Here is a 228,155-nt window from a genome sequence, read left to right as displayed (position 1 = left end):
GTTAGTGCCATCTTCATGCTGCATTACCACTGTGGTATCGGACACCCAGACATCTTGCCCGTTAACATGCTTTACCCGGTAATCCTGATGCGTTATTGAGCCACCAGACTCTTTCCCTAAAAGGACTTCCACCTCATCCATAACGCGTGGAAGGTCATCCTGATGAATCAGATCACGATATTCTATTTCTCGTTTTTCTAATCTTTCCTTCTTATAGCCAAGCAGACTTTCAATGTTGTCAGACACAAAAAGAACAGGCCAGCCAGGAGAGTCCTCCCATACAAACAGGCTTAAGCGGCTGCCCACGTTCAGCAGGGCCGCTAAATTTTCATTAGTTACAGGTGTTGTCATCAACTTAGACTCTCTTTAGAGGCTTTACTTCGACCAGTTTGCCGCACTAGCAACTTGGTGTACACTGGCAAAAACAATAACATAAAAACAACGATACCCGGATGACCCAGGCAAACGTCAATGAATGGCAAACAGCGCTACTAAAGCAGGTTGATCAACTCATAGAGTTGGCTAAGACTCGTTTACCTGCCAGACAACAGCCTACCATCCGCGGCCCCGAATACTGGCAGCGTTTTGCTAAACATCACTACGTAAGAGCGGCTGATTTATTGAAGGCCGGAAACGGTTTTGAAGCTGCGAAGCATTTCCGTAGAGCGGCACTTTTTGGTCACAGCAAAGCGATGTTATATTTAGGACAAATGTTTTTGCAAGGCAAAGACTTACCTGAAAGTGTCTTTCACGCCTGCTGCTGGCTAACCCTCGCTGATAGAGCCGGAGAGGTTGGGGCGGAGCAAATTATTAATGATTTGCTCCATAAACTGACCGCTAGAGAATTAAACAGCGCCCGTCAATTGGCTGCCGAGCGCTTTGAGCAAATTTGTGAGGCCAGCTTCGACGTCCATGGTCTGTAGCTTAAGGATGCCACAGCTTAGTTTTTTCACGAAGCTTGCCACTGGCTACCCAGTCCTGAAGCTGATCCGCCATGCGTTTGCCCGCATCAACCGATTTTTCCCAGTAATCGATACGAGTCGCTGCATCCAGACTCGCAAAATCTGTTCTGTCTGGAATTTTGCCGTAAGGTAAAGACTGAATGAAGTCTTCTGATGGTGTAACAAATACTACGTTAGGCCATTTTTTCCCGGTAGTCCGCCGCCAACTCAGACGTTTATCGAACCAACCCGGAATTGCTTCGCGGTGGAAGTGAGGATAAAGCACCAGACCATTAACTTCTGACAAGTCTAAATCGAAATGGTAGTCAGTGATCCCGCCGTCACGGTATGTTCCTGTTGGCGCTCCCGGAATGTCGGTAACACCGTCCAACACCAGAGGAATTGAACCTGTCGCTAACAGAGCCGACTGAAAATTTTCATGGGTAAGCTCAACGTGGTGTGTCGGCAAGTCGCGCCAACCTCGCGAAAAGCTAAGATCCGACTGCGGGTGATGAAAAATAACTCGCTCGTAAAACAGCCCTAACCACCGACGATTTAAGCCATTAGCAAAAGCAGAGCTTAACAAACCCAGCATTTGTTTCTTTGTTTCAGCGGCTGTCCACCCCCGGCATCGAGCTACAATGAAATGATGCCGTACGGCCGACTGACCTAAAATTTCAGTTACTGCCTGCTCGGGAACATACTTGGCCAATAAAGCTTTAGCTTCGCTGGTTATCTCATCCCTGTCAGGTTTCGCGCTGTAAGTCTGGGTTCTGTATAAACGACAGAATAAGTCACTGGCTGCTACTGGGTCCTGCTGCCCAAGCGCCGCGAAACGCCATGCACCGGCAGAAGTCCCTAAGGTATTAAGAGGCTCTTTTTTATCTTTAAAAAATTCGCCAAACATCCACCGGTCCAGCCCCTGAAGCACAAACCACTTAGGTCCGCCGGAAGCCCCTAATAACAAACCGACATCGTCGGCTGTAAGCCCCTGCTCCTGTATATGCTGATAAGCCGAGGCTCCAGCCTTTATGTCAATCCAATCTGTCATACCACCTTCCCAGGCTTATAGTTGTCGTTTTCTTTCTGCGAGGAACCCCAGCAAGAATAATATTCCAATAGTGCTAACCGCCAGCAAATGAAGCGGAATAAGACTTAACCATCCGGCTAAAACCGGTGTGAACCAAACGGTTAACCAACCATACCCAAAAGCACAAACAAGAATAAAGGCCATTGTACGGAACACAAAGTGCCAGTGGCCCACTTGCCTTTTCACCATACGGTTAACTTCGGCACCATAGATGACCAGTAATGTGGCAATAATCATCATGGCTAACTCGTAAAAATGCGGGCGAATCATTAAGCCCAGATTATTTAGCACATTCTGCATGCTAATACCCCTCTCAAAATCGTCGCCCGAGTATACGAATTTTCTCGAGCGTTCGCATCCCAAGTTTGCCTTTTGCTGTGTTATCCTACGACAATAAAGAGGCTTATTTATAGGACGTTCAATGAAAATCATCTCATTTAATATCAATGGTATACGCGCACGTCTGCACCAGCTGCAAGCGTTAATCGATAAACATCAACCTGATGTCATCGGCCTTCAGGAAACTAAAGTCCACGATGACCAGTTTCCGTTAAAAGACGTAGAGGCAATGGGTTATCACGTCATTTTCCATGGGCAGAAAGGCCACTACGGAGTAGCAATGCTCAGTAAAAAGCCTCTGGAAAACCCTCAGTTTGGCTTTCCTTCTGACGACGAAGATGCCCAGCGCCGAATGATTATGGGTGACTATCAACTTAACGACGGTAGTTATGTGCGCATTTTAAACGGTTATTTTCCTCAGGGAGAAAGTCGCGATCACCCAACCAAATTTCCGGCAAAAGAGAAATTCTATCAGGACTTAATGAGCTATCTGGATAACGACCTTTCTCCTGAGCAGCCCGTTATAGTTATGGGTGACGTGAATATATCCCGCATCGATCTGGACATCGGCATTGGTGAGAACAACAAAAAGCGTTGGTTGAAAACCGGCAAGTGCAGCTTCCTACCAGAAGAGCGTGAGTGGATGCAAAAGCTCATGGACTGGGGCTTTACAGACACCTACCGCAAACTAAACCCAGATGTGGATAACCAGTTTAGCTGGTTTGATTATCGCTCTCGTGGCTTTGACGATAACCGCGGACTGCGGATTGATCTTATTCTCGCCACACAAGCATTGGCAACAAAGTGCGAGGACAGCGGCATAGACTACGAACTCAGGGGTATCGAGAAGCCTTCCGATCACGCGCCTGTCTGGTCAACCTTTACAGTCTGATTAACACATTGCCGCCGGTTGATATTAATGTTCTTCCGGCGGTAATGTTTCCAGCGCTTTGCGCAAAATAATTGCCAGATCCATATACTCCGGCCCTTTTTTACCTTGTGGATGGCACTCAACGCCTTGTTTTCTTAGCTTGTCTCTTAATTCTTTATACCAATGACGCAACGAAGGCTTTAGAGGTTGTCTCGAACGCCACCCCAACCAGTATAATCCCTGCAACGGCAGGCTTAGCATAATTAAAGACAGCATAAATCCCGGAGCCAGTTGTTCTTCTGGCATAAATTGCCAGGTTAATGCTGCATTTAAAACAGCAATGGCCGGAGTCCAGCTAATGGCCTTGCGTGTCACCGGTATAATTCTCGATTCAGCCATAGCGGCAACAACTGAATGATGAGGCCATTTATCGGCATACACCTTTCCATCTCTTAAAACAGCAAAAAATGAACGACTCATGATGACCTCTTTGCCAAACCTGATGTAATTATAAACGATTACCTGTCTATTGTACGATATTCGCACTTTCATTATTACCTTTATTTTTCATGCACTTGCAGCCTTACAACCGCGTAGTGCACAAAGATATCCACAGTTAATGTGGATACAGTTGCAGCCAGCCTTTAGCTTTGCCACTATACTATCTGAATTAGTCAGTAGCATGGTGTCAGCAGTGACAACAAGTAAGCTTCCCATTCTCTATGCGCCGATAACCGGACGCATTATCACAGCGCAACCTTCTCCACCAGTATGCCAGCATGGTTTACTCGGTAAAGGTGTTGTCATAGAAATGACCGGCAGTACCTTGTATGCACCGGCTGATGGCGAACTGACCCAGATAAGCAGTAGTGGCGATTACTTGTCTTTACGTCTGAATGACACTTACTCTCTACAGTTAATCACAGGTTCAGGCGATGCCTTCGGAACCCACCCAGCTTTGACCGTACTTTGCCGTGAACAAAGCCAGGTTAAATGCGGCGATCCTCTGGTTAAGATTAACCAGTCGTTGCTGCGCAGTTTAAAGCCTGTGCAACAACGGCTTGCGGTTCTCATTTGTTCGCTCGGTCCTGAACAGATAACTGAACCCTTTGACTGGCTGCAATCCGGACTCGTTACCGCAAAAGACAGTCCACTTATTACTTATTAACACCGACAGGAGCTGTACCTATGTTGCGCGTTTATGGCATAAAAAACTGCGACACCATTAAAAAATCACTTAAATGGTTAGATAAAAACGAAGTCGATTACGAATTTATTGACGTTCGGCAGCAGCCATTACAAAAAGAAACGGTAAACGCTTGGTTACAGCAACTGCCTGCAGAGTCGCTATTGAACAAACGCAGTACCAGTTGGCGTAATCTTTCTGATGAACAAAAGGCTCTTGAAGATACAACTAAGGTAGCTGAATTAATTGCCGAGCAACCAACTCTGTTTAAACGTCCACTGGTTCAGTCCGGCCAGGCTATTCATTGTGGTTTTAATGAAAAACTCTGGAGCGAACGCTACTTATGAGTTCAGAGACACTAAAGCTTGCTCATGAGCTCATTTCCCGCCCCTCCATTACACCAGAAGATGAAGGCTGCCAGCAGCTTATCGGTGAAAGGCTCGCAGCGTTGGGATTTGAGCTCGAATCCATGATCTTTGAGGACACAACCAATTTATGGGCACGTCGTGGTCAGGGCCGTAAACTGTTTTGTTTCGCCGGGCACACCGATGTGGTTCCTCCTGGTGATGTCAACGACTGGCAGTTTCCTCCATTCCAGCCAACGATTCATAATGGCTATCTTTATGGACGCGGTGCAGCCGATATGAAAGGCAGTTTAGCGGCTATGCTCACCGCGACCGAACGTTTCGTAAAGGATTACCCTGAGGTTGATGCTGATATTGGTTTTTTGATCACCAGTGACGAAGAAGGGCCTTTTATTAACGGAACCAAGCGGGTTATCGAAACGCTGGAACAGCGTAACGAAAAAATTGACTGGTGCATTGTTGGTGAGCCCTCTAGTACCGAAACTCTGGGAGACATTGTTAAAAATGGTCGCAGGGGAAGTTTAACCGGTGACTTAACGGTATTAGGCATACAAGGCCACGTTGCTTACCCTCATCTGGCACAAAACCCGGTGCACGACCTTGCCCCCGCACTCAGTGACTTGATTCAAGAGGAATGGGACTCAGGCAACGACAGCTTTCCGCCAACAACCTTTCAGGTGTCAAACATTCAGGCCGGAACCGGCGCAGGAAATGTGATACCAGGACGTATTGAGACACAGTTCAACTTTCGCTTCTCAACTGAACTGACCGCGGACAAAATTAAGCAGCGGGTTGAGGCAATTCTCAATAAGCATTCATTAAAATACAAACTGCAATGGAAGCTTAACGGACCACCGTTTTTAACCGATTCCGGCGCGCTTGTAGAGGTCGTTCAGTCTGCCATTGAGCATGAGTGTGGCTTTTCGACAACCCTCTCCACCGCTGGTGGTACTTCCGACGGACGTTTCATTGCGCCTACCGGAGCTCAGGTAATAGAACTTGGCCCCGTCAATGCCACCATTCATAAAGTGAACGAATGCGTTAAAGCCAGTGATTTAGACAAGCTCAGCGAAGTGTATTATCGCTGTATGGAGAAGCTACTATGTTGAGTAGCAACGAGCTTACGGGCGCCTCTGAAACACATCTAACTGCGGTAGACGGGCATAAACTTCACCCGGATGCCGCACAAGCTTATCTTGCTATGCAGAAAGCAGCGGCCACTAATGGAATTGAGCTCGCTATTGCCAGCGGGTTCCGTTCACTGGACAGGCAGCTCTCTATCTGGAATAGAAAATGGCGAGGCAAGTTGCCACTGTTGTCCAAACAAGGTGAGCCGCTGGATGTTTCCACCTTAACCGATACAGAAAAAATGCACGCTATTTTGCACTGGTCTGCATTACCTGGCAGTAGCCGACATCACTGGGGAAGTGACTTCGATATCTATGACCCTCGCCCATTTCAAAGCAATGAGCTTAAATTACGTTTAGTACCAGCAGAATATACGGATGCGGAAGGCCCCTGTCATACACTTTGGCAATGGCTGACTCAACATGCTCACGAAAGCGGCTTCTTTTTTCCGTACGCCCGTTATCAGGGAGGCGTTGCCCAGGAACCATGGCATTTAAGTTACCGCCCAGTGGCGAAAGAATGCCACCAGCAGCTGAACCTGGAGTTACTGGCCGAAACCATCAATTCGCTTGCTATTGAAGGCAAGCACATCATATTGGAAAATCTGGAGCAAATTAAAAAACAGTATGTCGATACAATAACGGAGGATGACGGATGGACGAATATTTGGTGTGGTTACTGATACTGTTAGTACTGGGTGTCGTTATCAGCAATATTATGGTCTTAAAATATACAGCGAAGTTTAAATGGCCTGGTACGAAATCGTCTAAAACCGAAGACGACTCCGACCAGGAACCCGATAAAAAAGACTAATCCAGCTTCACGCCCAGACGTTTAGCAACTTCCCGGTACGCTTCAACAACACCGCCTAAGCCCTGACGAAAACGATCTTTGTCGAGCTTTTCACGGGTTTCAGCGTCCCACAAGCGACAACCGTCTGGAGTGAACTCATCACCCAGCATGATTTGCCCGTCAAACACGCCAAATTCAAGTTTGTAATCAACCAGCAGCAAACCTGCATCGGCAAACAAAGCTTTAAGTACGTCGTTCACTTTAAACGTCAGTTCTTTCATCTTTTCAATTTGCTCTGCCGTTGCCCAACCGAAGGCCTGAATGTGATATTCATTAACCATAGGGTCGTGTAACGCATCGTTTTTCAAAAAGAATTCAAATGTTGGTGGATTAAGTTCTTTACCTTCTTCAACACCTAAACGGCGAACCAGAGAGCCAGCAGCGACGTTACGAACAACACATTCAACCGGAATCATATCCAGTTTTTTCACCAACGAATCGGTATCGTTTAAGCATTCGTCCAACTGTGTCGGAATACCGGCTTCTTCTAATTTAGCCATAATAAAGTGGTTAAATTTGTTATTTACCATTCCTTTATCATCAAGCTGTTCGACCTTTTCGCCGTCGAACGCTGAAGTGTCATTACGAAACTCCAGAACAAGACGGTTAGGATCGTCGGTATGATAGACCGTCTTTGCTTTACCCCGATACAGTTCACTGCGTTTTTCCATGAATCTTTCCACTCGCGCTTAAGTTAAAGTTTGCTTTGCTGTTTAACAGCTGCTTTAAAGGCTTCAAATACTTTGTTCATCCATTCATCCGAGACAAGTTTATCGTCTTTATAAACCGTAACCGATGTATTCTCGCCGTCATCCAATAACCAGAATTCGTACTCACCTTCAGCTATACCAAGGTTTTCATAGTCATCGCCGCCGATAAACAGGAAGCCACTACCCGGTTCACTATACTCAACAAAGTAAGTGCCTGATTCACGGTTTAAGTCGTCAACTTCGAACCCAATTTCTTCCAGAGCAAGGTTAACCAGTGGCCATGCTTGATCGAAGTTATCTTCAACCACAAATATAGAGTGACCTTCAGCCGCTTGTGATAAACGAGTATCAATTCCTTCTGCTTTATTACGGGCAACAGCCAATTGCTGCTTACGGTTCACTTCAGAAATAATAGCGTTTAATAAATCGGTTTCCAGGTTTCGAACAATGAGTGGAGCAACCACTTTCTCTTCACCACCAACGACTTGGGTGAAGTCATTAACATTTACCCGCAAACTTGTCGTACGCTTGTGAGACTCTGTTTCCTGAAGCAACTCGTAACGAAATGTTCTTTCTAACTCACTGTCGCTTTCACCACCAAAACCAAGAAAGCCGCCTTCTCCATCAATTGTTTGCTGAATGGTCATTTGCTCAGTTAACCAACGGTTCTCGTTAACTTCTTGCCATTCAAGGTTACGGCGCTTCAGAACATCTCGCGCTGCCTGACGAACAAATTCAGCAACTGAATCACCCATACCATCGACAACGTCAAAATACACCCGAGTTTCTGTTTCAGTTTCTAAAACGCGACTTCCTAAACCCAGAGGGCGAACTTGCTGAGGGGCAGTAATGTTAACCCGGTGGCCAATAGGAGCTTGTGCAATATCGGTTTCAGGAATTCGATACTTACTTCCTTTTTCCGGCTGTTCCAGGTCCCCCGGAATATCCAGTGCTGAAGTCGGCTGAATATTCACATACTCAAACCCGCCACTTGCACGTTCTTTTTCTACCGAAGAACAACCTGTGATAACTGCGGCAGCTAAGCCCATATACGCAAGGCGAGACAATTTCATTAAGACTCCTGAATATTCAATAGATTTGCTTTTTGCAACACTGACTCAATCAATTGTTGATTCTGTTCTTCCGGAGGAGTCAGAGGCAGTCGATAGTTTGCACTTACCCAGCCCATTAACGCTAAAGACCATTTAACAGGTATTGGGTTGGATTCAACAAATAACATATTATGCAAAGGTTCCAGCTCAGCATCGATTTGATTAGCCCGCTCGGTATCACCTGAAACTGCAGCCGTAACCAATTCTTTCATTTTGGCAGGGACAATATTGGCAGTAACACTAATAACGCCATGACCACCCGCAAACATAAATTCGCGTGCTGTCGGATCATCACCGCTTAACAATATAAAGTCATCGCCACAGCGCTTTTTCAGCTCTTGTACACGACTTACGTCACCAGTAGCTTCTTTTATACCAATAACATTATCAATTTTTGCTAACTGTTCGACCATGTCAGGTGTCATATCAAGACTTGTACGGCCCGGAACATTATATAGGATTTGGGGTTTATCAGAGGCGTCGGCGCAAGCCTTGTAATGTGCAATAAGACCGGTTAAAGAAGGTTTATTGTAGTACGGCGTAACATTTAAAAATCCACTCACACCTGCCTGAGTCATTTTTTCAGTTAATTGCACCGCTTCGCTGGTCGAGTTTGAACCGTTACCAGCAATAATATCAATACGTCCTGCGCTAAGTTCGACCATCGCATTAACGACATCAATATGCTCTTCATGCGTTAAGGTTGTTGACTCCCCTGTCGTGCCAACCGCTACAATAGCGTCCGTACCCGCTTCGCAATGTTTATTCACCAGAAACTCAAGTTCGCTGTAATCGACATTGCCATATTTTGTAAAAGGGGTAACTAAAGCGACAATACTGCCCTTAAGCATACATTCTCCAAGTCCTAAATTGGGGCTCCAATGGTAATGCCAGCCCTAACGAAACACAAGTGATAGGAACATAAGTTACCAAGAAGGTTCCATAAACTTCTGCGACTTAAGCATTTTCCAAGTTTGCTTGTGTCCGTTATCATGTAGCGTACTGTTAACGAAGTTCCAGGAGAAAGCTATGCAAACACTAAAAGCCGGAGATAAAGCACCGGATTTCACCTTACTTGATGCGAATGAAAACTCCGTCACTTTATCTGAGTTATTAAAAGAGCATCGTGTACTGGTTTATTTCTACCCTAAAGCCATGACCCCCGGTTGTACCGTTCAGGCACAAAACTTACGCGACAGTCGTAAGCAGCTTGAAGAGTTTAATGTTGTATCTGTTGGCATTAGTCCTGATGCGCCTAAGCGTTTAGCGAAATTTACCGAACGTGATGAGTTAAACTTTACTTTGTTAAGCGATGAAGACCATAAAGTTGCTGAAGATTTTGGAGTTTGGGGACTCAAGAAGTTTATGGGTAAAGAATACGATGGTATCCACCGTATTAGCTTTTTAGTTGAACAAGACGGAACCGTGTCTCAGGTATTTAATAAGTTTAAAACAAAAGAGCACCATGACGTAGTACTGGATCACCTAAAACAAGCTTAATACTCCAGAAACACCGCATTATTGCGGTGTTTCTTCCACCATATTATCCCCCGTATTACTGTCCCAGGCTGTTAAGACGGCTTTAACCAAACTCGCCAACGGAATAGCAAAGAAAACGCCCCAGAAGCCCCAAATACCGCCGAAAATTAATACCGCGGCAATAATATAAACCGGATTCAGACTTATAGCTTCAGAGAATAATAGCGGCACTAAAAGGTTGCCATCCAGGGCCTGAATAATTAAATAAGCGACAGTAACCCAGACAAATGCGGCTGTCGGGCCAAACTGGAACAAAGCCACAAGCACAACCGGTATCGTTGCAACCGCGGCCCCAATATAAGGAATTAAAACGGATAGCCCCACCATAATGGAAAGCAACGCCGAATAACGCAAACCAAACAGACTGAAGGTAACAAAGGTTACTACGGCAACCACGACCACTTCTATGGCTTTACCACGAATGTAGTTCATAATTTGCAGGTTCATTTCCTGCCCCACCTGCGAAATTAGCTGTCTGTTTGAAGGCAACAACCGACTAAAGTGAGCAATTAAAATATCCCGATCTTTTAGCATAAAGAAAATGAGTAACGGCACGATAATTAAATAAACCAACATAGCCATAACGTTAACAATAGAAGTTAACGAGACCGTTAGCAGGTTCTCACCCAGACCAACCGCCCGTCGCTTCATTTCTTGAGTGAATTCATTAATTTGGTGGTCATCAACTATGCCGGGAAACATCTCGGGCAACTTATGTAGCCAAATTTGTAGGTTGGTCACCATATCCGGCATTTCCTGAATTAAGGTCGTGCTCTGCTGCCAAATAACTGGCACCAGCGTCAGTAAGCCAATGAGCATTACTGCCAGGAACAGGGAAAATGTAATAATGGTCGCTGTAAGTCGGGACAAGCCTAACTGCATGAGTCGCATCACAGGCCAATCTAGCAGGTACGCTAAAGAAATAGCGATTAATAAAGGCACGATTAAACTGCCAAAAAGCACAATGACAAGTACAGTAACTACCAGTAATAGAAACAAAGTCACCGCATTAGGGTCTGAAAATTTCCGTCTATACCACTGCTGAATATATTCCCACATAGTCATCGTCCCTTATTCTTAAGTTCTCTTGATAATATCAGCCCTTGCAATCTTTCCATAACCCCATAGAGTAAAAAGGAACTAAAGATAAGAATTCTGTTCTGATAGTTAGATAGAACCTGTTCCATTGAACCAATGAGTCGTTGATGTCCACCAAAATATTACACTTTTTTATCGCTTGCTTATTCACTTTTTCAATAAGCTATAGCGCTGCAAGTAATGCCGTTCAGGATAATAAGCGTTTACCGGAGATAGGCACCACTGGTGCAGCCTTCATGAGTATTGAGCGTGAACGTGTGGTTGGCGACTTCTATATGCGACAAGTGCGCTCACAAGCCCCTATCATTCACGATCCGGTGTTAGATAGCTATTTAAATAGTATAGGGCAGCGCCTGGTAAGAAATACCAGTGGTGTCCGATACCCATTTAACTTTTTCTGGATTAACAATAAAGAAATTAATGCCTTCGCTTTTATGGGCGGATACGTTGGTGTGCACACAGGGTTAATTGACGAAGCCAGAACCGAGTCAGAACTGGCCGCAGTGCTGGGGCACGAGGTTGCGCACATAACTCAACGCCATATTGTGCGACGCATGCAGGAGCAGCAACGCAGTATGCCAATGACCATAGCTGGCATCATTGGGTCAATTTTAGTCGGCATGGCGAATCCAGAAGCCGGAGCGGCGGGACTGTATACCACTATAGGTATGGCCGGACAGTCTCAAATTAATTACACCAGAATGTATGAACAAGAGGCTGACCGCATTGGCCTATCAGTTTTGTTAGCCGCCGGGTTTGACCCAAGAGGTGCCCCTGATTTCTTTGGGCGTCTAGCGGAGAAGTACCGGTACGTCAGCAAACCGCCTGAAATGCTAATGACGCATCCCCTTCCGGAGTCTCGTATTGCAGATACCCGAAGCCGGGCAGAAAACATGCAACGTATCGATGTCCCGCCAAGTCTCGATTTTGCTCTGGCAAAGGCCAGGATTCAGGCTCGATATATTGGCAACAGCACCCAAAGCGACTTTCAATCTATGCGCTCTAGCCGTAACGCGATAAACCAGCAAGCCGGACAGTACGCTCTTGCGATACGTGCTTTAGATAACGGTCATACCGATGTTGCCCTTGAGCTGATGCAGCCTTTGCTGGAGCGAGCACCCAACAACCCCTTTTATATCGATGTTCAAACCGATATTTTGCTTGCAAAAGATGACTATGAAACGGTATTGGACTGGTTGCGCGGCAAGTATGTTCAACAACCCAATGAACCCGTCATTACATTAAATTTTGCCAATGCTGCCCTGAAGGCGCAGGACACCTCTCTGGCAGAGAAGCTGCTACGAGACTTTCTGTTACAACAACCCAATGATCCACTCGCGCTTGACCTTCTTACCCAGGTTTATGAACGTAATGGAAAACGTGCGGCTATGTATGAAACTCGCGCTGAGGCACTCGCGCTAAGAGGTAACTTTAAACTGGCTATCGACCAGTTGCATACGGCTCATAATCATACAGACAGTGACCTTACTCACAAACGACTTAACGCACGTATTGACCAAATTCGTAACTTAGAGCAGCAAGTACAAAACTTAATGTGAATTAATGGCACTTTCCAATGATTCAAGATCTTGCTCGCCCATAAGGGGGCCTTTTACCGTGCCATCAGGCTTTATCACATAGGTTGCCGGTAACATTTGTGGGCGTTGAAATGGAAACGCAGGTGCAGGGTCCATCAGCGCCAGTTGGAATTCAATGCCATGGCGCTTTTTGAGCTCAGCGAGTTCGCTATTTGACATCGGGTCAAAACTTACTCCAACTAGTTCAACATTTTCGGGTTTATGGCTGTTAAATTCATTAAGTTCCGGAAGTTCTCGCAAACACGGCGCGCACCATTCAGCAAAATAGTTAACAACAACAGTTTTGCCTTCAAGCTGAGACCAACTGAACTCATTGTTTTGGTCGGTAATAACATCTGGCTTTGGTGAGCATGCCGTTATCAATAACACCGTGGCGGCGTAGACTAGTGTTCTCAGTTTCATTCCTTACCTCAATTACGTTACTATTAACGGATATTCAGATACTACAAGGTACGACACTTATGAGCCAAGTAACAATTTATCATAATCCACGTTGTTCAAAATCAAGACAAACTTTGGAACTACTGCAGAAAAATAATATTGAACCGGAAATTGTCGAGTACCTTAAAACACCCCCGAATGCGGCAGAATTACAAGACATACTGGCTAAATTAAACCTCTCTGCTGAGCAACTCATGAGAAAAAAAGAGACTGTCTATAAAGAGTTGGGGCTAGCCGGCATAAACGACGAAGACGAATTAATTACCGCTATGATCAACAACCCCAAACTGATTGAGCGCCCTATTGTCATTTCCGGGGACAAAGCCGCTATTGGGCGTCCTCCAGAAGCCGTTTTGGATATTCTGTCATGACTTCTGTCGTGATCCTGTATTACAGCCGCAATGGGGCAACACAAAGGCTTGCCGACGCTATTGCAGAAGGAGTAACCAGCGCAGGTGGCGAAGCTGTTCTGCGTAGCACTGGGCACGGCAGTAATGCGGTCAGCGACAGAGATCTGGAAGTTGAAAACAGCGATATTGAAAACTGTGACGCGCTGATTCTGGGAAGCCCGACCCGCTTTGGTCATATGGCATCAAGCCTCCAGAAGTTTTGGGAAGGAACCTCTCGTGAATGGTTGCAAGGCGCATTGACCGATAAGCCTGGTGCCGTATTTACTTCATCCAGCTCACTTCATGGTGGACAGGAGTCAACGCTGCTAACACTGGCACTGCCTTTAATTCACCATGGTATGATGTTAGTTGGTATTCCCTATTCGGAGCCTGCCCTGCATCAAACTCAATCGGGTGGCTCACCATACGGAGCCAGTCACCACGAGCACAGTAACAAGCTGACTGAGCACGAACGTCAATGTGCTATTGCACTAGGCAAACGGGTTACAAACTTTGCTAGCAAGCTTTCATCATAGGAATTTTAAATGCCGACATCTCCGCGCTTTTACCGCTGGTTAACACAGGTTTTCTACTGGCCATTACTGGTTTTGGTGGCTTTATGGCACGGTATGCCAACCGATGCGCCAGGAACGCTGCCCGTTTATATTGCTCTTGTTTTATGGGTACTGCCGTTGTTGTTCCCACTCTACGGTCTGGTTAAAGGCAAAGCCTATACACACGCGTGGACCAACTTTATTTTAATGTTTTACTTTCTTCACGGACTCACTGTCGTTTACACACATCCGGACGAGCGGATTTGGTCGATACTGGAAATCATATTGACAACCGGAGCCTTTATCGGGGCAACCGGTTATGCCCGTTATCAAGGACGAGCAGAAGGTTTAGGGCTTAAAAAGCTAAAAGACTACAACTAAATTTCCAGAACCTGCTTAACAAAAGGAATTGTTAAGCGTCGCTGATAGGTAATAGAAGCTTGATCAAGTTCATTCAGGGCTTTCATTAAATCACGCATAGAACGCCCCAGTCGCTGAGTCATAAAAGCCGCCACATCGGCAGGAAGCTCCAGTCCACGCCATTGTGCTCTGAGTATTAAAGCGTTATTTTTCTCATCATCGTTTAACGGGTGTACCTGAAACCCCGTTGCCCATTGAAAACGCGACTGTAAGTCCGGCAATACGACCTCGGTCTGAGCCGCCGACTGCTTTGCTGTCATAATGAGCCGGGTAGACTCATTATCGGTTACCCGGTTAATTAAAGAGAACAGTTCGAAGCACCAGTCCTGTTTCAACGTCACAGTGTCAATATCATCCAGGCAAATAAGATCAGCTTGATCAATACCGTTCAACACCGCTTCTGCATCAACCTCAACAAGCTCCTTTAATGGCAAATAAGCAATACGCTGCTGAGGCCCAACCGATGCAATAACACTGTGCATTAAATGGCTTTTCCCCACACCACTGGCTCCCGACAACCAGGTTAACTGCTGATTTCTTTTTAACGGAGGTTTAGCTTCGGGTAAGGCTTTTAACCAACTTAATAAGGTCGCGTTATTGCCCTCAAGAAAGGTGGAAAAAAGCTCATCGTCCGGTAACTGAACAGCCAGCGGCAATTGCTGTGGAGGCATCAGCGACCCTCATCCCAGCGGTAAACAGGGGTTTCCGTTTGTTTTGCAGCGACAAAAGGACCAACTTCCTGAGAAACAAGACGCCCATCCAGGTTGATAGCCTGCAGTATTTGGTCGACGGGTCCGTTCACAACAATCTCGAATTCGCTCATATTCTGAGAGTATTTCAATAAGCGAACCTCCCGGACCGATACAATACTTTTCAAAAAGCTTTCCAGTTTTAAAACACTGCTCAGACTGTTTAGCTGCTCAACTTTTACCGTTAGTGTGTTGCGTACGTTCTCATCGCCGGCGGTCATGCTGTATTTAGCTGACAGCTTCACCATTAATTGTTCTATTAAAGGTTCTGCCAGCCAGTCAACGCTTGTTGCCGTCACTTCTCCGGCAAACCTGTCATCACCAATTTCCACGAACCAATTCAAACTCCAGGGTGCTTCCTCATCCTCCTGGCGAACAATACGTGCTACCAGTAACCCATCCGTACCGTACCGCTCTGTCGTTGTCCTCACAGGGTCTAAAAAGCGCCCCCAGACATCCATTGCGCTAATGGTGAAATTATCGGTTAAATCCATTAGCGGCAGTTGCACCGGAATACTGTACTGTTTTGCAAAAAATCGAAGTTGCTGGGTAAAAACAGATTCACTGTTACTGTCAATTATTGTGCGTTGCCCGCTGTCACTTTCTTTCGCAATCCACAACATTAACTGAGGTCTGCGACTCCCCCAGTAAGGCAGTTGATGCTCGGCAAGAAGTGCTCTTAACTTCCTGCCGTCAAACGTGGCTGTTAACGTTCGTTGCCCTTGGTTATCGCTGTAACCATATTGCACCAGGTAATTATTGACATCTCGCTTGGCTCGTTCTATCGCTTCGTGCTCTGTCGCATCCGATTTCCCGGTGAGCTTAATAATGACTCGATCAAAAGCCTCACCAATTGCCTGCTGTCGGTGCGATGAACTTTGTGACGCGACTTCAACTTCTGCCGAATACAAATTCTCAATTAACCGCGCTTCAGCATCTGTTGTCGTAAAAGTGACTAACAGCACTAAAAAAGCGACTGCAATGTAATGAATCTTCGACTTTGACATGTCATTATCCAAATAAGACTTTGAGAGCATATTAAACAGCCAGATAGCGAACAGCAAGTAACAACTTGTGGATAAGCTTGTGGGAATCTTCTCTAGGAAAATAAAGCGACTACAGGTAGTATTGCCACAAACGGACGAAGGGTGACAAAGGCATGCTAAAACAACAACTTCGCGGTATCAGTTCACTGCTTGGCAGCATCAGTTTAATTGGGGTCTGTGTTGGCATGACCAGTACCCTACTCAGTTTGCGTGCCACCATTGAAGACTTCGGTACCCTGGTTACCGGTTTTATTATGTCAGCCTACTTTATCGGTTACCTGTTTGGCTCTACCCGCGCACCTAAAGACATTCGTCGGGTAGGCTATATTCGCTCATTCGGGGGGCTTGCCGCATTAGCCGCCTTCAGTATTCTAATGCAGGCCATTTGGGTTGACCCCGTAGTCTGGTTTGTTATGCGTTTTATTACCGGTTTTGCCATTTCCGGTATTTTTGTCATTGTCGAAAGTTGGCTTAATACCATGGCAGATAACCGCAGCCGCGGTACTTTACTGTCTATCTATTTAGTCATTATTTACACTGGCCTCATTGCGGGGCAACTTATTCTAGGCGTGGCAGACCCTGCCGGCTTTGTCGCTTTTGCTATTGTCGCACTCCTGATTAACCTTGCTTTAATTCCAATTTTGGTCAGTGTGACAGTGGAACCGACAACCCATGAAAACCGCAAGGTTCCTGTCTCCTTGCTGCTTAAAACGGTGCCGCTGGGTGTGGTAAACGCTTTCATTATGCAAGCCTGCTACGCCATGTTTTATGGTATCGGGCCTATGTATGCGTCTTATATTGGCCTGAGCGTTGTGCAAATTACCTTCTTCATGTCAGCCTTTATTCTCGGCGGCCTGATCTCACAAGCACCTTTCGGTTTATTATCCGATCGAATTGATCGCCGTTTTGTTATTGCTATTTGTGCAACCGGCGGCACGCTGACCGCAATCGCTCTTTCCCAGTTAGCCGCATCAAATGCGCTTCTTATTTACCTGAATGTTGGTTTATTAGGTGCCTTCATTTTACCCTTATACTCACTGGGCATGGCGCACACCAACGACTTTCTCGAACGCGATCAAATGGTCGGAGCAACGGGAGCTATCATAAAAATTGGCGGGGCAGGCTCTATTATCGGGGCACCAGCTGTAGCCGCATTAATGCAGTTTGGTGCTATTAATTACTTCTTCCTGCTTCTGGCTGCGTTAACCGCCTGTGTTGGTTTTTATTCGCTGTACCGCATTACGCGACGCGCTAAAGCTGAAGACCAGCAACACAGTAACTTTGCCATACTGGCTCCGTCACAAACCTCTGATGAACTATTAACGTCAATGGCTGAAGAAGCGCCGGAAACAGAAGAAGAGGACGACGAAGAAATGGAATCTAACGCCGTCCTTCGTTAAGAGACTAATCTGTCAGCAGGTCATTCACCCAGGTGGTGGCCTGCGTCAGAATGTCATCTAAGTGTTGTTCGCTGACAAAACTTTCAGCATAAATTTTATAAACCGGTTCAGTACCTGAAGGCCTTGCCGCAAACCAACCATTGTCAGTGGTTACTTTAATACCACCAAACTGTGCCCCGTTACCCGACGCTTTCGTAGAAATATCAGACACACTGTCACCAGCCAGTTCTGGCAGTTTCATTTTGTATGCGCGAATGCCTTTAAAGCGAGCGTTTTTGTCGGCACTGGAAACGGTATCAACACGACGATAGTAAGACGTACCATGCTGCTGACATAATTCATCGTAATACTGCCCCGGATTTTTACCGGTTTTTGCCAATATCTCAGCCGCTAATAAGGCCATGACAATGCCGTCTTTATCGGTGGTCCAGGTACAGCCTTTACGATCAAGCAAGGTTGCACCGGCACTCTCTTCTCCGGCAAACGCAATACTTTGCTCAGCTAACCCTTGCGCAAACCATTTAAAACCCACAGGCACTTCCATCAATGGACGTTCGTTTGCGCTCACCACACGATCAATCATAGCGCTGGATACGAGTGTTTTGCCGATGGCAAGCCCTTTGTCCCAACCACGGTTTTTGCACAAATAATCTATCGCAACCGACAGGTAATGGTTCGGGTTCAGCAAGCCGTGTGTAGGAGTTACTATACCGTGACGGTCGTAGTCCGGATCATTACCAAAAGCTAAGTCGTATTTTTCTTTTAGCCCCAGTAAACTGGCCATGGCAAACGGCGAGGAGCAATCCATGCGAATTTTGCCGTCTTTGTCCAGGGGCATAAATGCGAATGTTGGGTCAACAACGGCATTACGAACCTCAATCGATAAGTTGTAATGCTCAGCAATTTGCTGCCAGTATTTAGCACCTGATCCACCCATGGCATCGACCGCCAGCGTCAGTTTTGCATCCTGAATAGCTGACATATCAATACAGTTTTCAAGTTGACCGATATAATCCGAACGCCAGTCAACAAAAGTCAGTTTCGGATGTTGTAGTACATCTTCACTCTCGCAGGTATTCACCCCGACCAAACCTGATGACAACAACGCATTAGCGTATTTCTCAATAATTCGCGTGACATCAGAATCTGCTGGTCCGCCGTGCGGAGGGTTATATTTAAGCCCACCATCTTCCGGCGGGTTGTGCGATGGTGTGATCACGACACCGTCTGCTTTCGCTTTATTCTTGCTGTTCCACTCAATAACAGCACGGCTTAATACCGGCGTTGGTGTGTAATCGTGCTCCGTCTGAACCTGAACCTCAATGCCATTACCAATGAATACATCCAAAGCACTAATGTAAGCAGACTCTGACAAGGCATGAGTATCTTTGGCCACCATAATCGGCCCGGTAATTCCCTGCTCTTCGCGATAAGCGCAAATGGCCTGAGCAATAGCCAGAATATGGGCCTCATTAAACGAGCGCTTCAATGAACTGCCACGATGACCCGATGTCCCAAAGCTGACTTTTTCTGCCGCTTTACGTGGATCCGGCTCGTAAACGTAATAAGCACTGATCAATTGCGCAATATTCGTCAAATCGCCAGCTTGTGCCAACTGACCTGCTCGCTCGTGATTCGCCATTATAAAAAGTCCCTAATTTTTTCTGCATCTGCTGAATCATAACCCAGCTTTTCTGCAACCTGAGTCAGCATCGATTTTTTCTTTGTGGTATTGGTGTTGGTAATAACCCAAAACGGAGAGTCCGGTATTTGCTTCGGATTGGTGCTGTTACCCGAGGTCAGCAAAGCTTCTTCTGAGCGGGCAAAATACTGACGGTCACGTCCGCGAATATCCAGCACCTGCGAGAACTCACTGGAATGACAACGGTAAAGCATGCTCAAAATATACAAGAAACGCGCGACCACACTTTTCTGAATACGAACATCCTGCTCATTTAAACGATTAAAAACCGATTCGGTTTGTTCGCCTTTAGCATCCACAGCAAATTCTGTACTACTCACATCAAGTAATCGGCGCAGAATATCTGAAGCACTCTCGCCTATTTGTCTGGTGTGGCTTGCAATATACGCGTATAAGTCGTCGTCAATGTCAATCCGCTTCATTGTTGACTTTCTACCTCTAAAATTTGAAAGGTTGTGCTTTGTCACTTGCAACGCCCCGACAAAGCCTTGAAAATATGCATCAAAGTTTATCACTAAAGGCCGTTCGATGGCAGACTCTTCATTGTTGAATCACGAAACACTTGGCACCGAAAGCAATCCGGCTGTCATCATTATTCATGGACTGTTTGGCGACAAAGACAATTTAAAAAGTATCGCCCGCGAACTGTCCGAAGATTACTTTTGTATATTACCGGATGCTCGTAACCACGGTGACTCGTTTCACAGTGACACCATGACTTACCCGGCCCTGGCAGATGACATTATTAAACTGGCCGATGCCTTAGATATTGAGCAGTTTGCTGTACTGGGGCACTCCATGGGTGGCAAAATAGCTATGGAAGTCTGCATGGAGGCGCCGGAAAGGGTCAAAGCGGCCATATTCGCAGACATATCCCCCGCCGCTTATGACGGAACTCACGACAGCATCATGGATGCACTGTCAGGGCTGGATTTAAGTCAGGTAAAAAGTCGCAGCGACGCGGACAAGCAGTTAGCCGATAAAATTTCAGAAAAAGGCGTGCGTCAGTTTTTACTAAAAAACCTTAAAAAGACCGATGACGGCTATCAATGGCGACTTAATCTCGAAGGGTTAAAGCAGAATTACGAACAAATTTCAGCGGCTGTCAGTAAAGGCCAATACGAAGGCCCTGTACTTTTTATCAAAGGCGGTAACTCAAACTACCTGACAGAAAAGCACCAACAAGAGGTTAACTCGCGCTTTAGCAATGCTTCAGTAAAAATAATAGAAGACGCAGGTCACTGGCTGCACGCCGAGAAGCCCCGAATATTCAACCGACTCGTGCTTGAGTTTCTGGCTCAGTAATCTCGCCAGCGGCGGCGCTTTATGGTAATCTAGGCGCCGTTAAAAAAACAGTTCAGGCGTTACACATCAGCGAGGTTAAGCAGTATGTTGGCTGAGTATTACGAACAAATTGAAGTTCTGGCCACCAATTTCACACTGGCCATACTATTCTTACTCATAGGCTTAGCCATTCGTGATGTGTTAAAACGCTCAGCGGTACCCAAATTCGGCCAAATAATTGTGTGGGCAGTACTGTTTCTTGGCTGTTTTGGTTTTATTGCTAAAGGTATTATTCAGGTGCTCTGGGAGTCCGGAGTTTAACCCAATTGATAATTTACGCCGCTGAATGGCAATCCATTCAGTATTGTTTGTTCGTATAACCAGGTGAAAATTGATTTATGGCAACTGTTGGAATTTTCTTTGGAAGCGACACCGGTAACACCGAAGCCGTCGCTCAGATGATTCAGAAAGAACTGGGTAAAAAACTTGTCGACGTTAAAGACGTCGCTAAATCCAGTAAAGAAGATATTGCCAGTTATGACCTACTACTGTTCGGTATTCCGACGTGGTACTACGGCGAAGCTCAGTGCGATTGGGACGATTTTTTCCCCGAACTTGAAGAAATAGACTTCACCGACAAGCTCATTGCTATTTTTGGCTGTGGTGATCAGGAAGACTACGCCGAATACTTTCTGGACGCTATGGGCATGGTACGCGATATTGTCGAAGCACGTGGCGGCATCATTGTCGGGCACTGGCCGACGGAAGGTTATAACTTCGAAGCCTCTAAAGGCATGGCAGATGACGACCATTTTGTCGGCCTGGGTATTGACGAAGACCGTCAACCAGAGCTAACCAAAGAGCGTGTTAGTAAATGGTGCCAGCAGGTTTATGAAGAAATGTGTCTGGCAGAACTGGCAAGTGACAGCTAATACAGGGTATGCTGTTGTACATGTTTAACTGAGATACGAATCATTATGGCGAGTAACGACGAACAGCTAAAAAAAGCAGGACTCAAAGTCACTTCCCCACGGATGAAAATTCTGGAGATTTTAAAACAACCAGAAAACCAACACATCAGTGCTGAAGACGTCTATAAAATTCTGCTGGAACAAAAAGATGAAATTGGCCTGGCTACCGTATATAGGGTACTAAACCAGTTTGATGACGCTGGTATTATTACTCGCCACCACTTTGAAGGTGGTCGTTCGGTATTTGAATTAAGCGCAAAACATCATCATGATCATTTGGTGTGTTTAACCTGCGGGCACGTCTTTGAGTTTGAAGACGACGTTATTGAAGAACGCCAGGACAAAGTTGCTGCAGCTAATAAAATTAAGCTAACAAACCACAGCCTTTATTTATACGGCGAATGTCAGCGTGGCGAAAGCTGCGAATACAAAGCTGCTGCTGAGGCAGACTAATGGCTCTGCGCTGGCTCATTTACGGGGCATACGGTTACTCGGGCAAACTCATTGCTCATCAGGCAAAAAAACGCGGTTATCAACCCATTTTAGCCGGCCGTAACGAAGACGCCCTTGAGCCAGTTGCCCGTCACCTGGCCTTTCAATACAAAGCCTTTTCGCTCGACAGTATCGATGAAGTAAAAAAGCAATTAGAAGATGTTGATCTTGTCATTAATTGCGCAGGCCCGTTTAGCCAAACGGCAGCCCCACTTATTCAAGCCTGTATTGATACCAAAACTCATTATTTAGACATTACCGGCGAGATAGACGTATTTGAATACGCTCACTCCATGGATAAAGCTGCGCGCGAGGCCGGTATTGTTATTTGTCCTGGTGTTGGGTTTGACGTTATTCCAACAGATTGCATTGCCGCAAGACTAAATGCTCAAATGCCGGAAGCCGAGCATCTGGCGTTAGGCTTTGACTCCGGTTCACGTATGAGCCGGGGCACAGCCAAAACCAGTATCGAGCGTTTAGGTCGTGGAGGCGCAGCCCGCATTAACGGACAAATTACCGATGTTCCGCACGCCTGGCATTCTCGCTGGATAGATTTTGGTAATGGTGAGAAGTGTGCCATGACCATTCCCTGGGGCGATGTCTCTACCGCCTACTACACAACAGAAATTCCCAATATTGAAGTGTACATACCGGCCAGCCCACGCTTAGTGAAGAAAATGCGCCGGATGAACTGGTTCCGTTGGGTATTTAACTGGAAATGGGTTCAGGCTAAGCTGAAGAAAAAGCTGGAGTCTCAGCCTGCAGGCCCTGAAGAAAAAGAACGGAAGAACAACCCGACTTACGTTTGGGGTGAAATTACCGATGGCAAAGGTAATAAGAAAAGTATGCGGGTAAAAGTGAAAAATGGCTATTCGCTAACCGCCGAAGGCGCAGTTGAGTTAGCCATTCATACCTTAAGCCAGAAACAGTCAGGGGGCTTTTACACCCCCTCGCGTTTATACGGCGCTAAGCTACTGGACCAGTTTACGATTCAGTAGCTTGCTGCTGTTCTATTTTAGCCCAGCTGTCACGTAGTCCAACCGTCTGGTTGAATATCAAACGAGCTTCTGTATCAGCATCCTGATCCAGACAGTAGTAGCCCAGGCGCTCAAACTGGAAGTTCTCGCCCAATTTCGCATTCGCTAAGTTAGCTTCCACAAAGCCTTTCTTGATAACCAGAGACTCAGGGTTCAGGGTTGAGAATAAGTCTTCCTCTGCAGCCGGGTTAGGTACCTGGAATAAACGGTCATACACGCGGAACTCTGCTTCTTTCGCTGTTTCTGCCGAAACCCAATGAATAACCCCTTTTACCTTACGGCCGTCCGCAGGGTCCTTGCCTAAGGTCTCAGCGTCGTAGTGGCAGTAAATAGTCTGAATTTCACCGTTATCGTCTGTTTCAACGCGGTCCGCGCGAATAACATAGGCGTTACGTAAACGCACTTCTTTATCCAGCACCAGACGCTTGAACTTTTTATTCGCCGATTCACGGAAGTCTTCCCGCTCAATCCAAATTTCGCGGCTAAAGGTTACCTGACGCGAGCCCATTTCAGGGTCATTCGGATGGTTTGGCGCATCCAGCAACTCTTGCTCGCCCTCGGGGTAGTTTTCAATAACAATCTTCACCGGATCCATAACAGCCATTGCGCGTGGTGCGTTGGCGTTCAGGTCGTCACGAATGCAGGCTTCCAGCATACTCATTTCGACCTGATTATCCATTTTGGTCACACCAATACGCCGACAGAACTCACGGATTGAGTCCGGCGTGTAACCTCTGCGGCGCAAACCAGCAATACTGGCAACACGCGGATCGTCCCACCCGGTCACTTTATTTTCTTCTACCAGCGTATTGATAATGCGCTTACTCATCACCGTGTATTGCAGGTTAAGACGCGAGAATTCAATTTGCTGCGGGTGACAGTCTATGCTGATGTTATCCAGTACCCAGTCGTACAAGCGACGGTTATCCTGGAACTCAAGCGTACACAGCGAGTGTGTAATGCCCTCCAGCGCATCGGAAATACAGTGGGTGAAATCATACATTGGGTAAACACACCATTTATCACCCGTCTGGTGATGATGCACAAAACGCACACGGTAAATAACCGGATCGCGCATACACATAAACGGCGAGCTCATATCAATTTTTGCCCGTAATGCCGCAGTGCCTTCTTCGTGCTTACCTGCTGTCATGTCAGCGAAGTGCTTTAAATTCTCTTCCACAGAAGTATCACGGTAAGGGCTGTTCACACCCGGCTCTTTCAGGGTACCGCGCATTTCGCGCATTTTATCCTGCGAACTGAAATCAACGTAGGCCAGGCCTTTTTCAATCAGCTCAACCGCAAACGCGTGCAGCTGATCAAAGTAGTTAGACGAATAACGCGGCTCGCCTTCCCAGTCATAACCCAGCCACTCCACGTCTTTTTTAATGGAGTTCACATAGTCCACTTTTTCTTTCAGTGGGTTGGTGTCATCAAAACGCAGGTTACAGGTGCCGTTATAGTCTTCGGCAATACCGAAATTCAGCACTATCGATTTGGCATGGCCAATATGCAGGTAACCATTAGGTTCCGGAGGAAAACGGGTATGTACGGTAGAGTGCTTACCACTGGCCAAATCTTTATCAATGATTTGACGAATAAAATTACTGGGACGTGAATCAGTATCAGCCATGAACCTTTTGTCTCCGCTACAAAATCAACACCGGATAAAATGAAGCGGTTATGATCGCAGGTTATCGCCTGCCTGACAAGTTAAGCGAACATTAAAAAACTGATAAAAACGGCGCAGTTGCTGCTGTGCAACTTTACCCTCAATGCGAGTAAAACGAACGGTCTGACCCGGTTGGCATTGTGCCAGCCGACCTAAATCGAACGGATTAATCGTGCCCAGTTTAGGGTAGCCCCCTAAGGTCTGCCTGTCGTGCATCATAATAATAGGCTGGCCATTCGCCGGCACCTGTACAGACCCCACATTCACACCTTCAGACACCAGGCCTTCACCGTCATAATCTAAGGCTTTACCAGACAAACGAATGCCCATACGGTCGCTGTCTTTAGTGACTTCATAATCTTCGTAGCAGAAAGCTTCTCTTGCAGACATGGGAAAAGCCTCGTACTGAAAGCCCGGTATTAAGCCAATAACCGGTGTCTTTTCATAATTCGGCCGATAAGCCCAGCCAACACGGCGAGACATCTGCAATTCTTGCTGATTAAAACTAATCTCATCGCCCGCTTTTAAAGGAGAGCCGTCTCCATGCAGGCCACCCACTGCATCACGGGTAACGGTTGCACAGCTGCCCCACTTAGGTTCAACCTGAAACCCGCCCTGCACCGCTAAATACGCGCGAACACCGGCAGTAGCGTACCCCATTTTTAGCCGCTGACCAGCACGTACCTTAAAGTTCTGCCAGTTGTTTAGCGTTTCGCCGTCCAGTGTCAATTCAACACCAGCACCGGTTACCGCACACTGACAGTCACAGTCAAACTCTGCTTCAAAGCCACCCAAAGTAACTTCTATTTGTGCGGCATTAAAATCATTATTCAGTAGCCGGTTTGCCCATAAAAACGCATGCTCATCCATCGGTCCGCCCCGGGTCAGGCCTTTCGACAAATAGCCAAAGCGTCCAAAATCCTGAATGGCTGCGCGCATGCCCGGCTCTATAATACGCATCATGACAAAGTCTCCGTGTCGCCGCCGTCATCAACAAACTGCTCTTTGCTGACTGAGTAAAACTCCACTTCATCACCCACATTCAGCGGGCTGATGGTCCCGGAGGACGGGTCGTACAATTGCGTTGAAGTGCGGCCAATAATGTTCCAACCGCCGGGAGACGATGACGGATAAACTGCGGTCTGGCTTTCGGCAATAGCAACACTGCCTGCGGTAATTCGCTTTCTGGGGTTATCTAAACGGGGCGTTCTGATCTTCTCGTTAACCTCACCCAGGTAAGCAAACCCCGGCGCAAAGCCCATAGCGTACACACGATAGGTTTGCTCAGTATGAGCTTTGATCACATCATCCACTGAACAATTGTTTGTCTCTGCAATACGGGCTAAATCCGGCCCGACACTTTCGTCATAATAAACCGGAATACGATGATGCTTGCCGGTCAGTTCTTGGTCATCGCTGGTTAAATCGCTTAGGGTTTTACGCAGGCGTTCGCGTATTTCCGGCTCATCGGTGCGCAGAACATCGTAATACACCATTAAAGAGTTATAGGACGGCACTAAGTCCAGCACCACGTCCGACAGTTGTTCTTCTACCGCTTTAACCGCTGCAAGAACCTGTTGGTTAACCGAAACACTGATGCCCTCGCCTAAGTAGACGATAACGGCATCGGCACCGGCAGAAACCAGTTTTGGAAAGTTAGACGCTTTACTCGCAGAATTAGCCATAAGCTTTTCGGACGATATCCCGCAGTTTCTCCACTGTTTCTATCGCCTTTGGATTATCCCCGTGAACACAAAGAGAATCGATTTCAATTTGCAACGACTTACCAGATACACTCTCAATAGCACGACCGTTAGCAAAAGCTTCAGCTTGAGCATACATGGTTTCCGTATCACCATGCACGGCATCAGAATTGCTTCGTGAGCGCAGTTGCCCGTTGTCGTCATAAGCCCGGTCAGCAAAGCCTTCAAACCATAATTCGACATTAAACTTTTGTGCACGGTGGCGCCATGCGTCGTTTTCAGGGGTTGCCATAACCATTAACGGTAAAGGTTCATGGCGGTCGTCCTGCAATGCAGCGATAGCTTCGCAGACCGCATCAAACTGCTGCCCGTCGCTCAGCATGTCATTATAAAGTGCTCCGTGCGGCTTCACGTAACTCACTTCAGTTTTCTGTCCGGCGCAAATGCCCTGCAGAGCGCCGACCTGGTATTGAATTAATGCCGTCACTTCGTCGGGTTTTAACTTCATGTGGCGTCGCCCGAAACCAACAAGATCAGGATACGCCGGATGCGCTCCTATGGTCACATTATGCTGTTTTGCCAGCTTAACCGTTTTTAGCATGGTCAGGGGGTCTGACGCATGAAAACCACAAGCCACATTGGCGCAGTCAATGTGGGGCATGATCAAATCATCTGCCCCCATTGTCCAGGCACCAAAACTTTCTCCAATATCACTGTTTAGTGTAATTTGACGGCTCATTCCTTACCTTTTTCAGACTTTCTGGCTTCAATATCACCCATTAGCTTGGTTAGCCCCACACCAAACAAGTACAAACCAATACCAACAGAAGCTAGCTGTAATGGCGGTAAACTTAGTACTATCAACTGGTGTTTAGCAAATACCGCAATTGCACCAATGAGTCCCATAGTCGTTATGGCGCTGGCAACCAAGGTTACCGGCCCCATCCATGAGATAAGCGAGCGCAATCGAAGTAAGGCTCCCAGCCCACCAAGGACAAGCCCCCAGGCAATAGGAACTCCTAACTTGTACCAACTCAGATCAAAGTTCGCAATCAATGTAATCAGTTCTTCCTGCTCTGCAGTATAGAAAAATAAGCCGACTGCGCCTGCTAAAATAACAATTCGTTTTGCTATGTTCATTACTTAGATTCCTACATAAACAGACTGATAATAAAAAGGATAATTGCGATAACCGGAACCCAGAGAATTGGAGACTGATACCATTTTAACGTTGGCTTATCAGTGCGGTTCAGCGATTTTAAAGTCGGCTGCTTATAAAGCCAGATAATACCTATCAGCATCAGGACCGCACCCGACAGCCTGACATTAGTATCGTTGTCACTCACCACACCCAAAACAGCCATTAGCAGGCCTGCAATAAGAATCAGTAATGCCAAAACACGTTGCCACATACTTCCCCCAAGTCATTGTTCTTATATTTATTGTCTTTATACTAAGAACTTATACTGTATCAGGTTCTGGAGCCATATGTTAAAGCAAATTCTGCTCGGCGTGAGCGCTATTATTATTACTGTTATCGTCATTCTTGGTAGCGCTGTTATTTATCAGAAGACCACCATGCAACCTGACCTTCCCCACGAGGAAGACTGTGAAATACAGCAAATAGTAACAACCGACGACGGTTCTTTAGAAGCTCATAGCTACTGGTGTGAGCGTGGTAAAAATACGCAATGGAAAGGCTATGAAATTTGGTTACATGAGCCGCAGCCGGATAAATGGCAACGCATTATGACCACCGAACACGAAGGCTGCATTAAACTGGAATTGGCTGATCAGAAACTTGAGATAAACCACGACGGGAAACGCGGTGACATGTTTTTAGTCGAACCGGTATTTCTGTTTAACGATGCACAAGGCGTCAGCCAGTCTCTGTCGGTTCAGGTTTCTACCCGTGGCGACGCCGTGTGCCCTGGCTCTGAGTAAAACGCTGGCTCGGATTAAGCCAGCTTTAACACCCATTTAAGCGGCAGACGTTTCATTAAGAACGCCATTAACGCCCAAGGCCAGTAAGGGACATAGGCTTTTACTGGCTCTTTATTAATGGCCTGCGCCAGCAGTCGGCAACCTGTCTCGGTATCCACCATAAAAGGCGTATTTTTCACTTTTTCATTAATTTCAGAGCGAATGTAGCCCGGATAAATGGTCGACACTTTAATTGGGCTGTTGCTGCCGTAGGTTTTCATTAAGTCCGCACGAATACCCTCGGTTAACGACGCCAGCCCGGCCTTGGTTGCCGCATACACCGTCATGGCCCGTGGCATACCACGGAAAGCACTCATGGACGAAATAGTCACTAAATGCCCGCTTTTCTGCTCGCGCAGAATCTCCATAGCCGCTTCACATTGCGCCAGCGCCGCTACAAAGTTGGTTTCTGCCGTGGCTTTGTTAGCCTCAAAGTAACCCGTACCTAACGCCGCGCCTTTGCCCATGCCCGCATTAATAATAAAGCGGTCAATATGCCCCTGCTCTTGTTTAAACGCCTGAAACACACGAAATACGTCTTCGTGAGCGTTTACATCCAGCGTTTTAATGCTGACAGTTATGCCAGAATGCTTGTCTTCCAGCTCGTTTTTTAGCGCTTCTAAGCGATCTAAACGGCGGGCGCACAGACATAAGTTTTTACCTTCTGCGGCGAACTCACGCGCCATGCCCTGTCCTAAGCCAGAGCTGGCACCGGTAATTAAAATGGTCTTCCGTTCTTGCGGCATTGTTGAGCTCTCTTTTTTATTATAATTCGTTAAGCTTTAGCGATACGGCGGCGGCAGCGCCACAGCAAATAATTCACCAGGAACCAGAAGTTCTTAAAGGCTTTGTTAGTGGTTTGTTTGTGGTGATAGCGGTAGTAAATTTGCTGCGCAATAACCGCCAAACGAAACAAGCCAAACACTTCGTAAAAGGCGAAGTCTTCTACCTTGGTGTCGGTACGCTCACAGTAGTAATCGATAATTTCTTTGCGCGTTAGCATGCCCGGATAGTCGCTGGGTTGGCGTTTGGTTGCTCGCGCCACTTTGTCATCGCCTGCTTCTATCCAGTACGCCAGTGAGTTACCTAAGTCCATTAACGGGTTGCCTAAGGTCGCCAGCTCCCAGTCCAGAATGCCGATAATGTCGGTTGGGTCTTCCGGGTTGAGTATCAGGTTGTCCAGCCTAAAGTCATTATGAACCAGACAAATGGTTTCGTTTTCAGGCTTATTTTCCTGCAACCAGCGCATGACCGGACCCGCACCGAATACATTCCAGGTTTTTGCTTTTTCGTAACGGCCACACCAACCATTCACCTGCCTGTCAGTATAGCCTTTACCTTTTGCAATTTTGCGTAGGCCAGTGCTGTCTAAATCTACCTGGTGCAGCTTTATCAGTTTATCCAGTGCATTCGTACATAGCTGCCGAGCCTGTTCAGAACTTAAGTCCAGCCCTTTTGGAAACTTCCGACGCGGGATAATACCGGTAATGTGCTCCATAACATAAAACTCAGCACCAATAACCGACTCGTCACGGCAATACGCCAACATTCTGGGTACGTGTGGAAACTCTGGTCTCAGTCGTTTTTGCAGGCGGAACTCACGACCCATGTCGTGGGCTGACTTGGCCTTTGTGCCATCTGGCGGGCGGCGCAAAACCAAAGCCAGACCGTTGTAATCTAATCGGTAAGTCCAGTTCGACACACCACCGGTATACTGAGTAATGCGTAGCGTACCCCGGTCTTCAGGCAGCTCATCACCAATATGCTCTGCCAACCAGTTATCTAATGCCTCAATTGGTAAGGTTTCTTCTTCGCGTACGTCACTCGCCTGGTCAACTACGGCGGATGAAGGATCAGTCATTGGTGCGCCCTTTCCATTGTTTTAATTCGTTTTTTGCAATAGTCGCACGGTGAACCGCATCGGGTCCATCAGCAATACGTAATGAACGGGCTACCGTGAGTAACCCCGGTAACGGTGTGTCGTGACACATAGAAGCGCCACCAAACAGTTGCATGGTTTCATCCACCACTTTTTGCAGCACATTCGGTGCCACCAGCTTAATGGCCGATATTTCTTTAATGGCCTTCATGGCTCCAATGTTGTCAATTTGCCAGGCCGCATGCAGAGTCAGCAAACGCGCTTGATCAATCGCCACGCGTAAATCGGCTAAACGCTCGGTGTTGCCGCCCAGTTTCATTAAGGGTTCACCAAAGGCAATGCGCGATACGCCACGCTCAATGAAAAGCTCCAGCGCCCGCTCTGCGGCGCCAATAGCCCGCATACAATGGTGAATACGCCCCGGCCCTAAACGCCCCTGGGCAATTTTAAAGCCAGCTCCGGGGCCGACAATAATGTTCTCTTTTGGAACGCGCACGTTGTCGAACACCACCTCGCCGTGACCATAAGGCGCGTCGTACTCGCCTAACGCCGGCAGCATGCGCTCTATGTTAACGCCCGGAGTGTTTAACGGCACCAGCACCATAGAGTGACGATGATGCTTTTCAGCGTCTTCATCGGTCAGCCCCATAACAATGGCAATTTCAGCGTCAGGATGCCCTAACCCCGTACTCCACCACTTGCGGCCATTAATAACCCAGTCAGAGCCGTCGGCAACAATGGTGGTTTGCATATTGGTGGCGTCAGAGGACGCGACATCGGGCTCTGTCATACAAAATACAGAGCGAATGTCGCCTTTTAGAAGCGGTGTTAACCACTGCTCTTGCTGCGGGTCATCACCAAAGTGATACAGCACTTCCATATTGCCGGTGTCGGGCGCATTACAGTTGAAGACTTCCGGCGCTAACAGGCTTCGCCCCATGCGCTCGGCTAGCGGTGCGTATTCCAGCGTCGTTAAGCCAGCGCCCAGTTCCTCGTCGGGCAAAAACAAGTTCCAAAGCCCCTGCTCTTTCGCTAACTGCTTAAGCTCAGCCACCCTTGGTGGCACCTGCCACTCGCGCCAGTTAGGCGTGCTGTTCAGCCGATAATTTTCTTTTTGATACTGGTCTTCATACGGCTCAATATGCTCGCGCATAAACGCATCTAGCCGCGCCAAATAGTCCTTTGTTTTCGCACTGTAGGAAAAGTCCATAATGCCCGCTCCGAACGAATAGTTAACAGCATTGTAGACTTGAAAGTGTTGGTGGTACAACCAGAGTTACAGGCAAAGTTTTAGTAAACGATTGGGGAGGTTGCAGGTTTATAACTTAGTCAGCAGCTTATTTTATTCGATCATTGGAAACTTGTAGGTGACGTGAGCTTTGTGCCTGAGAAGGACATGTCGGGAGAGCACTTAATTACTTTAAAGTGCTCAAAAAGCCGGGTTCTGCCTGGCTCATAACAACCATCCTCTAAGCTTAGCAGCGATATATGGTGAAAAAGTTGTCACAGTAAGAACGACAGGCCATAAGTTGCCATCTTTAAATGTATAAGCCTCAAGCAATTCGAACCATGACTTGCCTTGCAAAAGCCCAAATGAGAACTCAAAAAATATCGTCAGAGCTAGCCAGCTTAAACCCACTAAAAAAAGCTCTATGTTGCTGGTCGTTTGCAACCAAGGAAGTGACAAGTATGCCACTACAATAATCAATGCTGAGAGTCCCAGTCCGCTTAGCACAAGTGCGGCCGGAATTCCGAACGTGGGTATAAGTACAGACTCGCGCAAAAAGCCGTTGAGAATAGCCAGGACAAGAATGCCCACCCAAATTATTAGAGCTTTAAAAAAAATTTCCATAAGCGTCATTTACTACTCTACTGTTTTTGCTCAACAAAGAAGATGATTGACCAGAGATTAAAAGGGCTTGAGATAAAAGGTATCGTTGCGTATACAATCCTTAATAAACCTCTTATAGCTGTAACTTATCAGCTCATATAGTTTAGAGCTAATGCTCTTCAGTATTTTTGAAAAGTTAGAATCTAGTCTGAATTAAAGTAGAGATCTACTTACTATTTTTCTCTACACTTTTTCGCATACTTCAGATGATAATGTTAGTCGTGATCTGCACTTCGGCTGCATTTGATGTATGCCTATATAAAAAGGCTGCTGAGTGCCAGGAGCGGACGTTAACGTATCAAACAGAGGGGGCCTTGTACTTTGACTTTTTTAGCTTTCTTCATTGACAACTATCACCGGAAAAGGCTTACCTTCAGCATAATGTGCAGCCAGTGCACGCAGAAGTTCTTTTTGCGCATCTACAGCTTCTTGATCGAAAGGCATCTGGACTATATCCAATGGAAGTGGTCTCTTTCCTTCCAAAACCTCTATCGTGGCTTTTCTTATGTAAATCTGCTCATTTTCGGCATCGGCATATCCTTTAGGAATATACCCTGCTTTTTTAATGTGTACTTTATCAAATTCAAAGCCAAGAGATATCCCCATCTCATAGAGCAAATCAGATAACAGGTCATTAGATTTATCGACCCACACCTTTCCAAGCTCTTCGTCATCAGGATAAGAGTTCAAATGATCTAGGTAGATGTTCCATGCCGAAATAACTTTCGAAAACTGTTTTCCTCTAAACTCCAAGCCAACCATATTCAGTGCAGATACATGTTGATAGGCCAAGGTAGAAGCCCTAGTTGTCATTAAGTCTTTGAATACTTTGATTCTGTTTTGGGTTTCTTCTTTTCTGGATTCTAGAAATTTCTGAATTTGTACTGCTGCAATAGGGCCTAAAAACACTGCAGCTATCATTACCCAACTTGAAACAGGGATCCCAATAATTACAACTTCTTCCATGTTTTTCTACTCCTTAGATGGCTAACGCCCAAATCAGCCGCACGCTTTTCGCGTTGTCTGCATTTGCTTGTTATGTGATTTTTAGAACTCATCAAACTCACTAGCCATAGCTTTATGAATTCTTTCCATGAGATAGCGGAACATACGGTGTTCGGTTTTCTCATCGCAATGCATTGATAATTCCTCTGTCTCCATCATCAAACGATGAAACTCCTTATCTTGGACTTCCCTAGGCATCCGCTTTTTCATATTTATTAGTTTATCTAATTTGTTAGATATTCTTTCGTACTCTATTGATGAAATGCTCCCTTTCGATACCCCTCTTCGGTTTTCCATCAAGGATATCTCCATCATTTTTCGCATGTCGTTCAACTGCGTTTGGAGGACATCTATTGCGAATGCTTCTTTACTATCACCCTCGAAGTTGGGAATAGTCGCGGGATTGCTTAAAGCCATCAGTCTTACAATAGAGTTGACATTACCCTGCTGTCCTTCGGCCGCCTTAGTAGCAACAATAGCCTCTGTTAGCTCTCCTTGAGTTCTTAACACATCGTGATATTTCATTCCTTTGTCATATTCCAGATACCGCAAAGGACCAATATCAAATATCTTTGGAGTCCCCTTTTCCTGAATCAAGACGACTGGCTTATCAAATGCTTGCCGTATTCCAAGTTCAAAGAGGACGTTCGGATTTCGGGAACTTAGATCACAAATAGCAATTGGTGCATCAATCAACTTTTTAAGGATATCAAGATGGATAAAGTTAGTTTCTTTCACCTCATCTGCTCTTCGAGCTATAAAGTCTGTTTTCTCCACCGCTGGTTTGACGATGTCTTCATAGACTCTTTCAAAATGCCCTTTATCATACCCTTCAGCATCACTGATAGGCATTATTACAAAGCAATCTTTATTTTGTTTTTGTGCCATAAATTTCCACCAATCCTATGGATATAATTTCTTCACATAACGACCTGCACAGGGGCAGACAAATAAGCGCAGAGTTTTGCGCTGTTCCAGCGACCGCAGGGAGCGATTGCTGCTGCTTGTTATACGCTTTGATTGGCAAGATCTAATGCTTCACCAAATTCCAATAGTTCTTCTGAAATTCGTTTCTCACGATTTTCCGTTTTCACTCCATCGGTAATATCTGCCGAGTACCCCTTAAGAAAAGTTGGCGGCAAATGAGCACCTTTACGTTCGAAGCTAAAAACACCAACTCCTTGAAATGTTGAGTAATCAACATGCGAATCACAGGTATATGTGTAGGTAAGTACACCATTAAGCTCGTTAATTGATGTGGCTATAGATGTCCATTGGGCGTATGTGGAACCATCTTCATTGAAGGCCTCTCCACGTATTGTTAGTGACGATATAGTTTGCTCAAAGACCTCTATCGTTATCTTTTCTTGACCTTTATCATTCTTAAATTTCCCGGCCCATGTTCCATTCAAGTAGGTTGGCCCAAGCAAATGCCTTTTTAGCCAATTCCAGTTTCGGGCAAAACTGTTTAAGACCTTTGCAAAAAAACCATACATACCGAAAGCAGAAAGAATGCTCACCAGAGGTTTCAGATAAACTGAACTACTCCCAGCGCTATCAATGATTGGGACTAATTGCGCTACGATAAAATACATAACAACGATTGTTACTGTCGTTACATATGAATGAAACTTATGCTCCGGAGTCATGACTTTCCTTGCGTATAACGCTGTGCTCTGGGGTAAACCGGAGCGCAGCGTAGGTTTGTCCCTAGCAGCACTTGTTAGGCATTTTTTAATCAAAGTTTTTCGGGGTCAGTTTAGCACCACATTTAGGGCACGTAGGCTTTAGAACCTCAAATACACCCGGCCACTCAGCAAAGCCATCTACTCTGTAACTGCCGCCATTTAGATTTTCGAGAGAGTAGCTTTCATACATTTTTGAAAAAGGTTGATCATTTTCGCTCATTTTTATAGCGCCTTTATGACCACAACCGCAGGTCATAGGATACTTAGTACGCATTGTCATGTATGAAATCCTCTAATGGTGCGGGGAGAAGGATTCGAACCTCCTCTCGTTTCTCCTGGATCAAGTAGATAACCCAATAATGTTAATCTCTCATTTGGGTTGGAAGTGTCCCAAGCCAGGCCCGCAGAAACGCCACTCCGCACCAAACGCATGTAACGAATGAGTTTTTCATAAACACCTCCACAAGAGTATTAATCGTTGTCTTAATGCTCACTTCCAACCCAAACAAGATACTCACATTAAATTCAATACCTACCGTTACCTCCAAACCTGTGTATGCCTAACATTTGTATATTGTGAGTGCGCACTTTGTAACTTGTTAAATTGATAGTTGCTAGCTCTTAAGTTACTGAGCTAACTAAGATTCCGACTTTAACACGATTTGAATAAACGAAAGTAATTTGCGCATGCTCAGTTACACCCTACCAAGCACACAATATCTAACCTTTATTTTTTGTTATGTCATTGACAGTAAACGACTTAAATACATAACACAATAAAAAAACGCCTAATATTGTCGAAGTAAACGTGCCACGCATCGCTGGCATCACCAACACTTACGAACAACGGGACGGCTAGTCACTAATTGAAGTAGACCGAAATTCCGAAGGTCTGCTCCTCGCTCAAAGCGGACGTAGTGTTTTAAATAAAAAGTACGAGTGCGTTAGCGAGAAAAGTCCTCTTTAACCTGATTGTTTTACCCTTTTTTAACTAAGGACTTTCCTAGCCTTGTAGCTCTTGAAATCACAGAGATTGTTTGATCTATATTACTGACAAACTCTTTTAACTCAGCTGTCATAAATACCTTAGCTCGATTAAAGTTTTTTTCGATTCTGGGGATCGAATCCATCACCTCAATAAGTGATGCGAAACCTTGGCGTCCGGAAAAAGCAGCTTCCTCGACTCCCGACAGAGTATCAATAAACTCTTGCAGCTCTTTTTCTGCATCATCCTCTAATTCAAATTCCCCACCGAGAATCGATTCAAGACTCGTTTCTATATCTAAGAGAAGTTCTCGATATCTTTCATTATTAGGTTTAACGAATGCCCCATATTCTTGAAGGTGATTAGCAAGTTCTCTTACTATGTCACGCTGCTGTTTTGTTGTGTATCTCCCAGAGTTTAATTTATCAACTGATGCCGTGATTTCAGGAGTAACCTCATTCCCCAACTTTGAACCTACATCTGTTACTATCGAACCAAGCTCTTCAAACCCGTCTTCCAGTTTTACGCGGTAATCAAGTAGACCAAATTCTTCATCATCCTCGGGCTTGCTTCGGTCTTGATTAGGGCGCTCCGTGTAACCTGGTTTCGTGCCATAAAAGTCTTTTACAGGATTACCGAAAGGAATGTTCCCTTTTATGGCTTCGGATGCTAATTCGATCAGTTCGTCTTTAGCTTGATTCATTTTTGCGAAATGCACATCATACGCTAGGACTCTGTATGAACGCAGATCGAAAGGTAATTCATCAATATCTTGAGCTAGGAGGATCACTTTTTTATCGAGTGCATGTGCAATACCAAGTTCGTAATACACGTTTGGGTTTGCGCCAGTTAAGTCAGCAACCACCAGGTCACTAGTTGCAATTCCTTCTATGATGTCACCAAGAATATTGTTTCCGCTGAGGATGTTATCAGCTCGTTTTGTTTCATAACCAGCAGTAGCCAAAGCTTCGGAAATCAGATATTTATAGACATCTGAAAGTTCTTCAACGAATGGCATTAATACAAATGCTTTCTTGTTACTCATATATGGTTCTCTTTTTTATGACTAAAGCCCGTACCACCAATCTCTTTAAAACGATGGCTTTCCTTCAGAACGGCCATACCTTTATTTGATTTTTGGAATAGAAAGCTTCAACTTTCTCGGTAGACTTCCCAGCTTTCACTAGACAGCCGATAATCTAGAAAGTTACATTTAACATTTTGATTTTTTTTAACATTACCGTATTCTCAACTACATTAACAAGAAAATTAAAAAACACTGATGGTAGGGATTGGTTTTACTTCTTGTCCCTCTTGTCCGTCATCTTTCTAATGCTTGAATGCCAATGATACGATGCTCGCTATTGGCTCGGAGCTGAAGGTCTGCTATGAGCGATAAGCCGACCTTCGGACTCGCTGCCAGTTTCAGTTAGTGGCTCGTCCTCCTGTTATTAATAGAAGTGGGTGAATCTGACTATGTTGACATTTGGTTAGGAGGGCGAGGAACCTGAAGCGATTTCTACGATGTAGCCGTATATGAATCTTCTAGGTTCGATGTTCGTCAGGATTTGCTTTGTAATTATTGGCCAGTACGTATGGAAGACTGTTTGTAAGAGCAATAACTTTTAGGTTAAAAGATGATAGATAAACTTAATCAGGTTTCATTGACAAAAAAGTGGTATAACCCCAAAGCTGTTTTATTTGTTGTGGCTTCAATTATTGCCTTAATGGCATACCTGACGCTAGATACAACTCCTGACGAATTGCTATTTAGGGCTTACTTTTTGATAGTATTTGCTCCAGCTAGTATCCTCCTGGTTATTGCTCTTATTTATTCTACGAGAACTTACCCATCACAAATAATCTTCGATTTTGAAAAAGAGCATATTCTGCTTGGCTCAGCCTTGACTGTTAAATTTGATGAGGTAAAGCTAGGACTAGTGCACTCAAAATTTGGCTTTATAGGAGTAAGTTTAGTTTTGAGGAGCGGTCAAGAATATATTTATCGAAATTTTTTCACATGTGATATTAATGAGACTGAGTTTGCGTCACTTCTCAAAAATGTTCCTTCGATAAAGTATAATTATGAGAATAAAGTGTAAAAGTGTGCAGTGAAAATTAAACTCATATAGGTAGTATCATGTTTGTTGTTAGCGTTAGTTTTAGTGTATTTTTGGTATAGTTATAATGCTGAGGCACTTCTTTAACGTCTTCATTTCTAGCTTCGCCAGAGTCTTTACCAAATATTGCTAATGATGCTGTTTTGGGCAATGAGATTCCCGGTGCAAAGAGAGAGAATAATGAAGTTATCTCGACTAATGCCAGGGAATGCTTTGAATAGCCACTAGCTTACCAGACACTCAGTAGCTGTCTTTTGGAGTGGACCGAGAATCATCGACGATGTCGGATCTGAGCGAACAGCAGACGTCACTAAAAGGTTTTTAAAGAGCCCAATTCATCCCAGTTTGCGCCATTAGGAAGTCACTGAACTCTCTTCTCCTTTAACAAAGAGTCGACTTTTCGCTCTAGCTCCGGCGAAAGCTGCTCGATGCGACTTTTTACTTCTCTAAGGTATTCAGGGTTTTCGTCAAATGGCATACCAACTTTATATACGTCAGCCATTGAGCGCATGAGTTGCTTATCATATTGGTCAAACAGATTAACAATGTCCGTTGCTGCGCCTTTTTCAATGCCCAGAACTTCTAATGCGGAGCGTCCAATGCGGAGTGAGCTATCGTAAGTTTCACGAATAATATCCCGGCAGCCATAATAGTAGAGGTCATACACATGGTGCCGATGCACAGCTCGGGCGGTGACATGAATATGCGGGTAGTTGTCACGAGCATAACGCACTAGCTTGGTAATTTGCTCTTCTTCGTCCAAAGCAACAATTAATAACGAAGCTTGCTCAATGCCTGCTGCATGCAGTAAATCGGGTCGTGTGGCATCACCATAGAAGTATTTAAAGCCAAGCTTTGACATGCTCTCCAGTTGTTTGTAGTTGTAATCAATGACGGTGGTTTCAAAGCCCCCTACCCTTAGAATACGATCCACCAGACCACCGACACGACCAGAGCCTGCAATAATAATTTTTTTGTCGTTGGGTAAGCTCGGTTGTGGCTCTTCATCGTTGCCAGCGATATATCGAGGCGCAATGAGTTTCTGTTGAACAATAAACAACAAGGGAGATAATGCCATTGAAAGCGTCACGACTAAAAGCAGCGAATCAGCTATTGGTGGAGGCAGTACGCCGCGAGCAACGGAAAATGCTAATAGAACAAAACCAAACTCCCCGGCTTGAGCAAGCCCCAACGCCATCAGCCAATTTTCAGCGCCTTTTACTTTAAATAGCTTACCTAAGGTAAAAACAACGGCCGCTTTTACGAGCATTAGACCCAGTGTCATTAAAAGCACTGTCTGAAAGCTATCAGCCAAGAGCGAAAAGTTAATGCTGGCACCAACGGTAATAAAAAAGAGTCCGAGCAAAAGCCCCTTGAATGGCTCAATATTGCTCTCAAGTTCGTGCTTATAAGGCGAGTTGGCTAACACCACTCCGGCGAGAAACGTACCCAGTGCCGGAGAGAGCTCTACCAGTGACATCAGAGCCGCAATGGCAAAGACAAAAAGCAGTGCCGTAGCCGTGAGCAGCTCTCGTAGGCGTGCAGATGCAACGAAGCGGAAAATCGGTTTCGATAAATAGATGCCCCCTAATACCACCGCGGCAACTGCAATGAGCATCACAACGCCACTCTGCCAACTGGATAGGCCTGCGACCAGGCTCAGTGCTTGGCCGTGCCCACTAGTGCTTTCAGAGGCCACATTATTACCGGATGCGAGCATTTCTGGCGCAACTAACAACGGAATGATGGCAAGCATCGGAATAACCACAATATCCTGCGTTAACAGGACCGAAAATGAGGCTTTACCGCCATCCGATTTCATCAGGCCTTTTTCTGAGAGTGTCTGCAGTACTATAGCCGTGGATGAAAGTGACAAGATCAAGCCACAGACCAATGATAACTGCCAGCTAAAACCGAGCAGAATGCCTATTCCTGTAAGAATGGCTGATGTTAATAACACCTGCCCACCGCCAAGACCGATAAGTTGTTTCCGCATTGACCATAATGCTTTAGGCTCAAGCTCCAGCCCGACAATAAACAACATCATGACGACACCGAATTCGGCAACGTGTTGTATCGATTCAACGTCGACATGAAGAGCCGCAAGTAGAGGACTGATAGCAACGCCGGCTAATAAGTAGCCAAGTACGGAGCCAAGTCCCAGTCTGCTGGCAATTGGCACGGTAATGACGCCGGCAATCAAAAAAAGAGTGGCTATTACCAAAATGTCTGTCATTTTTCTCGCCCTTGCTAGGTTATCTGTTTAAGGCAGTGGAATATACTCTTCAGAGTCGCCCGGTACTTTTGCGAATTCTTGTTGTTGCCAGCGCTTTTTGGCGTTCTCTATTAGCTGCTTGTCGGTTGCAACAAAATTCCATTCTATAAAGCGAGAGCCCAGTGCGCCGCCGCCAATAAGAGCGAACCGAGTATTGGATTGAGCCGTAACCGTTATTCCCTGCTCTTCATTGAAAACAGCCATATGATGGTCTGCCATATTGAAACTGCCTATCTTGAGGTTTCCCGATACAATATAAAGAGCAAGCTCCTCAACGTGGGGCAATTGAATGCTTTCACCCTCATTAAGATTCACTTCGGCATACAGTGTTTCTGAGAAGGTTTTTACAGGAGAGCTGCAACCAAACGCATTTCCAATGAGTACTTTTGCTCGTCCACCGGGTAAGTCAACGGTTGGCAGAATGTCTCTGTCGTAGTGATGGAAACTTGGTTCACAATCCTCATACGCTTTTGGTAATGCTAACCACAGTTGCAAACCATGAACCTTGTGGGCCTGCTGCGTCATTTTTGGTGTCTGCCGCTCAGAATGAACAATGCCATGACCGGCCACCATGAGGTTAATATCGCCCGGGAGCACAGTAGCGTCTGTTCCGAGAGAATCCTTATGCTGAATCTCGCCTTCAAATAAATAGGTTACCGTGGCCAGGCCTATATGCGGATGGGGTCTGACGTTAATACCGTCACCAGCATCGAAAGTAGCAGGTCCCATATGGTCAAAAAACACCCACGGGCCGACAGATTTCACTTCTTTCGAAGGGAGTATGCGTTTAACTGAAAAACCACCAAGGTCACGTGATTTCGGGCTGATGATTCTTTTTAATGCGCCACAGCCAGACACAATCTGGCATTCACTTTCCAAAGACTTCGCTAAGTTACTCATAGTTGCTCTCCTGCTTAAAAACCGGAGAAGCGGACTTCTCCGGCTACTATCTTTCAATAAACGACAATTACTTGTCCTGTGTCAATGTTGAGTAACTGGTAATGAGGTTACGATAGTCTGGAATATGATTTGAGAATAGCTCGCCCAAGCCCTCAATGTCATTTCTCCAGTCGCGATGCAGTTCACAAGCAGTACCAAACCATGTCATTAACTGAGCGCCGGCTTGGGACATGCGGTCCCAGGCAGCATCGCGAGTTAGCGGGTTGAACGTACCTGATGCATCCGTAATAACGAACACCTCAAAACCTTCTTCTAATGCTGATAAAACGGGGAAGGACACACACACTTCCGTAACAACACCGGCAACAATCAACTGTTTTTTACCGGTTGCCTTCACAGCCTTTACGAAGTCTTCGTTATCCCATGCGTTAATTTGACCCGGACGAGCAATATAAGGCGCATCCGGGAACATGTCTTTTAACTCCGGGACCAGTGGGCCATTAGGGCCAGTTTCAAAGCTTGTGGTCAAAATAGTCGGTAAGTTGAAATATTTTGCCAAGTCACCCAGTGCCAGAACATTATTTTTAAATTTGTCAGGATCGATGTCACGAACCAATGACAGTAAACCTGCCTGATGATCAACAAGCAGCACGGCTGCATCGTCTTTATTTAAACGGTTGTATTTAAAGCTCATAATATTTCTCCAAATGTTGTGTTGTGGGTTATTACACCCGGTTTCATATCACTCGCTTGCGAAACGACCTTGTGAATAGTCGGCAAAAGCTTGTGATATTTCTTGAGCCGAGTTCATGACAAATGGGCCGTGACCAACTACCGGCTCATCTATCGGTTCCCCGGAAAGAATAAGAATTTGACTCTGATGTTCAGCATGAAGAACAACTTTCCCTCCTTCGCGCTCAAGCAGAGCCATCGTTGAAGGTTTCAGCGAAGCGGAGCCGTTCACTCGAACAGATCCGTCCAGCACGATAACTGCGTTGTTCCATCCCTCTGGTATGTCTAGACGCATTTGACCTCCGGGTTTTAACTGGACATCAAAAACATTGAGAGGAGATACGGTTTCCGCTGACCCTGCAGTGCCTTCATAATTTCCGGCTATAACACGCAAGGTTCCTACATCGTCGGGTAGCAAAACGACTGGAATGTCAGCCTTTTCGATCGCCTGATAACGGGGCTGCATCATTTTGTGTTGTCGAGGGAGGTTTACCCACAGCTGAACCATTTGAAGCGGCCCACCTTGTTGACTGAAGCGAGTAGAATGAAACTCTTCATGCAATATTCCGGCGCCGGCTGTCATCCACTGCACATCGCCCGCGCGAATAATGCCACCTTCACCAGATGAGTCTTTATGAGCTAGCTCCCCTTCGTAGACAATCGTAACGGTTTCAAAACCGCGATGAGGATGCTCACCAACACCTCGTTTCACACCGTCTCCCGGAAACTCAGTTGACTTCGCGTAATCCAGCAGCAAAAAAGGACTCAACGCCTCAGCAAAACGGTCATAAGAAAAAATGGTTTGCACGGGGAAGCCATTACCCACCCAATGTGGTGCCGCTGGTCTTACGATAGCTTTAACTTTTTTCATGAGCCTTTCTCCGAAAATAACTTTCTTTAAATCATATAAGTGATACGCTGAATGTGTAGAGTGCAAAAATAAGAAAGATTGTCCTAAAAATAGAACAGTAAAATGCAAGATTTAAACGACCTGTATTACTTTGTAAAAGTGGTAGATTCTGGTGGCTTTGCGCCCGCCGGACGGGCATTGGGTATTCCAAAATCAAAGCTTAGCCGCCGCATTGCTAAGCTTGAAGATAACCTCAATGCAAAACTGATTTACCGCTCAACCCGAAGCTTTCATTTAACCGAGGTGGGTCAAAAGTACTTGCAGCACTGCCGCGCTATGTTGGTAGAAGCCGAGTCTGCGCAAGAGGCTATAGACTCGTTGCGCTCTGAGCCAAGAGGGGTAATTAAACTCACCTGTCCAATTGCTCTGCTTAATGCCCATATAGGCTGCATGTTGGCAGAGTTCATGAACCTTTATCCGGAGGTCGATATCCAGCTTGAAGCTTCTAACCGTAGAGTGGATGTGATTGCCGAAGGTGTTGATGTCGCCATCCGCGTTCGTCCTCCGCCGTTAGAAGACAGTGACTTGGTTATGAAAGTTTTATCAGAGCGCACTTTGTGTATCGTGGCGAGTCCAGATTTAGTTAGTAAGTTCGGAACACCCAAGCATTTATGTGAAATCGCTGACTGGCCGAGCCTGGGGTTAGGTACGCCTCAAAAACATTTTACCTGGTCATGGACTTCCCCGGACGGACAGTCGTTTGAAGTCCCCTTTAAACCAAGGTTTATCACAACCGATATGGTCGCATTGCGGGATTCGGCTCTGGCGGGTGTTGGCGTTGTGCAAGTGCCAAAATTAGTGGTCGCCAATCAAATTAATGACGACTCATTGATAGAACTTTTCCCGGATTGGAAAGCGCCGCCCGAAATTATTCATGTAGTTTTCCCGTCAAGAAGAGGCTTGCTGCCTGCGGTCAGAACATTAATAGATTTTCTCGCAGACAGATACCGCTCTTTTGATGAAGAGTAAGCACATAGTTAACGGTTTTATCAATTGTATTCTACACTTGTACTTAGGTTAACTCGTTAACTCTCATTTCAACTAACGGCTAACTTCCATGACAAAAAACCGCGACAAGCAAATTAGCGAAGCACGGTTCCACAAGTTGTTTGATGACACACAAGCAATGTCTATTCAAGGCTACAGTGCCGACGGCACGGTGGTCTATTGGAATGGTGCCTCGGAAAAAATCTACGGTTATTCACCTAGCGAAGCGCTGGGCGGAAGTATCTATGACTTAATTATTCCTAATGATATGCGTAGCGAGGTCGAACAGGCGGTAGCCTGGATGTTCGAGCACCGACAAGGCATTCCCCCGGCTCGACTCAACCTTAAACATAAAGACGGCAGTATAGTTCCCGTGTACTCAAGCCATACCGTTGTGGCCCTGGCGAATGACGAGCCCATTATGTTTTGTATGGACGCCGATATGCGCGCGTTAGAAGTGGCTGAAGCCGAAGTGCAGCGCCTCTCATATTATGATCCGCTCACAGACTTACCCAACCGACGCCTAATGTTAGAGCGCATTGCTAGTATGGTACGAGGTATTAAAAGCGAACGTTCAGTTGCCGCATTGCTCATTATCGATATTGATAACTTTCATAGTATCAATGAGAGCCTTGGTTACAGCAGTGGCGACCGAGTTCTAGTGCACTGTGCGAAGTCATTACAACGGTTTAGCTCCTCTCACGACGATCTCGCCCGTCTTGGTAAAGATGAGTTTGTTCTTTTATTGCCATGCACTGCACCGTCGTTCGATGCCGCAGCAACAGAAGCAGAGCAACTGGCAACTCAAGTCATTGAAGAGATAGAAACACCTCTAATGCTCGAAAATGATATTCATCAGCTCAGCGCTTGTGTTGGCATCACTTTATTTCATTGCCCAAGCAACTTACCCAGTGATGAGTTAATCCGCCAGGCAGATATAGCACTTAAAATGGCGAAAGGCTCTAATACCAACACTATTCGTTTCTTTGATCAGGGAATGGAGTCGGCCGTCAAAGAGCGCTTACAACTCTCTCAGGCACTTAATCATGCTGTTGAAAATAAAGAGCTTGCTTTAGCCTTTCAGCCACAGGTGAATACACACCAGCAAGTTATTGGCTTTGAAGCCCTACTTCGCTGGCAACACCCTAGTTTAGGGACTATCTCCCCTAATGATTTTATTACTATTGCTGAAGCTACTGGCAGTATTATCGGTATTGGTGACTGGGTTCTGGAAAAAAGCTGTGAAATGCTTTTGCAATGGCAGGCATATAACGACTGCAAACACCTAAAAATTTCAGTCAATGTGAGTTCCGTTCAATTTCGTCGCGGTGACTTTGTCGAACGCGTACAGAACATTCTTGAGCGCACAGGAGCAAATCCTAATAACTTATGTTTTGAACTAACAGAAAGCCTAATAGCTGACGATATAGACTTTATTGTTCAACAAATGAAAAGCTTGCGCCAGTTAGGTGTGTCTATTTCCTTAGATGACTTTGGCACCGGCTATGCGTCTTTAGCCTACCTCACACGGTTGCCTCTCGACGAACTTAAAGTCGACCGCGCATTTGTCAGCGATTTAGATGAATACAGCAAAGGTGCCTTGTTAACCGAAACCATTATTAGTCTGGGTCGTAGCATGAACTTGGCCATTATCGCAGAGGGCGTTGAAACAAATGAGCAATTCAAACGCCTGCAAACTATGGGGTGTCAGTTTTTCCAGGGCTATTTGTTTGGCAAACCACAGACTGACGTTGAGCCCTACCTACCGAACAAGTGACGAACAACGTAATTTGCTTGAAAGCAGATTCAACACCCCCTTAAATGAAATGCGGCGTCCGCCTCTCTGGGGTAGAATACACGCTCTAATCCCCATTAAATTGCACATTAATACATGACTTTTTCTGATCTCGGACTTTCCCCGGAAATGCTTACCGCCCTTTCACGTCAGGGTTATAGCCAACCTACGCCCATTCAGGCACAGGCTATTCCTTTGGTGCTTGCAGGGAAAGACGTCATGGCAGCAGCGCAAACGGGTACAGGCAAAACGGCAGGCTTTACGGTGCCTATTTTAGAGCTTCTGAAAAGTAACGAACGTGCCAAGGCAAACACGGCTCGCACTTTGATTTTAACACCGACTCGTGAATTGGCAGCTCAGGTGGGTGAAAGTGTTGCGAACTTAAGCGCCGGCTTGCCATTGAATTACGCTGTGGCGTTTGGTGGTGTGAAAATTAATCCGCAAATGATGAAGCTTCGCAAAGGCGTGGATATTCTGGTGGCAACACCAGGCCGTTTACTGGATTTATACAAACAGAACGCGGTTCGTTTCCCCAAGTTAGAAGTGCTGGTGTTAGATGAAGCCGACCGCATGCTCGACATGGGCTTTATTCACGACATAAAGAAAATTATTAAGTTACTGCCGGTTAATCGCCAAACGCTTTTGTTCTCGGCAACCTTCTCTAACGACATTCGTGCGCTGGCTAAAGGCTTGCTTAAAAGCCCGGTAGAAATTGCCGTGGCACCGCCCAACGCAACAGCCGAGCCTATTAAGCAAACAGTGTATGAAGTACAAAAAAGCCAAAAACTGGGGCTGTTATTAAAACTGCTGAAAAGCCTCGACTTACCCCAAGTACTTGTGTTTTCACGCACCAAGCAAGGGGCTAATCGATTAGTTAAACAACTGGATAAAGCCGGCTTCTCGGCAGCGGCTATTCACAGCGCTAAAAGTCAGGGCGCCCGTACTAAGGCGTTGGCTGATTTTAAAAGTGCCAAAGTGCAGGTGCTTATCGCAACCGATATTGTCGCGCGTGGCATTGATATTGAAAAGCTGCCGTACGTTATTAATTACGACCTCCCCCACGTTGCGGAAGATTACATACACCGTATTGGCCGAACCGGTCGTGCCGGTCAAACTGGCCATGCTATTTCTCTGGTTACGGACGAGGACTCCCCCGCGCTGAAAGCAATTGAGGAGCTTATAGGCCAGCCGATTGAACAGAGTAAACCGCCTGGCCACGGGAATATCTAAAAGATCAGAATTTACTCGGAAGCTTGAGCCTGTGACAGCTCGATACTGCCAGAACGATAATCGAATAACAGTCTAAAATGTTTCAGTGCCTCATAACCGATGAGGCCTTCTACTCGACGCCCTCGAATTCTTGAGTGCTCTTGCTCGTACTGGCTGGTAAGGCGGAACAGTCGATTGATCTCAGGGACAGCTACCGGGACTTTTTCAACTTCATACGGGCCCAGCTTTATCTTTGGTAAGTCAATAACATTGTGGTAACCCATACTGTTGACTCCCATCACTAACGAGGAACTAGAACTAAAGCGCTCGAACCAGTTATTTTGTGTCGCAACTCTTTTTTCCAAAAGTACACCGCCACTATGAGCAGTATCCAGAATAACCCAACGCTCATCTTCATCGTTTAAATTGACTAGAATAATAGGGTAGCCTGTCTCACGTTGCTTAGTGAATGGAACGTTACTCACAAGGTCAATTTCATCGCGATTGGAAAAAAAGCGGATTCTTTGGTTGCGATAGTCAATATCAACAACAACATTCTTTAAAAAGTCTGCGCCGAGCATCACAGCATTTCTAGGTGGGCCAAAACTCACTTCATAAAGGTTTTGTTGATAGGTAACCCCATTAATTTCTATATCGACATCTTTATAACGAGGTCTTCGCTTGTCTCCAAAAATGCCCGATACTTTCACATAGTTTAATACGTCAGTGCTTAATTTTTTGTCCTCTATAAAGGCCTTATTAACTGAACTTCTCTCCCTTCCAGTATCAACAATTGCATAGCCTTCAACACCTTCAACATAAACTTTAAATTTGATTAAACCCTTTTCCAAAATAAAGGGTTGCCAGCTTGGTTCAGCAGCAACAACAAAAATCGGACACGCCAATAGTAGTATGAAAACAATAGCTTTTTTCATCAGAATCCTTTCCTCTTGGTTATATTCTAATCACTAACCTAGCATCAAGTTTTCTTTTTGTAAGCTTTTTTGCTTTAATTTCAGCTATTCGATTTAACTGAGAAACATAAACCATGTCCGACAATCTAAAGCTCGATGAAGCCATTATGCCTGCTATAACGGCCTCAACGGTGACATCAAGTCCCAGCTCTTGCTAAGTTTTTAATATAGAGTAACACGCACTCATTACTGCGACTGCTCAACAAATAACTCTAAAAACTTTAACGCCAGTGGGTTCTTTTCAATTTGCGCGCTCGTCAGACTATTAACCTCGTGTCGCAGTCCGTCGGTGTTTCCCAGTGCAATTAAGGTTAGTCCGTCATCAGGTGCCTTTAGTAGGAGTCCGGCATACGCATCCGGCCACCAACCACCATGCCAAACCAGCTTATGTCCTTGCCAATTCTGGACAAACCAGCCATAGGCATAAGGCATTGAGTTACCCTCTTCATCCTTTGCCGGCGTCCACATTTTCTGTCTCAAAGATTCAGGGAGAATTTTTTCTTCATCCAGGGCTATAGAATAATGAGCAAGTGCTTTTGCGCTGGCGATAATGCCTGAGCTGGCGTTAAGTTCAGTGTTTGGTAATACTGAATTTGCAAGCCCATCGGACTGTTCAGGCGCATGGCGAAAAGGCGGTGCAATATGAGTCAGTACCTCACTGGCAGCCGGGTCTCGCCAACCAGCGGCTATACCCTCTAAATCTCCGGCTTCAATAACGTATTTTTTCATCCAGTAGCGCCAACTTTTATTCGTGTTTTCCTCAACCCAGTTAGATAAACGGCCAAACACAATGGGGTTGTAGAAGAAGCTTGTGCCTGGCTCACCCTGTACCTGATGTTGAAGGACATGACGCAGCGTTATCACTTGGTCACATTCTACCGTGGGTACTTGATAGCCGTTATCCAGAGTGCCTCCACCAAAGATAGTGCCGCTTGTTGTCAGCCAGTGGCAGCGTCTGCCCCAGTCACTTAAAATCGTAAAGTCCGCATCGAGATCAATGTGCCCGTCAGCCTCCATGGCCAGTAACGTCGCACCCGTGAACGTTTTTGTGATAGAAGCAGCAAGGTACGATGTGTCTTCCGTCGTTGATTCTTCGGCGTCGTGATCTTGAAAGCCAATGCTCTCAAGCAGAATAATTTCACGGTCTTTTACCACCGCAACGGACAAACTTGGAATTTTGTTCTCTTTACGAAAGTCACTCAGATAAGACTGAAATTCCTGAATTTTTTCATCAGTAACTTTGGACTGTGCTACCGCTTCACTTGCTGAAAAACAGACAAGCGTAGCCAGCAGCAAATAATAAATTATTGCTTTCATGATTGTTCCTTTATTAAATCGTTTTTAAATGGAGAGCTTTGCTACCAGCTATTTTTTGCCAAGGAAAGGAATACTGGGGTAAAAATACCTTCGTGCTTTTATCACAGCGATAACGTTAGCCAACATAACTAAGGCGGTATAAGGGATCACGGCAATAAAGAATAAAAAGCCAAACCCTTCGACGCTAAGTAGTGCAACAAAAGCAAGTGCGTAAATGAGCATCATGGTTATTTGAAAGTTAATAACCGCACGGCCATGAGCGTCATACAGGGGGTTATCTTCACGCTTATGGATCCAAATAAACAGCGGGCACAAGATATTGAGAAATGGCACCACAAAACCAATAAATGGCGATGAGTGCATTAATAGCAGCCACTTTGTTTGAATATTCTCGTTGCGAGGGTCATCCAATTCAAGCAAATCGTCAACATCTAACTCGAGTGCCGCCGCTAGTAGCTTTACTGTTCTTAAGTGGGGGGTGACCTCACCTTTTTCCAAGCGTTGAATGGTACGTACGGTTACCCTGGTGCTCTCAGCAAGCTGTTCCTGCGAGAGTCCTTTTAACTTGCGCTGGTAAGTTAACCGCTCTGCGAATTTGGTATTTTTCATTGTTGTATTCAGCTCTGTTGCCCGATAGTTCGGATAAAACATTATCTAAAAGCACCGGACATTGTTACGACATTGCCATGTCATGTTCCTGTCATTCGCTTTGATCGCTCAAAAAGTACACTTAAGCAACAATATACCGACAGTAACTCCAAAGAAAAAATTTAGCTTAAAAACATCATATTATTTTTATGCTTTTCACGCAGAACTTTTAACCCTGATTTTTCGTATTGCTAAATACACTTAATAATTTGAGGCAATCATTAATGTTTGGACTTTTTAAGTCAAACCCAACGAAGAAAATGCGCAAAGAACTAAAGCAACTGCAAGAAAAAGCTATGGAGATGCAGCGCAACGGAAACATTCGCGATAGTTCGCATATCAGTCAGCAAGCAGACGAGCTTTGGAATAAAATTCAAGCACTGGAAAGTCAAAATAAATAGATTACTTTAAGGCGCTCGCCCTAAAAGTCTAGCTTCCATCAATCGACAGTAGGCATAAGAAAATTGCTTGTAGTGAACCGTGTTAATTCCTCGCTCCTCTTTCGCCTGTAAAGTTCAGAACACTCAGCACATTTGATCCTCGTCAATATAACCACAATTTTAACGTGGTTTTTTGGCATTCTACCGTATTATGTTAACAACTTTTCAAAATACCCATAAATTAATCAACAAGCTGATAACACAAACAATTTGTAAACTTTACAGTAACTCTGGATAACCACATGAAAAAGAACCTTCCTATAACGGGAGTTGAGCAAGAATTCTCTAATCGCGCTAACATCCTCTCAACCACGAATTTAAAAGGTCAAATTACATACATTAACAGAGATTTTATAGAGATAAGCGGTTTCTCTCAGGAAGAGCTTTTAGGTAAGAATCACCATATAGTACGTCACCCGGATATGCCCTCAGCGGTATTTAAAGTTTTCTGGTCTGACTTGAAAGCTCAAAAGTCATGGATGGGCATTGTAAAAAATCGCTGCAAGAACGGCGATCATTACTGGGTCGACGCGTACGCTACTCCAATTAAAACAAATGGACAAATTGAGGAGTATCAATCTGTTCGGCGCAAAGCGAAAAAGGAATTCATTGAGCGAGCATCTGACGTCTACAAGAAAATTAACCAAGGTACAGCTCATAAGAAGGTTAAAGATAGGCCGTCAATTTGGAAGAAAGTTTCAACTGCCCTTTTGCTACCAATTGCTCTTCCATTAATTTCCTATCTGTTTTCGGGTAACGCTCTTCTGGTACTAATTTTTTGTCTAGCTTCCACTGCCATCGCCGCTTTTTTAGTATTTCTTTCTTTAGCTCCTTTGAAAGAAGTTCTTGCTGCTAGTTACAAAGTTACTAATGACAAAGTAGCCAGGTATGTATACACAGGTCGTTCAGACGAGGCAGGCTCAATTTTACTTGCCTTTAAGAAGTTAGAATCTGAAAACGCTGCTTTAATCGGACGCATCAATGATATGTCTAATGCTTTATCGGAAAGTGCTGACAATCTGAGTAGTGCCGTTAATCAGTCGCAGACTGGAACCTTGCAGCAGTTTGAACAAACAGAGCGTGTTGCAGCCGCAATTAATCAAATGTCAGAAAGTATAAATACTGTCGCAAACAGCGCTCAAGAGACTTCAAGTTCATCAAGTAGCGGCTATGAAAAAGCAGCTTATGGGAAGTCAGTTGTTGATGAAAACTCTCAGTCAGTTAGAACTCTTAAAGAACAGATTAGTAGCGCAGCAAAGGTAATCAACGAAGTTTCAGAAAGCAGCGAGGATATCGAGAAAATACTCGATGTAATTTTAAGTATTGCTGATCAAACAAACCTATTAGCACTTAACGCCGCTATAGAAGCTGCAAGAGCAGGAGAAACAGGTAGAGGATTTGCCGTTGTTGCCGACGAGGTCCGGTCTCTAGCGACTAGAACACAAGTGTCGACCGAAGAAATTAGGATTGTTATAGACAAACTGCAAAACGGTGTTCGCCATGCGGTTGAGGTTATGAAGCAGGGTGAACATATGGCTACTCAGAGTGTAGAGAAAAGCCAACAAACAGCTCTTAATCTCGATAGCCTCGTTGAGACTATTAATATTATTTCGTTAATGAGCAACCAAATTGCTAACTCTGTTAGAGAACAGAGTGCTGTTGCACAAGATATTGGTGAGAATATTTCTTCTATTAGAACTAATGCAGAGCAGAATCTTGAAGCGGTTCAATTAAGTAGTGATGTCGCCAATAAGACTGTCGGCATCACACGAAGGTTGGAGCAATTAACAACTCAATTCTGGGAAAGCCAACAGGATGTTTAAGTTATGAGGCAGTTGATTCACTTATTCAAAAGCACAGAGAGTCTTAATGAGTTCATACTCAGTAACAGGCTGAGTAAAGAACGTGGATTAATACAAATTTTTTCCGGCTTAAACGAGAGTCATACTGCTTCGATCGCTAAACAAATTATTTCAATGACACCAACTTTCTGTGTCATTGGAACCTCAACTTATGGTGAGATTTTAGCTGAAAAATGTTACTCAAATCAGCTTGTAATCCATTTCTGTATATTCGAAAAAGATACTCAAATAGAACCCTTTGAAATTAATAGTTCAACAACCGTCTCCTTAGCGGATATACTTACTAATCCCTATAGAAGATCCCCACAACTGGCGATTATCTACGCTAACGCTTTTACAATAAATCCTGAAGACGTAATTAGACAGTTCTACCATCTAGTCCCCGATTGCAAAGTTGTTGGTGGTATAGCAGCAGATGACGGGCATTTTCAGTCAGCATATATGCTGCTCGGCGACAAGGTAAAAACGAACGGCTTGATAGGTGTCCTTCTATACGGCGAAACCCTGAAAACCTTAATTACTAGCTTTGAAGGCTGGCGCCCAATAGGGAGACAATTTACCGTTACCCAAGCGCATAAAAATACAGTTTTTAAACTCGATGACCGACCTATCATCGAGATCTATAATGACTACATCGGAGAGCATATAACCCAGCTGTTTCCAAAGAGCGTCACGGAGTTTCCTTTAATGCTTCGCAATAGCAAGCGAAACATACTAAGAGCCCCTATTAGTCTGACGAAATGCGGACAAGGAATTATCTATGCGGGCACATTAAAAGTTGGCGATAAAGTGTCTTTTTCTTTTGCCGATGTCACTAGCACTCTTAAAGGAACACCTGAGTTTTTTAACCAGAAAGGTGTATGCACCCTAACGTTCTCGTGCGCAGCAAGACGATCTTTTTTGAAAGGTAGAATTAGCGAAGAGATAGAGCGAATATCTAAAAGAACTGAATCTTCAGGCGGCTTTTTCTATGGAGAATTCTCTACAGTAAGAAGTAGAGCAGAGTTACTTAATCTAAGCACAACTGTTCTGCAGCTCTCGGAAAGCGATGTGATCTTAGAAGCGAACAGACGATCGGATCCACAACGTTCTTTACCTAATTCAACACAAGCGTTAACCAATCTTGCCACTAAAGCTAGCGCAGAGCATGAGGCACTACTCTACTCTCTTCGTCAGCACCAAAACGCTCTTGATTCAAGTTCAATAATTTCTATTACAAGTGCCTCTGGCGTTATTTATTACGTTAATAAGAAGTTTGAACAAATAAGTGGTTATTCCGCAGATGAACTTATAGGAAATACCCATAGAATCATTCGGCACCCCAAAATGAAGAACAGAGTTTTTGAGCAATTGTGGAAAACAATTTCTAAAAAAAAGCGTTGGAGCGGCCTACTCCGTAATAGGCGTAAAGACGGTTCATCATATTACGTAAAAACCATTATTTACCCTATTACAGATGAAAGTGGCGAGATAAAAGAGTATGTCAGCATTCGTAATGACGTGACTGACATTGTAACGGCTCGCCAAACAATTCAGAAACAAAATACGGATGCGCTAACACATCTTCCGAATCGAGCCAAGTTATCTAAAGACCTTGAACGAACCCCCGTTGAGTCAGTAGCCATTTTCGATATTAAAAATTTTAAATTGTTAAATGATTACTGGGGTATTAGTTACGGTGATGCCGTTATCAAACTGGTTGCGGAGCGCTTTCGAAGCTTGAGTTTTAACTACTCTATAAAACTCTACCATCTCAACGGTGCAGTATTCGCTATACGTCCCATAAAACCTATAAAGATTAACCCTTTCAAATTCTTAGCTATGGAAATAAAGGAGACTTTAGAATCGTCCGACTTTGTCGTTGATGGGCATAACCATGAAATTAATTTTTCAGTCGGTCTTGGTAACTCTAAAAAACGAGCGCTTGCTTATGCTGAAAGCGCAACAATCGAAGCTAAGCACGACAGTTTTTCATCTAGTCTTATCATCAGAACTGAAGATTCAGAAACGGATGACTTTTATTTCTGGCTAGAAGAAACAAAGTTAGCCCTTAAAGAGAATCGTGTCATACCCTACTTTCAAAAAGTAGCAACAATGACATCCGAAGGTAGAGGGCATCGAAAGTATGAAGCTCTTGTTCGAATTCGCTTGCGCGATGGCGAAATTGTATCACCAAACCGGTTTCTAAATTATTTGAAAAAGACAAGATACTACCAAGCGCTAACGCATTTAATGGTAGATGCAACAGTTAAACAATCAATAGAGTCAAATTGCTTCATATCGGTCAACTTATCAATTCAAGATATACTTGATGTAAAAACTGTGCGGTACATTATAAACGCTCTTGAATCTAACCCGGCAGCCCAGGTCATTTTTGAAATAACGGAGTCAGAAGCAATTAGAGACTTTGCGTCTATAAATAGCTTTATTCAGCAAGTTAGAGCTCTCGGCGCGTTGATAGCGATAGATGATTTTGGCAGTGGCTACTCAAACTTTATTTATCTAGTCGAAATAAAACCAGACTATATAAAAATAGATGGCTCCATAATAAAGTCCATTCAGAGTAACCCGAATAGCAAGCACGTAACACGCAGCATTATTGATATGGCTAAAAGTTTAAATATCAAAACGATCGCGGAGTTTGTCAGCGATAAGCAAACTTTTGATATCTTAAAGCAACTAGGTGCCGGTGGTGCTCAAGGTTTTTATATTGCAAGGCCATGCCCCGATATTGAAGAAGGATACTCATAATTTGAGTTGCCATGACCTGTGCAAACCGCCACTTTTGACATAAATATTTTATTCCCTGTGAACCAAATTTCTCACCGGCTCGTAATGTGACACGCTCAATAAGAGCAGGATAAAGAGTTTCTGAAACCGAAGTTAAATAGTTGATATAAATCAATTATATATAGCCGAATTGTAAGTGTTAATAACCTTAAAATAACGCTAAAAATAGAATTGAATCTACACTCAACTTAATTGCGATTCAGATTATATTTCAGTTTTTTGAGTCTTAGCACTTCACAAGGTACACATGAAGACGAACCTTCCTATTACTGGTGTAGAACTTGAATTCTCGAACCGGTCTAATATTCTTTCGACGACTAATCTTAAAGGTCAGATTACTTACATAAACCGGGATTTTATAGATATTAGCGGCTTCTCAAAAGAAGAGCTTATTGGCAAGAACCACCATATTGTCAGACATCCCGACATGCCTTCACCCGTTTTTAAAATGTTTTGGGCTGATCTTAAAGCAGAAAAATCATGGATGGGTATTGTCAAAAACCGTTGTAAAAACGGAGATCACTATTGGGTTGATGCTTACGCTACACCTATAAAGAAAAATGGTCAGGTTGAAGAGTACCAATCTGTTCGCCGTAAGGCCCAACCTCAACATATCGAGCGAGCCAAAAAAGTCTATGCACTCATTAATAAGGGTCAAACACCCCGCGGTGTTAAAACCTCCACCTCTTTAACAACTAAGTTATTGGCGAGTATTGCACTGCCAACGTTAATACCTATTGTAACTTACCTATTACACGGCTCCGGTATAGCGCTTCTAGTCGCTTGTATTATTGCCTCGCTCATAAGTGCATTTTTCACTCTGATATGGTTAGCCCCCCTGAGAGCAGCACTTAAGCAAGTTAAAAAGATAACCGACGATAAAGTCGCTCGCTATGTCTATACCGGCCGCTCTGATGAGGTCGGTTCAATTTTGTTGACTATAAAAAAGCTAGAGTCCGAAAATGCGGCCCTAATTGGCCGAATAAATGATATGTCAGAAGCGCTAAACGACAACGCCACAAACTTGAGTGCGGCGGTGAATCAATCTGAAACTTGGACTATGCAGCAGTTTGAACAGACTGAGCATGTTGCTACTGCTGTTGATCAAATGTCAATGAGCATTGGTAGCGTGGCCGACAGTGCCAAAGAAACATCGACTGCATCAATTCGCGGACTAACGACAGTGAAAACCGGCAAAGATGTCGTCGACGCAAATGCCGCTGCAATATCCGAATTAAAGGCACAGATTAATAACGCCTCACGCGTCATTAATGAAGTTTCAAAAAGTAGCATCGATATTGAAAAAATTCTTGATGTTATTTTGGGTATTGCCGATCAGACAAACTTATTAGCCTTAAATGCGGCTATTGAGGCTGCCAGAGCTGGTGAGTATGGGCGTGGCTTTGCTGTTGTTGCTGACGAAGTAAGATCATTAGCTAATCGAACGCAAAATTCCACCAAAGAAATAAGACAAGTAATTGAAACACTGCAAAATGGTGTCAAAAATGCCGTGAGTGTCATGGAAGCGGGCGAACTAATGGCGGAGGACAGTGTCAGCAAAAGCAAGGAAACAGCCTCCCATTTAGAGGAAATTCTGAAGGTGATCAACACCATTTCCCACATGAGCGACCAGATAGCACAGGCCGTTGATGAACAGAGTAAAGTTGCGCAGAGTATCGGTGAAAGCGTGACAAGCATTAAGACAAGCTCTGAGCAGAACCTGGACGCAGCTAAGCTAAGTAGCGATGTAACTGACAAAACTGTCAATATTACAAGGCGACTCGATCAGTTAACCAATCAATTCTGGGATACTCAGCAAGCCAATTACTAAGGCTCCTATGTATGACACTGGGACTACTCCCGGTGTCATAACTTTGAATTTAACTCCCCCAAAGAAAACTCTACCGAATTCTAATTACTTTCTAACTGCAGTTTAATATTTGAAAAACACCACACAACTTCTACTTTAACTATTAGAAAGAGAAGAATTTTCGCAACAGTAGAGACTTTTATCATGAACAGAAGCTTTAGCTGGGGCGCAGATACATTATTCGTTTTTAGCCTTAATGAATATCAGCAAGTATCGCACTGCCCAGAAAATATTCAGGGTCTGATGAAAAAAGACAAAGACGAGTTACTGAAAAAACCTTTAACTGAACTTGTCGACAGTAACGCTCTACCCGATAAAGTAATTAAAGAGGTCAATACCTCATTAAAACGCGAAGTCCCCTGGCGAGGCATTGTCCCTTTTAATGTTCCCGAGCGAGGTACTGTTTGGTTTGATGTTATTGTTCGCGGAATATTCCGCCGTGGCAAAGTCACAGGTAGTCAATGGTTAATGCACCAGGCAGACAGTGAGTACGCTTCAGCAGCTAAAAACATTTATAGAAGGCGAACTCATTGGTTTCAATGGCTAACTCGTCCATTTCGTAACTGGAAGAACACACGTAGGTGGGCAAAAGCCTTAGCCGATGCGGATGGTTCTACTGCCAAAACTCAACACGAGATATTCGGCAGCTCCTCTCCAATGGGCAGAGCAATGTATGAGCTTGCCTTGCGCGACTCTTCACTCCTTGCTCTTACCGCTCGGCTAAGTGAAGGTAATGGCGTGTTGGCGGAATCGGTCAATTCAACCGCCGAAAATGCATCAAAGACAGCGGATGCTACTGAACAAACGGTGCAAGACATTGAGCAAATTGCTACTTCTATGGAGCAGATGGGGCAAACCGTTGATGAAATTGCACGCAACGCAAATGATTCCTCCAGTGCCTGCAGTGACGTTAGCAAGCAAACTCAGAACGCAGCTGATTTTATTGCCGATAGCAGCAAGAAAATTACTAAACTGGTAAGTGTTGTTAGCGAAAGCGCCAGACAAACGGAAGAGCTGTCTCGTAATGCTGACTCAGTGAAAGAAGTCAGCGAAAAAATTGACGCAATAGCTGAACAAACGAATCTATTGGCTTTGAATGCCGCTATTGAAAGTGCCAGAGCCGGCGAACATGGTCGCGGCTTCTCCGTAGTTGCCGATGAAGTTCGTGCCCTTTCCCAAAAAACACAACAGGCCGTTGATCAAATAGAAGAGACCGTAAACCGCATGACCCAGTCAATGAGTACATGGCGTAATAAAATGTTTGAGCAACGCGACTTGGCAGAGGAATGTGGAGAGTTGGGCCGGAAATCAGAGCAACAGGTTTACGAAGTCACTGAAGCCGTAACGGGAATTAATGATCGTATGACGCAAATAGCCGTTGCCGCAGAAGAACATACAAGTGCTGTTTCAGAAGTAAAAGACAGCATGATATCCATCAACGACAACGTGCGTAGCGCAAACAAACTCACCCGTGATACAGAAGGTGAAGTTAAAGCGATTAAAACCCGCTTACGTGAGTTTCGTTCGCTGGTTGAAGCCTTTGAAGACGACTAGCTTTTCAATTCGCCAGAGGACGATTCAATATGCGCCCGAACGAACCACTGAAACTGCTCAAGCTCTGCTAATTGCCCGGTTAACATGTCTTCTGATACCGGGTCGAGCTCAGCTAATGTTTCCATCGCTTCGCGGTGGTCACCGTTAACGCCATTATAAACCTTATCCAGAGCAACTAAATGCTCTGCCACTAACCCTTTACCTAAAGAGTAGTCTTCCCATCTGCGACGCTCTGCAATCGCTTTTGGCGTACCTACTGGAACTCCACCTAACGTCGCAATTCGCTCTGCTATGGTATCGGTCATTTCACGTACGGCGTCGACCTGAGGGTCTAACATCTCATGCACGCCAATAAAATTTGGTCCTACAACGTTCCAATGCACATGTTTTAGTGTCAATTGCAGGTCAAGCAATGCGACTAAGCGATCATCAAGAATTGCTATGACCTTATCCGCCGACTCACTGTTCATTCCCGGTGCTGTAAAGTCTGCAACTTGGCTTGCATTATTGCTACTCATATTGCCTCCTGATTTATTAACGTATCAACTAAGCTTACGCATAAAATTTCCAGGAAGATCGCTTTGTGGCTGAGCGCGGTAAAGGCGGAGTAAGACAAGGGCTGGTGCCTGGTGTTGTAGTTTTGCTATGTCAGGGTGTCGAAGGCCATGGATGGCCTTCGTCAAGCCCACACGGAAGTGCTCGTAGCGTCCCTGACATAGCAAAACTACAACAACCAGCCGGTTCTTGTCTTATTCCGCCTTTCTTCCTTATAAAGCAGACACAAAAAACCCGGCGCGAAGGCCGGGTTTTGTTTTAGCGTTGGCGGGATATTACCAGCCAGTTTTCTCTGCAACAGCTTTGCCAATTTCGGCCAGGCTGCGTACAGTTTTAACGCCTGCTGCTTCAAGTGCAGCGAATTTCTCGTCAGCAGTACCTTTACCGCCGGCAATGATGGCACCAGCGTGGCCCATACGTTTGCCCGGAGGAGCAGTAACACCAGCAATGTAAGAAACAACCGGCTTAGATACATTGTTTTTAATGTACTCTGCCGCTTCTTCTTCTGCTGTACCACCGATTTCACCAATCATTACGATAGCTTCGGTTTCTGGATCTTTTTCGAACAGCTCCAGAATATCAATGAAGTTAGAACCCGGGATAGGGTCGCCACCGATACCAACACAGCTAGACTGACCAAAGCCTGCGTCAGTAGTCTGCTTAACCGCTTCGTACGTCAATGTACCTGAACGTGACACGATACCCACTTTACCTTTCTTGTGAATGTGGCCAGGCATGATACCGATTTTGCACTCGTCCGGAGTGATAACACCCGGGCAGTTTGGACCGATCATGCGCACGCCTTTGTGCGTCAGGTATTCTTTTACGTAAAGCATATCCAGTGTAGGAATACCTTCAGTAATACAAACAATCAGTTCGATACCAGCGTCTGCTGCTTCGATGATTGAGTCTTTACAGAAAGGTGCTGGTACGTAGATAACTGATGCAGTTGCGCCAGTTGCTTCTACTGCTTCTTTTACTGTGTTGAATACAGGCAGGCCTAAGTGCTCTTGACCACCTTTACCAGGTGTTACACCGCCAACCATTTGCGTACCGTAAGCAATTGCTTGCTCAGAGTGGAAAGTACCCTGACCGCCAGTGAAACCCTGACAGATTACTTTGGTGTTTTTATCGATCAAAATGCTCATTATTGACCTCCTGCCGCAGCAACCACTTTATCGGCAGCATCAGATAAGCTCTCTGCAGCGATAATGTTCAGGCCACTTTCGTTCAATTTCTGGGTACCCAGTTCAGCGTTGTTACCTTCAAGACGAACAACCACTGGTACTTTAACGCCCACTTCTTCAACAGCACCGATGATACCTTCAGCAATCATATCGCAACGTACGATACCGCCGAAGATATTAACAAATACGGCTTTAACTGAGCTGTCAGACAGGATAATTTTGAACGCTTCAGAAACACGCTCTTTTGTCGCGCCGCCGCCTACGTCAAGGAAGTTAGCTGGCTCGCCGCCGCTCAGTTTAACGATGTCCATCGTACCCATCGCCAAGCCTGCGCCGTTAACCATACAACCGATGTTGCCGTCTAACGCTACGTAGTTCAGTTCCCATTTAGCTGCTTCCGCTTCACGCGCATCGTCTTGTGACGGATCGTGCATTTCACGGATTTTAGGCTGACGGTACAATGCGTTGCTGTCGATGCCAACTTTCGCATCAAGACAGTGAACGTTGCCTTCGTCAGTGATAACCAATGGGTTAATTTCCAACAGGGCTAAGTCGTACTGTTCGAACATTTTAGCCAGGCCTAAGAAGACCTTAGTAAATTGCTTAACCTGGTCTGGAGTCAGACCCAGTTTAAAGCCTAATTCACGACCCTGGTATGGCTGCGCGCCGACCGTTGGGTCAATTTCAGCTTTCAGGATTTTTTCCGGTGTTTCTTCAGCAACGGTTTCGATTTCTACGCCGCCTTCGGTCGATGCCATGAACACGATTTTGCGTGAAGCACGGTCAACAACTGCACCTAAGTAAAGCTCGTCTGCGATATCAGTGCAGCTTTCAACTAAAATCTTAGCAACCGGCTGACCTTTTTCGTCGGTTTGGAAAGTTACTAAGTTTTTACCTAACCACTGCTCAGCAAATGCGCGAACATCGTCTAAACTTTTCACTAATTTCACGCCGCCCGCTTTACCGCGGCCACCAGCGTGAACCTGACATTTGACGACCCAAATGTCGCCACCAATACGTTTTGCCGCTTCTACCGCTTCATCAGCAGTGTCGCAAGCAAAACCTTCAGATACTGGTAAACCAAACTCTTTAAAGAGTTGCTTACCCTGATACTCATGCAAATTCATGATGCTCTTCCGATTCGTTGAAACAACTTAAGCAGCGAAGTGCTGCCTACCCGAATACCGCGCCGAATTTTAACGTGATCGGCGCATAATTAACAGCCGCAAGCTCAATTAGCGTTGCGGCTGGTTCTCAGCGTCTTTAGATATCCAGGATAAGACGTTGAGGATCTTCCAATAACTCTTTCACGGTCACCAGGAAACCTACCGATTGTTTACCATCAATAATTCGATGGTCATAAGAGAGAGCTAAGTACATCATCGGTAAGATTTCAATCTTACCGTCCACCACCATGGCACGCTCCTGGATTTTGTGCATACCCAGAATAGCGCTTTGTGGTGGGTTCAAGATTGGTGTCGATAACAGCGAACCAAATACGCCACCATTAGTGATGGTGAAGTTGCCACCTTGCATTTCGTCCATAGTCAACTTACCGTCACGGCCTTTAATGGCCAGGTCACGAATACCGTTTTCCATGTCGGCAATGCTTAGGCGGTCAGTATCGCGCAGAACTGGCGTTACCAGACCACGAGGTGTCGATACGGCAATACTGATGTCGAAGAAGTTGTGGTAAACAATATCGTCGCCATCAATGGATGCGTTGACGTCTGGGAAGCGTTTCAATGCTTCTGTTACAGCTTTGACATAAAAGCCCATAAAGCCAAGACGCGTGCCGTGCGTTTCTTCAAACACGTCTTTGTATTTCTTACGCAAGTCCATAATAGGCTTCATGTTGATTTCGTTAAACGTGGTCAACATGGCCGTGTCGTTCTTCGCTTGCAACAGACGTTCTGCGATACGTTTACGCAGACGTGTCATTGGTACGCGCTTCTGGTCTCGGTCACCTGAAACCGCAGGCTGTGAAGACTGTTGCTTGCTGCTACTGTCAGATGATTTAGACGAAGACTGACCTTTCACGTGTTTTTCAACGTCTTCTTTAGTGACGCGACCGCCTTTGCCTGTGCCTTTAACATCACTTGGCTTAAGACCGTGCTCACCTAACAAACGACGAACCGCAGGACCAGCTACTTCATTGTCACCACCGTCATCTTTGCTCTCGTCTTTACTTTCTGATGAAGACTCAGATTTACTATCGTCAGACTTACTTGAACTGCCACCGGCAGAACCGCCTGCTTCAACAATGCCGATGACATCGTCAGCGCCAACAGTGTCGCCTTCGTCGTGCTTAATTTCAGCCAAAACGCCGTCCGCCGGAGCTACAACTTCCAAAACTACTTTATCGGTTTCAATATCAACCAAGTTCTGGTCACGTTTTACCGCATCACCAGCTTTAACGTGCCAGGTAGAAATTGTCGCATCAGAGACAGATTCTGGTAATTGAGGAACTTTAACTTCCATCTTCTCGCCGGAGCCTTTCTTGTCTGAGCCTTTGTCGTCTGAAGAATCAGATTCTTTCTTTTCTGACTTTTCTTTCTTGTCGCCTGAATCTTTATCTTCTGATTTATCTTCAGAAGCTGATTCGCCATCGCCCTCTTCAATTTTACCGATGACTTCTTCAGCATTTACCGTTGTGCCTTCTTCGGCAGTAATCTCACCTAGCACACCGTCCGCTTCTGCAGTGACTTCAAGCACAACCTTGTCGGTTTCGATGTCAACCAGATTCTGGTCGCGAGACACTTTATCGCCAGGTTTTACGTGCCATGTTGCAATGGTTGCATCTGCAACAGACTCGGGTAATTGAGGAACTTTTATATCAATCGCCATGGTTCATCTTCACCTATTTAATGGTTAGCGCTTCGTCAACAAGTTTTTGCTGCTGCTTGTTGTGCTCTGATATGTATCCGACCGCTGGTGCGGCTGACGCACTACGACCACGATAAGACAACTGAGCTCCTTTCGGAATTGCGGCCCAGAAGTGGTGCTGGCTGCTATACCATGCGCCTTGGTTCTGAGGCTCTTCCTGACACCAGACAAAATCTTTAACGTGCTGATAATCTTTCATAATTTCTGCCACTTCTTCCGCAGGGAACGGGTAAAGCTGTTCAATACGGATAAGGGCAACATCTTCTTGTTCGCGTTCGCGACGTTCTTTCAGTAAATCGTAGTAGACTTTACCGGAGCAAAATACCACGCGTTTTACCTTTTTCGGATTCAGGTCATCAATTTCCGCAATCGCGTTCTGGAACCCGACATCCGCTAAATCGTCCATTTCTGAAACGGCTAACGGATGACGTAATAATGACTTCGGTGTCATCACAACTAACGGTCTGCGAACAGGACGTAAGTGCTGACGACGAATCATATGGAAAACCTGTGCCGGCGTCGTTGGCACACACACAGACCAGTTGTGATCAGCTGAAAGCTGCAAGAAACGCTCTAGGCGCGCCGAACTGTGTTCTGGCCCCTGACCTTCGTAACCGTGCGGTAACAATAATGTCAAACCACACAAACGGCCCCACTTCTGTTCGCCAGAGCTTAGGAACTGATCAATAACAACCTGAGCACCGTTTACGAAGTCTCCGAACTGAGCTTCCCACATGACTAATGCTTTTGGTTCCGCTGTGGCATAACCATATTCAAAGGCAACAACCGCGGCTTCTGACAGCACTGAATCATAAATTTCAATCTGGCCCTGCTCTGATCCCAGATTATTCAGAGGCATATAAGTCGAAGCGTCTTCCTGATTATGCAGCACGGCATGACGGTGGAAGAACGTACCACGCCCACTGTCCTGCCCGGTCAGACGAATATGAGTACCGTCGTTTACCAGGGTGGCATAGGCTAAGGTTTCTGCAAAACCCCAGTCCATAGACTTTTCGCCTTTCGCCATTTTCAGGCGTTCCTGATAAACCTTTGCAACGCGGGAGTTCAGCTTATGTTCTTCCGGGTATGTCGTAATTTTCTGACCCAGATCTTTCAGCTTTTTAATCGAGACTTTGTAGTCATACTCAACATCCCAGTCATTTCCAATATACGGTGACCAGTCAACGGAGTGTTGACGCATAGGGCGGTGTTCATCAACGACAACTTCGCCTTTATCTAATGCATCACGATAGTCAGACATCCACTGTTTGGCAGTGTCTTCATCAACTATCGAGTTTTTAATTAATTGTTTGCCATAAATCTCACGAGCAACCGGCTGCTTTTTCACCTTAGCGTACATTAAAGGCTGGGTTGCACTCGGCTCGTCAGCTTCATTGTGCCCGTGACGGCGATAACAAACCAAGTCGATAACGACATCTCTCTGGAAGGCGTTTCGATAATCCAGGGCCAGTTGAGTCACAAACACCACAGCTTCTGGGTCATCGGCATTAACGTGGAAAATTGGCGCCTGTACCATTTTTGCAATGTCAGTACAGTATTGAGTAGAACGCGCATCTTCCTGTTTTGCGGTCGTGAAACCAACCTGGTTATTCACAACAATGCGGATTGATCCGCCAACACGATAAGCCCGTGTTTGCGACATATTAAAGGTTTCTTGTACTACGCCCTGGCCAGCAACGGCGGCGTCACCGTGAATGGTAATTGGCAGTACTTTTTTGCCTTCTGGATCTTGCAGGCGGTCCATACGTGCGCGAACCGAGCCCATAACAACCGGATTGACAATTTCCAGATGCGATGGGTTAAAAGCTAATGCTAAGTGAACATCGCCGCCCGGTGTTGCATAGTCAGATGAAAAACCCATGTGATATTTAACATCGCCTGAGCCTTTAGTGCTGTCATGCTTACCGGCAAACTCGTCAAATAGGTCCTGAGGTTTCTTACCCAGAACATTCACTAATACGTTCAGACGACCGCGGTGAGCCATGCCAATGACCACTTCTTTGGCGCCTTGCTCACCCGAGCGTGAAATAAGTTCTTTTAACAACGGAACCAGACTGTCTCCGCCCTCTAACGAGAAGCGTTTAGCGCCAGGGAATTTAGACCCCAGGTACTTTTCCAGCCCGTCTGCTGCGATAAGCTCTTTTAAGATTTTGGTTTGTTGCTCTTTTTTAAATTTAGGCTGACCAAGAACACCTTCCAACCGTTGCTGAATCCAGCGTTTTTCTTCGGTTGAAACAATGTGCATGTACTCGGCACCAATAGAGCCACAATAAATATTTTCTAAAGCTTCGTGAATGTCACTCAGCTTCATTGTGTCTTTGCCAACGGCTAAAGAACCTACATTAAACTCGCGCTCTAAGTCGTCTTTGCTTAAGTCGTGGAAGTTTAATGAAAGGTCTGGAACGGTTTCCTGTTTCCATAAACCAAGAGGATCAAGATTGGCATGCTGATGACCGCGGAATCGGTAAGCATTGATAAGTTGTAAAACCTTGACTTGCTTCTGATCGGCGGCGGTCGTGCTGCCGGTTTGAGACTGCTTGAGCTTATTCTTTGCTGCTTCTCGGAACTGCTCTCTCACTTCGCTGAGTTTGGTATCAACAATGTGATTCTCTTTCGGCAACGCATCGAACATTTGACGCCATTCATCACTGACTGCCGTCGGATCATCCAGATACGCCTCAAACATTTGTTCAATGTAGGCAACGTTACCACCGGCTAGATGCGATGTTTCTAACCATTCACGCATTACACCATCTTGCATTGCGTTTCCTTCACCTGAATAGATAAACCGTTTTTATAAAAAAATAGCCATCCTTGTGGGATGGCTATCCACAACATCAACCGTTCAAATTGACGCGACAATTTAACAACTTAAACTGCGCGGTTCAAAAGCATCGATTTAATGTGTCCAATAGCCTTAGTTGGGTTCAACCCTTTAGGACAAACGTTGACGCAATTCATAATTCCGTGGCAACGGAACACACTAAATGCATCGTCCAACTCGTCTAAACGCTCGTCCGTTGCTGTGTCACGACTATCGATTAAGAAACGATAAGCGTGTAACAACCCTGCCGGACCAACAAATTTATCCGGGTTCCACCAGAACGACGGGCATGATGACGAACAACATGCACATAAGATGCACTCGTACAGTCCGTCAAGTTTAGCACGCTCTTCTGGTGACTGCAGACGCTCACGCGCCGGCGGCGTTTTATCATCGTTAATCAGGTACGGTTTAATCTTCTCATACTGTTGATAGAACTGGCTCATATCAACAATTAAGTCACGAATAACCGGTAGCCCAGGCAACGGACGAATCACAATCTTGCTGCCTTTCAATGCAGAAGTTGGAGTAATACAAGCCAAGCCGTTTTTGCCGTTCATATTCAGACCATCTGAACCACAAACGCCTTCACGGCATGACCGCCGGAACGCCAACGATGGATCTTGCTCTTTCAGTTTGATCAGCAAGTCCAGCACCATCATGTCCTGATTTTCTTCCACCTCTAGGGTGTAATCTTTCATGTACGGCGCGTCATCAACATCCGGGTTGTAACGATAAATCGAAATATTCAATGTTTTCATCGTTGAACCCCTCTATTAGTACGTACGAGCTTTCGGAGGGAAAGCTTCGCGCAGTTTCGGTGCCATATTAACCTGACGAGTCACCATGTCTTCGGTTTCTGGACGGAACACGGTGTGAACCAACCATTTCTCGTCATCACGATCTGGGTAGTCTGCGCGACTGTGAGCTCCACGGCTTTCTGTACGGAAGTTTGCGGCAACTGCAGTAGAGAAAGCAGTTTCCATTAAGTTATCAAGTTCCATACATTCAACACGCTGAGTATTAAACTCTTTAGACGTGTCGTCTAAGCGTGCGTGCTTAAGGCGCTCACGAATTTCTTTCAACTCTTTAAGACCATCAGCCATTGCTTCACCTTCACGGAATACCGAGAAGTTCATCTGCATACAGTTCTGTAGGTCTTTCTTAATTTGTACTGGGTCTTCGCCTTTCTGCGTATTTTCCCAACGGTTGAAACGAGCCATTGCCTCATCAACGTCAGACGCTGACGATTCACGTGCTTCGCTGTTCGCCGCTAATGTTTCACCTAAGTGCATGCCAGTCGCACGACCGAAAACAACAAGGTCAAGCAATGAGTTACCACCTAAGCGGTTAGCACCGTGAACAGATACACAAGCGATTTCACCACAAGCAAATAAACCAGGTACAGGCTTGGTTTCACCCTTTTCGTCAACTGTCAGAGCCTGACCGTTAACGTCTGTCGGAATACCGCCCATCATGTAGTGACAGGTTGGTATAACAGGAATCGGTTCTTTTACCGGGTCAACGTGAGCGAAGGTACGTGACAAGTCACAAACGCCCGGAAGACGACTTTCCAGAGTCTCTTTACCCAAGTGATCCAATTTCAGTTTCAGGTGAGGTCCCCAAGGGCCTTCACAACCACGGCCTTCACGAATTTCTGTCATCATTGAACGAGCAACAACGTCACGTGAAGCAAGGTCTTTGGCGTTTGGAGCGTAACGCTCCATGAAGCGTTCGCCGTCTTTATTCAACAGGTAACCACCCTCGCCACGGCAACCTTCAGTTACCAGACAGCCTGAACCAGCAATACCGGTTGGGTGGAACTGCCACATTTCCATATCCTGCACTGGAACGCCGGCACGTAGCGCCATACCAACACCATCACCGGTGTTAATGTGCGCATTTGTTGTTGAGGCATAAATTCGACCAGCACCGCCGGTAGCAAGCACAACAGATTTAGCTTTCACATAATAGACTTCACCAGTTTCAATATTCAGCGTAGTAACACCCGTCACTGCGCCGTCCTGGTTTTTCACTAAGTCTAGTGCGTACCACTCAGAGAAAACGGTCGTTTTGTTCTTAACGTTTTGCTGGTAAAGCAAGTGCAGAAGAGCGTGACCAGTACGGTCAGCGGCTGCGGCCGTACGAGCTGCCTGCTCGCCACCAAATTCTTTTGACTGGCCACCGAACGGACGTTGATAAACTTTTCCGTTTTCAAAACGTGAAAATGGCAAGCCCATATTTTCCAGTTCAAGAATTGCTTCCGGACCTGCTTTACACATGTATTCAATAGCGTCTTGGTCACCAATGTAGTCCGAACCTTTTACGGTATCGAACATGTGCCATTGCCAGTCATCTTCATGCGCATTACCTAAAGCAACGGTAATACCACCTTGTGCAGAAACTGTGTGAGAGCGCGTTGGAAACACTTTGGACATCAACGCACAGCTCATTCCCTCTTGGGAAATTTGCAATGCTGCTCGCATACCAGCACCGCCAGCACCGATCACCACTGCATCATATTCTAAAGTTTTAACGTTCACTTAAACACCCCACAGTACGAATAAGCCAGTGAGCCAAACAGCGATAAGACCAACGCTGAAAACTAATTGGATAAAAGCTCTGAGACCAGCCGCTTTTACGTAGTCTGTTGATACCTGCCAAATGCCAATCCAACCGTGAATCAACACAGCGGACAGTGCGAGCATGGTAAAAACCTTCATCCAGATACTGGCAAACAAGCCACTCCAGACTTCATACGTCACGTCTGGTGTAGAAAGGAAAAAGCCAGCCATGAACAGTGTGTAAAGAACCATAACGATCGCGCTGGCTCTCAACAAGATAAAGTCATGAGAACCGCTACGACCAAACGTTGCTGCTGCTGTTACCATAGCCAAACTCCTACTAATACGGAAAGAATGACAGAAAGAGCAATTGAAATATTTGCACTGATTCTTCCCGAATCGAGTTCTTCCCAGTAGCCCATATCCATCACTAAGTGACGCAGACCGATGATTAAGTGAAATCCTAGCGCTGTCAAAATACCCCAGCCAATAAACTTCGCAATAAAGCTGGTCATGATACTCTCGATTTGAGCAAAGCCTTCTGGGCCACTAAGTGACACGGCAAAAGCCCAAATTAAAAATGCCAGAGAGAACAGCATAACAACACCCGAAATACGGTGCAGTATGGATGCTTTGGCAGCGGCAGGAAACTTGATAGTTGATAAGTCTAAATTAACAGGTCTTTCTTTTTTCACGATAGATTGCCTTTTAATAAAGCACAAAAGAAATGCAATTTTCGTTTGCGCGACACAGATACATGCCACCAATACGGCGCAAAGTATATCGAGCCAAACCATTAATTACAACGAGAAACTCAGATTTGGACGCTCAGTTATTACGGCTTACTACTAAAGTCTAACGTAACTCAATAATTGTTCAATCTGAGTAATCTTTTCGTCATGTTTATTACGTATGTTTGACTATAATTGGTTCATGTTCCCCGATTAAAATTGACATTTAAGGGCATGATCGAGTTAAATTAGCGCACTTTTTCAAAGTAGACAGTGAGGAGAATTCCTTATGGCTGATCGTAAAGCCACTTTACAGATTGACGGCCAATCCATTGAGTTGCCGGTACTTTCACCAGCGGCAGGCAAGGATGTAGTTGACGTCCGAACTTTGGGCAAACATGGTTACTTCACCTTTGACCCTGGGTTCCTGGCTACAGGCTCTTGCGAGTCGGCTATCACCTACATCGATGGTGAGAACGGAGTTTTACTGCACCGCGGCTACCCAATTGGTGAGCTCGCAACAAAAGCAGACTATCTAGAAGTTTGCTACATGCTGTTACACGGCGAAGCGCCGGACGAAAAACAGTACACCGAATTTAAAGACACCATTACTAAACACACTATGGTGCACCAGGGAATCCATAACTTCTTTAATGGTTTCCGTCGTGACGCACACCCAATGGCGATGCTATGCGCAGTAACAGGTGCTTTATCATCTTTCTATCATGATGATTTAGACATTCACGATGAAAACCAGCGTTTACGTAGCGCTTATCGCCTAATTGCTAAGATTCCAACCATTGCGGCAATGGCCTACAAATTCAGCATTGGCCAACCTTTCGTTTACCCACGTAACGACTTAGGCTACGCAGAGAACTTCTTAAACATGATGTTCTCTGTACCTGCTGAAGATTACAAAATTAGCCCTGCAGTTGCCCGTGCAATGGATCGCATCTTTACTTTGCATGCCGACCACGAGCAAAACGCATCAACTTCAACCGTTCGTCTTGCCGGTTCTTCGGGTGCAAACCCTTACGCCTGTATTGCGGCTGGTGTTGCTTCTTTATGGGGACCTGCACACGGTGGTGCAAACGAAGCGTGTCTGCGCATGCTGGCTGAAATTGGCTCAGTAGAGAACATTCCAAAATACATCGAGAAAGCAAAAGACAAGAACGATCCGTTCCGTCTGATGGGCTTTGGTCACCGTGTCTACAAAAACACTGACCCTCGCGCTACCGTTATGCGTGAGTCATGCCACGAAGTATTGAAAGAACTTAACCGTGACGATCCATTATTGGACGTTGCAATGGAACTGGAGCGTATCGCTCTGGAAGACGATTACTTCATTGAGAAGAAGTTGTTCCCTAACGTTGATTTCTACTCAGGTATCGTGCTGAAAGCTATTGGCATTCCGACCAACATGTTCACTGTTATCTTTGCGCTGTCACGTACTGTTGGCTGGGTTTCTCACTGGCACGAAATGATGGGCGAAGCGAACCAAAAAATTGGTCGTCCACGTCAATTGTATACCGGTTATACAAAACGCGAATTTACACCAATCAAAAAGTAAAATCGTCATGTTTTAAAAAAGCGCTCTCATGAGCGCTTTTTTTATGTCTATCGCTAATTAGTTCGTGTACATCGCTTTTTATCCCTTACAGAACGTGCAACTTACCCCCAATTTCTTTATACTACGTCGCATTTCGTTGGTCGCCCAAGAGCTGACAGACAAATTCATTTTCAACGTGCTTTTAGCAGGTTGCAGATAATTACAGAGAGGCTTATGCAGCAAGTAGTCAATGTACAACAACCCATCATTACGCCACGTAAGTTCAAGGTATATCAGCATCGCCAGTTAGATAAAATTGAGGCGCTTAAAAAAGTTCCTGCTGACATGCGCTTTGAAATGAAGGTCGTTGCTAATGTCCTGCCGTTCAGAGTTAACGAGTATGTGTTTAATGAACTCATTGACTGGGAAAATGTACCCAATGACCCGCTGTTTCAACTAACATTTCCACAAAAGGATATGCTGGAGCCGTCTGCCTATCAGCGCATGGCGGATTTGATGTCAGGTAAACACACGACTAACGAAGTGTTTGACTTAGCAACTCAGCTACGTGATGAAATGAACCCTCACCCTGCTGGCCAAATGCAGATGAACGTCCCTCATGTTGACGGTGAACCTTTGCCTGGCATGCAGCATAAATACCGTGAAACGGTTTTATTTTTCCCGGCTCAGGGGCAGTATTGCCATTCTTACTGCACCTTTTGCTTCCGCTGGGCACAATTCGTGGGTAAAGCAACACGCTTTAACTCTAATGATGCCGATCAATTACATCGCTACTTAGCTCAGCACAAAGAAGTGACCGACCTACTGGTCACCGGTGGCGACCCTATGGTTATGCGCACACGTAAACTGGCTCACTACCTGGAAGACTTACTTAAACCAGAGTTTGAGCACATTAAGACCATACGTATTGGCACTAAGTCGCTGACCTTCTGGCCTTACCGCTTCATTACTGACCCGGACGCAGACGACATGCTGCGTCTATTAGAGCGTTTAGTTGCCGGCGGCAAACACGTATCCATTATGGCGCATTTAAACCACCCGAATGAACTGCGCACGGAAGTCTGTCAGGAAGCGATTCGTCGCCTGCGCGCTACCGGTGCACAAATACGCTGCCAGGCTCCACTGCTTAAACACATTAACGATGACCCCGATGTCTGGGCTTCTATGTGGGAGAAACAAGTACAGTTGGGTATGATCCCTTACTATATGTTTGTTGAGCGGGATACTGGTGCCAAACGTTACTTTGAAGTGCCACTGGAACGCACCTGGGAGATTTTCCAAAAGGCTTACCAACAGGTATCCGGCATTGCTCGCACGGTTCGCGGCCCCTCAATGAGTGCAGGCCCGGGTAAAGTGGAAGTTCAGGGTGTGACCGAAATTGCAGGCGAAAAAGTTTTTGCTTTGCGCTTTATTCAGGGACGCAACCCGGACTGGGTTCAACGCCCCTTCTTTGCTAAGTACGACCCGGATGCAACCTGGTTACATCAATTAAAGCCGGCTTTTGGAGAAGAAAAGTTCTTTTTCGAAGACGAATACTCAAAAATGGCAGCGATGGATTAACCATCGACTGCCCGTTCTCGTGCCCGCTGCAGGTCTTCTTCTGTATCAATACCAGCAGCCGGCGCGAGAATAGCTTCGGCCACGTGAATACGCTCCCCGTGCCAAAGCACTCGCAACTGTTCTAGGGATTCAAGCTGCTCTATAGGGCTAGCCTGCCACTCAATATAACGTCTGACAAAACCTGCCCGATAGGCATAAATACCAATGTGTCGGTGGTAATGATCGGCAATGACATTGGTATCCCGCTCTGCAGAAAAGTGCTCTCTGTCCCATGGAATAGCTGCACGGCTAAAGTACAGAGCGTATCCGGCCGCATCGGTAACCACTTTAACTGTATTCGGGTTGAAAATATCTTCAGCGTCGGTAATAGGAACGGCTAAAGTCGCCATAGGCGCCTGCCGTTGGTTGGCTAAGTTATCCGCAACCTGCCGAATAATTTCAGGCGGAATGAAAGGCTCGTCGCCCTGCACATTAACCACCACTTCGTTTTCCGCAAGCGCCAACTGTTCAATAACCTCAGCCAGTCGCTCAGTACCCGATGAATGTTCCGTTGAAGTCATCATGACTCGGCCGCCAAATTTCTCAACGCCCTCTTTTACCCTAAGATCATCAGTTGCGACAATCACCTCCGCAGCGCCACTGGCTTCAGCCCTTTCAACCACATGCTGAATCATTGGTTTACCACCTATGTCAGCCAAAGGTTTACCAGGCAGTCGGCTGGAGCCATAACGTGCGGGAATAACAACGGTAAAACTCATGAAGGAACCTTCTCTAACTCTTCTGCAGATAATTCACGGGCTTTATCGGCTAATAAAACCGGAATGTTTTCATCAATAGGATAAGCCAGTCGCTCGCCCCGACAGACCAGTTCATTTTTTTCGGCGTAGTAAGTCAGCTTACCTTTGCACTTAGGGCAAGCTAAAATCGCTAATGTATTTTTATCAATGGGCATTTTTCTTCCTTTCCAGCTCTGCCAGTAAGTTAGTTTTCATTATCTCGGGCAGTTGTGCTTCTATTGTTTGATAATACCAGTCCGGTTGCGCGAATGACTGACACTTTCCGGCATCTTTCTCTGTCATCAATATAGGCTTACCACTTAATTGAGAAAAGTCTTCTTCGCTAAAAACATGATGATCAGCAAATGCCTGACTTTTCTCAACTTGTACCCCTTGCTCAGACAAAGAGTTAAAAAATCGCTGGGGGTAACCAATACCGGCAACTGCATTAAAACTACTATCCGTTTCTAGCTCAACTTTTTCATCGTTATCAACCCGATACCAGTGACCTGGTTTAACATCCACTACATGACGCGCAAAAGCATGACGACCGTAATTAGAAATAACCCAGTCCGCACCTTTTAAACGCCATGGTCCTTCACGTAAAGGACCTGCCGGCAGCAACCAGCCATTTCCTGTGCCTCTTTCACCGTCAATCATAATCAGCTCAATGTCACGTTTTAATGCATAGTGCTGTAAACCATCATCACTAATAATAACATCGACTTCGGGATGTTGTTCGGACAGGAGTTGAGCGGCCTCGGCTCGTTTAGGTGCGATGACTACCGGACAATCGGTTCTCCGGCGCATAAGCAAAGGTTCATCTCCAACATCTGCGGCATTATCATTTTCTGCGATGGAATGAGGAAATGGACCTTTTGCACCATAACCACGGCTAATAATACCCGGCGTCCAACCCTCATCTTTCAGCCACTGGCATAGAGCAACCACCATTGGCGTTTTCCCTGTACCGCCAACGCTGATATTACCGACAACGATAACAGGCACTTCTGCTTTATAGCGTTTTATCAGGCCTAAATGGTAAAAACTGCGGCGCAGGTTGGTCAGTAGCCAAAACAGCAATGACAGCGGTGCCAGCAAAATTAAAAGAGGATGCAGGTTGGCTTTATACCACTGCTTTTGTAGCCACACTAGGCGCCTCCGCTAAACTGCAAGTTATGCAATTGATAATACGCGCCTTCGTGATCCAGTAACTGCTGATGGGTACCTCGCTCAACAATCTCGCCGTTATCCATTACGATAATTTCGTCCGCATTTTCAATGGTCGACAAGCGGTGTGCAATGACAATGGCGGTCCGGTTTTGACGCAAGGTGCCTAAAGCATCCTGAATATGACGTTCAGACTCGGTGTCCAGCGCCGATGTAGCTTCGTCCAGAATCAGAATAGGAGCGTCCTGCAGTAATGCACGAGCAATAGCAATACGTTGCCGCTGCCCTCCGGATAACATCACTCCGTTTTCGCCGACCATGGTGTCCAGACCTTTCGGCATGTTATCAGTAAACTCGGTAACGTAAGCCTGCTCTGCTGCTTTAGTGATTTGCTCCCGTGACAACTCTTTCGCTGCACCATAAGCAATATTATTAGCGATAGTGTCATTAAACAGGGTCACGTTTTGTGATACCAGCGCAAACTGGCGACGCAGGCATTTCAGTTTATAGTCGTTAATGTTGTAGCCGTCGAGCAAAATACGTCCCTGCTCGACATCATAAAATCGGGTCAGCAGGTTAGAAATCGTCGATTTACCACTGCCCGAGCGACCCACCAATGCAAGGGTTTTGCCTTGTTTTACGCTAAAATTAATTTGCTGAAGTGCTGGCTCATCATCTTTTTGATAAGCAAAAGTCACATCTTCAAAAACAATATCCCCGGCCGCACGATCAATAACTCGAGACCCTTTATCAATTTCAATGGGCTCATCAAGAATATCAAACACACTGGTAGCCGCGGCTATACCCCGCTGGAAATCACTGTTCACGTTCGTTAACTGTTTTAATGGGCGCAGCAACATAATCATGGCTGTCAGCAAAGTTGTAAATGCGCCGGCTGAAAGCTCTCCCAGCATCTCCGGAAAACTGGCAATAACCAAAACCATGGACAAGCTTAAAGAAGCGATGAACTGAATAACCGAAGTACTAATGGCCCGCGTATTAACCAGTTTCATATTCTGGTTACGGGTAATGTTATTGATCTCGGAGAAACGTGCAGACTCACCTTTTTGTCCTTGATGCATTACGACCACTTTGTGGCCATTAATCATCTGTTCAGCGGTTGTTGTAACATTGCCCATAGCCGTTTGGATACGACTACTGACTTTTCTGAAGCGCTTGGACACGACCCCAACAACTTTAGCAATTAAAGGACCTACAACCAAAAATACTAACGACAGTTGCCAACTTTGATAAAACATCAAGCCAAGCAAGCCAATAACAAACGCACCTTCCTTAATCAAAACCAGTAGCGCGCGGCTACTGGCTTCGGCTACTTGCTGAGTGTCATAAGTTATTTTCGAGATTAAGTCACCGGTTGAGTGCTGGTCGTGAAAGCTGACAGGCAGCTTCATCATATGGTCGAATAACTGCTGACGCATTTTAGTGACAACTTTAAAGCCAACCCAATGCAGGAAATAGCTGGAAGCTACGTTTAGTAACCCTCTAAGGATAAAAATAAAAGGAACAAAAAGCGCACCGTAGAGCAATATTTTAGAGTCTTGCTCAGTTAAACCGTCATCAATTAAAGTTTCTATTTGGGACAAAAATAAGGTATCAATGGCCGAATAGCCAATCATGCAGATAATAGCAAGGGTAAAGGCCGCTTTATAAGGTTTGATGTAACCTAACAAGCGCTTGAAGGTCGTCTTTTTTTTAATCTGAGAATCCATGTAGTCTCAATTAAGTCATTAACACTTTTGGTATTCTACCTGTTTTCAAAGGGTAACTCCAAACTCCATGTACTGCCGTCACTCACAATGGTTAATTGTCCACTCTTCATCGTCCCAAGCCAGGGGCTATTCTTTCGCGCAAGTCTTTCCAGAGTATATCGGTGGGGAAAACGGTACCCACGATGCCGACCATAGCTTATCAAGTAGATATCCGCATCTACGGCCTGCAATAATGGCCAACTGGTGGACGTTTTACTGCCGTGGTGCGGAACCAGCATGACATCGGACTCTATTTCAGCAGGGCTTCGCAACCGCTCTAACAGCATTTTCTCGGCAGGCATTTCAATGTCCCCGGGCAAAAGCACGGTAAAACTCCGGAATTGAACCCGTAAGACACAAGAACGATTATTTTTACTTAATGCGGTTGAACCTTGATATTCCCTCGAAGGCCATAGGACTCTCCATTGTAAGTCATTCCAGTGCCCCGTATCCCCCGCTAAACACGGTTTATTGCTGCCTTCCCCCTGCCACTGCAAATTGGGGTAGCGTCTTGATAAGAAATCACGCCCGCCATTGTGGTCACTGTCTCCATGGCTAATGAACGCAAGCTCCGGAACAAGTCCATGGTAATTCAAAAACGGTTCAATCACCGACTCGGCCACACTAAAACCGGAATTAAATTCAATACCTGTATCGACCAGCATGGCTCTGCCATTTCGCTCCAGCACTATAGCCTGGCTTTGCCCCACATCCAGAACGTGAAGGCGCAATTTCCCGTCTCTTTGATTTAGCAGCACCAAAACAGAAAGAGGCAAACATAAAAGCAGTACTGTGCGTTGCCAGGTGTTTTTAAGCGGCACCAGCAGCACGAGAATTAACGCAAACAAACCACCGAACCTTGCCTCACGGCTTACAGGCCAGGCATCTAATTGCAACCAGGTTACTGGCTGCTTCGCTAAAAAACCGATAAACGGATTCAAATGTACAATCGGAAGCTCTGCCAATTGCCAAAGTGTTGAAGCGAAACTTAAATCCAAAAGTACGGCAACCGTTCCGGCTAACGCCAATGGCAACAACCAAAAGCTTATAACCGGTAATACCAGCAAGTTAACTAACGGTGCCAGCAGCGAAAACCCGCCAAATAACAAAAACGACAAAGGTGCCATAACCACCAGTAACAACCACTGAACGGACCAAAGGCTTTTAATAGCAGAGAGTTTTCCGCGGGCTTTTTGCCAGCGCCAGCTTGCCAGGAACAATGCCGCAACCGCTGTAATCGAAAGCCAAAAGCCCGGATCCTGCAAAGCAAAAACATCAACCACAAGTACCGCAACAGTAACTCGTAACAGTAAACTTAGAGGTCTTAATTTCAGACTTAGCGTCAGGTGCAAAAGAACGACCAAAAACATGGCCAGCGCCCTTACTGTCGACACGGGAAAACCGGCCAGGACGGCATAACCTGTTACAGCAAAAGCCGCTAAAACTAGCGACCAGAAACGGCTGTTAATGAGCTCTCGGGTTTTCAGACCAACAGGGAGACAGCGAAAGCAGAGGCGAAAAAAGAATACAGCGGAAGCGGCAACCATCCCCAAATGTAAACCCGATATAGCCAGGCTGTGAGCCAAACCGGTTTTTTGCCAACTTTCCCGGGTTTGTCGGCTCAATAAGCTGCGTTCACCAATAGTTAAGGCAGCCAATATGCCTGGTTCGTTCAGATCACTCTGTTGTATCCAATCAAAGACTTTTTGCCGAAGACTGATATCAGAATCAAGCTTAACGCCCTCTTTAATACTTCCTATTGCGTGTATGTTATTGCGCAGCAAATATTGTCGATACCGAAAGCTCCCGTGGTTACGATAGTCTGTCGCTTCCTTTAAGCGCGCAACCAGCTGCCAGGTTTCTCCTGCTTTAGGGGCTTGTTTAAGGTTCGCCCGGTACCAGTTCAACCGGACTCTGGATTGCTTCCAAATAGGCAACGCGTTGTCTGACAGCGTTTTAACCCTGCCCGTTATCCGCACGTGGTAAGGGTAACTCCGGGATATTTCATCCACCTCGATATTGAGCTTAACGTCGGAATTGAGAAAAGACGCCGGTATTGCCCGTATATTTTGCCAATAAAGGTTGGCATTAGCCCATAAAATACCGCAAAATAACGCCATCAGTAGTCGTGCGATCGATCGCCGTTTTGCTTTTTTCGGGCCGGCCCCCATGCGGGTGTAAGCTATCGCCAAAAGTAGTAATGCGATAGTTGAAACAATCAGCCAGAATTTAATGTCAGAGTGAGTGAAGGCGAACAAAGTTCCGCCTGAAAACACGAGTAACCAGCGATCCATCGTTGCTCCTTCCTTGGGGCAGTAACAGGATAGGTAATAAACGTCACATTATGGCCAGACGCTTCATTAAACGCTTAATGCCTGATCACCAAAAAGTGCGAGAGTCAAAAGCGATCCGCTTATTTGGCAGCCTTTTGCATGACGCAAACTTGTGGCACCTGAACAGACGCTCGGCGTCAGGAGCCTTTGCGGTAGGCTTGTTCTGCGCTTTTATACCTGTTCCTTTTCAAATGTTATTAGCGGCAGCATCAGCAATTCCCTTTCGCGTAAATCTGCCACTCTCAGTTGGTCTGGTATGGGTCTCCAACCCTATTACCATGCCCCCCATGTTTTACCTTTGCTACCTGGTAGGAAATGCTCTGTTAGCAGAACCACCACAGCCCTTTGCTTTTGAAGCCAGTTGGGAGTGGTTAATGCACAGTATTTCAACCATAGGTCCGGCTTTCTTGCTTGGCTGTTTGGTTTTAGGAACGTTATCCAGCTTTATTGGTTACATTGGTATTCGTCTGCTGTGGCGCCAGTCTGTGGTCAAAGCCTGGCGCCGCCGTAACCCTTAAAATTAAATGCTTTGGTGTAAAGCTTTAGCCGGTTCAACTTTCACTGCTCTCCAGGCCGGATAAAGAGTCGCAAGCAAGCTCATTAGTAGTGCTACCCCCGCCACCAGAAAAACATCCGACCAAATCCATTCAGAAGGCACTTCACCGACAAAGTAGATATCGCTGGAAAGCACATCAAAATTAAACCAGGTTTCCAGCGTCAACATAATACTGGGTAAAAATTGGGCCAGCAGTATTCCGCAAACACACCCGATAACAACGCCATACAACCCGTTCATAACACCCTGCAGAACAAAAGACTGCAATAAGGTTTTGTCTTTCATACCCAAGGTTTTCAGCATTGCGATTTGGCTGCGTTTTTTGGCGACCGTCATAATTAACGTCGATACAATGTTAAAACAGGCAACCGCCATAACCAGAATGAGAACGAGATAGACCACCCAGCGCACAAGTTCAATATCGCGATACAAATGCCCGTGACTTCGCGTCCAGTCGTCAAGGTACACCAGTTCAGGCAGTTCATTACCCACTTGTCTGGCCACAGCCGGCGCAGAAAACACATCTTTTACCCGCAATCGGACAGAACTGACATCGCGGGCAAAATCCAGCTCATTTATCGCTGTATCGAGTGAAACGTAAGCGTTGTGGTAATCAATTTGCCCACCAAACTGAAAAAGCCCCGTCACTTGCAGCCTGACACGCTCGGGAGAGCGAAAACCTCGTTCCGATTTTTCGGGGGTTAACAACGAAACCGAGTCGCCTACTTTTAGCTCCAGTTTTTCCGCCAACCCGGCACCTAATAGCAAGCCGCCCTTTTGCTGCCAGCGCTGCCAGTCTTCCTTACTGACGTAGTCCGATAAAGAAGAAACTTTTTGTTCATGCTCTGCCGAAACGCCCCGAACCTGAATGCCATGAAATGTCGACTGGGTTTGTACCATTACCGTGGCATTGACGCCCGGTGCGGTAGCAACAACCTGAGGGTTCCGCTCAGCAATTTCTGCCACTAGCTCCCAGTCATCCAAAGCCCCCTCAACGGCACTGTATTCAATCTGAGGTACAACCGCTAAGAGCTTATTCTGTAACACCTGGTTGAAGCCATTCATCATTGACAGTGCTGCAATTAATACTGCACACCCAAGGGCAATACCAATAGTTGATGATGCCGATATAAACGACAAGAAGCCTTGCTTCGCTGTTCCCTGACGAAAGCGACGGGCAATTAACCAGGCAAGCCGCATTAGTCTTCTTCCTTATGCAAAACACCGTTCTTCAAGACTTCGACACGCTGCAGTTGCTCTGCCAGATGCAAATCATGGGTTACCACAATAAAAGCCGTGTTGGTTTCTTTATTCAACTCCAGCATTAATTGATAAATACTCTCTGCGGCCTCGCCGTCGAGATTACCGGTAGGCTCGTCAGCAAGCACAATTTGCGGTTTATTCACAAAAGCCCGGGCAATAGCGACCCGCTGACGTTCTCCCCCCGACAACTGCGCAGGCCGATGAGATAATCTATGCTCTAAACCTACCCTTGCCAGTAATTGCTTTGCCTGCTGCTTTGCCTCGGCCGGACTTTTACCCGCTATCATTTGCGGCATTGCGACATTTTCCAGTGCCGAAAACTCGGGCAGCAAATGGTGGAATTGATACACAAACCCAAGGTTCTGATTACGCCACTGCGCCAGTTTGTCGGCTTTCCAGTGCGTCATTTCATCAGTTTTATAAAACAATTGTCCGCCGGAAGCTTTATCCAAGCCCCCCAACAAGTGCAGCAAAGTACTTTTCCCCGAGCCGGAGGTTCCGACTACAGCCACCATCTCGCCAGCCTGAAGGCTAAAGTCTATATCTTTTAAAACGGTCACTTCATTATTACCGTCCTGATACGATTTACTCAGTTTTGAGCAACGCAACAGCGCGTCAGTCATAGCGTAATGCCTCCGATGGTTGAACATGAGCTGCCTGTGAAGCCGGGTATAATGTTGCCACCAGAGTTAACAGAATTGCAGCAACAGCCGTAGCAGTAACCTGGAAAAGGTTGATGATAATAGGTAAGCCTTCCTCGGTGCCTGAAACTATATGAGCCCCGAATAAATCCAGAATGTCATTTAAATACCAACTCAAAAGAAGTCCTAAAATAATACCTAACAAAGACCCAAGAACGCCGTTATAAAGCCCCTGAAGTAAGAAAACCGTGCGAATACGGCCGTTAGATAAACCCAGTGTTTGCAGTATGGCAATGTCATGGCGCTTATCATTTATGACCATAACCAGGGCAGACAATGTATTAAATGCAGCCACAGCAATGATCAAGGCCAGCATTAGCCACATCATGCGTTTTTCCATGCCAACAGCCTCAAACAACTGCCCATAACTTTGGCGCCAGTCATCAACACTTAACTCGGTTTGATTACGCAGGGTTTGAGCAACTTGTGGGGCATCAAAGGCATCTTTTAGAAACAGCTGCAGGCCGGTCACTTTGCCTTCGGGAAGACGGATTAATCGCGCCAGGTCGTCACCGTGGGCGAACACAACCGACTCATCAACTTCGGAGCCCATAGCGAATAAACCACTGACGACAAAGCGACGTTGCGAAGGTACCAGTCCAAAGGGTGTGTAAACGCCACCCTGCGCGGCAATCACTCTGACAGTATCACCCGGGGCGATACCTTGTTTTTGTGCCAGCCGCTGACCAATAACCAAGTGGTAGCTTCCGGGCTCCAGACTTTCCCAGTTGCCGGCAACCATCTTGTCGATAAGTGAAGGCGGCAATGCGCCCTTGTCCGGGTAGACGCCCTGTATATTGGCAACGGACATTTTATCCGATATTTGCAGTATGCCCTGCGTTTGTACAAAAGGGACAGAACCCTTTATTGTCGCCAGTTCAGGCAGTTGTTGTTGAACCTCCTGCCAGTTGCTTAGCTGCGTGCTACTGTCCGGATCCGTTACAGTGACCTGGGGCACGGCACCTAAAATGCGGCTTTTCAACTGTCCTTCAAAGCCATTCATAACCGACATAACAACCACTAGCGCCATTACGCCCAGCGCAATACCTGCAAAAGCAAAGCGGTTAATAAATGCCGTAAAGGCAGAGCCCTGCCTTGCCCGGCTGTAACGCAGGCCAATAAACAGCACAACCGGCTGAAACATATACCCTCAATTATTTGATGGTTGCTAATTCATAACGAGCAAGGATAATGAGTTGTATTGAGCCTGACAACTAAAAGCCGAAACAATGACGCAATCGCAGACATCAATGACATCGCCAATAGGAGATTTCTTCACGGTAAGAGATCACTTCCCGGTCAATTTAATTGCGCTAGATTCGGCTGACAATATACCGGACGAAGACGCGTTTATTGCCGAGATCCCGGAACTGTTTACTATTGCATCCAGTATGGCTGAAAGTGATCAGCAACAACTGCAAAGCATTAAAGTTGAACAGTCGTCAGGCAGCGCGCTGGTCGCTTTTCTTGAGCAGCAGCACAAGCGTATGAACATATTACTCGGTTATATGCTCCGTAATGAGGATGACCCCAAATACCGGTTTGAGGGTGTTGAATATGGCGGCGGCGGCATTCGTATTGTCAATGACTCGCCATTAACAGAAGACCAGACGTTCCAGGCCAAATTGTTCTTCAAAGAAGAAGCTCTGGCAATTTACTGCTACCTGAGAGCTGAAAAGTCAGAGCCTGAAGAAAATGGTGATACTTACCTTTGCACTCTTAGCTTTGCTCAAATTCGGGAGGAAGATCAGGAACTCTTGATTCGTGCCAGCCTTCATGCCCAAAGCCGCCAGCTTAAAGAACGTTCAAAACAGCGCAGGGAACAAAAAGAAAGCGACTCCTTGTCATCCAAATCCTGATTGATTTCGGTATAATACCGACGTTTTTCCAAACCAGTTGAGTAGTCATGACTAAGGCATCTGTATTAAGACCCCCTTTCCCACCGGCAGCGAATAAAGATCTCACCTGGCAGGAACTGCACGGCAGTGCCCCTGCACTGGCCATTGCTAAGCTAATTGATGCGACTCCGGGGCGGGTGCTAATTGTTACTGCAGATGCTAACCAGGCCTACCGATTAGAACAGGAAATTAAATATTTTGCCGGTGAACACACCGAGTATCATGACGACATAACGCTTTTCCCTGACTGGGAAACGCTGCCTTACGACAGCTTTTCTCCGCATCAGGACATTATATCTGATCGTTTGCGTGTGTTAGCACGCCTTCCGGAAGCTAAGCGTGGCGCACTGATTGTCAGTATTAATACCTTGCTCCACCGCATTGCACCAACGTCTTTTGTTCAGGGTCAAGCACTACAAATTGAGAAAGGCCAGCAACTCGACAGCTTGAAGCTGCGGCAGCAATTGGAAAATGCAGGTTACCGCCACGTAAACCAGGTTATGGAACATGGTGAATTCAGCGCCCGGGGGTCAATCTTGGACCTTTATCCTATGGGCAGCCAGACCCCATACCGGCTCGATTTTTTCGATGACGAAGTTGATAGTATCAGGCCTTTTGACCCGGAAACTCAGCTATCGAAAGACCCTATAGAGGGCATTAATTTACTGCCCGCGCACGAGTTCCCGTTAACCAAAACGGCAATTGAACGCTTCCGCGCAAACTACCGCGAACACTTTGAAGCAAGTACTGAACGCGAATCGGTCTATCAGCAAGTCAGTAAGGGTCAGTTACCCGGCGGGATTGAATACTATCTCCCACTATTTTTTGAAGAAACAGCAAGCTTATTTGATTATCTTCCGGACGACACCGTACTGGTTACCTTCGGCAATATTCAGGCAAGCCTGGAGCGCCTCTGGCAGGATATTAATCATCGCTACGATCAACGCCAGTTTGATCCGTTACGGCCATTGTTACACCCTAATGAACTGTTTCTTCCGGTCGATAATATTCACGCTGGTTTCAAGCAGTACCGTCGAGTGCGAGCCAACGTACCGGCAGAAATGGCACAACCCGGGCCGACACCGTTTCTGACAGAAGCCGTTACAGAAATAGCTGCGGATCACCAGCAAAAACAGCCTTTTGCCAAACTGAAAACCAAATTAGAACAGGCGTTAGCAAATAACGACAAGGTTCTGCTTTCCGCTGAGAGCGCAGGCCGTCGTGAAGCTCTGCGTGAAATTGTCAGCAAGCTCGGTTTTCCGGTTACGCTTTGCTCAGGTCTTGAAGAGTGTCCGACCAAACAAGTCGGCTTAATTATCAGCCCCATTATTAACTCGTTTTATTTACCCGATGCCAAACTCTGGTTTATTACCGAAACTGAACTGTTTGGTAACCGCGTGGTACAAAGCCGCCGACGCCAGCAAAAAGCCACTGTCAGCGCCGATACGCTCATTCGCAATTTAGCAGAACTGCAGGCCGGTCAGCCGGTTGTTCACCTGGACCACGGCGTTGGCCGCTATCAGGGGTTGACGACTCTCGATGCCGGTAATGTCACCACGGAATTTGTCACCATTGAGTACGCAGGTGGCGCCAAACTTTATGTTCCGGTCGCTAACCTGAATGTTTTAAGCCGCTACAGTGGCGGTGAAGAAAGCCATGCACCTTTAAATAAACTGGGTAATGACAGTTGGGAAAAAGCCAAAAAACGTGCTGCAGAAAAAGTGCGAGACGTTGCGGCTGAACTGCTCGATATTTACGCCCGTCGTGAAGCTAAGCCCGGCTATGCATTTAATATTAACGAAGAAGACTACCAACGTTTTGCCGCCGGCTTTCCGTTTGAAGAAACCATTGACCAGCAGGCCGCAATTGATGCTGTGAAACAGGATATGCAACAGCCACGGGCAATGGACCGGTTGGTATGCGGCGACGTGGGCTTTGGTAAAACCGAAGTGGCCATGCGCGCGGCCTTTATTGCCGTTAATGAAGGTAAACAAGTGATGGTGCTGGTTCCAACCACCCTGCTGGCCCAGCAACATTATGAGAACTTTAGCGACCGTTTTGCTGATCAGGCCATTCGGGTTGAAGTGCTCTCACGCTTTAAAACCGCAAAACAGTCGAAAGGCATTCTTGAAGATTTATCTAACGGCAAAGTCGATATTGTTATTGGTACGCACAAGTTACTGCAAGACAATGTTAAGTGTCATGACTTAGGTCTGCTCATTGTCGACGAAGAACATCGCTTTGGTGTAAGACAAAAAGACACGATTAAACGCCTGCGCGCTGACGTAGATATTCTGACGCTAACAGCTACGCCTATTCCACGTACCCTGAATATGGCCATGAACAACATTCGTGACCTGTCAATTATAGCCACGCCACCAGCTAAGCGACTGGCAGTAAAAACCTTTGTCCGCGAATACGACGAGCCAACGGTTCGGGAAGCCATATTACGTGAGATTCTGCGCGGTGGTCAGGTTTATTTCTTACACAATAATGTCGACACTATTGAAAAAACCGCGGCCGATATTGAAACCCTGGTTCCGGAAGCCCGTGTTGTGGTTGCTCACGGACAAATGCGTGAGCGTGATCTGGAACGCATCATGTCGGACTTCTATCATCAGCGCTTTAATGTGCTGGTTTGTACCACCATTATTGAAACCGGTATCGATATACCCAGCGCCAACACCATTATTATGGACAGGGCTGATCACCTGGGTCTGGCACAGATGCACCAGCTGCGGGGCCGCGTTGGACGCTCCCATCATCAGGCTTATGCGTACTTATTGACGCCACACCCCAAACGCATGACCAAAGACGCACACAAGCGCCTCGAAGCCATTTCTCAGCTTGAAGATCTGGGCGCGGGCTTTATGCTCGCAACTCACGACTTAGAAATTCGTGGTGCCGGTGAGCTACTTGGAGACGATCAAAGCGGCCAAATTGAAAGCATTGGTTTTACTCTATACATGGACATGCTGGAGCAAGCGGTTAAAGCCTTAAAAGAAGGTAAAGAACCCGCTCTTGCGCAACTGCTGCATGAACGTGCTGAGATTGACTTAAAACTTCCGGCGCTTTTACCTGAAGCTTACATACCAGACGTTAATAACCGTTTAAGCTTGTACAAACGAATAGCCAACTGTGAAACCAGTAAAGAACTGGATGATTTGCAGGTGGAATTAATTGACCGTTTTGGGCTACTTCCGGACGCAGCCAAGAACTTGATGCGCCAAACACAACTGCGTAATAATGCCGAGCATTTGGGTATCCGTAAAATTGATATTGGTAATCAGGGCGGCATTATTGAGTTTGCCGACGATACAAAAATTAACCCGGAAATTATTATAGGGTTGATTCAAAAAGCGCCCAATTACTACAAACTGGATGGCCCGAACCGTTTACGTTTAAGTCAGTCACTGGAAGATACTCAAAGTCGGTTAAAACTGGTAGAGTCTCTGTTAGAAGAGTTTGCAGAACAATCTCAGGCGGCGTAACACAGGAGTGAATAAATGGCGCTGGTTCATCGTGGATTAAAATCGGTACTGGGTTTAACAACAGCACTAATGACATTAGTTTCTGTTGATGCGGTAGCTCAGTCTGATAAAGACTACTGGCGCTGGTTTGAAGTTGAAGTTCTGGTCTTTAAACAGACCATCACCGACCAGTCCGGTGAGACTTTTCCTTTGACCATACAACCAATAGCCGTTAATCAAAGCCGGGATTTGCTGACCAGTTACCATAGCCTACAGAACCGCCGCCTACGCAGCGCTTTGCCGGTTTGCGAGCCACTTTCAGATAATCAGTGGCAAATTGATATTGCTTGCCAATATGAAAACGAAGACCAATGGATACCCATTACCGGGAACCCTTTTGCCCCAGTTCATGCGTTGTCAGAGCTCAGTAATACTGAGGTTGTCATTGACGGCCCTGGTGGTGACATTCAGACAGCTTCACAACCTTTTTTAATGCCAAAAGACGTTTTAGAGCTAACGCCTGTTAGTGAAGAGTTGGAGCGCAAAGGTCAAGGTAAACCGTTACTTCACCTGGCCTGGCGCCAACCCGTTTTTAAACGTGGCGAAAGTCGTAAGTTTCGACTCTATGGCGGCAAAAACTACAGCGAAACGTTTTTCTACAATGGCTTTCCAAGAGAACAAGAAGAACTTACTACGCCATTATCAAACGCCAGCCAGAAACAGCGGATGGATAATATTGAGTACCTTTTGTCGGCTATAGAGCAAGGCTCAGAACCTTTTAATCCGTTAAACGAAAGAACACCGGTACGTCCTCCTTTAATAGCAGCAGGCCACCCCAGCCTGGCGTGGGAGTTCGATGGACTCATCGATATTTTCCTGGTTGGTAATTACCTGCATATTGATGGCGAATTTAATCTGCGTGAAAAAGACAAAATAAAACAACTCGCCAACGACATCGAAACGCAGGCATCGCTGGCCTTAAACAACGCAAACGAACAAACACCGTATCTGCGTAGTTTCTATTTCTCACAGTTAAGACGGGTTATCAGTCACGAGACACATTACTTTGATCACCCTAAGCTGGGTGTTGTGGTTCAAATTCGCCGTACTGACCTGTCAGCTCCACGGTACTAGTTGGTTTCGGGGAAACTATGGAAAAGTATGAAGAGTTACTACTGGCACTTAGGAAAGTCATTCGTGCAATCGACTTATATTCTAAACAACTCAACAAATATTCCGGATTAACAGGACCTCAGCTGCTCATTTTACGTGAAATTAATGCCGCAAATGGCATTACGGCCAGTAAAGTTGCGCAGAATATCAATTTAAGTCCCGCTACTGTTTCGAATGTTATCGAACGTCTGGAACACCGTAACCTCATCCACAGACACCGAAGTGAACAGGATAAACGCCGGGTTTCTCTGTACCTTACTGAACAGGGCTTAAATTTACTAGAAAAAGCACCTCAACCCCTTCAGGAAGATTTTATTGAGAAATTTCAGGCATTGGACGAGTGGGAGCAATCGCTATTGCTTTCATCGATGCAAAGAATTGCCAATATGATGGACGCAGAACGTCTGGACGCAGCGCCCGTGCTCGAAGTTGGAAGCTATCACAAACTGGATAATTAAAATGAATAAACAACTATTTACTCTGCTACCGGTTCTCTTTTTCTCGGGCGCAGCGGTTGCTGATATTTGTGACAATGAAAATGAAGTTACCCCTATAGCCCAAATTCAAGGGGAAAACGAACAGTCCAGTCTAATTGACCAACAAGTCACCGTGCGCGGCATTGTAACGGCTAGTTGGCAAACCGATGAGCAGCTTAGCGGCTTTTTCATACACAGCTTTGCTGAGGATATGGATGATAACCCTGCTACCTCAGAAGGCTTATTTGCCGTTACAGAAAAGCATCATTCCAGTGTCGATATCGGTGAACAAGTGCAGCTAACCGGTAAGGTCACCGAGCGCTCGCAGTTAACGTCTTTGGTTGATATATCGAGTATAACAACTTGTGGTGACGCCGAGTCGCTCCCGGGCATAACCGACTTAAAACTGCCGGTTCAATCGCTGGCTGAGTTAGAAGCTTTAGAAGGTATGCCGGTAAAGCTATCTGCCTCCTCAGCTAATGAGTTAACAATATCAGGGCATTATAACTATCCACGCCATGGCTATTTTGACGTGTCTTCTGGTCGTTTATGGACACCAACACAAATCGTTATGCCGGGCCAGGACGCTAAACGTCAAGCTGAAGAAAACCAATTGAATCGACTTCAGGTGGACGATAACAGCAATGTCGTTGAACCCAGCCCTTTACCTTTTTCAAACCTTTGGCACGGCAAACAAAACAGCTTACGTTCAGGAGCCACTATAGCCAGTTTTAGCGGTATCATCAGTCAGTTCAATAATGCGTATAGAGTTCAGCCAACTGAAGATTTAACGTTAGAGAGTTCATCCAAACAGCCTCAGTTACCTGAAAAAGCCAATGATTCTGTGCGAATTGCAAGCTTTAACGTTCTCAACTTCTTTAACGGAAATGGTTCAGGCCAGGGCTTCCCCACACCAAGAGGTGCAGACAATAAGGAGCAAATGAAACGTCAGTTGCAAAAAATTGTTGCCGCATTAACCGCTCTTGATGCTGACATTGTCGGTTTGATGGAACTCGAAAACGATGGCTTTGGTGAGCGTAGTGCTATATTCCAACTGGTCGAAGCACTGGAAAAAGCTTCCGGCAAAGAGTACGAAGTTGCTGAGCCCCGGGCTGAAAAAATTGGTACGGATCAAATTACCGTTGGTATTATTTATCAACCCAAACGGGTTAAGCCGAGTTCACACGCACTCCTCACTCGTCAGGGCCCATTTTCATGGGGCAGCAGACCACCACTAGCACAGCGTTTTATTGATAGAAACACAGATAGCGAATTCAGCGTCATTGTTAATCACTTTAAGTCGAAAGGCAGCTGTCCGGAAGACTCTGACAGTCCTAATAGCAATAAGAACGATGGCCAGGCCTGTTGGAATGACTTACGTCTTAAATCATCCCAGCAGCTGCTGGCATGGATTTCTGAAGAGTCATTAGCAAGCCCGGTGTTATTAGGCGACTTCAACGCTTATTACCATGAAGACCCTATTCGCTACTTTAGTGAAAATGGCTTCCATAACCCTTCGGATGCTACAGATTACTCTTATGTATATGACAGTCAGGCGGGTTCCCTGGATCATATCTTTGTAGCCAATTCGCTGGAAAGTAAGGTTAAGGGAGTTTACCACTTACCCTTTAACGCAGATGAGCCATGGGTTTACGACTATCGTGATGAGACGTACTTTTCTGACGGCCCCTTCCGTTCTTCAGACCATGATCCGCTGGTGCTTGATTTACGTTTTTCCGGATCGGGCATGTAGGCGTTATCGGTTCCAAAGTGAACTTCAAACTCAATACCGACTAACCACTGGCCACTGCGTTGCTCTGTAACTTCGCTACGAGGCCAGTGGTAGCCAACCCAGGCTTCGGCAAAAAACCATTCACGCAAGTAGCGCTGGCGATTTAGAAAACGTACGCCATAGTCCTGAATAGGCACAGCATGATCCGTATTGCCCTCTATCCAGGTTTCAGTTGCCCAGGCTTTATCCTCACCATAAAGGTGATACAGACGTGCCGTGCTGCTCCAGCGCAGTCCATGAGTTTCTTCGGCAAAGGTTCCTATCGAGGCCCAGCGAACAAGCCAGGTATCGGTTAACGTGGCTTCGTAATCGACCCGTTGTGCAACGCCGAAACCGTCGCTGTCCCTCCAGAAAACGGAAGACTGAGTACGAACTTGTTGGTTATCAGAAAAAACAAAACCCGTCATATAACGCGCCCGGGCGTAGGTATCAAAGCGTAACCCCCCGCGAATACCAATGCTGTATGACATTCTATGAGCCTCATTAATTTCCGGGTCAAAACCCAGACCCACCAGCCATTCTTCATCAGACTGCGGTGAGCGAATAACAGAAGGCCTGCCTGCTGAATCATCATCCAGAAATTCGTTTTCATCCACTCGGCCAATAAAGGCTGAAAAGTTTTCTTTTAGCTTAGGCAGCGCCACTCGCGCTCTAAAACGTGACTTCACTTCAAAGCCGTCATACTGGTCCCACTGAGGCGCCACCGACAGCCGTCCGTACGAACGTTCGTACCGACCTATACTTTCATCACCAAATAATCCGTCAAACCAACGTGCTGTGGCATCGACAGATGATCCCAGGCCGCTGCGAAACTGATCCAGCCACATGCCCTCATCTTCTTCATCTGACTGCTGAACAGCAACGGCAGATTGACAGCTAAGGCTAAAAATAAAAACGAACCAAGTAATCTTTTTCATGTTGAATAGTCTATAACTACATACCGTCTGAAGTTGGAGAATACAATGTCATTTCGCCTAATAATTGTTATTACCAGTTTGTTACTATCTTGTTTCAGCATGGCACAGAATAATGAGCCAACAAAGCAAAAAAATGAAAAAATCGCGACTTTTGCCGGTGGCTGTTTTTGGTGTGTCGAAGAGGCTTTCGAAAAAATGCCCGGTGTTCGTGAAGTTGTATCCGGATACAGTGGCGGTAATGAAGCTAACCCAACTTATGAGCAAGTTGCCGGAGGGCAAACAGGTCACACCGAAGCAGCACAAATCTACTATAACCCGGATATTATCAGTTACGCTGCTTTACTGCAGAAACTCTGGCGCATAAGTGACCCTACGGATAACCAGGGACAGTTCGTTGATCGTGGCGAGCAATACCGTCCCGCTATCTTCTATCATAATGACGAGCAAAAACGCATCGCCATGCAGTCACGTGAGTGGCTCGATAAAAACGGCCCTTTTTCTGAGCCGGTCGTTATAGAAATAACACCGCTGAAAAGTTTTTATCCGGCAGAAGAGTATCACCAAAATTACTACGACAAGAACCCTGTTCGTTATCGTATTTACACCTATAACTCGGGACGCTACGACTTTGTAGAAAAACACTGGGGAGACACCTCCGACGTTGACTACCAACAATTCACCAACGACAACCCAGCCGGCGAGCGTGAAAACACCGAGCAAAGTTACACTAAACCCAGTGACAAGGAGTTAAAAGAGCGTTTAACGGACATTCAATACGCGGTTACGCAAGAGGACGCCACCGAACCTGCTTTTGATAACCCTTATTGGGATAATGAGCGACAAGGCATTTATGTTGATGTTGTCAGTGGTGAACCGCTTTTCTCTTCAGCGGATAAATATGAATCCGGTACTGGCTGGCCAAGTTTCACAAAACCAATAACACCGAACGCCGTTGTTGAAAAAGAAGACAATAGTTGGTTTTACACGCGTACTGAAATTCGCAGTCGTAAGGCAGACTCTCACATTGGTCATGTATTTACAGATGGCCCTCAGCCAACTGGACTGAGATACTGTATGAATTCAGCGGCACTGCGCTTTATTCCTTTAGAAGATATGGAAGAAGAAGGTTACGGTGACTACATTCCTGCAGTCACCGGAGATTAAAAGCTGAAAATTAGGCAGTCCAGCCGAGTTCTCTGGCTCGCTGTTCTGCTTGTTTAGGTACGTCAGTGGCCACAAAGTGGTGGTGCAGTACCTGAACACCCAACATATGATTTATGACCGCATCAAGCTGCACACGCTCTTCATTCGGAACGTTTTCATCCTGATGTCGCTCAAAGGTCTTAACCACTTCGCTGTAATCGAGCAAACCAGCTGACTTAACCGCATCTTCACTCAGAAATTGCTCAGCCAGCTTCTCTACCGCTTTCCACTTTTCCGGATCCGTATGCGCCGGAGGTGCCATAAAGGCAAACTTCTCTCGCTTATATAGCGTTTCCGGAAGCAAGCCTTTCATCGCCTCGCGCAACACATACTTTTCTTTATTGCCTTTAATACGTAAATGCGGTGGAACCGTGAATGCGTATTCCGCTAAATGGTGATCCAAAAATGCGGGGCGCGCCTCCATTGAGTTAGCCATGTCAACGCGGTCACCACCCCAGGTCAGTATTTGCCCTTCCAGCATGGTTTTTATCCATACATACTGGGCTCTGTCGAGCGGGTGACGGCCATCGAGCATGTTCTTGTCCAACGTATCAGCAATCGCCGTGCTGGGATCATAGCCCTCAACTTGTTGCCGTTTACTCTCTGACATGAGCGGCAAGGCTACCGAAGAACAAGACAGCCAAGGCTGCACACAGCTCGGAGTAAAGCCCATTTTCTGGTTAAAAGCGTCGCTGACAAACTCTTCGCGGGCCAACATAGCGCCTTTAAAGAGCTTATTATTTTTTTCCAGCAACTCCTGCCATTCAACCCGCTCAACTTCTGGCAAGTGATCTAAGCCATGCAAAAACATATCTTTACGGAACGCCGGGTAACCGGCAAAGAGTTCATCCGACCCTTCGCCTGTCATCACAACCTTATAACCGGACTCATGCACCTCTTTACTCATAAGGTACTTAGCAACACCCAGGGTGTTGTAAATGGTGCGTTCGGTGTGCCATAGCGTTTTCACGAAATGGTCATACAGGTCATCGGCCTTCAGCCGCATAATATGGTGGTCGGCCTGTGTCGCCTCCGCCATTTCTTGTGCTATTGGTGTTTCATCATAGTCATCAGAGTCAAACCCAATGGTAAAAGCTTTTACTGAAGTTTGAGTTGATGCCGATGCCAGACCAAGAATTGCGCATGAATCAATACCTCCGGACAGATAGCACCCGACAGGTACGTCAGCTGTCATACGATGCTGAACAGCTTCCAGTAATTTAGCACGAACACCTTCTATATAAGATTCTTCATCGACATCGGCGCCCGGATAGCTTTCTTCAGGCGGAAAGTCGACATCCCAGTACTTATGCTCGGTCGCAACCACCTTGCCGTCTTTTCGTTGTAGCTTAACCACATAACCGGGCTGAACCTGATTAATACCTTCAAAAGCCGTAGAACCCGGCACCATGACCTGAATTAACTGGTGGTATAAACCTTCGGCTGAAAACTCCCGCTTAACATCCGGGTGAGAAAATAACACTTTCAGCTCAGATCCAAACACAACCCCATGTTCTGTTTCTGTCCAGTACAGAGGCTTAATTCCAAAACGGTCACGTACTAAATAGAGGCTTTCGTCTTCGGCATCAAACAAACCAAAAGCAAACTCTCCCCGAAGCTCTTTTAGCGTGTCTTCCAGACCGTAACGCTCAAACAAATGCAGGACAATCTCAGAGTCACTTTTACTGTTAAAGCGTGCGCCACGAGCGGTTAAGTCCGCACGAATACGTTTAAAATCGTAAAACTCACCGTTGTGAGTCAGCATCAGTTGTTTGTCGGCTGACAAAAACGGCTGACGACCTCTTTTTTCGTCCAGGTCAATAATAGATAAGCGGGCGTGACTGAATCCCACGCCATAATCTTGTTGTACTTCGTAACCAAACCCATCAGGACCGCGATGATGCATTATCGCCGCCATATTCACCAGAGTTTGGGGTTCAATCGCTCTTTCCGTTTGATGATGAAAAACGCCAGCAATTCCGCACATTCTTTGCTTTTCCTCGTATCAGACGACATCAATGACGCGCTCAGCTCGCTGCACCATACAGGTCAAAAGCGCCATACGTAAAAACACCGCTCCCCGGGCCTGGCTGAAATACCAGTTATGGGGGGTGGAGTCGAGATCGGTCGATAATTCCTGACCGCGTGCTAATGGGTGTAAAATAATGGCGCTGTCTTTTAGCGGTGACTGCGTCGTTAAGTGAAACTCACTACCGTAAGTACTAAAGGTATCACCTTCCCACGAAATGGCGTTGATATAAACCACATCGAGTTCTGGTAATACCTGCTCTAAATCCCGAGTGGTACGAATTCTAATTCCGGCCTGCTCAATCTGCTCTTTTTGCTCTTCTCCAAACAATTGGGTAGAAGACTCTTCATCATGAATAATGACAATTTCATCAATAGCCTTAGGAAACTTAACCAAACATTTTATGAAGCTGCGCACCGTTCGCATTTTATCCGGCACCCCAATAATGCCAATTTTTATCGGAGCTTTATCGGCTTCATCAGTCACCAGGTCAGGACGCCACTTAAACAGTGCGTACATATCGGCTAATGCTTGAGTCGGATGCTCGTCTGAGCCATTGCCCGCGTTAATAATGGGGATGCGCAGCGAGTCGATCATCTCTTCTAATGAGGTTTCGTTGTTGTCACGCAAGACAACACAGTCACCGTAGTTGTTGAACATTTCAGCAACATCAGACAAGCACTCACCTTTAGCGATACCTGTCGTGGAACGATCAGTAATGGACATAATGTCGCCGCCCAATCGATGCCAGGCACTTTCAAAGGATAACCGTGTGCGGGTGCTGGGTTCATAAAAGGCACTAATTAAAATCTTTCCCTGCAGTGATGTACTGAATCGACGCGGGTTAGCCTCGTATTTAGCGGCAAGTCGAAACAACTGCAACATACCCAGCTGCGAAAACTGGTCAGCAGATACCACATGCTGATTTGATAGTTTCAGCAGGTAATCACCATCTTCCTGAATTGCTTTCAATAACGCCTTTGGGTGAGCATCGCCACACACATCGGGGCGGTCTCTTTCAAAGGAGACATCCTTTATAGTCATACAATTACCATATGGTTTTAGAAATAAAATCTTTAATAAAAAGACCCAGTAACAAAACCGGGGCCGCACAGGTCATAACCAGTGCCAGAGAAATCATCCATTCAAAAGCGACTTCACTAATCAGCATGAACTTGTTCCCCTTCATCTAACTGGTTCCAGTCAAACTTTTTATCGCTACGGATAATACCGATTAAACAGATCAGCCCGGATACCGCGCAAGACGTTAGTGCCGCTACATAAAATCCGATAGCGAAATAGCCCAGCATGCCAAATAGAGTGCCAAATGCCATAGCCGCTGCTGCATAACCGCCTGTTAATCTGCGTTGATAAAGCCCAAGCAGTATTGGCCAGATAGTACTGGCGACAAAAGCACCGGCGAAATTAAGTAAAGCACCTAACGTAGCAATACGCGGCAAACACAGCAACCAGGTCAGAATGCCCAAGCCCAGGATGCAGCTGCGGTTAAAGCGCATTAAGGTTTTGTCACTTGCCTTTGGCTTAAGCCGCTTATGGAAAATATCTTGTGTCACCAGGTCTGATGTCGCTGCAAGTAAGGAATCGAGACTGGACGCCAGTGCGGAAAAAATGATGATAAAGACAACAATAGCCCCGACTTTTCCGAGTACGGCTGCTGCAACGGTCGGTCCTATCATATCCGGGCTTGGCGGAAATATTCCAAGCTGAGGAGCCGCAAGAGCAATAAAGCCCGTTACAATCGGAATGGGCAACCACAGTAGCCCCCCTGTTAAGTAGGCTTTGTAGGCAACGTTCTTTTTGAAAGAAAGCGCACGCGACCACCAGACATTGGAGTGAAAAATTTCACCAAGCCCAAAGAAAATATTATTGAACAAAAACATGACGGCTGCAGGAAATAGCAGGTCCAGCAACTGTGGGTGTTCAGCCGTTAAATTGCTGTGGATGCTAGACAGTCCGACGTTATCAATCAGCCAATAAGCGATAAAACTGACGCCAACAATAATAATCAAGGCCTGGATAAAGTCTGTAGCTATTACAGCCCGCATACCGCCAAATAAAGTATAACCGACACAAATGGTCAGTATGGTTGTCATGCCAATGTGGTAATCAAGACCGCTCAGCGACTCCAGTAAAATGCCACCTGCCATGCCCAGACTGATTAACCAACCGAACGCATACACCACCGAAATAATAATAAAAACAAGCCAGGCCAGGTTGCCATAGCGCAGGCGTACAAAGTCGCCGGAGGTGTAGCCATTAGGCAGCAACTCTTTAATTCGCTTGGCCATTGGAGCGAAGAGAATAAGTCCCAGGGCTGCAAAGGAATAACCTATCATTCCCCAAATCCCAAACTGATAGGTCAGTTGTGGCGCTACCAGCGTGGTGTTGCTGGTGACCCATGTGGCCATAGCGGTTGCCGCCGCAAATGCGAAGCCAACATTACGCCCCGCTAAAGCAAAGTCTTCATGGCTACGGTTTTTGCGTCCTAGCCAATAACCAAAGGCAACCCAAAACACCCCGAACAGGATGATAATTGTAATACCCGTACTCGTCTCTAGTGCGAACTCAGTCATGATGCTTATGGTGTTTAGAATGTATCCATTGGCGATGCAGCAACAACAGCGTTGCCACCAAAGTGATAAAAATAACGAGACCAATAAAGAATAGCGTTAAAGCCTGCCAAAGTGGGTAATGCTTTACTGTAATTTCAATGGTGTTACTGAGATAAGTTTGGTTTTTAGCGTCTTCTGCTCTTGCCCGCAAGTAGTAGGAGCCATTGCTAAAGCCGGTTAATGAAATGTCTTTAAAGTCGCCTAAAGCAGGAAACTGTTTAGTATTTTCCGAGAACTCTGAATCACTGGCAACTTCAATGGTAACTCTGTTAAGCTCGGCTGCAGCAGTGGTACTAACAGAAACGGTAAAATAGCCTTCTTTGACGACAGAGTCAGGCCCGCTTAGCTTCAGGGGGCTTGCAAGCGTGGTGGTCGGCAATACGCTTAAAAAACATAAAACCAACAATATATAGCGATAGTTAAAGCAGTTTTTCTGTATCGTCATTAAGACTTCTGCTCACCAATATCAGTTGAAATTTCAGGCTATCAGCAGAACTTCGCAATTTCAACTGTTTGAAGCAGTCATCTATTTGATGTTTAAAGCCGTAGTTATCTCAACATCTTATTTACGTTTAGCGGTCAATGAGTCAATGCAAAAATATTTATGCAGTTTAGGTTCCAATATAGAACCACAGAGTCACTTCCCTAAAGCCAGAGCTGCTCTTGAAGCTTTATCCGGCAATATAAGCTTTTCACGAAATATTCCTACGCGTCCGGTGAATATGAATACCAAAAGAGATTTTTTGAATGCCCTATTCATTATTCAAACATCGATGAGCGCGGAGCAACTTAAACAAGAGTTTAATCGCATTGAAGAGGCGTTGGGACGTGACCGTTCTGATCCACAAAGAAGCCTTAAAGACCGCACAATTGATATCGATATTCTGGGAAAGGTAAGTGATAACCCCAAAGTACCTAATTACTTAACCTCGTTACTAACGGATTTAGGAATTGCCTCATGAAAAAGACAGCACTCGTTACAGGTGCAGGCCGCCGCTTTGGTTTTGAGCTATCAAAGGCGCTGCTGGCTGAAGGCTATCAACTGTTTGCTCACTACAACAGTTCACGCGACGGTATAAGCGAGTTAGAGTCGCTCGGTGCCACAGCGGTGCAGGCAGACTTTACCGATATAGAAAGTATTCAGGGCATGATAAAAACAATCAGTAACGCCACTGATTCGATTGAGCTTTTGGTCAATAATGCATCCTGTTTCTTCGATAATGAAACCGTTGATAACGACAATAAAGCGCTTGCTGCCGTGTTTCAGGTACACGGGATAGCCCCTTACATGCTTATTAGCGGCCTTCAGCAGCAGCTAAGTCAGTCGGAAAACGGACTCGTCATCAATATAACGGACATATACGCTGATCGCCCCTCCACCGATTACATTGCTTATTGCGCAGCTAAAGCCGGACTGGCCAATATGACTCAGTCATTTGCTAAAACCTTAGCCCCATCGGTAAGAGTCAACGCAATTCAGCCGGGGCCCATTCTCTTTTTACCGGAACATGATAAAGAGCATCGTATGCAAGTTTTGGATGAAACACCGTTACGAGTTGAAGGTGGTTTAGAACCCATGATAGAAACCGTTCGCTTTTTACGCGACAACCCATTTATTACCGGCGAGTCCATTAAAGTCGACGGCGGCCGTGGCTTAATGATATAAAAAAACCCGGCACAACGGCCGGGTTTCAGTTCAGTATAGCGACGCTTATTTAAGCATTCCGCGCAATACGTAATGTAAGATACCACCACTTTTGTAGTAGCTCATTTCATTACCTGTATCGATACGGCACTTAACCTCAAACTCGACTTCGCTTCCGTCTTTGCGTTTAGCAACAACTTTCAGCATTTGTCCAGGCTTGAGGTTGTCATCAAGGCCTAAAATCGATATCTGCTCTTCGCCGGTCAGCTTATGCTCTTTAACACCTTCGCCTTCAGCAAATTGTAGCGGTAGAACACCCATACCAACCAGGTTAGAGCGGTGGATACGCTCGTAGCTTTCAGCCAGTACCGCTTTAACCCCTAACAGCGTTGTACCTTTCGCTGCCCAGTCACGGCTAGAGCCAGTACCGTACTCTTTACCAGCTAATACAACCAACGGCGTGTCGTTTTCCATATACTTCATGGCGGCATCGTAAATGGCCATTTGCTCGCCAGTAGGAATGTACTTGGTGTAACCACCTTCGACATCATCCAGCATTTGGTTTTTAATGCGAATATTGGCAAACGTACCACGCATCATCACTTCATGGTTACCACGACGCGAACCATAGGAGTTAAAGTCTTTAATTTCTACACCATTTTCCTGCAGATACTTACCTGCCGGTGAGTCCGGTTTGATAGAGCCTGCCGGTGAAATATGGTCCGTAGTAATTGAATCAGCGAACACGGCCAGAACATTAGCGTCTTTAATGTCGCTCGGTGCTTGCAGTGGCTTATCAATACCTTCAAAGAACGGCGGATTCTTGACGTAGGTAGAATCGTCCTGCCAGTTATAGGTATTGCCTTCTGCAACACTAATTGACTGCCACTCTTCGTCACCTTCAAAGACCTCACCATATTCTTTACCAAACATCGCGTTATCCACCATTTTCACAGCTTCAGCAATTTCTGCGCTGCTAGGCCAGATGTCTTTTAAGAATACGTCATTACCATCTGAGTCTTTCCCCAGAGGATCTTTACTCAAGTCAGTGCGCGTTGTACCCGACAAAGCATAGGCAACCACTAGCGGTGGTGAAGCCAGCCAGTTCGCTTTAACTTCAGGGTGAACACGGCCTTCAAAGTTACGGTTCCCTGACAATACCGAAGACACAGTCAAGTCGCCTTCGTTAATGGCTTCCGTTATTTCATCGTCCAGCGGGCCCGAGTTACCAATACAAGTGGTACAACCGTAACCCACCAGGTTAAAACCAAGCTTATCAAGGTACTCGTCTAAACCAGCTTTTGCGAAATAATCAGTAACGACTTTAGAACCCGGAGCCAATGACGATTTCACCCATGGCTTACGAACCAACCCTTTTTCCACTGCTTTCTTAGCCAGTAAGCCTGCTGCCATCATGACGCTCGGGTTTGACGTATTGGTACAAGAGGTTATAGCAGCGATGACAACATCACCGTGCGATAAGGAATAATCCTTACCTTTAACTTTTACTTCTTTGTCTTTCTCGCCTGACTTACCGTTAGTTTCCAGTATCAGGTCAAAGTTACTGCCAAGCTGCTCCATATTCACCCGATCCTGCGGGCGTTTCGGGCCGGCCAGAGAAGCCGTTACGGTGCTTAAGTCTAATTCCAGCGTATCGGTGTACTCAGGTTCGTTATCATTGTCACGCCACAAACCCTGAGCTTTAGAGTATTTCTCGACCAGCTCAATAGTTTCTTCATCACGACCTGACAGACGGAAATAGCGCAGGGTTTCATCATCGACCGGGAAGAAACCACAGGTTGCACCATATTCCGGCGACATATTTGAAATGGTTGCGCGATCAGCTAACGGCAAGTTGTCCAGACCAGGACCATAAAACTCAACAAACTTACCTACTACGCCTTTTTCACGCAGCATTTGAGTTACGGTTAAGACTAAATCCGTCGCGGTAACACCTTCTTTCAGCGCGCCCGTCATACGGAAGCCAACAACTTCTGGTATCAACATAGAAACCGGCTGACCCAACATAGCAGCTTCGGCTTCGATACCGCCAACACCCCAGCCTAAAACGCCAATACCGTTAATCATGGTGGTGTGTGAGTCGGTACCAACCAAGGTATCGGGGTAGGCGAAAGTTTTACCGTCTTCTTCTTTCGTCCAGACACTCTTACCTAAATACTCAAGGTTTACCTGGTGACAGATGCCTGTCCCCGGTGGTACCACACGAAAGTTTTCAAAGGCACCCTGCCCCCACTTCAGGAACTCGTAACGTTCTTTGTTACGTTCCATTTCAAAGCGGACGTTTTCCTTAAAGGCTTGTTCCGTCGCGTATTTGTCGACCATGACCGAGTGGTCAATCACCAAATCGACCGGTGACAACGGGTTGATGACTTCAGGGTCATGCCCTGCTTTGGCTACGGCGTCGCGCATTGCCGCTAAATCGACAATGCCCGGAACACCGGTAAAATCCTGCATTAAAACCCGCGCCGGGCGGTATTGAATTTCACGGTCGATTTTTTTCTTTTTCGACCAGTCAACCATGGCTTGTAAATCGTCTTTTGTGACGGTTTCGCCATCTTCATTTCGTAATAGGTTTTCAAGCAACACTTTCATTGAAGCCGGAAGCTTTGAAATGTCTCCTAAGGCTTCCTCTGCTTTAGGCAGGCTATAGTAATGAAAGGTTTTTCCTTTAACGTCTAACGAACTTAAGGTTTTCAGACTGTCTTTGCCTGACATAGATACTCTCCCATTCGCTTCCAAAAGCGTAGTTTTTAGCTCAACGGTCTTTTAAATATAGACAAACTGAACCGTTTCAGCCATTGAAATTGTGCTTTGATGAAAACATAAATCAAAGATTTGTGCCAATTAACTGATGGTTAAGTACTCAGTTAAGCAACTATTTTTATTATAAATTGTGTTTATATTACATAGTCTTTAAAAAGCGTTTAAGATCAACAGAACGTCAGTCTTACCGAAATCAATAAGGACATAATGGATGAGTCAGGTACTCGACGATTTACTCAACTTACTGACCCTCGAAGGCATTGAGGATGGTCTTTATCGTGGACAGAGTCAGGATTTAGGCTTTGGCGCTGTCTTTGGTGGACAGGTTATTGGACAAGCTTTGTCGGCGGCTAAAGAAACATTACCGCAAGAGCGCGTCTGCCATTCCTTTCACAGTTATTTTTTGCGTCCGGGTGATGCGAAAAAACCGATTGTCTACGACGTGGAAACCATCCGCGACGGTAAAAGCTTTTCAGCCCGCAGAGTCAAAGCCATACAGTACGGTAAACCAATTTTTTACATGACTGCATCTTTCCAGCAGCAGGAAAATGGCTATGAGCATCAGGACACTATGCCTGAAGTGCCCGGCCCTGAAGGTCTAGTTTCAGATTTGGATATTTATCGCGAGCATGAAGAACTGATACCGGCGCCACTTCGCAAAAAGTTCATTTGCGACAAACCCATAGAAATGCGGTTTGTGACTCCTTACAACCCGTTTAAGCCGGAAAAAGATGAGCCGCGCCGCTACGTCTGGTTCAGAGCAAACGGCAATATGCCGGATGATCAACGCGTTCATAAATACTTATTGGCTTATGCGTCAGACTTTAACTTCTTGCCGACAGCCTTGCAGCCTCATGGCGTCAGCTTTGCTCAACCCAACATGCAGGTTGCTACGGTTGATCATGCCATGTGGTTTCACCGCGATTTCCGCATGGATGACTGGCTGCTCTACGCAATAGACAGCCCTTCAGCCAGCGGTCAACGCGGTTTAGTTCGTGGGCAAATTTTCACGCGAGATGGTGTGTTAGTTGCGTCGACGATTCAGGAAGGAGTCATGCGGGACCGCGGTTAAATACGGCCCCGCCTTGGGTTTGGTTTAGGTCAACGAAACAAAGAAACCGGCGATGGCGGCACTCATCATGTTTGCCAAAGTCGCTGCCAATAAGGCACGCATGCCTAAGCGAGCAATATCATGGCGTCGGCTGGGCGCCATACCACCTAACCCACCCAGTAAAATGGCAATGGATGAGAAGTTCGCAAAACCACACAGGACAAAGGTAATAATCACCTGAGAGTTCTGACTCAACTGGTCCTTATAATTAACGAAGTCCAGGTAGGCAACAAACTCGTTTATCACCAGCTTTTGGCCAATAAAACTTCCCGCCAGGTTCGCTTCGTCCCAGCTAACTCCTAATACATAGGCAACCGGCTGAAATACATAGCCGAAAATTTGCTGTAAGGTCAGTTCAGAATAACCAAACCAACCGCCAACCCAGCCAAAGATACCGTTAACCAATGCAATAAGTGCAACAAAGGCCAGCAACATAGCACCCACGTTCATAGCCAGTTGAAGGCCGCTGGACGCGCCCTGCGCTGCGGCATCAATAACGTTCGCTGAATTATCTTCTACTTCCACTTCTTCCAGGTCGTTACGTGGTTTTTCACACTCGGGGATCATCATTTTTGCCATGAGAAAACCGCCCGGAGCTGCCATAAAACTTGCTGCAATCAGGTACTTCAACTCAACGCCAACACCGGCATAACCGGCTAAAACCGAGCCAGACACCGACGCCATACCACCAACCATGACCGCAAACAGCTCTGAGCGCGTCATAGTGCCTATAAATGGTCTTACCATCATAGGTGCTTCGGTTTGCCCGACAAAAATATTAGCGGCAGCTGACATCGATTCAGGCCGACTGGTACCAAGCAACTTTTGCAAGCCACCACCTAAAATACGAATTACCCACTTCATAATGCCCAGGTAATACAGAACAGAAATGAGAGACGAGAAGAAAACAATGACTGAAAGAACTTGAATAGCGAATACGAAACCAAACTCTTCGGACGCAAGATTACCAAACAAGAAATCGATACCCGCTTTGGTATAACCAATAACGGCAGAAACACCTTGCGCGAAACTGAACAAAAGTTCCCGTCCAATAGGTACGTAGAGAACAAAGCCGGCCAACAGAACCTGAATGCCAAAAGCACCTAAAACGGTACGCCAGCGGATAGCTTTACGGTTCGTTGAAACCAAGTATGCAACGATAAATATGACGGCAACGCCGAGAATACTATTCATAAAAGAACCAATTTTATTCCGCCAGCAACTGACGTATTTTTGTTTTTATAATATCAATGGCGATTTCGTTTTGACCACCGCGAGTGACAACGAGATCAGCAAACTGCTTAGACGGGAATATAAAGTCAAAGAATGCGGGACGAACATACTGCTCATATTGCTCAGTAACCGACTGCAAAGTGCGCCCACGTTCTTCAATATCGCGTTTGATACGACGCAGCAAACAAATATCCAATGGCGTATCCATAAATACCGAAATATCAAACTGCTCGCGTAACTTCTCATCAGTTAACAGCAAAATACCTTCAACCATCACAACTTTTGCGGGCGCAACTCGTATTGATTCTTCCAACCGGGTATGAGTAGTGTGGCTGTACTGCGGCATCTCAACGGCTTCGCCGGCTTTTAACTGCCGCAAATGTTGCATCAGCAAATCGTGTTCGAAAGCGGCAGGCTGGTCATAGTTGGTTAAAACACGCTGTTCCATGGTCATATGACTCTGGTCACGGTAGTAAGCATCTTCGGCCAGAATAGCAATACCGTCAGTTCCTAACTCAGCCACCAACTCCTGATACACCGTTGAGGCAAACAGGCTCTTTCCTGACGCTGAAGCGCCAGCTATAGCTATCACTGTTATTTTACTCACAAGCTTCCGTTTCTATTTGCTGCAAACCGCGCGCAATTATCCTTGATTGTCTGCGTAATTAAAAGACTTGACTGCTACCTTTATTCTCACAATATCTGAGCACAAGTTTCCATATGTTTAATTTCGTTACAATTTAGCCTGAACATAAGCAGGCATATTAGTGATGACTCTCGTATAGTAATGGCGCTTAATAAAAAATAATTCAGGAACTACAATGAAAATGATGAAAACAATTACCGCTGTTGCGGTAGCCACAGCCCTTCTCGGAGGTTGCCAGTCAACCCAATCAGCTAATAACCAACAGGCTGTTAGCCAATCACAGTTTCCCGAAGTAAAGGTCAACTACGAGACATTTACTTTAGATAACGGCTTAACTGTCGTTGTTCACGAAGATCGCAAAGCCCCTATTGTTGCGGTAAACGTTTGGTACGCCGTTGGCTCTAAAGATGAAAAAGCCGGACAAACCGGTTTCGCTCACTTATTTGAGCACTTGATGTTCAATGGTACCGAAAACTACGATGACGAATACTTCGGTCCTTTTGAGCGCGCAGGTGCTACCGAAATGAACGGCACCACTAACAATGACCGTACTAACTACTTTGAGAATGTCCCTACGCCAGCACTTGATATGGCACTTTGGATGGAATCTGACCGTATGGGTCACCTGTTGGGAGCAGTAACTCAGGAAAAACTCGATGAGCAGCGTGGCGTTGTACAAAACGAAAAACGTCAAGGTGAAGCTCAGCCCTATGGTAAAGCCTGGAGTTATATCGCCGAGCAAACCTTCCCTGAAGGTCACCCATACTCATGGTCTGTTATTGGCTCAATGGAAGACTTAAACGCAGCTTCTCTGGACGACGTACACCAGTGGTTTGAAGATTACTACGGCGCAGCTAATGCAGTATTGGTATTGGCAGGCGATATTGATGTGGAAACCGCAAAGGAGAAAGTCACTAAATACTTTGCCGATATCGGACCTGGCAAGCCATTGAAGAAGCATGAAGCCTGGGTTGCTAAGCGCGACGAACAAAAACGTGCAACCATGGAGGATCGCGTTCCGGCTCCTCGAGTTTATAAAGTGTGGAATACCGCACAAATGGGAACTGCTGACTCTGAGTACCTTAACCTTCTGGCCGATATTTTAGCTAACGGTAAAAACTCACGACTGTATGAACGTTTAGTTTACAACGAGCAAATTGCCAGTTCTGTAGGAGCCTTCCAGTACGGTCGCAAACTGGCCGGTCAATTTATGATCACGGCCGACGCCAAGCCTGGTGTTGAACTTGAACAAATTGAAAAAATTATCGATGAAGAACTTGCGCGCCTAATACAAGAAGGCCCGACAGCAGCAGAATTACAACGCACTAAGTTCAGCACTACGGCAGATTTTGTTCGTCGCGCTGAAAAAGTCGGTGGCTTCGGTGGCAAGTCCGACATACTCGCCTCTGGCGCGGTCTATCATAATGACCCGGGCTTTTACGAAAGAGAAATGGAGTGGACTAAACAAGCTTCAACCAACGACCTGCAAAACGCTGCAGAACAGTGGTTAAGTCATGGTGACTTCGTTCTTAATGTCGTTCCACAACCTAACTACACTGCGCAAGAGACCAATGCAGACCGTTCACAACTACCAAATGTCGGCGACTTACCACAATTAGAGCTGCCAGAAGTTGAGCAATTTACTTTGTCCAATGGTTTAGAAGTTTATCTGGCACAGCGCAGCGATACACCAACTATTGAAATGAGTCTGGTTTTTGACAGTGGTTATGCCTCAGATGTTGGCGGTAAACTCGGTACAGCAAGTTACACCATGTCGATGCTAAAAGAAGGTACTGAAAACCTGAGTGCACTAGAATTAAATAAGCGCTTAGAGTCTTTAGGAACCAACTTAAATGCCTCGGCCAGTCTCGATAGCTCACGTATTAGCATGGACACACTCAGCGTTAACTTCGCTGAAAGCCTGGCGTTAATGAATGACGTTCTACAAAATCCGGCCTTCTCTGAAGAAGAAATTGAACGCAAACGTTCAAACTGGATAGAAGGCATTCGCAAGGAAGAGGCACGCCCTCAAACTCAGGCTCTACGTGTTCTTCCGGGCTTGATGTTCGGTGAAGGTCACGCTTATAGTCAGCCGTTAACGGGTTCAGGTACGGTTGAGTCTATCAAGTCTTTAACTCGTAAAGACTTGGTCGAGCATGCGCAAGCCTGGTTACGTCCCGACAACGCAAAGTTGGTTATCGTTGGTGATACAACCGTTGAGCAAGCGCAGTCACTATTAGAAGAGCAGTTCTCTAGTTGGCAGGCTCCGGCTTCTGACAAGCCTGAAAAGTCGCTTGATGCTTCAATGGCATCTGGAACCAGCCGTGTTTTCCTTATCGACAAGCCAGGAAACCCACAGTCTTTAATTATAGCCGGACAGCTGGCACCTTCTGGTCAGGTTGATAACGCTGACACCATCGATGTTATGAACACCATCCTTGGTGGTAGTTTTACCAGCCGTCTGAATATGAATTTACGTGAAGATAAAGGCTGGTCTTACGGTGCTCGCTCAATTTGGCTGGACAACGAAGGTCCGGGCTTATTAGTGGCTTTGGCACCAGTACAAACGGACAAGACCAAAGAATCTGTTGAGGAAATCGTAAAAGAGTTTACTCAATACGAAGGCGATAAGCCTGCTACAGAAGACGAACTTGCCAAGGTGAAAGCTAATAAAACAGCTAAATTACCTGGCGCGTACGAAACGAAGGGTAGCCTGCTTAGCGGTTTGGTCAGTACTTTCAATAAAGGCAAAGACGTTGAATACCTGGAAGGTTATGGACAGCGCATCAACGCTATTACCCTTAACGATATTCATGAAAATGCCGATAAGGTTCTAAAACCTGACGCTATGACCTGGGTTATTGTTGGCGACTTAGCTGAAATTGAAGATAAGATTCGTGAACTTAACCTTGGGGAAGTGACTATCCTAAGTGAAGAAGACATTAAATAATAATGTTCGCCCCCAGCCTTCCCGGCTGGGGGATTTTTTATGCGCCAAATAATTGCTCTGCACGACTGTGCAGAATCCAACTGGTAAGAATATATTTATCGTTAGAAACCGGCGTTCTTCCTCTGTGAGTATGAGTAAAATACGCAGGTGCTATCACCATTTGACCCGCTTTAGGGTGTAACGAACGGTTCTGATAATAAAAGTCCGTTTCTCCGCCATCTTCCACGTCATTCAGGTAATACATAAACAATAAAGCTCTGTGCAATGGTTCAGTAGATCCTTTTTGCGGATAAGCTTCACAATGCCAGTAATTGTAATTGCCTTTGCCTTTTCTATAACGCTGCATTTGTATTGCGCCAACCCGAAACAGCTTTTGCATAATTGCCATTTCGTTGCCTTTCGCAACTTCATCAAAGTTATCATTAGTTAAAGCAACAGGTTGTTTTGTTTTCGGGTGTTGCAGTGTCAGTGCCACAGGCCCAATTAAAGCAAATCGATACTTCTTAAAGTACTCCAGCGCGTGACGTGCTGTTGTCTGCTGAATTTTCAGCAATAATTCCTGGTACTCCGGGTGGGCATTGAGCGATAAATCGGTACTGACCTTCTTCGTGGTATCCACCCCACCACCCGTTCGGCCATCAAAGGTGTGAGGGGACTGTTCAAAAACATCGATGAGTTGCTGGCACAACTCGCTCGAAAGAGCATTATCATAAGTTTCAATGAAATCATTCATAGCAGTGACTTTTCCTGACCTTATGTGTTTTAAAAATCAAAAAGGCTTAATTTAATACGCGGTTCACTTCCGGGGATGGCTTGCCAATGTAGTATCCCTGCAGATATTCAATCTGTTGGTCGCAGAGGTAGGTATTCACGTCTTCGTTCTCGACAAACTCCGCCACAATAGGAATACGTAACTCTTTACAAATACTAATTAGGCCATTGAGAATACTGGCACTTGTCGGGTCATGTAATACATTCTGAACAATACTGCCGTCAATTTTTAAATAATCCGGACGCAGGCGTATCAGCCGCGAAAAATTAGAGTAACCAACGCCAAAGTCATCAATTGCAATTTGGCCGCCTAGTCGTCGAACATCTTTCGCAAAGGACTGGATTTTCGTGAAGTCCTCAGTTGATTCAGTTTCCGTAATTTCGAAAATAAGCTGAGCTTTCTTATGCTCAGCAAGCACATAATGGATGAAGCTTACGGTTTCTTCATTCAGAATGTCTTCTATTGATAAGTTTACGGAAATGGCAACCTGGTATTGTTCTGAGGTAAGAACCGCCTGCTCAATGACAGAGCGCGTAATTTCACAGTAGTAACGTGTTGCTTTTGCTTTATCGAGAAACAATCCGGGGGCTAAATCGTGGTTATCATCTCTTAACCGCACCAGCGCTTCGTAATAATTCGGCTGCCCTTCTTTTGTACTTTTAATGGGCTGGTAATAGTTCACAAAGCGATGATCCGTCAAAGCGGACTGAATCTTCGGTATCCAGTTCACTTTATTCTCATGCATAAATTCTTTTTCATAAACCACTTCAATTTTGTAACCCGAGTAAATAACTTTTGCTTTTGATAACGCACTTTCTGCCAATTGCAATTGCTTACCACGACCAACGCCCATGCCAATAGCAACATCCAACGCAATGTCGCTACTGCCAATCACGAACTTCTTTGATAGCAATGACTGATAGAAGCTGAGCAGGTGATCCTCGAACAAATTAGGGATCATTCTAAAATCCGGGATAAGCGCAAACTTGTCGCTATACAGTCGATAAATTTTTACGTGTTTACTTTTTAAAGTCTCAGATGCCCAGTGGCTAAACTGGCGCAGTAATTCGTCACCAAACTCTAAACCGTAATAGTCGGCATAGCTTCTAAACTTACGAATATCCATAACGGCAAGACATTGTGTGCCAACACGTTTAAGGTCATTCAATAAATCAACTCGTGTCGCAAGCCCGGTAACCTGATCAAACCGGGCTTCATGCAATAGCTCGTCAAGGTACATTTCACGCGAAATATCCTGAAACAGTAAAACCAGTTCGGTTAAGTGACCATCGGTTCCGTACAGAGGGATAGCCATACACCGACACCAATTGCTGCGACTGTTACTATTCAGGCAAAGTGAACCATTCCAGGCCTCACCACTGTCTGTCGCTTGTTTTATCGCACCCATTATATCGTTACGGTTGTCTTGATGCAGGAAGGCAGAAAAAGCCGTGGTTTGCTTCAGATAATGAATGTCTAATAATTTATGGAGAGAAGAGCTCATCCAGCGAATGTTGCCGTTTGGCGACAGTCGCGCGCACAAAGCTGCAGATTCAAGCGTATTAATGTACTGCTTTAACAAAAATTGATCACGCATGCATGCTTGCTCGGCCTAAGTCGCAAAAGAAATGTTAGCTTTTTGTAATGTACCGAATTTACCGAGATAATAACAGTCCGTAACCCAAGATATTTACTTAACCTTACTCACCCAGTCCCGTATAATCCGCTCAAATTTAACTCAGCTAACTGCTTTTTAGGTTATACCCGATGAAAAAACTGATATTAGTACTTCTATTGTGCAGCTCATTTCCTTTTGCTGTGAACGCCGAACGTTATTGGTCTGACACCAGCCTTACCTATCTCAACGGAAGCGATTACGAAGTCGGCGATCCCGATCGTCACGTACTCACCCTGGAGTACGTTGGCGGATATAGTTGGGGCAAAATATTCAGTTTTGCTGACAGACTGGAATCGGATAACGGCGATACCGAAACCTATATCGAGTTTTCACCTGAATTCTACCTGCTTGAGTTTGACGATAATCCGGTAAAAAATATTAGCTTCACCACAACGGCTGAGGTCGGTGACGGTTTTACCAATTACTTATACGGTATTGGTGCCGCATTTGATGTTCCCGGCTTCCAGTTCTTTGAGCTTGATGCTTATAAAAGAAATAACGATGGCTTGCCAAATAACTATCAGTTGACTGCCAGCTGGGGCTTACCTTTCTCTATTGGTGAAACACAGTGGATGTTTGACGGTTTCATTGATTACGCTTCAGGTATCAGCAACGTTGGCCCGGCGAACCTTAACTTCACTTCTCAATTAAAGTGGAACATTGCCCCTTACTTTGAGCTATCGGCACCTCTTTACGTGGGTATTGAGTATGTTTACTGGCGTAATAAGTTCTATATTGACGGCGTGACAGAGAAAAACCCTAACCTTTTGGTTAAATGGCACTTCTAATTAAAAAAGGGGCTATCACAGCCCCTTTTTTTCACGTCCACTTCAAAAACGATAAGTCACACCAATATTTAAAGTATTAATCTCGTATTCGTCTTTATCAATCAGCTTTATCCAGTCGATAAAATAAGTGGTTCTCGGGTTCCGGTCATATTGAATTCCGCCCCCGTAGCTCACGCTGTTTAACGTTGTATCTTCACCAGCTACCATAAACTTCCCACGGGAAAAGCCACCGGTCACGTATAACGCAACTTCTGGCGACAAATACAAGCGCGGCTTCGCTAATAGACTGGTTATATAATCGGTCTCAAACTTGACGCCCCTATCACTACTGCTGTGTACTCCAAAGCCATAACGAGCTTCGGCAGAAAGGCTATTGCTATAGCGGTAGCCCAACATCAGGTTGACCACATGCGGAGTAAATGAAGGAGTACCTTCCAGTTCCGTATCAACATTCAGTTGAGCTAAAGATGCAGCTCCGTAATAACCACTGTCCTGCGCCTGACTCAACGCACTAAAGAATAAAAATGCACTACCTAATAAAGCCGCTCGAAAAAACACCATTGGATTTCCTTATAAAAACAACCTTCCCGTTACAGATATTTTAGCAGAATCGGCTAAAGGTGATATACCCCCTGATAATCAGCCACTTCAACATCATAAGATGTGCGTTGCATTAAGCAGTCGCGGAAAGTTTCAAGGGCATCCAGCTCACCATGCACCAATTGTATCGGCGTATTGGGCTTTAATTCAGACTGCGCTAGCCAATCCAAAATCTCTTGGTAATCAGCATGTCCAGACAGCCCTTCTAACGAACGTATTCGGGCTTTGACCGGTAGCCACTGCCCATGCAGCTTTATGGATTCAACCCCCTGCAGCATTTTAGCCCCACGCGTTCCTCCCGCCTGGTGGCCACTAAACAGAACCGTTGCGCGATGATCACCTAGCCAACGCTTGAAGTGATGAAGAATACGCCCACCTGTCGCCATACCACTTCCGGCAATAATAATATGCGGTCCGGACTGAGAGGCAATAGCCTTAGACTCATCAACTGAGCGCGTATATTCAACGGTACCAAAGGTTCTCGCACAATCAGAGTCAGACAAACGATGCAGCTGATGAAAGCGTTGATAAAGACCTGACACATTAATTGCCATAGGAGAGTCTAAATAAATGGGTTGTCTGGGTATTCGGCCTTCTTCCATAAGCTTGACTAATAAGTACTGCAACAATTGCGCCCTGCCGACGGAAAAGCTTGGAATTAGTAAAACACCACCAGCCTCAGACGTTTCCTTTACCACGGCAGCGAGTTGCTCTTCTGCATCTTCAGTTTCCTTGTGCAGCCGATCGCCGTAGGTGGACTCAAGCAATAGCAGATCTAAATCAGGTAAAGGTTCCGGCGGGTACATCATGATATCTTGTGGCCGACCGACATCTCCTGAAAACCCAACTTTTTTGCCTTCTGCTTCTATGATAACGCTTGAAGCGCCCAGAATATGACCCGCCGGCTGCAAAGTGACCTTAATATCCCCTATTTCGAACTGCTGATGAAACTCAACGCCCTGAAATAGCCTCATAGCTGACTTTGCTGTAGCTTCATCGTATAAGGGTTCGGGCTTTTCGTGTCGACTTAACTTGTGTTTTCCCAGATACTTCGCATCTTCTTCCTGAATGCGTCCGCTGTCGGCGAGTAGAATATCGCAGAGTCCCGATGTTGCATGATGGGCAAAGACCGGGCCCCTAAAACCCGCTTTATAAAGCACAGGAACAAAGCCAGAGTGGTCAAGATGTGCGTGCGTTAGAACCACACCATCCACTTGGTTTATCCCCATAGGCAGGGGCTGCCAGTTACGCCTACGTAGCCATTTGTAGCCCTGAAAAAGCCCACAGTCGATAAGAATTCGGGTGGAATCTGTTTCCACCAAATATTTTGACCCGGTGACGGTTTCCGCTCCACCTAAAAATACAATACGCATCAGTTCTCCCTGGCTATACAGTTTTTCCCACGCTTTTTGGCTACTAACAGCGCTTTATCAGCACGGTCGATAGTTGCCATAATATGCTCATCCGGCACGACTTCAGCCACTCCAAAGCTACAAGAAAAGGCATGATTAGTACCCTCTAATCTCGCCCTGCTTATTTCCATTCGCAGCCTTTCAGCTGTTTCTTCCGCAAATTGCAGTGAACTTTCCGGCAGTAAAATCATAAACTCGTCACCACCAAAACGTCCGAGCAAGTCACTGCTTCTCAGCACCGAAGTAACGATATTCGTCACCTGCACAAGAGCGCGATCACCGGCCACATGCCCATAACTATCATTAATCTTTTTGAATTCATCCACATCGAACATGATCAACGAAAGTGGTTTATTTTGACGCTTACCCAGATTCATTAAAGCATCAGCACTTTGCATAAAATGTTCACGCGAAGCTGTTTTCGTTAATCCATCCTCAGAAACCTGCCGGGTCAGTAACTCGTTATGCGCCATGAGTGTCGGGACCGTTAATCCAAACCAGGCGCTTGCCGCAATTATTGTAACGGCAAACTGATACACAATAGCGTAGTCCATCAACCCTAAGATGCCGACAGAAAATGCCGTAATAGTGCTGAATAATGCTAATGATATGGCCGTATTTAAAGGCGACTCCGTATACGAGACCCACAGTAAAGGGAGAATCAGGAAGAATATTGAGAAAGCCGCTTCATCTTTGTTTGCGGTTGCCGTCAATATGAGGCTTAAACTCAGCAAAGCCAGAATAAGCAGCAGTTTCCAAAGAAAAGAGCTTTGGTTACCGGTTTTTACCGTAAAGCTAAGCCCTCCAAGCCAATGTTCCAGTTGCGGATAACGCCAACTCATCAGAGCAATAAAAATCGGTGAAAGAACAATAACCCCGCTCATATCTCCTATCCACCAGGGCAGCCAGGTATACCAAATAGCGTCGGCTTCCAGCAGCTTGCCTGAAATCATGACCTCGGTGCCCAACCAGGCGGCGCAAAATGATGAAAGAGCAGCAACTCCAAGAAACGTCATTATGGTGCTGGCAAGCCCATAACTGCCCAGTCGGGTAAGCTTTGAACGCAATAACCAGGCGCCTAAGAAATAAGGTAAGGTGTGAGCAAAACCAAAAAGAACGCCCGTAGTTAGCAACTCTTTAGCCGGAGTACCGCCTCCGTATAACTCCGAAACCCAGAAGGTAGTGACAACTCCGGCAATAAGAATGGCCGGAAAGGCCCGCCAGCTCATAACCAGGAATGCGGCAAACGTCAGTCCCGCAGGGGGAAACCAGATACTCGCATGTGGTCCATACTCCATCACTGCAGCAATACGCCAAAGGAGTATCCAGACAACGACGAGTATCAGACTTCTAATAATAGTTTGAAGCAAAGCAACTACTGCATTTGTTGTTAATTGTTGACCTTACTGTTATCAAAAAACGTTCAAAAGGCAACCATTAGTCTATCTATTGACGAATAAAATTTATCCTGCTTCACTCAGAAGTAACAAGGAGTAAGAAATGACAGAGCACTACCCACAAGCCGAACAGTTTATGGCTAGCACCCATGAAGTAGAAAACCAGCCTAAACCATTAGAAAATTATAACCTTTATCTGGCCGATAAATCTCTGCAGCAAGCTGTAGAGCGCGAAGGTGCCAGTTGGGCTTACTCCGACCTTATTGCTTTTGGCGAACTGGCAGGTAAAAAAGAAAGCATTGAACTTGGTTTCCAGGCTAACAAGTACCAACCCGAATTACGTACCCATGACCGCTACGGACATCGCATTGACCAGGTGGACTTCCATCCCAGTTATCATCAATTAATGACAACAGCAATTAAACACGGGCTTCATGCCAGCCCATGGAGTGACCCGAAATCAGGAGCCCATGTCGCTCGCGCGGCTAAATATTACCTTCACACGCAGGTAGAAGCTTCACACGGCTGTCCTATTACCATGACCTTTGCCGCAATTCCGGCACTGAGGCATCAGCCTGGCCTATTCGAAGAGTGGGCCCCAAAAATTACCGCCCGTCAATACGACCCGAGAAACATTCCTCATACGGAAAAAAATGCCGTGACTATTGGTATGGCAATGACGGAAAAACAAGGAGGGTCAGACGTACGGCGTAACACTACGCGGGCCTATCCGTTGACAACAGAAGGCTCCGGCCAGGTATACGAACTGGTTGGTCATAAGTGGTTTGTCTCCGCTCCCATGTGTGATGCCTTTTTAGTGCTGGCACAAACCCGTAGTGGCCTGTCCTGCTTTTTAGTTCCAAGATGGCGCCCTGATGGCTCAAAAAACCCTATCCAACTTCAGCAATTGAAACAGAAAATGGGCAATGCAGCGAACGCTTCAAGTGAAACGGAGCTTCGCGGTGCTTTGGGCTGGATGGTCGGTGAAGAAGGCCGGGGCGTTCGAACCATCATCGAGATGGTCGCAACCACACGTTATGACTGCATGATTGGCTCATCGGCGGGTATGCGTCAGGCAACGGCTCAGGCGATTCATCACGCAAGTAACAGAGAAGCTTTTGGTGCCAGGCTTAGCGAGCAGCCACTGATGCAGAACTTATTAGCTGATCTGGCACTTGAAAGCGAAGCTGCCATGACTTACATGATGCGAATGGCTCGAGCAATGGATAACCAGGACAACGAACATGAAAAACTGTTGTCGCGCATTGCTACGCCTGTTGGCAAGTACTGGATTTGTAAGCGAACGCCTAATCATGCCTATGAAGCGATGGAGGTCATTGGTGGGAGTGGCGTTATGGAAAACCACATTATGCCAAGACTTTTCCGTGAGTCACCCGTCAACGCTATTTGGGAAGGCAGTGGTAATGTTCAGTGTCTTGATATTCTAAGAGCCATAGAGAAACAGCCTGAGGTCCTGGATGCTTATTTCGCAGAATTGCAACGTGCAAAAGGCGCTGACAAAAGACTCGACCAGTTTATGATCACGCTAAAAGAGGAGTTTAGTAACAGCAAAGCCCTACAATATCGAGCACGCACCATTGCTGATTCTATGGCCGTTGGCCTCCAGGCGGCGTTACTGGTTCAACATGCAACCCCGGAAATGGCGGACGCCTTTTGCGCGGGTCGGCTTGATGTTAATGGCGGGTTTAATTACGGCACACTACCCAGCGGGCTTAACTGCGCTGCGATTGTCGAAAAGGCCTCGCCAGCAGTCGAACAATAAGTTCACCAAATACCGCCAGTATTAACCCCGAAACCAGGCCAAACAAAATAGCGCCGGGGTTCAGTCTTACGGTGTAAGAAAAGTCGTTTCTAACCTCTTGCTGAATATCTTCCACTGGCGTGAAAAATGCCTGTTGGTAGGCTCTCCATGCATTCTGATTAAACTCCTGATGGGCTTTATTCAACTGTTGATAACGTTGAAAGATTGCGTTGATACTCTGGCCACCTTCCTGAAAAACTCTGTCGTCGCTGGCTTGATAATGGGCAATAAGTTCTTCAATGCTACCGTCAAAAAACTTTTCCGCCTCGTCGCGAAATTCATTAAGGCTGCGTTCAGACTCAATTAAATGTGCCTGTAGGCTTTTTCCATACTGATCGACAAAGCCGGGCAACTGTATTCCCGCCAAAACACCGATAATCAGTAAAATCATTCGTAGATAGGATATGAAGATTCCCACGGTCTCTCCTTAAAAGTCCTGAAACCACTTTAGAGTAGACCTTGAGTAACAATCAAACTTAATTACGTTTTATTACAGTTAATTGGTAAGCACAACCGCATTTTTACCCTCTTTCTTTGCCTGGTACATAGCCTTGTCTGCCCTCGCCATAATATCTTCTATGGTGTAATGCTCTGAAGGTTTATCACACTGGCACAAGCCAATCGACAAAGTTACCGGAAGTTCAGCATGGTCAATACCACTAACTAATTCACTGCGCATTCGCTGCATCATCTGCTGTGCATCATTAGCAGAAATCATTGGGTGTATGGTCGCAAACTCGTCGCCGCCAATGCGGGCAACATAGTCGGTATGGCGACTGTGCAAACGAATCAGTTGAGCAATTTTCTGCAGAACCTCATCACCAAAATGATGCCCATGCTCATCGTTAACGTCTTTAAAGTCATCCAAATCGATAAAGCTAACCGCGAAGGGCGTTCCATGTTCTGTCAGTTGCTCAATTTCGTCCTGTAATTGTGCGGTAAAAGCTCTTCGATTCATAATGCCGGTTAAGTGGTCAGTCAGCGCCTGACGCTTTTCAAATTCCAGTTCCAGACGAATTTTATCTTCAGCTTTCTTTTGCAAAGTGTAGTCGCGTACTATGGCAATACCATACAGCTCACCTTCCAATTCAAGCTGATTAAGCATGATATCAACATGAAAAGTTGAACCGTCTCTGCGAATGGCTGAAAAGATTAACCCGTTTCCCATAGAGCGCCGCCCCGGGTGTTTGAAAAAGGTCGCTAAATGCTGATCATGCCTTTCACGAACCTCTTCGGGAAGTAACTGGTTAAGGTGCAGCTCCAGCATAGAAGACGAGGAATAACGGAACATGGACGCTGCGGCCTGATTAACAGCAATAATTAAGCCCTTTCGATTAATAACAATAGCCCCGTCCGGAATCACTTCCAGAAACTCTATAAAGGTTTGTCTTACTTCCATTACTGGCTCCGCTCTTTGACCATATTTAAACGCTGCAATAGCATCCTTTTGCAACGGTATTAATCCATTCGGGAGCCTTCTCTTCCATTGAAACTAAAGGAATTAATGCTTCCACAAAACTACTTTCAGCTGTACAAAATGCACCATCGGCGTAAGGCCCAAGGTAAATTAATTCTGATGACTCATTAAACATAATAATGGCTGGTGTTGCAGGAACGAACCTTTTTAGCTCACTGAATTGATCTATATCAATGCTGTAGTTCCTGCCACCTGACTCCGTTACTTGCCGCTTTACGCTACTGGTATGTCCGGCACTGCGCCAATTACAGTTACAACTTTCTGAGCTAATATGGAAAACGCTTCCGCTTACTGAAAACCCTTTATTTACCAGTTCAGTAACCAAAGGTTGAGCTAATTCGCCATTATTGCCCAGCTCAAGTAATTGACTCTTTTCATCAAACCAGACCAAACGCTGTTCCAGTAAGTAACTCAAGCCCCAGAGAACTAATGCAAACCAGGCAAAAATGGTCACAATAAGCCAACGAGTTCGGGCTTTTCCTGATAGCTTAGTCAACAATAAAGCGCCCTACTTCTGAGTCCAGTTGGGTCGAAACTGTTTTTAGTGATGTGGCGTTTTCCTGCCCGTTCAGCAACAATTGTGTTTCTGTTTCAGACAACTCTCTCATTGTCTGCGCTGAACGAGAGATATCTTCACTAGCGTTTCTCTGCTCTTCGGTAGCAGCTGCGACTGAAATAACCTTTTGAGCCACATCATTAATACGTTGAGCAACGGTTTTCATTGACGTGCCCGACTCCTCTGAATAGGTTACCGCTTCATCAATTTGCTGAACACAAGCATCCATTGAGCTCACCGCTTCAGCTACTTCAGTGAGTATATTCTGACTAATTTGGCTAATTTGCTCAGCATTTTTTCCTGTAGTGGAGGCTAATGACCTTACTTCGTCAGCTACCACGGCAAAACCACGACCTTCTTCACCCGCTCGGGCGGCCTCAATAGCCGCATTCAGAGCCAGTAAGTTAGTTTGCTTGGTAATATCGTTAATGGCTCCGATAACATCGGATATTTGATGGCACTGCCTGTCCAGGGTTTTCAACTTGTCGTTCGTGGCAAGAACATTGGCTTTTAAGGAGCTTATAGAACCAGCTGCCGTTTCAGCGACATTTGCCGCATTCTCCGAGCGGTCAATTGACTCTTCCGCCGACATTTTAGCTAAATTAGCTTGCTCTGAAATACTGCTAATAGTAACGGCCATTTCCTCAATTGCGCTGGCTATACTGTCAACCTCTTGCGAGCTGTTCTGACGGCTCTTGATAAGCTCTTCGCTCTCCTTAGACAACGCACCCGACACATCCTGAACCCGTCTGGATAAACTGCGAGTACTTTGAATATTCTTCCGGAATTGAGTCAGTAAGTTTTTAAAGGCAGTAACTTCATCTGTTGTACCGCTGACATCGACCATCAGATTTAGTTTATCCGACTGCTTAACGATATCGGCAATGCTGTTACGTAATGCCTGTGCACTAACCGCTTCGGTATCGCTTTGTTTGGCTATAACACAAAGTACAGCCCCCTCAGCTACAGCAAAGCCTGCATGAATAGCGAGAATACCTAAGGTCACGTAACCCTCAGCAAAGATATAAACGTCGGCACCGTTGGACTGCAGCACAAAAAATAAAATGTGATGTACGGCAACCACCCCGACACTGGTCACCACAATCATCCAGTCCCGGTAATAAATAAGAAATGCCATTACCACAAAAATTTCAAAGTGCATTTCAACCAGACCCATGGTCTGATCGATATGAACCGCCGTAATTAATTGAATCGCGGCGGCTATAACATGCCTTGTCAGTTTACTTTGGCCTGAGGCTCTAATAAGAAGCAAAGGTAAAGAAACAATAAGCAATGACAGGACGACAGGAACAAACCAGTCGCCAGTAAGAACAGCAATAACAAAGGTGATCAGTAACTGAACAAGTAGAACACCAGTGAAAACTCGGTTAGCGGAGTCGACCCAGGGGCGGTACAACATAAAAATTCCTCTAAACACCCTAAACTCAGGGTAAAGCGGCGCGAATAATGCGCTCACTTTTTCATCAAAGCAAGAAAAAGTTACCTTAATACGCCTGTTTCTAAATAAAGGTTTACTGTCGTCTGTGATACAATGCCAAAAAGCCACATAAGTGTGGTGTCGACTATTATAACTCCCGGAGCTTCATGTCCACAGAACAAAGCCAAACCTCATTCCAGTCATTGGGATTGAGCGACAATATACTACGCGCCGTTACTGAATGCGGTTATACCACCCCCACTCCAATTCAACAGCAAGCCATTCCGACAGTCATGGCCGGCCACGACTTGTTAGCAGCTGCGCAAACAGGTACCGGCAAGACAGCAGGTTTTACACTTCCTTTGTTGCACAAATTGTCGCAAACAAAAACCGACGGTAAGCCTGTTATTAAGGCGTTAATTTTGACACCAACCAGAGAGTTGGCGGCACAAGTTGAAGACAACCTCAACACCTACGCTAAATATACCGGTCTTAAGTCTTTAGTGATTTTTGGTGGTGTAGGTATTAACCCACAAATTAACGCATTGCGACGCGGTGTCGACATTCTTGTCGCCACGCCAGGTCGTTTGTTGGATCACAGTCGTCAGGGAACGGTAGATTTAAGTAAAATTGATGTATTGATTCTGGATGAAGCTGACCGGATGCTGGACATGGGCTTTATTCATGACATTAAAAAAGTCATGAAACTCATTCCGGAAAAACGTCAGACGCTGTTGTTTTCTGCAACCTTTTCAAGTGAAATAAAAGCTCTGGCTCAACAGTTTATGCAACAGCCAAAGTTAGTTGAAGTTGCCAGGCAAAATGCGGCAGCAGATACCATTCAGCAGCGCGTTTACCCTGTTGATAAGAAGCGTAAAAGAGAGCTCATCAGTTACCTGATAGGAAGTCGTAATTGGCGGCAGGTTCTTGTGTTTACACGAACTAAGCACGGGGCTAATCGACTCGCAACACAGTTAACGGATGATGGTCTGCCTGCGATGGCTATTCACGGTAATAAAAGTCAGGGCGCACGAACCAAAGCCTTAGCGCAATTTAAAGCCGGAAAATTACGAGTATTAGTTGCAACCGATATTGCTGCACGTGGTATTGATATTGACGAACTGCCGCACGTGATTAACTTTGAACTACCTCAGGTAGCTGAAGATTACGTACACCGTATTGGCCGTACAGGCCGTGCCGGAAGTGAAGGTGAAGCAGCGTCACTGGTCTGTGTGGACGAGCATAAATTACTACGTGACATAGAAAAGCTGACTAAAAATGAAATACCAAAAGAACTGATTCCAGGCTTTGAGCCAGACCCGAATATAAAGCCGGAACCCATTCAAAAGCCACGAACCGGAAGGCCTCAAAACTCACGCCGTGCACCTCGCCAAAAGCGGCCAGACACACGACGTTAATTGACTAACCAGGTTTACCGACCAAGTAACGGGGGGTGGGCTTTACTTTAAAAAGTCCAGGCCTCCGGTAACCGCCGCAACCTGAGCTTCTATACATTGCTCCGGGGTTGCTTTCGGGCTGTCCGGATAAACCTCTGTTGTAGTAGCATACTCAGCCTTACTAAAGCTAATACATAAGCCCATTTTTGCTGTTGGCAATAAAATAAGACCACGCTGGGCAATATCTTCACCTATTAGCTTATTCTCTTCGTCAGCATCGGCAATGTGCGTAACTTTTTCTACCGAATCCAGTACCGCCTTTTGAAAATCAGGGTAAGGCTTTTCAGAGTTTCCAACTAAGTAGAAGCCATCAGGAATATTCCAGTTGGTGTTCACCTTTCCGTCCATTGCCGCCTTTGCGGGACGAAACTCGCTGTTATCGGTATCGGTTGTTTCGTGCAGATCAATGTGAGCCAGAATATCCACACCTAAGCCAGCAATGTAATTCATAATGTTTGCACATTCACCGGCTGGCGAATCGGCTACAAACGAGCGGTTAGGATCAATAGCCGCAGGATTCCAACGGTTAATGGTTTCATAGCCCCATGGGCTCAAACAGGGTGCAACCACCACATTAAAGTTTGTTTGATACTCATTGGCTTTAGTCTCTATAAACCGCAGTGCTCCGTGAACACCACTGGTTTCATAACCATGCACACCACCAGTCACTAAAACCGTTGGTTTGCCCGCATCCCAGTTTTTAGTTCTGACCACAAACAAAGGATAAGTATCGCTTTCGTACGCAAGTTCACCATATTGGTCTACGTCGAAGTTCGCTTTAAAAGTCTCTATTTTGCTGACAACATCATCAAAGTAGGAACGCTTTTTGCTTTGCTCAGCTAACCATTGCGCTTTTTCTTCAACGCCCCAAGGGGTACCCGGTGTTCCTATATGGTAAATCGTTTCTTGCGTCATAGTTCGATCCTATTCATTAAAACCAGGTCACTATAGTATCAAAATATTTAACTCGTATCGTGCCCACTAAGCCGCTTTCGACGACGCTTTATCGTTTGATTTTGATGACTCAACTTTTTCCGCAGATACTTTCTCGGTTTTTGGTTTCTTTGGCTTTTTAGCACCTAAAGCTATGAGAACATTTTCTCGTTCTTTCGCCAAAAACAGCGCCATATCCTCAAGCTGCTGTTCATCAGTGAAAAGCTCGCTGTCTTTAATGAGAGGATTCAGGGCCTCAGCCATGTCCAAAATTTTATCGTGCGCATCGGCTTCAGCTTTTGAAGTGAATGTCATTTTCTCGGCTCCGTCGCGAATAACTACATACTGGGTTACTACAGCCATGGTATGGTCCTTTGCTGATGTGTAAATATACTGTTTATTTGTACAGTAAAGTCATAGAGATTGCAATAGCTGCTGCATTCGATAAACTGCGCAATCCTAACCGACTCAACTAATACAGGAAGCAAACCTGATCCATGACTCAGTTCTCTAAAGCACAGGTTCAACTGGCCATTTTTGCCATGGCAGTTGGCAGTTTTGCTATTGGCATTGGTGAGTTCGTCATTATGGGATTGCTACCTGACGTTGCTGCTGACTTCAACACTGACACCCGACAAACCGGCCATCTGATCAGCCTTTATGCGCTGGGTGTGGTTATCGGCGCACCGCTCATTACTATTTTATTCGCGCGTTTTCCGCGCAAACCCATGTTACTGGTGCTGTTGCTTGCTTTCGCGCTCGGTAACTTTGCCAGTGCATCAGCAGAAAGCTACCCCTTGCTTCAGGTCTTGCGGTTCCTAACCGGTTTACCTCATGGTGCCTATTTTGGTATTGCATGTCTTGTCGCCGCCGACATGGTTCGTAAAAATCAACGAGGTATGGCTGTCACCATGGTAATGATGGGGCTGACTGTAGCAATTTTAGTCGGTAACCCCTTAGCAACCTGGCTTGGGCAACTTATCGACTGGCGCACGGTTTACCATACAGTCGGCGCTTTAGGACTTCTAGCTCTGGTCATGATTTTATTTGTCGTGCCAAAACACCCTAATGAGAAAAGAACCTCGGCAAGGGGTGAAATGAAGGCTCTGCAGAACCCTCAAGTCTGGCTTACGCTAGCCATAGGCGCCATAGGTTTCGGCGGTATGTTTGCGGTATTAAGTTATATAGCACCAACCCTAATAAACGCCACGGGTCTTGCTCCGCACTGGATCCCTGTTGCTTTATTAATATACGGAATAGGCTCTTTGGCAGGTAGCTTAGTCGGAGGCTGGGCGGCCGACCGCAATTTGAAACTGACTATTGGTGGCTCTTTGTTGTGGTCAGCAATTGTACTGGCTATTTTCCCGTTAACATTGCAAAGCCTCTGGACCGTCATGCCAATGGTGTTATTACTGGGTAGCGCAGCAGCTCTGGTTCCGGCGCTTCAGGTACGTTTGATGGACGTTGCAGGTGAAGCACAGACTCTGGCGGCGTCATTGAACCATTCAGCTTTCAACGCCGCAAATGCCTTAGGGGCCTGGCTGGGCGGGCTGGCCATTATTTCCCCCCTCAGTTGGCAAGGCACAGGCTGGGTCGGCTGTGCACTGTCTATTGTCGGTTTACTGCTGTTTTGGATAACCAAGAAGCACAGCCGTAAAGTACCTGACATTATGAGTCTTTAGAGCGCCCCTCGACATCCAGTTCTTCTAGTTTCTTATCGGGCTTGGCATAAGATAAACGCGCCGCCCGTTGAGTACTGTGATAACCATCCAGACCCGAAATGGCCATGGTCCCTAAAGATTCAATATCAATATAACCGTCACTTTTCACCGCCTTTTCCTTAACTTCGACCCACCGAATTTCACCTACGATTAATGCCGTGTCGTTATGCTGTATAGGGATAACCTCCACCAGTTGCATGCCAATTCGCAAGGCACTTTCAGCAACATGTGGGGCATGAAAACCGTCTTCAAATTCTGGTGTAAGACCACAGGCTTCAAACTCTGAAACTTCCCGGTCGTACCGTGCTGATGTCTGGTGAGCTTTCTGGAAAAACTCTTCACTCACCTGATTAATGGTGTAAACACCACTCTCTTCAATATTTTCCCAGGTGTGGCGGGTGGCCGATTTAGGGCGCATGACAAAGCCAAGCAACGGAGGATTACTTCCTAAGTGCACCACGGAGCTTATCATTGCTAAGTTATTCTGTTGATGCCTGTCACGGGTGCCTACCACATTCGCACTTTTAAACCCGGACAAACAATTAACAAAACGCGCTCTCTCTGTATCGTCCATGTTTGCAAGATCTTGCTGCTTGTAAGTTTTCATTGAAGCTCCAGGTTTATTGTTTTGTAAGTTACTTATACGCATTATTTTTTGATTACGATCGTTTACAAATAACTTATTGCGAACTATTATCATTTGCGTTAGCTTATTTAACTAAAGCCGAGCAAAGGATGCAAAATGACAAACACCTATAAAGACTATTTTAATAGTCAGGAACAGTTAAAGACTGCAAGTTCACTCCTCAACAGCAAAGACTATGAGTCTGCGGCTGCTTACCTTAAACGGGCACGCGAGTCAGCAAAACAGGTATTTAACGAGCCAGTACTTGCCGCTAACGCAGTTCAAAGCTACACAACCAGCTCCATTTTATTAATAGCGACTTATATTCGGCGTCATCAGCAACTGCCAGCATACGAATTTCAACAGGACAGTACGAAACAACTCATCCAATGGTTAAATAACACCAACTCAAAATCATTAGCTGACCTTTGCCATTACTGTCATCAATTGCTTATTACTGGCTGTCAGCATTCTCGTTGTCTTGGGCACTTTTTACAGCAACTTGAGGAGCACGGCTATGCACAGGAACAAACCTAATCGCTTACAAGTTTCAGTGAGTAAAGAACAACTTAAGAAATTATTACTGGAAAAAAAGTTAGTCGCCAGCGACATCCGCTGCTGCGATTACTGCAGTCAATGCGAACTCAAGCAGCTCATACTTGAGTGTGCCCGAATAAATTGCTCAGGTTCGTTACAAAAGTTTGGAAATTAAAATTCTTTTTTCCGAAGCGCCTTTTTATAACCTTGCTGCTTTTTACTCGTCAGCCGCCTTTCTTTGGCAGAGCGACTGGGCTTTGTGGGAATACGCTTCTTTTGAACCTGTGCAACGCTGCGAATTAATTCAATCAACTGCTCCAGCGCCAGCTCTCGGTTACGGGCCTGACTCCGTGTCTCCTGACACTTAATTATGACCTTGCCACTTTGGGTAATGCGATGGTCTGACTTTTTTAGCAAGCGCTGCTTGTAGAAGTCCGGTAACGAAGAGGCCTGAATATCAAAAATGAGTTGAGCCGCAGTAGCGACTTTATTGACGTTCTGGCCTCCCGCACCGCTAGAGCGGATGAACTGCCACTCTATTTCGTGCTCTGCAAATTCAATGCGCTGTGAAACTCTGATCATTTTACTTTGCGGGTTCTATGAAGTTATCAATCCCTTCCTCTTTTAGAGCGTCCAACGCTTCTACCAGGGCATCATTATCCTTTTCAAATTCATCTTCCCAAAGCGTCGAGTTGTTATTCTCATCGACAATCTCCAAAATCCAGCCACTGTCTTCAGTGCGGTAAATATCAATTTCTACGGTTTTACCGTCAACGCTGTAATTTTGTGTGTGTTCGCTTTGAATGACTTGCTGTTCTTCGCTCATAAGTAAGCTCTCTGTCCGTCAGGCTGGGGGAAGCAGTCTATCATTATTCAGCTTCCCCCGAAGGAGTTTTTATAGTGCTTTCAGTACATCTCGTACAAAGTCATGCTCGTTAAACCCTGGCTCTCCGGCAATATCATAACCACGACGAACAACCACTAAATTCTCTGACGGAATAACCACCAAAAATTGCCCCCGGTTTCCTCGCGCCGCAATAGTGTCATCGGGTAATTCAGGGAAACGTTCGTTATAAAGCCACCATTGCGCTCCGTATCCAGGAGAGTTCTCCGGCGGCTGAGCCGGTGCCGGCATACTGATATATTCAAGCCAGCCTTCGGGTAAAATTTGCTCGCCCTGCCATTGACCCTGTTGCAAATGCAAAACACCCAGACGAGCTAAATCACGAGACGTGGTCCACACCTGCGACGATAAAATAAAATCGCCACGCCAGTCGGTTTCGGCAAAGGTATGGTTCATTCCTACTTTTTCCAGCAGTGCCTTATACGGAAACTTCAGATACTCTTCTGTGCTGTCAAAGCGCTCATGCAGGGTTCTTAAAGCCAACATAGTGTCATTATTCGCGTACTTCCAGCGACTGCCCGGAGCCACTTCAAGTGCCGTTTCAGTGGCAGTATCACTGACTAACCCTCCCCCCATATAAACGCGGTCGGTGCGGTTGCCCGCTTTATTGCTGTCCAGACCGGACGCCATATGCAATAAGTTTTCCAGTGTAATATGCCGGCGGGGATCAAGCGGGTGCGACCAATTTGAAATACCGGCAGCTTCATCTGGCTTTATCTTGTCTTGCTGAACTGCCGCTCCGATAACACTGGCACCAATACTTTTTGCAACTGACCAGGTGCGCTGCGCGGTTTCAGGTGTAAAACCCTCGATATAACGTTCTGCAATAATTTCATCAGGCGTCGCAATTAAAACAGCAGAAGTGCGAGCCCCAGAGCCGTACTTTTTGGTAAATGCCTGTTGCAGCACTGACTCTAATTGAGCATTACTACTGATTGAATTAACCTCAGCCTTTTGCTTCCAGGGCTGGCCGTTGTCTTTTCCGGCCTTCTTATGACCACTGAAAGGATCAGCAACAAATTTTACGTCATCAACACTTGCGCCAACCGGCAAATCGACACAACCGAGCTTCGGTCGCCAGACAGATATCCGCTCACGGTTACCGTTATCATATGGCACTCGTACCCAGTGGTTTTGTTCATCAACTCTGGGCTCCATTTGTGCCACGCGATCAGCAATTAACGAATAAATGCCACTTAACTCATGCTCTCGAATTTGCTCCATAGACTTATCGCCATTAAAGAGCGCACTGCAAGTAAAGCCTGCGGTATACCCGGCAGCATAGGCACTTAATGTCGTGTCTGTTTCTTCTGCCTGTGTCACCGCTGTGGCCAATAACCCACTAGCTAAAGTTATTTTTAGTGTCTTATTCATTAATTGCTCACCTGTTTCTACGTATAGATACTTCAATGTACGAGCATGCCTAACAAGAAGCAAACCGGCAGAGTCATCCAAATGTTAAAAATTATGGTATATTACGGCGCAACTATTTACCCAAGCAGGATAACTTTATGGCAGCTTTTGGCACTGTATTTATGCCGCAAATGACTTTGGCAACTTTCGAAAACTCAAACTGGAGTTCGCCTGAGCTAGTCTCCTCTGACAGCATACAATTACACCCCGGTGCTCATGTTCTGCACTATGCGAGCACCTGTTTTGAGGGGTTAAAAGCGTTTCGCCATGAAAATGGTTCAATAAACCTCTTTAGAATGGACCGCAACATAGAGCGTATGCAACAAAGCAGCCAGTTGCTTTCCTTACCGGCTTTTGATGCAAGCTTCCTGCAGAAAATGATTACCGATGTGGTTAAACATTTTCACAACGACGTGCCCAAACCGCCTGGCTCAATGTATATACGCCCTACTCATATAGGCACCGAAGCAGCCATTGGTAAAGCGGCCTCCCCGACCAGCTCATCCATGCTCTATGTGCTCCTTTCACCTGTTGGTGACTATTTTGCCAGCGGCGACCAAACCCTGCGTTTACTGCTTGAAGAAGATGGTTCGCGTTGCGCTGCCCATATGGGAATGGTGAAAAGTGGCGGTAACTACGCCAGTGCATTGCAGCCAATTTTGCAAGCACGTGCTTCTGTAAACGCCGATCAGGTTCTGTTTTGCCCCAATGGCGACGTACAGGAAACCGGAGCAGCTAATTTCTTATTAATTGACGGCAACGAAATTATCACCAAGGCACTGGACAGCAGTTTCTTACACGGTGTCACCCGAGACTCCATTCTGACTATTGCCCGCGATATGGGCATGACGGTTTCAGAGCGCGAGTTGAGCGTCGATGAATTACTTGAACGTGCGGCCAAACCGGAAAGCGAAGCTGCTCTATCCGGAACAGCAGCGGTACTGGCGCCTGTTGGAACTTTAATTCATAAAGGAAAGGAAATTCCGGTCGGCGATGCAAGCCCAGGAAAGACGACACTGAAGCTGCGCAAAGCGCTGAACGACATTCAATGGGGTAAAGCTGAAGACAAACATGGTTGGTTAACGCAAATTTAATTTTTAGCTGGCATCACAACCCATTCAGGATCTTCAAACTCGCCTAATGGCGTTATTTCACAAAACGGCGCGGCGCTACGAATAATCTCTGCAACCTTTTGGTTATGCTGACCTTCCATAGCGTCTCGCTGCTCTTTACTGTCCCACGATGCTATTGCAATTAGGGTCTTATCATCACCAATTTTGCGATGTAACTCTGTGCCTCGGGCGCCCGGAGCCTGTTGAATAATTTCACTAGCCCGAACCCAGGCGTCTGCATATTCTTCTGCCGTATGACCTTCCTTAATACGAACTTGAAAAATATATTTCATATATCTCCTTTAAGCTTATTGTTTACGCTTTTTCTCTGACTTAATCATCTTTATATAGAAGAAAACAGCATAGAAAGCACACATCCCAATAACAATAGCCAAGCCGCTAAAAGAAAAAAATATTACCGGATCATTGAAAAACTCTTGCCATAAATTCATGGTTATTTCCTTTGTTTGAATTCTTAATTTCAGTTTATTCAAACTCGGGAATAACGATGTTGATCTCAATCAAAAATAATAATAACACTGCTTTTTATAGGGTTTTATTTACCTTCGCTAAATATAAAGAACTAAGAGCTTTTGCGCTCTGTAAAGCCATGTAAATAAATTTGCTTATATTTCTATTAGCGTCTTTGCTTAGTAATAGGCTTTCACAAAACACGAGGGTATTATGAGTAACAATCAAGCTAGAACCGAAGAAGCAGTAAATAAATCAGCCAATAAAGCTCACGACACCATCGATAAAGTTGCCGATGCTGCAAAGAACGCTTCAGATAGCATTGGTGAAAAAGGTCATGATCTTAAGGTGACTCAAGAAAAGTGGTTAGCAACCGCAACGGACTACGTTAAAGAAAACCCCATTAAGTCTTTGGGAATTGCGGCAGCAAGTGGCTACCTATTAAGTAGGCTATTTAGTGACCGCTCGTAATCAAACGGAAGCGAGCGAAGCCGAAGGGTTGCTTCAGCAAGTTCGCGCACTGCAAAGTGAAGTACGCGGCGTTGTTAGAGCCCAGCTCCAGCTTGCAGGTATGGAAGCCCGCCGGGCTGGAGAAAGCTTCGTTCGCATGGTCGCGTTTGCCGTTATTGCCAGCTGCTTAGTTTTGTCAGCTTGGGGCGCGCTAGTGGCCGCTTCCGTAGCTGCGGTTGTAAGTAACGGCATTTTGTCCCTGACTACAGCACTTATTATTGTTGCTGCGTGTCATTTAGCCATTGCGCTTTATCTTATAAGACGTATAAAGCAGAACAGCCGCAATCTGCTTTTTTCTAAAACAAGCAGCAATCTTTAATGGAGGCTTTATGACTTCAAGCCTTGATGATCAAATTGCGCAATTGGAACAAAACCTTAAAAATCGCAAGCTGGCGTTGAAGGTTCGCTCCTGTCAGGTAGTTTCTACAACCTGTGACAAATTATCCTCCCCTACGGCTCTTTGCTTTGCCGTTGGTACAGGTTTCTTTATAGGGGAACTATCAGACAGACCGCAAAAAATGGAACCAAAAAAACAGGGCAAGTCAAAGTCGGGAGCAGCGTTAAAAATATTAAGAATTATCACGGGTGTACAGACTGCAGCCAGTTTTGCAAAACATCTGTAAAGATGACCGTAAAGTCGTAAATATGTAGCTATAGTGTTTGTGGTAACGATTTTCAATAACAGGAGGTTATCTATGAAAAACTTCAAGACGGCACTACCAGCAAGTTTAATCGCACTTTCAATGCTAACGCTTTCTGGCTGTAGTGAAGCAGAAACTGAAAAAGCTGAATCTAAAGCTGAAAGCGCAATGCAGGAAACGGAAGAAAAAGCTAAAGAAGCAAAAAGCTACACTGAGCAAAAAGCGAAAGACGCTGGCGAATATGTTGATGACGCTGTTATCACTACTAAGGTTAAAGCAGTTATCTTTGAAGATGACAACCTAAGCAGTATGGACATCAATGTTGAAACAAATAACGGTATTGTTCAGTTATCAGGCTTTGTTGACGATGAAGCTGATATTGATACAGCAGAAAATCTGGCTGCTACCGTAAAAGGTGTTAAAGACATCGAGAACGATATTCAGGTTCGCGAAGAACAGTAATTATCGTTTATTTTAAAACTCCCTGAATAAAAGCGGCTTTTTTAAGCCGCTTTTTTATTGCCTTGAAACTAGAACGTGTCGAAAAATACTGTTAATTTTAAAACATAATAACAATCACAAAAGCGATATCATGCTAGACGATACTTTTAGCAATCAACCAATATTACCTGACAACCTTCCAACGGTCAGCTCGCAGGCGTTTACTCCGCTAAGCCCAATGTACATGAAAGTCAATTTAATGTGCCGCTTAACCTTTTGGTTAATTGTGGTTAGCGCTCTCTTGAGCCTTTACTGGCAACCTTGGTTTGTTCTCCCAAAGACCCTTGAACTTTACTTACCACAGCTGCAGTTAGCCGCTGGCATTTTTGGTTTATTGACTTCCGCCTACGGCATTATTGCTGATAAAAACAAAGGCTATGCTCTACGTGAGCATGACTTCAGTTACCGTAGCGGAGTCATTTTTAAATCTGTTGTCAGTCAGCCCGTTTTGCGTATACAGCATGTAGAGTTAAAGCATGGGCCTATTGACCGGCACTTTGGTTTATCCACTCTGGAGATTTTTAGCGCCGGCGGTACCATGCATACCTTTGCAATACCCGGTTTACCAGAAGAAAAAGCGCGAGAACTCAGATCCTACGTATTAACTCATAGTGATATTGCTGAAAATGACTAATTATCAAGGTCAATGGCTAAAACTATCGCCAGTCGCGATTATTTACTTTGCAGTGCAGTTCGTAAAAGACGTTGGCAACAATCTTATTTACTTATTACCGGCTATTCTTGTTGGCTATAATCAATTTTCTGAGAATGGTTTAGCGATTATTTCTGGGCTGGCGGCATTACTGCTGTTTGTTGCAATAAGTGCCCTGCTAAAATTCTATTTCTATCAATACCGATTAACTGACGGACGCGTACAAATTCATTCTGGCGTCTTTCAAAAGAACCATATCGACCTGCCTTTTGAACGTATCCAAAATGTTCGCTTCGAACAGCCTATTTTTTACCGGCCTAGTAACCACGTATGTATGCTGTTAGATACGGCAGGCTCAAGTAAGCTCGAAGCAAAGATCATTGCATTATCGAAAGGTGTTGCGGAGTCTCTTAAGCAGGAAATCCTCTCCCACAAAACGGAGCAGGCCTCTAGTGCGGAAACTGAAAGCACTGAGACAGAACAAGAGCAACTTTTAAACTCTCGCTCAGTTCAGGACTTAGTTATCCACGGGCTTGCCAGCAACCGAATTTGGATTGTGTTAGGGGCTTTAGCACCTTTCTTTAATTCCCTCTCAGAGAAGTTTATTGCGGGTATAGAAAACCTCGGGGTCGATGTTGATGCTTTAATGGCTTCCTCCCAGTATGCTTTTTGGCAATACGTGCTGTTCTTTCTATCAATCGCTTTTGTAGTGATTGCTTTTATGGCGTTAATTTCCATCTTAGGTTCAGTCATTACTTTCTATGACTTCAAGTTAACCCGGAGCAATGATCGCTACATTCGTCGTAACGGCTTTTTTACTCGCCATGAAGTTGTCATGAAGTTATCCCGTCTCCAGATGATTGTTTACCAACAAAATTGGCTTGACCGCATACTCCAAAGAGTTAACTTAAAGTTTGAACAGCTAGGTGCGAGCCTTGATCGTCAATCTGCAGGAGCATCCGGTGGGAAAATCATGGTGCCTTCTGTCACCCAGGGAGAAGCTAACGCTTTAGCAAGCGATGCCTGGCCCGAAAATAAACTAAGCGCCATCAACTACCATCCGGTTAGCAAACGTCTGGCCATCAGAAACACGCTTATTGCCTTCTGGTTACTAATACCTCTTGCTATCGCTTTCATTTACTTTGATCAGGCAGAGCTTTCAGTCGCCGCTGGCGGACTTTTTATCTTAACCACCGGCCTCGTCATACTCAGTTGGAAAAGATGGGGTTACGCAATGGACGAGCAGTTTATCTACATAAGGAAAGGACTCATTGGCGTCAATTACCGATGCTTCCCAATTCATAAAGTGCAACAAACTCAATTGCATCAAAGCTGGTTTATGAGGCGCTTTCAATTGTGTTCCGTCAGGCTGGTACTGGCTTGCGGAGGCCAGACACTGCCATTCATTAAAAGGACAACTGGAGAGAAATACATAGACACCTGTCTGTATCAGGTAGAAGCCTTGAGAAAGTCCTGGATGTAAAACCCTATTAATTCTCTCTTAAATTATTCGACACTAAGATGACAACTCGGTGATATTTTATGGAGCTACCGTTCTCGCAAGCCTGTGAAAATAATAAAGACCCAATACTTGGGGTTCTGGAAGTCGCTTTTGCTAATGCGTCACAAGTTTTAGAAGTTGGCAGCGGTACAGGGCAACATGCCGTTTACTTCGCCAAAAAACTCTCTCATTTAGAATGGCAGGTAAGTGACCAACCGGAGTATTTACCGGGAGTAAAAGCCCGAATTGAAAAAGAAGGGGTACCAGGTCAGCCTTTGCCGGTTGAGTTCGATGTGTTTCAGTCTGCACCTGATGGACAGTTCGATGCCTTATTTACCGCAAATACTTGTCACATTATGCCCAAAGAGGGTGTCGAAGCGCTGTTTAATCACTTAGGGGACAAACTTAAATCAGTAAAGCTTTTATGTATTTACGGACCGTTTAATGACAACGGGCATTTCACCAGTGACAGCAACCGTGCGTTTGATCAGTCTTTGCGTACTCGTGACAGCCAAATGGGAATACGTGATAAACAATGGATTGCAAAGCTTGCCAGCCAGCATGGGTTTCATTTGAAAAACACCCATACTATGCCGGCAAACAATCAACTTCTGGAGTTTCAGCGTTAACTCTTAACGCGCAGGCCTATTTGGTATTGGGGACAATGCGTAATTCAACACGACGGTTTAATTGACGACCGCTCTCTGTATCGTTGTCCGCAACTGGCATACTCTCGCCGTAACCTTCTGTTGTCACACGGCGCGAGTCCACGCCACTTCCAACTAAGTGATTGCGTACAGCTTTAGCACGGTTTAACGACAATTGCTGGTTATATTCTGCGGATCCTGTGCTGTCGGTATGGCCTTCAATCAGCATGGTGGTTTTCTCATACTTTTGCAGAACCCGGGCAACATCGTCCAGTACCGGATTAAAGCTTTGAGAAATGTTCGCACTGCCTGTGGCAAACGTAATATTGCTTGGCAGTTGCAAACGAAGGTTGTCGCCATCGCGTATTACCTTCACGCCACTGTCGGCCAGCTCTTCCCTGAATTCTTCTTCCTGCTTATCCATATATGAACCAATAGCTCCACCTGCCAGTGCGCCAACAGCAGCCCCCCAGACATAGCGGCTTTTATCGTGATCACCCGTTCCTTTACCAAGCAAGGCACCCGTCACAGCACCTATCGAAGCACCTTTTTGGGTGTTACTCATATTTTCACAGCCCACAAGCGCTAACGATGACATTGTCATAGCCAAAACTAATTTTTTCATACCATTACTCCTTTAAGTGGTTAATGCCTGAAAACTAGCATGCTTTAGTATAGACGCTTATAAGATTTGCGGATTCTTTACTAAGCGTTTCACCTTGGTACTCAGCAGTGGTAACTTTAGGGTAAAGTTGTAACCTGTAGATATTCATTACTATGACAATAACTGACCCTGCCCAGGCTCGCGAAGCTCTGATGGAGTTTCTGCATCGGAATGCACCGGTCACTATCATTACAGGTGCCGGTATAAGTACCGACTCTGGCATTCCTGACTATAGAGATAGTGACGGCGAGTGGAAACGGACACCTCCGGTTCAGCATCAGGACTATATGCGCAGCGAAGCCGTTCGTAAAAGGTACTGGGCGCGCAGTTTGTTTGGCTGGCCAGTTCTATACCACGCTCAACCTAATTCCGCGCACCACGCTATTACCCAGTTGCAACAGCAGAAGCTCATTAGCCATATTATTACGCAAAATGTTGATGGTCTGCACCAAAAGGCCGGCGCGAACAACGTAATTAATTTGCATGGGTACGCCAATGACATGGTCTGTATGAGCTGCCAGCAGGTTACTCCAAGACTGGAGATGCACGAACGCAGCCTGAAAATGAACCCAGATTTTGCTGCGCTTGAAGCGACCGCCGCACCGGACGGAGATGCAGATTTAGAAGCTGATTTTGAACAGTTTAACGTCGCCAATTGCATGAGCTGTGGCGGAATTCTTAAACCCGATGTTGTCTACTTTGGTGATAACGTTCCCCGACCACGCGTCGAAGAAGCCCAAAACGTATTAAAAGACAGTAATGGCCTGCTCGCTATCGGAACCTCACTTATGGTGTTTTCAGGTTACCGTTTTGCACGACAGGCCTACCAAAATAACCAGCCTATAGCCTTATTAACGCTGGGTAAGACTCGAGCTGACGAGATAGCTGACATAAAACTAAACTGCTCAATCAAAGACGTATTGCTATGACTTACGAGCTTTCTAAAAAGCAGCCACATAACGCTTAGATATTAGGTTTATACTCAAAACCTTCTTCTGCCTGAGAGTCGGAGAAGGTTTTTATCTTTTCTTTGCGGTTCAGCATGGCATTAACCAATGAGTTCGGAAAAACTTCAATGCCGTTATTAAAGTCTTCAACGTTCTGGTTAAAAATACGAATAGCCGCGCCAATGTTTTCCTGTTGGTCGGTAATTTCCCGCATGAGTTTCTGATAGGTTTCTGACGCCTTAAGTTCAGGATAGTTTTCAACCGTCACATTTAAGCTTTTAAGTAATTCACCAGTTTTGGCTTCAGCCTGTTCAAGCTTCGCTGTATCGACTTTTCCGCTATCTAAACCTTGCAGCGCACTGCGAAGTTCAGTGACTTTGGTCAATGTACCCTGCTCAAACTCTTTGTAGTCTTTTACGACATCTTCTAAGTGAGGAATGATTTTATTTTTCTGGCGTTCCTGCGTAATAACGTTCGCCCAGGCTCTCTCAACCGCATTCGCCCTGTTAATAATGGCGTTGTAAATGGCAATAATGACTATCACCAAAACTACCGCAATACCAATAGTTATCCATATTCCAGTCATTGACGTGCTCCTAAAAGTTACTGTCCAGCTTAGTCATCACATAATGAACATGACTCAGTGCTGCTTTTAATTTTTGAAACTCCTGCTCGCCTTCTAACGCCTCAATAAAAGCATCAAACTCACTTATTTTAACTTTATTCGGCGTTGCAATAAGATCCTTGTCAGCAAATGAAAGACATAAGTCAGCCGCATCATTCACTTCAAAATTTACTTTCGATAATACATTGCTAAGCTCTTCAAAAGCGACAACAACCGTTGGTTTCATCGCTTTAGCCGCTTCAATTTCACTGGCAGCGACCACCTTAAATACTTTATTAAAACGATTAGATGCAGGCTTGTATGTTGCTTTACCTGCTCCCGGAAGGCTAAAGCCAATAACCGCAAAATTACGCAGTAAGCCAAAAGGTAAAATCAAACCATAGCGATCATAATGATCATATTCACGACGGGTGCGCGTTCTTACCCGACCGTTACCGTCAGTGTAGGTTTCAGTAACAATACGCTCATCGACGTAATGAAAATGGTAGTAGTGATACTCAAATGAGTACTCATCGCCCTGGTAACTGCCTTTGAGCAGTTCCTGAATTTCACGGCTGTAATTACCTCGGTGAAACTCACTAAAACGCTGCTGAAACTGACGAGCTGCCGCTTTCCCATTAAAAGTGACCGGCGTCAGGTTATTATCGAGCAAGCCGTCGCGTTGTAACAAAGCATGAGACACTTTCGACATAATATGGTGCGGGTAATAAGCGGTAATACCGGAAAGCAACGTTAATGCCCCGCCGGCCGCAATAATAATCCAGGTGCTTTGCTGAAAATGCTGCCGCTGGGACCAGTCCCAGTAACCTAATACCGCTGTCACTAATAATAATGCGGTAAAAATAATCCAATAGATTCGTGTATTAAACTGGTAGCTGCCCGGGAAAGATTTGAGCTCAGAAATAACCACGTCTAACTCTTGCCGGGAGCGGCTTAATGACACCTGCTGTTTAATATTTTTTAGCAGTAAAATGAGTGCTTTGTTGTTTTTGTAATAGAGCACGTTTTGCAATATCAGTTTATTAGAATTGAGGAAGAAAGCTTAATGTTTCTTCCTCGTTAGTACCAGAAAAACTTATTGCATTAGGGCTTTCTGAATAGAGTCGTCTAAAAAAATTGACTCAAAACGATGCTTATAGATGCTCTGCATTTCATTTGAAATAAGCCCGTTACCTACATCATTCTCGCCTTTAAAGCTTCGATTGGTTTTCTCTTCGCCGTCTTTTCCGAGAACAATAACGTCCACGTCGTACCAGGAGCTATCGGAAAAGGCGTGGTAGTCGTATTTCCACTCATTCAGAGCAATAATAACTGATGGTCGCTCTTGCTTTGCCAGTGCTTCTTTAATACTGCCAACGCTCATTGAATGAGAGGTCAGATAAGCCTCGGCTTTTACACCCTGCTTTTTAAACCCTGCAACTAACCGATCTGTTAAGTATTCAGACATGGGCTGTCGGTTGTAGGTGTACTGCGAGTAAGGAATTCCAAAACTTGAACGCAAAAGCCCTTCAAAGCTTGGCGCTTTATCGTTATTCAAAACATATTCTCGCTTATCGACCACAGCTATTGAAACCGACTCAAGTTCATTCGGTGTATTTACGGCAGGAGCCGCTTGCTCAGCCGTCATTATCGAGGTACAGCCCGACAAATAGAAACTCGCAACGGCTAACGCAATCAACTTTCCAATTTTAAACATTTATTTTCCTTAATTATTAAATACTAAAAACGGTATTTCGAGGTTATCCGTGAAGCCCTCAAAAAAGCCGCGCCAATAGTATACTAATAACTAATTGTTATAAATATGGTGTCGACTGTATATTTTAGTTTTTAGTGATAAGCTACGGGTTGTTCATTAAAAACTTTGCTTGATTTAACGGAGCGATGCCATGAAAGCAGTGATTTTAGATAGCGATAGTTTGGGTGAAGGCGTTGACTTATCCCCTATTAAAAATCAAGTCGGCGAGCTCGTTTGCTACCCTCTCACCTCGCCTAATCAAGTCGATGAACGTATTCAAAATGCCGATGTCGTTATTACCAACAAAGTGGTGCTGAACGAGACTTCTTTAAAGAAGGCAGAGAAGTTAAAGCTCGTTTGTGTGCTTGCCACAGGCATGAATAATATCGACTTAAAGGCTGCTGAAAAGCTTGGTATTCCCGTTAAAAATGTCGAAGCCTACGGAACGCCCAGTGTGGTTCAGCACACATTAATGATGATGCTGTCGTTGGCAACAAAGATGCCGGTTATGCAAAAGCGTATGGCCGCTGGTGACTGGCAAAAGTCCCCTTTATTTACCCTGCTTAATCCGCCAACGTTTCAACTTGAGGGCAAGCGTCTGATTATTGTCGGCTCGGGTGAGCTTGGGCAAGCGGTAAAAAAACAGGCTGAAGCATTGGGTATGCGCGTGACCTTTACCGCACGACCGGGTAAAACAGACGACTCGCGCCCAAGTTTTGATGAACTCTTGCCTGAAGCCGACGTTATTTCATTTCATTGCCCGCTAACCGACGAAACAAAAGGCTTGCTTAACCGCCAGAATATCAAGCACTGCCAGCCTCATACTTTAGTCATTAATAATGCCCGGGGTGGTGTCGCAAACGAGCACGACGTGCTGGACGCATTACGGAAAGGCCAAATTGGCGGCTATGCAACGGACGTTCTTCCACAAGAGCCGCCAAAAGACGGTCATCCGTTGCTAGATGCGTTAAATGAGCCCTTGAACCTCATTGTAACGCCGCATAACGCCTGGACCTCTCCAGAAGCACGACAACGCATTATTGAATTAACGGCTGAAAATATCTCAGCGTTAAAGTGATAGCCTTCTTACTACTGATAACGGCTTAACTCGTGAAAAGTAACGCGAGTTAAGCACGGTGTTTATAGAAGTGGCGAACCCCGCCACCAATATGTAATATCAATAGAAACGGCAGTATATAGGTACCCAACACCTTGTGCACTTCCTCTGCAGGCTCATGAATCCATTCGAGAACTCTTAAGTCAAATGATACGGCAAACCAACCAAAAACTGACAGTGGATCATTTTCAGTAAATAAATACAGTGGTCCCGTTACAATTAAAACCAGCATTGTTAATAGCAGAGCGTAATGAAGGTATCTGGCAATCCTTTCTGTGGAAGTGTGGGCCGGCTCAGGGAACCCCTGATACAGTCGTAATACACTGCGCCAGCCTATTAATAAGAAGGCAAAAAAGCCAACACCAATGTGGGCAGCTTCAGAAAAATGTTTTACCTCCCGGGAGTCGGCAAAAAACATCATAAACCCGAGTGTCAGCATGACAATAACTGCCATGGCGCCTAGCCAGTGCAATATGCGCGATAATGGTGAATAATGCCTATCCATAATGTTACTCCTTCTAATCATTGACGTCAGAGTAACAGGACAATATTAAGCCAACATTAAGGCTGTCTGGAGATTCCAGGCTTTTCAACCAATGCTTGATCAACCTCAACTTTTGCAACAAACCAATCGTCTTCAAGAGCAAGAGTCAACTTTAACCCCAACTGTTTGGCTAAATTACTGACAATACTCAGACCTAACCCAGCGCCTTCTTCTCTCAACTGCCCACCACGATAAAAACGCTCGGTCAGCCGTTTAGCGTCAACGTGGTGAGATTTTTCAATACGATTGCGTATTGTAAAGAGAGAACCATCACATTGAACGTCAATCGACGATTGAGGTGCTGCATATTTAATCGCATTATCAACAAGGTTACTGAATAACATCGTTAGATAACGCTCTTCTGAGCGCCATAAGACGGTGTCGGGAAGATTCACATCCATCACTAACCGCCGCGAATCAGCCCACTGGTAATAATCCGAAATGACCTGTCGAAGAGTAGCGGCAGCGTTGACTTGTCTCCAATGCTGCGGCGGTAGCTCCGTCTTCGATAATAAAAGTAGACTTTCGACCAGACTTACTAACCTATCCGTACTGGCTAACAGCGATTCCAGCTCTTCTTTTTGCTGCTGAGTTGAAGCTTTTTGCCACTGATTCTGCAACTGCGCTTTCAGGCTGGCCAGTGGCGTTCTGAGCTCATGCGCGGCATCCGCAGAAAACTGCTTTTCGCGCAAAAATGTTTGCTCAATACGCGTCAGATAATGATTTAACGCGCCTTTCACCAACGACACTTCCTCAGTGTCATTCGACTCAATGAACGGCCTATAATCGTCTGAGCGCTTGCGCCTAAGTGCTTCTGCCAGCCTTCTGAAGCTGGCAAAGTTTTGGTTTATGGTCCACCAGCCTAACCACAACATTAATGGCAATAAGGTTAAAATGGGCACAACCATGTCGGTCGTCAGATCACCGCGTATTTCAGAACGAAATTCATCTTGCTGCAAGAGAAGAATGCGATAATCTCTAGCCGGCGAACTCAAACCGAAGCTATGCCAAAGCTCATTATCTACCGTCTTAACTGAGAAGCCCTCTTTAAAAGGGATAACAGAGGGGTCCAAAGATCCTTCCGTTTGCATTATGCGCTTACCGTCAATCGTCTCGATACGATAGGAGAGTTTGTCTTCATATGAATGCGCATTTATACGACTAATCGTTATGTCACGCGATACGACAGCTCCATCGCGGGGTAATAATGCCAATAGCGTTTTTGCCTGCTGAACCATCTCTGCATCAAATAGCTCATCAACCTCGTGACTTATTTCTGCGTAAATCCATATGGCAGATACCGTCGCGCTTAACAAATAAACCGCAGAGACAGCGACAAGGATTCGCCGACGTATCGAGTTGAGTTTCGTTTTTACTCTGCTATTTAGCCACATGCTAAACGATACCCCACGCCGCGAATGGTCTGAATCCACTCCTTATTGCCAAGCTTTTTGCGCAAGTTGTGGACATGCACTTCCAACGCATTACTCTCTACCTGCTGCTCATTACGAAAAACGATTTGCTCTAACTTATCTCGACTATGAACCCGTTCCGGCGCAGCCATCATTGCACGCAATAACTCAAACTCACGTTTCGACAAGTTCACTGGCTGTTGATTAACAAGCACCTGAAAATTTAACTCATCCAGGCTGATAGGCCCACAACTCAACTCTGGTGTCGCATACCCTCGTTGACGCCTTACTAAAGCGCGCAGTCTCGCTGCAAGCTCGTTCATATCAAAAGGCTTTATCATGTAATCATCAGCACCAAGATCCAGCAGCTTCACAGTTTCTGAGCTGTCGTCTCTCGCTGTCAGCACTAATATCGGCAGCACTTGTCCTTTTTTACGCAAGGAGGACAATACGCGACTACCATCTAAATCCGGCAGCCCCAGGTCAAGGACAACGACATCATAATTAACTCGCTGACTCTCACTAATCGCTGCCGCACCAGTACGAACCCATTGCACATTAAATTGCCGCTCGGACAAACCAAGTTCAACGGCTTGCCCGAGCATTGCATCATCTTCGACCAACAATAGATCCATGTAGCCCACATCCTTACTATTTATTGTTCGCGCTGTATTTTAGCCAACAACTGATTCACCTCTGCACGACGCGCTTCATCGGCTAATGGTCGTTCAGGTCTGGGAGCCGCTTTTAATGCTTTTTGAGCGTAATGCTCTGCTTTTGCGTAATTGCCCTGCTCAAACCAATAATCCGCGTAAAAGTAGTTAGGGTCAATGCCATCAGGGTTAATTGTTAAGGCTTTTTCAAGCAGTTGCTGTGCCTTATCATCGTCACCAAATCCGAACGGCCAACCCGGGACTTTGTAATACAAGGTACCCAGAGAGGCATAAGCTGAACCATCGAGCGCATTCGGATCTAACTCAAGCGCTTTCTCCAGCGACTTTTTCGACTCTTTCGCCAGACTCAGCGCTCCTAACCCACCTTTTGCACCTGCGTAAGTGCTTTTAATAATACCCAACCATATATGTGCGGGGGCGGACTCAGGTTCTTGCTCAACCCACTGCTGAGCATCTGCGACAAGCGCTTCAAACTCTTGCTTTTGTTTGTCATTTTCTAATTGGTAGTTCACCGTTGCCCAGCGCTGTTGAAGGTCATGCAAGCGTTGCTGACTGTTATCGCTGCTATTAAATTCAGCCGATAACGCTGGCAGCCCCAATAAACCGATTAGAACAAATGCGTATAATTTAGTGCTTTTCATGGCGGTATTCCTCAAGTAATTGATATAAAGTATCTCGTGCTTTTTTCAAACTCCGTCCTACCTGTTCAGGCCACAGCCCGTTTAGGCGAACGAATAGCCGCTCCGGCCATCCGAGTGTTCGCAACCACGATTGGTTCTCTATTTGCGTGGCAAGCTGCTGCGCAACCCGCTGCGGAGCATCCTGTTTGGTTTTAAGTGTTGTATTTAACCGGCTAATCAAACCATTATTCAGTGAGGTCTTAATGGCACGAGGGGCTGCGTACATCACATTAATATCGCTGTTCAGCAACTCCCTATTCAACGCTTCGCTAAAGCCTCGCAAGCCGAATTTGCTGGCACAGTAAAGGCCTTGCCCCGGAAAACCGATAGCACCGAATACCGAGCCGACATTTAAAACCCACCCTTTATTGGCGCTTAACACCGGCAGAAAATCATGAGTCAATGCAATGGGCACCATTAAGTTCGTAGTAATGACACGCTCAATATCATCGGCAGTAGCATTACCGAACAGGCCTTCATGAGTGACTGCGGCATTGTTAATTAATCCGGTTACCGCTGCGCCCTGCTCTGTTATAAATTTAAGCAGCCGCGCACGTTCACTCTGTTGAGTTAAATCAGCCAAAAATGGCGTCTGATTAAGCCGCTTTGCCAGAGCGTCAAGCGTGCCACTGGTGCGCCCTACCATAATAAGCCTGGCCCCTCGTTGACTCAGTGCTTCGGCAAGGGATTGACCAAGCCCACCCGCCGCACCGGTTAGTACAATAGTTTGCTGTTGCCAGTTAAACTGACTCATAGCGGCTCTCCTGCCAGTTCAGGAAGAGCACGAAACATGTCACCGTAAAGCCGATAAACATGCTTCGCTGTACGCACAATGACTTCCTTAGCTTGTTCATCGGTCACTTGGTTCATCAGCTGTTCAAAAAACTGCACATGCTCCTGGTCTAAGTCACCGTGCGACAGTAAGTAGCTGAACGCAGAGTCCGGTAGTTGCAGTGCGTCTTTTATTTTTCCCGCAGCCTGCGTTGCCAGCTTAACGCTAGTGCCTTCCAGCACATGCGCCATACCGAAAAATGCCGCAGGGTGCTCATTGTCGATAGCTTGATAAACCAGTGATACCATCGCCTGGGTTGACGTATGTGGTTCACTCGACTGCGCGACTTCAACGTCACCGCCAGCCGCCTTAATATCATTAAGTATCCAGCGTTCATGGCCGTATTCTTCATTGATATACTCGATGACTGCTTTACGCAGCCACTCATCCCGAAACGACAGCTTGCTGCCACAGCGCATTAATAATGGCGTGGTGTGCTTAACATGGTGGTAAGCCTGAGTTAAAAAAGCACGATATCTTTCTATGGTTATCTCACCCTGCAACGCTTGTTGAATGGCAGGCGCGCTCAGTAAATAGCGTTGTTCGTTTTGAGTTTGTTCGCATAAAGTATTAAAGAACATCATCGTATACCTCGTTAGCAGATGAATAAGTTGTAGGGTCAATATCAACCCGATAAGCGTCTTTGATAGCGAGACGTCGTAAGCGCCCTGTGCCGGTTAACAAACCGTTGCTGACGGTGAAAGGTTCTTTCAAAACAACATAACGTTGGATGCGCGCGTAGTCCGGGAGCTGTTGGTTGACCTGATAAATAACCGAGCTAACCTGTTCAGCTGTTGAAGGGCTCGTTAACACCACCAACGCTGTCAGCGGTGTTTCTTCATCGCCAAATACTGCCGTTTGGTGAATCGCTTGCTGACTGCACAGTTCTGCCTCTAGCCACTCAGGGTCAATATTACGGCCATAAGCATTCACAATGATGTGCTTGCGTCGCCCTAAAATGATTAATCGCCCGTCTTCATCAAACTGCCCTAAATCGCCCGTGTTAATCTCGCTCGGAAACCAGCTGTCAGGGCTGTCCCAATAACCCAGCATGGTATTTCCTCTGACGACCACACCACCATCGCGTATTGTGACAACGGCATGGTTCAGAGGGTGTCCAACCGTTCCTGGCGCGACCGCAGCGGGCGCATTCAGCGCAACCACCGAACTGAATTCAGATAACCCATACCCCTGAACAACTGGCAGCCCCAACGCCCGTGCTTGTCGTTCCAATGTTGAACTCAGACGAGCACCACCGACGGCGAGTAACTTGAACTGTTTCGCATCAATAGCCCCGCGTTTAGTTCCTTCGACAAGAGCATTAAGCAACGCCGGCGTGAGAATTAAGCTATCGGGTTGATAGTGAGATAATGCTGAAAAGAACGTATTAGCGTGTATTGAGGACGAGCCTTTCAGCCCTAGTGTTTCGCCTTTAAAAAGCAGAACTTCTGCTCCTAGCCACAATGCCAGATAAACACCCGCAATATTCTCCAGAAGAATAGATAACGGCATAATAACCATGTGGCGATAGACACTAACCTCAGCAACACGCTCAGCCAAAGCAGCAACCGTGTTCAGTTGGTTTTCGACAGATAAGCAGACACCTTTGGGTTCGCCGGTACTACCTGAGGTAAAAGTAACTTTTGATGTTCCAGACGGAAGCGGTTTGTTATCACTTACCTTTTTCTGTAAGTAGGACTGCTGTTGCTGACTGAAAAATGGCGGTACCGGTATGCAAACCTTATTAGCCAGCATGAGCGCTAAGTCTTCAATCACCCACGCAACAGGGTCTGGGTTTTGTAAAAGAAAGATTCTCTGAGGTTGCTGCTTAAGTTGCTCAACTCGTTTATAAACCGCGTCTACAAGCGATTGGTAACTCAGCTTTTGCTGTTCAGAGGACAGTGCAATTGCATCAGGAGCAGTTAACGCGTGATGCTGAATTCGTTCGAACAACGCATTCATAAGGCAACCTCGCGAACAGAGACATGATTTGAATCTTGTGTCGTAATAAGTTGCTCAAAAACGCAGCCTTGCTCTAACCACCCGGCCAACACCACCGGCTGATGCTGATAGTAATTCCCCCAGAGGTCACGTGTTGACTCAGGCAACGCGCTTTGTTGCGCGGTTTCTAATGCTGTTAATGCAATACCCAAACGACTAAAGTACTTTTGCAGCGCTCGAGTGGCGGTAAATATCACAGCCGTTCGGTTATGCGAGTTCAGAAGCCTAACTACCGCACGAAATAATAAGGGTAAGTAACTTGGATCTAATGCCGCCATTGACCCAACTTCGGCCAGGCGTTCCGGGGGCGGCAGAGGTCTGGAGTTCACCTGGTAACCAGTAATAGGTTTGGTTAAATACGTTTGCGAAAATAGCGGTTGTTCGTCAGCCAACTGAACTCCGCAGGCAGCAATCAGCTTAGCGTCATCGAATACAGCGATAAGTAAACGCGGCAAAGAGCGTAGACAGGCATTGAAGTTAAGCCAGTAACGTTCACAAATAAATGATTCAACCTGCTCACGTAACGGATGATCCGGTAATATCCAGCAGTGACGCATATGTTTACTCCTTAAGTCAGCCCCTACGGCTGAAACAGCTTCGATGCTGTCACTTTATAAATAAAGACTTAAGGAAAGCTTAAGTTGCAGTCAGAAATCATGGCTTAAGCGTTTGATTAAAAGTTCCAATTTTTTTAGAAAATCAGAAAAACAAAATACTGATCCAGGTGACTATTAACAGCAGCAACGCAAAGAATACCGCAGCTGACGCTATATCTTTTGCACGACCACTCAACTCGTGAAACTCAGCACCAATACGATCAACAACCGCTTCTACAGACGAATTAAGTAGCTCGGTAATGACTAAAATAAATAAGCTCATAATGAGTAGGAGGCGTTCTGTAACCGACGCTTCAACGAGCAATGCAACCGGTATTAGAGCAGCACACATAAGAGCTTCCTGTCGAAACGCGGCTTCATAACGCCAGGCAGTTTTTATCCCTCGTAGTGAGTTAAACGTCGCTTTCCAAATTCGAGTCATACCGGTATAGGCTGGCTTCATTGTTTATCCTCTCCTGGCCCCTGATTTAAAATACTAGGCACAGTTTATTAAAGCAGTCTTAAGCTTTACTTAAGAAATGCCTGTTAGTTTCTTCACGTAGTCAGTAAAAAAGAAGAGTTAACATCTATGCGGGCAGCAACGTCTAACAATACCTTATGGCAAACTCTGGCACTGTTTAAACCAGTAGCCTATTTCGCAGGAGCCACTTTGACGCTGTTAACCTGCTGTCGTTTATTACTTGCTGGACTCTATGCAGAGCGCGTTGACAGCGCTATTAACTGGCTCGACTTTATTGTACTTGGCGTACGTGCAGACTTAATTCAAGTAGGATACTTTACTCTGATTCCATTGTTAGTATTGTCGCCATTAAGTGTGATTTTACACAAATCGATAGCTCAGCGGTGGTGGCGGCGATTATGGACAGCCTGGTTTTTGATTTGTGCATTAGTGTTGTGGTTCATGGAAATCTCAACACCCGCATTCTTAGCACAGTATGATACGCGCCCAAACCGATTGTTCTTTGAGTACCTTGCGTACCCCAAAGAAGTTTTCTCTACCCTAATACATGGCTTTGCTGGTTGGCTTTTCACCGGAATTGCCTCAACACTGGTATTCGTTTACCTTTCATATCGTTGGTATAAGAAATCCGAACATAACTTCCAACCAAGAGCCATAAAACGGCGTTACCTAATAGCAGTCATTCCAGTATTAATCGTTACAACATTGTTCGGCATTCGATCGACTCTGGCACATCGGCCTGCCAATCCGGCATTTTTTGCGGTCACCTCCGATGCAATGGTTAATTCATTAATTTTAAACTCCACTTACACCCTTGAGTACGCACTGTATAACCTTAAGCACGAAGCACAGGCAAATCGTGTTTACGGGAAATTCACTGACGAGGAGATCATTAATGAAGTACGAAAAGTCCCTTATTTAGCCAATTTAGAGTTTCCATTTGCCGAGTATCCTACCGTGCATTACCAACCTGCCTCAGCCAAGCGCAAAGTACCTTTAAATATTGTGGTCATTCTGGAGGAAAGCCTTGGTGCGACCTTTGTTGAGTCGCTGGGTGGTAAGCCATTAACGCCGAACCTTGAGCGTTTAAAGAAACAGGGATGGTGGTTTGAAAACCTCTACGCAACCGGTACTCGCTCAGTCAGAGGTATCGAAGCCGTAATTTCCGGTTTTTTACCAACCCGTGCTCGCTCAACCGTCAAGCTGTCTGGGTCACAGCGTCAGTTTTTTACGCTCGCAGACGCGCTTTCCAGAGAAGGCTACAACACTGAGTTTATCTACGGAGGACAAGCCCACTTTGACAATATGGCGAGTTTCTTTGTTGGTAATGGGTTTCAGTCTGTCATCGACCAGGACGACTATGAGTCTCCCCAGTTTGCAGGTAGCTGGGGAGTTAGTGACCAAGACTTACTGAATAAGTTACATCAACGCTTGTCACAAGCCGATAACTCAGCCCCCCAGTTTACCCTTGCGTTTACCTCGTCAAACCACGAGCCATTTGAGTTCCCTGATGGTGAGATTACGTTAGCAGAACAACCTAAGCAGACGGTCAACAATGCCGTTAAATACGCAGACCATGCGTTAGGCGAGTTCTTTGCAAAAGCACAGAAGAGTGACTACTGGCAAAACACATTATTTCTAGTGGTTGCTGACCACGATACTCGAGTTTATGGCGAGGAGCTCGTACCTGTCGACAAGTTTCACATTCCCGGCTTAATTTTGGGCGCCGACATTCAACCTAAAACCGTATCAGAAATAGCCAGTCAAATTGATTTGGCTCCGACCTTAATGTCATTAGCCGGAGTGTCGACTTATACACCAACCATTGGGCAAGACTTAAGCCGACCTGAATTTACGCCAGCAAACAGGGCTATGATGCAATTTGGTGATAACTACGGTTGGTTGGAGGGCAGTAAGGACGGACAAATACTGACAGTACTTCAAGTAGAGCAGCCACCGCAACTGTTCCATTTCGAGCCCGAGCAAAAGATACTCTTGCCGTTAAAAGAATCAGTAAGCGGTGAACACATACGTAAAGTCACTTCTTATGCGATGTTACCTTCAGTGCTTTATCAAAGGCGCGCCTACTATGTGCCTAAATTAAAATAAAAAGCCTCTTACTGAGGCTCAACAAAAACGCAGTTTCGACCGGCTCTTTTGGCTTGATAAAGTTGCCGGTCGGCTCTTCGAATTGCATCAGCTGCGGCTTCATTCTCCTGAATCCGTGCAGCTCCCATACTTAGAGTTAAAATCGGCAATTCCGCTTGTTTGTAGTCATGTGGAATAGCTAAAGTCATTACAGCTTCGCGCAACTCGTTAAGCTTTTTCTCTATTGATTCAGTCGCCGGGATGATCATCGCAAACTCTTCACCGCCGTACCGGTAAACTTTCATCGGAGTTTTGTCCCGTATGCAGTGCGCTATCTTTTTCAGCGCACTGTCACCCGCGTCATGCCCGTAGTTGTCATTGTATGGCTTAAATTCGTCAATGTCGGCCATCATTAAATAGTAAGACTTCCCTGACTCGATAGCGGCATTCAAATCCCTGTCAAAAGCTCTTCGATTAAACAACCCAGTTAAACCATCCATATGCGCCAGTGCGTCCAGTTGCTTGTTAGCTTCTGCTAGCTCTGCAGTTCGTGCTTCAACTTGTTGCTCAAGCTCATTTTGGGCTGAAATAAATCGGGCTGCCATGGTTTTAAAGGCATCTAATGCCTGTTTAACTTCACCACGGGCTTTTATCGAAGCGGCTCTATGGGACAAAGCTTCTTGATAGTTTTTCTGCCCCATAAGAGAAGCAACAACGGCAACTTCATGCAAAGGCTTACTCACCTCTCGTTGAATAAGCCAGTAGGCCATCAACAAAATAAGTATCACCAAGCCAACACCGCCCGCTACCAATTGAAGTGGCAACGCAATAGCCTGCTGGCGAATTTCCCGAAGTGGGTATAAAGTCACATGCCACCAACCAGGGCCATCCATTTTATCGACAATGAGTAATTGTCCCTCTACCCCATCTTCCAAAATAACCGACTTTTCATTAAAAACATTATCGGCAACTAACTGACTTACGGCTTGATACAAAGGCTCACTATATGTTTTTGAGTTCAATGTTGAGCGTTTAGCTATTGCTTCTTGCGACATATTTGAAGCTGCAATTAGGTCACCTTTTGTATTTAGCACCATGTGCTCAGAGTTCGCACGTTTTCTCTCGGTTAGATCACTTAATAAACTGCCTAAACCGACATCAAAACTAGCGTTAGCTAAATGTCGACCGTCTAAGTCGACAGGCTTTTGATAGGTAATAGTCCATACATCAGCGGAAATATCATAATAAAGACCCGTCCAGTTCGGTTTTCTTTCAGGGTTTTGACTTTGCAAAGTCGACTTAACCACCGAAAAATCAGTAATAACCAAACCTTTGTCGGCCAGCAGTCCCCAGGGCGAGTCCTTCGAATACATTAAAAGAATATTTTCCGGCATGGAAAAGTGCGTATTAGCAACATCGTTTTGCCATGCCGGCGCTAATTCATTTAAAGTGTATTGGGCGGCGACTACCCGTTTTCTCAACTCGTTACTAATAGGATTCGGCCGGGGTCCTAAAAAAGCACTAAGGTGTTGGAAGTACCTTTGATTTACCGAAACTCCGCCATTAAAATCAGGTTTCAAACGGAAAACCCCGGGAGATGTTTCCTGATACCAGGTTTTAAAGTTTTCTACAGCAGAGTTAGAACCTTTCAATAAACTATATTGAGAGAGAAATTCATCACTTAGAATCACCGCATTTTTTTCAATACGATTAAATAACGCCTGGTTTCGTTCTAATGTTGGTGATAAATCTTGTTGCAATACCCTTATAACTCTATCTCTGGCATTACTATAGGTTGTTATAAACGTAATAGCTGAAGCGAGAATAACGATAGAAACAGCCCATACACTAATTTTTACAAGCAGAGCTGTTGTCAGTTTTTCGCGGCGCTGAAGCCTACGTTCTTCCTGTCGTCTATCCACAATAGTGAGCCACTGTTTTCCTTTAAGTTTAACGAACCGGCTTCCACCAACCAGCGAAATGTCAGTCCCTTACTATTTTTTATTTAACACGAGTATCGACTCGTTTTAAATTTATACCATCAAGTCAGGGAAACTTATAGTGACTGCTACTATGAACCTTTTAGCAGGAGACTTCCTTCACTAAGCCACTTTGTACATCACTTTTTCGCATAGTAATGCGCGTAATCAGCAGCTTTGAGAAGGAAGTTTATCAGCGATATGATCAGAAGCTTACCGTAACTCCCATCCATAAGTTACGAGTTTTATCTTTAACATTGTAATCGTCGGTGAAAACAACTTCGCTTACCGCGCCGCGACCTGTTACGTATTCAAACTCGCCGTCACCATTTAAATCAGTATAGGTTGTCGAATACGTCGTAAAGTCACGGTCCAGTAAATTGTTAATACGCAGGTTTAAATCGACCGATTCCGTCAGTTTATAATTCGCACCTAAGTTAAGCAGGCTGTAGTTTTCAAAATAAAGCTGCTTATCAATATTGCTGTCATAGCCACGATAACGGTCAGAACGAAGCTCACCTTGCAAATATACCGTCAGAACCTCCGACGCCTGCCAGTTCAGCCAAAGGTTGGCCATATGCTCTGCAGTATTGGTTAGTGGTAACCCAGCCTGACTGCCGCTTTTTTGCTCGCTGTCAGTCCAGGTGTAATTACCACGTATTGACCACGCCTCGCTCATAACGTAACGAGCAGCAACTTCGACACCCTGTACATCGACTTTATCGATATTAATACTCTGACTCCATGTGTCATAACCCAGTTGTTCATATTCACCTAAGTTAACGCATGGACGCACACCGCCGGTTTGATCACAACTTTGAACGGTATCACCGCGGGCAATTTTGTCCTCGAAGCTCGTATTAAAGTAGGTGATATTAAAGTTGTTATCACCGTTGTCTGAGTTCCAGTAAAGCGCAATTTCAGAGTTAACACTGGTTTCAGGCTGTAGCTCCGGGTTACCGGCAAAAGGCATGGTTCCCTGCCCGCCAAAGCCGACAATACCGTCGTATAAATCGGTTGTTTTCGGTGTTTTGTAGCCCGTACTTACACCGCCTTTAACCGTCCAGGCCGGGCTTAAGTTATAAACCGCATAAAGACGAGGCGACACCTGACTGCCAAAAACATCGTGTTCGTCGTAGCGAACGCCGCCAGTCAGAGTAAAGTCCGCTATTGGCATCCAGTTATCTTCAACAAACAGCGAATACATTTTCTGCTCTTGAACAGCACCGGCATTGCCTTCTTCCAGACCAAAAACACCGTCCTTTAGCTCACCATCAATAAGTTGGCCGCCTATCACCAAATTGTGGTGTCCGGCAAAACCTGAAAAAGGAATATCCAGTTTTGCGTCCAGGGTATATTGACTGCTGTCTAATGGGCGATCAGGTCTTGGCAGGAAGGTTTCTTCAGCAATAGAACGCCGCTCGTCTTCAGGTAAACCAGAGTAGTCTCCTGTTCCATCGTACATTTGCTGCAGCAACAAACGCTCATCCACACTTAAGGGTAAGGTTCGTCCGTTGTTTTGTGTATCCACGTAAGCCAGCGACACCATACTTGAACCAAAGGACCAGTCCGCATCGTGCGCTATTGACCACCAGGTGCGGTCAAAGCTTTGATCCGCCGCATAACCCGCCCGCGGGTTAACTTGTCCGCCACGAGCCTGCCAAATCGATTCAATGCTGTCTTTGGTACCTAGCGGATAAGTAATGGTGTCTGTTTCTACGTCGTAAGACGGCGTATTGTCATAAGACTGATGTGAGTTGTCGTAATCAAACTTAACGTTGTGTCCCTTTGCCGGAGTATAGGACACCGAAAAACCGTAATGTTCGTCTTTGTTGTCAACGGTTCGACCACCGCTGCCAAATCCTAATTCCCGTATGTGCACGGTACCGTTTGGATCAACCGCTGGCTCAAACTGAGGGGAAGATGCTTGCTGGTCATACAAACTAGCGCGCACTCCCAGGCTTAATACATCTTTTATCAAAGGCCCCGTTGCGCTGAAATCTGTCGTAAAGTCGTCACCAAAGTTATCATCTGTCTGCACACTGCGACCAAAGGTGATAGCACCAGACCAGTCGTCAGTGTGCTTTTTGGTAATAACATTAATAACACCGCCAAGTGCGTCGGCTCCGTATAACGTCGATGCCGGGCCGCGAATTACCTCAATTCTGTCAATTGTCTCAAGCGGAGGAATGTGGTTAAACGCGTTGCCCCCAAAGTTGTTCGGGTAAATATCACCGTGGTTATTCTGACGTATGCCATCAACCAGAATTAAAGTGTAGTCACCTGTTAACCCACGCATGCTGATACTGCCCTGCCCGGTTTTATCCCGCGATGTGCCTATATCAATGCCTTCCTGGTATTTAACAGCATCTAATAGTGACGTAAACGAGCGCGACCGTATTTCCTCATTGGTAATAATTGAGATACTTGCCGGCGCCTCCGTCAGCTTTTGCTCAAAACCAGTAGCAGTAACAACAATACGCTCCATACCGTCGGGCAGTTCGAAATCATTTGCCAGGGCGTTACCTGCCAGAGTTGAAGCTATTACGGTAGCAATTGCGCTGGGTACGAATTTATCCATTTCTCATTGTCCTTAATTAAGTTGGCTAAGCGGCTCAGTATGCTACCGATGCTTTTTCTAAATGTAAATACAAATGACAATAATTCGCATTACTTAATTAAAGGCAAACTAAATTCGGAATAACGCCGTACACCTATGTACAGAATTTATTAAGCAATTGGAGCGTAATTTTGACGACCTTAGCTTTTGACGTTTACGGCACACTTATTGACGCTCAGGGCTTAGTCTCCCTGCTGAGTTCATACCTTGGCGATGACAAAGCTCAAGAGTTTTCGAGCCGCTGGCGTGATAAGCAACTAGAGTATTCATTTCGTCGTGGGCTTATGCAGCAGTATGAAGACTTTGCGGTCTGTACCAAAGACGCCCTTCTGTTCACCAACAATGAACTGGGAGCCGGGTTAACTGCACCGCAACAGGAAGAGTTATTGGAAAAATACCGGAGCTTACCGGCATTCGATGACGCGAAAACCGCACTGAGCAAGTTGAACTCGGCGGGTATAGAGTGTTTTGCTTTTTCTAACGGCAGTGCCGATGCAGTAACTGAACTGCTGGAGGTTGCCGAGCTCAGCCGCTACTTTAAAGACATAATCAGTTGCAAAGACATTAAAAGCTTTAAACCTAACCCACAGGTTTACCAGCACTTTCTCGATAAAAGCGGCAGTAAGGAGCAAAATACCTGGCTTATATCCAGCAACAGTTTCGACATTATTGGCGCCAGCGCAGCAGGCTGGAAAACCGCCTGGGTTAAACGTTCCAGAGAAGCTCAGTTTGATCCCTGGGGCATTAATCCCACTATTACCGTCAGCTCGCTTTCGCAGCTGATTGAAAACATAAAGTAGTATTAGAAACTGGACCCCGGCTGTTTAAGAAAGTCCTCTTCTTCCGGGGTCGACTCGCGCCCCAGTACCCGGTTACGGTGCGGATACCGTCCAAAGCGGTCAATAATTTCCTTGTGTCTTACTTCAAATTTGTAGTTGTTCTCAAGCCCGGGTTGACTGAAAAGCCGCATAGCCTCGTCATGAATTAACGCCGACTCACTATGCATGTAAGGCATATAGAGAAAGGCCTTTTCATTAGCATCCAACGACTTGTCTGCGCCCTTCTCTACGGCTTCCTGCGCCAGCACTAACGCTATCACGTCCTGCCCAAAAGCCCTCGAACTGCCGCGGTATATGTTTCTAGAAAACTGATCTAACACAATTACTTCTGCCAAACGGCCATGAGGCGTTTCGCGCCAATGCCAGAGCTCCCCTTTAGCTGCAGCCTTTAACGTATCGGAAAAGCGTTTGGCTATGGTATTGTCCAGCTCGTCACTTTTAGCAAACCACTGCTTTGGTGTTAACTCTTTCAACCAAAAGTCTAAAACTGGCTGTGCTTTCATTTTACCTCCTGACTACTTTCCACCTTTTCCAGGGGATAACGCTTGTTTATGGGCCTGCTGAAAGGTATGTTTTATTGCTATAAACTAACCTTATATGACAACCTTTAACAACTTATGCGCCGTTTACTTTTTATTTTTATTGTTATGAGCTTTTTCTCTGGCGAGGCATCAGCCGACACTTATACTCTTTACTTCTCCCGTCATATGGAGAAAACAACCGACAAGACCGACCCCGACCTCAGTTTGGTTGGCAAACAGCGTGCGCAAGTTCTCGCGCAGGTTTTGAAAAACAGCGACATTGAAGCCATATTTTCTACCGACTATAAGCGCACTCAGCAAACCGCAGAAGCACTGGCAAAACAATTGGGGGTATCAGTAGAAACCTACCCAGCTAAAGACTTTAAAGGAATAGTAACCAGCTTAAAGGAGCTCAAAAAGAACGCACTGATTATTGGCCACAGCAATACCGTGCCTGAACTGGTGAAAGCAGCAGGCGGAAGTGCTGAGAAACTTGGAGAAGAAGACTTCGGCGACTTATTTCAGGTGGTGATAAGCGGCGACAGCGTTATCACCAACCGGCTCTATGTGCCGGTCATACAATGACCTGTACGACCGGTAACTCAGTTTACGGACAACTTACTTCCAGTTCGTTTTAAACCAAGACAGCATTTCACCTTCTATGGCTTCCGCGTTTTTGCCATAGCGATGTTTGCCGCTTTCATATATTGAAAGCTTATGAGTAAACCCTTCTTTCTCAAGCACTTTACTCAACCCTATACTGGAATCCACTAACACACGTTCATCCTTCTCGCCGTGTATCAGGAGAATAGGAATATCATTATCAATTTCATCCATCCAGAAAACCGCTGAGCGCTTCTTTAATTCAGCTTCTTTTTCTTCGTCATAATTTGGGATTCGCTCTTTATAAAGTCGCACCATTTCTGGACGGTGCTCTAATCCCTCAAATAAGTTGTATTGCCCGGCATAAAGAACAATAGAATCAACGTCTAACCCCTGCTTTACCGCTAAAAGGGACTGCATGCCACCGCGGCTAGCGCCAAATACGCCGACTTTTTCAGGGTTCACATTAGGAAAGTGTTCGAATAACTGTGGCAAAGCGACGACATCTTTCACGTCTGCGCCGCCAAATTCATCTTCACCGGGTAGTTTTGGAAAAGCTCCTCGATAGCTTGAGGCAAAAATAGCCACATTGCCCTCTGTCGCTAAATTAAAAAGTCGGCTGAATACTCGGGCAAACGTCCAGGACCCAAAACTCGCGTTCCCCCCGCGGTTATAGATAATCACGGGAAGGTCAGACTCATTTTTAGGAGCAACGTAGTATGAGTGAACCACTGCACCGTCGACTTTATACATAACGTTTTTGCAATCCAGATTCTGCCGATAACTCTCAAAATCTTCTTTTTTATAGGCAGCTTTCACCTTGCTCATAAATTTTTCGGCACCAGGCTTATCACCTTGCATTTTTGCAATCATCTGCATCCAGCTATCATAGCTGGCAAACCTTCCTTTGAAACAGTCGCTTGTACCCATTAACTTAACGTCGGGCTCCGCCTTGGCTGGCATCGCCACAAAGCTCATAGTTACGAAAAGGCTAAACATAAGAGTTTGCTTTATTGTTCTTATCATTTTTCCTTCCTTGGTTTTAAGTGTTATACCAATCAATAGATATAACAACTTACTATACGCTTAGTAATAACACAAAACTGCCTTTAACTGTTTTTCCGCGTTGACCAGAACGTTATTGAGCAAAAAGCTACAATAGCCAGTGTGAGCAAGTACGGCGACTGAGCCATGAAACTCCGTACCGGAGTCAGAATTTGATTCCCCGACACCACCCATAAAGCAGCCGCTACCAACAGCGCACTCATAAATGCCAGCAAAACAAGAATGCGACGTTTCTTCTCAGATTTTCGAATTGAGCTCAACGTTTGCTCAGTAAAGCTTTCATCAACTAAGCGAGTTTTATAGCTGAGAAGATCATTCAAAGCGTCATGTTCGGGTGCACTCATGAGGCAACCTCCTGCTTGTTTTGTGGGGCGCTGACAATATCAATCAGCTTTTGTTTTCCCCGGGCAATATGAGATTTAACCGTGCCAAGCGGTAAGTCAGTAATAGCGACAATTTCCTGATGGCTCATTCCGGCACTTAAAGACAAGGTTAAACAGGTGCGTTCCGGCACCGAAAGATGCCGCATTAGCCGCTCAACCATAATGTCGCTATCAACCGTACTGGATGGCCCCGGCATAAAAGGCAAGGCGTCGCCAGCTACCTCATTATGGTGATGCGACTTACGCTGCTCATTCAAAAAGCTACGGTACGCTATGCTGTGCAGCCAACTACTGAAACTGGCCTCGGCACGGAAACTTTTCAGGCTCTTGTAGGCGCGCAAAAACACCTCCTGCGCCAAGTCATCCGCTTGTGCGTGATCGCCCGCGGTTAATCGACGCAGAAAGTGCCGGACGCCATTTTGATGCTGGCGAACCAGAGTCGCGAAGGCGTGCTGATCGCCACGGGCAATAACCCGTGCAATCAGCGCTTTATCATTCATCGTTAGTTAAGTAAGCCGAAATTAAGAAGGCGACGCCAATAAATACCGGGAAAACCCCGAACATAACGCCGACATCCAAGTCACCCACTGACCACCCGGCCACTAAACAGGCCAGCCCTGCTGACACCAAAACCAGGCCTTTACGACGGTCGCCATGACGACTGCTGGGCGAAGTGCCCAACTGCCCTAAAAGCTCCGAAGTTAGTGTACCTCCGTTTTCCAGATGCTTTTGCAAAGTTAACTGTAAATGCTTTTTATGATGAGCCGATAAAGCCAAGCCCACAATAATAACGATTGAAATACTCAGCATGGCTGTAATTGGTACCCAAAGATCGGACATAACGCCCCCTATTGTTGTTCAATTGTTTGACTTACACAGTATTAGACACAACAACGAATACTTTTGGATGCAAAAAATTTATGGCAGTGGCTGATAGCCTTTCCAGTCAGGTACTAATTCCTGCTGCTCACCGTCATATTCAAGCGTTATGAAATGCTCATCCACCAGGTCTACGCGCAGGCAGTCATCCACAGCCAATAAGTCGTCTTTATGAATTTGCTCTGCCCCAGCTAAGCCTGCTTTAGATACTTGCGCACGCGCCAGTTGCTTTGCCGAATTAGGCGAGTCAGCAACCACCACGGTAAAGTCGTGATACTCAGCAAGTTTATTGGAGAAATAGCCGCCAAAGTTCACAAAATACAGTTTTTTGTCCGAAGGGTTAGCCGGCTTTGTCTGGGTAAGCTGAATGCGGTAGCCATCTACGTGGTGCAGGTGAACAAAACTGTCCAGGTGCAGCCCTTTTTGTGTGCCAAACCAACCTTTTCGAATGGCAGGATAGGTATCTTCCATGCGCTTACCCACCACAAAGCGAACGTCGTGCAGCTCTATATTGGCACCGGGGGCTGTGCCACCCACATAAACCAGAAACAACTTGTTATCGGTTTCGCTCATTGTTCTACCCTACTCATTACCAACAAATTGAAACCGCGGTATCTGGGTACCGTTCACGTTTACCGTTTCCACGAACATATCAAAGGGGCGTACCCAAAGCTTTTGTTCACCATAAAGGGGCTTATAAAGCACCATACACTCTTCGGTTTCGCTATGGCGGACGGTATCAATAACGCGGTAGCGACCGCCTTTGTAATGCTCGTAAATGCCTGGTTTTATGGTCATGTTGGCCTACTACAATGTACGTAGTGATTATGTATAATTTAGAAGTACCCAAAAGACAGTCAAGAACAAGCGCTTCTCATTTTATCGACTTACCTAATTCATTCTAAGTTAAATTTTTAACTATTTAGATACCATGGTGAATACGATTAAAGTTATGCAACTAAAAAATCGCTCAACTGCCTTAGGATTATTAAAGTATCGACTTCGCTCGACTTCGAACCAACTTTATGTATAAAAATAACTTTATAAACGGATCCTTTATGAATAAGCTCCTGAGAGAAGCTTGGTAGCTCATTCATTTTAACCACATCAAAAAATTTTCCTTCACAAAATAATGCCACTTTCATTCAGATTCCCTCTTAATTGAGTAAGAGGGAATTCTAAAAAATTACAAAAAAATAACTATAAGCCTTTGATTAAAGAATTGTAAGATATCGCCCAAAGTCAGAATGATATCGTAGACAACTTCCCTTTCCGCTCTTCAATTGATTTTTTTAGGATCTGTAGTTTTGAATTTACTTTTCTTGCGTACTCTAGAACTTTAGGTTCCACCATTTTTATTATCATTGGCAACTCAAGAACGGGAATGAGTAAGAGCTCATTATCTGAGCTACGATCTACCTGTTCAATAAAGGATGGTTCTTCGGATATTTTCTGTATAGTACTTCTAAGAACAAGAATTGATATATTAATATCTATAAATGGATTATCAATCTTCATTACCGAACTTGAACTAGACTCACGAACGGAATGAACCTCCGGTTTACCTTCGTCATTAAACATAAAGCTTGCTTCAACAGACGCCAGTCTATCTTCCAGATTAATCTCACCATTATTCCAACAAACTTCTTCTAAAAATCCCTCTAAGATAGGAACTAAATAATGTTCTTCAAAAAAGTTAGTATCCAACTGATGTAGAAAAATTATTTCTTGTGTATAAGATAAGAACTCAATTTGGCTTTTATAAAATTTTAGCTTATTTTCTTCCGGCATGGTGCTTATGAAACGCGACGCAAAAAACTCTCTTATGCTTTTATGTATAAAGTGATACGCAGTTCCCTCTTGTACAACTAAGCATGTATTTTTTGAACAATCCGAGAAAAAGCTCTCTGGACTTGCTGGCTCTATATTGCAATAATCTCCCGCCCTAGAAACAAACCTCCTGATGTCACTTCGCTTTACAGCTGTAGTTTTTTCTAACATACACACGAAAGAAAAAGACTCAAATAACTGCTCTAATTGACTAACATTAAGGTTAGATTTATATTCTCGCCTAAATCCAGGCTTTGTACCATCATGACGCTCCGCTAAAAGAGGGAATAGCCCGTCATAAAATTCTGTCGGTGACTCAGGGATCTTTTGAAAGCTTTTATAAGTGATAGTGAATAAAGTCAGTAAAAGAGGGGTTGATATAAGGGATATCACATCTGATTTTGCACCTTTAAGGGCACCTAATATTTCGCCTACTAAACCATCATCCTCAATGAGTAAGTTTAACAAAGGTTCAAAATCTTTTTCGCTTAACTTTTTTAATTCATATACCTTAACAAAAGATAGTTTCTGTATTTCTGAACCAGGTCGGGAGGATACTAAAACCTTCATTTCTGAAACTTTAAAAAACAAACCCTCTAAATATGAAACAGTATCTTTAACGTTTTCATCAGGAATTTCATCGAACGCATCTAATATTAACGTAAAATGCCCAGACTTCAGTATTGTCTCAATTTCAGATTCAGACTCAATTGAAATTCCGAGTTCTTTTAGGCATTCAGAAATTAAACTTCTAATTGAATTGACTTTTGATATTTTTCTCAACTCAATAAAAATAGGAATACTTGTTCCCGATCTGATCTCCTGACTAGTCAAGTATCTAAGTAAGATAGACTTTCCTTGACCAGCAGTACCTTGTATGACTATATGTTTATTATCAAACTCATCTAATCTGTCCAGCTGAAATTCATCAGATTCATGTAGAACTTTAGATGGATAATAAAATTCCCTTAAGTTTACAGAACGGTTATATTGCCAAAATGTCTTAACTTCCTCTACCTGAATAGCTTTGCGATACAAGTCTGAGAAACTCACGTCTTCATTTAGCTGTATAGTGCTATTGCTAGAAATGTATGTAAAAAGACTCTTCAGTAAATGTCTATAACCTTCTTCCCCAGCTAATTTTAAAAAATCCAAGTCTTCAGACATAAAAAAGATACCTTAATATTAAATAGTTATATTAATGCTATCTTTTATAGCAAACGAATGCTTTCTACTCAATACTAAGATATTTATGCATCTGCACAGAAAGGCGCCAGTTGCGCGCTATGCAAGTTTTCATAGCAAGCTCGGTGGCGCGTGGGCGTTGGCTTATAGGTTGCAGGCAAATTACGGCGTCTGCTTTGGGTGGGCAGCGTTTTAGAAGGGAGTCTAACGCGTCTATGTGCTTTTGCATGGCTACGGGGTGCTTTATTTCGTTAGCGTGTGCCATACAGTCTGGGCGTACCAGGTAGCCGCCTGGCATATCCAGTTTGGGCGACACCGTTACCCAGGTGTTGTCAGTTACTTTTAGCTCAAAGGTACCGCTGGTTTCTATTTGCAGTTGGTAACCTTTGGCTTCTAAGGCATTACCAAGCGGCAGCAGATCAAACATAGCAGGTTCGCCGCCGGTTATAACTACGTGTTTGGCGGTGTAACCTTCTTTTTCAAAGCGGCTGATAATGTCTTCTGCGGTCATTTCAGCCCACTCAGCGGTAGCTTCGGTTTTTGCCATTAGGCGCTCAACGCTTACCTGGTCACTTGGGTTGGTCTCCCATGTGTGCTGGGTATCGCACCATGGGCAACCCACAGGACAACCCTGCAAACGCAGAAAAATAGATGGCACTCCGGTAAAGGTGCCCTCGCCTTGCAAGGTTTCAAAAATTTCGTTGATGCGGTAAGGCATAGCTTCCGTTAAAATGGCTTTGGCTAGAATGTATGAATGCGGATTATACGGGGAGTTACAGCATGTCGCAAAAGGTCGTTGTTATTTATTCAGGCGGAATGGACTCGTTTACCGTTTTGCACAAAGCGCTACAAGAGGGAAACGAGGTTCTGGCACTGTCGTTTAACTATGGGCAACGCCATGTAAAAGAGCTTGAAGTTGCGGCTAACGTCTGTAAACAGCATGGAATACCCCATAAAGTTATCGATATTACCGCTATTAACTCTCTGCTTTCCGGCAGTTCACTCACCGACGACATAGACATTCCCGAAGGGCACTACGAAGAAGAGTCAATGAAATCTACCGTAGTACCCAACCGCAACATGATTTTGCTGTCACTGGCCATTGGTTACGCCGTGTCCGAAAACGCCTCGGCGGTTTACTATGGTGCGCACTCGGGTGATCACGCTATTTACCCCGACTGCCGCCCCGAGTTTGTACGCCAAATGGATGTAGTGAGTAAAATGGCGAACTACGACCCAGTAGCCGTCCACGCCCCCTACTTAGATGTAGATAAAAACGCGATTTTAGCCGACGGCCTGAAAATGGGGTTGGATTACAGCCAAACCTGGACTTGCTATAACGGCCGCGACAAAGCCTGTGGTAAATGCGGAGCTTGTCAGGAGCGCTTAGAGGCCTTCGCCGCCAACGGCATTGAAGACCCCATTCTTTATGAATAAAGAGCTACGAATAAAAGGCTCCGAATAACCTACAACCAGCGTTGGGCTTGCTCCCAGCGCTCGGTGCGTTTTAACTCTTCCAGCGAAACCGCTGGCGATGACATCAGCATTCTATTCACACGTTGTGCGCTTTCTGGCTCGGTAGCGGGTAAGTTAGCGTCCAGCACTTGCACTGCGCCTGCTCTGTCGTTACACACCAGTATCATGTCGCAGCCGGCGTTAAGAGCGGCGACGGCGCGTTGCTGCATGTCACCGGCAACGGTAGCACCCTGCATAGACAGGTCGTCACTAAATATGGTGCCATTAAACTGCAGCTCGCTGCGCAGTATCTGTTGCAACCAAAACTCGCTAAAACCGGCGGGCTGAGGGTCAATTTGCGGGTAAATAACATGGGCCGGCATAATGCCGTCCAGTTTCTGGCTTAATGACAAAAATGGTTTTAAGTCATGGGCCCTAATTTGCGCCAGAGTTCGGTCATCTTCAGGAATGGCAATGTGGGAATCGGCCTGAACGGAGCCATGCCCCGGGAAGTGTTTACCGGTACACGCCATACCCGCCTCGTGCATGCCTTCAATAAAAGACGACGCCAGTTTAGAAATTTCAGATGGCACTGCTGAAAAAGCGCGATCACCAATAACATCACTGCAGTCGTCTACGTCCAGCACTGGTGCAAAGCTAATATCAATACCTACAGCCTGAACCTCTGCTGCCATTAGCCAGCCTAAATCGCGGGCGGCGCGCTGCCGTTCGTCTTCGTTTTCTATTTGTTGCAGCGACCCCATAGCAGGAATAGCGCTAAAGCCTTCACGGAAACGCTGCACACGCCCACCTTCGTGGTCTACCGCAATGAGCAAAGGTTTGCCGGCGGCCGCTCGTGCCTCGCGTGTCAGCGCCTGTAACTGCTCTAAGGACGCAAAGTTGCGTGTAAATAAAATAAGGCCGTTAACGGCGGGTGCCGCAAGAAGTTTTTTGTCTTCGGCGGTCAGCTCAGTGCCCGCAATATCTATCATTACTTGTGCCATAACAGCGGCTTTCTCGTTTGGTTTTCAATAGTCAGCAGTTTGCCATGAGTTAAGTAAAGACGCCATGTTCCCTGTTTATCTTTTCGCTCCTTATGCTAAATTAACATTTTTACAACACAATAAGAGATGCAGTATGAGACTCGACAAATCACTTTTATGCATAGGTATTACTCTGGCCCTTTCTGCCTGTGGTGGTTCAGATAGCGGTGGTACGGACAATTCTGGTGGAACCAATAACGACGATGGTTACGCCTTTTGCTCGGTCGAGGACCAAAATCAGCGCTTTTTCGAATACATGAAGGACGACTATTTTTGGGCTGACCAACTGCAGGACAGTTTAGATCCTGAAGCTTTTGACGATGTGTATGCGGTACTTGAAGAACTGCGTGTACCGGAGGACCGCTACAGCTATATATTAACGGAGGAAGAGTACGATCAGCTGTTTGTCAGCGCTACCTACTTCGGCTTTGGCTTCTCTATGGAACAAATTAGTGAAAGCCGCGTTAAGTTTCGCTTTGTCTATGACGACTCCCCTGCCGATACCGCAGGCATTGACCGCGCCGATGAACTTATTGCTATTGAGGGTGTAGCGGTTTCTGAACTGCTTGCTAATGGTGAATTTAATGACGCACTGGGCCCTAATGAAGAAGGTCTGAGCCGCGAAATTACCTGGCAAAAGCCTGACGGCACAGAACAAACTGAAGTGCTAAGTAAAGTTGAAGTAGAAACCAATACCGTTATGGGTGCTCAAACTTACCAGCTGAACGGCGAAACCGTTGGCTACTTTACATTAGATTCTTTCATTAACCGCACCGGCGACGACTTAAACAATGCCTTTGATTTATTTGCAGCTGAAGGTATTAACCATTTAGTCATTGATGTTCGCTACAACGGTGGTGGTTTGATCCGCTACGCTAACCAGGTCGCAACTCAGGCGGCAGGCATAAATGTGCAGGGTGAAACCTTTTTGGAGTACCGTTTTAACGAACAAAACAGCAACAATAATCAGAGCATTGACTTTAGTCTGGTCGATGGCGTTGAACAGCTAGATTTAGACCGTGTATTTGTACTGACTACCGGCAGCAGTTGTTCGTCTTCAGAAATCATTATTAACTCCCTGAGTCCTCACATTGAGGTTGTTACTGTTGGTGAACCCACCTGTGGGAAACCGGTAGGCCAACAGCCCGAAGAGCTGTGCGATAAAGTCACCTTTGCGATTAACTTTGAGACCGTAAACTCAGAAGGTGAAGGCAAATATTACGACGGTATTGCTCCGAACTGTTCAGTTGAAGACGAAATTGTCGGAGACTGGGGTAGCGCTGAGGATCCAATCACAGCGGCTGCAAATACTTACATCAGCAGTGGCAGCTGCCCTGCCGCTTCAGCTAGCGCAGAAACGAAAAAGAGCGCTCAGAAGCGCTCTTTTGTAACACCTATCTACAATATGAAAGATAAGCGCGAGTCTATTCAGTAAGAACTCGTATTTGCAGCGGTTAGTCTTTAACCGCTGCTTTTCTTATGTCACCTTTCGCCGTATAGAACTGATTATTCTCAATAATACCCGGCGCAAAGCTGTCGACACCAATAGCGGTTAAACGCAGTTCTTCGGTTTCAGCCAACTTATCAGCCGTTTCTTTGTCGACTAAGCCTTTTTGCAGTGCCGCATCGGCCAGTTCCTGACCATTAAGGTTGGAAGATAACTCACCACGTTTTTGCGCCTTACGCAGTGTTTTATAAACCGGCTTCATTTCCAGCATAGACAAAAATGCTTTTTCCATGTGTCCGGTAGCGTCACCGATGCTGTCTTTCCAGTAGCACAAGAAGGTGTGACGGTCACGGGTAACACCCGGCTCCATCATGCTGGTGCTGATATTCTGTAAGATCTCATCTGATGGCTTTTTGAAGTGATTTCCCAGAGGGAAAATCAGTATACGCATTACCCACGCCATAAAGCGGTTCGGGAAGTTGTCAAAGAAGCCATAGAAGGCATCAGCAATGCTGAATAAATGGTGTTTAAGCGCGTAATGAACGTAAGGCAAGTCAGCCACCTGGCGACCTTCATCTTCAAAGCGCTTAAGTACTGCCGAAGCCATATACAAGTGGCTTAACACATCGCCTAAACGGGCTGAGATCATCTCTTTACGCTTTAAATCGCCTCCCATCATCAGCATGGAAATGTCCGACGCCAGTGCAAGCCCCCGGCTCATACGGCCCAGCTTGCGGTAATAGTGCGCGGTTTCACCACTAACCGGTGATTCGCCAAAACGAGCACCAGTAAGACCCAGCCACAAGCTGCCAAAGACGTTGCTAGCAGCAAAGCCAATATGTTTCAGTAGCAGGCTGTCAAAGTCGCGCATACCTTCGTCTTCATTCGGGTTAGCCGCAGCCTTCATTTCTTTTAACACGTAAGGGTGGCAACGCGTTGCACCCTGACCAAATATCATCAAGTTGCGAGTCAGAATATTCGCGCCTTCAACGGTAATGGATACCGGTGTTGCCATGTACGCATGACCCAAATAGTTATGCGGACCTAACTGAATGCCTTTACCGGCATGAATATCCATGGCGTGTTCAAGTACCTCGCGCCCCATTTCGGTCATATGGTACTTAGTCATGGCCGTAACAACAGACGGGCTCTGCCCCTGACATAATGCAGAAATAGTCAGTCGGCGTGTTGATTCCAGAATGTAGTTGGTACCACCAATTTTACCCATTGATGACTGAACGCCTTCAAACATACCAATGGGCATACCAAACTGCTGACGAACGTAAGCATAAGCACCGGTCATACGCTGGGTAACGTGGCCCGACGCCGTAGCCAAGGCCGGTAAAGAAATACCACGGCCAGCTGACAAGCATTCGACCAACATACGCCAGCCTTTACCAGCGTAATCAGCACCACCAATAATCCAGTCCAGCGGAATGAAAACGTCTTTACCAAAGGTTGTACCGTTAAGGAAAGCCTGGTTCAGCGGGAAATGGCGGTCGCCAATTTCAACGCCTTTGTGCGAAGTAGGAATTAACGCACAAGTAATACCTATTTCTTTTTTACTGCCTAAAAGCGCTTCGGGGTCATAGAGTTTAAAGGCCAAACCCAAAACGGTTGCTGACGGAGCCAGTGTAATGTAGCGCTTAGACCAATTAAGACGAATACCGACAACTTCTTTGCCTTCGTGCTCGCCTTTGCAAATGATGCCTTCATCGGGAATAGCACCCGCGTCGGAGCCAGCCTCAGGTCCTGTCAGTGCAAAACAAGGAATGTCTGTTCCGTCCGCAAGGCGTGGTAACCAATAGTCTTTTTGCTCTTTTGTACCATAGTGAGTCAGTAACTCACCCGGACCTAATGAGTTAGGCACCATGACCGATACCGCCGCACTGATAGAGCGGCTGGCAATTTTCGAAACAATGTAAGAGTTTGCCGCGGGAGAAAAATCCAGGCCGCCGTGATCTTTGCCAATAATCATGGCAAAGAAACGTTCTTTACGCAGGTAGTCCCAAACTTGTTTGGGTAAGTCACGGTCTTGTTGAACAATTTTAAAATCGTCCAGCATGTCCATCAGTTTTGCCAACTGGTTATCGACAAACGCCTGCTCATCAGCGGTCAGTTTTGGCTCGGGTACATCAAGTAACTTCTGCCAGTCTGGGCGGCCGCTGAACAACTCGCCGTCCCACCAAACGTCACCCGCTTCCATAGCTTCGCGTTCGGTATCCGACATAGGCGGCAAAATGCGCTTAAAAATAGCAAAAACCGGTTTAGTTACCAGGCTGCGACGGATATCTCCGACTGCAAACACCAGTACCACTAAAACCACTAACAGAATAAAAATTTCCATGGTTATCTCCAGTGCACCATCACAATAAAAGTGTCGTCAAATCTCGAACTTACAACGGTATCTTTACGCTTCTTCAAGCCCGCCGGAAACAAAAGGTATGAGCTGATCAATGACGTCCTGCGCCTCAACCTTTTCATTAAATTCCGACTGAGCAATTTCAATTAAAGCCTGCCCCGATACTTGAGCAAAAACGGCGGCGCCTAATATAAAGTGTAGACGCCAAAACATTTGTTGCTCATCTAAATGTGGATTTGCGCGCTTTAACAGAGCTAATAAATGCTGCAATACACCGCCAAACTCTTGCTGAGTATATTTGCGCAAATGCCCCTGAATTTCAGAATAAGCAAAGCCGAGTAATCTTAAAAAGATATCCGGCCCTTGTTTATTAACCTCAGTTAACTTTGCCAGCGGTATTTTGAAACGCTTAAACAGTTCTTCTGTTTTTAACTCGCTTTGCTGTTCAGCCTGTTGCAGCTGTTCTTCCAAAACAGGCATAAAAATAACTAAATAGCGTGCCATTACCGCTTGAATAAGCGCTTTTTTTGAACCAAAGTGATAATTGACAGAGGCAAGGTTAACCCCCGCCTCCTGCGTGATTTGCCGTAAAGAGGTTTGCTCAAATCCATCTCTGGAAAAAAGCATTTCTGCGGCGTTGAGTATTTTCTTTTGAGTCGAAATGCGTGCTGCCATGAAATAAATAAACGCATGATTTAAACATGCGTTTAATCTAATTCATGTCGTTTCAGCGTGCAAGTGTTCGCTGAATTTATTTTGATCTGCCGCGTAAACTTAATTGCATAAGATTTAATGCCGCCAGTAATGACGGTGGAACAGAATAAGTACGGTCATAATTTCAAGACGACCCGCCAACATTGCAAAAATAAGCAGCAATTTAGCGCCGCCGTCCAGGCTTGAGAAGTTACCTGCCGGACCTATAATTTCGCCTAAACCAGGGCCGACGTTACCCACCGCCGAGGCAGCACCGGATATTGCTGTCAAAAAGTCGAGGTCAAATAACGACAAACCCAGCGCTATAACGGCTATAAGAAGAAAGTACATAAAACAGAAAGCAACCATAGAGCCCAGCAGCGAGTCGTTGACCCGGCGCTCCTGATAAGTTTGCACACTAACCAGGTTAGGATGAATTAACTGGCTGAACTGCTTTCTTAATAAAAGTTGTGACAACTGAAAACGGAAAATTTTCATGCCACCGGAAGTTGAACCGGTACAACCACCAATAAACATCAAATAGAAGAAGACCATTAACGACCAGCTTCCCCAACTGCCGTAGTCTTCTGTTGCGTACCCCGTTGTTGTTACCACCGACACCACGTTAAAAGCAGTGTGCATTAACGCATCGCCAAATTCCCGACCTTTGGCTATTTGCACCAAAGTAATCAACGCAATAGCAATAAGCAGAAAAGTTACAAAGGCGCGCACCTGAGTGTCTTTCCAAAGCGGTTCAAAGTCTCTTTTCAGTAACCGTATATAAAGCACAAAGGGTAGTGCCCCGGCCACCATAAAAATGGTGCCCGTTACAACCAGGAATGGGGTATCAGAAAAGTGCCCAAAAGAGGCATCGTAGTTTGAGAAACCGGCAGTCCCAATAGTCGTCATGCCGTGGACAAAAGCGTCAAAACTGCCCATCCCGCCAATTAAATACAGACCAATAACCGCCGCCGTTAATATGAGGTACACTCGTCCTATTGCCATAACCATATGGCTTGAGCGCGGCATAAACTTGCCCGACATATCGGATGATTCAGCCTGGAACAGGCGCATCCCCCCCACTTGGAGGAAAGGTAAAATTGCCATTGCCATTACGATGATTCCAATACCACCTAGCCACTGCAGCATAGCGCGCCACAACAGTACACTGGCGGGTAGATCATCCAACCCTGAAATAACCGTTGCACCGGTTGTGGTAATAGCCGACATGGCTTCAAACCAGGCGCTTGAAAAATCGAGATAAGGCTTCGCAAAAATAAAAGGCAAGGTTGCAAATAAGCTGGCTGACACCCAACACAACGAGGTCAGCAAGAAGACTTGTCGCGCTCTGAGCTTAGCATCGCCAACTGGCTGCAGAAATAAAACCAAGCCAACAACCAAGCCAATAATAGAGAGCGTTAAATAGGTCCATTGCTCTTTCTCGCCGCTGACAACCGCCATAACGAAAGGGGCAAGCAACGCAATAGAAAGCAGCGCAATCAATCCGCCCACCGCTTTTAGCAGTAGCTTAATGGCCTGTCGACTATCAAGCGGCGTTTGCCGTAAGGATTGATTGCTGTGCAATGACATAGTGTCAGTTAGACGTATCTAAAGGCGCAAATGACTTCACTAAGTCGTCAATGGCTTTCATTTGCTGCAAATAAGGCTCTAACGCATGTAAAGGTAACGCGCAGGGTCCATCGCACTTGGCTTCATCGGGGTTAGGATGAGCTTCAATGAACAAACCGGCAATACCCAATGACATACCAGAGCGAGCCAGTTGTGCAGCCTGTGCCCGCCGACCATCGGCTGAGTCAGCTCGTCCTCCCGGACGTTGCAAGGCATGAGTAGCGTCAAAGATAACCGGCGCCATGGGCTTCATATCATCCATGCCAAGCATATCAACAACCAAATTGTTGTAACCAAAGCTTGAGCCACGCTCACATAACATGATTTTTTCGTTGCCCGCTTCTGCAAACTTTTTGATGATGTGCTTCATTTCATGCGGCGCAAGAAACTGTGGCTTTTTAATGTTAACCATAGCGCCAGTTTCCGCCATGGCAACCACCAGGTCAGTCTGTCGCGCAAGAAACGCAGGAAGCTGTAATACATCAACCACTTCCGCTACCGGGGCCGCCTGATGGGGCTCGTGGACGTCGGTAATAAGAGGCACGTTAAACTGCTGCTTTACCTCTTCAAAAATGCGTAAGCCCTCTTCCAGGCCGGGTCCGCGAAATGAATGAATGGACGACCGGTTAGCTTTATCAAATGATGCCTTAAACACGTATGGAATACCCAGTTTGCTGGTTACTTCCACATAATGTTCGGCAATTCGCAGGGCTAAGTCACGAGACTCCAGCACATTCATTCCGCCAAATAAAGCAAACGGCTTGTCATTTGCAATTTGAATGTCGTCCAGCTGCAATTCTTTGATCATCCTAAACTCCTGCGATTAGCTACCAACAACACGTAAGATCTGGCCTGCGAAGTACGCCATGTAAGTTCCCAGCGCATACCCCATTACCGCTAATAATACACCAACCGGCGCTAATGAAGGATGAAAAGCTGAGGCAACAACAGGTGCTGACGCCGCACCACCAACGTTCGCCTGACTGCCAACCGCCATATAGAACACGGGAGCACGCAACAGTTTTGCCACCAATAGCATCAAGCCAGCATGAATGATCATCCAGATAGCACCAATTAAGAAGTACTTCGGGGTTTCCACAATTTTTGTGACATCCATATGCAGGCCAATACTGGCAACCAGAACATAGACGAAAACTGAGCCAATTTTCGAAGCGCCGGCAGCTTCCATTGACCGGGCCCGGGTAAAGGACAGCGCGATACCGCCAGCGGTTGCAAGCACAATCACCCAGAAAAATAAGCTGTCTAAACTGAATTTACTCAATGCCGGGTAATTCGTCGCTATTGCCGGTGCAATCCAGTCAGCTAATAAATGCGCCAAACCAGCAACACCAAAGCCAATAGCTAAAATGAGCATCAAGTCGCGTAGGCTGGGGTTTCTGACATGCTCGGCTTCATACTTTTCAACTCTGTGGCGAATATTGTCGATAGCTGATGTATCTGCTCCTGTACGAGCGTCTATCTTCTTAGAGTTTGCAGCCATATACAGCAATACTGCCATCCAGAGGTTGGCGACAATAATATCAACAGTGACCATGGCGGAAAAAATATCGCCACCCACTTCATACACTTCTTTCATTGCGGCCTGGTTCGCACCACCGCCAATCCAGCTTCCGGCAATTGTTGTCATTCCTCGCCAGACAGCGTCAGGTCCTGCTCCGCCTATCATTTCCGGAAACAGAGTGGAAACCAGTAGCAAAGCAATTGGACCACCAATCACAATACCGAAGGTACCGGTTAAAAACAGAATAAGAGCCTTAGAACCAAGACCTAAAACGGCTTTAACATCCAGACTTAAAGTCAGTAAAACCATACAGGCAGGTAACAGGTAATCCATAGCAATATCGGTTACTGCTGTCTGGTTTCCGTCAACAATACCAAAGGTATTCAATAACGAGGGCAGAAAATAACAAAGCAACAACGCAGGAACAAAACGGTAAAACTTTTTGAAAGCAGGGTGTTCACTGGTGTTTGTATAAAAAACGAAACCGAGAATTGCAAATAATAACCCGGCAACAACTCCGTCGTTGGTAATTAACGCATTGGTTTGAGAAACAACTGATTCAGGCGCCAACATAAATATTCCCTTAAATTAACCGGCAATAAGTGCTTGTTTTGACATTGCAACGTGCAGCAGAAATGCTATCCAGCCACAGGCGCCAATAAACCCAAGCCAGCGAGCGCCAGCTGTCTTTCCTTTCATGGCTAATACGCCAAAGCCAATGTAAGCAATAACACCTATCACTTTGTCCGTTAGCCAGGGAACCTGAATTGGGTACATACTTAAGCTCACCATGATACCAACGGCGCTAAGCAGCAATAAGGTGTCGTTAACGTGAGGGACTATTTTTAACCACTTCTTTTTAACTAATGGCGAGTCAATTAATTGCAGTACGAAACGGAATAAAAAAAGGCTGATCGAAATCAGCACAAACAATACATGTAAGTGTTTAAAAGCAGTGTACACAAGTAACCTCTTATTATTTAATTAAATTTTTCTAAGTTCAGGCAGGGCTTTAATCACTACATCAAGAAACTTGGGTGAATAGTAGCGACCTTTTTCATCGTTCAACCGTACTGTAATATCGTCATCGCTGATGCCACTCTCCCACCATTCCAGGAGCTGCTCAGTTAATAACAAAACTTGAGTACTTATTGCAATATCGGAACCTTGTTTACCTTCCGGCAAACCCAGTCCGTCCCACCGCTCAAGTCTTTCTATTAATGCTCTATGGGCACTCTGTGTTGCTTCATGCTCACCATGCGCTAATGCTCTCAGTGAACGTGCCACACGCTGCTGACAGGTTGTTTCTACGGCAGCTGCGGCATCAGTTGCGCAATCGAGTAATGGCCGAGCTTGTGCGAACAATGACCAGGCTAATGCGGTCGTTTCCGCGTCATCTGCAACAACCCGTTGTGCTATTTCGTAAGTCAAACGAACTTCATTGTCTTGCTCAAGAACACGATTAAACTGGCTTGCATGGTGAAGCATGAGCTGATCCGCTAAGCGCGCCAGGAATTTATCGGAATCTTCCAGGCACACAACGTTATCCTGTGCCAGTTGGACGTTCTCTGAAAACAATTGAAGAACGTGATGATCGTCTGCGGTCAGAGGGCGAGACAAGCCTCCGATAAACAAAACGGATCCATGTGTACGACAGTGACTGCGGCAATATAAAAGCACGAAGTCGTCGCCATAATAGGAACCATGGTTCGCAATAACATGCTCAAGTTCTGACAAAGCTTTTGACGGGATAACAGAGCGTAAGGTTTGCCCGACACAAACTTTCGAGTCTTCACCATGAGCGGCCAGAACTTTATAGGTGGAGCCGTCTTCATTAGACGTTGCATAAAGCGTCTGCTTTGCCCCGCCAATAACCCAACTGAGTTGTTGCACTAAACCATCAACAAAGCTATTCATTGGCTGTAAAGCGTAAAGGTTCGCAGAAGCTGAGATGATTTTTTCAAGCCCGTGACGGCTTTGGTCAATCGACATAATATCGCGGTATGAACGCAACGATGACATGACTGCGGTAAAGAGTTTTTGCGCCGTAAGTTCTGTCTTAGACTTATAGTCGTTAATATCGTAATTAACGATAACCGTACGCTCTGGCGCTTGCCCCGGCTGCCCGGTTCGCAGAATAATGCGGGTAAAGTGGTTGTCTGCCTGTTCGCGAATATAGCGCGCCACCTGCAGTCCGGCGTCGTCTGTTTCCATGACAACATCCAGTAACAGTATTGCCGCATCAGGGTGTTCATCGATTAATTGCCGCGCTTCTTCACCAGAAAAAGCACTGTAAAACTTTAACCCCCGACCTAAAAAATTAAAGTCGTTTAAGGCCAGTTTGGTTACGGCGTGCACCTCTGGTTCGTCGTCGACAATCAGAATTTTCCAGTATTCTGTCGGTAATTTTGTGGTTTGCTGGCTGGCTTCGTCAGCAAACATAAACTGATTGCTCATTATTATTCTCTCTCCGCCCTGGCTTTCTTCCCACCGGTAACTCGTTCTACCCTAGCATAATCCTGCCAACGGTTAATCATTTTATAACCATTTTTCAACAACAGCTCAACGACACTATCTGCCTGTTGCCATCCTTGCTCAAGTAGTAACCAGCCCTGTTCAACTAAACGTTCATTAGCCTGTTTTATAATAGTCTCAATATCGGCTAAACCATTATTTTCTGCAACTAATGCCGTATGGGGTTCAAATCTAACATCCCCTGCGCCTAAATGTGGATCGCCAGCATCAATATAAGGTGGGTTGGATAGCACCAAGTCAAAGTTAAGCGACTTTGGCACAGATTGAAACCAGTCGCTGTACAAAATATCAACATCTAAGCCTAATTTTTTACTATTACGCTTAGCCAGTTCAACGGCTGCTTCATTGCTGTCACACGCCATAACCTGCCACCCGGGTCGTTCCGACTTTAGCGCCAGTGCCACCGCTCCGGTTCCTGTGCCTAAGTCGAGCACACGGGCGTTTTCAGGAAGATCCAGGCTAAGGGCGGCTTCAACCAGGGTTTCGGTGTCAGGCCGGGGGATCAAAGTGCTGTCGTTAACTTCAAGCATCAGTGACCAAAACTCGCGGCGACCGGTTATATGAGCCACCGGACGCCCCTTCTGGCGAGTTGCAATAACGCTCCGATAATGCTCAAGCTGCTCAGCCGTGAGTTCTTTTTCAGGCCAGGTCAGAAGATAGGCTTTTTCTTTATTCAACACATAACAAAGTAAGGCAGATACATCAGCAGCCGCGTCTTCGCTTTGACTTAACTGCTCTCTGCCCCAGATTATCGCCTGCTGTAGTGTCATTGCTGTCCTTCAGACAACGCCGCCAGTTGATCGGCTTGATGCTCAGTAATGATTGCATCGAGTATTAAGTCGATATCGCCGGTTAGCACTTCATCTAATCGGTACAAGGTAAGGTTAATGCGGTGGTCTGTAACACGGCTCTGCGGATAGTTGTATGTACGGATACGCTCCGAACGGTCACCACTGCCCACTAAGTTACGACGCGTGCTGTCTTCTTCAGCCTGACGTTTTTCGTCTTCCAGACGCTGTATTCTTGCCTGCAAAACCGACATGGCTTTCGCTCGGTTTTTATGTTGAGAACGCTCTTCCTGACACTCAACGACCACCCCTGTCGGTAAGTGGGTAAGGCGAATGGCTGAATCGGTACGGTTAACGTGCTGACCACCCGCTCCTGAGGCGCGGTAAGTATCAACACGTAAGTCGGCCGGGTTAATTTCAACAGCTTCGGCTTCCGGAATTTCCGGCAACACCGCTACGGTACAAGCTGAAGTATGAATACGACCCTGCGACTCTGTTTCGGGAACACGTTGTACGCGGTGGCCGCCCGATTCAAACTTCATTCGACCGTAAACACCGTCACCACTCATATGCGCAATAATTTCTTTATAACCGCCGTGTTCGCCATCACTAGCACTGACAATATTCACTTTCCAACCATTTTTTTCTGCGTAACGGCTGTACATACGGAATAAGTCACCAGCAAATATTGAAGCTTCATCACCACCGGCGCCGGCCCGAATCTCCAAATAGCATGAACGGTCGTCGTTCGGGTCTTTAGGCAACAGCAACAGCTGCAGGCGGTTTTCCAGATCTTCTTCTGCTTCTTTGGCTTGCTTAAGCTCTTCTGCCGCCATTTCTCGCATCTCTGCGTCATCATCCTCAGCCATATCTTTGGCTGCGGCTTGATCATCCTGGTTCTGGCGATACTCTTCAAAGCACCCGACCACTTCTTCCAGTTGAGAATATTCGCGAGATAAAGCACGGAAACGGTTTTGATCGCTGATCACATCGGGCTCACCCAATAAAGCCTGCACTTCCTGATAACGCTCAACTAAGCCTTCTAGTTTGCGTTCAATGGATGGATTCAACATGTTTTTATTTGCCTTCTGATGGGTCAGAGGATGGCTCTGACCAAAGTTGTTGCAAAACGGCCAGCGTGTATTGATCGTTATTTTCGCCGGCAGATTTTAATAAGTTTGTCGGTTTGTGCGTTAACTGCTGCACCAGACGGTGACTGAACCTTTGCAGAACTTCAGCCGGGTCTTTACCCTGCTCAAGTTGGGCCAGCGCCTTTTTTAACTGCTCGTCGGCCAGAGTTCGCGTATGTGTCCGGTACTCTCGCACAAGCTCAACACTGTTAAGAGATTTCAGCCAGTCATTAAACTCTTGAGTCTGCTGCTGGATAATGACTTGCGCTTCACGCGCCGCCTGTTCACGGTTGCGAATGTTTTCGCTAATAATGCTTTGCAAGTCATCCACGGTATAAAGGTAGGCGTCGTCCAGTTCGTTAACCTGTTCTTCTATATCTCGGGGAACCGCTAAATCTATCAATAACATAGGCCTGTGACGGCGTTTTTTCAGCGCTTTTTCAATGCTGCCCTTACCCACAATAGGTAAAGTACTGGCAGTTGAACTGACAACAATATCGGCCTGTGGCAGAAGCTCAGAAAGCTCCGATAAACTGTGCGCTGTCGCCCCGACTCTCTCAGCCATTTCACGTGCGCGCTGTAAGGTTCTGTTAGCGACAATAATTTCGCTGACACCTTGTTGCTTTAAATGCTGAGCAACGAGCTCGGATGTATCGCCGGCACCAATAAGTAAGACTTTTGAGTTCTGTAAATTGGCAAAAATATGGCGCGCCATAGAAACGGCAGCATAGGCTACCGAAACCGCATTCTGACCAACTGCAGTTTCATTTCTTACGGTTTTTGCTACCCGGAAAGTTTGCTGGAACAAACGCTCGAGAATGCCACCGACAGAAGCTTGTCGTTTAGCGGCCTGGTACGCTTGCTTTACCTGCCCCAGAATTTGCGGCTCGCCCAGCACCAGAGAGTCTAAACCGCTGGCAACGGACATAAGGTGGGTGATGGCTTGTTCGCCCTGAAATAAATAGTGGTGATTTTCCAGAGCATCAGGAGGCAGGCTATGAAAACCCGTCAGCCAGCCCAATAGCAAGTCACCGGATACTTCACCGCGACAATACAGCTCTGTACGATTACAAGTAGAGACAATAACCGCTTCTTCAACGCCTTGAAGGTTACGCACGGCCTGCAACGCAGTGTCGAGCTGTTCGGCACTAAACGCGACTTGCTCACGCAAATCTACCGATGCTGTTTTGTGATTAATTCCAAGAGCTGAAATGGTCATCTGACTGTGAAACTCGTTATCCCAACGCGGCCAAAATCTAAGTTGTCCGATTGTACGTGAAAGCCTTAGTCATTGAAAGTCACAGCGCTTTCTGGTCAACTACTGGCATTCCGATTGCAGCAATAGAGAAATATGATTCAACGTCGAATTTTCTGGGTTTATCTCGTTACCGTTACCTTGCTCAGTGGGTGCGCACTACCAACCCCGCCAGAGCAACGCAGCAGCACCCAGGTGAACCAGCAAGTTATCAAAGCTCACCAGCAACAATTAGAGCAGCTGCAACAATGGTCGTTAAGTGGCCGCATGGCTATTATCCAGAAAAAGAAAGAAGAGCGTGACAGTTTTTATATCAACTGGGCTTATTTGCCACACCAACAAATCATTCGTTTTTCCCACCCGTTAAAAGGTCAGTTAGCGAAATTAACCATTGATGACAGCGGCGCTCTGTTAGTTGGTTCCGATAATGAAGAACGATGGGCACCTTCGGCCGATGCTCTGCTTTACCAAATACTCGGTGCGAGCGTTCCTTTTGAGCAGCTGCATAACTGGGTTATAGGTAAAAAAACTGTAGCACTAAAAGCTGTCCGCTATCATAACGACGGCACTTTGTCTCAGTCCCGGGTGTTTAACCAGGGGCAAGACTGGCAGATAAACTGGTTTTACGACCAAAGTAAGAGCCAAACGCTCACCCTGCCCGAACAAATACACTTAGAAAGTTCAAACCTCTTAATCAAGGTGCAAGTGAATCAATGGCAGTAACGACATTAACACTCCCTGCACCGGCAAAATTGAATCTGTTTTTGCACATTACAAGCCGTCGTCCGGACGGGTATCACAATCTGCAAACCGTATTTCAGTTTCTGGACTATGGCGACACCCTTAAGTTTCACCCGGACAAAACTGACGGGCAATTCCGTTTAATTGATGAAAATAGTCAAATACCGGAACAGGAAAACTTGGTTTGGAAGGCTTGGGCAACACTCAAGCAGGCATACAAAGAAAAAGGCTTTGAGCAACTACCCGGCTGTACTATTGAGTTGATAAAACACCTGCCGCAAGGTGCAGGTCTGGGCGGAGGTTCATCCAATGCTGCGACTGCTTTAGTTGGATTAAACCGCCTATGGGGCAGTCACTTTTCATCTTCTGAGTTGCAGAAAATTGGTGGAAAGCTCGGTGCAGATGTTCCCGTATTCATTCATGGGCAGGCATGCTTTGCCGAAGGTATCGGCGATATTTTTACCGACGTATCACCACCGGAACTTTGGTATTTAGTGGTAAAACCCGAAGTTTCCATAAGCACAGCTGAGCTGTTTTCTCACCCACAGCTAAAACGAGACTGCGCGGTTGTTAGTGCCCAAAACTGGGACACTCAAAACGTCACTAATGTATTTGAGCCAGTGGTCTGCGATCTACACACCGAAGTTGCTATGTTGCGTCGTGCCTTGCTAGAATACGCTCCGACTCGGCTCACTGGCAGTGGAGCATGTCTTTTTTCTTCATTTGAAACAAGGCAAGCCGCAAAGGAAGCGCAGCAGCATGTCCCTAAAGGGTTACGCTCATTTATCGCTCAAGGCCAGAACCGTTCACCACTTATCCAGACATTAACCCAATAAAAGTCGAGGTATGTTGTGCCTGACATGAAACTTTTCGCCGGCAACGCCACTCCGGAGCTAGCCCAGAAAATCGCCGATCGCCTTTATATCAAACTTGGTGAAGCATCCGTTGGTCGCTTTAGTGACGGCGAAATTAGCGTCGCTATTAACGAAAACGTCCGCGGTTCCGACGTCTTTATTCTTCAATCTACTTGCGCTCCGACCAATGACAACCTGATGGAACTCATTGTGATGGTCGATGCACTGCGCCGTGCATCAGCAGGCCGTATCACTGCCGTTATGCCTTATTTTGGCTATGCTCGCCAGGACCGTCGGGTTCGTTCAGCTCGAGTTCCAATTACGGCAAAGGTCGTTGCAGACTTCTTATCAAGCGTTGGTGTTGACCGAGTGTTGACTGTAGATTTACACGCTGAACAAATTCAGGGCTTTTTCGATGTGCCTGTCGATAACGTTTTCGGAACACCGGTGTTATTAGAGCACATGCGTCAGCAAAACTTTGACAACCCAGTTGTTGTTTCTCCCGATATTGGTGGCGTCGTCCGTGCTCGTGCTTTTGCCAAGCTTATGAATGACACTGACTTAGCTATCATCGATAAGCGCCGCCCTTCTGCTAACGTATCGCAGGTTATGCATATTATTGGTGACGTTAAAGGCCGTGACTGCATCATTGTTGATGACATGATCGATACCGGCGGAACCTTGTGTAAAGCCGCAGAAGCATTGAAGTCACATGGCGCTAAACGTGTGTTCGCTTATGCAACTCACCCGGTATTCTCAGGCAATGCCGTAGAGAACATCAAAGATTCAGATATTGATGAAGTGATAGTGACAGACAGCGTGCCGCTAAGCGACGCTATGAAAGCAACCGGTAAAGTCAGCCAACTGACATTGTCTGGTATGTTATCAGAAGCACTTCGCCGGGTAAGTAATGAAGAGTCCATTTCCGCAATGTTCGAGTACTGATTGTTGTAATTAATACCGCTCAGTGCTAGTATTGCGCGCCCTTAGAAACCGGCCACGTTGTCGGTTTCTAAGTTTCTGGGTCAGCTCTTGGTCGCGAGTGCTGACAAATAAAAAACTTTAAACATTGAGAGGCCACATCATGGCTGAATTAGATTTTAACATCAAAGCTACCGTCCGTACGGACAAGGGGAAAGGTGCGAGCCGCCGCCTGCGTCACGCGGACAAAGTACCAGCAATTTTATATGGTGGTAAAGGTGAGCCAGTAGCACTAGAACTGGACCACAACAAAGTGAATAACATGGCTGACTTCGAAGCCTTTTATTCGCACATTTTGACGCTGGAGTTTGATGGTAAGAAGCATCAGGCAATCCTTAAAGACATGCAGCGTCACCCGTATAAGCCAAAATTGACTCACCTGGATTTCCAGCGCGTTGAGAAAGGCCACAAACTTCACACTAACTTACCTCTGCATTTCTTAAACGAGACAACTGCGAAGGGTGTTAAAGAAGAAGGCGGTGTTGTTGTTCACCACGTCAACGACGTAGAAATCACTGTATTGCCGAAAGACTTACCTGAGTACCTGGAAGTTGATATTGCTGAGCTCAGCGTTGGTGACACCATTCACCTGACTGACTTAAAACTGCCTAAAGGCGTTGAGTTAGTTGAACTGACTAAAGGTGATGATCACGACCAGGCGGTTGTATCTATTACTGCTCCTCGTGTCGAGAAAGAAGAGACCGAAGAAGATACAGTAGCACCTGGCGACGTTCCTGCTGAAAACAGCAAAGACGACGCTGACGAAGAGTAAGTCAGTCTCCTGTTATGGGAACTGAAGTAAAACTACTTGTGGGCCTGGGTAATCCGGGCCCCGAGTATGAACGAACTCGCCACAACGCTGGTTTCTGGTTAGTCGAAGACTTCTGCAGACGCCACGCAATTACACTTTCCCCTGATACAAAAAGCAAAGCCCTGATCGGACGCTGGCAGCAAGGCGCTCATGATCTTCGCATTGTACTACCACAAAATTTTATGAACCGCAGCGGTTTCTCTGTGGCGGCGTTGGCTAACTTTTATAAAATACCGGCTAACGAAATACTAGTGGCATACGATGAGCTCGACTTACCCCCTGGCGTTGCAAAGTTTAAGAAAGGTGGAGGTGCCGGCGGGCACAACGGAATTAAAGACATTATTGCCCAGACGGGCAGCCAGGACTTTATGCGACTGCGCATTGGTATTGGCCACCCGGGCGATAAAACGAAAGTTACGGGTTTTGTTTTAGGCAAAGCCTCAGCAAATGAACAGCGGCTTATCGATGATTGTATCGATGAAGCCAGCCGCAGTATCGACACATTAATGGTGGACGGCTGGGGACCTGCACTGCAGCGTCTGCACAGCTACCGCCCTGAACAGAAAGGCTAAATTCTCATGGGATTTCGATGTGGTATCGTTGGTTTACCAAACGTGGGTAAATCCACACTTTTCAACGCACTGACAAAGGCAGGCATTGAAGCTGCAAATTTTCCATTCTGTACCATCGAACCGAATACGGGTGTCGTTCCTGTTCCTGATCCTCGCCTGGATAAATTAGCCGCTATCGTCAATCCCGAGCGCGTGATTCCAACAACCATGGAATTTGTTGATATCGCCGGGTTAGTTAAAGGCGCTTCAAAAGGTGAAGGTTTAGGGAACCAGTTTTTAGCAAACATCCGCGAAACCGACGCTATTGGTCATGTCGTGCGCTGCTTTGAAGACGACAATATTGTGCATGTCAGCGGTGGAATTGATCCTGCTGATGACATCGACACCATTAACACCGAATTGGCACTCGCCGACTTAGACTCTGTTGATAAGTCTTTGTACCGTCTGAGTAAAAAAGCGAAAGGTGGTGACGCACAGGCCAAAGCAGAAATTGCGGTACTGGAGAAACTCAAGCCGGCACTTGATGAAGGTAAAATGGCCCGCTCTGTAGAGCTCAGCAAAGATGAGCGTGCAACCATTCGCTCTTACAACTTGCTGACTTTAAAGCCAACCATGTACATTGCCAACGTCAACGAAGACGGTTTTGAAAACAACCCACACCTGGATAAAGTACGTGAAATTGCGGCAACCGAAAACGCTGTTGTTGTTCCCGTGTGTGCTGCTATTGAATCAGAAATAGCCGAACTGGACGAAGCTGACAAAGAAGAGTTTTTGAGCGAACTGGGTCAGGACGAGCCAGGTTTGAACCGCGTTATTCGTGGTGGCTACGAGCTATTAAACCTGCACACATACTTCACTGCCGGCGTAAAAGAAGTTCGCGCCTGGACAGTGAAAGTAGGCTCAACAGCACCTCAGGCAGCCGGGCGAATTCACACCGATTTTGAAAAAGGCTTTATTCGTGCCGAAATCGTTGGGTATGACGACTACATTGCCAACAATGGTGAGCAAGGTGCAAAAGATGCCGGTAAATGGCGTTTAGAAGGAAAAGAGTACATCGTTAAAGACGGCGATGTTATTCACTTCCGCTTTAACGTTTAATAAGCAATTGGTGGCTCGCACAGAGCGGGCCACAATCTTTTCCCTGTACCTTTAGTTTTCTACAATATCGCCATGCATTGGCGCCAGCAGACCCAGTAACTGATTCTGAGCCGCAACCGGTATATCATGCTTTTCCATTGCCGCTATTAGGTGCTCCACCAGCGCATTGAAGTCCGCGTTAGTAACGCCCATGTTGCGATGCGAAGTTTTCATATCATCTCCGCTGTAGTCACATGGACCACCACTAACGTCACATATTTGTTCACTAATCAGTTTATGCACCCGCATAATGTCCACATCAGTAAAATGATGAGCTATACGGTCATCGCCACCCACTCTGTAAAGCATTTCTTCGACAACGGTTTCAATACCCTCTTTCTCTCCCAGCTGCTGATACAAGTTCTGGGCAATTGAAAGCGGAGCAAATAATAACACCGCCAGTAACACACCTATTCTCATAATTTCTCCTTAAAAAGCTGCCTGAACAGACAAATACCAGCCGGTTTGATCATCGAGTCCCGCTATTGAACCTAAGTCAGTGTAAGCGCCAACAACGGATACGTGTTTATTTGGGAAGTAAGCGACAAAAAGATCTTTCCAGTCCTGCTCTTCAGCGAAGTTTAAATTATCGGGCTTCTGGCGGTATTCAATACCCACAGCCCAATAACGGTTCAAAAAAGCCGCTACCGACGCTTCCGCCAGCCAGTCCCTGCTGTTTTCTTTGTCTCCGCCAAAGCCCAACAAACCCAGTTGATTCGCCTTGCTTGAACGCAAGGTTAAGTTTGCGACCCAGGTACGATGAAAAGGCCCATCCAACCAGGCTTTTGCGGCACTGACATACCAGTCAACACTGCTGTCATCCTGAGAACCAACGGCTGAAGGCAATGCATAGTCATTGTTCTTTTTGTGCTGCGCGCCCACACTGACTTGAGGTAAATCGCCGTAAATGAGGTCGCCGGCCAAACGTACTTTAGCACCAAGAATACTTTGACTAAGCTCACCACCAATAGTGGACAGATCAAATGTTTGTTCCGCGTACGACAATTCTATTCGGTTATTCCAACTGACACTGGCGCCCTGTACGCTTAACCGAAAGTCATCTACAGCAACTTCACTTAAATTGACCGTAGCACCAAATTGACCTTTCCCTGCGTAACTGCTTAATGTTGCCCAGGGGACTATACCGCCTCCCCCGGCTCCTTCTAACGTACTGGCGCCCCCTGTTGCTAATAGTCTTGTTCCCTGGTCCGCGAACGTAGCAGAGCTAAAAAGCAAAACACCAGCCAAAATAAAGCGGCTTCCATACACTAAAGAGTCTCTTATATTCATTTTCATTCTTTTAACTCATGGTCGGTTAAGTAATTCTTAAAATCTGAAATAGCTAAGGGCTTGCTAAAATAGTAGCCTTGCAATTCATCGCACTGCAGCGATTGCAGTACCTTCCAACTGGCTTCATCTTCAACACCTTCTGCAACCACTCGAAGACCCAATTCATGGGCTAGCTGAATCGTTGAACGGACAATGGATTCATCCATAGCCTCTTCACTCAAATACTGCACAAACGCCCTGTCAACTTTAAGTTCTTCCACAGGCAGTCTACGTAATTGGGCCAGGGATGAATGTCCGGTGCCATAATCATCAATAGAAATAGAAAAGCCGAGGCGCTTGAGGGTTTCCAGCCGGGCAATCGCTTTTTCAGGGTCCTGCATAACGGCACTTTCCGTCACTTCCAGAACCAGCCGCTGCGGTAACTGAGGGAAACCTTTTATCAATTGCTCAAACAATAGAGGTAGGGCGTCACTTAACAGGTCAACCGTCGATAAATTAATACTCAGTTTGAGAGTTTTTCCTTGCTGTTCCCAGTTACGGAGCAGCTCCACAGACTGCCTGCAGACCCAGTCTGTTAAATCGGTAATAGCTCCCGACTGCTCTGCCAAAGGAATAAACTCATCAGGGCCAACAAAGCCCAGCTTCTCACTCTGCCATCTTAAAAGTACTTCAGCACCCACGACGGTGCCGCTCTGACAGTTAATCTTAGGCTGTAACACCAGATGCAGCTCTTCATCTTTTACGGCGTCTTTTAACGACTCTATAATTTGCAGGCGTCTCATGTGCTGCTCATCCAGCCCTTGCTGATACTCTACGTAGAAGCTCTGCTGAAGTTTCGCTTGTTGTACACTGACCTGCGCGCGTCGAATCAATAAATCAACCTCTGCGCCTTGTTCGGGAAAACAAACAACACCTAAATTAAAAGCCAGACGATAGTCACTGTCCCCTACTTTAAACGGCGACTTAAGAAACGCCTCTAATTGATTTACGTTGCTGTTTAATTCAAATGCTAATTGTTCGAAAGAGTACAAAATAGCAAACTCATCACCACCGACTCTCGCTAACAAGGTTGAATTTGCGCAGCACTGCCGTAAACGGTCTGACAATTGCCGCAAAATATCATCGCCAATTTCCTGACCAACACTGTCATTCAAAACACGGAACTGTCGAATATTTAACAATAATAAACAGCCACTGTTATTCGCATGTAGCAGCTTCTCCAACTCTTTTCGGAAAAACCGTCGGTTAGGTAAGTTAGTTAGGTGATCATGAGATGCCTGATAAGAAATACGCTGTTCACGCTCAGAAATAGCCTTTCGCATGCTACCAAAAGTGTCAGCGAGCTTACCGAACTCATCATCATTTAATGACAAATTCGTTTCACTGTAGTCGCCTTGCTGCAGTTTCTTCGCGGCTCCTGACAACTGCTGCAATGGGCGTGACACGCCGCGCGCAATAATGACAGCTAACAACATAGCGACAACCAAAGCGGCAATGGCAATTAAAACAATCTGCCAACGCAGCCGTGTAAACTCCTCGGTTGCAGCGCTCAAAGATGTCGTCAGCACAACATGAACAGCGTCGCCCGAGTCAAGATTAAGGATGACTTCATTACCGGCAAAATCATTGTTTAGTAACCAGGCATCCAAAATTCCGTTACTTTGAGTCAAGGTTTCCGACAAAGAGGAAACCTTCGGCTGCGATAGGCTTGAGGCGAGAACATCGTTAGAGCTCTCCAGCCACAAACTGATATCAGCATTAGCCAGACTTTTTAACTCCTCAGCCAATTCAGAATCAACCTCAAAGCCAAGCGTTGCCCACGCAATTAAATTAGGCGCATTCACGGGCACAGTAACTAATTGAAAGAGCTCGTCTTCCACTACGGCTAACTCTCGGTTTGAACCGGCCGCACGAGGGTTAATACGCAACTCATCGAAGGCATGTGATGAAGCAATTTCTTTCCCGTCGGGTGTTTGCAGTACCATTAATTCGGCTTCTATCCGTTCACCGTGGTTCACTAACGCCGAAATAATGGTCTCTCTGTCTTTAGAGGATACCGCCCGCTTAAATCCAAAGTCATCGGTAAGAACTTCAGCCGCCTGAAGTAGCTGAGTGCTGCGGCTATCGAGCAGTTCGCGGAATACCTTTTCACTGACACTCAGCTCTCGTTCAATTGAGCGTTCCAGCTGGTTCTCCGTTGCAACCCACACCGCCGCTAAGGCAACCAATAAAGCGCCGGCTACCAAACCGGCAAGAATAATAATTAAGCGAGTTCTAAACCGTGTGATCATTGGTTCCCTTTACGGTTAAATCGCTGTTCTAAACGAGAAGGCTCTTTTTCTTCCTGCTGAGGCGCAGATACCCGAACTTGTCCGGTGAGCTCCTCTCCATTAGCCGCTAATGCAATGTTCTGAGCTTGAGATAAATCATCGCCCATCCAGTAATGCCATACCCTCACCTCTTCCAGACTCTCACCTTCAGAGAGGTTAAGCTCAGCCAGACCTTGCTCATCGGTCACAACGACGTCATAGTCATTACTTACCAGAACGTAAGCAATCATCTGATCATGGATATTACAACCCAGAGTCACAATACCTTCTTTATCAAAGTTAACGCTTGGCTGCTCTTTGTCTGAATACAGTTTTAACTCAAAATTCTTAGCTTCAGAAAACGAATACACGTGGTGTCGAATATTATCGCTGTTAGGGAATACAACATCCGTGCCCCTTTTTACAGCACTGACGGTGGGAGTAAACTGTTTATCCACCTGATCAACAATCGCTTCATTATTTTCATTAAACTTATCTTTTTGGCTATCAATTAATAGCGCGGCATTAACTAACGGCTGACCCTTTGCATCAACCAATTTCACTTTTAAAGTCTCGGCAGACACATACTGGACACTTAAAACCGTCAATAAAAAAGCAGCAATTACATGCTTCACACCAACCCCCGACAATAACTTAATACGTTCAACTGTAACGTAACCGAAAAAAACAAACTGCGCTATGATTGGAGTACGTACTAATGATCCACTATGGTTCATTTTTGGTAGGTTAGGCATAGACGCTTTTACTCGTAAGCTCGATGACAGGAGGGATACTCATGAGCCAGGATTATCGCACAGAAAAAGACAGCATGGGCGAAATCAAAGTCCCCCAAAATGCACTTTACGCCGCGCAAACTCAGCGCGCAGTTGATAACTTTTCCATTAGTGGGCTCACTCTGCCGGCTAAGATGATACAAGCCATAGCAATGGTAAAAGCCAGTGCGGCAAGGGCTAACGCTAAAATCGGGCAGTTAGACCAAAAACATGCCGACGCTATTGAGAAAGCCGCTCAGGAAATCATTGATGGAAAACATCTCGAACACTTTCCGGTTGATGTATTCCAAACAGGCTCCGGCACAAGCTCTAACATGAACGCCAATGAAGTCATTGCAAATTTAGCAAAGCAGCAAGGGCTGGACATTCACCCCAACGACCACGTCAATCAAAGTCAGTCGAGTAACGATGTTATTCCTACTGCCATTCAAATTGCTAGTGTTCTGGCAGTCGAAAAACAGTTAGAGCCGGCATTAAAGCAGTTAGTTGACACCATCAGAAGCAAAGCCATTGAATTACGGGATGTTGTAAAGACAGGCAGAACGCATTTGATGGATGCCATGCCTATGACCATGGCGCAAGAATTAGAAGCCTGGGCGGGCCAACTGGAAGTCACAACGGAGCAGCTTCCGCAATTACTGCAACGCAGTCGTATCCTTCCTCAAGGTGGAACAGCCATAGGTACAGGTATCAATGCGCCCAAAAAATTTGCCGCCGAATTTGCCGACGCATTAACCCAGGTAAGTGGCAGTCAATTCAAGCCTTCGGCTAACCCCTTTACCGGTATCGCAGGGCAGGAAGTCAATTTACAGCTTTCGGCCCAACTGAATACACTGGCGACAACGCTACTTAAAATCAGTAACGACTTGCGCTGGATGAACAGCGGACCACTGGCCGGATTAGGCGAAATTCAGCTCACCGCATTACAGCCCGGAAGCAGTATTATGCCGGGTAAAGTGAACCCGGTAATACCCGAAGCAGTGGCAATGGTTGCAGCTCAGGTTAATGGCAATCACACAACAGTGACAACAGCGGCCCAGCAGGGAAACTTTCAGTTAAACGTAATGCTGCCGGTTATTGGTTACAATTTACTCCAGTCCATTGATTTACTGAGCAACAGTTGCAACGCCCTGGCCAGTAAAGCCATTGCTGATTTTGAAGTTAATGAAAAGCGTCTCGAGCAGGCACTGTCTAAAAACCCCATTCTGGTTACCGCTCTTAACCCGGTTATTGGCTACAATAAAGCCGCTGAAATAGCCAAAACGGCTTATAAAGATGGGCGCGCGATTATTGACGTTGCGGACGAAATGACAGACTTAGGTCGGGATAAACTTGAACAGTTACTGGACCCCAAAAAACTAACCGAAGGCGGCGTTAACGAGTAACGCAGTTAATATGTGGAGTACAAAATGAGTCAAAAAGAAGTTCTGATTACCGGAGCAAACCGCGGTATAGGCTACGAATTTGCACGCCAATATGCCAAACAGGGCTATAAAGTTACTGCGGTTTGTCGTAACAATTCAAAACAACTAACGGAGCTGGATGTCGATATTGTTGAAGGCATAGATGTGACTAAAGCATCGGATCTTCTTCGCCTTTCTGAAACTTTAGGCGATAAAAAGATCGATATACTGGTGAATAACGCAGGCTTGCTGCACAAAGACGTACTAGGAGAACTTGACGCTGGTAATATTCGCGCCCAATTTGAGGTGAACGCTCTGGCGCCTCTGCGTGTCACTGAAGCTCTGCTGCCCAACTTAAAAGAAGGCAGCAAAGTAGCAATGATTACCAGCCGAATGGGGTCTATTGCCGATAATGGTTCCGGCAGTCGCTATGGTTACCGTATGTCAAAAGCGGCATTGAATGCGGCGGGAAAATCTTTATCCCTAGACTTAAAAGATCAGGGAATTTCTGTTGTTTTGCTGCACCCAGGCTTCGTACAAACCGATATGGTGAATCATGCCGGCGATATTCCTGCTGAAACCGCAGCAGAGCGCTTAATTCAACGTATTGATGAACTAAGTTTGGATACCACAGGTCAGTTTTTCCATAGCAACGGTGAAGGCCTTCCTTGGTGATTTGATGTCTTTTTAAACAAATCACTGTTTTTTTGCTCAAACGCGCCCGTTAATCTCGTTTTTTATCAAAAATAGGTTGACGGGCTGCGGAGCGATTTGCATAATACGCGCCGCACTCACAGAGAGCGGTAAGTAAAAAGGTATGGCTACGTAGCTCAGCTGGTTAGAGCACAGCACTCATAATGCTGGGGTCGCAAGTTCGAATCTCGCCGTAGCCACCAACCTTTAACTGATTATGATGCGGACGTGGTGGAATTGGTAGACACGCTGGATTTAGGTTCCAGTGCCTCACGGCGTGAGAGTTCAAGTCTCTCCGTCCGCACCAACTCTCAGAGCAGCTAAGATTGGGGCATAGCCAAGCGGTAAGGCAGCGGGTTTTGATCCCGCGATTCCCAGGTTCGATCCCTGGTGCCCCAGCCATTAGTTGTTTCCAAAAAGTGATTGCAGTCCTAGTAGGATGGGGCATAGCCAAGCGGTAAGGCAGCGGGTTTTGATCCCGCGATTCCCAGGTTCGATCCCTGGTGCCCCAGCCATACTAACTACTGTTGCGGTGGTGGCGGAATTGGTAGACGCGCTAGCTTCAGGTGCTAGTGTCCGCAAGGACGTGGGGGTTCAAGTCCCCCCCTCCGCACCACATTACTCGAGTGTTATTCTGCTCAAGTAAGAGTGGAAAAACAGAAAGGCCACCTTAAGGTGGTTTTTTTGTGCCTGTTACTTACCGACAGCCTGCTGCAACAACCAACGCTTAACCCAGGGTACACCCGCTACTTTCAATGATGCTGACGTTGCCAGCTGCATTATAGGGTTACTGTTTCGCCAGCCAAACTGTATCGCATCCATCATTCGCATCATTTTTGCATTTTCACGCCGACGGGTTCGCTCATATTCAACGAGTGCGGTGCTTTGCGAGTATTGCTCTAAGGTTTCAATCAGACAGCGGACATCGGCAAAACCCAGGTTAACCCCCTGCCCGGCCATTGGATGAATACTGTGAGCAGCATCACCTAATAGAACAACAGAGCCGTCTTTAACATAATGACACGCATGCTTTCTCTGCAGAGCAAAGCTGGCACTCTTTAATAATTTAAAGTCACCAATATGCGGCGCAAACGTCTGTTTTAAGTGAGACTCAAGTGCTCGCTTATCTTTTTCTAACGCAGTGATGTCATCACGTTTACTGTAATCAATTAAGCAAGCCTGATTCTCTGTCAGCGGTAACAATGCATAAGGCCCCTGAGAACGAAACACTTCCCAGGTTTCAGCCGCTATCGGCTTTTCAACACGAACATTTGCCAGTAAGCATCGTTGATCATAATCCCACCCTCTGTAATCAATACCTGCAGCTTGCGCTACTTTAGAGTGAGCGCCGTCACAGCCGAGCAGTAAATCATAATTCAGATGTTCGCCTTTGTTTAAAAAGGCCGTGCGGGATAATGTATCAAACCCTTCAAGTTTGTCATCGGTTATCAAACTCACATTTTTCAAAGCCCGTAGTTGAGCCCACAGCGCCTGTTGCAAAGCGTTGTTTTCAACCATGACGCCCAATTTTGAAAGACCGGCTTCGTCAGCATGAAAAGATAAGCTCGTTCCGCTTATCGATGTGACCGTTAAGCGGTCATAATCAAACACCCGTGAATGCCGGACATCTTCCCCAATGCCCAGCCCCAGCAACCACTGCCAATTACTGTTATTCACCGAAGATATGCGTAAGTCCCATTCGGGATCAGTATTTTCCTCAACACTTGGCGGTTTTGGCTCCAGCAAAGTCACCTGCGCGCCTTTCTGAGCAAAAGCTAACGCTGCTGCCGCCCCGACCATTCCGCCGCCGTTAATTAATACTGATAGCTGTTCCATGTCTATGCTCTCACTTGGGGTATTTGCCGCTAGCCCTTATAAATAACACATCTAAGGGTTAATTTCCGTTATCATAGCCAATTAGACGATGTTCAGAGTAGTTTTTATGCAGGCCAGGGAAAGTACACAAAAAGCTGTGATTATTGCCTCATTGCTTATTTTAAGTGCTGAGGCCAGCTTCGCTGGTGTCAGTGCCCTGGTAAAATACATCAGTAAAGACCAACCTTTTGAGCAACTGGTCTTTTTTCGAAACCTGACCGCTTTTCTTGTACTGCTCCCCTGGCTATGGCGCAAGGGAGCCGGCAACCTAAAAACACAGCGCTTAAGACTGCACCTTGTTCGTGGCGCCGCAGGCATAGCGGCAATGTATTTGTTCTTCTATGCCATTGCCACTATCCCGTTAGCGCAGGCCACATTGGTGCTGTTGCTATCACCCTTTTTAATTCCGGTTATCGGCTGGCTCTGGCTACGCGACTATGTAGCCCGACAAACCTGGCTGGCTATAGCACTGGGTTTCATTGGTGTTTTCATATTTCTTGACCCCATGAACAGCGAACTCTCTCCGGTTATTGGATTAGCCTTTTTGGCGGCCGCATTAGCTGCATTCACCAAAACTGTCATTCGGCGTATGTCTGACACCGAGTCGACAAGTAAAATCGTGTTCTATTTTTCTACTCTGGCCACAATCGCATCCGGCATTCCTTTACTATGGCTATGGCAGCCTATACCCACACAACACTGGGTTGGTGTTATTGCTATGGGCCTGCTTGCAGTTTACGGCCAGTTAGCAATGACCAAAGCCTTTTCCATAGCTCCACCGGCTAAAGTTGGGGTGTTTACCTACAGCTCAGTTCTATTTGCGGCATTGCTGGGTTACTGGCTGTTCGGGGAAGAACTTGCCTGGCACATGTTATGGGGTGCGTTAATCATTGTTGTTGCAGGCTATTTTGCTATTCGAACGCGGCGCAAAAGTTAATCATTTCAAACTTGGCAATCTGCTCCAATACGCGATAAAATAAGCGCCTTAAACGAAATCAATCAACCATCGAGTGGTCATGAGTAAGAAGCTATATATCAAAACCTGGGGTTGCCAAATGAACGAGTACGATTCTGCTAAAATGGCAGAATTGCTGCACTCAACCCACGGCTACGATGTTGCCGAAGAAGCTGAAGACGCAGATTTAATTCTGCTGAATACCTGTTCCATCCGCGAAAAGGCTCAGGAAAAGGTGTTTCATCAGTTAGGGCGTTGGAAAAACCTGAAAAAGAACAACCCCAATTTATTAATCGGGGTTGGTGGCTGCGTTGCTTCTCAGGAAGGCAATGAAATCCGCGCACGCGCTCCTTTTGTCGATATTATCTTCGGGCCTCAGACTCTGCACCGCTTACCGGAAATGGTAAACCAGGTCACTGAAACTCACGCCCCCATGGTAGATGTCTCTTTTCCGGAAATTGAGAAGTTTGACCGGCTGGCTGAACCCAAAGCCGATGGCGCCAGTGCCTTTGTTTCCATTATGGAAGGTTGCAGTAAGTACTGCTCTTTCTGTGTCGTACCTTATACGCGTGGCGAAGAAGTCAGTCGCCCCGTTGATGACGTTATTTATGAAATAGCTCAGTTGGCTGAACAAGGCGTTCGCGAAGTAAATCTCTTAGGCCAAAACGTTAATGCATACCGTGGAGAACACTACGACGGTGCTGTTTGCCGCTTTGCTGAATTGCTGCATATCGTTGCCGCAATCGATGGTATTGATCGCATTCGTTACACCACCTCTCATCCGGTCGAGTTTACCGATGACATCATCGAAGCCTATAAAACCATTCCTGAGCTGGTCAGTCATTTACATTTACCGGTTCAAAGTGGTTCAGACCGAATTTTAACCATGATGAAGCGTGGACACACCGCACTGGAATACAAATCAAAAATTCGTGCTTTAAAGAAAGCGCGACCAGACATTGCTATGTCATCGGACTTTATTATTGGTTTTCCGGGCGAAAGCAACGCAGACTTTGAAGCAACGATGGATCTTATCCAGACTATTGACTTCGATATGAGCTTCAGCTTTATTTACAGTGCACGCCCGGGAACACCAGCGGCTGACTTACCTGATGATATTAGTGAAGAAACCAAGAAAGAGCGCTTGCAGTTGTTACAGCAACGCCTGAATCAGCAATCTATGGCGCATGCACGCCGTATGCTGGAAACAGAGCAGCGTATTCTGGTGACCGGCCCATCGAAAAAGAACCCGATGGAACTTACCGGGCGTACCGAGAATAACAGGGTTGTAAACTTTGTCGGTCAACCCCATATGATTGGACAGTTCGTCGATGTACGCATCACCGAAGTGCTTCCTAATTCGTTACGGGGCGAGCTAATTCGTGAAGAAGCGGATATGGGGCTGCGTATTGATACAGCGCCGGAAACTATTTTACAACGAGGAAAGTCGAGCGAGCCTGATGATCTGGGCGTCGTTCAAATGCCTCGACAAGCCAGTTAAGTAAAGAGGAAACGATTGAGTCCACAAACACAGACACTTGATTTTGAGCTAGAGCCGACGGATTCACGTCGGCTTTCCGATCTCTGCGGCCCTTTAGATGAAAATCTGAAGCACATTGAGCGCCGCCTGGGTGTCGAGATCACGCATCGCGGCCATCAATTTCGATTAATCGGCAATGCCTCCAGCGTTTCTGCTGTGCACAAGCTTCTGCTTGATTTGTACATTGAAACCGCAACCGTAAAAGGAAAAGAAGGTCGCATTGAGCCCGAGCAAGTCCACCTTGCTATTCAACAAGCAAAAGTGCTTGAGCAAAACGATGAACAAGGTGACCCTGCCGCAGAAAAAATGACTCACATTAAAACAAAGCGGGGTCTAATCAAGCCCCGTAACCATAACCAGGCCGGTTACGTTCGTGCCATTTTAGCTCATGACGTTAACTTTGGTATTGGTCCGGCCGGTACCGGTAAAACTTATCTGGCTGTGGCTTGCGCGGTGGATGCTTTAGAGCGTCAGGAAGTGCGTCGTATCCTTCTGACTCGCCCAGCGGTTGAAGCAGGCGAAAAGCTGGGGTTCTTACCCGGTGACTTAGCCCAAAAAGTGGATCCATACTTACGCCCTTTGTACGACGCCTTGTTTGAAATGCTCGGCTTTGAAAAAGTTGAAAAATTGATTGAGCGTAACGTTATTGAGGTTGCGCCTTTAGCTTATATGCGAGGACGTACGCTTAACGATGCTTTTATCATTTTAGATGAGAGCCAGAATACGACTTGTGAACAAATGAAGATGTTTCTTACTCGTATCGGCTTTAATTCACGAGCTGTTATTACCGGAGACATTACTCAGGTTGATTTACCCCGTGGGCAGCGCTCAGGCTTGAGACACGCCATTGAAGTTCTCAATAAAGTCCCTGACATTAGCTTTACTTTCTTCCAGGCAGGTGATGTTGTTCGACATCCTGTGGTGCAACGAATTGTGCAAGCCTACGAGGATTTTGACAAAAACTAATGGCTGATTTGACACTGGATTACCAACTCGCTGATGGCGTTACTGATGCTCCTGATGAAGACGCCGTACGCGCCTGGGTTTCAACAACATTGGATTACCTCCAACAAGACAGCAAAGCGGTTGAACTAACAATACGCATTGTCGCTGAACGGGAAGCCCAGGAACTGAATAATGAGTTTCGTGGTAAAGACTATGCAACCAATGTTTTATCCTTCCCTTTCAATAGCCCGGTAGAATTACCTGTCACACTTTTAGGTGATTTAGTGATCTGCCAAAGCGTTGTAGAAAAAGAAGCGCAGGAGCAACAAAAGTCAGCGATTGCTCACTGGACGCATATGGTCATACACGGTACTCTGCATTTATTAGGTTACGATCATATTGACGACAACGAAGCAGAAGAAATGGAACAAATTGAACGTAACATCTTAGCGAGTCTGAACATCTCAGACCCGTATCAACCGATAGACAATATGGAGCTTAACACTCAATGAGCGACGACAACCCCCACTCAGCCAACGGCTCGTCGGGAAAATCCTGGGCAGCAAAACTGCTGCAAGTATTTGCTGGTGAGCCGAAAAGCAGAGAAGAACTCGTCGATTTAATTCAGGACGCTGAAGATCGCGACCTGATAGACAACGATACCAGAGAAATGATTGAAGGCGTGCTTGACGTTGCAGAACTCAAAGTACGCGACATCATGATTCCACGCTCACAAATGGTCACCATTGACATTCATCAAGGCGTGGACGAATTCCTCCCCATCGTTATCGATTCTCAACACAGTCGTTACCCTGTTGTCACAGACAACAAAGATCACGTTGAAGGTATTCTGTTAGCAAAAGATTTGCTGAGCTACGGCTTTAACATGACAGAAGAGGTGTTTTCACTTGAGAAAGTGATGCGACCTGCGGTAATCGTTCCTGAGAGTAAACGGGTCGATGTACTCCTCAAAGAATTCCGCTCTAACCGTTATCATATGGCCATTGTGGTTGATGAATACGGTGGCGTGTCTGGTTTGGTCACTATAGAAGATATTCTGGAAGAGATTGTCGGAGAAATTGAAGACGAAACGGACGCTCAGGGTGATGACGACAAAAACAATATCCGTCGTCTTAGCCAAAGCCGCTATTCCATTAAAGCCCTTACAACCATCGAGGACTTTAATCAGTACTTTAATACCAACTTCAGCGATGAAGAGCACGACACTGTTGGCGGACTTGTTGCTCATGGTTTCGGGCACCTGCCTCAGGCAGGTGAAGAAGTCACTTTAGGTAATATGACCTTTCGTGTCACAAACGCCGACAAAAGACGTATTCAGCAGTTACAAGTTAGTCTGAACTCAGATGACGATGGCTCACCGGAGTCCGAACAGTAATGATGAAGCTTTCGGGGGGCATCACACGCTCCGTGCTCTTGTTACTTTGCGGTGCAGTTCTAACGCTCGCTTACTCACCGTTCCACTGGCATTGGCTGCCTTTTATTGTCTTGCCTATTGTGGTTGGTGTTATTTGGCCTTTAGCGCCTAAACGGGCATTCAGAGCTGGTTTTATCTTTGGAATGGGTTGGTTTGCCGCTGGCCTAAGCTGGATATATGTCAGCATCGATCAATATGGCGGTGTGCCGGTACCGGTCACGCTGCTGTTATTGGTTCTGCTGTTTGCTTACCTGTCACTATTCCCTGCACTGGCATTTTGGTGTTGGCAAAAACTCTCTCACCGTAAGTTTGCCTGGCGTTTCAGTTTGCCGTTTTTCTGGCTCATTGCGGAATTGCTACGGGGCTGGCTATTTACAGGTTTCCCATGGCTAAGCCTGGGGTATAGTCAAACTGACGGCGTATTTGGCGGATTGGCCCCGGTTCTTGGTGAAACAGGTATCACCGTCGCTTTATGGTTCGCAGCGCTCAGCATAGTTATGGCTTTGCGGTTCAAAAAACCGGCGCCGCTGTTAATACCGCTCATTTTTCTCACCTGCGCTGTAGTATTTCCTAAAATACAACCGACAGAGAGAAAAACCGAATCCATGTCAGTATTACTGGTTCAGGGTAATATTCAGCAATCGTTAAAATGGCAGGCGGAACAACAATGGCCAAATATTTTACGCTATCTGGATTTAACCCGCCCTAAATTTAATCACGACTTGGTTATTTGGCCGGAATCGGCGATTACCGCCCTCGAACCCTATGCAAGTGATGTCCTCAATACTGTTGAGCAATCTGCCAGTATTAATGACTCCGCCTTAGTTACCGGCATTATTGATTACGACAGACTCAACGACGATTTTTACAACTCCGTTATTGTTCTGGACAATGAGAGCTACAGTTATGGCAACACCAACCGTTATCAGAAACATCAACTGCTTCCCATTGGTGAATTCGTTCCTTTTGAGAACCTTCTGCGTCCGTTAGCCCCGCTATTCAATTTACCTATGTCGTCGTTCAGTCGTGGCGGATACCAGCAACCCAACCTCGAGGCTAACGGTAGCAACCTTGCCATGGCTATTTGCTATGAAATTGCTTTTGCAGGACAAGTGCGAAGCAATACCTACGATGATACAGATTATCTGGTCACTATTAGCAATGACACCTGGTTTGGTGACTCTCACGGCCCCTGGCAACATATGCAAATAGCCCGTATGCGCGCTATGGAGCTGGGGAAACCTTTACTAAGAGCGACCAACAACGGAGTTACAGCCGCGGTTGACGAGCACGGCAACTACCTTGCGTTAGCACCGCAGTTTAAAGCAACGACGCTATCTACCAATGTTTATGGTGTTCAGGGCTCCACTATCTTTAACACCATAGGCAACTGGGGCGCGATAATTCTCGCCTTACTTGGGCTGTTGCCGATAATCGCTACAAAACGCACTAAGAAGCGCGCTCAAGCATAGTCATCCGGTACGAAAATCAGTACACTATAAAAGCTTAACTGAACGGTTCTGTTGCTGTTCTTTTCCATTTTTCTACAGGGATATCATTATGGAAAATATTTTTGATGCCATTCTTTTTGCTGTGCTTATTGCTGCAGGTGGTCTTGGATTAAGCTCCTGGCTTATGCTTTTCGGCATTGATAAGTCAGAGCCAGCCGAAGTCAAACAGCGCGCTGTTTTTGAAAACGGTTTCTTTGGTCTGGCCGGCATTATCATTATGCTTCTTATGTGGTACGCAATTAGCTAAGCCGACACTTAAATTCAACCGGAATCAGCAGGAATTATGCAAGAACAATACAACCCGAGCAAAATCGAATCTGCCATGCAAAAACGCTGGCAGGAGCAAGACGTATTTACGGCGAAAGAACAACCGGGCAAGGATAAGTTCTATTGCCTGTCCATGTTCCCCTACCCCAGTGGTAAATTGCACATGGGACACGTTCGTAACTACACCTTAGGTGATGTTATTAGTCGCCATCAGCGCATGCTCGGAAAAAATGTCATGCAACCCATGGGATGGGACGCCTTTGGACTACCTGCTGAAAATGCCGCAATACAAAATAAAACGGCGCCGGCTAAATGGACTTACCAAAATATCGACTATATGCGCGAACAGCTTAAAAGTCTTGGCTTTGGCTATGACTGGAAGCGTGAGCTTGCAACTTGTTCCCCTGATTACTACCGCTGGGAGCAATGGTTCTTCACTAAGCTGTATGAAAAAGGGCTGGTCTATAAAAAGAACGCAACCGTCAACTGGGATCCGGTTGATCAAACGGTTCTGGCTAATGAACAGGTTATTGATGGGCGCGGCTGGCGTTCAGGTGCCAAAGTAGAACAAAAAGAAATTCCTCAGTGGTTTATTAAAATTACCGATTACGCTGAAGAGTTATTGAATGACCTTGAGCAACTGGATGGCTGGCCAGAGCAAGTTAAGGCCATGCAACGTAACTGGATTGGCCGCTCTGAAGGCGTCGAAATTGACTTTAAAGTTGCAGCCACTGGTGAAAGTTTACGTGTTTATACCACGCGTCCCGACACTCTATACGGTGTTACCTATATGGGTGTTGCCGCACAACATCCGTTAGCTATTGAAGCCGCAAAAAATAACCCTGAACTGGCTAGCTTCATTGAAGATTGTAAGAACAGCAAAGTCGCAGAAGCCGACATTGCAACAATGGAAAAGCTGGGCATGGACACCGGCATTAAAGCCACTCACCCAATGACAGGTGAAGAGATCCCTATTTGGGTCGCTAACTTTGTTTTAATGGACTATGGCTCTGGCGCCGTTATGGCAGTGCCGGCACACGACCAGCGTGACTGGGAATTTGCAACTAAATACAAGCTGGAGATTCGCCCGGTTATTGAGCCTATTAGCGGCGACAGTGATATTCAAAAAGCGGCTATTACCGAAAAAGGCACCGTCATTAACTCCGGGCCTTACGACGGCATGAGTTCTGCACAAGCCTTTGACGCCATTGCCACTGAATTAAAAGAAAAAGGTATTGGCGAGCGTAAAGTCAATTACCGCCTGCGCGACTGGGGTGTATCACGTCAGCGTTACTGGGGCACTCCTATTCCTATGTTGAACCTGGAAAATGGTGAATCTGTGCCGGTTCCAGAAGACCAACTGCCGGTTAAACTGCCGGAAGATGTGGTCATGGATGGTGTTAACTCGCCAATTAAATCCGACCCGGAATGGCGCAAAACGGAATACAACGGTCAACCGGCAGAGCATGAAACCGATACCTTCGATACTTTCATGGAATCGTCGTGGTACTACGCTCGTTACTGTAGCGCACAAACCGATGACGCCATGCTGGATCCAGAAAAAGCCAATTACTGGTTGCCGGTTGATCAATACATTGGTGGTATTGAACACGCAATTCTGCATTTATTGTACGCTCGCTTCTTCCATAAGCTGTTGCGCGACACAGGGCTGGTTGACTCTGACGAGCCATTCAAACGCCTGCTCTGTCAGGGCATGGTTTTAGCCGACAGCTATTACCGCGAAGACGAGAAAGGCGGCAAGCAGTGGGTATCCCCTCTTGACGTTGATATTGAACGCGATGACAAAGGCGCTATTGCCGGAGCTAAACATAAGCAAGACGGCCAGCCGGTTGCTATAGGCGGCATGAGCAAAATGTCAAAGTCGAAGAACAACGGTATCGACCCGCAAACCATGGTTGAGCGCTACGGTGCCGACACCGTCCGCTTATTTATGATGTTTGCGGCGCCACCTGAAATGACCCTGGAATGGTCAGACTCGGGTGTTGAAGGAGCGCAACGCTTTTTGCGCCGCTTATGGAAGCTGACTTACGACTTAGTTAATGCGGGTGGTGCATGCAACGGCCACAGTTTAAACTCAGATCAAAAGCAACTGCGCCGCGAACTGCATAAGACCATCGCTAAAGTCAGTGACGACATGGGTCGTCGCCAACACTTCAACACCGCGATAGCAGCAATTATGGAGCTGTTAAACCACCTGCAAAAAGCGCCACTGGAAACCGAGGCAGACAGACAAATACTGGCTGAATCGATAGACGCCATGGTGCGCATGCTAGCTCCTATTACACCGCACATTTGCGAGCAATTGTGGCAAGAACTTGGCCATGAAGAACCTCTGGCGTTCGCTCAATGGCCAAGCGTCGATGAAAGTGCGTTGGTTGAAGACGAAAAGCTGATTGTGGTGCAAATTAATGGCAAAGTCCGCGCTAAACTGACAGTACCTGCCGATGCTTCAGCAGAGCAAGTTGAACAAATTGCGTTTGAGGAAGACTCTGTACAGAAGTACACCGAAGGAAAAGAGATTCGTAAGAAGATCTATGTTCCCGGGAAAATCCTCAATATTGTTGTTGGATAAGCTATGCGCGCAACGTTAAACCTTGTTCTCATCCTAGTGCTGATAGCCACCCTAACCGGTTGTGGCTTTCAGCTGCGCGGGAACTATCAATTGCCCGAAACACTGCAGTCGGTTTCTCTGAAAAGTCAGGTGTCAAAAGAGCTCAATGAGCATATGCAGCAACGCTTTGCGCATTCTGGCATTAAACTTTCAGAGGAAGCACAACCAATAACGGTTCACTTAACTTCCGACAAATTAGAGCGAAGAACATTGTCTTTGTTCGAAAGCGGCCAGGTTGCCGAATATGAATTGCTGTACCAGGTTAACTATCAATTAATACAAAACCAGCGTTTATTACTTGAACGCACGGTTGAAGTCGCCCGGGATTACCAGGACGATCCAAACTTTGCTCTGGCAAAAACCCGTGAACGCGAAATGCTGGTCGATGAAATGAGAGCGGAAGCTTCTCGTCTTATTTTGCAGCAAATCATTTCCGAAATGTCGGAGTAAAACCTTAAAGCAATGCAAACCATTTATCCTGAAAAGCTTGAACACTACTTGCAGCAAAATGGCGTTCCATCCGTTTTGTTGGTATTTGGTGATGACCTTTTACTCAGGAATGACGCACTAAGTAGCATTCGTAAGTACTTATCCTCCGATGATCTCGAACGCATACACTGGCTGCAAAGTAAGGACTTTGACTGGCAACAGCTTTCTTCCGGTGAACAGTCAATGAGCCTGTTCGGAAATAAACGTTTGCTGGAACTTGAGCTTCCGGATAATAAGCCGGGTCGTGACGGCTCTGCGGCTTTAACCGAATATGCACAAAATCAGTCTGAAAACGACATATTCGTTGTTATTGGTGATCGCCTTAAAAAAGAAACTCAAAACAGCCGCTGGTTCAAAGCGCTGGCGGAACGCGGCCCTTTAGTCCGGACACAAAGCCCGGATAAATCCCAACTGCCGGCATTTATTCATCAACGAGCTCAACGTTATCAATTAACCTTAGCTACAGGCGTTCCTGAAAAGTTATCGGACTGGTTTGAAGGCAACTTATTAGCTCTGGATCAGGAGCTCAGTAAGTGGCAACTTCTGAGCAATGACGGAATCATTACCGAAGAATTTCTGCAAACATCTATTGATGATGTTAGCCGCTTCAGCGTATTTGCGCTTCAGGAGAGTATTCAGCAACAGGACTACGAAGACGCTTTGCATCGGTTAAATCGCTTGTTAGATGAAGAAAACGATTTCCATCGGCTCATCTGGATCCTCCAACGCGAGGTGCAACTGTTATCGGCTCTGCAAAAGGCGCAACAAACACAGGCTGATACAAACGCCCTGTTCCGGCAGTTTATGATTTGGCCGAATCAGCAACCCGGCTATCATAAACGAGCCTCTCAGCTGAGCCAAAAAACGCTGCTTGGCGCACAAAGACTTATTGAAAGAATCGAGGCTGCATTAAAGCTCGACAGCGGCGAGTCGCCTCTGATATTAACGACGCACCTTCTCAGTTTACTGTGTTGCAACAACGCTGATGCCATTAATCAGACTCTTTCTGTATTTAGTCACGGCATTGAGCCTAATGAGCAGTTTATTCATTTATGATACGAGCATTCTTTGGCGGAACTTTTGATCCCATTCACAACGGACATTTAGAAACAGCCTCAGCTCTGGTCGATGAACTGGACATTGCTACTTTGTCGCTCATGCCAAGCGCCGTGCCTCCGCACCGGCCTCAACCCTGCGCCAGTGCCCGGCAAAGATTGGAAATGGTGAAGCTTGCCTGTCAGCAACACCCTGCTTTTACGGCTGAAGACTGGGAATTAAAACAAGACCGACTTTCCTACACCGCTCATACATTAAGCGAGTTTAAAGAGCGCTTTCCCAATGACATTCTGCTCTTTGTTATGGGTATGGACTCCTTAATGAGTCTCCATAAATGGCATAACTGGACACAACTTACCGATAACGCACACCTGATTGTTATGCCGCGAGCCGGCGTAGACTTCAGCCCTCAGGATGACGAGCTAAAGTCCTTTATTGCAACGCATCTGACGAAACACAAAAAAGATTTAACCGAACAATCTTCAGGTTATGTCTATATTGCACAAACCCCGATGGTTGATGTTTCAGCGACTGAACTACGCGAACAATTGCAGCAACGCAAACCTAACCTCCCCCTACCCTCCAGTGTTTATGACTACATAAGGCAACATCAGCTGTATTTGTGACTGAACACTTTTCTTAATTTCTGTTAAACTTCGGGTTTTAATCCTCAAATCGGAGAAAATCTTTTGCAGGCAGAAGAATTGCGTGAATTTGTCATTGATAAAATCGATGATCTTAAAGGTCGTGACGTTCAAATTTTAGATGTTCATGATAAAACTGACGTTGTTGACTACATGATCATCTGCTCTGGCAGCTCGAAAACGCATGTACGAAGTATTGCTGAACATGTCGCTACAGAGGCGAAACATGCTGGTACACCTCCAATTGGCGTTGAAGGTGGTGAACAATCTGAGTGGGTTTTGGTTGACCTTGGTGATGTCGTGGTGCATGTAATGCAGGATAGCATTCGCGATTTCTATCAATTAGAAAAACTCTGGGGCCAGTAAGTGCAAATTCAATTACTCGCCGTTGGCACCAAAATGCCCACGTGGGTTACTGAAGGCTTTAACGAATACAAAAAGCGGTTCCCGGCAGATTGCAAACTGGTTTTACATGAAATTGCTGCTCAAAAACGTACCCGCAAAGCGGATTTAAAGCGCGTTATGCAGCAAGAAGGTAAATTACTTCTGCAAGCAATACCTAAAGGGAACCGAATTGTCACTTTAGAGGTCACAGGTCAGGCCTGGGACACACCTAAACTTGCTCAACAGTTAGAAAAGTGGCAAATGGATGGCAGAGATGTCACTCTGTTGATAGGCGGACCCGAAGGCCTCTCTGATGAGTGCCTGGCTGCAGCTGAACAACGCTGGTCATTGTCTAAACTCACTCTGCCCCATCCAGTGGTAAGGTTAATTGTCGCAGAGAGTTTATATAGGGCCTGGAGCCTAAATAACAATCATCCGTACCATAGAGAATAATAATAACAATGCGTCAGCGCACCCACATACGTGATCATGATACCGAAGCAGCCGTTTTTGGGCGTCGCGTTTTAGTCGCGATGGTGATTGTCGTGGCCGCTTTTGTTGCGTTAGCGTCAAACATGTATCACTTGCAGGTTAGTGAACATAATGAACTTCAGACCCGTTCCAACGATAACCGGATAAAGCTGCTGCCGCTGGCACCTAACAGGGGCTTAATCTATGACCGTAACGGCGTTTTGCTTGCTGAAAACACTCCTATTTATAGTTTAGATGTCACTCCTGAAGAAATCGATGATTTGGACAGCACCCTGAGTCAACTTCAGAAATTGCTGAGCTTTCCGGATACCACTATTGATCGTTTTTATCGGAACCTGAAAAACCAGCGGCGATTTAACAATGTCCCCCTACTGGACGACCTGAATGAGCAGCAGCTTGCTATCTTTGCAGCGCAGCAACATAAATATCCGGGCGTTAGTATTGAAGCACGGCTAATACGTAACTACCCTCACAAGGAACTGTTAACGCACGCCGTGGGTTACGTTGCGAAAATTAATCGTAACGATGTAGAGAAACTCCGTGAAAGCGGAGAACTACCCAATTACGCAGCCAGCAGAACCATTGGTAAACTCGGCATTGAGAAGTATTACGAAAAAGAATTACATGGTGAAGTTGGTTACCAGAGTGTTGAAGTTAATAACCGTGGCAGAGCCGTGCGCACACTCAGTATAGAAGCGCCAACACCCGGTCAGGATATTGTCTTAGAACTGGACCTAGAGTTGCAACGCAAAGCGGCTGAATTATTGGGCGAACAACGAGGTTCTATTATTTTAATGGATGCAACAACCGGCGGAATTCTCTCCATGACCAGTACGCCGAGTTATGATCCTAACTGGTTCGTCAACGGTATTTCCGTCAAACAGTATCAATCTTTATTAAACTCAACCCAAAGCCCTCTGTTAAACCGGGTCACTCAGGGGGCATATCCCCCTGCATCGACAGTAAAACCGCAAATTGGTTTGCTTGGATTAGAAGACGGAACCATTACAGAAAAAACCCGCATCTGGGACCCCGGCTGGTTTGAAATTAAAGGTGTCGACAGGCGTTACCGGGACTGGCTGGCCTGGGGGCACGGTTGGGTTGATGTAGAAACAGCAATTACTGAAAGTTGCGACACCTTCTACTACGACTTAGCGTTAAAACTGGGGGTCGATAAAATATCCAGCTTTATGGAACAGTTTGGGTTTGGTCAGAAAACCGGTATTGATCTTCATGAAGAAGTATCCGCTCTGATGCCATCTCGCGGCTGGAAACGAGCCCGCTTTGGCCAGCCCTGGTACGCTGGCGAAACACTATCGGTCGGTATAGGTCAAAGCTACTGGACGGCAACCCCAATGCAATTGGCGGTAGCTACCGCAATGGTTGCAAATAAAGGCGAACACCTGGTTCCTCGTCTACTGAAAGGCAAAATACAGGACGGCGAATTTGAAGAGGCGTTAATTACTCATCGCGAACCGTTAAAGTTAAAGGACAGTAATAACTGGGAAATCATTACTAAAGCAATGCGTAACGTTAACATGGAGCAAAAAGGAACAGCGCAGTCTGCCTTTAAAGACGCCCCCTATTCATCCGCGGGAAAAACAGGGACTGCTCAGGTAAGAAGCCTGGGACAAGAAGAAGAATACAATGCCGAAGATATCGCAGAACGCTACCGGGACAACGCCATGTATGTCGGTTATGCACCAGCTGATGACCCCAAAGTTATTGTTGTGGTAACCATTGAAAACTCTCTGGGTGGCGGCGGAAGCGTGGCAGCTCCGGTCGCAAGAAAAATGCTTGATCTTTGGCATACTCGCTTTAATAACGGCAATAAACAGCAGGAAAATACTAATGCTGACGACTGAAGAGCGCCAACGCAATCCGTTACTAAAGAAGCTCCACATTGATGGACCGCTTCTTCTCCCTTTGATCATCCTGTCGATTGTCAGCCTTTTTGTTATCTACAGCGCTGCAGGTCAGGACATTGATGTTGTAAAAAGACAATCCGTTCGCATTGGTTTGTCATTTGTCGTCCTTTTCATCGTTGCGCAAATTCCTCCCCGCGCTCTGTCACGTTTTGCAGTGCCTGCTTTTATTGTGGGAGTACTGTTACTAATCGCAGTACTTGCTTTTGGCGAAATGGGAAAAGGCGCACAACGCTGGTTGGATATTGGCCCGTTAACCATACAACCGTCAGAGATTATGAAGTTAGCTATGCCACTAATGTTGGCCTGGTATATGAATCAGCGTCCCATTCCGCCTTCAATTTACCGGCTGTTTGGGGCTTTAGTTCTGGTTATTATTCCCACTTTACTCATTGCTCGACAGCCAGATTTAGGGACATCCCTACTCGTAGCCTGCGCAGGAATTTTCGTCATTTTCCTCGCCGGACTCAGTTGGAAGCTTGTCACCACTGCAGGGATTACAGCTGCCGCTTTTACGCCGGTTCTCTGGTTCTACCTTATGCACGACTATCAGCGCCAACGCGTATTAACTTTTTTGAACCCTGAGCGCGATCCTCTGGGTTCCGGTTACCACATTATCCAGTCAAAAATAGCCATCGGCTCTGGTGGGATAGATGGCAAAGGCTGGTTGCAAGGCACGCAGTCTCAACTAGAGTTTTTACCTGAACGCCATACGGACTTTATTTTCTCAGTGTTTAGCGAAGAGTTTGGGCTTACCGGCGTTATCCTTCTGCTTGCCCTCTATGGCTTTGTTATTTTGCGAGGCTTAATTATCGCTCTGCAAACACAGGATATTTTTAGCAAACTCTTGGCGGGCTCTTTGACACTAACTTTCTTCGTTTATGTTTTTGTAAATATTGGTATGGTTTCAGGACTCTTACCTGTGGTTGGGGTACCATTACCTTTAATCAGTTACGGGGGCACCTCAATGGTGACGCTGATGGCCGGGTTTGGCATTTTGATGTCCATTGCGACCCACCATCGCCTGGTAATGAAAAATGGCTAAACAGGGGATTCCTATGCGCGCTTTATTTGGGTTAGCTTTGCTTACCGCTACAACCAGTTTTTATGCAACGGCTCAACAGCAGTCGAGTGAAGTTGAAGATTTTATTCAAGAGCAGGTTCAAGAACATCAGCTTGATGAAGACAAAGTTCGTCAATGGCTTTCAAAAGCCAACAAAAATGAAGAAGTGCTTGAAGCAATCCAGCGCCCATGGGAAGCCAAACCCTGGTATCAATATTACCCTATTTTCCTCACGGAAAAGCGTCTTGAGTCGGGCGTTAAATTTTGGCGCGAACATAAAGATACGCTTGAGCGCGCTGAGCAAGAATATGGCGTTCCGGCACAAATCATCGTTGCTATAATTGGCGTTGAAACCTTTTATGGTAGTTATATGGGCAAATACTCTGTCCTTGATTCACTTTACACTTTAGGTTTTCACTACCCTCCCCGTTCAAAATTCTTTCGCTCTGAACTTGGTGAATTTTTCCAGTTAGCCTCCGAAGAAGGCTGGAACGTCAGTGAAGCCAAGGGTTCATATGCAGGTGCTATGGGATTCGGACAGTTTATTTCGTCCAGTTACCGCCACTATGCCGTCGATTTTGATGGCGACGGTCAGCGAGACATTTTAACCAATCCGGTCGATGCCATAGGCAGTGTCGCGAATTACTTTGCGAAGCATAAATGGCAACAAGGGCAGCCTGTTGCTCAGCCACTTGATGAATCGCAAAACTGGAAAGACCTGGTCAGTGACGGTATGAAGCCAAACCTAAAGCGCTCTGATATAGAAAGTAAAGGCTATGACCTTCCATCTCACAGCGCAGTCAATGAAGAGACTAAAGTGCGAGTTTTCGAGTTTGAAACCGAACAAGCCCATGAATACTGGTTAGCGTACGATAACTTCTATGTTATTACGCGATATAACCATAGCCCTTTATATGCGATGGCCGTCTATCAGTTTAGTGAGCAACTGAAGAATGAAGTGGAATAGCTTATTGATATTACTGCTGAGTACCTTTCTGCTCAGCAGTTGCTCAAATTCGCCAACGGGTCGCTACAGTCAACACAAAGACAGCGCCCCCACCCGGCTACCTAACGAGTCGGAACTGCGTAATGCCGTTCCTGTTCACGAACCTATTAGTCCTCAAGGCAACCGTGACTACCGGGTACTGGGTAATGACTATGAAGTCATGGAAAGTGCAGCAGGCTATGTCGAGGAAGGTTACGCTTCCTGGTACGGCAATAAGTTTCACGGGCACCTGACTTCTAATGGCGAGTATTATGACATGTACAGCATGTCCGCTGCGCATACACGCCTGCCTCTGCCAACCTACGTTAAAGTCACTAACCTGAGAAATGACCGTAGCGTTGTGGTCAGAGTGAATGACCGAGGTCCGTTTCATCCGGAACGTATTATCGACTTATCCTTCGCTGCAGCCTATAAACTGGACATGTTAGACAGTGGCACAGCTCCGGTCAAAATTGAGGCTATAAGTTTGAATACTCCCATGCCTGCGGCACAAAAAACAGCCACAGAAAACCGACCTGATTACCTCATTCAATTAGTGGCATCGTCAAACCCTGACCGTTTATCGCAATTAAAACACGACTTACCGCCGAAGTTTCAGGAGATTGCAACTACTGAACAAAGTCATGGTCTACATAAATTAATGCTGGGTCCGGTTTCAGAAGATGACAGCTACGATTTGCTGGAGCAAATACGGTCTTCAGGATACCCGGAAGCTTTTCGCGTAAAGGCAGCGCAAAGTCAGTCCGATACTCCTGACGCTAAGCATCATAACTGATATAATCCGGCCCCATTACGCACTCGATTCACCTTTTGACCGATAAGATAAAGATAATTCCAATGAAAAAAATTTGTCACCTTTTTACAGTTGTAACCCTATTATTCAGCTCAGCAAGTTTTGCGGCCCAGTCATTGGTTCCCAATGCGCCGTCAATTAACGCCAAAGCTTACATACTTATCGATCACACCACGGGTAAGGTTCTGGCCGAAGGTAACTCTGCTGAGAGCCTTCCTCCTGCAAGCCTGACCAAAATGATGACAAGTTATATCATTGGTAAAGAAATACTTGCCGGCCGTATTAGCTCAAACGACATGGTTACCATTAGCGAAAATGCCTGGGCAAAGAACTTCCCTGAGTCCTCAAAAATGTTCATTGAGGTTGGCAAAGAAATCAGCGTGGAAGACCTGAATCGCGGCATTATTATTTCGTCAGGTAACGATGCCTGCGTGGCTATGGCTGAGCATATTGCCGGCAGTGAAGACGCATTTGCCGACTTAATGAATAACTACGCTGAACAAATTGGCATGAACGACAGCCACTTCTCAAACAGTCACGGTTTACCAGACCCCGATCAGTACGTTTCTGCTCGTGACATGGCGACTTTAGCTAGTGCTTTAATTGAAGAAACGCCGGAAGAGTACGCACTTTATGCGGAGAAGTCGTTCACCTTCAACAACATTAAGCAGTACAACCGCAACTCATTACTCTGGGACCGCAGCTTAAACGTAGACGGCATAAAAACAGGACATACCAACGAAGCAGGTTATAGCCTTGTCTCATCTGCAGTTGAAGACGGCACACGTTTAATTGCTGTGGTAATGGGGACTAACAGCGAACAGGCTCGTAAAGTAGAAAGTAAAAAGCTGCTTAACTACGGTTTCCGCTACTACGAAACCGTCAAAGCCTATAGTGCTGGTGAGAGCTTTATTTCTCATCGCATTTGGGGGGGAGACCTTGACGAAGTTGAGCTTGGAATCAGTGAAGATGTGGTCATTACTTTACCGAAAGGCCAGCGCGACAAACTGAAAGCTAACTTTGAACTTGATCAGCAGTTGCAAGCGCCATTATCAAAAGGCCAGCATGTTGGAACAGTCTACCTTCAGTTGAACGATGAAGATGTCGCATCTTTCCCGTTAGTGACTCTGCAGGCAGTTGAGGAAGGCGGTTTCTTCAAGAAAATTATGGATTATATTAAACAGCAGTTTAGTGAAGAATAAAGGTTAAGATAGATGCAAAAGACACGCTTTGATGAACTGGTAGACTTCCCTTGTCACTTTACTTTTAAAGTGATGGGGGTTGCCAGTGCCAGCCTTCCTGATCAAGTTGTCGAAGTTTTACAGGAGCATGCTCCCGGTGATTATTCTCCTTCGGTAAAACCTAGCAGTAAAGGCAATTATCATTCGGTTTCTGTCGCTGTGCGTGTAGAAAGTCAGGAACATATTGAAATTCTTTATCGATCGTTGTCGGATATTGACGACGTTCGCTACGTTCTGTAGTTGCAAGACTAGCCGTTGTTCTAGACAAACGTTATAATGACGGCATGAACGATACCTTAATTATTCGTGAATTAGGCAGGCAGCCATACGAACCCGTATGGCATGCTATGCAACAATTCACCGACCAGCGCGACGAACACACTGCAGACGAGCTGTGGGTGGTTGAACATGACCCTGTGTTTACCCAAGGGCAGGCCGGAAAGGCCGAGCATATTCTGGCTCCCGGCGATATTCCCGTTATTCAAGTCGACAGAGGTGGGCAGGTAACCTACCACGGCCCGGGTCAGGTTGTTATTTATTTTCTTCTGAATATTCGTCGCCTAAATTACGGTGTCCGCCAGTTAGTCAATCAAATTGAAAACACGGTTATCGGGACTCTTGCCGATTACCGTATTGATGCTCAAGCTCGACGCGATGCTCCGGGTGTCTACGTTGGTAATGATAAAATTTGCTCGTTAGGGCTGCGTATTCGTAAAGGCTGTTCATTCCATGGGTTGGCGTTAAACGTCAATATGGATATGGAACCCTTTGCCCGGATCAACCCTTGTGGGCTATCGGGCATAAAAATGATTCAAACCAAGGATCTCAATGGTCCTGAAAGCTTTAGTGAAGCCGCTAATGCAGTGATAAAACACTTCACTAGTTCAGTTTCCTACAGCAACATTCTTCAACAAACGGGACTCGCTCAAGATTATGTCAAAGCCAGTTAGAGTTGAACCTGGTGTCAAAATGCGTGACGCCGATAAAATGGCACTGATACCAGTACAAATTATTCCCACAGAACGCGACCAGATGTTGCGTAAGCCGTCGTGGTTGAAGGTGAAGCTCCCTTCTTCAACTGAGCGTATTGATGAAATTAAACAGGCTATGCGCAGCCATGGCCTGCATTCTGTTTGTGAGGAAGCTTCCTGTCCAAATTTACCGGAATGTTTTAACCACGGTACAGCCAGCTTTATGATTCTGGGTGATATTTGCACGCGTCGTTGTCCATTCTGCGATGTTGCTCATGGTCGCCCTCTTCCGCCGGATCCTGAAGAAGCTGAAAAACTGGGCAAAACAATTCGCGACATGAAAGTGAAGTATGTCGTTATTACCTCAGTTGATCGTGATGATTTACGCGATGGCGGGGCTCAGCATTTTGCCGATTGTATTCGTGAAATACGTAAACACAGCGAAAACAATATTCAGGTTGAAGTACTTGTACCGGACTTTCGTGGCCGTATGCAAGTAGCGCTTGATATCCTGAAAGATGAAGCGCCTGATGTGTTCAACCACAACCTTGAAACTGTGCCGCGCCTTTATAAAGCAGCTCGTCCAGGTGCAAACTATCAGTGGTCTTTAGATTTGCTGCAAAAATACAAAGAGGCTCGTCCTGATATACGCACTAAATCAGGGCTGATGGTTGGCCTTGGCGAAACCAAAGAAGAAATACTGGAGGTTATGAAAGACCTCCGTGCGCATGATGTCGACATGTTGACTATCGGCCAGTATTTACAGCCTAGCCGCCACCATATTCCGGTTGCCCGCTATGTTCACCCGGATGAATTTGAAGAGCTGCGCGTTGCAGGTGTTGAAATGGGCTTCAGCCATATTGCCAGCGGTCCGCTAGTACGTTCTTCTTATCATGCCGACTTGCAGGCAGCGGGTGAAACTGTACGTTAATTAGGAAGCTTGACCATGAGCCTTTTACTGTGGTGTTTACTCATTGCCGGAGTCTTGCCTATTTTAGCCAAGGCTCCTGTGGTTTATTTTCAGAATCGCGACAACGGTTACGACAATAAACATCCCAGAGCTCAGCAACAGCGCTTACTTGGGCGAGGTGCCCGCGCTGTTGCAGGTCATTACAATGCCTATGAAGCTTTCCCGTTATTTGCCGCTGCAATTCTAGCTGCTATAGCCACTTCTCAGGTAACCGAAAGAATTGAGTTTCTGGGCGTTTCATTCATTGTGTTAAGAGTGCTTTACCACATTGCGTACTTAAGCAACTACGACAAGTTACGTTCGCTCATCTGGTTTCTGGCAACACTTTGTCCGGTGCTTATCCTGGCTCAAGTAGCGCTCTCTGTATAGTCTTCTTACACGGCAGTTATTGATGTTTCCGCAATAACTTCAAATAAAGCTCTGGCCATAGTCCGGTATTGTGCTGCTCCATCGCCGTTTTGACATTTACCGGACGCCAAGCTTGTTTATCACTAATAGCATTGCAGGTGTCAGCTTTAAAAAGTCCTATATCGCGACTTTCCGAGCTGCCCAGGCGCCACTTCTCCCCTTCTTGCTGGGCTATTTCTTTCCATGAAGGTATTTCACTTTTCCATGGTAAGTTGTCATAGATGTCCCGTATTTGGTCGCTGGAATAGTACTTAGCATGGCCAGAAACAACAATATTTAAACTTTCATGCTCATAATGGCCGTTGCAAAATTTCCGGGCCAGAGACTCCGACATGGCATACTCATCGGCAAAGCCCAGCCAATGTCCTAGCTCATGTTGAATAACTTTTTCTGAGCTATCGGGGGTCAATGTCAATGTTCGACTGTCCGCACTCGCAATCCCCTTATCCGCCAATATCACTGTTCTGTCAGCTACTTTATCTGAACGACAACTTGCTCTACCGCGCTCATCACCAATAGTGCATGATAATTCCTCGTCCAGAGCCCAACCGATGCACCAGTTACTGGTCGTAAAAGGGGAGTTTTTTACGGCCGATAAAAAATCAAGGTAGCGCTTTTTTGCGCTTTGATTAGCCGCTATCACTTTAATACTTATATCGCAGTTATCATTTTTCTGGTAACGCTCAAGTAACGCAAACTTTTGCTTTAACCAGGGTTCATCGGCACTTTGCCAACGGTGCTGCCACTGTCCTATTGAAATGTTATCGTCTGTCAGTTCAGTCATTGCAACTTGCCGCTTAGCGGCGGGGTCACCAGCAGCGACAGCCAATTTTAACCAGTCGTCGTTAGCTTTAGGAAAAGCACGAATTAAGCTCTCGATGGCAGGAGAATACTTTTGTTTGGCAGAGCGCTGCCACCAGTAATGAGCGGCAGTGCGATTTTTGTCTTGCCAATAACGGTTAGCTAATTGATATTGCGCTTTCGCATTACCTTTATGCGCTGACCAGTTCAATGTTTGCTGTGAATTAAAGACTTGATGAGACCCGCTACTTATAACCAAAAAAGCAGAAAGTACTAACAGCCGTCCTTTCATCAAATGGCTCTTTACCGGTTTAATAACGCGTGACGAATACGCGTTAACTCAACCGACGCATAACGGTGCTCAACAAACTCATAAACATTCGTCATTAAAGCCAGTTTAAAATAATTCATAGCTTCCAGCTGATCACCTTTTATCTGCATATACTTTCCCAAATAAAAGTAAGCTTCACATAAACGCTCTGTCAGTTTTTCAGAATCACCCAAGTTACGGGTCATACGTTCTAAAAAAGCCTCTTTAGAAAGCTTATCCGCATACAGTTGCGTAATCTGATAACCCCATTCGCTTTTATCAAGCTTTTCAGAATTTTCTTCCAGACTAATCTGCGCCTGTTCCGGATCATTTTCATATTCCGCTAAAAATAGCCAAATAACCCGGTAAGGGTCTTCCGGTTCTTTCTCCAAATGATACTCTAAGTCTTCCTGAGAAAGCTCGGTTCTTGCATCGTAGTACTCAGCTATTCCTCGATTCAAATAAGCGTAACGATGCTCGGGATCCAACTCAATTGCTGAGTCAAAAGCTTCATACGCATAATCGAATTCTTCTAACTGTGTGTATTGAATACCTAAAAAATTATAGGCATCCGCTAGTCTCGGGTTATATTCCAACGCACGAGTGAAATCCATTCTGGCCAGAGTTCTTAGTCCGACAGCATCGTATAGGGCGCCACGGCGATAATATAGCTCTGCTCGTTGTTCCTGGGTTAAATCCTCTCCCAACATCTGAGCAATACGCGCGAGCTCTATTTCATAACGAAATTCTGCGCGCTCAGGCTCTGCAAGCACAACATTGTCCGGCAATTGATTAACTGAATTTTGCGACGCACACCCGGTCAACGCTCCTAACAACAAAAGAGCTCCGATGAATGCACTACTTGTTCGCACCTGCATAATATTTCCTTTGAATAAACCTATAGCTCTATTACAGCACACTCGAAGCCAAACAGGCAAAAGCCAGACATAAAAAAACCCCGTTTAAACGGGGTTTTTAACAAAGCTTAGAGAATCTTTACGATTATTCTTCGCTTTTGTTTTCTTCTTCAGCAGCTGGTTCTGCAGGAGCTTCAGTTGCTGGCTCTTCTTTTTTCTCAGCAGCTTCTTTCATGCTCAGACGGACACGACCCTGGCGATCAATTTCCAGTACTTTAACCGGAACGACATCACCAACTTTCAGGTATTCGTTTACGTCATTAACACGTTCTTCTGCAATTTGAGAAATATGAACTAAGCCGTCTTTCCCTGGTAACACAGTAACAAACGCACCGAAGTCTACGATACGCGCTACTTTACCCTGGTAAATTTTACCTACTTCAACATTAGCCGTTAACTGCTTGATTTTCTCAATAGCGGCGTCGGCATCTGCCTGGTCGCTTGCTGCAACTTTAATGGTACCGTCATCACCAATCTCAATGTTGGTATTGGTTGATTCGGTCAGCTCACGAATGACCGCTCCACCTTTACCGATAACGTCTTTGATCTTGTCCTGATCAATTTTGATAGTGGTAAAGCGAGGCGCATAAGTAGAAAGCTCTTCACGGTGACCGCCAATGGCTTCGTCCATCACTTTCAGAATGTGTAGGCGAGCTGATTTAGCCTGCGCTAATGCACTTTCCATGATGTCGCGAGTGATACCATCAATTTTAATGTCCATTTGCAAGGCAGTAATACCATCGGTGTTACCGGCTACTTTAAAGTCCATATCACCTAAGTGATCTTCATCACCAAGGATATCGGAAAGAACAACGTGCTTGTCGCCTTCTTTAACCAAGCCCATAGCGATACCCGCTACAGAAGACTTAATTGGCACACCAGCGTCCATTAACGCCAATGAAGAACCACAAACTGAGGCCATTGAACTTGAACCGTTTGATTCGGTAATTTCTGAAACCACTCGAATAGTGTAAGGGAATTCATCGTGGCTAGGCATAACTGCCTGAATACCACGTTTCGCCAAACGACCATGACCAATTTCACGACGTTTTGGCGATCCAACCATACCCGTTTCGCCAACACAGTATGGAGGGAAGTTATAATGCAGCATGAAGCGATTTGTGTTCATACCAGTCAGCTCGTCAATCATCTGAGCATCACGATCGGTACCTAAGGTAGCAGTTACCAACGCCTGAGTCTCACCACGGGTAAACAATGATGAACCGTGAGTACGCGGTAATACACCAGTAGCGACACTAATAGCACGAACCATGTCAGGGTCGCGGCCATCGATACGCTTTTCACCAGCAATAATACGGCTACGTACAATGTCACTTTCCAGGTCGTGGAAGATTTTGCCGGCTTCTTCTAAATCGACGTTTTCATCTTCAGCAGTTAGCTTCTCGACCATCTGCTCTTTAACTTGGTCAAGCTTACCTTTACGTTCTGCTTTGTCGGTAGTGCGGTAGGCTTCGCCAATACCTTGCTCTGCCAATTCACGAACTTTGGTCTGCAAGCTTTCATCTTTTGCAGGAGCCTGCCAGTCCCACTTCTCTTTGCCTGCTTCTGCAGTAAATTCAGTAATGGCTTTAATAACGTCCTGCATTGCTTCGTGACCGTACATAACGGCACCAAGCATTTGGTCTTCAGACAGCAACTCAGCTTCTGATTCAACCATTAATACGGCTTTATCCGTACCCGCAACCACAAGATCCAGCTTGGAGTTTTCTAACTCGTCGGCGGTTGGGTTTAGTACGTATTCATCATTAACCACACCAACACGTGCTGCGCCAATTGGGCCTGCAAAAGGAGCACCAGAAATGGATAAAGCTGCTGACGCGCCAATTAAAGCGACGATATCAGGGTTAATCTGAGGGTTTACTGAAACAACAGTAGCAACAACCTGTACTTCGTTCATGAAGCCATCTGGAAATAATGGACGAATTGGTCGGTCAATTAAGCGACTGGTTAACGTTTCGTTTTCGCTAGGACGCCCTTCACGCTTAAAGAAACCGCCAGGAATTTTACCGGCTGCGTAAGTCTTTTCTTGGTAATTGACTGTTAACGGGAAAAAGTTTTGCCCTTCACGTGCTTCTTTTTTGGCAACAACAGTGACTAAGACTGTTGTGTCATCGATGCTGGCAAGTACAGAACCAGTCGCCTGACGTGCTATTACGCCAGTTTCTAATGTGACTGTATGCTGACCGTACTGAAATTGTTTAGTTATTGGATTCACGTTTCTTTCCTTTACCTTCAAAATATAGAGTATCCGGATTGATACTCGTCTTCTCTCTTTATTTATCTCGTCGCATAGTATAAGGGAATTGTGACAAAATTAAGACCCATAAGCCTAAAAAGAATACAAAAAAAGGGCCAAAAGGCCCTTTTTAAAAATTCTTTATGCGTTGGTGTGTCTTAGCGACGGATACCTAAACGCTCAACAAGTGCTACATAGCGTTTTTCGTCTTTACGCTTCAGGTAATCAAGAAGCTTACGACGACGGCTAACCATACGTAACAGACCACGACGTGAATGGTGATCTTTCTTATGTGATTTAAAGTGGTCTTGTAATTCAGCCAGGTTTTTTGTCAAAAGCGCAACCTGCACTTCAGGAGAACCCGTATCGTTCTCGCCTTGACCAAATTCTTTTACAATTTCAGCTTTCTGTTCAACAGTTAGTGACATGATAACTCCTAAGTTTGTCAAAATGATCGACGCCAATCACTAATTCAGCGTCGATATGAAGGCGGCGATTATACCCACCTAACAACACAAAAACAACTATAAATCAGCATACTCAAGAGCAATAACGCGACGCGGCCATAATTCCATATTTTTCACCCGGCCAACGCCTAAAAACTGAGACTGTTCATTAAGAACCCGCCACTCTTCGGCTTCATTTGCATCGCTTACCGGTAAAGGAATAGGCTGCCCATGAAGAAAGTCTCTGGTCTGTGTCTGAGTTACTGTAATCTTTGGCAGTTCGCCTAACAGCAGGTCAGCTGGTTGCAACAAATCATCCAGCGCAGACTGGCCCTGCTCCGCCGCTTTTTCCAACTGCTCCGGCGTTACCATGGTCGATTCGTTAATATCGGCCACCGCATTACGATGCAAACTGGAAACGTGTGCGCCACACCCCAAAGCCTGACCCAAATCATCCACCAGCGTCCGAATGTACGTACCTTTGCTGCAACTGACTTGAAGAACGACCTTACTTCCCTCGACAGCCAACAACTCTATAGAGTGTATTGTAATTTCGCGTGTCTTTTTGGGAACCTCAATACCGCGCCGAGCGTAATAATACAGAGGCCGGCCTTCATGCTTTAACGCTGAATAAATAGAGGGTGATTGCGCTTGCTTACCAATAAAGTTCTGAATTACCTCGGCAATATGTTTAGCATCAACCGAAACCGGTTTTTCTTCAACAACTTCGCCTTCGGCGTCGCTCGTAGTCGTTCGGACGCCTAGCAAAGCTTCAACCCGATACGCTTTATCGGCATCAAGTAAGTACTGTGAGAACTTTGTCGCTTCTCCCAGGCAGATGGGCAGAATTCCAGTGGCTAAAGGATCTAGGGCTCCGGTATGACCGGCTTTTTGTGCATTATACAGGCGCTTAACATGCTGCAGGGCATGGTTTGAACTCATGCCCTGCGGTTTATTCAATAAAACTACGCCCGTGACTGCACGGCCTTTGCGTAGACGAGCTTTAGACATTAATCGTCTCCGCTGTTTTCACTGCTTTTTTTATCTCGCTCGCGTGCTTCTGCAACCAGCTTACCCATGCGAATACCTTCATTTAACGAGGCATCGTGCTGGAATTTAAGTTGCGGAACTATGCGTGCCTTAATGCGTTTACCTAACAAAGAACGAATAAAGCCAGATGCTTCATTCAGCACTTTTAACGCCTGCTTAACTTGTTCAGGGTCATCTTGAAAAAAGGTAACGAACACCTTGGCATAAGCTAAATCGCGAGAAACTTCCACATCGGATACTGTGACCATGCTAACGCGAGGATCTTTTATCTCGCGCTGCAGGATCATAGCGATTTCTCGTTGTAGCTGGTGCCGTACCCTTTCGGTACGGCTAAACTCTTGTGCCATAAATTACTGTGTCCTTGATTAAAGCGTACGTTCTATCTGGACTGTTTCGAAGACTTCAATTTGGTCGCCTTCTTTGACATCGTTGTAGTTCTTAACACCGATACCACATTCCATGCCGTTACGAACTTCCTGAACGTCATCTTTAAAGCGACGCAGTGATTCAAGCTCACCTTCGTAAATAACAACGTTGTCACGAAGTACGCGAATTGGTGCTGAACGTTTGACGATACCTTCAGTTACCATACAACCGGCAATTGCACCGATCTTAGGTGATTTGAAGACATCGCGAACTTCTGCCAGACCAATGATCTGTTGTTTGAACTCAGGCTGCAGCATACCGCTCATCGCTGCTTTAACTTCGTCAATCAAGTCGTAAATGACGCTGTAATAGCGCAAGTCTACACTTTCTTGCTCAACCAGTTTTCTAGCGGCCGCTTCGGCACGAACGTTAAAACCAACAACAATCGCATTCGATGCACTGGCCAGAGAAATATCGGTTTCAGTGATACCACCAACACCGCTACCAATGATGTTCACTTTCACTTCATCAGTCGACAGCTTAGTCAGAGCATCAGAAATCGCTTCCAATGAGCCTTGTACGTCTGACTTCAGGACAATGTTCAGTTCAGCAACGTCACCTTCAGCCATGTCCGCAAACATGTTTTCCAGTTTCGCTTTTTGCTGTTTCGCTAATTTCACATCACGGTATTTACCCTGACGGTAGTTAGCTACTTCACGTGCTTTACGCTCGTCCTTAACAACCGTTGCTTCGTCACCTGCCTGAGGAACACCAGACAAGCCAAGTATTTCTACAGGAATTGAAGGACCGGCCTCTTTAATTTCTTTACCGGTTTCGTCGCGCATGGCACGAATACGTCCGTACTCAAGGCCACACAGTACAACATCACCTTGCTTCAACAAACCGCGCTGAACAAGAACCGTCGCTACTGGTCCACGACCACGATCCAGACGTGATTCAACCACGATACCTGAGGCCATGCCGGTTTTTTCTGCGCGTAAATCCAGTACTTCAGATTGCAACAGAATTGCTTCTAACAGCTCGTCAATCCCTTCACCGGTGTGAGCTGACAGCGGAATAAACTGCACGTCACCACCCCAGTCTTCCGGAATGACTTCCAGCTGAGACAGTTCGTTTTTCACACGATCCGGATCTGCGCCTTCTTTATCCATTTTGTTTACAGCGACCACCAGAGGTACGCCAGCTGCTTTCGCGTGCTGAACCGCTTCTTTGGTCTGTGGCATAACGCCGTCGTCCGCTGCAACAACCAAAATAACAACATCGGTTGCGCCGGCACCACGTGCACGCATCGAGGTAAAGGCCGCGTGTCCCGGAGTATCAAGGAAGGTTACCATTCCGTGACCGGTTTCTACGTGGTATGCACCAATATGCTGGGTAATACCACCCGCTTCGCCGGATGCGACTTTCGCTTTACGAATGTAATCCAGTAACGACGTTTTACCGTGGTCAACGTGACCCATAACCGTTACAACCGGAGCACGAGGTGCTTCTTCACCACCTTCATGACGGTCAGAAAGCACTTCCTCTTCCAACGCATTGTCTTTGACAAGCGCGGGCTTGTGTCCAAGCTCTTCAACAACTAAGGCAGCTGTGTCCTGATCAAGAATTTGGTTAATCGTAACCATCTCGCCCATTTTCATCATGGTCTTGATAAGCTCACTGGCTTTAATTGCCATACGGTTAGCCAGTTCGCCAACAGTAATGGTTTCGCCAATTTTTACATCACGCTCGACCGGCTGCGCTGGCTTATTAAAGCCCTGTTGCAGTGATGAACCACGACGAGCACCTTTACGACGCTTCTCGCGACGCGGCGTTTCATCACTTTCTTCATCTTTGCGACGACGTTTTTTGCCGCGCTTGCGACTTTTACGTTCTTCGTCGAAGTCCTGAGCGTCTTCAGCTTCCTGAGCTGTAGAAGACGTTGTAAAGTGCACATCTTCCTGCTCTTGCTGCTTACGTTTCTGCTCTTCTTCTTCCCAGCGTTTTGCATTTTCTTCAGCTAGTTTACGAGCTTCTTCCGCTTGCGCTTCCGCTTCTTTTTCAGCCTTTTTACGGGCTTCTTCTTCCTGCTGACGCTTCAGTTTTTCGGCTTCTGCTTTCGCTTTGTCTGCCGCTTCACGTTCTTCAGGTGTCATCGCTGCACGTTTCTCAGCTTCCGCCTTTTGACGTGCCTTCTCTTTTTCTTTACGCAGTTTCTCTTTTTCAGCTTTTTCTTTCTCAGCTTTTTCACGCTCTACTTTAGCTTTCGCTTCAGCTTCTTTGCGCTGCTTCTCTTCTTCGCGTTTTTGCTCTTCTTCGCGAAGTTTAGCTTCTTCTGCTTCTTTTTCTTTGGCTAAGCGTTCTTGCTCTTCACGTTCCTGCTCTTCACTCGCCGAACGTTTGACATAAGTGCGTTTTTTGCGCACTTCTACCTGAACGGATTTAGAATCTCTTCCGCCGCCAACACTTAACGTACTTTTCGTTTTACGCTTTAAAGTCATTTTGCTGGGTTCAGAGCTGCCGCCACCGCCATGCTGACGGTTCAAGTGAGCCAGTAATTTCTGTTTTTCATCTTCATTAACAGAATCACCCGCTTTCTTGGTCATGCCCGCTTCAGCGAACTGCTGAACCAGACGATCAACTGTTGTACCGACATCTTTGGCCAGCTTATCGAGCGTTACTTCTTCCATAGTCTGTTGTACCTCCGCTGATCGTTCTACTGTTCTTCATTGAACCAGCAAATATTGCGGGCTTTCATAATTAAATCGCCAGCCTGCTGTTCATTTAATTCTTCAATATCGGCTAAGTCGTCAACGCCCTGTTCCGCTAACTCTTCCAGACTGGTCACACCCTTGCTGGCTAACACATAGGCCAGGTGGCGATCCATTCCTTCAAGATTCAACAGCGTTTCATCTGGTTCAGCCGATTCCAGAGATTCTTCTGTAGCTAAAGCTTTGGTCGTTAAATAAGCACGCGCTCTGCTACGTAATTCTTCTACGATATCTTCGTCCATTCCTTCAATATCAAGGAACTCCGCGACCGGAACATAAGCCACTTCTTCTAACGAAGAAAAGCCTTCGTCAACAAGCACGGTTGCAAAGTCTTCGTCAATATCTAAGGTTGAAACAAACAAGTTCAATAAACGCTGAGCTTCTGCTTCGTTTTTCTCATTGAACTCGTCTTCTGTCATGACATTCAATGTCCAGCCAGTTAACTGACTGGCCAGGCGAACGTTCTGTCCACCTTTACCGATTGCCTGCGCCAGGTTATCAGCCGCTACGGCGATATCCATTGTGTGCGCGTCTTCGTCAACGACAATAGAAGCAACTTCTGCAGGAGCCATTGCGTTAATTACAAACTGTGCCGGGTTGTCGTCCCAAAGCACGATATCCACACGCTCACCGCCCAGCTCGCCGGAAACAGCCTGCACACGCGCACCACGCATACCGACACAAGCGCCGACCGGATCGATGCGTTTATCATTGCTCTTCACTGCAATTTTAGCACGAGAACCCGGATCGCGGGCAGCGCCACGCAACTCAATCATTTCTTCGCCAATTTCCGGTACTTCGATACGGAAAAGTTCCAACAAGAAATTAGGGTTGGTTCTGCTAACGAACAACTGTGCACCACGGGCCTCGGGACGCACGTCATAAAGCAAGCCACGAATTCGGTCACCGGGGCGTACCGACTCACGCGGTAACATTTCATCACGGTAAATAATAGCTTCAGCGTTATTACCTAAGTCGAGGATAACGTGCTCACGGTTTGCTCGCTTAACGATACCGCTAACCATTTCGCCCACTTGATCGCGATATTCATCCACGACTTGTGCGCGCTCTGCTTCGCGTACTTTCTGTACAATAACCTGTTTAGCGGTTTGTGTCGTAATACGGTCAAACTGAATTGAGTCAATTTGCTCTTCTACGTAGTCCCCGGCTTGAACCGATGGATCTTCATATTGCGCTGCTGACAAGCTAATTTCACGGTAAGGGTGTTCTAACCCTGTATCCGTGTCTTCAACAACTAACCAACGGCGAAAGGTATCGAATTCGCCTGTATTGCGATCGATATCGATACGAACTTCAATATCACCGTCGTATTTTTTCTTGGTCGCATGAGCCAATGCTGACTCTAAAGCTTCAAATATTTTTTCGCGTGGTACCGCTTTTTCGTTTGAAACCGCTTCTGCGACTAACAGTATTTCTTTACTCATGAGTGCTGCCTCGCCAACGCAATCTTTTAATCAAATGTTGGAACCAGGTGAGCGTTTTTCACATCACGCATATTCACCTGAAGAGTATCGTTATCTGCGGAAAGGGTCAGTTCTTCCCCCTCAACCGCTATCAATTTCGCTTTGAACTTCCTTTTGTTCTTCTGTGCCGCTACTAACTCAAAAGCAACTGTTTCATTCACGTAAGGCTGCATTTGTTCGGCATTAAAAAACGGTCTTTCCATTCCCGGAGAGGACACTTCCAGGTTGTATTCAACGTTAATCGGGTCTTCTACATCTAATAGGGAACTGACCTGATAACTGACATCCGCACAGTTGTCCACACTAATTCCTTCCGGATGATCAATGTACACTCGTAACGTCGAAAACTTACCGGCGCGGACAAACTCCACACCCCATAATTCGAAATCCAGAGCTTCTACTGCTGGCCGAATCATATCGGTTAACCGTTCTTGCAAATTTGCCAATTACTGCCTCCTGAAACAAAAAAAGGGCGCAAGCGCCCAGTGTTCTGGCTATCCTAAGATAGCTAAGGCCGCATAGCAAAAAGCCCCGAGCTGCTGCGGGGCTTTCTGAACACTGGACCCTTTGTCAGTTATTTTAGCAAAAGCGCCGACTAATGCGAAACGCTGCTACTAAAATTGGTTGCGGGGGCAGGATTTGAACCTACGACCTTCGGGTTATGAGCCCGACGAGCTACCAGACTGCTCCACCCCGCGTCCGAAACTTGTTGCACATTATACGTATTTTTCGTTTATTTTCAACCTCTGACGCAACAATCAGAGCGCTAATTTTGGTGCAGAAGGCGGGACTTGAACCCGCACGCCCGTAAGAGCACTACCCCCTCAAGGTAGCGTGTCTACCAATTCCACCACTTCTGCAAAATTTTTAGTCGATTGGCGGTACGTCAGATTCAGGATCTGATTCGTCTTCCGCTGGAGGCAACTGTTGTTCTTCTTCAGGTACTGACAAGTCCGAGAAGTCTGTTGAGCTTTCGTCCGTAGAGGTCGATAAGTTACCCAACACCAAACTCAGAATAAAAAAGACTACCGCCAACCCTGCCGTAGCGCGTGTCAGAAAGTTTCCTGAACCTGAAGAGCCGAAAACAGTGTTCGATGCGCCTGCACCGAAAGATGCGCCCATACCTGCGCCTTTGCCTTGTTGTAGCATAATGAAGCCAATTAAGACTAAAGCAACAACGAGAAATGCAATCATTAAAATTTCGTACATAATTTTACCCTTGAGCAGCCTGGCAGATAGCAACAAAGTCTGATTCTTTCAAACTCGCCCCACCTATCAAACCACCATCAATGTCTTTTTGCGCAAATAATTCGGCAGCGTTATCAGCTTTAACTGAGCCACCGTACAATAACGGCATTTTCTCACCAATCGCGCCAAATTGCTCTACCAGTAACGTTCTTAGTTTTGCATGAACGTCCTGTGCTTGTTCCGGTGATGCTGTTTCTCCGGTACCGATTGCCCAAACTGGCTCGTAGGCCAAAACAACTTTCCCGGCTTTTTCTTTAGGAAGGTTTGCCAACGCAGCTTTCGCTTGTTCTGCTACAACCTTCCAGGTATTCCCCTCATCGCGCTGAGCTTTATTTTCGCCAACACAAATTACTGCTGTCATACCTGCATTGACGGTCGCCAGTGCTTTCTCGTTTACCTTGTCGTCTGTTTCTGCAAACAATTGACGACGTTCTGAATGCCCGACAAGCACGTAGCTAACCCCAAACTCTTGCAGTTGAGTTGTCGAGGTTTCGCCTGTATAGGCTCCACTGGCATGTTCAGAAACATTCTGTGCACCAATGGCAATGTCATCATAATAACATTGACTTGCCAACTCACTGATAAGGGTAAACGGAGGACAGACTACTATCTTAACCTTCTGAAGCTGGCTAAGTTTCTCTCGCAACGCCACCGACATCGTTTTCGTTAGCTCGCGATTTCCGTTCATTTTCCAATTTGCAATCACTAGTGATGCATTAGGCATAGTTTGTCCTCTACTTCAGAGCGCGGGAATAGTAGCGAAACACTCGCCAACTTACAAGCGAGATTTTCATCGCTGCCCGCTAACTGTTTAATTTGTAGCCGCTTCAACTTCGTTCGCTATTTGTTGAGCAAAGGCTTTTACCTTAGCTTCGTTTTCGCCTTCAACCATTACCCGAATTAAAGGCTCAGTGCCCGACTTCCGTAAAAGTACCCGACCACTGCCCGACAGCGCTTTTTCAACTTCTCGTACCGCACTTTTAACATTCGCCGATTCTAAAGGCTGCTTATCGCTGTCAAAGCGGACATTGATAAGAATTTGTGGCAACTTATGAAAATCGCAGCTTAATTTTTCCAGGGACTTTTGTTCCTGATACATAGCTGCCAGTACCTGCAGTCCGGCAACAATACCATCACCGGTAGTGTGGTGCTGACGGTTAATCACATGGCCCGAATTTTCACCGCCAAGGTACCAGTCTCGCTTAACCAGTTCTTCGATAACATAGCGATCACCGACTTTTGCCCGGACAAAGGGAATACGTCTTTTATCGAGTTCTTTTTCCAGGGCAAAGTTTGTCATTAGTGTGCCGACAACACCTCCTTGTAACTGCCCCTGATTCTGTGCAGTCACAGCCAGCATATAAAGGATTTCATCACCGTCAATTGGGCGACCATTTTCCGTCACCATCATGATCCTGTCACCATCACCGTCCAGAGCTATGCCTAAATCCGCTTTAGTCTCCAGTACCTTTTTCTGTAATGCCTCCAAGTGAGTTGCGCCGCATTCTTTATTGATGTTAAGGCCATTAGGCTGAGTACCAATTTCAGTCACTTCAGCACCAAGTTCACGAAGCACATTAGGCGCTATGTGATAGGTCGCACCATGCGCGCAATCGACGACAATGTGTAACCCTTCCAGAGTCATTTCGTTAGGGAAAACACTTTTACAGAACTCGATATAGCGACCAGCGGCATCATTTATTCGCTTAGCACGACCCAGCTCTTCTGAAATCACACAATCCATTGGCTCATCTAACAGACGTTCAATTTCCAGCTCTACGGCATCTGGAAGTTTGTGTCCGTTGTCAGCAAAAAACTTTATGCCGTTATCGTAATACGGATTATGCGATGCGCTAATAACAATACCGGCCGCGGCTCTGAATGTCCGTGTCAGATACGCAATGCCGGGAGTGGGCATAGGGCCTAAGAAATCCACACCGACACCGGCTGCAGCCAGTCCGGCCTCCAAAGCTGACTCCAGCATATAACCGGAAACCCGGGTGTCTTTACCAACCAATACGCGGCTGGTACCTTTTGCGGCCAGCACTCGGCCAGCAGCCCAGCCAAGCTTTACGGCAAACTCAGGAGTTATCGGAAACTGCCCGACTCGTCCGCGCACGCCATCGGTGCCAAAATATTTACGCTCACTCAAAGGTGCTCTCCTTCTAAAGTTGCTGCAACCACTTTCATTGCATCAACTGTCTCCTTAACATCATGAACGCGAATTATACGTGCTCCTTTCATAGCTGCAATGGTTGCAGCTGCTAAACTGCCGGCTAATCTGTCTTTAACTTCACGTCCCGTAACGTGGCCAATCATGCTTTTTCGCGACATTCCGACTAACAAGGGTAACTGTAATTCGTGAAACGCCTGTAGCCTTTGTAGCAACTGGTAATTATGTCGTTGAGACTTGCCGAACCCAAAACCAGGATCCAACCAAATTCGCTCTCTGCCAATACCAGCCTGCTCACAGGCAATAATACGCTCTTGCAAAAAAGCCTTAACGTCACAAACAACATCGTCGTAGTCTGGGTTGTGCTGCATGCTTCTAGGCTCTCCCTGCATATGCATTAAGCAAACTTTTGCAGAGGTTGATGCCAAAGCTTTCAGGGCGCCCTCTTCTCGTAATGCGTTTACGTCATTAATGATATTTGCACCGACCTTTATAGACTCAGTCATAACAACCGGTTTAGTGGTATCGACAGAAATTGATACATCAAAACGTTGTCGTACCGCTTCGACCAGAGGAATGACTCTATCGAGCTCTTCTTGTTCCAGGACAGCTAGTGAGCCGGGCCGAGTTGACTCCCCACCAATGTCTATCATATCAGCACCGTCACCTATCAGCTGCGCCACGTGATCAATCGCATCATTTAAGCGATTGTATTCACCTCCGTCTGAAAATGAGTCCGGCGTAACATTAACAATACCCATCACTTGCAAAGGGTTGGGGTTTTTAGGCATAACTCGGCTCCGCTAATTGCTGTTTCTTATTCTTACAAAAAAGCCACCTCTCGGTGGCTTTTAAAAAGAGTCAACTTTAAGAAGTTGCATCCCCGGGCTTATCGACATTGATGGGTCGTTCAGGACGCTCTTCGGTATCATCTGCCTTGGCAGCGCCGCCATCCGAACCATTGCCACCACTGTCTCTGTCGTCCCAGTCTTTCGGCTGACGAACATCTCGGCGATTCATCAAGTCATCAATTTGGTCGGCATCGATAGTTTCATACCGAACCAACGCATCTTTCATTGAATGAAGGATATCGACGTTCTCTTCCAACAGTTTTTTCGCCCGTTGATAGTTACGATCAATAACCGACTTCACTTCTTCGTCAATAGCCCGTGCAGTGTCATCAGACATATGTTTATGCTGAGTTACTGAACGCCCAAGGAAGACTTCATTTTCATCTTCAGCGTAAAGTAATGGTCCCATCTTTTCAGACAAGCCCCACTGAGTGACCATTTTGCGAGCAATTTCTGTTGCACGCTCAATGTCATTTGACGCGCCGGTAGTGACTTTCTCGTCACCAAAGATAATTGCTTCGGCCAGGCGACCACCAAACAAGCTAGAAATCATGCTTTCAAGATGTTGCTTACTGTGGCTCACTCTATCCTGCTCTGGTAAGTACATAGTGACACCCAATGCACGACCGCGCGGAATAATCGAGACCTTATAGACAGGGTCATGCTCTGGTACCAGACGACCCACAATAGCGTGACCAGCTTCATGATAAGCCGTCATGGCTTTCTCATCGTCCGTCATAACCATTGAGCGGCGCTCAGCACCCATCATGATTTTGTCTTTAGCTTTATCAAACTCTTCCATTGAAACAACACGCTTGTCGCCACGCGCGGCAAACAATGCGGCTTCGTTGACTAAGTTCGCTAAATCGGCCCCGGAAAATCCTGGCGTACCACGAGCAATCAGCTCTGGCTTAACATCGTCGCCTAGAGGTACTTTGCGCATATGCACTTTCAGAATTTGTTCACGACCGCGCACGTCTGGCAAACCAACAACAACCTGACGATCAAAACGTCCCGGACGCAACAGTGCAGGGTCTAATACATCTGGACGGTTAGTTGCAGCGATAACAATAATGCCTTCGTTGCCTTCAAAACCATCCATTTCAACCAGCATTTGGTTCAGTGTTTGTTCACGTTCATCGTGTCCACCACCAAGGCCAGCACCACGTTGGCGGCCTACGGCGTCAAGTTCATCAATAAAGATGATACAAGGAGCCGACTTCTTAGCTTGTTCAAACATATCGCGAACACGAGAAGCACCAACACCAACAAACATCTCAACGAAGTCAGAACCAGAGATACTAAAGAACGGCACTTTTGCTTCACCGGAAATGGCTTTAGCTAATAAAGTCTTACCCGTTCCCGGAGGACCAACCATAAGCACGCCTTTAGGAATTTTTCCGCCCAAACGCTGAAACTTAGAAGGGTCTTTCAGGTAATCAACTAATTCTGACACTTCTTCTTTAGCTTCATCGCAACCAGCAACATCTTTAAATGTTGTTTTTGATTGCTCTTCGTTCATGAGCTTCGCTTTACTCTTACCGAACGACATGGCGCCACGACCACCGCCGCCTTGCATTTGACGCATGAAGAATATCCATACACCAATAAGCAACAGCATTGGGAACCACGAGATAAAGATTGACGCAAGAATACTCTGCTCTTCAGGTGGGGTACCCTGAGTTTCTACATCGTTTGCCAACAAGTCATCCAAAATTTTCGGGTCATACTGAGTTGGCACAACTGTTTTATAAGATTGACCATTGCGAGTCATACCTGAAATAGTGCGTCCATCATCACCAAATTCAGCACGACGGATATTGCCATTGTTAACCTGAGACACAAATTCATTGTATGTCATGGTCGCCGATGTCGTTCCGCTCGGACTGAAGCTCTGAAAAACGCTCATCAGTACGACGGCTATCACAAGCCACAAGATGAGATTCTTTGCCATATCGCTCAAAGCCTATTACCTCTATTAAAAATCAACTACCCAACAGGGTACTACAGTTTATAATCTGTCGCTACCAAGTAGACCTCTCTGGAACGTGCCCGGGAGGACTCTGGTTTTCTGGTTTTCACATTGTTAAATGCCGCACGCATGTCTTTTAGGAAAGGTTCAAAACCCTGTCCCTGAAACACCTTTACGACAAAACTCCCGCCAGGCTTTAAAACCTGGTGACACATATCCAGCGCCAGCTCTACTAAATACATAGAGCGAGCCTGATCTACCGTACCATTACCACTCATATTTGGTGCCATATCCGACAGCACAACATCAACATTTTTACCACCAATACGATCAAGCAATGCATTTAATACCGCTTCTTCCCTAAAGTCGCCCTGGAGGAAATCGACTCCGACGATTGGATCCATCGCCAAAATATCGCAGGCAATAACCTGACCATCTCCGTTAAAGTAGTCAGCTACGTACTCAGACCATCCTCCGGGAGCAGCACCTAAATCAACGACAGTTTGACCCTTTTTGATCAACTTATCTTTTTGCTGCATTTCCTCTAACTTAAAAACAGCACGAGAACGGAGTCCTTTCTTCTGTGCTTTTTGGACAAACTGATCGTCAAAATGTTCTTTCAGCCAGCGTTGACTGCTCACACTGCGTTTTTTTCCCATAATTTAACGAAGTTTCCTTAATTGTCTGGCCTGAATACCTGATCTGGCGTTACAATGTTAAAAAATCAAGCTCTAAAACGGATATTATCGAATGTCATTAAGTAATAAGCAAAAACAACATTTAAAAGGTCTGGCACACCCGTTAAAGCCAGTCGTACTGCTTGGGGCTAACGGCCTGACTGAAGGTGTTCTTGCAGAAATTGAGCAGGCACTTGATCACCACGAACTGATTAAAGTAAAAGTTCCGGAAGAAGACCGTGAGCTCAGAAAACAAATTATGGCCACTATTGTACACGAAACCGGTGCTTCTGAAGTGCAAATTATCGGTAAAACGCAGGTGATATACCGACCAGCCGAAGAGCCTAAAATTCGCCTTCCCCGCGGCTAGTTTCTTTTGCTCGCAGGCGTTAGCGACAATGCTTTAGCGACCAGCTCCAACGCCTGCGACTTTTCCATCCACTTGTCTTTAGTCGAAAAGTAGACATCCAGCATCACTTCCAGGCATTGTTCGTCGCTTTCCAGGTTGTAGGCTTTTAGGAAAGGCTCTATTTTTCGATGGGCTTTTAGAAATTCAAGTCGACGTTTACGCTCTTCTTCTGCAACACTGCTTTTCACATAATCTGGCTGAGTATAGGAATAGGTTGGTTCGTGCAAAGTATAGCCCGGTGCGAAAAACCAATTTAAAGAGATTCGTTCCTGCAGTAACTTTCGAATAATCTCAGCAAAGGGTATTCTGTTGCTGCGCTTCCTATTGGCATAGTCGTTAGGCTTTTTTCCTAGCCACAGAGAAACGTCTTTATAGGTTCCTTTCTGCGAAACCAGCTTTAAACGTTCAAAGCATTCCGTAACCGTTAATTCATCAAGTGGTGTGTATTGAGGTGTTTGAGATGTTGGTGACGTTTCCTTGTCCATTGCAGTTCTTCTTTTGTTGATTTAATGTTAAAAATCCAGTTGAACTGCGAACTATACAATAACAAGTACAAAAAACAAACGACTCGACGTATAAAAACAAAAAGGCTGGTAAACTTTCGTTTCCAGCCTTTTTATTACGAGTTTTAGTATTACTTATATTCTACAGCAACCACTTCGTACTCAACTTCACCATTGGGTGTAGTTACTGTTGCAATTTCGTCAATTTCTTTACCTATTAATGCGCGAGCTATTGGCGAGTTCACAGAAATTAAATTTGATTTAATATCAGCTTCATCGTCACCCACGATCTTATAGGTCACTTCTTCGTCCGTTTTTGTATTGTAAACGGTGACCGTTGAACCAAAAATAACTTTTCCGTTATTGGGGACTTTAGTGACATCAATAATTTGTGCATTGGAAAGTTTTGATTCAATTTCTTGAATACGGCCTTCACAAAAACCTTGCTGCTCACGCGCCGCGTGATATTCAGCGTTCTCTTTTAAATCTCCGTGCTCGCGTGCATCAGCTATAGCTTCAACAATACGTGGGCGCTCTACCGTTTTTAAACGCTTGAGCTCATCACGTAACAATTGCGCGCCATGTTCCGTCATTGGAATCTGGTTCATATTAACGACACCCTTTTATGTAATTCTTGTACCGAACTGACTCGAGCTCGATCATCCGCTGTATTTGCTTTAACTGTCGCAAATGCAGCATTCAACGTTGTAGTATAAATCACTTTATTCAACAGTGCTTCACGACGAATATAAACAGAGTCTTCTATCGCACGACGCCCTTCTACCGTATTGATAATATAACTATATTCACCATTTTTTATGGCATCAACGATATTTGGCCGCCCTTCTTGCAGTTTATTAACGATACTGCAGTCTATACCTTCTTCACCAAGCATTTTCGCCGTACCTCGCGTCGCTTCCAGGCTAAAGCCTAAAGCTAATAAACCACGAGCCAGGTCCATTAAACGTTGCTTATCACTGTCTTTTACTGAAATCAGAGCTTTCCCTTTTTTCGCTAATGCTTCACCCGCGCCAAGGTTCGCTTTGGCATAGGCTTCTTCAAAGCTTTCACCTACACCCA

Annotated in this window: 229 protein-coding genes and 7 tRNA genes (2 of these 236 only partly in view); 97 read left to right on the top strand and 139 right to left on the bottom strand. The window is 46.0% G+C overall.

Translation table 11 applies throughout. From position 1 onward, the window contains the following. Window positions 1–351: the 5' end (the start) of a PAS domain-containing hybrid sensor histidine kinase/response regulator gene (locus tag K5X84_RS05445; protein ID WP_222236877.1), read on the bottom strand. Its footprint begins 1,581 nt before the window's first position; 351 of the gene's 1,932 nt are visible here — the first part of the coding sequence; the start codon lies at window positions 349–351; its stop codon lies beyond the left edge, outside the window. 101 nt (window positions 352–452) lie between these two features. Here K5X84_RS05445 and K5X84_RS05440 point away from each other — a divergent pair, with 101 nt between their 5' ends. Continuing rightward, window positions 453–923, top strand: coding sequence for an SEL1-like repeat protein (locus K5X84_RS05440; RefSeq protein ID WP_222236876.1), 471 nt, complete (start codon window positions 453–455; stop codon window positions 921–923). A 1-nt stretch (window position 924) separates the two neighbouring features. Here the strand turns inward: K5X84_RS05440 and K5X84_RS05435 are convergent, their stop codons facing one another. Both K5X84_RS05435 and K5X84_RS05430 read right to left on the bottom strand, forming a co-directional pair. Continuing rightward, the gene (locus K5X84_RS05435; RefSeq protein WP_222236875.1) at window positions 925–1,992 is read right to left on the bottom strand and encodes an alpha/beta hydrolase; all 1,068 of its coding nucleotides are present in this window, start codon (window positions 1,990–1,992) and stop codon (window positions 925–927) included. Between the two features lie 15 nt (window positions 1,993–2,007). Continuing rightward, on the bottom strand, window positions 2,008–2,331 hold the full coding sequence (locus K5X84_RS05430; protein WP_054487476.1) for a DUF3392 domain-containing protein: 324 nt from the start codon (window positions 2,329–2,331) through the stop codon (window positions 2,008–2,010). A gap of 121 nt (window positions 2,332–2,452) precedes the next feature. On the opposite strand from K5X84_RS05430, the gene xthA reads away from it, so the two are divergent. After that, entirely contained in the window at window positions 2,453–3,262 is an 810-nt protein-coding gene (gene xthA, locus K5X84_RS05425) for an exodeoxyribonuclease III (RefSeq protein WP_199494652.1), read from the top strand. A 24-nt stretch (window positions 3,263–3,286) separates the two neighbouring features. Here xthA and yfbV read toward each other — a convergent pair whose 3' ends face one another. After that, entirely contained in the window at window positions 3,287–3,721 is a 435-nt protein-coding gene (yfbV, locus tag K5X84_RS05420) for a terminus macrodomain insulation protein YfbV (RefSeq protein ID WP_222236874.1), read from the bottom strand. Window positions 3,722–3,935: 214 nt separating this feature from the next. Between yfbV and K5X84_RS05415 the strand changes: the two genes are divergently transcribed. From K5X84_RS05415 to K5X84_RS05395, 5 genes are read left to right on the top strand one after another with little or no spacing between them, the layout of a single operon-like run. Continuing rightward, window positions 3,936–4,409 (top strand): PTS glucose transporter subunit IIA, encoded by a 474-nt coding sequence (locus K5X84_RS05415; protein ID WP_234972451.1) that lies wholly within the window; start codon window positions 3,936–3,938, stop codon window positions 4,407–4,409. Window positions 4,410–4,429: 20 nt separating this feature from the next. Then, window positions 4,430–4,774, top strand: coding sequence for an arsenate reductase (locus tag K5X84_RS05410; RefSeq protein ID WP_222236873.1), 345 nt, complete (start codon window positions 4,430–4,432; stop codon window positions 4,772–4,774). Next, window positions 4,771–5,901, top strand: a complete 1,131-nt coding sequence (dapE, locus tag K5X84_RS05405; protein WP_222236872.1) for a succinyl-diaminopimelate desuccinylase — start codon at window positions 4,771–4,773, stop codon at window positions 5,899–5,901. Before K5X84_RS05410 ends, dapE begins: the two co-directional genes overlap by 4 nt. Then, window positions 5,895–6,602 carry a M15 family metallopeptidase gene (locus K5X84_RS05400; protein ID WP_222236871.1) on the top strand — a complete coding sequence of 236 codons (708 nt, stop codon included), beginning with the start codon at window positions 5,895–5,897 and terminating at the stop codon, window positions 6,600–6,602. Before dapE ends, K5X84_RS05400 begins: the two co-directional genes overlap by 7 nt. Then, window positions 6,575–6,733 carry a DUF2897 family protein gene (locus tag K5X84_RS05395; protein ID WP_054487465.1) on the top strand — a complete coding sequence of 53 codons (159 nt, stop codon included), beginning with the start codon at window positions 6,575–6,577 and terminating at the stop codon, window positions 6,731–6,733. The genes K5X84_RS05400 and K5X84_RS05395 overlap by 28 nt, the downstream gene beginning before the upstream one ends. Here the strand turns inward: K5X84_RS05395 and purC are convergent. Genes purC through dapA form a run of 3 tightly spaced genes read right to left on the bottom strand, consistent with a single transcriptional unit; the run spans window position 6,730 to window position 9,445 of the window. Then, on the bottom strand, window positions 6,730–7,443 hold the full coding sequence (purC, locus tag K5X84_RS05390; RefSeq protein ID WP_222236870.1) for a phosphoribosylaminoimidazolesuccinocarboxamide synthase: 714 nt from the start codon (window positions 7,441–7,443) through the stop codon (window positions 6,730–6,732). The two genes, K5X84_RS05395 and purC, sit on opposite strands and share 4 nt — an antisense overlap. Before the next feature lie 23 nt (window positions 7,444–7,466). Continuing rightward, window positions 7,467–8,555 (bottom strand): outer membrane protein assembly factor BamC, encoded by a 1,089-nt coding sequence (bamC, locus tag K5X84_RS05385; protein ID WP_054487461.1) that lies wholly within the window; start codon window positions 8,553–8,555, stop codon window positions 7,467–7,469. After that, window positions 8,555–9,445: a 4-hydroxy-tetrahydrodipicolinate synthase gene (dapA, locus tag K5X84_RS05380; RefSeq protein ID WP_199494646.1), complete on the bottom strand. Its 891-nt coding sequence runs from the start codon at window positions 9,443–9,445 to the stop codon at window positions 8,555–8,557. Before dapA ends, bamC begins: the two co-directional genes overlap by 1 nt. Window positions 9,446–9,623: 178 nt before the next feature. Here dapA and bcp point away from each other — a divergent pair, with 178 nt between their 5' ends. Then, window positions 9,624–10,094, top strand: a complete 471-nt coding sequence (bcp, locus tag K5X84_RS05375; protein ID WP_054487457.1) for a thioredoxin-dependent thiol peroxidase — start codon at window positions 9,624–9,626, stop codon at window positions 10,092–10,094. Between the two features lie 18 nt (window positions 10,095–10,112). Here the strand turns inward: bcp and K5X84_RS05370 are convergent, their stop codons facing one another. Further along, the gene (locus K5X84_RS05370) at window positions 10,113–11,192 is read right to left on the bottom strand and encodes an AI-2E family transporter (RefSeq protein ID WP_054487455.1); all 1,080 of its coding nucleotides are present in this window, start codon (window positions 11,190–11,192) and stop codon (window positions 10,113–10,115) included. Window positions 11,193–11,338: 146 nt separating this feature from the next. On the opposite strand from K5X84_RS05370, the gene bepA reads away from it, so the two are divergent. Next, a complete protein-coding gene (bepA, locus tag K5X84_RS05365; protein ID WP_222236869.1) occupies window positions 11,339–12,790 on the top strand; it encodes a beta-barrel assembly-enhancing protease in 1,452 nt (483 codons plus the stop codon). Here the strand turns inward: bepA and K5X84_RS05360 are convergent. Beyond that, window positions 12,782–13,231 (bottom strand): TlpA disulfide reductase family protein, encoded by a 450-nt coding sequence (locus K5X84_RS05360; RefSeq protein WP_222236868.1) that lies wholly within the window; start codon window positions 13,229–13,231, stop codon window positions 12,782–12,784. The two genes, bepA and K5X84_RS05360, sit on opposite strands and share 9 nt — an antisense overlap. Before the next feature lie 59 nt (window positions 13,232–13,290). On the opposite strand from K5X84_RS05360, the gene arsC reads away from it, so the two are divergent. From arsC to K5X84_RS05345, 3 genes are read left to right on the top strand one after another with little or no spacing between them, the layout of a single operon-like run. Continuing rightward, on the top strand, window positions 13,291–13,641 hold the full coding sequence (gene arsC, locus K5X84_RS05355; protein ID WP_054487449.1) for an arsenate reductase (glutaredoxin): 351 nt from the start codon (window positions 13,291–13,293) through the stop codon (window positions 13,639–13,641). Beyond that, window positions 13,638–14,195, top strand: coding sequence for an NAD(P)H:quinone oxidoreductase (wrbA, locus tag K5X84_RS05350; RefSeq protein WP_054487447.1), 558 nt, complete (start codon window positions 13,638–13,640; stop codon window positions 14,193–14,195). Before arsC ends, wrbA begins: the two co-directional genes overlap by 4 nt. A gap of 9 nt (window positions 14,196–14,204) precedes the next feature. Next, window positions 14,205–14,594, top strand: a complete 390-nt coding sequence (locus tag K5X84_RS05345; protein WP_054487446.1) for a DUF2069 domain-containing protein — start codon at window positions 14,205–14,207, stop codon at window positions 14,592–14,594. Here K5X84_RS05345 and hda read toward each other — a convergent pair. Next, the gene (hda, locus tag K5X84_RS05340; protein ID WP_054487445.1) at window positions 14,591–15,304 is read right to left on the bottom strand and encodes a DnaA regulatory inactivator Hda; all 714 of its coding nucleotides are present in this window, start codon (window positions 15,302–15,304) and stop codon (window positions 14,591–14,593) included. The two genes, K5X84_RS05345 and hda, sit on opposite strands and share 4 nt — an antisense overlap. Beyond that, the gene (locus K5X84_RS05335) at window positions 15,304–16,389 is read right to left on the bottom strand and encodes a DUF2066 domain-containing protein (RefSeq protein WP_233399149.1); all 1,086 of its coding nucleotides are present in this window, start codon (window positions 16,387–16,389) and stop codon (window positions 15,304–15,306) included. The genes hda and K5X84_RS05335 overlap by 1 nt, the downstream gene beginning before the upstream one ends. Window positions 16,390–16,541: 152 nt before the next feature. On the opposite strand from K5X84_RS05335, the gene K5X84_RS05330 reads away from it, so the two are divergent. Next, on the top strand, window positions 16,542–17,828 hold the full coding sequence (locus K5X84_RS05330; RefSeq protein ID WP_054487441.1) for an MFS transporter: 1,287 nt from the start codon (window positions 16,542–16,544) through the stop codon (window positions 17,826–17,828). A 4-nt stretch (window positions 17,829–17,832) separates the two neighbouring features. On the opposite strand, the gene pgm is transcribed toward K5X84_RS05330, so the two are convergent. Together pgm and K5X84_RS05320 are read right to left on the bottom strand one after the other, a co-directional pair. Then, window positions 17,833–19,470: a phosphoglucomutase (alpha-D-glucose-1,6-bisphosphate-dependent) gene (gene pgm, locus K5X84_RS05325; protein ID WP_222236867.1), complete on the bottom strand. Its 1,638-nt coding sequence runs from the start codon at window positions 19,468–19,470 to the stop codon at window positions 17,833–17,835. Next, window positions 19,470–19,952 (bottom strand): N-carbamoyl-L-amino acid amidohydrolase, encoded by a 483-nt coding sequence (locus tag K5X84_RS05320; protein WP_054487438.1) that lies wholly within the window; start codon window positions 19,950–19,952, stop codon window positions 19,470–19,472. The genes pgm and K5X84_RS05320 overlap by 1 nt, the downstream gene beginning before the upstream one ends. Window positions 19,953–20,058: 106 nt before the next feature. On the opposite strand from K5X84_RS05320, the gene K5X84_RS05315 reads away from it, so the two are divergent. From K5X84_RS05315 to K5X84_RS05295, 5 genes are all read left to right on the top strand, one after another. Further along, window positions 20,059–20,835, top strand: coding sequence for an alpha/beta fold hydrolase (locus K5X84_RS05315; RefSeq protein ID WP_054487436.1), 777 nt, complete (start codon window positions 20,059–20,061; stop codon window positions 20,833–20,835). An 84-nt stretch (window positions 20,836–20,919) separates the two neighbouring features. After that, complete coding sequence (locus K5X84_RS05310) at window positions 20,920–21,135, top strand: DUF2788 domain-containing protein (RefSeq protein WP_054487434.1); 216 nt, start codon at window positions 20,920–20,922, stop codon at window positions 21,133–21,135. 77 nt (window positions 21,136–21,212) lie between these two features. Then, on the top strand, window positions 21,213–21,746 hold the full coding sequence (fldA, locus tag K5X84_RS05305; protein WP_199494639.1) for a flavodoxin FldA: 534 nt from the start codon (window positions 21,213–21,215) through the stop codon (window positions 21,744–21,746). 45 nt (window positions 21,747–21,791) lie between these two features. Next, complete coding sequence (gene fur, locus K5X84_RS05300; protein WP_054487431.1) at window positions 21,792–22,238, top strand: ferric iron uptake transcriptional regulator; 447 nt, start codon at window positions 21,792–21,794, stop codon at window positions 22,236–22,238. Continuing rightward, window positions 22,238–23,275 (top strand): saccharopine dehydrogenase family protein, encoded by a 1,038-nt coding sequence (locus tag K5X84_RS05295; RefSeq protein WP_199494638.1) that lies wholly within the window; start codon window positions 22,238–22,240, stop codon window positions 23,273–23,275. Before fur ends, K5X84_RS05295 begins: the two co-directional genes overlap by 1 nt. On the opposite strand, the gene glnS is transcribed toward K5X84_RS05295, so the two are convergent. Genes glnS through K5X84_RS05265 form a run of 6 tightly spaced genes read right to left on the bottom strand, consistent with a single transcriptional unit; the run spans window position 23,262 to window position 28,101 of the window. Then, a complete protein-coding gene (gene glnS / locus K5X84_RS05290; RefSeq protein WP_222236866.1) occupies window positions 23,262–24,947 on the bottom strand; it encodes a glutamine--tRNA ligase in 1,686 nt (561 codons plus the stop codon). The genes K5X84_RS05295 and glnS overlap by 14 nt on opposite strands. Before the next feature lie 48 nt (window positions 24,948–24,995). Further along, on the bottom strand, window positions 24,996–25,949 hold the full coding sequence (locus tag K5X84_RS05285) for a 5-oxoprolinase subunit C family protein (protein ID WP_222236865.1): 954 nt from the start codon (window positions 25,947–25,949) through the stop codon (window positions 24,996–24,998). Beyond that, entirely contained in the window at window positions 25,946–26,671 is a 726-nt protein-coding gene (pxpB, locus tag K5X84_RS05280; RefSeq protein ID WP_222236864.1) for a 5-oxoprolinase subunit PxpB, read from the bottom strand. Before pxpB ends, K5X84_RS05285 begins: the two co-directional genes overlap by 4 nt. Beyond that, on the bottom strand, window positions 26,664–27,428 hold the full coding sequence (locus tag K5X84_RS05275) for a 5-oxoprolinase subunit PxpA (protein ID WP_222236863.1): 765 nt from the start codon (window positions 27,426–27,428) through the stop codon (window positions 26,664–26,666). The genes pxpB and K5X84_RS05275 overlap by 8 nt, the downstream gene beginning before the upstream one ends. Next, entirely contained in the window at window positions 27,425–27,829 is a 405-nt protein-coding gene (locus tag K5X84_RS05270; protein WP_054487419.1) for a hypothetical protein, read from the bottom strand. Before K5X84_RS05270 ends, K5X84_RS05275 begins: the two co-directional genes overlap by 4 nt. Before the next feature lie 11 nt (window positions 27,830–27,840). Continuing rightward, the gene (locus K5X84_RS05265) at window positions 27,841–28,101 is read right to left on the bottom strand and encodes a hypothetical protein (RefSeq protein WP_054487417.1); all 261 of its coding nucleotides are present in this window, start codon (window positions 28,099–28,101) and stop codon (window positions 27,841–27,843) included. Window positions 28,102–28,177: 76 nt separating this feature from the next. Here K5X84_RS05265 and K5X84_RS05260 point away from each other — a divergent pair, with 76 nt between their 5' ends. Next, entirely contained in the window at window positions 28,178–28,633 is a 456-nt protein-coding gene (locus K5X84_RS05260; protein ID WP_054487414.1) for a hypothetical protein, read from the top strand. A gap of 14 nt (window positions 28,634–28,647) precedes the next feature. On the opposite strand, the gene K5X84_RS05255 is transcribed toward K5X84_RS05260, so the two are convergent. From K5X84_RS05255 to K5X84_RS05215, 9 genes are all read right to left on the bottom strand, one after another. Then, the gene (locus K5X84_RS05255) at window positions 28,648–29,418 is read right to left on the bottom strand and encodes an SDR family oxidoreductase (protein ID WP_222236862.1); all 771 of its coding nucleotides are present in this window, start codon (window positions 29,416–29,418) and stop codon (window positions 28,648–28,650) included. A gap of 29 nt (window positions 29,419–29,447) precedes the next feature. Then, window positions 29,448–30,533: a phosphotransferase family protein gene (locus K5X84_RS05250; protein ID WP_222236861.1), complete on the bottom strand. Its 1,086-nt coding sequence runs from the start codon at window positions 30,531–30,533 to the stop codon at window positions 29,448–29,450. After that, entirely contained in the window at window positions 30,526–31,761 is a 1,236-nt protein-coding gene (locus tag K5X84_RS05245; protein WP_222236860.1) for an acyl-CoA dehydrogenase family protein, read from the bottom strand. The genes K5X84_RS05250 and K5X84_RS05245 overlap by 8 nt, the downstream gene beginning before the upstream one ends. Window positions 31,762–32,004: 243 nt before the next feature. Beyond that, the gene (locus K5X84_RS05240; RefSeq protein ID WP_222236859.1) at window positions 32,005–32,412 is read right to left on the bottom strand and encodes a hypothetical protein; all 408 of its coding nucleotides are present in this window, start codon (window positions 32,410–32,412) and stop codon (window positions 32,005–32,007) included. A gap of 360 nt (window positions 32,413–32,772) precedes the next feature. Next, window positions 32,773–33,408 carry a DUF6680 family protein gene (locus K5X84_RS05235; RefSeq protein ID WP_222236858.1) on the bottom strand — a complete coding sequence of 212 codons (636 nt, stop codon included), beginning with the start codon at window positions 33,406–33,408 and terminating at the stop codon, window positions 32,773–32,775. Between the two features lie 81 nt (window positions 33,409–33,489). Further along, window positions 33,490–34,335 carry a hypothetical protein gene (locus tag K5X84_RS05230; RefSeq protein ID WP_222236857.1) on the bottom strand — a complete coding sequence of 282 codons (846 nt, stop codon included), beginning with the start codon at window positions 34,333–34,335 and terminating at the stop codon, window positions 33,490–33,492. A gap of 119 nt (window positions 34,336–34,454) precedes the next feature. Then, entirely contained in the window at window positions 34,455–35,096 is a 642-nt protein-coding gene (locus K5X84_RS05225; protein ID WP_222236856.1) for a hypothetical protein, read from the bottom strand. An 85-nt stretch (window positions 35,097–35,181) separates the two neighbouring features. Next, window positions 35,182–35,415, bottom strand: a complete 234-nt coding sequence (locus tag K5X84_RS05220) for a hypothetical protein (RefSeq protein ID WP_222236855.1) — start codon at window positions 35,413–35,415, stop codon at window positions 35,182–35,184. A 697-nt stretch (window positions 35,416–36,112) separates the two neighbouring features. Continuing rightward, window positions 36,113–37,165, bottom strand: a complete 1,053-nt coding sequence (locus K5X84_RS05215; protein ID WP_222236854.1) for a nucleoside 2-deoxyribosyltransferase — start codon at window positions 37,163–37,165, stop codon at window positions 36,113–36,115. Window positions 37,166–37,757: 592 nt separating this feature from the next. Here K5X84_RS05215 and K5X84_RS05210 point away from each other — a divergent pair. Further along, the gene (locus tag K5X84_RS05210; protein WP_222236853.1) at window positions 37,758–38,222 is read left to right on the top strand and encodes a hypothetical protein; all 465 of its coding nucleotides are present in this window, start codon (window positions 37,758–37,760) and stop codon (window positions 38,220–38,222) included. A 379-nt stretch (window positions 38,223–38,601) separates the two neighbouring features. Here the strand turns inward: K5X84_RS05210 and K5X84_RS05205 are convergent, their stop codons facing one another. The 4 genes from K5X84_RS05205 to K5X84_RS05190 all read right to left on the bottom strand — a co-directional run bounded on the left by K5X84_RS05205 (window position 38,602) and on the right by K5X84_RS05190 (window position 43,018). Beyond that, on the bottom strand, window positions 38,602–40,476 hold the full coding sequence (locus K5X84_RS05205) for a cation:proton antiporter domain-containing protein (protein ID WP_222236852.1): 1,875 nt from the start codon (window positions 40,474–40,476) through the stop codon (window positions 38,602–38,604). Between the two features lie 27 nt (window positions 40,477–40,503). Next, window positions 40,504–41,415, bottom strand: a complete 912-nt coding sequence (locus K5X84_RS05200) for a pirin family protein (RefSeq protein ID WP_222236851.1) — start codon at window positions 41,413–41,415, stop codon at window positions 40,504–40,506. Between the two features lie 67 nt (window positions 41,416–41,482). Next, on the bottom strand, window positions 41,483–42,109 hold the full coding sequence (ycaC, locus tag K5X84_RS05195; RefSeq protein ID WP_222236850.1) for an isochorismate family cysteine hydrolase YcaC: 627 nt from the start codon (window positions 42,107–42,109) through the stop codon (window positions 41,483–41,485). Window positions 42,110–42,157: 48 nt separating this feature from the next. Next, a complete protein-coding gene (locus K5X84_RS05190) occupies window positions 42,158–43,018 on the bottom strand; it encodes a pirin family protein (protein ID WP_222236849.1) in 861 nt (286 codons plus the stop codon). A 102-nt stretch (window positions 43,019–43,120) separates the two neighbouring features. Here K5X84_RS05190 and K5X84_RS05185 point away from each other — a divergent pair, with 102 nt between their 5' ends. The 3 genes from K5X84_RS05185 to K5X84_RS05175 all read left to right on the top strand — a co-directional run bounded on the left by K5X84_RS05185 (window position 43,121) and on the right by K5X84_RS05175 (window position 47,069). After that, window positions 43,121–44,026, top strand: a complete 906-nt coding sequence (locus K5X84_RS05185) for a LysR family transcriptional regulator (protein WP_222236848.1) — start codon at window positions 43,121–43,123, stop codon at window positions 44,024–44,026. 88 nt (window positions 44,027–44,114) lie between these two features. After that, a complete protein-coding gene (locus tag K5X84_RS05180) occupies window positions 44,115–45,821 on the top strand; it encodes a putative bifunctional diguanylate cyclase/phosphodiesterase (RefSeq protein ID WP_222236847.1) in 1,707 nt (568 codons plus the stop codon). Window positions 45,822–45,935: 114 nt separating this feature from the next. Beyond that, window positions 45,936–47,069 (top strand): DEAD/DEAH box helicase, encoded by a 1,134-nt coding sequence (locus tag K5X84_RS05175; RefSeq protein ID WP_222236846.1) that lies wholly within the window; start codon window positions 45,936–45,938, stop codon window positions 47,067–47,069. Window positions 47,070–47,080: 11 nt separating this feature from the next. On the opposite strand, the gene K5X84_RS05170 is transcribed toward K5X84_RS05175, so the two are convergent. The 3 genes from K5X84_RS05170 to K5X84_RS05160 all read right to left on the bottom strand — a co-directional run bounded on the left by K5X84_RS05170 (window position 47,081) and on the right by K5X84_RS05160 (window position 49,948). Continuing rightward, entirely contained in the window at window positions 47,081–47,983 is a 903-nt protein-coding gene (locus tag K5X84_RS05170) for a pepsin/retropepsin-like aspartic protease family protein (protein ID WP_222236845.1), read from the bottom strand. 225 nt (window positions 47,984–48,208) lie between these two features. Then, a complete protein-coding gene (locus K5X84_RS05165) occupies window positions 48,209–49,339 on the bottom strand; it encodes a serine hydrolase domain-containing protein (RefSeq protein WP_222236844.1) in 1,131 nt (376 codons plus the stop codon). A gap of 48 nt (window positions 49,340–49,387) precedes the next feature. Beyond that, the gene (locus tag K5X84_RS05160) at window positions 49,388–49,948 is read right to left on the bottom strand and encodes a helix-turn-helix domain-containing protein (RefSeq protein WP_054488499.1); all 561 of its coding nucleotides are present in this window, start codon (window positions 49,946–49,948) and stop codon (window positions 49,388–49,390) included. A gap of 263 nt (window positions 49,949–50,211) precedes the next feature. Here K5X84_RS05160 and K5X84_RS05155 point away from each other — a divergent pair, with 263 nt between their 5' ends. The 5 genes from K5X84_RS05155 to K5X84_RS05135 all read left to right on the top strand — a co-directional run bounded on the left by K5X84_RS05155 (window position 50,212) and on the right by K5X84_RS05135 (window position 58,503). Then, window positions 50,212–50,388, top strand: coding sequence for a DUF6435 family protein (locus K5X84_RS05155; RefSeq protein ID WP_222236843.1), 177 nt, complete (start codon window positions 50,212–50,214; stop codon window positions 50,386–50,388). Window positions 50,389–50,669: 281 nt separating this feature from the next. Further along, the gene (locus tag K5X84_RS05150) at window positions 50,670–52,250 is read left to right on the top strand and encodes a methyl-accepting chemotaxis protein (RefSeq protein WP_222236842.1); all 1,581 of its coding nucleotides are present in this window, start codon (window positions 50,670–50,672) and stop codon (window positions 52,248–52,250) included. Between the two features lie 3 nt (window positions 52,251–52,253). Beyond that, window positions 52,254–55,040 (top strand): sensor domain-containing phosphodiesterase, encoded by a 2,787-nt coding sequence (locus K5X84_RS05145; RefSeq protein ID WP_222236841.1) that lies wholly within the window; start codon window positions 52,254–52,256, stop codon window positions 55,038–55,040. Between the two features lie 286 nt (window positions 55,041–55,326). After that, window positions 55,327–56,910 (top strand): methyl-accepting chemotaxis protein, encoded by a 1,584-nt coding sequence (locus K5X84_RS05140; protein WP_222236840.1) that lies wholly within the window; start codon window positions 55,327–55,329, stop codon window positions 56,908–56,910. A gap of 183 nt (window positions 56,911–57,093) precedes the next feature. Then, a complete protein-coding gene (locus tag K5X84_RS05135) occupies window positions 57,094–58,503 on the top strand; it encodes a methyl-accepting chemotaxis protein (RefSeq protein WP_222236839.1) in 1,410 nt (469 codons plus the stop codon). On the opposite strand, the gene dps is transcribed toward K5X84_RS05135, so the two are convergent. The 9 genes from dps to sdhC all read right to left on the bottom strand — a co-directional run bounded on the left by dps (window position 58,500) and on the right by sdhC (window position 69,235). Continuing rightward, window positions 58,500–59,021 (bottom strand): DNA starvation/stationary phase protection protein Dps, encoded by a 522-nt coding sequence (gene dps / locus K5X84_RS05130; RefSeq protein ID WP_054487382.1) that lies wholly within the window; start codon window positions 59,019–59,021, stop codon window positions 58,500–58,502. The two genes, K5X84_RS05135 and dps, sit on opposite strands and share 4 nt — an antisense overlap. A gap of 312 nt (window positions 59,022–59,333) precedes the next feature. Continuing rightward, a complete protein-coding gene (sucD, locus tag K5X84_RS05125; protein WP_054487381.1) occupies window positions 59,334–60,206 on the bottom strand; it encodes a succinate--CoA ligase subunit alpha in 873 nt (290 codons plus the stop codon). After that, window positions 60,206–61,372, bottom strand: a complete 1,167-nt coding sequence (sucC, locus tag K5X84_RS05120; RefSeq protein ID WP_054487379.1) for an ADP-forming succinate--CoA ligase subunit beta — start codon at window positions 61,370–61,372, stop codon at window positions 60,206–60,208. Before sucC ends, sucD begins: the two co-directional genes overlap by 1 nt. A gap of 136 nt (window positions 61,373–61,508) precedes the next feature. After that, window positions 61,509–63,092, bottom strand: coding sequence for a 2-oxoglutarate dehydrogenase complex dihydrolipoyllysine-residue succinyltransferase (gene odhB / locus K5X84_RS05115; RefSeq protein WP_222236838.1), 1,584 nt, complete (start codon window positions 63,090–63,092; stop codon window positions 61,509–61,511). A gap of 13 nt (window positions 63,093–63,105) precedes the next feature. After that, a complete protein-coding gene (locus K5X84_RS05110; protein ID WP_054487374.1) occupies window positions 63,106–65,913 on the bottom strand; it encodes a 2-oxoglutarate dehydrogenase E1 component in 2,808 nt (935 codons plus the stop codon). Between the two features lie 110 nt (window positions 65,914–66,023). Next, window positions 66,024–66,737 (bottom strand): succinate dehydrogenase iron-sulfur subunit, encoded by a 714-nt coding sequence (locus tag K5X84_RS05105; RefSeq protein WP_222236837.1) that lies wholly within the window; start codon window positions 66,735–66,737, stop codon window positions 66,024–66,026. A 15-nt stretch (window positions 66,738–66,752) separates the two neighbouring features. Continuing rightward, the gene (gene sdhA, locus K5X84_RS05100) at window positions 66,753–68,462 is read right to left on the bottom strand and encodes a succinate dehydrogenase flavoprotein subunit (protein WP_233399424.1); all 1,710 of its coding nucleotides are present in this window, start codon (window positions 68,460–68,462) and stop codon (window positions 66,753–66,755) included. A 57-nt stretch (window positions 68,463–68,519) separates the two neighbouring features. After that, on the bottom strand, window positions 68,520–68,867 hold the full coding sequence (gene sdhD, locus K5X84_RS05095) for a succinate dehydrogenase, hydrophobic membrane anchor protein (RefSeq protein WP_054487368.1): 348 nt from the start codon (window positions 68,865–68,867) through the stop codon (window positions 68,520–68,522). After that, window positions 68,861–69,235, bottom strand: coding sequence for a succinate dehydrogenase, cytochrome b556 subunit (gene sdhC, locus K5X84_RS05090; RefSeq protein ID WP_054487366.1), 375 nt, complete (start codon window positions 69,233–69,235; stop codon window positions 68,861–68,863). Before sdhC ends, sdhD begins: the two co-directional genes overlap by 7 nt. A 325-nt stretch (window positions 69,236–69,560) precedes the next feature. Here sdhC and gltA point away from each other — a divergent pair, with 325 nt between their 5' ends. Then, window positions 69,561–70,841 (top strand): citrate synthase, encoded by a 1,281-nt coding sequence (gene gltA / locus K5X84_RS05085; RefSeq protein ID WP_054487363.1) that lies wholly within the window; start codon window positions 69,561–69,563, stop codon window positions 70,839–70,841. 213 nt (window positions 70,842–71,054) lie between these two features. Continuing rightward, entirely contained in the window at window positions 71,055–72,401 is a 1,347-nt protein-coding gene (locus K5X84_RS05080; protein WP_054487361.1) for a KamA family radical SAM protein, read from the top strand. Here K5X84_RS05080 and kdsB read toward each other — a convergent pair. From kdsB to K5X84_RS05055, 5 genes are read right to left on the bottom strand one after another with little or no spacing between them, the layout of a single operon-like run. Then, a complete protein-coding gene (kdsB, locus tag K5X84_RS05075) occupies window positions 72,398–73,159 on the bottom strand; it encodes a 3-deoxy-manno-octulosonate cytidylyltransferase (RefSeq protein ID WP_054487360.1) in 762 nt (253 codons plus the stop codon). The two genes, K5X84_RS05080 and kdsB, sit on opposite strands and share 4 nt — an antisense overlap. Then, on the bottom strand, window positions 73,156–73,353 hold the full coding sequence (locus tag K5X84_RS05070; RefSeq protein ID WP_054487358.1) for a Trm112 family protein: 198 nt from the start codon (window positions 73,351–73,353) through the stop codon (window positions 73,156–73,158). The genes kdsB and K5X84_RS05070 overlap by 4 nt, the downstream gene beginning before the upstream one ends. Continuing rightward, window positions 73,343–74,329 (bottom strand): tetraacyldisaccharide 4'-kinase, encoded by a 987-nt coding sequence (gene lpxK, locus K5X84_RS05065; protein WP_222236836.1) that lies wholly within the window; start codon window positions 74,327–74,329, stop codon window positions 73,343–73,345. The genes K5X84_RS05070 and lpxK overlap by 11 nt, the downstream gene beginning before the upstream one ends. Continuing rightward, window positions 74,329–76,077 carry a lipid A export permease/ATP-binding protein MsbA gene (gene msbA, locus K5X84_RS05060; protein ID WP_199494799.1) on the bottom strand — a complete coding sequence of 583 codons (1,749 nt, stop codon included), beginning with the start codon at window positions 76,075–76,077 and terminating at the stop codon, window positions 74,329–74,331. Before msbA ends, lpxK begins: the two co-directional genes overlap by 1 nt. Before the next feature lie 35 nt (window positions 76,078–76,112). Then, the gene (locus K5X84_RS05055; RefSeq protein WP_222236835.1) at window positions 76,113–78,410 is read right to left on the bottom strand and encodes a DNA internalization-related competence protein ComEC/Rec2; all 2,298 of its coding nucleotides are present in this window, start codon (window positions 78,408–78,410) and stop codon (window positions 76,113–76,115) included. 50 nt (window positions 78,411–78,460) lie between these two features. On the opposite strand from K5X84_RS05055, the gene K5X84_RS05050 reads away from it, so the two are divergent. Further along, window positions 78,461–78,967 (top strand): DUF2062 domain-containing protein, encoded by a 507-nt coding sequence (locus K5X84_RS05050; protein WP_054487350.1) that lies wholly within the window; start codon window positions 78,461–78,463, stop codon window positions 78,965–78,967. Window positions 78,968–78,969: 2 nt separating this feature from the next. Here K5X84_RS05050 and K5X84_RS05045 read toward each other — a convergent pair whose 3' ends face one another. From K5X84_RS05045 to K5X84_RS05035, 3 genes are read right to left on the bottom strand one after another with little or no spacing between them, the layout of a single operon-like run. Continuing rightward, window positions 78,970–80,205 (bottom strand): lipoprotein-releasing ABC transporter permease subunit, encoded by a 1,236-nt coding sequence (locus K5X84_RS05045; protein WP_222236834.1) that lies wholly within the window; start codon window positions 80,203–80,205, stop codon window positions 78,970–78,972. After that, window positions 80,205–80,891 (bottom strand): lipoprotein-releasing ABC transporter ATP-binding protein LolD, encoded by a 687-nt coding sequence (gene lolD / locus K5X84_RS05040; protein WP_222236833.1) that lies wholly within the window; start codon window positions 80,889–80,891, stop codon window positions 80,205–80,207. The genes K5X84_RS05045 and lolD overlap by 1 nt, the downstream gene beginning before the upstream one ends. After that, window positions 80,884–82,113, bottom strand: coding sequence for a lipoprotein-releasing ABC transporter permease subunit (locus K5X84_RS05035; protein WP_222236832.1), 1,230 nt, complete (start codon window positions 82,111–82,113; stop codon window positions 80,884–80,886). The genes lolD and K5X84_RS05035 overlap by 8 nt, the downstream gene beginning before the upstream one ends. Before the next feature lie 85 nt (window positions 82,114–82,198). On the opposite strand from K5X84_RS05035, the gene K5X84_RS05030 reads away from it, so the two are divergent. Genes K5X84_RS05030 through K5X84_RS05010 form a run of 5 tightly spaced genes read left to right on the top strand, consistent with a single transcriptional unit; the run spans window position 82,199 to window position 89,739 of the window. Next, a complete protein-coding gene (locus K5X84_RS05030) occupies window positions 82,199–82,828 on the top strand; it encodes a PilZ domain-containing protein (RefSeq protein ID WP_222236831.1) in 630 nt (209 codons plus the stop codon). 47 nt (window positions 82,829–82,875) lie between these two features. After that, the gene (mfd, locus tag K5X84_RS05025) at window positions 82,876–86,358 is read left to right on the top strand and encodes a transcription-repair coupling factor (protein ID WP_222236830.1); all 3,483 of its coding nucleotides are present in this window, start codon (window positions 82,876–82,878) and stop codon (window positions 86,356–86,358) included. Between the two features lie 15 nt (window positions 86,359–86,373). Further along, window positions 86,374–87,471, top strand: coding sequence for a CsiV family protein (locus tag K5X84_RS05020; RefSeq protein ID WP_222236829.1), 1,098 nt, complete (start codon window positions 86,374–86,376; stop codon window positions 87,469–87,471). A 17-nt stretch (window positions 87,472–87,488) separates the two neighbouring features. After that, the gene (locus tag K5X84_RS05015) at window positions 87,489–87,968 is read left to right on the top strand and encodes a MarR family winged helix-turn-helix transcriptional regulator (RefSeq protein WP_054487334.1); all 480 of its coding nucleotides are present in this window, start codon (window positions 87,489–87,491) and stop codon (window positions 87,966–87,968) included. 1 nt (window position 87,969) lies between these two features. Next, window positions 87,970–89,739 (top strand): ExeM/NucH family extracellular endonuclease, encoded by a 1,770-nt coding sequence (locus K5X84_RS05010; protein WP_222236828.1) that lies wholly within the window; start codon window positions 87,970–87,972, stop codon window positions 89,737–89,739. Here K5X84_RS05010 and K5X84_RS05005 read toward each other — a convergent pair. After that, window positions 89,643–90,695 carry a hypothetical protein gene (locus K5X84_RS05005; RefSeq protein ID WP_222236827.1) on the bottom strand — a complete coding sequence of 351 codons (1,053 nt, stop codon included), beginning with the start codon at window positions 90,693–90,695 and terminating at the stop codon, window positions 89,643–89,645. The two genes, K5X84_RS05010 and K5X84_RS05005, sit on opposite strands and share 97 nt — an antisense overlap. A gap of 45 nt (window positions 90,696–90,740) precedes the next feature. Between K5X84_RS05005 and msrB the strand changes: the two genes are divergently transcribed. Further along, the gene (gene msrB / locus K5X84_RS05000; protein WP_222236826.1) at window positions 90,741–91,859 is read left to right on the top strand and encodes a peptide-methionine (R)-S-oxide reductase MsrB; all 1,119 of its coding nucleotides are present in this window, start codon (window positions 90,741–90,743) and stop codon (window positions 91,857–91,859) included. 10 nt (window positions 91,860–91,869) lie between these two features. Here msrB and asnB read toward each other — a convergent pair whose 3' ends face one another. The 5 genes from asnB to K5X84_RS04980 are packed head-to-tail and all read right to left on the bottom strand — an operon-like array spanning window position 91,870 to window position 97,005. Then, a complete protein-coding gene (gene asnB, locus K5X84_RS04995) occupies window positions 91,870–93,885 on the bottom strand; it encodes an asparagine synthase (glutamine-hydrolyzing) (protein ID WP_222236825.1) in 2,016 nt (671 codons plus the stop codon). An 18-nt stretch (window positions 93,886–93,903) separates the two neighbouring features. Then, window positions 93,904–94,971, bottom strand: coding sequence for an aspartate/ornithine carbamoyltransferase family protein (locus tag K5X84_RS04990; RefSeq protein WP_054487324.1), 1,068 nt, complete (start codon window positions 94,969–94,971; stop codon window positions 93,904–93,906). Between the two features lie 4 nt (window positions 94,972–94,975). Then, window positions 94,976–95,098, bottom strand: coding sequence for a hypothetical protein (locus K5X84_RS12560; protein ID WP_263621029.1), 123 nt, complete (start codon window positions 95,096–95,098; stop codon window positions 94,976–94,978). Continuing rightward, window positions 95,088–96,521: a sodium:solute symporter family protein gene (locus K5X84_RS04985; protein WP_222236824.1), complete on the bottom strand. Its 1,434-nt coding sequence runs from the start codon at window positions 96,519–96,521 to the stop codon at window positions 95,088–95,090. Before K5X84_RS04985 ends, K5X84_RS12560 begins: the two co-directional genes overlap by 11 nt. Then, the gene (locus K5X84_RS04980; protein ID WP_054487319.1) at window positions 96,514–97,005 is read right to left on the bottom strand and encodes a hypothetical protein; all 492 of its coding nucleotides are present in this window, start codon (window positions 97,003–97,005) and stop codon (window positions 96,514–96,516) included. Before K5X84_RS04980 ends, K5X84_RS04985 begins: the two co-directional genes overlap by 8 nt. A gap of 88 nt (window positions 97,006–97,093) precedes the next feature. Between K5X84_RS04980 and folK the strand changes: the two genes are divergently transcribed. Both folK and K5X84_RS04970 read left to right on the top strand, forming a co-directional pair. Continuing rightward, complete coding sequence (folK, locus tag K5X84_RS04975; RefSeq protein WP_244994830.1) at window positions 97,094–97,522, top strand: 2-amino-4-hydroxy-6-hydroxymethyldihydropteridine diphosphokinase; 429 nt, start codon at window positions 97,094–97,096, stop codon at window positions 97,520–97,522. Continuing rightward, a complete protein-coding gene (locus tag K5X84_RS04970; RefSeq protein WP_199494974.1) occupies window positions 97,519–98,226 on the top strand; it encodes an SDR family NAD(P)-dependent oxidoreductase in 708 nt (235 codons plus the stop codon). The genes folK and K5X84_RS04970 overlap by 4 nt, the downstream gene beginning before the upstream one ends. Before the next feature lie 45 nt (window positions 98,227–98,271). Here the strand turns inward: K5X84_RS04970 and acnA are convergent, their stop codons facing one another. Then, on the bottom strand, window positions 98,272–100,941 hold the full coding sequence (acnA, locus tag K5X84_RS04965; RefSeq protein WP_054487315.1) for an aconitate hydratase AcnA: 2,670 nt from the start codon (window positions 100,939–100,941) through the stop codon (window positions 98,272–98,274). A 259-nt stretch (window positions 100,942–101,200) separates the two neighbouring features. Here acnA and tesB point away from each other — a divergent pair, with 259 nt between their 5' ends. Next, complete coding sequence (tesB, locus tag K5X84_RS04960; RefSeq protein WP_054487313.1) at window positions 101,201–102,061, top strand: acyl-CoA thioesterase II; 861 nt, start codon at window positions 101,201–101,203, stop codon at window positions 102,059–102,061. 24 nt (window positions 102,062–102,085) lie between these two features. On the opposite strand, the gene K5X84_RS04955 is transcribed toward tesB, so the two are convergent. Together K5X84_RS04955 and udk are read right to left on the bottom strand one after the other, a co-directional pair. Further along, window positions 102,086–103,294 carry a NupC/NupG family nucleoside CNT transporter gene (locus K5X84_RS04955; RefSeq protein WP_054487312.1) on the bottom strand — a complete coding sequence of 403 codons (1,209 nt, stop codon included), beginning with the start codon at window positions 103,292–103,294 and terminating at the stop codon, window positions 102,086–102,088. 13 nt (window positions 103,295–103,307) lie between these two features. Continuing rightward, window positions 103,308–103,940 carry a uridine kinase gene (udk, locus tag K5X84_RS04950; RefSeq protein ID WP_054487310.1) on the bottom strand — a complete coding sequence of 211 codons (633 nt, stop codon included), beginning with the start codon at window positions 103,938–103,940 and terminating at the stop codon, window positions 103,308–103,310. A gap of 214 nt (window positions 103,941–104,154) precedes the next feature. On the opposite strand from udk, the gene K5X84_RS04945 reads away from it, so the two are divergent. Further along, entirely contained in the window at window positions 104,155–106,929 is a 2,775-nt protein-coding gene (locus K5X84_RS04945) for a M16 family metallopeptidase (RefSeq protein ID WP_222236823.1), read from the top strand. 37 nt (window positions 106,930–106,966) lie between these two features. Here K5X84_RS04945 and K5X84_RS04940 read toward each other — a convergent pair whose 3' ends face one another. Together K5X84_RS04940 and K5X84_RS04935 are read right to left on the bottom strand one after the other, a co-directional pair. Continuing rightward, window positions 106,967–107,662 carry a 2OG-Fe(II) oxygenase gene (locus tag K5X84_RS04940; RefSeq protein WP_222236822.1) on the bottom strand — a complete coding sequence of 232 codons (696 nt, stop codon included), beginning with the start codon at window positions 107,660–107,662 and terminating at the stop codon, window positions 106,967–106,969. 46 nt (window positions 107,663–107,708) lie between these two features. Then, window positions 107,709–109,298 (bottom strand): EAL domain-containing protein, encoded by a 1,590-nt coding sequence (locus K5X84_RS04935; RefSeq protein ID WP_222236821.1) that lies wholly within the window; start codon window positions 109,296–109,298, stop codon window positions 107,709–107,711. A gap of 170 nt (window positions 109,299–109,468) precedes the next feature. On the opposite strand from K5X84_RS04935, the gene K5X84_RS04930 reads away from it, so the two are divergent. Next, window positions 109,469–110,167, top strand: coding sequence for a nucleoside-binding protein (locus tag K5X84_RS04930; protein ID WP_199494708.1), 699 nt, complete (start codon window positions 109,469–109,471; stop codon window positions 110,165–110,167). Window positions 110,168–110,209: 42 nt separating this feature from the next. Here the strand turns inward: K5X84_RS04930 and K5X84_RS04925 are convergent, their stop codons facing one another. The 3 genes from K5X84_RS04925 to K5X84_RS04915 are packed head-to-tail and all read right to left on the bottom strand — an operon-like array spanning window position 110,210 to window position 113,549. Beyond that, window positions 110,210–110,728: a porin family protein gene (locus tag K5X84_RS04925; RefSeq protein ID WP_199494709.1), complete on the bottom strand. Its 519-nt coding sequence runs from the start codon at window positions 110,726–110,728 to the stop codon at window positions 110,210–110,212. Window positions 110,729–110,781: 53 nt separating this feature from the next. Then, window positions 110,782–112,140, bottom strand: coding sequence for an MBL fold metallo-hydrolase RNA specificity domain-containing protein (locus K5X84_RS04920; protein ID WP_222236820.1), 1,359 nt, complete (start codon window positions 112,138–112,140; stop codon window positions 110,782–110,784). Beyond that, on the bottom strand, window positions 112,140–113,549 hold the full coding sequence (locus tag K5X84_RS04915) for a sensor domain-containing diguanylate cyclase (RefSeq protein ID WP_222236819.1): 1,410 nt from the start codon (window positions 113,547–113,549) through the stop codon (window positions 112,140–112,142). Before K5X84_RS04915 ends, K5X84_RS04920 begins: the two co-directional genes overlap by 1 nt. A gap of 130 nt (window positions 113,550–113,679) precedes the next feature. On the opposite strand from K5X84_RS04915, the gene K5X84_RS04910 reads away from it, so the two are divergent. After that, window positions 113,680–115,359: an isovaleryl-CoA dehydrogenase gene (locus K5X84_RS04910; protein ID WP_222236818.1), complete on the top strand. Its 1,680-nt coding sequence runs from the start codon at window positions 113,680–113,682 to the stop codon at window positions 115,357–115,359. Here the strand turns inward: K5X84_RS04910 and K5X84_RS04905 are convergent. From K5X84_RS04905 to K5X84_RS04890, 4 genes are all read right to left on the bottom strand, one after another. Then, window positions 115,310–115,816 (bottom strand): DUF2937 family protein, encoded by a 507-nt coding sequence (locus K5X84_RS04905; protein ID WP_222236817.1) that lies wholly within the window; start codon window positions 115,814–115,816, stop codon window positions 115,310–115,312. The two genes, K5X84_RS04910 and K5X84_RS04905, sit on opposite strands and share 50 nt — an antisense overlap. A gap of 78 nt (window positions 115,817–115,894) precedes the next feature. Next, window positions 115,895–116,797, bottom strand: coding sequence for a GGDEF domain-containing protein (locus tag K5X84_RS04900; RefSeq protein WP_222236816.1), 903 nt, complete (start codon window positions 116,795–116,797; stop codon window positions 115,895–115,897). 25 nt (window positions 116,798–116,822) lie between these two features. Continuing rightward, window positions 116,823–117,374 carry a DUF6436 domain-containing protein gene (locus tag K5X84_RS04895; RefSeq protein ID WP_244994829.1) on the bottom strand — a complete coding sequence of 184 codons (552 nt, stop codon included), beginning with the start codon at window positions 117,372–117,374 and terminating at the stop codon, window positions 116,823–116,825. Beyond that, window positions 117,364–118,851, bottom strand: coding sequence for a methyl-accepting chemotaxis protein (locus K5X84_RS04890; RefSeq protein WP_222236815.1), 1,488 nt, complete (start codon window positions 118,849–118,851; stop codon window positions 117,364–117,366). Before K5X84_RS04890 ends, K5X84_RS04895 begins: the two co-directional genes overlap by 11 nt. Before the next feature lie 185 nt (window positions 118,852–119,036). Here K5X84_RS04890 and K5X84_RS04885 point away from each other — a divergent pair, with 185 nt between their 5' ends. Further along, complete coding sequence (locus K5X84_RS04885; protein WP_054487287.1) at window positions 119,037–120,287, top strand: DEAD/DEAH box helicase; 1,251 nt, start codon at window positions 119,037–119,039, stop codon at window positions 120,285–120,287. A gap of 42 nt (window positions 120,288–120,329) precedes the next feature. On the opposite strand, the gene K5X84_RS04880 is transcribed toward K5X84_RS04885, so the two are convergent. Both K5X84_RS04880 and K5X84_RS04875 read right to left on the bottom strand, forming a co-directional pair. Next, window positions 120,330–121,241, bottom strand: a complete 912-nt coding sequence (locus tag K5X84_RS04880; protein WP_222236814.1) for a M14 family metallopeptidase — start codon at window positions 121,239–121,241, stop codon at window positions 120,330–120,332. 66 nt (window positions 121,242–121,307) lie between these two features. Continuing rightward, window positions 121,308–121,622 carry a YebG family protein gene (locus K5X84_RS04875; protein ID WP_054487283.1) on the bottom strand — a complete coding sequence of 105 codons (315 nt, stop codon included), beginning with the start codon at window positions 121,620–121,622 and terminating at the stop codon, window positions 121,308–121,310. Between the two features lie 134 nt (window positions 121,623–121,756). Here K5X84_RS04875 and K5X84_RS04870 point away from each other — a divergent pair, with 134 nt between their 5' ends. Next, window positions 121,757–122,941 carry an MFS transporter gene (locus tag K5X84_RS04870; protein ID WP_222236813.1) on the top strand — a complete coding sequence of 395 codons (1,185 nt, stop codon included), beginning with the start codon at window positions 121,757–121,759 and terminating at the stop codon, window positions 122,939–122,941. On the opposite strand, the gene K5X84_RS04865 is transcribed toward K5X84_RS04870, so the two are convergent. Further along, the gene (locus tag K5X84_RS04865; protein ID WP_054487279.1) at window positions 122,928–123,587 is read right to left on the bottom strand and encodes a flavin reductase family protein; all 660 of its coding nucleotides are present in this window, start codon (window positions 123,585–123,587) and stop codon (window positions 122,928–122,930) included. The two genes, K5X84_RS04870 and K5X84_RS04865, sit on opposite strands and share 14 nt — an antisense overlap. 135 nt (window positions 123,588–123,722) lie before the next feature. On the opposite strand from K5X84_RS04865, the gene K5X84_RS04860 reads away from it, so the two are divergent. After that, window positions 123,723–124,142, top strand: a complete 420-nt coding sequence (locus tag K5X84_RS04860; RefSeq protein ID WP_222236812.1) for a hypothetical protein — start codon at window positions 123,723–123,725, stop codon at window positions 124,140–124,142. 171 nt (window positions 124,143–124,313) lie between these two features. Here K5X84_RS04860 and arfB read toward each other — a convergent pair whose 3' ends face one another. The 3 genes from arfB to K5X84_RS04845 all read right to left on the bottom strand — a co-directional run bounded on the left by arfB (window position 124,314) and on the right by K5X84_RS04845 (window position 126,420). Then, entirely contained in the window at window positions 124,314–124,724 is a 411-nt protein-coding gene (arfB, locus tag K5X84_RS04855) for an alternative ribosome rescue aminoacyl-tRNA hydrolase ArfB (RefSeq protein ID WP_054487275.1), read from the bottom strand. 1 nt (window position 124,725) lies between these two features. Continuing rightward, complete coding sequence (locus K5X84_RS04850) at window positions 124,726–124,968, bottom strand: hypothetical protein (protein WP_054487273.1); 243 nt, start codon at window positions 124,966–124,968, stop codon at window positions 124,726–124,728. A gap of 69 nt (window positions 124,969–125,037) precedes the next feature. After that, window positions 125,038–126,420, bottom strand: a complete 1,383-nt coding sequence (locus K5X84_RS04845) for a serine hydrolase domain-containing protein (protein ID WP_222236811.1) — start codon at window positions 126,418–126,420, stop codon at window positions 125,038–125,040. Between the two features lie 137 nt (window positions 126,421–126,557). Between K5X84_RS04845 and K5X84_RS04840 the strand changes: the two genes are divergently transcribed. Beyond that, complete coding sequence (locus K5X84_RS04840; protein WP_054487269.1) at window positions 126,558–127,553, top strand: branched-chain amino acid aminotransferase; 996 nt, start codon at window positions 126,558–126,560, stop codon at window positions 127,551–127,553. On the opposite strand, the gene K5X84_RS04835 is transcribed toward K5X84_RS04840, so the two are convergent. Further along, entirely contained in the window at window positions 127,550–127,864 is a 315-nt protein-coding gene (locus K5X84_RS04835) for an antibiotic biosynthesis monooxygenase family protein (RefSeq protein ID WP_054487267.1), read from the bottom strand. The genes K5X84_RS04840 and K5X84_RS04835 overlap by 4 nt on opposite strands. Window positions 127,865–127,879: 15 nt before the next feature. After that, window positions 127,880–128,023, bottom strand: coding sequence for a DUF3149 domain-containing protein (locus tag K5X84_RS04830; protein WP_082332135.1), 144 nt, complete (start codon window positions 128,021–128,023; stop codon window positions 127,880–127,882). Between the two features lie 232 nt (window positions 128,024–128,255). Between K5X84_RS04830 and K5X84_RS04825 the strand changes: the two genes are divergently transcribed. From K5X84_RS04825 to K5X84_RS04795, 7 genes are all read left to right on the top strand, one after another. Next, window positions 128,256–128,513 (top strand): ElaB/YgaM/YqjD family protein, encoded by a 258-nt coding sequence (locus tag K5X84_RS04825; protein WP_222236810.1) that lies wholly within the window; start codon window positions 128,256–128,258, stop codon window positions 128,511–128,513. Beyond that, on the top strand, window positions 128,500–128,871 hold the full coding sequence (locus tag K5X84_RS04820; protein ID WP_054487263.1) for a phage holin family protein: 372 nt from the start codon (window positions 128,500–128,502) through the stop codon (window positions 128,869–128,871). Before K5X84_RS04825 ends, K5X84_RS04820 begins: the two co-directional genes overlap by 14 nt. 10 nt (window positions 128,872–128,881) lie before the next feature. After that, the gene (locus tag K5X84_RS04815; RefSeq protein WP_054487261.1) at window positions 128,882–129,175 is read left to right on the top strand and encodes a hypothetical protein; all 294 of its coding nucleotides are present in this window, start codon (window positions 128,882–128,884) and stop codon (window positions 129,173–129,175) included. A 72-nt stretch (window positions 129,176–129,247) separates the two neighbouring features. Then, complete coding sequence (locus tag K5X84_RS04810) at window positions 129,248–129,655, top strand: BON domain-containing protein (RefSeq protein ID WP_054487259.1); 408 nt, start codon at window positions 129,248–129,250, stop codon at window positions 129,653–129,655. A gap of 130 nt (window positions 129,656–129,785) precedes the next feature. Further along, on the top strand, window positions 129,786–130,328 hold the full coding sequence (locus K5X84_RS04805; protein ID WP_199494719.1) for a PH domain-containing protein: 543 nt from the start codon (window positions 129,786–129,788) through the stop codon (window positions 130,326–130,328). Continuing rightward, window positions 130,321–131,829: a PH domain-containing protein gene (locus tag K5X84_RS04800; protein WP_222236809.1), complete on the top strand. Its 1,509-nt coding sequence runs from the start codon at window positions 130,321–130,323 to the stop codon at window positions 131,827–131,829. Before K5X84_RS04805 ends, K5X84_RS04800 begins: the two co-directional genes overlap by 8 nt. A 59-nt stretch (window positions 131,830–131,888) precedes the next feature. Continuing rightward, on the top strand, window positions 131,889–132,476 hold the full coding sequence (locus K5X84_RS04795; RefSeq protein ID WP_222236808.1) for a DUF938 domain-containing protein: 588 nt from the start codon (window positions 131,889–131,891) through the stop codon (window positions 132,474–132,476). A gap of 16 nt (window positions 132,477–132,492) precedes the next feature. Here the strand turns inward: K5X84_RS04795 and K5X84_RS04790 are convergent, their stop codons facing one another. Then, window positions 132,493–133,119, bottom strand: a complete 627-nt coding sequence (locus K5X84_RS04790) for a YiaD family glycine zipper/OmpA-like lipoprotein (RefSeq protein WP_054487254.1) — start codon at window positions 133,117–133,119, stop codon at window positions 132,493–132,495. A 152-nt stretch (window positions 133,120–133,271) separates the two neighbouring features. Between K5X84_RS04790 and K5X84_RS04785 the strand changes: the two genes are divergently transcribed. Continuing rightward, window positions 133,272–134,087, top strand: coding sequence for an NAD-dependent protein deacetylase (locus tag K5X84_RS04785; protein WP_222236807.1), 816 nt, complete (start codon window positions 133,272–133,274; stop codon window positions 134,085–134,087). A gap of 34 nt (window positions 134,088–134,121) precedes the next feature. Here K5X84_RS04785 and K5X84_RS04780 read toward each other — a convergent pair whose 3' ends face one another. The 3 genes from K5X84_RS04780 to K5X84_RS04770 form a co-directional block, all read right to left on the bottom strand. Continuing rightward, a complete protein-coding gene (locus K5X84_RS04780; RefSeq protein ID WP_222236806.1) occupies window positions 134,122–134,691 on the bottom strand; it encodes a LemA family protein in 570 nt (189 codons plus the stop codon). A 10-nt stretch (window positions 134,692–134,701) separates the two neighbouring features. Further along, window positions 134,702–135,733, bottom strand: coding sequence for a hypothetical protein (locus K5X84_RS04775; protein ID WP_244994834.1), 1,032 nt, complete (start codon window positions 135,731–135,733; stop codon window positions 134,702–134,704). A 72-nt stretch (window positions 135,734–135,805) separates the two neighbouring features. Further along, a complete protein-coding gene (locus K5X84_RS04770; RefSeq protein ID WP_222236805.1) occupies window positions 135,806–136,426 on the bottom strand; it encodes a hypothetical protein in 621 nt (206 codons plus the stop codon). Window positions 136,427–136,616: 190 nt separating this feature from the next. On the opposite strand from K5X84_RS04770, the gene K5X84_RS04765 reads away from it, so the two are divergent. After that, window positions 136,617–137,543: a D-2-hydroxyacid dehydrogenase gene (locus tag K5X84_RS04765; RefSeq protein ID WP_222236804.1), complete on the top strand. Its 927-nt coding sequence runs from the start codon at window positions 136,617–136,619 to the stop codon at window positions 137,541–137,543. Between the two features lie 49 nt (window positions 137,544–137,592). On the opposite strand, the gene K5X84_RS04760 is transcribed toward K5X84_RS04765, so the two are convergent. The 9 genes from K5X84_RS04760 to K5X84_RS04720 form a co-directional block, all read right to left on the bottom strand. Then, entirely contained in the window at window positions 137,593–138,087 is a 495-nt protein-coding gene (locus K5X84_RS04760) for a cytochrome b/b6 domain-containing protein (RefSeq protein ID WP_222236803.1), read from the bottom strand. 56 nt (window positions 138,088–138,143) lie between these two features. After that, window positions 138,144–139,520 (bottom strand): histidine kinase dimerization/phospho-acceptor domain-containing protein, encoded by a 1,377-nt coding sequence (locus tag K5X84_RS04755; RefSeq protein WP_244994828.1) that lies wholly within the window; start codon window positions 139,518–139,520, stop codon window positions 138,144–138,146. Beyond that, complete coding sequence (locus K5X84_RS04750) at window positions 139,511–140,173, bottom strand: response regulator (protein ID WP_054487244.1); 663 nt, start codon at window positions 140,171–140,173, stop codon at window positions 139,511–139,513. The genes K5X84_RS04755 and K5X84_RS04750 overlap by 10 nt, the downstream gene beginning before the upstream one ends. Window positions 140,174–140,193: 20 nt before the next feature. After that, the gene (locus tag K5X84_RS04745) at window positions 140,194–140,853 is read right to left on the bottom strand and encodes a tetratricopeptide repeat protein (protein WP_222236802.1); all 660 of its coding nucleotides are present in this window, start codon (window positions 140,851–140,853) and stop codon (window positions 140,194–140,196) included. Beyond that, window positions 140,840–141,646 (bottom strand): SDR family oxidoreductase, encoded by an 807-nt coding sequence (locus K5X84_RS04740; RefSeq protein WP_222236801.1) that lies wholly within the window; start codon window positions 141,644–141,646, stop codon window positions 140,840–140,842. The genes K5X84_RS04745 and K5X84_RS04740 overlap by 14 nt, the downstream gene beginning before the upstream one ends. After that, a complete protein-coding gene (locus tag K5X84_RS04735; protein ID WP_222236800.1) occupies window positions 141,643–142,308 on the bottom strand; it encodes an iron-containing redox enzyme family protein in 666 nt (221 codons plus the stop codon). Before K5X84_RS04735 ends, K5X84_RS04740 begins: the two co-directional genes overlap by 4 nt. Beyond that, on the bottom strand, window positions 142,295–143,686 hold the full coding sequence (locus K5X84_RS04730) for an AMP-binding protein (RefSeq protein ID WP_222236799.1): 1,392 nt from the start codon (window positions 143,684–143,686) through the stop codon (window positions 142,295–142,297). Before K5X84_RS04730 ends, K5X84_RS04735 begins: the two co-directional genes overlap by 14 nt. Continuing rightward, on the bottom strand, window positions 143,683–144,282 hold the full coding sequence (locus K5X84_RS04725; RefSeq protein ID WP_054487234.1) for a thermostable hemolysin: 600 nt from the start codon (window positions 144,280–144,282) through the stop codon (window positions 143,683–143,685). The genes K5X84_RS04730 and K5X84_RS04725 overlap by 4 nt, the downstream gene beginning before the upstream one ends. Before the next feature lie 142 nt (window positions 144,283–144,424). After that, window positions 144,425–144,784: a diacylglycerol kinase gene (locus K5X84_RS04720; protein ID WP_222236798.1), complete on the bottom strand. Its 360-nt coding sequence runs from the start codon at window positions 144,782–144,784 to the stop codon at window positions 144,425–144,427. A 126-nt stretch (window positions 144,785–144,910) separates the two neighbouring features. Between K5X84_RS04720 and K5X84_RS04715 the strand changes: the two genes are divergently transcribed. Then, window positions 144,911–146,911, top strand: a complete 2,001-nt coding sequence (locus K5X84_RS04715; RefSeq protein WP_222236797.1) for an LTA synthase family protein — start codon at window positions 144,911–144,913, stop codon at window positions 146,909–146,911. Window positions 146,912–146,919: 8 nt separating this feature from the next. On the opposite strand, the gene K5X84_RS04710 is transcribed toward K5X84_RS04715, so the two are convergent. Next, window positions 146,920–148,812, bottom strand: coding sequence for a GGDEF domain-containing protein (locus tag K5X84_RS04710; RefSeq protein WP_244994827.1), 1,893 nt, complete (start codon window positions 148,810–148,812; stop codon window positions 146,920–146,922). Window positions 148,813–149,074: 262 nt separating this feature from the next. Further along, on the bottom strand, window positions 149,075–151,450 hold the full coding sequence (locus K5X84_RS04705; protein ID WP_222236796.1) for a TonB-dependent receptor domain-containing protein: 2,376 nt from the start codon (window positions 151,448–151,450) through the stop codon (window positions 149,075–149,077). 167 nt (window positions 151,451–151,617) lie between these two features. Here K5X84_RS04705 and K5X84_RS04700 point away from each other — a divergent pair, with 167 nt between their 5' ends. After that, on the top strand, window positions 151,618–152,289 hold the full coding sequence (locus K5X84_RS04700) for a haloacid dehalogenase type II (protein WP_222236989.1): 672 nt from the start codon (window positions 151,618–151,620) through the stop codon (window positions 152,287–152,289). A 2-nt stretch (window positions 152,290–152,291) separates the two neighbouring features. Here K5X84_RS04700 and K5X84_RS04695 read toward each other — a convergent pair whose 3' ends face one another. After that, on the bottom strand, window positions 152,292–152,831 hold the full coding sequence (locus K5X84_RS04695) for a DUF924 family protein (protein ID WP_222236795.1): 540 nt from the start codon (window positions 152,829–152,831) through the stop codon (window positions 152,292–152,294). 114 nt (window positions 152,832–152,945) lie between these two features. Here K5X84_RS04695 and K5X84_RS04690 point away from each other — a divergent pair, with 114 nt between their 5' ends. Beyond that, complete coding sequence (locus K5X84_RS04690; RefSeq protein WP_244994826.1) at window positions 152,946–153,434, top strand: histidine phosphatase family protein; 489 nt, start codon at window positions 152,946–152,948, stop codon at window positions 153,432–153,434. Between the two features lie 33 nt (window positions 153,435–153,467). Here the strand turns inward: K5X84_RS04690 and K5X84_RS04685 are convergent, their stop codons facing one another. From K5X84_RS04685 to queE, 9 genes are all read right to left on the bottom strand, one after another. Further along, window positions 153,468–154,478, bottom strand: coding sequence for an alpha/beta hydrolase family protein (locus K5X84_RS04685; RefSeq protein WP_222236794.1), 1,011 nt, complete (start codon window positions 154,476–154,478; stop codon window positions 153,468–153,470). Window positions 154,479–154,561: 83 nt separating this feature from the next. Next, window positions 154,562–154,861 (bottom strand): hypothetical protein, encoded by a 300-nt coding sequence (locus K5X84_RS04680; RefSeq protein WP_222236793.1) that lies wholly within the window; start codon window positions 154,859–154,861, stop codon window positions 154,562–154,564. Continuing rightward, the gene (locus K5X84_RS04675; protein WP_199494725.1) at window positions 154,858–155,400 is read right to left on the bottom strand and encodes an RNA polymerase sigma factor; all 543 of its coding nucleotides are present in this window, start codon (window positions 155,398–155,400) and stop codon (window positions 154,858–154,860) included. Before K5X84_RS04675 ends, K5X84_RS04680 begins: the two co-directional genes overlap by 4 nt. Next, a complete protein-coding gene (locus tag K5X84_RS04670; RefSeq protein ID WP_054487214.1) occupies window positions 155,393–155,740 on the bottom strand; it encodes a DUF6249 domain-containing protein in 348 nt (115 codons plus the stop codon). Before K5X84_RS04670 ends, K5X84_RS04675 begins: the two co-directional genes overlap by 8 nt. 78 nt (window positions 155,741–155,818) lie before the next feature. Continuing rightward, window positions 155,819–156,352 (bottom strand): DUF1543 domain-containing protein, encoded by a 534-nt coding sequence (locus K5X84_RS04665; protein WP_222236792.1) that lies wholly within the window; start codon window positions 156,350–156,352, stop codon window positions 155,819–155,821. Window positions 156,353–156,361: 9 nt separating this feature from the next. Continuing rightward, window positions 156,362–156,577: a DUF1653 domain-containing protein gene (locus K5X84_RS04660; protein ID WP_222236791.1), complete on the bottom strand. Its 216-nt coding sequence runs from the start codon at window positions 156,575–156,577 to the stop codon at window positions 156,362–156,364. Between the two features lie 152 nt (window positions 156,578–156,729). Then, on the bottom strand, window positions 156,730–156,924 hold the full coding sequence (locus K5X84_RS04655) for a hypothetical protein (protein ID WP_222236790.1): 195 nt from the start codon (window positions 156,922–156,924) through the stop codon (window positions 156,730–156,732). A 97-nt stretch (window positions 156,925–157,021) separates the two neighbouring features. Then, entirely contained in the window at window positions 157,022–158,776 is a 1,755-nt protein-coding gene (locus K5X84_RS04650) for an NACHT domain-containing protein (protein ID WP_222236789.1), read from the bottom strand. Window positions 158,777–158,840: 64 nt separating this feature from the next. Then, the gene (gene queE, locus K5X84_RS04645; protein WP_222236788.1) at window positions 158,841–159,512 is read right to left on the bottom strand and encodes a 7-carboxy-7-deazaguanine synthase QueE; all 672 of its coding nucleotides are present in this window, start codon (window positions 159,510–159,512) and stop codon (window positions 158,841–158,843) included. 62 nt (window positions 159,513–159,574) lie between these two features. On the opposite strand from queE, the gene queC reads away from it, so the two are divergent. After that, window positions 159,575–160,231, top strand: coding sequence for a 7-cyano-7-deazaguanine synthase QueC (gene queC, locus K5X84_RS04640; protein WP_222236787.1), 657 nt, complete (start codon window positions 159,575–159,577; stop codon window positions 160,229–160,231). 29 nt (window positions 160,232–160,260) lie between these two features. Here the strand turns inward: queC and nagZ are convergent, their stop codons facing one another. Continuing rightward, complete coding sequence (gene nagZ / locus K5X84_RS04635) at window positions 160,261–161,253, bottom strand: beta-N-acetylhexosaminidase (protein WP_222236786.1); 993 nt, start codon at window positions 161,251–161,253, stop codon at window positions 160,261–160,263. 133 nt (window positions 161,254–161,386) lie between these two features. Here nagZ and K5X84_RS04630 point away from each other — a divergent pair, with 133 nt between their 5' ends. Beyond that, window positions 161,387–162,727, top strand: a complete 1,341-nt coding sequence (locus K5X84_RS04630) for a S41 family peptidase (RefSeq protein WP_222236785.1) — start codon at window positions 161,387–161,389, stop codon at window positions 162,725–162,727. 19 nt (window positions 162,728–162,746) lie between these two features. Here the strand turns inward: K5X84_RS04630 and K5X84_RS04625 are convergent, their stop codons facing one another. The 10 genes from K5X84_RS04625 to hemA all read right to left on the bottom strand — a co-directional run bounded on the left by K5X84_RS04625 (window position 162,747) and on the right by hemA (window position 174,617). Next, window positions 162,747–165,086: an acyl-CoA dehydrogenase gene (locus tag K5X84_RS04625; protein ID WP_222236784.1), complete on the bottom strand. Its 2,340-nt coding sequence runs from the start codon at window positions 165,084–165,086 to the stop codon at window positions 162,747–162,749. Between the two features lie 63 nt (window positions 165,087–165,149). Further along, a complete protein-coding gene (locus K5X84_RS04620; protein WP_054487168.1) occupies window positions 165,150–165,776 on the bottom strand; it encodes a TetR/AcrR family transcriptional regulator in 627 nt (208 codons plus the stop codon). Window positions 165,777–165,890: 114 nt separating this feature from the next. Next, window positions 165,891–167,384, bottom strand: a complete 1,494-nt coding sequence (locus K5X84_RS04615; RefSeq protein ID WP_244994825.1) for a TrkH family potassium uptake protein — start codon at window positions 167,382–167,384, stop codon at window positions 165,891–165,893. 4 nt (window positions 167,385–167,388) lie between these two features. After that, complete coding sequence (gene kdsA / locus K5X84_RS04610) at window positions 167,389–168,231, bottom strand: 3-deoxy-8-phosphooctulonate synthase (protein WP_222236783.1); 843 nt, start codon at window positions 168,229–168,231, stop codon at window positions 167,389–167,391. 15 nt (window positions 168,232–168,246) lie between these two features. Then, on the bottom strand, window positions 168,247–169,518 hold the full coding sequence (locus K5X84_RS04605; RefSeq protein WP_199494746.1) for a DUF819 family protein: 1,272 nt from the start codon (window positions 169,516–169,518) through the stop codon (window positions 168,247–168,249). Between the two features lie 15 nt (window positions 169,519–169,533). Next, window positions 169,534–169,872, bottom strand: a complete 339-nt coding sequence (locus K5X84_RS04600; protein WP_234972446.1) for a SirB2 family protein — start codon at window positions 169,870–169,872, stop codon at window positions 169,534–169,536. Window positions 169,873–169,929: 57 nt separating this feature from the next. Continuing rightward, a complete protein-coding gene (locus tag K5X84_RS04595; RefSeq protein ID WP_222236782.1) occupies window positions 169,930–171,402 on the bottom strand; it encodes a DUF3369 domain-containing protein in 1,473 nt (490 codons plus the stop codon). Between the two features lie 2 nt (window positions 171,403–171,404). Beyond that, window positions 171,405–172,250, bottom strand: coding sequence for a peptide chain release factor N(5)-glutamine methyltransferase (gene prmC / locus K5X84_RS04590; RefSeq protein WP_199494747.1), 846 nt, complete (start codon window positions 172,248–172,250; stop codon window positions 171,405–171,407). Further along, window positions 172,247–173,341: a peptide chain release factor 1 gene (gene prfA, locus K5X84_RS04585; RefSeq protein WP_404813274.1), complete on the bottom strand. Its 1,095-nt coding sequence runs from the start codon at window positions 173,339–173,341 to the stop codon at window positions 172,247–172,249. The genes prmC and prfA overlap by 4 nt, the downstream gene beginning before the upstream one ends. Window positions 173,342–173,345: 4 nt before the next feature. Beyond that, the gene (gene hemA, locus K5X84_RS04580; protein WP_222236781.1) at window positions 173,346–174,617 is read right to left on the bottom strand and encodes a glutamyl-tRNA reductase; all 1,272 of its coding nucleotides are present in this window, start codon (window positions 174,615–174,617) and stop codon (window positions 173,346–173,348) included. 132 nt (window positions 174,618–174,749) lie between these two features. Here hemA and lolB point away from each other — a divergent pair, with 132 nt between their 5' ends. From lolB to ychF, 6 genes are all read left to right on the top strand, one after another. After that, entirely contained in the window at window positions 174,750–175,376 is a 627-nt protein-coding gene (lolB, locus tag K5X84_RS04575) for a lipoprotein insertase outer membrane protein LolB (RefSeq protein ID WP_054487148.1), read from the top strand. Continuing rightward, on the top strand, window positions 175,367–176,230 hold the full coding sequence (gene ispE, locus K5X84_RS04570) for a 4-(cytidine 5'-diphospho)-2-C-methyl-D-erythritol kinase (protein ID WP_222236780.1): 864 nt from the start codon (window positions 175,367–175,369) through the stop codon (window positions 176,228–176,230). The genes lolB and ispE overlap by 10 nt, the downstream gene beginning before the upstream one ends. 15 nt (window positions 176,231–176,245) lie before the next feature. Then, window positions 176,246–177,193, top strand: coding sequence for a ribose-phosphate pyrophosphokinase (locus tag K5X84_RS04565; RefSeq protein ID WP_199494749.1), 948 nt, complete (start codon window positions 176,246–176,248; stop codon window positions 177,191–177,193). A gap of 139 nt (window positions 177,194–177,332) precedes the next feature. Further along, window positions 177,333–178,001, top strand: a complete 669-nt coding sequence (locus tag K5X84_RS04560) for a 50S ribosomal protein L25/general stress protein Ctc (RefSeq protein WP_199494750.1) — start codon at window positions 177,333–177,335, stop codon at window positions 177,999–178,001. A gap of 14 nt (window positions 178,002–178,015) precedes the next feature. Beyond that, entirely contained in the window at window positions 178,016–178,612 is a 597-nt protein-coding gene (gene pth / locus K5X84_RS04555) for an aminoacyl-tRNA hydrolase (protein ID WP_199494751.1), read from the top strand. 6 nt (window positions 178,613–178,618) lie between these two features. Continuing rightward, window positions 178,619–179,710, top strand: coding sequence for a redox-regulated ATPase YchF (ychF, locus tag K5X84_RS04550; RefSeq protein ID WP_054487137.1), 1,092 nt, complete (start codon window positions 178,619–178,621; stop codon window positions 179,708–179,710). Between the two features lie 51 nt (window positions 179,711–179,761). Here the strand turns inward: ychF and K5X84_RS04545 are convergent, their stop codons facing one another. From K5X84_RS04545 to K5X84_RS04530, 4 genes are read right to left on the bottom strand one after another with little or no spacing between them, the layout of a single operon-like run. Then, entirely contained in the window at window positions 179,762–180,169 is a 408-nt protein-coding gene (locus K5X84_RS04545) for a group I truncated hemoglobin (protein ID WP_199494752.1), read from the bottom strand. 9 nt (window positions 180,170–180,178) lie between these two features. Then, a complete protein-coding gene (locus K5X84_RS04540; RefSeq protein WP_199494763.1) occupies window positions 180,179–181,039 on the bottom strand; it encodes a DUF3034 family protein in 861 nt (286 codons plus the stop codon). 2 nt (window positions 181,040–181,041) lie between these two features. After that, window positions 181,042–183,330, bottom strand: a complete 2,289-nt coding sequence (locus K5X84_RS04535) for a putative bifunctional diguanylate cyclase/phosphodiesterase (RefSeq protein ID WP_222236779.1) — start codon at window positions 183,328–183,330, stop codon at window positions 181,042–181,044. Continuing rightward, complete coding sequence (locus tag K5X84_RS04530; protein WP_233399189.1) at window positions 183,327–184,103, bottom strand: methylamine utilization protein; 777 nt, start codon at window positions 184,101–184,103, stop codon at window positions 183,327–183,329. Before K5X84_RS04530 ends, K5X84_RS04535 begins: the two co-directional genes overlap by 4 nt. Window positions 184,104–184,144: 41 nt before the next feature. On the opposite strand from K5X84_RS04530, the gene K5X84_RS04525 reads away from it, so the two are divergent. From K5X84_RS04525 to K5X84_RS04495, 7 genes are all read left to right on the top strand, one after another. Then, on the top strand, window positions 184,145–185,527 hold the full coding sequence (locus K5X84_RS04525) for a class II fumarate hydratase (RefSeq protein ID WP_222236778.1): 1,383 nt from the start codon (window positions 184,145–184,147) through the stop codon (window positions 185,525–185,527). Between the two features lie 24 nt (window positions 185,528–185,551). Beyond that, window positions 185,552–186,220 (top strand): SDR family oxidoreductase, encoded by a 669-nt coding sequence (locus K5X84_RS04520; protein WP_222236777.1) that lies wholly within the window; start codon window positions 185,552–185,554, stop codon window positions 186,218–186,220. 144 nt (window positions 186,221–186,364) lie between these two features. Beyond that, window positions 186,365–186,441 (top strand) — tRNA-Met (locus K5X84_RS04515). Window positions 186,442–186,460: 19 nt separating this feature from the next. Further along, a tRNA-Leu gene (locus K5X84_RS04510) sits at window positions 186,461–186,545 on the top strand. Between the two features lie 20 nt (window positions 186,546–186,565). After that, window positions 186,566–186,640, top strand: a tRNA-Gln gene (locus K5X84_RS04505). A gap of 38 nt (window positions 186,641–186,678) precedes the next feature. After that, window positions 186,679–186,753: transfer RNA gene (locus tag K5X84_RS04500), tRNA-Gln, on the top strand. 14 nt (window positions 186,754–186,767) lie between these two features. Next, a tRNA-Leu gene (locus K5X84_RS04495) sits at window positions 186,768–186,854 on the top strand. A 77-nt stretch (window positions 186,855–186,931) separates the two neighbouring features. On the opposite strand, the gene K5X84_RS04490 is transcribed toward K5X84_RS04495, so the two are convergent. Beyond that, window positions 186,932–188,074: an FAD-dependent monooxygenase gene (locus K5X84_RS04490; protein WP_222236776.1), complete on the bottom strand. Its 1,143-nt coding sequence runs from the start codon at window positions 188,072–188,074 to the stop codon at window positions 186,932–186,934. Between the two features lie 106 nt (window positions 188,075–188,180). On the opposite strand from K5X84_RS04490, the gene K5X84_RS04485 reads away from it, so the two are divergent. From K5X84_RS04485 to K5X84_RS04380, 22 genes are all read left to right on the top strand, one after another. Next, on the top strand, window positions 188,181–189,050 hold the full coding sequence (locus K5X84_RS04485) for a DMT family transporter (protein ID WP_054487123.1): 870 nt from the start codon (window positions 188,181–188,183) through the stop codon (window positions 189,048–189,050). A 79-nt stretch (window positions 189,051–189,129) separates the two neighbouring features. After that, window positions 189,130–190,569: a tRNA (N6-isopentenyl adenosine(37)-C2)-methylthiotransferase MiaB gene (gene miaB / locus K5X84_RS04480; RefSeq protein ID WP_199496384.1), complete on the top strand. Its 1,440-nt coding sequence runs from the start codon at window positions 189,130–189,132 to the stop codon at window positions 190,567–190,569. A 15-nt stretch (window positions 190,570–190,584) separates the two neighbouring features. After that, a complete protein-coding gene (locus tag K5X84_RS04475) occupies window positions 190,585–191,574 on the top strand; it encodes a PhoH family protein (RefSeq protein ID WP_054487120.1) in 990 nt (329 codons plus the stop codon). After that, window positions 191,574–192,065, top strand: a complete 492-nt coding sequence (gene ybeY, locus K5X84_RS04470; RefSeq protein ID WP_199494441.1) for an rRNA maturation RNase YbeY — start codon at window positions 191,574–191,576, stop codon at window positions 192,063–192,065. The genes K5X84_RS04475 and ybeY overlap by 1 nt, the downstream gene beginning before the upstream one ends. Next, the gene (gene corC / locus K5X84_RS04465) at window positions 192,062–192,949 is read left to right on the top strand and encodes a CNNM family magnesium/cobalt transport protein CorC (RefSeq protein WP_054487117.1); all 888 of its coding nucleotides are present in this window, start codon (window positions 192,062–192,064) and stop codon (window positions 192,947–192,949) included. Before ybeY ends, corC begins: the two co-directional genes overlap by 4 nt. Further along, window positions 192,949–194,460: an apolipoprotein N-acyltransferase gene (lnt, locus tag K5X84_RS04460; protein ID WP_054487115.1), complete on the top strand. Its 1,512-nt coding sequence runs from the start codon at window positions 192,949–192,951 to the stop codon at window positions 194,458–194,460. Before corC ends, lnt begins: the two co-directional genes overlap by 1 nt. Window positions 194,461–194,548: 88 nt before the next feature. Beyond that, on the top strand, window positions 194,549–194,746 hold the full coding sequence (locus K5X84_RS04455; protein ID WP_054487112.1) for a hypothetical protein: 198 nt from the start codon (window positions 194,549–194,551) through the stop codon (window positions 194,744–194,746). Window positions 194,747–194,782: 36 nt separating this feature from the next. After that, a complete protein-coding gene (gene leuS, locus K5X84_RS04450) occupies window positions 194,783–197,359 on the top strand; it encodes a leucine--tRNA ligase (protein ID WP_199494440.1) in 2,577 nt (858 codons plus the stop codon). A 3-nt stretch (window positions 197,360–197,362) separates the two neighbouring features. Next, window positions 197,363–197,848 (top strand): LPS-assembly lipoprotein LptE, encoded by a 486-nt coding sequence (locus K5X84_RS04445; protein ID WP_054487107.1) that lies wholly within the window; start codon window positions 197,363–197,365, stop codon window positions 197,846–197,848. A 12-nt stretch (window positions 197,849–197,860) separates the two neighbouring features. Then, the gene (gene holA / locus K5X84_RS04440) at window positions 197,861–198,943 is read left to right on the top strand and encodes a DNA polymerase III subunit delta (protein WP_222236775.1); all 1,083 of its coding nucleotides are present in this window, start codon (window positions 197,861–197,863) and stop codon (window positions 198,941–198,943) included. Beyond that, the gene (gene nadD, locus K5X84_RS04435; protein ID WP_222236774.1) at window positions 198,940–199,569 is read left to right on the top strand and encodes a nicotinate-nucleotide adenylyltransferase; all 630 of its coding nucleotides are present in this window, start codon (window positions 198,940–198,942) and stop codon (window positions 199,567–199,569) included. Before holA ends, nadD begins: the two co-directional genes overlap by 4 nt. Before the next feature lie 63 nt (window positions 199,570–199,632). Further along, window positions 199,633–199,953, top strand: coding sequence for a ribosome silencing factor (rsfS, locus tag K5X84_RS04430; RefSeq protein WP_199494436.1), 321 nt, complete (start codon window positions 199,633–199,635; stop codon window positions 199,951–199,953). Further along, complete coding sequence (gene rlmH / locus K5X84_RS04425) at window positions 199,954–200,424, top strand: 23S rRNA (pseudouridine(1915)-N(3))-methyltransferase RlmH (protein ID WP_054487098.1); 471 nt, start codon at window positions 199,954–199,956, stop codon at window positions 200,422–200,424. It begins immediately after the preceding gene. 8 nt (window positions 200,425–200,432) lie between these two features. Further along, on the top strand, window positions 200,433–202,328 hold the full coding sequence (gene mrdA, locus K5X84_RS04420) for a penicillin-binding protein 2 (protein WP_199494435.1): 1,896 nt from the start codon (window positions 200,433–200,435) through the stop codon (window positions 202,326–202,328). Further along, window positions 202,315–203,433: a rod shape-determining protein RodA gene (gene rodA, locus K5X84_RS04415; RefSeq protein WP_199494434.1), complete on the top strand. Its 1,119-nt coding sequence runs from the start codon at window positions 202,315–202,317 to the stop codon at window positions 203,431–203,433. Before mrdA ends, rodA begins: the two co-directional genes overlap by 14 nt. Window positions 203,434–203,446: 13 nt before the next feature. After that, a complete protein-coding gene (gene mltB, locus K5X84_RS04410; RefSeq protein WP_222236773.1) occupies window positions 203,447–204,418 on the top strand; it encodes a lytic murein transglycosylase B in 972 nt (323 codons plus the stop codon). Next, window positions 204,405–205,232, top strand: a complete 828-nt coding sequence (locus K5X84_RS04405) for a septal ring lytic transglycosylase RlpA family protein (protein WP_222236772.1) — start codon at window positions 204,405–204,407, stop codon at window positions 205,230–205,232. The genes mltB and K5X84_RS04405 overlap by 14 nt, the downstream gene beginning before the upstream one ends. A 62-nt stretch (window positions 205,233–205,294) precedes the next feature. After that, window positions 205,295–206,452 (top strand): D-alanyl-D-alanine carboxypeptidase family protein, encoded by a 1,158-nt coding sequence (locus K5X84_RS04400; protein ID WP_199494431.1) that lies wholly within the window; start codon window positions 205,295–205,297, stop codon window positions 206,450–206,452. Window positions 206,453–206,464: 12 nt separating this feature from the next. Further along, window positions 206,465–206,731, top strand: a complete 267-nt coding sequence (gene ybeD / locus K5X84_RS04395; RefSeq protein ID WP_054487085.1) for a DUF493 family protein YbeD — start codon at window positions 206,465–206,467, stop codon at window positions 206,729–206,731. A 44-nt stretch (window positions 206,732–206,775) separates the two neighbouring features. Then, window positions 206,776–207,441: a lipoyl(octanoyl) transferase LipB gene (lipB, locus tag K5X84_RS04390; RefSeq protein WP_054487083.1), complete on the top strand. Its 666-nt coding sequence runs from the start codon at window positions 206,776–206,778 to the stop codon at window positions 207,439–207,441. Then, window positions 207,425–208,393, top strand: a complete 969-nt coding sequence (gene lipA / locus K5X84_RS04385; RefSeq protein WP_054487081.1) for a lipoyl synthase — start codon at window positions 207,425–207,427, stop codon at window positions 208,391–208,393. Before lipB ends, lipA begins: the two co-directional genes overlap by 17 nt. A gap of 15 nt (window positions 208,394–208,408) precedes the next feature. Further along, window positions 208,409–208,801, top strand: coding sequence for an MAPEG family protein (locus K5X84_RS04380; protein WP_199494430.1), 393 nt, complete (start codon window positions 208,409–208,411; stop codon window positions 208,799–208,801). A 16-nt stretch (window positions 208,802–208,817) separates the two neighbouring features. Here the strand turns inward: K5X84_RS04380 and K5X84_RS04375 are convergent, their stop codons facing one another. From K5X84_RS04375 to rlmE, 17 genes are all read right to left on the bottom strand, one after another. Next, complete coding sequence (locus K5X84_RS04375) at window positions 208,818–209,933, bottom strand: SEL1-like repeat protein (RefSeq protein ID WP_222236771.1); 1,116 nt, start codon at window positions 209,931–209,933, stop codon at window positions 208,818–208,820. Between the two features lie 11 nt (window positions 209,934–209,944). After that, window positions 209,945–210,829 carry a lipoprotein NlpI gene (gene nlpI / locus K5X84_RS04370; protein WP_199494428.1) on the bottom strand — a complete coding sequence of 295 codons (885 nt, stop codon included), beginning with the start codon at window positions 210,827–210,829 and terminating at the stop codon, window positions 209,945–209,947. Between the two features lie 124 nt (window positions 210,830–210,953). After that, window positions 210,954–213,104: a polyribonucleotide nucleotidyltransferase gene (gene pnp / locus K5X84_RS04365; protein WP_199494427.1), complete on the bottom strand. Its 2,151-nt coding sequence runs from the start codon at window positions 213,102–213,104 to the stop codon at window positions 210,954–210,956. A gap of 179 nt (window positions 213,105–213,283) precedes the next feature. Next, window positions 213,284–213,553, bottom strand: coding sequence for a 30S ribosomal protein S15 (gene rpsO, locus K5X84_RS04360; protein WP_054487070.1), 270 nt, complete (start codon window positions 213,551–213,553; stop codon window positions 213,284–213,286). Window positions 213,554–213,649: 96 nt separating this feature from the next. Next, window positions 213,650–214,582: a tRNA pseudouridine(55) synthase TruB gene (truB, locus tag K5X84_RS04355; RefSeq protein WP_222236770.1), complete on the bottom strand. Its 933-nt coding sequence runs from the start codon at window positions 214,580–214,582 to the stop codon at window positions 213,650–213,652. Beyond that, window positions 214,582–214,968 carry a 30S ribosome-binding factor RbfA gene (gene rbfA, locus K5X84_RS04350; RefSeq protein WP_054487065.1) on the bottom strand — a complete coding sequence of 129 codons (387 nt, stop codon included), beginning with the start codon at window positions 214,966–214,968 and terminating at the stop codon, window positions 214,582–214,584. Before rbfA ends, truB begins: the two co-directional genes overlap by 1 nt. An 18-nt stretch (window positions 214,969–214,986) precedes the next feature. Further along, a complete protein-coding gene (gene infB / locus K5X84_RS04345; protein WP_054487063.1) occupies window positions 214,987–217,677 on the bottom strand; it encodes a translation initiation factor IF-2 in 2,691 nt (896 codons plus the stop codon). A 26-nt stretch (window positions 217,678–217,703) separates the two neighbouring features. Further along, a complete protein-coding gene (nusA, locus tag K5X84_RS04340; protein WP_199494425.1) occupies window positions 217,704–219,203 on the bottom strand; it encodes a transcription termination factor NusA in 1,500 nt (499 codons plus the stop codon). Window positions 219,204–219,229: 26 nt separating this feature from the next. Next, window positions 219,230–219,688, bottom strand: coding sequence for a ribosome maturation factor RimP (rimP, locus tag K5X84_RS04335; protein WP_222236769.1), 459 nt, complete (start codon window positions 219,686–219,688; stop codon window positions 219,230–219,232). A gap of 175 nt (window positions 219,689–219,863) precedes the next feature. After that, window positions 219,864–219,940 (bottom strand) — tRNA-Met (locus K5X84_RS04330). Window positions 219,941–220,015: 75 nt separating this feature from the next. Further along, a tRNA-Leu gene (locus tag K5X84_RS04325) sits at window positions 220,016–220,102 on the bottom strand. 7 nt (window positions 220,103–220,109) lie between these two features. Then, window positions 220,110–220,451, bottom strand: coding sequence for a preprotein translocase subunit SecG (secG, locus tag K5X84_RS04320; protein ID WP_054487056.1), 342 nt, complete (start codon window positions 220,449–220,451; stop codon window positions 220,110–220,112). 4 nt (window positions 220,452–220,455) lie between these two features. Then, window positions 220,456–221,214 (bottom strand): triose-phosphate isomerase, encoded by a 759-nt coding sequence (gene tpiA, locus K5X84_RS04315; RefSeq protein WP_199494424.1) that lies wholly within the window; start codon window positions 221,212–221,214, stop codon window positions 220,456–220,458. A gap of 87 nt (window positions 221,215–221,301) precedes the next feature. Beyond that, window positions 221,302–222,642, bottom strand: coding sequence for a phosphoglucosamine mutase (gene glmM / locus K5X84_RS04310; RefSeq protein ID WP_054487051.1), 1,341 nt, complete (start codon window positions 222,640–222,642; stop codon window positions 221,302–221,304). Further along, window positions 222,639–223,454, bottom strand: coding sequence for a dihydropteroate synthase (gene folP / locus K5X84_RS04305; RefSeq protein ID WP_222236768.1), 816 nt, complete (start codon window positions 223,452–223,454; stop codon window positions 222,639–222,641). The genes glmM and folP overlap by 4 nt, the downstream gene beginning before the upstream one ends. Before the next feature lie 76 nt (window positions 223,455–223,530). Further along, entirely contained in the window at window positions 223,531–225,477 is a 1,947-nt protein-coding gene (ftsH, locus tag K5X84_RS04300; RefSeq protein ID WP_222236767.1) for an ATP-dependent zinc metalloprotease FtsH, read from the bottom strand. A gap of 41 nt (window positions 225,478–225,518) precedes the next feature. Beyond that, window positions 225,519–226,145: a 23S rRNA (uridine(2552)-2'-O)-methyltransferase RlmE gene (gene rlmE, locus K5X84_RS04295; protein WP_054487046.1), complete on the bottom strand. Its 627-nt coding sequence runs from the start codon at window positions 226,143–226,145 to the stop codon at window positions 225,519–225,521. Window positions 226,146–226,236: 91 nt separating this feature from the next. Here rlmE and yhbY point away from each other — a divergent pair, with 91 nt between their 5' ends. Beyond that, window positions 226,237–226,533 carry a ribosome assembly RNA-binding protein YhbY gene (gene yhbY, locus K5X84_RS04290; protein WP_054487044.1) on the top strand — a complete coding sequence of 99 codons (297 nt, stop codon included), beginning with the start codon at window positions 226,237–226,239 and terminating at the stop codon, window positions 226,531–226,533. Here the strand turns inward: yhbY and K5X84_RS04285 are convergent. The 3 genes from K5X84_RS04285 to carB form a co-directional block, all read right to left on the bottom strand. After that, window positions 226,530–227,057: a hypothetical protein gene (locus K5X84_RS04285; protein ID WP_222236766.1), complete on the bottom strand. Its 528-nt coding sequence runs from the start codon at window positions 227,055–227,057 to the stop codon at window positions 226,530–226,532. The genes yhbY and K5X84_RS04285 overlap by 4 nt on opposite strands. Before the next feature lie 149 nt (window positions 227,058–227,206). Next, complete coding sequence (gene greA / locus K5X84_RS04280) at window positions 227,207–227,683, bottom strand: transcription elongation factor GreA (protein ID WP_054487040.1); 477 nt, start codon at window positions 227,681–227,683, stop codon at window positions 227,207–227,209. After that, window positions 227,680–228,155 carry the end of a carbamoyl-phosphate synthase large subunit gene (carB, locus tag K5X84_RS04275; protein ID WP_222236765.1) on the bottom strand. It continues 2,749 nt past the right edge of the window, so only the last 476 of its 3,225 coding nucleotides appear in the window; its start codon lies off the right edge, out of view; its stop codon occupies window positions 227,680–227,682. The genes greA and carB overlap by 4 nt, the downstream gene beginning before the upstream one ends.

Origin of the sequence: Idiomarina abyssalis, from assembly GCF_019797805.1 — a bacterium.
In the GTDB taxonomy this organism is placed as follows: Bacteria; Pseudomonadota; Gammaproteobacteria; order Enterobacterales; family Alteromonadaceae; genus Idiomarina; species Idiomarina abyssalis.
The sequence above is the reverse complement of the archived record's forward strand: the minus strand, read 5'-3'. Positions and strand labels throughout refer to the sequence as shown.

Excerpts from the sequence above, each read along its gene's own strand:
- K5X84_RS04680 (WP_222236793.1), bottom strand. The coding sequence starts at position 154,861 with ATGAGTGCACCCGAACATGACGCTTTGAATGATCTTCTCAGCTATAAA.
- K5X84_RS05055 (WP_222236835.1), bottom strand. The coding sequence starts at position 78,410 with ATGGATCGCTGGTTACTCGTGTTTTCAGGCGGAACTTTGTTCGCCTTC.
- lnt (WP_054487115.1), top strand. The coding sequence starts at position 192,949 with ATGATGAAGCTTTCGGGGGGCATCACACGCTCCGTGCTCTTGTTACTT.
- prfA (WP_404813274.1), bottom strand. The coding sequence starts at position 173,341 with ATGTTGAATCCATCCATTGAACGCAAACTAGAAGGCTTAGTTGAGCGT.
- K5X84_RS04810 (WP_054487259.1), top strand. The coding sequence starts at position 129,248 with ATGAAAAACTTCAAGACGGCACTACCAGCAAGTTTAATCGCACTTTCA.
- K5X84_RS05020 (WP_222236829.1), top strand. The coding sequence starts at position 86,374 with ATGGCGCTGGTTCATCGTGGATTAAAATCGGTACTGGGTTTAACAACA.
- K5X84_RS05205 (WP_222236852.1), bottom strand. The coding sequence starts at position 40,476 with ATGACAGACATTTTGGTAATAGCCACTCTTTTTTTGATTGCCGGCGTC.
- kdsA (WP_222236783.1), bottom strand. The coding sequence starts at position 168,231 with ATGATCAAAGAATTGCAGCTGGACGACATTCAAATTGCAAATGACAAG.
- pgm (WP_222236867.1), bottom strand. The coding sequence starts at position 19,470 with ATGGCGAATCACGAGCGAGCAGGTCAGTTGGCACAAGCTGGCGATTTG.
- queE (WP_222236788.1), bottom strand. The coding sequence starts at position 159,512 with ATGCCTTACCGCATCAACGAAATTTTTGAAACCTTGCAAGGCGAGGGC.
- K5X84_RS04685 (WP_222236794.1), bottom strand. The coding sequence starts at position 154,478 with ATGATAAGAACAATAAAGCAAACTCTTATGTTTAGCCTTTTCGTAACT.
- sdhD (WP_054487368.1), bottom strand. The coding sequence starts at position 68,867 with ATGGTAACAGCAGCAGCAACGTTTGGTCGTAGCGGTTCTCATGACTTT.
- K5X84_RS04830 (WP_082332135.1), bottom strand. The coding sequence starts at position 128,023 with ATGAATTTATGGCAAGAGTTTTTCAATGATCCGGTAATATTTTTTTCT.
- K5X84_RS04885 (WP_054487287.1), top strand. The coding sequence starts at position 119,037 with ATGTCCACAGAACAAAGCCAAACCTCATTCCAGTCATTGGGATTGAGC.
- K5X84_RS04725 (WP_054487234.1), bottom strand. The coding sequence starts at position 144,282 with ATGCGTCACTGCTGGATATTACCGGATCATCCGTTACGTGAGCAGGTT.
- nagZ (WP_222236786.1), bottom strand. The coding sequence starts at position 161,253 with ATGGCACAAGTAATGATAGATATTGCGGGCACTGAGCTGACCGCCGAA.
- nadD (WP_222236774.1), top strand. The coding sequence starts at position 198,940 with ATGATACGAGCATTCTTTGGCGGAACTTTTGATCCCATTCACAACGGA.
- K5X84_RS05220 (WP_222236855.1), bottom strand. The coding sequence starts at position 35,415 with ATGACAATGCGTACTAAGTATCCTATGACCTGCGGTTGTGGTCATAAA.
- K5X84_RS04455 (WP_054487112.1), top strand. The coding sequence starts at position 194,549 with ATGGAAAATATTTTTGATGCCATTCTTTTTGCTGTGCTTATTGCTGCA.
- yfbV (WP_222236874.1), bottom strand. The coding sequence starts at position 3,721 with ATGAGTCGTTCATTTTTTGCTGTTTTAAGAGATGGAAAGGTGTATGCC.
- K5X84_RS04655 (WP_222236790.1), bottom strand. The coding sequence starts at position 156,924 with ATGAAAGTGGCATTATTTTGTGAAGGAAAATTTTTTGATGTGGTTAAA.
- K5X84_RS04705 (WP_222236796.1), bottom strand. The coding sequence starts at position 151,450 with ATGGATAAATTCGTACCCAGCGCAATTGCTACCGTAATAGCTTCAACT.
- leuS (WP_199494440.1), top strand. The coding sequence starts at position 194,783 with ATGCAAGAACAATACAACCCGAGCAAAATCGAATCTGCCATGCAAAAA.
- sucC (WP_054487379.1), bottom strand. The coding sequence starts at position 61,372 with ATGAATTTGCATGAGTATCAGGGTAAGCAACTCTTTAAAGAGTTTGGT.
- K5X84_RS04875 (WP_054487283.1), bottom strand. The coding sequence starts at position 121,622 with ATGGCTGTAGTAACCCAGTATGTAGTTATTCGCGACGGAGCCGAGAAA.
- infB (WP_054487063.1), bottom strand. The coding sequence starts at position 217,677 with ATGGAAGAAGTAACGCTCGATAAGCTGGCCAAAGATGTCGGTACAACA.
- K5X84_RS05250 (WP_222236861.1), bottom strand. The coding sequence starts at position 30,533 with ATGACTGATCCTTCATCCGCCGTAGTTGACCAGGCGAGTGACGTACGC.
- K5X84_RS04445 (WP_054487107.1), top strand. The coding sequence starts at position 197,363 with ATGCGCGCAACGTTAAACCTTGTTCTCATCCTAGTGCTGATAGCCACC.
- K5X84_RS05230 (WP_222236857.1), bottom strand. The coding sequence starts at position 34,335 with ATGGCACAAAAACAAAATAAAGATTGCTTTGTAATAATGCCTATCAGT.
- K5X84_RS12560 (WP_263621029.1), bottom strand. The coding sequence starts at position 95,098 with ATGCTGATTAGTGAAGTCGCTTTTGAATGGATGATTTCTCTGGCACTG.
- odhB (WP_222236838.1), bottom strand. The coding sequence starts at position 63,092 with ATGGCGATTGATATAAAAGTTCCTCAATTACCCGAGTCTGTTGCAGAT.
- K5X84_RS05185 (WP_222236848.1), top strand. The coding sequence starts at position 43,121 with ATGCAAGATTTAAACGACCTGTATTACTTTGTAAAAGTGGTAGATTCT.
- K5X84_RS05335 (WP_233399149.1), bottom strand. The coding sequence starts at position 16,389 with ATGTCAAAGTCGAAGATTCATTACATTGCAGTCGCTTTTTTAGTGCTG.
- K5X84_RS04755 (WP_244994828.1), bottom strand. The coding sequence starts at position 139,520 with ATGTGGCTAAATAGCAGAGTAAAAACGAAACTCAACTCGATACGTCGG.
- K5X84_RS04690 (WP_244994826.1), top strand. The coding sequence starts at position 152,946 with ATGCGCCGTTTACTTTTTATTTTTATTGTTATGAGCTTTTTCTCTGGC.
- K5X84_RS04985 (WP_222236824.1), bottom strand. The coding sequence starts at position 96,521 with ATGACTGAGTTCGCACTAGAGACGAGTACGGGTATTACAATTATCATC.
- K5X84_RS05435 (WP_222236875.1), bottom strand. The coding sequence starts at position 1,992 with ATGACAGATTGGATTGACATAAAGGCTGGAGCCTCGGCTTATCAGCAT.
- purC (WP_222236870.1), bottom strand. The coding sequence starts at position 7,443 with ATGGAAAAACGCAGTGAACTGTATCGGGGTAAAGCAAAGACGGTCTAT.
- K5X84_RS05165 (WP_222236844.1), bottom strand. The coding sequence starts at position 49,339 with ATGAAAGCAATAATTTATTATTTGCTGCTGGCTACGCTTGTCTGTTTT.
- K5X84_RS04485 (WP_054487123.1), top strand. The coding sequence starts at position 188,181 with ATGCAGGCCAGGGAAAGTACACAAAAAGCTGTGATTATTGCCTCATTG.
- K5X84_RS05245 (WP_222236860.1), bottom strand. The coding sequence starts at position 31,761 with ATGGACTTTTCCTACAGTGCGAAAACAAAGGACTATTTGGCGCGGCTA.
- pxpB (WP_222236864.1), bottom strand. The coding sequence starts at position 26,671 with ATGGCTAATTCTGCGAGTAAAGCGTCTAACTTTCCAAAACTGGTTTCT.
- K5X84_RS05440 (WP_222236876.1), top strand. The coding sequence starts at position 453 with ATGACCCAGGCAAACGTCAATGAATGGCAAACAGCGCTACTAAAGCAG.
- K5X84_RS04800 (WP_222236809.1), top strand. The coding sequence starts at position 130,321 with ATGACTAATTATCAAGGTCAATGGCTAAAACTATCGCCAGTCGCGATT.
- lolB (WP_054487148.1), top strand. The coding sequence starts at position 174,750 with ATGATTCAACGTCGAATTTTCTGGGTTTATCTCGTTACCGTTACCTTG.
- K5X84_RS05005 (WP_222236827.1), bottom strand. The coding sequence starts at position 90,695 with ATGAAAAAGATTACTTGGTTCGTTTTTATTTTTAGCCTTAGCTGTCAA.
- corC (WP_054487117.1), top strand. The coding sequence starts at position 192,062 with ATGAGCGACGACAACCCCCACTCAGCCAACGGCTCGTCGGGAAAATCC.
- dps (WP_054487382.1), bottom strand. The coding sequence starts at position 59,021 with ATGAGTAGCAATAATGCAAGCCAAGTTGCAGACTTTACAGCACCGGGA.
- K5X84_RS05240 (WP_222236859.1), bottom strand. The coding sequence starts at position 32,412 with ATGACGCTTATGGAAATTTTTTTTAAAGCTCTAATAATTTGGGTGGGC.
- rpsO (WP_054487070.1), bottom strand. The coding sequence starts at position 213,553 with ATGTCACTAACTGTTGAACAGAAAGCTGAAATTGTAAAAGAATTTGGT.
- K5X84_RS04805 (WP_199494719.1), top strand. The coding sequence starts at position 129,786 with ATGCTAGACGATACTTTTAGCAATCAACCAATATTACCTGACAACCTT.
- K5X84_RS05110 (WP_054487374.1), bottom strand. The coding sequence starts at position 65,913 with ATGCAAGATGGTGTAATGCGTGAATGGTTAGAAACATCGCATCTAGCC.
- K5X84_RS04730 (WP_222236799.1), bottom strand. The coding sequence starts at position 143,686 with ATGAATGCGTTGTTCGAACGAATTCAGCATCACGCGTTAACTGCTCCT.
- K5X84_RS05270 (WP_054487419.1), bottom strand. The coding sequence starts at position 27,829 with ATGAACATAGCAAAACGAATTGTTATTTTAGCAGGCGCAGTCGGCTTA.
- K5X84_RS04620 (WP_054487168.1), bottom strand. The coding sequence starts at position 165,776 with ATGGCAGCACGCATTTCGACTCAAAAGAAAATACTCAACGCCGCAGAA.
- K5X84_RS05180 (WP_222236847.1), top strand. The coding sequence starts at position 44,115 with ATGACAAAAAACCGCGACAAGCAAATTAGCGAAGCACGGTTCCACAAG.
- K5X84_RS05395 (WP_054487465.1), top strand. The coding sequence starts at position 6,575 with ATGGACGAATATTTGGTGTGGTTACTGATACTGTTAGTACTGGGTGTC.
- K5X84_RS04920 (WP_222236820.1), bottom strand. The coding sequence starts at position 112,140 with ATGCGTATTGTATTTTTAGGTGGAGCGGAAACCGTCACCGGGTCAAAA.
- dapA (WP_199494646.1), bottom strand. The coding sequence starts at position 9,445 with ATGCTTAAGGGCAGTATTGTCGCTTTAGTTACCCCTTTTACAAAATAT.
- K5X84_RS04380 (WP_199494430.1), top strand. The coding sequence starts at position 208,409 with ATGAGCCTTTTACTGTGGTGTTTACTCATTGCCGGAGTCTTGCCTATT.
- hda (WP_054487445.1), bottom strand. The coding sequence starts at position 15,304 with ATGCCTCCACAGCAATTGCCGCTGGCTGTTCAGTTACCGGACGATGAG.
- K5X84_RS05260 (WP_054487414.1), top strand. The coding sequence starts at position 28,178 with ATGTTAAAGCAAATTCTGCTCGGCGTGAGCGCTATTATTATTACTGTT.
- K5X84_RS04815 (WP_054487261.1), top strand. The coding sequence starts at position 128,882 with ATGACTTCAAGCCTTGATGATCAAATTGCGCAATTGGAACAAAACCTT.
- lipA (WP_054487081.1), top strand. The coding sequence starts at position 207,425 with ATGTCAAAGCCAGTTAGAGTTGAACCTGGTGTCAAAATGCGTGACGCC.
- K5X84_RS05160 (WP_054488499.1), bottom strand. The coding sequence starts at position 49,948 with ATGAAAAATACCAAATTCGCAGAGCGGTTAACTTACCAGCGCAAGTTA.
- K5X84_RS04535 (WP_222236779.1), bottom strand. The coding sequence starts at position 183,330 with ATGATCACACGGTTTAGAACTCGCTTAATTATTATTCTTGCCGGTTTG.
- bcp (WP_054487457.1), top strand. The coding sequence starts at position 9,624 with ATGCAAACACTAAAAGCCGGAGATAAAGCACCGGATTTCACCTTACTT.
- K5X84_RS04835 (WP_054487267.1), bottom strand. The coding sequence starts at position 127,864 with ATGAAATATATTTTTCAAGTTCGTATTAAGGAAGGTCATACGGCAGAA.
- yhbY (WP_054487044.1), top strand. The coding sequence starts at position 226,237 with ATGTCATTAAGTAATAAGCAAAAACAACATTTAAAAGGTCTGGCACAC.
- K5X84_RS04405 (WP_222236772.1), top strand. The coding sequence starts at position 204,405 with ATGAAGTGGAATAGCTTATTGATATTACTGCTGAGTACCTTTCTGCTC.
- asnB (WP_222236825.1), bottom strand. The coding sequence starts at position 93,885 with ATGTGCGGAATTGCTGGCGTTTTTCATCATCAAACGGAAAGAGCGATT.
- K5X84_RS05150 (WP_222236842.1), top strand. The coding sequence starts at position 50,670 with ATGAAAAAGAACCTTCCTATAACGGGAGTTGAGCAAGAATTCTCTAAT.
- truB (WP_222236770.1), bottom strand. The coding sequence starts at position 214,582 with ATGTCTAAAGCTCGTCTACGCAAAGGCCGTGCAGTCACGGGCGTAGTT.
- folK (WP_244994830.1), top strand. The coding sequence starts at position 97,094 with ATGTTTAAAGCCGTAGTTATCTCAACATCTTATTTACGTTTAGCGGTC.
- mfd (WP_222236830.1), top strand. The coding sequence starts at position 82,876 with ATGACTAAGGCATCTGTATTAAGACCCCCTTTCCCACCGGCAGCGAAT.
- K5X84_RS04670 (WP_054487214.1), bottom strand. The coding sequence starts at position 155,740 with ATGTCCGATCTTTGGGTACCAATTACAGCCATGCTGAGTATTTCAATC.
- K5X84_RS04745 (WP_222236802.1), bottom strand. The coding sequence starts at position 140,853 with ATGAAAAGCACTAAATTATACGCATTTGTTCTAATCGGTTTATTGGGG.
- K5X84_RS04955 (WP_054487312.1), bottom strand. The coding sequence starts at position 103,294 with ATGAATAGTATTCTCGGCGTTGCCGTCATATTTATCGTTGCATACTTG.
- K5X84_RS04530 (WP_233399189.1), bottom strand. The coding sequence starts at position 184,103 with ATGCCTAACCTACCAAAAATGAACCATAGTGGATCATTAGTACGTACT.
- K5X84_RS05175 (WP_222236846.1), top strand. The coding sequence starts at position 45,936 with ATGACTTTTTCTGATCTCGGACTTTCCCCGGAAATGCTTACCGCCCTT.
- K5X84_RS05190 (WP_222236849.1), bottom strand. The coding sequence starts at position 43,018 with ATGAAAAAAGTTAAAGCTATCGTAAGACCAGCGGCACCACATTGGGTG.
- K5X84_RS04900 (WP_222236816.1), bottom strand. The coding sequence starts at position 116,797 with ATGGAAGTAAGACAAACCTTTATAGAGTTTCTGGAAGTGATTCCGGAC.
- K5X84_RS04840 (WP_054487269.1), top strand. The coding sequence starts at position 126,558 with ATGGCAGCTTTTGGCACTGTATTTATGCCGCAAATGACTTTGGCAACT.
- ychF (WP_054487137.1), top strand. The coding sequence starts at position 178,619 with ATGGGATTTCGATGTGGTATCGTTGGTTTACCAAACGTGGGTAAATCC.
- K5X84_RS04925 (WP_199494709.1), bottom strand. The coding sequence starts at position 110,728 with ATGGTGTTTTTTCGAGCGGCTTTATTAGGTAGTGCATTTTTATTCTTT.
- K5X84_RS05400 (WP_222236871.1), top strand. The coding sequence starts at position 5,895 with ATGTTGAGTAGCAACGAGCTTACGGGCGCCTCTGAAACACATCTAACT.
- K5X84_RS05285 (WP_222236865.1), bottom strand. The coding sequence starts at position 25,949 with ATGATGCGTATTATAGAGCCGGGCATGCGCGCAGCCATTCAGGATTTT.
- lipB (WP_054487083.1), top strand. The coding sequence starts at position 206,776 with ATGAACGATACCTTAATTATTCGTGAATTAGGCAGGCAGCCATACGAA.
- msbA (WP_199494799.1), bottom strand. The coding sequence starts at position 76,077 with ATGGATTCTCAGATTAAAAAAAAGACGACCTTCAAGCGCTTGTTAGGT.
- glnS (WP_222236866.1), bottom strand. The coding sequence starts at position 24,947 with ATGGCTGATACTGATTCACGTCCCAGTAATTTTATTCGTCAAATCATT.
- K5X84_RS04865 (WP_054487279.1), bottom strand. The coding sequence starts at position 123,587 with ATGAAAACTTACAAGCAGCAAGATCTTGCAAACATGGACGATACAGAG.
- K5X84_RS04970 (WP_199494974.1), top strand. The coding sequence starts at position 97,519 with ATGAAAAAGACAGCACTCGTTACAGGTGCAGGCCGCCGCTTTGGTTTT.
- K5X84_RS05105 (WP_222236837.1), bottom strand. The coding sequence starts at position 66,737 with ATGAAAACATTGAATATTTCGATTTATCGTTACAACCCGGATGTTGAT.
- nlpI (WP_199494428.1), bottom strand. The coding sequence starts at position 210,829 with ATGCAGGTGCGAACAAGTAGTGCATTCATCGGAGCTCTTTTGTTGTTA.
- K5X84_RS04935 (WP_222236821.1), bottom strand. The coding sequence starts at position 109,298 with ATGCGTGATCAATTTTTGTTAAAGCAGTACATTAATACGCTTGAATCT.
- K5X84_RS05235 (WP_222236858.1), bottom strand. The coding sequence starts at position 33,408 with ATGGAAGAAGTTGTAATTATTGGGATCCCTGTTTCAAGTTGGGTAATG.
- dapE (WP_222236872.1), top strand. The coding sequence starts at position 4,771 with ATGAGTTCAGAGACACTAAAGCTTGCTCATGAGCTCATTTCCCGCCCC.
- K5X84_RS04860 (WP_222236812.1), top strand. The coding sequence starts at position 123,723 with ATGACAAACACCTATAAAGACTATTTTAATAGTCAGGAACAGTTAAAG.
- K5X84_RS05035 (WP_222236832.1), bottom strand. The coding sequence starts at position 82,113 with ATGTTTCAGCCGGTTGTGCTGTTTATTGGCCTGCGTTACAGCCGGGCA.
- K5X84_RS05155 (WP_222236843.1), top strand. The coding sequence starts at position 50,212 with ATGTTTGGACTTTTTAAGTCAAACCCAACGAAGAAAATGCGCAAAGAA.
- K5X84_RS04630 (WP_222236785.1), top strand. The coding sequence starts at position 161,387 with ATGAGACTCGACAAATCACTTTTATGCATAGGTATTACTCTGGCCCTT.
- K5X84_RS05200 (WP_222236851.1), bottom strand. The coding sequence starts at position 41,415 with ATGAGTAACTTAGCGAAGTCTTTGGAAAGTGAATGCCAGATTGTGTCT.
- gltA (WP_054487363.1), top strand. The coding sequence starts at position 69,561 with ATGGCTGATCGTAAAGCCACTTTACAGATTGACGGCCAATCCATTGAG.
- K5X84_RS04850 (WP_054487273.1), bottom strand. The coding sequence starts at position 124,968 with ATGAGCGAAGAACAGCAAGTCATTCAAAGCGAACACACACAAAATTAC.
- K5X84_RS04490 (WP_222236776.1), bottom strand. The coding sequence starts at position 188,074 with ATGGAACAGCTATCAGTATTAATTAACGGCGGCGGAATGGTCGGGGCG.
- K5X84_RS04650 (WP_222236789.1), bottom strand. The coding sequence starts at position 158,776 with ATGTCTGAAGACTTGGATTTTTTAAAATTAGCTGGGGAAGAAGGTTAT.
- ycaC (WP_222236850.1), bottom strand. The coding sequence starts at position 42,109 with ATGAGCTTTAAATACAACCGTTTAAATAAAGACGATGCAGCCGTGCTG.
- xthA (WP_199494652.1), top strand. The coding sequence starts at position 2,453 with ATGAAAATCATCTCATTTAATATCAATGGTATACGCGCACGTCTGCAC.
- K5X84_RS05275 (WP_222236863.1), bottom strand. The coding sequence starts at position 27,428 with ATGAGCCGTCAAATTACACTAAACAGTGATATTGGAGAAAGTTTTGGT.
- K5X84_RS04715 (WP_222236797.1), top strand. The coding sequence starts at position 144,911 with ATGCGGGCAGCAACGTCTAACAATACCTTATGGCAAACTCTGGCACTG.
- ybeY (WP_199494441.1), top strand. The coding sequence starts at position 191,574 with ATGGCTGATTTGACACTGGATTACCAACTCGCTGATGGCGTTACTGAT.
- K5X84_RS04540 (WP_199494763.1), bottom strand. The coding sequence starts at position 181,039 with ATGAATATAAGAGACTCTTTAGTGTATGGAAGCCGCTTTATTTTGGCT.
- K5X84_RS04695 (WP_222236795.1), bottom strand. The coding sequence starts at position 152,831 with ATGAAAGCACAGCCAGTTTTAGACTTTTGGTTGAAAGAGTTAACACCA.
- K5X84_RS04520 (WP_222236777.1), top strand. The coding sequence starts at position 185,552 with ATGAGTCAAAAAGAAGTTCTGATTACCGGAGCAAACCGCGGTATAGGC.
- K5X84_RS04890 (WP_222236815.1), bottom strand. The coding sequence starts at position 118,851 with ATGTTGTACCGCCCCTGGGTCGACTCCGCTAACCGAGTTTTCACTGGT.
- tesB (WP_054487313.1), top strand. The coding sequence starts at position 101,201 with ATGAGTCAGGTACTCGACGATTTACTCAACTTACTGACCCTCGAAGGC.
- K5X84_RS05070 (WP_054487358.1), bottom strand. The coding sequence starts at position 73,353 with ATGCCCATTGATAAAAATACATTAGCGATTTTAGCTTGCCCTAAGTGC.
- K5X84_RS05320 (WP_054487438.1), bottom strand. The coding sequence starts at position 19,952 with ATGAAGCGGATTGACATTGACGACGACTTATACGCGTATATTGCAAGC.
- K5X84_RS04990 (WP_054487324.1), bottom strand. The coding sequence starts at position 94,971 with ATGACTATAAAGGATGTCTCCTTTGAAAGAGACCGCCCCGATGTGTGT.
- rlmE (WP_054487046.1), bottom strand. The coding sequence starts at position 226,145 with ATGGGAAAAAAACGCAGTGTGAGCAGTCAACGCTGGCTGAAAGAACAT.
- K5X84_RS04940 (WP_222236822.1), bottom strand. The coding sequence starts at position 107,662 with ATGAATGATTTCATTGAAACTTATGATAATGCTCTTTCGAGCGAGTTG.
- K5X84_RS05295 (WP_199494638.1), top strand. The coding sequence starts at position 22,238 with ATGGCTCTGCGCTGGCTCATTTACGGGGCATACGGTTACTCGGGCAAA.
- K5X84_RS05210 (WP_222236853.1), top strand. The coding sequence starts at position 37,758 with ATGATAGATAAACTTAATCAGGTTTCATTGACAAAAAAGTGGTATAAC.
- K5X84_RS04765 (WP_222236804.1), top strand. The coding sequence starts at position 136,617 with ATGAAAGCAGTGATTTTAGATAGCGATAGTTTGGGTGAAGGCGTTGAC.
- K5X84_RS05265 (WP_054487417.1), bottom strand. The coding sequence starts at position 28,101 with ATGTGGCAACGTGTTTTGGCATTACTGATTCTTATTGCAGGCCTGCTA.
- acnA (WP_054487315.1), bottom strand. The coding sequence starts at position 100,941 with ATGTCAGGCAAAGACAGTCTGAAAACCTTAAGTTCGTTAGACGTTAAA.
- kdsB (WP_054487360.1), bottom strand. The coding sequence starts at position 73,159 with ATGAGTTTTACCGTTGTTATTCCCGCACGTTATGGCTCCAGCCGACTG.
- K5X84_RS04400 (WP_199494431.1), top strand. The coding sequence starts at position 205,295 with ATGAAAAAAATTTGTCACCTTTTTACAGTTGTAACCCTATTATTCAGC.
- K5X84_RS04785 (WP_222236807.1), top strand. The coding sequence starts at position 133,272 with ATGACAATAACTGACCCTGCCCAGGCTCGCGAAGCTCTGATGGAGTTT.
- K5X84_RS05140 (WP_222236840.1), top strand. The coding sequence starts at position 55,327 with ATGAAGACGAACCTTCCTATTACTGGTGTAGAACTTGAATTCTCGAAC.
- bepA (WP_222236869.1), top strand. The coding sequence starts at position 11,339 with ATGTCCACCAAAATATTACACTTTTTTATCGCTTGCTTATTCACTTTT.
- nusA (WP_199494425.1), bottom strand. The coding sequence starts at position 219,203 with ATGAGTAAAGAAATACTGTTAGTCGCAGAAGCGGTTTCAAACGAAAAA.
- K5X84_RS04945 (WP_222236823.1), top strand. The coding sequence starts at position 104,155 with ATGAAAATGATGAAAACAATTACCGCTGTTGCGGTAGCCACAGCCCTT.
- K5X84_RS04595 (WP_222236782.1), bottom strand. The coding sequence starts at position 171,402 with ATGAGCAATCAGTTTATGTTTGCTGACGAAGCCAGCCAGCAAACCACA.
- K5X84_RS04615 (WP_244994825.1), bottom strand. The coding sequence starts at position 167,384 with ATGTCATTGCACAGCAATCAATCCTTACGGCAAACGCCGCTTGATAGT.
- K5X84_RS04910 (WP_222236818.1), top strand. The coding sequence starts at position 113,680 with ATGACAGAGCACTACCCACAAGCCGAACAGTTTATGGCTAGCACCCAT.
- K5X84_RS05050 (WP_054487350.1), top strand. The coding sequence starts at position 78,461 with ATGGCCAGACGCTTCATTAAACGCTTAATGCCTGATCACCAAAAAGTG.
- K5X84_RS04560 (WP_199494750.1), top strand. The coding sequence starts at position 177,333 with ATGGCTGAATTAGATTTTAACATCAAAGCTACCGTCCGTACGGACAAG.
- K5X84_RS05135 (WP_222236839.1), top strand. The coding sequence starts at position 57,094 with ATGAACAGAAGCTTTAGCTGGGGCGCAGATACATTATTCGTTTTTAGC.
- ispE (WP_222236780.1), top strand. The coding sequence starts at position 175,367 with ATGGCAGTAACGACATTAACACTCCCTGCACCGGCAAAATTGAATCTG.
- lolD (WP_222236833.1), bottom strand. The coding sequence starts at position 80,891 with ATGACTGACGCGCTGTTGCGTTGCTCAAAACTGAGTAAATCGTATCAG.
- K5X84_RS04660 (WP_222236791.1), bottom strand. The coding sequence starts at position 156,577 with ATGACCATAAAACCAGGCATTTACGAGCATTACAAAGGCGGTCGCTAC.
- K5X84_RS05030 (WP_222236831.1), top strand. The coding sequence starts at position 82,199 with ATGACGCAATCGCAGACATCAATGACATCGCCAATAGGAGATTTCTTC.
- K5X84_RS04625 (WP_222236784.1), bottom strand. The coding sequence starts at position 165,086 with ATGGAAATTTTTATTCTGTTAGTGGTTTTAGTGGTACTGGTGTTTGCA.
- K5X84_RS05225 (WP_222236856.1), bottom strand. The coding sequence starts at position 35,096 with ATGACTCCGGAGCATAAGTTTCATTCATATGTAACGACAGTAACAATC.
- K5X84_RS04545 (WP_199494752.1), bottom strand. The coding sequence starts at position 180,169 with ATGAGAATAGGTGTGTTACTGGCGGTGTTATTATTTGCTCCGCTTTCA.
- hemA (WP_222236781.1), bottom strand. The coding sequence starts at position 174,617 with ATGACCATTTCAGCTCTTGGAATTAATCACAAAACAGCATCGGTAGAT.
- K5X84_RS05015 (WP_054487334.1), top strand. The coding sequence starts at position 87,489 with ATGGAAAAGTATGAAGAGTTACTACTGGCACTTAGGAAAGTCATTCGT.
- K5X84_RS04740 (WP_222236801.1), bottom strand. The coding sequence starts at position 141,646 with ATGAGTCAGTTTAACTGGCAACAGCAAACTATTGTACTAACCGGTGCG.
- K5X84_RS04790 (WP_054487254.1), bottom strand. The coding sequence starts at position 133,119 with ATGAAAAAATTAGTTTTGGCTATGACAATGTCATCGTTAGCGCTTGTG.
- K5X84_RS05010 (WP_222236828.1), top strand. The coding sequence starts at position 87,970 with ATGAATAAACAACTATTTACTCTGCTACCGGTTCTCTTTTTCTCGGGC.
- miaB (WP_199496384.1), top strand. The coding sequence starts at position 189,130 with ATGAGTAAGAAGCTATATATCAAAACCTGGGGTTGCCAAATGAACGAG.
- K5X84_RS05255 (WP_222236862.1), bottom strand. The coding sequence starts at position 29,418 with ATGCCGCAAGAACGGAAGACCATTTTAATTACCGGTGCCAGCTCTGGC.
- K5X84_RS05430 (WP_054487476.1), bottom strand. The coding sequence starts at position 2,331 with ATGCAGAATGTGCTAAATAATCTGGGCTTAATGATTCGCCCGCATTTT.
- pth (WP_199494751.1), top strand. The coding sequence starts at position 178,016 with ATGGGAACTGAAGTAAAACTACTTGTGGGCCTGGGTAATCCGGGCCCC.
- K5X84_RS04750 (WP_054487244.1), bottom strand. The coding sequence starts at position 140,173 with ATGGATCTATTGTTGGTCGAAGATGATGCAATGCTCGGGCAAGCCGTT.
- rbfA (WP_054487065.1), bottom strand. The coding sequence starts at position 214,968 with ATGGCACAAGAGTTTAGCCGTACCGAAAGGGTACGGCACCAGCTACAA.
- K5X84_RS04675 (WP_199494725.1), bottom strand. The coding sequence starts at position 155,400 with ATGAATGATAAAGCGCTGATTGCACGGGTTATTGCCCGTGGCGATCAG.
- K5X84_RS04870 (WP_222236813.1), top strand. The coding sequence starts at position 121,757 with ATGACTCAGTTCTCTAAAGCACAGGTTCAACTGGCCATTTTTGCCATG.
- secG (WP_054487056.1), bottom strand. The coding sequence starts at position 220,451 with ATGTACGAAATTTTAATGATTGCATTTCTCGTTGTTGCTTTAGTCTTA.
- K5X84_RS04880 (WP_222236814.1), bottom strand. The coding sequence starts at position 121,241 with ATGACGCAAGAAACGATTTACCATATAGGAACACCGGGTACCCCTTGG.
- folP (WP_222236768.1), bottom strand. The coding sequence starts at position 223,454 with ATGCCTAAAAACCCCAACCCTTTGCAAGTGATGGGTATTGTTAATGTT.
- K5X84_RS04930 (WP_199494708.1), top strand. The coding sequence starts at position 109,469 with ATGAAAAAACTGATATTAGTACTTCTATTGTGCAGCTCATTTCCTTTT.
- K5X84_RS04665 (WP_222236792.1), bottom strand. The coding sequence starts at position 156,352 with ATGAGCGAAACCGATAACAAGTTGTTTCTGGTTTATGTGGGTGGCACA.
- K5X84_RS05170 (WP_222236845.1), bottom strand. The coding sequence starts at position 47,983 with ATGAAAAAAGCTATTGTTTTCATACTACTATTGGCGTGTCCGATTTTT.
- K5X84_RS05370 (WP_054487455.1), bottom strand. The coding sequence starts at position 11,192 with ATGTGGGAATATATTCAGCAGTGGTATAGACGGAAATTTTCAGACCCT.
- K5X84_RS05330 (WP_054487441.1), top strand. The coding sequence starts at position 16,542 with ATGCTAAAACAACAACTTCGCGGTATCAGTTCACTGCTTGGCAGCATC.
- K5X84_RS04375 (WP_222236771.1), bottom strand. The coding sequence starts at position 209,933 with ATGAAAGGACGGCTGTTAGTACTTTCTGCTTTTTTGGTTATAAGTAGC.
- K5X84_RS04605 (WP_199494746.1), bottom strand. The coding sequence starts at position 169,518 with ATGTTGGCGCCTGAATCAGTTGTTTCTCAAACCAATGCGTTAATTACC.
- sucD (WP_054487381.1), bottom strand. The coding sequence starts at position 60,206 with ATGAGCATTTTGATCGATAAAAACACCAAAGTAATCTGTCAGGGTTTC.
- arfB (WP_054487275.1), bottom strand. The coding sequence starts at position 124,724 with ATGATCAGAGTTTCACAGCGCATTGAATTTGCAGAGCACGAAATAGAG.
- bamC (WP_054487461.1), bottom strand. The coding sequence starts at position 8,555 with ATGAAATTGTCTCGCCTTGCGTATATGGGCTTAGCTGCCGCAGTTATC.
- K5X84_RS05345 (WP_054487446.1), top strand. The coding sequence starts at position 14,205 with ATGCCGACATCTCCGCGCTTTTACCGCTGGTTAACACAGGTTTTCTAC.
- K5X84_RS04525 (WP_222236778.1), top strand. The coding sequence starts at position 184,145 with ATGAGCCAGGATTATCGCACAGAAAAAGACAGCATGGGCGAAATCAAA.
- tpiA (WP_199494424.1), bottom strand. The coding sequence starts at position 221,214 with ATGCCTAATGCATCACTAGTGATTGCAAATTGGAAAATGAACGGAAAT.
- K5X84_RS04980 (WP_054487319.1), bottom strand. The coding sequence starts at position 97,005 with ATGACGATACAGAAAAACTGCTTTAACTATCGCTATATATTGTTGGTT.
- K5X84_RS05145 (WP_222236841.1), top strand. The coding sequence starts at position 52,254 with ATGAGGCAGTTGATTCACTTATTCAAAAGCACAGAGAGTCTTAATGAG.
- K5X84_RS05315 (WP_054487436.1), top strand. The coding sequence starts at position 20,059 with ATGGCAGACTCTTCATTGTTGAATCACGAAACACTTGGCACCGAAAGC.
- mrdA (WP_199494435.1), top strand. The coding sequence starts at position 200,433 with ATGCGTCAGCGCACCCACATACGTGATCATGATACCGAAGCAGCCGTT.
- K5X84_RS05045 (WP_222236834.1), bottom strand. The coding sequence starts at position 80,205 with ATGCGGCTTGCCTGGTTAATTGCCCGTCGCTTTCGTCAGGGAACAGCG.
- sdhA (WP_233399424.1), bottom strand. The coding sequence starts at position 68,462 with ATGCGAGCAGCATTGCAAATTTCCCAAGAGGGAATGAGCTGTGCGTTG.
- K5X84_RS05410 (WP_222236873.1), top strand. The coding sequence starts at position 4,430 with ATGTTGCGCGTTTATGGCATAAAAAACTGCGACACCATTAAAAAATCA.
- K5X84_RS04795 (WP_222236808.1), top strand. The coding sequence starts at position 131,889 with ATGGAGCTACCGTTCTCGCAAGCCTGTGAAAATAATAAAGACCCAATA.
- K5X84_RS04735 (WP_222236800.1), bottom strand. The coding sequence starts at position 142,308 with ATGATGTTCTTTAATACTTTATGCGAACAAACTCAAAACGAACAACGC.
- K5X84_RS05310 (WP_054487434.1), top strand. The coding sequence starts at position 20,920 with ATGTTGGCTGAGTATTACGAACAAATTGAAGTTCTGGCCACCAATTTC.
- K5X84_RS05215 (WP_222236854.1), bottom strand. The coding sequence starts at position 37,165 with ATGAGTAACAAGAAAGCATTTGTATTAATGCCATTCGTTGAAGAACTT.
- arsC (WP_054487449.1), top strand. The coding sequence starts at position 13,291 with ATGAGCCAAGTAACAATTTATCATAATCCACGTTGTTCAAAATCAAGA.
- msrB (WP_222236826.1), top strand. The coding sequence starts at position 90,741 with ATGTCATTTCGCCTAATAATTGTTATTACCAGTTTGTTACTATCTTGT.
- K5X84_RS04760 (WP_222236803.1), bottom strand. The coding sequence starts at position 138,087 with ATGGATAGGCATTATTCACCATTATCGCGCATATTGCACTGGCTAGGC.
- fldA (WP_199494639.1), top strand. The coding sequence starts at position 21,213 with ATGGCAACTGTTGGAATTTTCTTTGGAAGCGACACCGGTAACACCGAA.
- fur (WP_054487431.1), top strand. The coding sequence starts at position 21,792 with ATGGCGAGTAACGACGAACAGCTAAAAAAAGCAGGACTCAAAGTCACT.
- K5X84_RS04825 (WP_222236810.1), top strand. The coding sequence starts at position 128,256 with ATGAGTAACAATCAAGCTAGAACCGAAGAAGCAGTAAATAAATCAGCC.
- ybeD (WP_054487085.1), top strand. The coding sequence starts at position 206,465 with ATGCAAAAGACACGCTTTGATGAACTGGTAGACTTCCCTTGTCACTTT.
- wrbA (WP_054487447.1), top strand. The coding sequence starts at position 13,638 with ATGACTTCTGTCGTGATCCTGTATTACAGCCGCAATGGGGCAACACAA.
- K5X84_RS05080 (WP_054487361.1), top strand. The coding sequence starts at position 71,055 with ATGCAGCAAGTAGTCAATGTACAACAACCCATCATTACGCCACGTAAG.
- prmC (WP_199494747.1), bottom strand. The coding sequence starts at position 172,250 with ATGACACTACAGCAGGCGATAATCTGGGGCAGAGAGCAGTTAAGTCAA.
- rodA (WP_199494434.1), top strand. The coding sequence starts at position 202,315 with ATGCTGACGACTGAAGAGCGCCAACGCAATCCGTTACTAAAGAAGCTC.
- K5X84_RS04770 (WP_222236805.1), bottom strand. The coding sequence starts at position 136,426 with ATGTTTAAAATTGGAAAGTTGATTGCGTTAGCCGTTGCGAGTTTCTAT.
- K5X84_RS04720 (WP_222236798.1), bottom strand. The coding sequence starts at position 144,784 with ATGAAGCCAGCCTATACCGGTATGACTCGAATTTGGAAAGCGACGTTT.
- K5X84_RS04285 (WP_222236766.1), bottom strand. The coding sequence starts at position 227,057 with ATGGACAAGGAAACGTCACCAACATCTCAAACACCTCAATACACACCA.
- mltB (WP_222236773.1), top strand. The coding sequence starts at position 203,447 with ATGCGCGCTTTATTTGGGTTAGCTTTGCTTACCGCTACAACCAGTTTT.
- K5X84_RS04845 (WP_222236811.1), bottom strand. The coding sequence starts at position 126,420 with ATGAATAAGACACTAAAAATAACTTTAGCTAGTGGGTTATTGGCCACA.
- queC (WP_222236787.1), top strand. The coding sequence starts at position 159,575 with ATGTCGCAAAAGGTCGTTGTTATTTATTCAGGCGGAATGGACTCGTTT.
- holA (WP_222236775.1), top strand. The coding sequence starts at position 197,861 with ATGCAAACCATTTATCCTGAAAAGCTTGAACACTACTTGCAGCAAAAT.
- greA (WP_054487040.1), bottom strand. The coding sequence starts at position 227,683 with ATGAACCAGATTCCAATGACGGAACATGGCGCGCAATTGTTACGTGAT.
- K5X84_RS04780 (WP_222236806.1), bottom strand. The coding sequence starts at position 134,691 with ATGACTGGAATATGGATAACTATTGGTATTGCGGTAGTTTTGGTGATA.
- K5X84_RS05360 (WP_222236868.1), bottom strand. The coding sequence starts at position 13,231 with ATGAAACTGAGAACACTAGTCTACGCCGCCACGGTGTTATTGATAACG.